This is a genomic window from Bacillus sp. RCC_6_1, assembly GCF_041360755.1.
Classification (GTDB): domain Bacteria; phylum Bacillota; class Bacilli; order Bacillales; family Bacillaceae_G; genus Bacillus_A; species Bacillus_A cereus.
Genome location: NZ_JBFUPV010000004.1, coordinates 1 through 230008, shown reverse-complemented (window position 1 = coordinate 230008; position 230008 = coordinate 1). Strand labels below are relative to the sequence as shown.

The window sequence follows — 230008 nt, the reverse complement described above, 5'->3', positions numbered from 1 at the left end:
AACCAATAAGGTCTCAAGAATCACCTGATACTTCAACAAAACCAATAAGGTCTCAAGAATCACCTGATACTTCAACAAAACCAATAAGGTCTCAAGAATCACCTGATACTTCAACAGAACCAATAAGGCCTCAAGAATCCGCTAGTGTTTCTGCAAAACTAATAAGGCCTCAAGAATCACCTGATACTTCTGTAAAACCAATAAGACCTCAAGAATCCACTGATGCTTCTGTAAAACAAATAAGACCTCAAGAATCCACTGATGCTTCTGTAAAACAAATAAGGCCTCAAGAATCCACTGGTGCTTCTGCAAAACCATTAAAAACCCCAAAATCCTCTCGTGTTTTATTAAGATTAAGTGATATTTTTAACAATCCACCAACCCCTAAAAAATTCATACTATCGCAAGATAATTCACAATTATTATATAGTCAAAAAGAATCTCATTACCAAATAGATACATCTAATAATATTGAAATAAAAACAACTGAAATTAAAAAATTACTATGTGATTATCAACTAACCAATTTATACATTATATTATTTTTAGAAGATATTCATATCAAAGGTTTTATACTACACATTAGCAAAGATCTAGTTACTATTATTGGACCAAATATAAAAGTAGAAAGCAATTCAACAGATAATCTTATAGGATCACCAAACAAAATTAACGTAAAAATTGAAATGATTCAAGGGATTGGTGATGTAGGAGCTTCTCTCTCTAGCTAAGATAAATTTGTATATCAATATGGATAGTATTTATGTATTCGTATTGATATACAGTTATTACGGTAATGTGAAACCAATATTTCTTTTTAAATTTGCATTGAATCTATTAGTTCTTGCTCAAGTTGTTCTTGTGTATCATCTGTAACTAGTGATTTCGGAACTTTATTTAATTAGTTAAGAATCTCGTTATTTCCAATGAACTGTTACGGAATTGAAACGAATGACCTCCACTTTACTATACTTCTCCAATGTAATTACATGAAATAAAGGTATATCCTTAGAACGTAAGTACTTCAATGGGAAAATAATCAGTATGTAAGAAGGTGTGTGTATTATCTAAATAAAAAAGTGCTAACAAGTTTGCAAACGAACTTGCTAACACCAATGTAAAATAGACATAAATTATCGCCGGTATGTCGTCTTTGAAAATGGCTTTAATCAGTTACATCATACTTATACGAAATGCTCATAAAAGCAGTCTTAATATCAAGAATAAAGAAAAAATTATGAGTAAAGATTTTGTTTGCTCTATATGAAAAGATAAATAGATATTCATCAGACAAGGATAATTTAGCATATCTTGAATAGGGTGTAGGAACGAATTAAAGAAAGGGATATTTGTTTAGGAAGGGACTGACTCAGGAGTGGGACTTTCGGACAGGGTTTGGGGAGCGGTGATTGCCTTTGGCATTGCGACTAATATCGTTGCTTGTATAATGGCAGTATACATTCAAAAATATGAGCTAATGATAAATCATCTTACAAATATTTTATTTTTAATAATTATCTCTTTAACGTTTATAAAGATGAAAATTAACAGATGGGTGGCTTTAGGATTTACATTAGTTGTAATAGAGAAAGGTATTAAAGCGGGCTATGACTTCTACACACATAATTATTATAGTGTCAGTTGGAGTTTAGCTATCATTGTCTATTGCATATACGAGATGGAAAAGTATTATATTGAAATAAACGAATAGGCGCAACAAAAAGGTGTTAGTAGGTGGAATTCTTTTTAAAATACTATAAAAAAGACACTACAAGAGTGTCTTTTTTTTGAAAATACTCTATAATTAACTTTGGGGAAGGTAATGTTAGAGTATTCGTTTAGCATTATCTTTATATTTGATAAACCATGAAATCGAAAGATTTTGTGGTTTATTTTATGAACAATAGATATTACAGTATTGGTAGTGAGTTATTAACCATTTTAAGCATTAGGGGAGAATGGATTAAAAGTCTAACATCGAATAACGGTTCCGGAATATAGTGTTGCGAAATGATCTCCCATATCCCAAACGGTACTTGCCTGTATATAGCCCTTAAAGCCTTCTGAAGAATAATAAATCTCTTTTGGTATACTTTCTTTAGTTTGGAAATGTGCTTTAGAGTACTTTACATAATGGTTTTTAACAACTTTTGCTTCTGGAACAATAGTGTTTTTTTGTTCCAATTTTGGCCTAGCACTAGAAGGTGGTATGAATTTTATATTGTCTTGGTAATTAGGATCTAAGGTGTCAGCTTGTACACTGTGTGACGAAACAAAGGTGCTTAGACTACTTCCCGCGATTAAAGTTGCAAATACTAACTTTGAGAATTTTGTTAATCTACTCATTCTATAATCTCCTTTTTATTATTTTGTAAGGTATCTCCTTACACCTCACAGTCTATATCCACTACAAAAGGGTGTACATACATATTGATAGACAAAATTCTACAAAATACCGCATGTTTTTGGGATTTATGTATAATAATCCAATGTCTAATAATCTATCAAAAGTAAAAAGGTAGGTCTTATATAAAAGAAAATGAATAATTTATGCAGGTAATGTATATGGAATTATTGTTTAAATATTCTAAAATGAGTTGATAAAGATGTTGGTAGGTTTTTTTGAAAACAAATAATTCCCTAGGTGAAATTTGGAAGGAAGATTCTCTGTTAGAGTTTTTATAAGGGAATTCATTTTCGTAGATTCAAAATGTAAAAATAACTAAAAGAGCAAGTGTTTCAATGGGTAAAAAGCTATGTTGAGTCTTTTTTCTCTGTCGGTGGTCGTCTAATCAATGAAATGACGGATGCTTATGATAGTTTGTGTCTAGCAACATTCGTGTATAAACGAATGAATTAAGAAAAGGGTGAAATATTGGATAACTCGAAATGGATGCCTTTAAGTAATGTTGATGATGATGAGGAAATTTGGGTAGGAGCAAGAGTTAGGGTGTACAATGTTGGTATGAATAGAGAAGATAAAGAAAATAATTTCTATGAATATATTATTTCTTATATCTACGACAACACTAACTACTTACAACTAACTAATTTAACAACAGGAAAAGCAGGTTATATTATTTGTGTCATTGAAAAAGAATTACCAAATAATTATGCTTTGGGCAGAACATTAAAGCAAAGAATAGGTTTAGAAAATACCTATTTTAGATTTGAATAATCAACAAATAAGGGAAGCACCAACTCTAAGGTGTCTTCCCTTATTTAATACTTTTTATCAATAATCAATATTAACAGAGCCTAAATAAAAAAGTGAGAAAAATGATAAACACTCTTCTCACTTTCATCAATTAGGGTGGCATATACATAAATATGCGTTTGGGTGGATTTTGGATGAAAAATCCACATGCATAGTATAACAAAAAAATTATGGCTTTTCGCATGTAATATTGCATATGAAAAATAGTAAAGTTTTAAATTTTAATATTAACAACTTATATATATGTGTTACAATGTAATTCTCTAATTTATTTTATTCTCCTATTTAGAATTTATAGTTTAGTGATTCAATAATACAAAAGTGGTTGTAATAAATAGATAAAACGATGAAATAATACAGTTAGAATGGTTAAAAGGCAGTTAAATATAAGTATTAAAAGAAATAAATTTACTTATTTATGTTTAGTGAATGTATTATGGTAAGAATTTCATCCGATTGGATTAGCGCTAAACTAGATTTTTATCCAAACAAATCCAATAATTATTTTTTAAATGAAGTATATGTTGCATCAAGTTTATTTGGAATAATTCGTAGTCTAATAATTGCTGAATCTAGAAAAATAACATATTCGAAAGGAGGACAGATAAAACTCTGTCTGTGAAAATTAAATCTCTAAATTATAAAGTACGGATAATAGGATGTAATTGTGGTTTCATTTCGAATGGTACCATAAATGAATGTGGAAAAGTAAAGGAGAAAAATTTAAATAAACTATATAAGTAGTAAAAATGAAAAGGAGAAGTGGCTAGTGTTTAATATAAAAGAAAGATTGGGGCAAATAAAGCTTAAAACGAAGTTGTCTATGGCATTTATAGCAATATTAATTATACCAAGCCTTATCGTAGGAGTATCATCTTATAATAAAGCAAAAACAGATCTTAATGAAACAATTCTACAATCAGCAAAAGATAATATAAGTATTTTAGATAAGATTGTTGATGATGAATTAGAAAATAAGCATACAGATATCGCTCATTTTGCAAAGGTACTCACACAAGGGGATTATAATCCTGAACAATCGCAAAATGTACAGAATAAATTTGATCAATATATACAGTTACATCCAGAGATAGAAACGATTTATACGGCATCCAGTAACAATCAATTTATTCATGCACCTGTTGGAAAAATACCAGAAGGGTTTAATCCGCTAGAAAGCAGTTGGTACAAGGATGCAGTAAAAGCAGATGGAGAGATTATTGTTTCATCTCCATATAAATCAAAGTCTACAGGAAATATGGTAATTGCAATTGCAAAGCAGAATGCAGATAAAAGTGGTGTCATTGGCGTAGATTTGAATATTAAAGATATCGTAAAAACATCTAAAATGATAAAAATTGGGAAGCAAGGATTTGTATCTATAGTTAGTCAAGATAAAACTATAGTTGTTCATCCATCACTAAAACCTGGAGAGAAATTAGATAAAACTTTAGTGGATGAATTGTACAAGACAGAAGATGGAGTAATTACTTATAGCCTCAATGGTGAAGATCGAAACATAAGCTTTAAGACAAATAAAAAAACAGGTTGGAAAATAGCTGGCGTAATGCCTACGAAAGAAATTGAAGAAGCTACCAATCCTATTTTTTATAAAACGCTCACTATAATAGGTGCTTCATTATTGTTAGGTGGAATTGTAATTCTATTCATACTCAAATCTATAATTACTCCACTAAGACAATTAGTCATTTCAGCTCAAAGAATTAGTCAAGGAGATTTAACCGAGAAAATAGATATTCGTTCAAAGGATGAACTTGGTCAATTAGGTGGTAGTTTCAATACAATGGCAGAGTCGTTACGTAATATTATTTCTCAAATTAACACATCTGCAGGACATGTAGCTGCGTCTTCTGAGGAACTAACTGCTAGTGTAGAGCAAGCAAGTGTTGCGACAGAACAAATTACAAAAGAGATGGAAGAAATCTCGAACAGTGCAGAGGTTCAAAATAATGAAGTTGAGTCTGGAGCTGAATTAATTGGTGAGGTAACACGAAATATTCAATACGTAGCTGAGAATGCTTCTGAAGTATCGGCTTCATCCATATACACTAAACAAAAAGCCAATGAAGGTGAACAATTAGTAGAACAAACTGTAACACAAATGCAGTCTATCCATCACTCTGTTTCTCAATCCGATAATGTCATAAAATTATTAGATAAGAAATCACAGCAAATTGGCAGTATATTAGAAGCGATTCAAAATATTGCGGAACAAACAAATTTATTAGCATTAAATGCAGCGATTGAAGCAGCTAGAGCTGGGGAACAGGGGAGAGGGTTTGCAATTGTTGCCGATGAAGTTAGAAAGTTGGCGGAGCAATCATCCGGATCTTCAATGGAAATTGGAAGTTTAATTCAGGAAATACAAGCAGACGTACATGAGACTGTAAAAGCTATGAATGAAGTAGGCGTAGAAGTACAGTCGGGAATTAAAGTTGCTAACGATACAAAACAAAGTTTTTATGAGATTTCAAAATCTGCAAATGATATTGTGTCAAAAGTGCATGATATGGTGGAACTATCTAATACAATGACTACTGATGCAATGAAAGTCGATACATCGATTGATCAAATAGCTATGGCTGTAAAAGAAAATTCTTCAAGTATGCAAACGATAGCTGGTTCATCTGAGGAACAACATGCTTCTATGGAAGAGATAAATTCTTCAGCAATACAATTAGCACAGATGGCGGAAGAACTTCAAGAGTTAATTGGTGGATTTAAGATTTAAGTTGAGATTCTAGGAGAGAATGCTAGAATCTTGTTACAGAGTGGAAATGAAAAATCTTATAACATAGTAAATAAGTATAATATGTACTCTCTATGCGTATTGAACAGGCAGATAAGCCATTTAAAAACCCTCCATTTGGAGGGTTTTTAAATACATTTACATTAAATTTGTGGTGGTGCACCACCATAATCGCCAACACTATATGAAGGAGCAGGATAATGCCCATGAGTAGCAAGCTGATCTGTTTTAGAAAACTGAAAAATTCCCACCGTTAATACCCCAATAAAAGCAATGCTTGATAATAATAAGCTAATTTTTTTCATTATTTTAACACTCCTTTTGCGATTGATTTTTGTCTTGCTTGATAACAAATATGGAAATAGTCACTTACTTTTTGGTGGTCCTCTAATTGTCTACATTTTGTGGCAAATAATTCGGCGTATTCGACAACATATTCCCATAATTCTTCTTCCTCAAAGTATAAGATTCCTTCTTGAATGATTTTTTCTAATTCTTCCAATGGAATATTTTCATTTAATTTTTTTAAAATAGAGAAGTGGTGTGTATATTCTTCGTTATGAATCTCTCTGCAAATCTGTAGTCCCTTATCAATGAGTTGGCTGGCCGTTGATTGTTCTCCTAACTTATAATGTTCCTTAGCTTGTAGGAAGATGGCCTTGAAGTGTGTAGGGATTTTCTCTGTTACTTCTGAAAGGTGACGAATAGCTAAAGTAGACATACTTTGATCAGAATACAGCCACCCCATAGTATTTTTTACGTATAACAAGGAATCTTCTTCCCTATTTTTTTGTAGTAAATCAATTGCACAATGTAGATATTCTTCTGCTTGTTCGTACTGTTTTAAATAGATGCAGCAACCACCTAGCAAACTATTACAAAAGGCTGTTTTTACTTCATAACCTTCGTACTTTGAAAAGATTGCTCTCGATTTATTTGCGTATTCGATAGAAGCGAGATTGTTATAGGTATGGTGATAGAAAGTAGCAATTCTATAGTAAAATTCGGCGTGTTCAATTTCATCTGGTATAGCTACCAATATTTTTTCTGCTAGTTTATAATGTTCCTCTGCCTCAGTATAATTTGATATAAAAGTGGAATGAATGGATTTGAAAAAATGATAATAGAATTGTAGAAATTGATCTGTAGGCATATCATAATCGCTAATAGTATCAAAACTATTTTGTTGAATACCAAGGCTATCTGTTAAGACCTTGTAACGAAATTCGAGTAGTGAATAGTATAGTAACAAATTTTGATCCTGATGCTCTTGATTCGGTTCAATGCTTAACTTATTAATTTTTTCATCAATTTTCTTTTTTAGATTAGTAGCTTTTATAACTTGCTGAGATAGCATAGATCGATACCAGTCGTTCAATAGAGAGGTTAATTGCTCATTTCCTTTTACTGAGACACTCATAATATACGCCCCCATTTTCTAAAAAAATCCTAATCCAATTTAATTATAAACATCATAACAAAATAGAAGAAAAAATGGAGTGATATTACAATATTTTTCAAGAAAATTCATAAAAAACAATCAATTTGTGTCGAATATACGTAGAATAAAACATCCAAAAATAATCAAAAGATGATATGAGTCTTTATACGTTCTATTAGGTGAACTAAGAAACTGTGATTGAAGATTTATGAAATTTCTTTTTCTTAAAACGATCAATTATGTGTTAATTTTTAGATTATTTTATCGGATAAATATAGTATGTATCACCACCAAATGTATAAATCTTGCGTATGTAAATAAGAAGAGAATAAAGGAAATAAAAAAGAACTTGTAAGAATTCCTACAAGTTCTTTTTTAGATAATGTAAAAGGTGAAACAGACTATGTCATTATTTGTAATAGTAAAATTATCTTACGTATGGTTTTGTTTTATTTTATCATTTTAGCCAAGAAGACTCCCTCCATAAGGAACTCACAGCAAGTATGGGTAAGTGGGAAGTAGTTCAAAGCATGCAATATTGTTTGATTTGGCTAATACATAGATTTCTCATCTCAGAACTGGTGTAAGAATTATAATGTTTATACCATTCTATTGTATTTTCTAAAGTCTGTTGTAGGGACCATTTTGGCTGCCAATTAAGATTGAATTTTGCTTTGCTAATGTCAAGGTTTAGTAAATTTGCTTCATGAAAATTTATTGGACCTATATTTTCTGCTGTCCAATCCCCGCAGCCCCAAATATCTAGTAAACTGGTCACTAATTTTTCTACTGAAACAATATTGCTTAGGGATGGCCCGAAGTTCCATGCTCCTGAAAAAAGGATACCATTATTTATAATTTTTTCTGTAAGGAGTAAATACCCGCTTAAAGGTTCTAGTACATGTTGCCAGGGTCTAATAGCAGTAGGATTTCTAATAATAATCTTTTTGTTTGATTCTAATGCTCGTATACAATCGGGAATAATTCTATCTATTGACCAATCACCACCACCAATTACATTACCAGCTCGAACACTTGCAATTATTTTCTTGTGTTGAGAAAATTTTTCTTCTGAAAAGTAAGAATTACGATAGGAAGAAATTAAAAGTTCGCAGCATCCTTTGCTTGAGCTATATATGTCATGGCCGCCCATAGGGTCAATTTCACGATAACCCCAAGGCCATTCTTTATTTTCATAGCACTTGTCACTTGTCACCATAATTCCTATTTTAGCTGATTCATGTAATCGAATTGCCTCTAGTACATTCATAGTTCCTACAACGTTTACCTCGTATGTTTCTCTAGGATATTCATATGAATACTTAACTAGAGGTTGGGCAGCTAAATGGAATACAATTTCAGGTTTATAATCTGTAAAAACCTTATTTAATTTATTAAAATCTCTAATGTCTCCACGAATATCAATTATATTATTTTGAAGGTTAGTAATGTTAAAGTTATCATTTTTATTTTTAGGATCTAATGAATATCCGATTACAGCAGCACCTAATTCATTCAACCATAGGGATAACCAAGAACCTTTAAAACCAGTATGTCCAGTAATTAAAATTCTTTTTCCGTAAAAAGCATTATTAAAGTTTTGGTTTAACAATTAGTCCACCTCCTTTAGTACCCTATTTTTAGGGAGTTAGGTATAAATGTTTATTATTTTTATACCAATTAACAGTTTTTATAATTCCTTCTTCAATATTAATTCTAGGTTCCCAGGAAAGAGAGTTTTTTATTTTTTGCACATCCGCTTCAGGAACCCATCTTTCATTTGTTCTAGAGGAAATTGCACCGTAATTTGGTCTGGAATTGGTTTTCAAATGTTTGAATAATAATTCTACATAATGTTTCAAGGGGTGAATAGTGCCGCTCCCAATATTAAAGATTTCATTTTGTACAGTAGTATTTTCTACTGCTAGGATACAGGCATCTATTACATTTTCTATATAACAATAATCTCTTAATTGATTACATAAAGTCAAATTTACATCTTTGTTTTGTAATACTCGCAAGATTATATAGCTAAAAATTTTATGCGGCTCTTCGCCTTCTCCGAATATGCCAAAAGGTCTTAATGTTATAAGATTAATATTGTTTTCGCTAGCAATTTGATGGGCGAGTATAGTAGCAGCAGCTTTGGTACTTCCATAGATGTCCACAGGAGTTAGTAACATATTTTCATGAATAGGTTCCATCTTGTTACCGTATTCAGAACTACTCCCAAAATTGATGATTTTTTTACAATTCACCAATTTTGCTGCTTGAATAATGTTACAAGTCCCTATAACATTTGTTTCTATAGCATGGATGTAATCTGTATGGGCAGAATTTACACCATAGGCTGCCAGGTGAAAGATATAATCGGGATTAATTTTCTTTATTGCATCTTGTACTTGTTTTTTATCTCGTATATCTATTTCATAGGTTTCAATATATTTTAGAATATCCTTTAGTCTCCAAGAGTTTGATGGTGTTCTTATGAAAAGAACAATTTTTGCTTGTAAATTTAAAAGTCTTCGTGCCAAGTGAGAACCAATAAAACCGTATCCACCAGTAATAAGGAAAGTTTTATTTTTAAATGAAGCAATCATAGTGATAATCTATCCTTTATTAAGATGTATTTTTAGTTGCTGAAATAAATAGATTTATTTTTAAATAAGGAAAGTATCAGTCTTAATTGTGATGAGGGGAGGGGTATTTAAAATAATTTTTTATTGTTGTTGTATCAATTTGGTCAGCAAATAAAGAGGAGGGAGATTTTTGAAAAGTATTATGAAGGGTATGACATGTCTTGTTCAATTGTTCAATATAAGGAATGTATATATAATCTAAAACTGCTGGAGGTAATTCTAAAGTTTCTTGTTTCCATAAATCGAACTCATTTGGATTAATAATTTGCATACTTCCAAAATGAAAAGCTATTAATTCATCTTGATCAATAAAAACTTTATTATCTGTTTTGGATATAGAACTGCTATTTAAAATGACATTCCAAGGTGCTGCATCAATACCTTTATGAGTCATGATTTTTATATTAGAAAAGATGTTAGGAATGTGATTTAAATATTTTTGGTCACCCCATCTATTCATTTCAACATCATATTGATTATTGCAATATTCTAGGCATTTATCTTTCCACCATGTTAAAATTTCTTTACTATTTTGATCGTTTTTGAAGCCTACTAAACCAGCTTGGTATATACCGTGTATGCTTTCAATTTCAGTAGAGCTTCTTTGAGGGCAAAGGAATACAGAGTATTTCCACCATTCATCAAGAATGATATTAGGTGCTGTAAAGAAATACATATCAGCATCACAATATATAATGTGATCAACTTCCGGATAAAGACTAAGGACATGTAGACATAGGGGTGCTTTTAATGTCCAACAATATTCTTGTAAACTTCTATCATTTTTTATACTGAGGAGTTCATGATTTTCAATATCCTTTACCGGAATTAGTATGGCGTGCTTTAATTTTAATTTTTCTAATATTTGATACGTTAAATCATCCATACAACAAATCCATACAGTAAATTTAGCGTTGAAATTTTCTAAGGAATAATAAGAGGTCAATCCTTGGATTAATCGCTCTTTACTTATAATCATGGAAAAGTTCATAAAATGATTGGATTGATTCATTTTTCTTCTTAATTGTGAATCTTTATATAAAGTTTGAGCTTTATTTATATCTTTTTTACTTAAAAATTGTTTAGTATCTTTATTGAATTTATCCTTTAATTGCTTTAAAACAAATTGAATTCTCTCTAAATACGGAGTGTAAATATGGTTTAATATATTATTGGGTATTGAAATTTCTCCCAAAGACCAAAGATCAAAATCATTTTCAGTAAAGATAGTAATACATGCAAAATGGTAAACAACTAGTTTGTCGTTTTCAATAAATATATCGTTTTTAGTCTTGTCAATTTTGTAATCGTTATTATATATACAGTTCCAAGGCGCAGCATTTATACCTAAGTTATTTGAAATTTTTACTTTTGGAAAATATATAGGGATATAATCTAAATACTTTTGGTCGCCAAATTTTCCCTCCTCAGCCTCGGCACTGCACCAATCTATACATTTATTTTTCCACCATCTTACACTTTTTAGTCCATAGAGATCATTCTTAAATCCAATTAGACCAGCCTGATATTTTCCATACATTTTTTCTACCCAATCACGATCTCTTTGGGGGGTTAGGAAAATAGAATGGTCACCCCATTCCTCAAAAATAATATTAGGGTCAGAGAAAAAGCATAAATCACCATCACAATATAGAATAGATGGTAAATCATAATTGACCAATAAATATTCTATCAAGACAGATTTTAAAGTCCAACAATATTCATTTACTTTTCTTTTTCTCTTAATTGCTTTTAATTCACGATCTTCCAATTCTTCAACTTGTAAAAGGTTTACATTAATTAAACTCATTTCTTTTAATAGTGAATATGCAAAAGGATCTATACAACAAATCCACAATGTGAATTTTTCTGAGTACTGCATTAATGATTGCTGTAAAGCAATAATTTTCAAGACATACTCACTACCTACAATGACGCAGAAATGATTATTTAGATCATGTTGTTGATTATAGAATTGGGGATCAATTCTTTTTTGAGTATTTTTTTTGGAGAGATTTGAAGCTTTAATTCCTGTTGAAAGTGGGTTAACTATTTTCTCATTAGAGGGGATATACAATCGAGGTAAACTTATTTTTTTATCATTAGAGTTCAATGCTTATTCAGTCCTCTCCACTAAAATTTATTTGGATTCCAACTTTCATTTACAGTTTTTAAATCTTTAGGTGTATCGACACTAGCCCAAAAGTCATTGTGTTCATAGACTGCGAGCTCATTGTCTTTTATTAAATTTCGAAGAGGATCTTCTTCTAGAACACAATCATCATTATTACTTAAATAATCGAATATTTCTTTGTTAAATACAAAAAAACCGCCATTAATTACTTCATCAAGTAATGGTTTTTCTTTAAAATCAATAGCAATTCCATCTTCGACCGCCAATAGGCCGTATTGACTATTTTTTTTAATTCCAGTTAATGTAGCAATTTTTCCTTTTTCTTTATGGAATGCTATTAGTTGATCAATATCTATATTGGCTAATCCGTCACCATAAGTTAATAAAAAGGTTTCACCCTGTACAAAGGATTCAAGTTTTTTTAGTCTTGCCCCGGTCATTGTATCAATTCCTGTATCTATAAAGTGTATATTCCAATTTTCTAATTTCTGAAGTAGCGTATATTGACTGGTTTTAAAATTCAAACTAAAGTCATTCTCTTTCCAGCTAAAGTCCATAAAATATTCCTTAATTTTCTCACCTTTATATCCTAAGGGCAAAATGAAATCAGAATGTCCATATTTTCTATACCAATTCATTATATGCAAGAGGAGAGGCTTTCCTTGAACTCGAACTAATGGTTTGGGAATGTCCTCTAAAATTCCTTGCATCCGAAGCCCTTTTCCGCCACACAAAATTATGACTTTCATAGATTTATTTCCTTCCTCTCTATATATTTTACTAATTTAAACTATGTAGTTTGTTTGGTAAATGTATACACGGTTGTACCATAATGACAATCAACTAAAAAAAATATGTTAGATTTATAATTCAGATGCTGATTAAACGTGGAGAATACACATTGTAGTTTATCATTAATTATATGTAAATTAGGTTCTTTTAAAATCTATGCTTTAGTTTATTTAATATTAATGAAAGAAATTGCTTGTTCTTAAGATAAAAGAAGGGGAAGGAAATCAAGGGAATTGAAGAAGCTTATAATGAAATATCCAAGAAGACAAAATATAAGATAAAGTATGGAAGTAAGTAGTCGTGAATGCACTACATAAGCAGAATATGCTGATCGCATAAATGATTATACAGAAATCAACAGAAGAATAACAAAGGGAATTAGCCATTTGAAGGAAAATGGAACAACTATTTTTACATTTTATAAATTCAAAAAAGAGCACCGCATAAAGGTGCTCTAGTGATAGAACTAATTTTGTAAAGAACTATTTATTCAATAAAGAAGGACTTACGAATTATTATATGAACGTTTTGTTAATTAAGTGTGTATCAATTAGACAGGAATTTTATTTCTCTACACCTATTTGATTTTACGGGCCAAATCATGTTAAAAGTAAGAAGAAAATTATTAAGTTAATGTTATTTTGTTTAAAATAACATCCCAATCGGAATCATCACCTTCCCATCTATCCTGATAACGTGGGAGTTCAATTGAACAAACCCTCGATATTCCCCAATTTTGTTCAACAATATTAGATATACCCTCCTTGAAATTAACAATAAGGATATTAAAATCCTTATTTGTAATTTTAGATAATACGTTTTGTAATTCAACCGCTTCATCTCGATTTCCCCAAATTCTAATGAATAAAATGGATTTACTACTATTTATTTTTTCAAGGAATCGATTAATTCTAGTGTCTAATTTAGCTTTAAAAGAAGGATAGGTTGATTTCAAATCCTTTTCTGAATTAATAGGAAAATCATGCATTGAAAAACAATTATAATAAGTGTCCTTTATACAGTAGGTAATTCGTTCTGCCCATTTAATTTGATTTTCAAATTCTGATTCAATAAGACCGTAACTTTCTGAACCTTCTATAACCATATTTTCCAACTTCATAAATTTTTTAAATCGATTTTGAAGTAATCTGTTTACATCTGAAAGTGATGGATAATAAAACCAATCTAAAGGTCCAGAAAATGTTCTTAAATTGTGTCTTTTGATTTGGTTGGTGACTTGACACAATCCTCCTAAACTTACAATTACGCCATAGGATTTTTGTATATCTTCTAGGTTCATCCTCATCATCCTTTATAAAAGTAATTTAAATTATCTGTTCAGTATATGATGCAATAACATATTGATGTGGACCTATATATCACAGTACATAGAGCTAAGACATTTGTATAAATTTAAAAAGTCAAATACCTAAGTTGAGGGATTTCATCTTTGATGTTATATCATGGAGTTACTATTGGAATGAAAGCTGGTAGGGATATTGCGCCAGAGTTATATTTTCTGCAGTAACTTAATTTAGAAAACTGTTCTTGATTACTGTAGTAAAATTGTTGTTTTTTAAACATTACTTATCCGGGTTCATGAAAAGTATTTTAATGTATTATTTTATATAACAATATTTAGTTTTAATATTAAAACTAAAATATGGAAGTAACATAGGGGATTTACGCATATAGTAATGTTGATGGTAAAATTAACAAAATTTTCATTTAAATCAGATAAAACTATGATGTTTTTAACTTATAATAATGTTACTACGATGAAAAAATGGCTACTAATTAGTTAATTTAAAAATCAATTTTAGATAGGAAGAGGATAATGAAGATCAGAGATAGTTATAAAATTATTGTAATTGGTGCTGGGACAGCAGGACTATCTTCTACTGCACATTTATTACGAAATGTACCCCTATTGAAAGAAAGTATAGCAATTATTGATCCATCAAAAAAACATTACTTTCAGCCACTATGGAGTTTAGTGGGGGGAGGAATTGTTTCAAAGGAAAGTACGATGCGTAATCAGGAATCGCTTATTCCAAAAGGGGCAACGTGGATTCCTAAAAGTGTTGTTAAGTTATTTCCATCTGAAAATAAGATACTTTTAGATGACGGACTGCTACTTGAGTATGAAATTCTTATTGTAGCAGCTGGTATACAAATAAATTGGGACAGTATTAAAGGCTTAAAAGAGTCTATTGGCACTAATGGGGTATGTAGCAATTATTCTTATACATCTGTTGATTCTACTTGGAGAGAAATCGAAAAATTTAAAGGAGGAAATGCGCTTTTTACCCACCCTAATACTCCTATTAAATGCGGTGGTGCTCCACAAAAAATTATGTACTTAGCAGAGGAGTATTTTTGTAATAGTGGTGTAAGAAACAGAAGTGAAGTAATGTTTTATTCTGCAAACAATAACATATTTCAGGTTCCACGATATGCAAATACTTTAGAACAAGTACTAGAAAGAAAGCAAATTATAACGAATTATAATAAAAATTTAGTGGAAATTATCGCCGAAAAGAGAGAGGCAATTTTTGAAGATACGCAAACACTAAAAAGAGAAACCGTACCATATAGTATGATACATGTTGTTCCACCAATGGGGCCACCTAATTTTATTAAAGAGAGTGAGATAAGTGATCATCAGGGATGGGTAGATATAAGCCCTTATACTTTGCAGCATGTGCAATATAAAAATATTTTTGGACTTGGAGATTGTACCAATTTACCTACCTCTAAAACTGGAGCAGCAATTCGAAAACAAATACCCGTCTTAAAACAAAATATTATGGATGTACTTAGCGGAAGAGATTTACAGGCTAAATATGATGGATATACATCATGTCCGATTGTTACAGGATATAAAAGTCTTATACTTGCTGAATTTAACTATGAACATGAGCCTCAAGAAACGTTTCCATTTAATCAAGCGAAAGAACGGTATAGTATGTTTTTACTTAAAAGATATATGTTGCCATATATGTATTGGAATTTAATGTTGAAAGGGATTCTATAGGAGAAGATAAAAAATGGTTACAAAAATTGAAAATCAATTTGAAATAACTAATTGGAGGGAATAGCTATGCTTTTAAAATATTTTTATGATGAAAAATTAGCACATGCTTCCTATTTAGTCGGTTGTCAGAAAGAAGGCGTAGCAATCGTTATTGATCCCAGTCGCTATATAGAACAATATATAGAGTTTGCTAAGAAAGAGGGGATGGAAGTAATTGCTGCGGCTGAGACTCATATTCATGCTGATTTTCTTTCTGGGTCTAGAGAACTTTCTAATCTTTACCATGCAAATTTATATGTATCTGATGAAGGAGATTGTGATTGGAAATATCAATATCTTAACGAAGGTCGATACAAATTGGTTAGAGAGGGCACGGAGTTTAAAGTAGGTCATATAAAATTTAATGTAATTCACACCCCAGGGCATACGCCTGAAAGTATTTCTTTTTTAGTAACTGATACAAGTCAAAATAATTATACGAATGATAAACCGATAGGAATATTCACAGGTGATTTTATATTTGTAGGAGATATAGGAAGACCGGATTTATTAGAAACTGCAGTTGGTATTAAGGATACTGCAAAAATAGGAGCGAAACAATTATTTAATTCTATACAAAAAATAAAAATACTTCCTGATTATTTGCAAATATGGCCATCACATGGTGCGGGAAGCGCATGTGGAAAAGCATTAGGAGCAATTCCAACTTCTACATTAGGTTATGAAAAGATGTTCAATTGGGCATTTCAGTGTAATGAAGAAAGTGATTTTATATCGACTTTATTGACGGGACAGCCAGAGCCTCCAAAGTATTTTTCATTAATGAAGAATTTAAATAAGTATGGTCCGCCAATTCGTAAGAAGAGAAAAAGTACTGCTATTAATACAGTAGAAGAGCTTCAAGAAATTTTGAAGAGCGTTCATCAAATAGTTGATATAAGGGATGTAGAGAGTTTTGCTGCAGGTCATATCGAGAAGTCAATTAACATACCTTATAACAATTCTTTCACAACTTGGTGTGGATGGTTATTAGATTATAAAAAAGAAACTTTAATAATTCTAGATGAGGAAAAGGTTAAAGTAGAGGCAGTTATTAGAGAATTTGAATCTATTGGGTTAGATAATATTATTGCTTTTGCACCCTTAAAAGTAATACAAAGACTTGATAGATTTGAAAGTTACAAAGAAAAAACATCGATTGAATTATATCCGCATATAAAAGGTGGAAGCGTTAAGGTTATCGATGTGCGTAGTAAAAAAGAGTGGGAGGAAGGACACCTTCATGATGCAATACATATCACTTTAGGTAATCTATTTGAACAACTAGATTATATACCGAAAGATTTTCCAATAGTTTTGCAATGTCGAACCGGATTACGTTCCGCTATAGCAGCTAGTATTTTACAAAGAGCTGGTATAAAGGAAGTAGTGAATTTAAAGGGAGGATTTCTTGCATGGAAAGAAGAAGGGCTTCCTTATACAACATGCAATCTCAATGTGTAGGAAAATATTATATGCTAGGTAAGAATAATTAAAAGAAGTTATAGATGACGTGTTAGAAAAGGGAATCATAATTGTCGCAGATTCAGGAAATACATTAGGATTATTAATTGATTATCCAGTTAAATATGAAAATGTAATATTTGTTTTAGCATTAAATAATTTAACATTGGATCCATCTTTTATGGAATGGCAGTGTTGGAAGTACTTAGGTATTATCAATAAGAACCCAATTTAAAATTCTCTTGGATGCAAGAGAATTTTTTTATTGGGAATAGTAAGGGGGAGGGGAGGTGCATTACATATGGGAAAAGGTAGAAGTAATAATGCTGGTAAAAAGCAACCGAATTTTGATGATTCATCTAATTTTGCTAAACAAAGCCAACCGACAGAAAAGAAGAAGAAATAAGAACAGGAGCTCTCTTGATAAAGGGAGCTCCTGTTAAAAGTGGACTGACGTTTCAGAATAACATATCGATGGATTAACCCAATAGCCATAAATACAAGGTTTTAATTTTTCGAAGGGCACCTAATTTAATATTATTGTCCCGCTTTTTTATACTTATTGACGCGTTAAATCCATTTAAAATGCTCCTTAATGGTGACCTTCATTAAAATTTTTTAAACCTAATGGGACTTACCATTAAGAGGGCGAGGATTAAAGTAATCCATGCATTACTATATGAAAACAATGCCATACCAGCCAATGATAATCCTGCAGCTGGAATAGGTAATCCCTTAAAATATCCAATAGTTGGTTTAATACTAAATTTAGCTAATCTTAAAGCACCCATTGTTGGGAATAGGATAAATGCCAAAGAAGTTAAAATAGAAGGTGTTGCTATCGTATGAAATAAAAGCGCAGGAGCGACGCCGAAACTAACAATATCAGCTAAGGAATCCAATTCTACGCCAAACTCACTGTTCACTTTTAATTTTCTTGCAATTCTTCCATCAAGAAAATCTAAAACAGCTGAAAAGAAAATGAGAATGGAGGCTGCTCCTAAATATTCACTCATATTCAAGGTGATTGAGAAAACACCGCACAATAAATTTCCAATCGTAAATAAATTCGGTATAACTTTTACAAGCTGATTAAACAAGTTTGTTCCTCCTAAATTAATTAAACTTCACATTTCTGTAGCAATTTCTATATATTCTTCCGTTATTCTTAAAAATATATGACCACTGTATTACTGTAAGCTAATTAAATTTCGATAAGAGAAAAATTGATTTCTTAAATGTTCCACGGGTTTATAAAAATGTTTAATCATTTTCAGTACGCGTTATTGAATATTAGCACCTGATAGTTGATATTTCGAGTAGTCAGGGATTTTCCGGTTCTGGTGCAAAAAATTAAAGGTAATTAAAAATAATCTCTAAAAAGGAGACATAATGATACTATTATTTTAAAAAGGTTCGTGGTTGGTATCGAATATAAAAAAATAGAATTTTTATACAAAAATCACCCGAAAGGGTGCCTTTTGTACCTCTTAAAATGACTGAAGATGTGTTTACTTGAGTTCATTAGGTAGTTAGAGGTTGATAGACTATCTTTAACGAAAATGTTGAGTAGTTCATCTTCATTATATATCAATTTAATAATGATTGGGGATTTAGAAAGTTCCATGGAAAGTACATATCAACCTGATTGGAAGATTGGAAATTTAATAACTGGTGATACATTTTACTTAACGCAACATTTTGGTGCGCAAATGAAAATTTTTAAAGTCCACACAAATGTTACCCTAGAACGATTCCAAACAATAGAACCAGAATTAAAATAAAATTTTTGTAGCATCAATTAAATTCATTTCTTTTTATGCAAACACACTTTCAGCGGAACTAACTTCTTCACTATTTTGCGCTGGAAAGACTGTATAAAAAATGGTTACGTTTTCTGATCTTGAAATAACCCTCTCAAATTGCAATCCTGCTTTTTCTAAAAGCTTTACTGCATCAACAATAGAAGTAATTGCTACAAAAGTTTTTCAAATAAAATTTATAAAAGCTTGATAGGTAATACCAAGGGAAAAGACCGTAGCTACTATATGTGCAGTCCATTTAGGCATATTTAAATTTAATACGGTATTGTACAACATTCCATATACGATACAAATGATTAATATGAATGCAATGAATTGAAGAACTAATAAAAATAGCGGTTGTTCCATTTATTCTCACTTCCTTTATTTGATATATTAATATAATTTATTTAAATGTGAAAGTTTTATTTCTATGAATTTCCAAAAAATGTGATATGAAAGGCATAGTAGTAATCACAAGAATTACTGCAAAACTATAAATGGAACTAAAAGTATTATGACGAGATCAGTAAAATAGTAAAGAAGGTCACCATTCACGGCGACCTTCTTTACTATGCGTTATACCCAAATAATTTTAAATCTTCTCCTGAATCTGAAATGATTTTCTCAAATCGTAATCCTACTTTTTCTAAAAGCTTTCCTGAGGCGATGTTATCTACAGAAGTAATTGCTACAATTCGTTTCATGCCGAGCTTTTGTACACCGTATTCGATTATCGCAGAAGCTGACTCGTAGCCATATCCTTTTGAACGGAATGTCTCTAAAAAGGCAAACCCGATATCAACGTCTTCTAATGAATCTCTTTTAATAAGGCCACACATACCAAGTGGAGTGAGATCTTTTTTTCGTTCTACTAAGTAAAGGCCGAATCCAAGTTTGTTATACATATCGATGGGACCGTTTACAATATAATTTTTTGCATCTTCTAAGTTACTAACTCCTTTGTCACCGATAAACTGAATCCATGCAGGATCGTTTACTAACTCAAGAATAAAAGGAGCGTCTTTTATATCAAACCAGCGAAGATTAAGACGTTCAGTTTCAAGAACTATCAATAATTACACCACCTTTAAAAAGTTATAACAATTAGTATGGATTGTGTAAAACAAAAGTGCAACATATTTTAATGGGGGTGTTTGTTCACATAAAGTTCGTTTGTTTTGTATAGAGAGATATCTTATAATTAGGATTAATTGTAAAGAGTGAGATGCTTATACAATGACTCCTAGGTGACTAGGAGTTTTTACTATATAACTATCATTATTACTAAATATGACACACTATACATTCTACTCAAGGAGGTACATAATGAAGAAATTATATAATGCATCGTTTACGTATTTGATTATCGGTTTATTATCAGGGATTTTCGCTAGGGAGTATGGTAAGTATAAAGGGATTTTAGGGTCTACTTTGTTAAATCTTTTGCATACGCATACACTTGTACTTGGCTTTTTCTTCTTTTTAATTGCTTTAGGATTAGCAAAAGTATTCGCGTTTCATGAAGTGCAAGGGTTTAATAAGTGGTTTGTTTTACATAATATTGCATTAACATTAATGTTAGGTTCGCTAGCAGCGAGAGGGCTTCTTCAGTTAAATGGAGCTGACTTTAAAGGGTTAACTTATATTGTAGGATTTTCTCATTCGTTGATGGCAGTTACTTTAATTTGGTTTATGTTGTTAATAAAGAAATCGTTTAAAATGTAGTGAAAAAGAACTTGTAGCGTGTGCTGCAGGTTCTTTTTTGTATGTTCAGGTTTAATAATCTTATTTTTCTAATTATTTTGTATAAAGATGGTATACTTGTTTTAAAATTAAAAAGGAGAGTTGATTATGGAAATAACAATTGAACATGTAGTAAATGAATTAAAAGGCATACTTCCTGAAGATCGAGTAGTAATAAATATGACAGTACGAGAGTTACATAGTAAAGATGAATCTTACCATAGTAGTAGTTTACCTGATGTAGTTGTTTTTCCAAAAACGACCGAAGAAGTTAGCGCGATAATGAAAATAGCGATTCAGCACGGAACAGCTGTCGTTCCATTTGGAGTAGGGTCCAGTCTAGAGGGACATGTAATTCCTTACGAAAAAGGAATTACAATGGACTTTTCTCTTATGAACAAAATACTTGAAATAAGAGAAAAGGATTTTCTTGTGAGAGTACAGCCAGGGGTGACGCGCTCTCAGCTTAATAAAGAATTGAAAAAGTATGGATTATTTTTTAGTGTAGACCCAGGAGCTGATGCAACGTTAGGAGGAATGGCTGCTACAAATGCGAGCGGAACGACAGCGGTAAAGTATGGGGTAATGCGTGATCAAGTTCGAGATTTAGAAGTCGTTCTTGCTGATGGAGGAGTAATACATACCGGGAATTTAGCAGCGAAGTCATCATCAGGTTATCATTTAAATGGTATTTTCGTAGGCTCAGAAGGAACACTTGGATGTTTCACGGAGTTAACTTTAAAAGTATACGGTATACCAGAACATGTTATGGCTGCGAGGGCATCGTTTCCAACTATAAATGATGCAGTAGAAGCTGTAATTAACATATTACAAGCAGGTATTCCAATCGCGAGAATTGAACTCGTTGATGAATTATCTATGAAACAAGTAAATTATTACAATGAAACAAGTTACAGAGAAGAACCGACACTGTTTTTAGAGTTTCACGGCAATGAAGCAGGGTTAAAGCAAGATATTGAATTTACGAAAGAAATCGTTCTTGATCATAAATGTATAGAAATTGCGTTTGAGACGGAAACAGCAGCGAGAAATAAGCTGTGGGATGCAAGACATAACTTAGCGTACTCTTACGTGCATAGTTATCCTGGTAAAAAGCTAATGAGTACAGACGTATGTGTACCAATTTCGGAATTAGCTGGAGCGATTCAACATGCGAAAGAGGTATTACATAAAGTAGGGCTTATTGGCGGTATTCTCGGTCATGTTGGGGATGGGAATTTCCATGTACTCTTAATGATTGACACAAATGATAAGGAGGAAGTGAAGAAGGCAGACGAAATAAATGAAAGTATCGTTCAGTATGCTCTTAAACGAGGAGGAACGTGTACAGGAGAACATGGCGTTGGAATCGGGAAACGAAAGTATCAAGAAGAAGAACATGGGGCGGCATTATTTGTAATGGAGAAAATAAAGAAAGTTCTTGATCCGCAAAATATTTTGAATCCGAAAAAGGTGTTTCAATTAAAAGATAGGGGCTGAGTGGATGAAAGTACTAGAAGCGATAAGTAATATAGCTGGAAAGTATTTTGCATTTTGGGTTATTTGTATTGCAGCTATTGCATATTTCATTCCCGCGCCATTTCTCGGGTTAACTAGTTACATAACGATTTTACTTGGGGTTGTCATGTTTGGGATGGGATTAACATTGAAGGCTGTTGATTTCAAAATCATAGCTACAAAACCATTACCAGTTATTATCGGTGTATGTGCTCAGTTTATTATTATGCCACTTGTCGCATACGTACTAGCCTACGTTATGAATCTGCCAGCGGAATTAGCAGCTGGGTTAGTGTTGCTCGGTTCAGTACCGGGTGGCACTGCATCAAATGTTATGGTTTATTTAGCAAAAGGGAACTTAGCGTTGTCTATTGCAATGACTTCAGTATCAACGTTACTAGCACCAATTGCTACACCGCTCATTCTACTATTACTTGCAGGGCAATGGATGCCAGTAAATGCTATGTCCATGTTTCTTTCTATCGTACAAGTCATTATTGTGCCTATTATTTTAGGACTAGTAGTGAAAAAGTTTTTCCCTCATATCGTTAATAAAGGAATGACTGTTATTCCTTTAATATCAGTTGTAGCAATTATCATAATTGTTTCTGCAGTTGTTTCAGCAAATGTAAGTAGCATTACTTCTTCAGGACTTCTTATCTTTATTGCGGTGATGCTCCATAATGCTTTCGGTTTTTTGCTCGGATATATAACTGCGTTCGTACTTGGACTAGACGAAGGGACAAGAAGGGCTATTTCAATAGAAGTAGGAATGCAAAATTCAGGTTTAGGTGTTGCGCTGGCGACAGCACATTTTGGACCGGTTGCTGCACTCCCAAGTGTATTAGCGGCAGTATGGCATAACATTGCAGGGCCAATATTAGCAACCATCTGGTCAAAAAATACAAAGAATACTTTCAGCGATGAAAATGTATCAATAAATATAGAAAAATAGGAATGATAAATAATGCAAAAACGTATTGTACATTTTGAAGGAATGGTTGTATTTTTAGCCACGATTTATATGTATTCGATATATGAGTTTAGTTGGATTATATTTTTTGTATTCCTTTTAGCGCCGGATCTATCAATGTTAGCATATGGGATTAATAATCACGTTGGTGCGAAAATATATAATGTATGTCACACATATATCATATCCATATTAATTGTTCTAATAGGTGTCTATTTTAAGATGGATATCGTTATAATGATTGGCTTAATATGGACAGCACATATTGGAATGGATCGAATGTTTGGATATGGATTGAAATATGAGACGGATTTTAAGGATACTCATATTCAGAGGTTATAAGAAAAAGTATTCATATTTACAGCGGGTCTATTAAAATATTGAACAAAATTCAGTGAATGAATTTCGTTCAATTGTTGAGAAATATATATATAGATAGATATAAATAATCGAATTATGTTATTTTTATGATAATTAAAAGAAGGAGAGTGGATTTGATGAATATACAGATCACTGGCAATGAATTAATTAATAAGATGCTGAATGATTGGTATCGAGATATTAGAGCTCAACGTATAAGTGAAGCAAAAAAATTAAAAGAAGAGATCGATAAAAAGCTTTATATTATCGAATCAGATATAAAGGTTTCATTTCACTATTATCTGTTAGAATTTCGATATAAAGTGCTAATAGATGGTTTAGGTAATTTGAAAAAAGCTTTTGATAAAATAGATGCATTGCCTAAACCAAATGATGAATATTCTAATTATTATTATTATTTATTCAAAGCCATTCATTATACAATTCTTACTAATTATAGTGAAGCTAGCAACTATTTTGAAAAAGCTGAAGGGTTATTAGAGCATATTTCAGATGAAATTGAATATGCAGAGTTTAATTATAGAGTTGCTATATTAAAATACCACTTGCATTACGCATATTCAGCTATTGAATACGCTTCAAAGGCAAGAGATATCTTTGTTAAACAAGCAGGGTATGAAGTGAACATAGCGCTGTGCGAAAATATATTAGGATTATCTTTTTCGGAATTAAAGCAGCATGATAAAGGTGAGGAATATATTGCGTCAGCAATAAACATTTTACAAAAAAATGATGCAGAAATGTTAGTATTAAGAATCAGACATAATTTAGGTTTATTGTATGCGAGTCAAAATCTTTCAGTTTTAGCAATTAGACACTTATCTGAGGTTTCTAAAAAAATGCCTACTCATTATAAGGCAATCTTTTTAGAGGCAAGAGAATATTATAAATTAGGTGAAATAGAAAAAGCGAAGGAATTAATTGAAAGTGGATTGAAGGTTTGTGAGGAATTAAAAAATGATGAATATAGATATCACTTTTTAATTCTAAAGGGATTTTGTCAGCATTTAGAGGTAGAAAAAATAGAAAAAATTATTCTTGAAGGTTTTTCTTACTTTGAAAGAAAAAATTTATCGGAGTATATTCACGAATATACTGAAAGTCTGGCATTAGAGTTTCATAAAGTAGGTAATATAGAAAAAGCAGAAAAGTATTTTTTTATGAGTTATGAAATAAAAAAGAGAATATTTGAAAAAGAAGCATTAAAATAAAGAAAAAACTTGGATTATCTATAATGGGAATAGCAGCTGGAGTTATGGGATTTTATGGTAGAAGGTCTTTGCAATAAATTAACTCACAGTGGATATGGTGGAACGTTTATAATTATAAAACCTAATGAAAATCCATATGCTGTCTCTGAAGATACAACGATGCCTGCAAAACAAACCTTCTATTGAACGTGGGTAATTAAACAAGTCACAAATTATAATTTGTGACTTGTTTAAGGTTGGATACTAAATGTGTTGCTTTCAATATTGAAAGCAACTTTTAAGTTTGTGATTAATAGTTAACTTAATAAATTTTGGGTTAAAATAAAAACAAATTTTTAATCAAGTCCCACAAAAAGTACGATAAGGGCGATTCGTCGGTGCAGGCGGAATGCAGTATTCTTCTTGATCTGTAGAATACGCATAAGGATTTGATAAAGCTTCAAGAAGTTTCTCCATTACGCTATAGTCGTCATTTGTAACAGCTGCTTCTAGTGCTTCTTCTACACGGTGGTTCCTCGGGATGATTGATGGGTTATTATTTTTCATCATCTCGTAGGCGTTTTCTTTCGATTCTTCTTGTTTTTCTAATCGAGATTGCCACAGTTTGTACCATTCTTTAAATTCAGGACTATCGAATAGAGGGATATTTTCTAACGTATCAAGAGTTAATGAACGGAATGTATTAGTGTAATCTGCTTTATATTTCTCCATCATTTTTAAAAGTTGCTCAATAAGTGATTGATCTTGTTCTTCGTTGCTAAATAGTCCTAATTTCTTTTTCATTCCAAGGAACCAATTGTTTTCATACTGTACGCTAAATTTCGAAATTTCGTCTTGAGCGATTTTTAGTGCTTCTTCATCATCTTCGTGCAGAATCGGTATTAAAGATTCTGCTAGTCGTGCGAGATCCCATGCGGCCATATATGGTTGATTTCCATATGCATAACGACCTTGTGTGTCAATAGAGCTAAATACGGTTCCTTGGTCGTAATTGTCCATAAATGCACAAGGACCGTAATCAATTGTTTCGCCACTGATCGTTATATTGTCAGTGTTCATTACACCGTGAATAAATCCAACAAGTTGCCATTTTGCGATAAGACTAGCTTGTCTTTTAATGACTGCTTGTAGTAATGCAGTATATCGGTTTTCATGGGATTCAATTTCTGGGTAATGCCTTTTTATCGTATAGTCAGCTAGTGATTTCAGGTCCTCTATTGAACCACGAGCTGCAGCATATTGAAATGTACCGACGCGTATATGGCTACTAGCTACTCTAGTTAAAATTGCTCCAGGTAACTTTGTTTCACGATATGTTGGTTCACCGGTTGTGACAACTGCTAAACTGCGGGTAGTTGGAATATCGAGTGCATACATTGCTTCGCTAATAATATATTCACGTAGCATCGGACCGAGTACAGCACGACCATCTCCTCGGCGTGAATAGGGAGTAGGGCCAGAACCTTTCAGTTGAATATCGAAACGCTTACCTGAAGGAGTAATTTGTTCGCCAATTAAAAGAGCACGACCGTCGCCTAACATATTAAAATGTCCGAATTGATGGCCAGCATATGCTTGAGCTAATGGATGAGCTCCTTCTGGGAGTGCATTACCAGCGAAAATAGCAATTTCAGCTTCCTTTTTCAGTTCTTCAGGGGTCAAGCCAAGAGATATCGCTAATGAATGGTTTAGTTTAACTAACTCCGGTGAACTTACGGGAGTAGGGGGGATTTCTGTATAAAATGATTGTGGTAAAGTCGTATAACTATTATCTAAATTCCAACCTGTTTCATTATTTTTAGTCATTGTATCTCCTCCTTTTTGTATTTTAAGTTATGTATTTGTACGTATGTATTCTTTGTAAAGTTAACTAAAAGTATAATATAATATTTCCCCTTGCAATCTATTGTAAGGACTTCATTGCACTATGTCTATTTAACAGCAAATTTAAAACCTCCATTTTAAGAAAATGGAGGTTTTTATTATTATTTAATTTTTACAATTATTTTTCCTTTTGCTCTTCCAGACTCTGAATATTCCATTGCTTTTTGAGCATCTTCAAAAGGGAAAACTCGATCGATTACCGGTTTGATTTTTCCGGCTTCAATATAGTTTGCAATAGTACGTAATTGATCCCCGCTTGGCTTCATAAATAAAAATGAATATTGAGCATTATGCTTTTTTTCAAGTGCAGTAAGTTTTTTGCTGGCTAATGAAAATAAGAGAGTTTTAAAGAAGCCTGAACCAAATTCTTTACCGAATCGAGCATTCGGCATACCTGAAACGGAAACAATGTTTCCTCCGCTTTTTATAATATTGAATGATTTTTCAAGTGTTGTTCCGCCGATTGTATCAAATACTGCATCATAATTTTTGAGTATTTCTTCAAATTTTTCTGTTTTGTAATTAATAATTTGATCTGCGCCAAGAGACTTTACTAAATCGGAACCAGCTTCACTAGCAGTTGTTGTAACGGTAGCGCCCATTATTTTTGCTAACTGAATTGCGAAAGTACCAACACCACCAGACCCAGCGTGAATTAATATTTTTTGTCCTTTTTGTAAATGCATAATATCATGTAGTGCTTGATAGGATGTTAAGCCAACGAGTGGAATCGACGCCGCTTCCTCAAAACTTAAATTTTTTGGTTTTAAAGCTATATCATCTTCATGAATGGCTATATATTCCGCGAAAGTACCGATCTTATTTTTTCTTGGACGTGCATATATTGCATCGCCGACTTTAAAACGAGTTACTTGCGATCCAACCTTCACGATGACACCGGAAAAGTCATTACCAAGGATTAGAGGCATTTCATATTTCAGTAACATCTTTACTTTTCCATCACGTATTTTAAAGTCAATTGGGTTAATACTAGCTGCATGAATTTCTGCGAGCACTTCATGTTGATTTATTTCAGGAGTAGGTACCTCTGCCATGCGCATTGGAACTTTTCCGTACTTATCAATTATCATTGCTTTCATTTCTTATACCTCCAAATTTTAATAAAAGTTGTGCAATAGTTTCTCAATATCTAACACAAGATTTTTTAATACACCTAATTTTGTACGTATATCAATATAATAAAAGTTTTTTGTACCTTCTTTTCGCATTAAAATAATACCGGCTTCTCGTAAAATCCTTAGGTGATGTGATACCGCTGGCCGAGAAAGGTGTGTTTGTTTCGTAATTTCTCCTACACGTAATCCGGTTTGACATTCCGTTTCCATGAGAACTAACAAAATAGCTTGACGTGTTTCATCGCCAATTGCCAATAATACTTTTTGAGAATCAATAAAATCTTTTTTTATAACATTTAATTGTTCTTGTTTATTCATTTCAATCACTTTACCTCCAAAAAATTAGTCGAAAGGTTTAAGATGATGAACCATTACTTCGATACGGTAATGCTACATGATTGTTGCATGAGGTGCAATATTGAGAAAGAAAATCGAGACGAATGAATTTTTTATTGTTGAAAATTATAGGGAGATAGAAAAGGGATTGGAAGGATTACATAACACAATAGATGAAGTTTTAAAAACAAAAAATGATGTAACAATAAAATAAGCGGTCGTAACCTTGTATAATCCATAAGGTTACGGCCGCTTATAATGTTTGTATTATTTTTGATTTTTACGATAGAACATGGTTCAACGTAAAGTACATTCTTTTGTTTTACACTTTCATACAGACACAATTCAGGTGGATTATAGATGTATGAAAAGGTAAAAGGAATTTTGGGGCCTGATCTATCTATATGATAATTCAAAATGAAATATAAGTCTATATTTTAATGTTTTTTTTGATTATATTTATGTCACTGAGCTCAGAACAATGAAGTGGAGGGTAAATATATGAAATCGAATTATGTACCAGTTTTAATTGTTGGAGGGGGATTATCTGGGTTAGCGTCTGCGTTATTTCTTGCAAAACATAATATTGAGTACTTACTTATTGAAAGGCATCCGTCTACTGCCATTCATCCGAAAGCAGGCGGTCTTACTTTACGTACAATGGAGTTATTTCGAGAATTAGGTTTGGAAAAAAGAATTAAATTGGCAGGTAAAGCATTAGAGAACTGCAGAGGAAGAATAGCGGTTCATACAATAGCTGAGGCGAATAAAGAAGAATTGGAACAAATGAGAGCGACGCAATACGGAAACGATGAAGAGTTACTTCAAAAAATAGAAAAGATTAGTCCATCAAAACAAACTGCGTGTTATCAAATTATTTTAGAAGAGATGATGTTACAAGAAGCGAAAACATTAGGCGAGCAACTATCTTTTTATCATGAATTAGTTTCATTTGAACAAAATGAGAACGGGGTAAAAGCAACGATTCGAAATCGTGAAACAGAAAAAGAAAGTGTCATACATTGTGACTATGTAATTGCAGCGGATGGAGCGAAAAGTAAAATACGTGAGCAGTTAGGGATTAAAACTGAGGGTCGTGGAACCATTGGTGGCTATTATATGAATATTTATTTTGAAGCTGATTTAAGTGAGTTTATACAAGGAGATGCATTCGGTTTTTCGATGGTACTTCATCCGGAGGTTCTTGGTGCACTTATCCCGGTTGATAACGTAAAAAAATGGATTTATCATGTAGCCTACGATCCATTAAAAGGAGAGGGGCTAGAGGACTTCACTATAGAACGTTGTAAACAAATTATTCAAATAGCAATTGGAAGTACAAATGTTGAATCAAAAATATTAAGTGTTTTACCGTGGGAAGCCGCTGAAAGTACAGCGGTGAAATTTCAAGGAAATCGAACCTTTTTAGTTGGCGATTCTGCACATATTATGCCGCCAACAGGAGGATTTGGTTCAAATACAGGAATACAAGATGCGCACAATCTAGCTTGGAAATTAGCGGCTGTTATAAAAGGGAAGGCAAAACCAAAATTGTTAGAAACATATCATGAGGAGAGACACTCTGTTGCAAAATTAACGACAGCTTATGCAAGTAGTTTACTGTTTCGTGCTGCGAATAGAGAGGAAGGCAGTTTGAATAATATGGATGGTTTAGCTGTTACAGTTGGATATCAGTATTGTTCAGAGGCGATTATAGATGATTCAGTCACTCCGCATAGAATGGATAGCATAGAGTTGAACGGAAGACCTGGAACGCGAGCGCCACATTTATGGGGAACGTATGAGGGGAAGAAAGTTTCTACATTAGACTTATTCGGTAACAGTTTTGTATTACTTACAGGAGTAGAAAATAGTTCTTGGGCTGAGGCAGCACATGCTGTTTCAGCTAAATTAGGAATACATCTAAAAGGGTATCGTGTTGGCTTAAGTGGAGACTTTATTGTTCCAAAAGATATTTTTAGCAAATTATATGGTATAGAGAATGGAGGTGCTGTATTAATTAGACCAGATGGCTTTATCGGATGGCGTTCGGAAAAAACGGTAGTAAATCCAGATATAGTATTGGAAGAGGTAATGAGAAATTTATTATGTGATTTTTAAGTAACTACAGAAATATTGTTTTATGTACTTCACTGTACTGAAAAAAATATTCACAAATTTCAATAGGTTTGATATGATTAAATTCGACAAGTTAATAGAGGCCGGAGATATTTGAGAAAAGCCATAAATTTATTTAGGGATACAGGAGTGTATTCTAAATAATTTATGGCTTTTTTTATTGAATGAACCGTACAAAATAGGGAGTTACATGTGAAAAGGAGGGCTATAGAAATTAAATAGGATAATACTAGTTTTCTATATTAATAATATAGAAAACATTTGTAAGATTGGAATTTTAATATAGGTTTATAAAAATAATGAAAGTGTGTCTTCTATTTCGTGTAAATCTCATTAGCTTGTTGAAATTTGCAACGTAGGAAGGATTAGAAGGATGAGAAAGATTATTAGCGTTTTAGTTATTTTCTTTATGACGGGAAGTATCTTTGTTGGGGGAGCTGTTCATGCGAAAGCAGAAGAAAAGCATGAATGGAATACGAATAAGTTTTTAAATATTGCACATCGCGGAGCAAGTGGACATGCACCTGAGCATACTTTTGCTTCTTATGATTTAGTTAAAAAAATGAAAGCGGATTATTTAGAGTTAGATATTCAATTAACAAAGGATGGCCAATTAATTGCAATGCATGATACAGCAGTTGATCGCACTACAAATGGAACAGGCGAAGTACGAGATAAAACGTTAAGCGAAATAAAGAGTTTAGATGCTGGATCATGGTTTAATAAAGCGTATCCAGAAAAGGCTAAGCAAGAGTATGTTGGGCAAAAGGTTCCAACTCTTGAAGAAATCTTCCAAAAGTATGGAAGAAGTATGAAGTATTATATTGAAACAAAATCACCAGATGTGTATCCAGGAATGGAAGAGAAATTGTTGGCGTTGTTACAAAAATATAATTTAGTAGGCCAAAACATGTCTTCTAGCCGTGTTATGATTCAATCATTTAGTAAAGATAGTTTGAAAAAGATTCATAGTATGAATGAAAATATTCCGTTAGTTCAATTGCTTTGGTATTATCCAAATGAAAACAATGAAATTGTTGAATGGTCTGGTATTACACATGAACCGAAAAGTGTAACAAATGATGATTTTCAAGAAATTAAAAAGTATGCAGCTGGTATTGGACCAAACTTACGTAATGATAACGGAGAACTAATTATTGATGAGTCATATATGAAAATGGCTAGGAAAAATGGACTGTTAATTCACCCTTATACAATTAATGAGAAACCCGATATGAGACTGTTAATCAAATGGGGTGCTACAGGAATGTTTACAAATTATCCGGATCGATTACATAGTGTATTAAAGGAAAAATAAGTGGAAAAGGGTATACCAGTGTTTTAGGTATACCCTTTTTAATTTAACTCCCCGATAAACGTAATCTCTTTTTCATAGCATTCATCTGCATCATAAATAATTTCTTGAAAGTGAAGCGTTTTGAAGGAATGACAAACTGAAATTTCCCATGTCTCCCAAAAATCAATTTCATTTGAAAGAAGAATCCATTTTTGAAATTCACTATCTCTATTAAAGAAATTATGAAAGTAGTCCTCATTTTTAAATATAATGATTTGCGAATCCCATAAATTATTTATAGAAATCAAAACAACAACTCGATATGTATGGGTATCGCTCGGTTTTATATTTATTAAATGATTTGCTTGATTTAATAAGGTTTGAATACATAATCGTTTTACTTTTCTAGGCGTTTTACAAGAATCGATAAAAGCTTGAGAAACTGGTAAAGGTATATTCCAGTATTCATCGTTATAGAAAGTAGAAGGGAACATTTTTGTATGTTCCTCAATTCGCTTTATCATAGTGTTTGTTTTTCGTTTCATACCACGTATTTTCTTTTCACGCATTGTGAGTCATCTCCATAAATTTTTGTAATGCAGCAGAGTGATATATATCTTTTCTAGTAATAAAAGTAGTAGGAACTTTTTGGAAGCTATTTGGTAAAGGGTTGAATGATATGTCATGTTTATGACCATTTAAAATAGACTTCATCATAATTGCTATGCCCATACCTGATTTTACACATGCGAGTATCGCTTCAATTGTTCCAAACTCAAATACTCGCTTAGGTGAAATTCCTTCTTCTTGAAGCCAATCTTCTAATAAATTTCTATAATAGCACCCGTGACTAAATGCAAGTAAATTCATGTCTCCTATGTCTTTAAAGGAAGATAAAGGCTTTTTGCTAATGAGAACTAATTCTTCTTCACGAAATATATTTGTATGAAGTTCAGCATGCTGAGTAGAGCCAGCTATAAACGCTCCGTCCAGTTTTCGTTCTAGTACAAGCCTAATTAATTGTTCCGTCGTATTTGATTCTAAAATTAATTCGACTTTTGGGTATTTCTCATAATAGGCCATTAATATAGATGGAAGTCTTACAGCGGTTGTAGATTCTGTACATCCAATTTTTAAAGTGCCTCTTGGTTCGATCCCATTACTTTGAACTGCTTTAACAGATTGATCCATTAAGTGGATAATTTGTTTGGCGTATGTTAATAAAATCTCACCGTTAGAAGTTAAAGTTACACCTTTTCCGTTTCGATAAAATAAAGGCACACCTAATTCGTTTTCTAGTTGTTTCATACGCATTGTTACGCCAGACTGTACATAGTTTAAATTTTTAGCTGCATGAGATATGTTTTTTTCTTTCGCAACTTCGTAAAATACAGTTAAATCTTTTATATCCAAGTATCATCCCTCCAGAAAAGGTATCATTTTTTTTGATGGATTACATGATAAATCTTTATTTTATATGATATCAGAACTTTCATACAATGGAAGGGGATGGAGGGATTATTGTGTTAATGGAAGAAAGGGTGAATAGTACTTATAAGTGGGTTATGTTAATTTTTGCGACGGTTGCTCAAACAACAGCGACACTTATAACGTATGGTGTTGGAGCGTTTGCTTTATTTTGGAAAGAAGAATATGCACTTACGAATACGGAGATTGGATTGTTAGTAAGTGTTGTAAATATAGGACCGCTATTTTGTATGCTTTTTGTCGGGCGGCTACTTGATCAATACAATGAAAAGTTGTTAATTTCGATAAGTTCATTTTTACTAGGAAGTTCGTTTTTACTGACTAATATGGTCAATGGATTTAATGGGTTACTCTTTGTACTTTTATTAGTAGGAACGTTTTATAGTGTTTCGCAGCCAGGAGGAAGTAAGGTGATAATGAAGTGGTTCTCAAAAGAAAATCGCGGGTTAGCGATGGGGATTAGACAAGCCGGTATACCGATTGGTGGTACATTAGCGGGAGTATTGATCCCGTTTCTTACAATAAAATATAATATGGCCTATGCGGTAAATAGCATTGCATGTATTTGTATAATTGGAGGGTTTTTATTTTTTATATTTTATAAGGAACCATATATTCAAGAGAAAGTTAAACAAGAACGTAGTAAACTTTCTTTTTGGATGCAGTTAAAAGAAGTGATGTGTAAAAAAGAATTGTATGCAATTTATATAACTGGCATTTGTATGATTTCATTGCAAATGGTGTTAGTTGCACACTTTATAAAATTTTTAGTATTGGAACAATCAATCACGCCAATTTTAGCTGGAAAAGTATTTTCCGTTATGTTCTTTTCTGGAATGGTTGGTAGGGTTATATTAGCAGCTACTAGTGATTTGTTTTATAAGGGAAATCGGCGTACCCTCTTATTTATAACTGTTTGTATTTCTATTTTCTTCATTCTAATATTAGTAATGAGCATACATACAATAACGAATGTATTGTATGGTGTAAGTGCATTGTTAGGGTTCTTTTCAATTGGATGGTTTAGTCTTTTTATAACTGAAGTTGCGGAATCAGCAAGTGAAGAATCGGTAGGGATGACAGTGAGTTTTGCACTTACATTAAATCAAATTGCTATTATTGCTGCGCCTGCTTTATTTGGTTATATTGTAGATAAGAAGGGATATACGTATGCGTGGTTATGCATAGTTGTATTACTAACTATTTCAGCGGTTAGCTTATATAGGAAGTATAGAAAATGAAGGAATGTTAGCAATGTAAATTTTTTATGAAGAAAGTCTAAAGAAATGTTGAATGAGCGACATTTCTTTTTTTATTTGTTGTATAATCAAAATGTAAATGAGATTCGTTTTCAATTTCGTTCATTACCTCTTTTGAAATTACCTGTAATTTTAGCCATAATTAGCTGTTTTTCTTTATTGTTATTTGCATGATTTATTTTATTTAAAAATTTTTCAGCATCATTTCCTTTTAATGCCATAATCTGTTTTCCGTAATATTCAATTAATAACATGTTATTTTTTGTTATCCGATAATGAAACATCTTATCATCTAAACGATTGCGTTTATCGGTGTTTTTCATATTACATCTCCATTCTTTTTAGTATGTAACAAATGTTACAAAAGAATTTGAAATTATATTGTAATGCATCCGATTGTATGTTGGAAATTTTGCAAGAAAGAAATACAATAGAGAGTAGTCAAAATTGAAAGTGAGAAAAAGGAATCTAGTTTTAACAGAGTGAATATTAAATAATATTATAATATACTTGATAATTAAAAGATATAAAATAGAATGGATGTACGTTAAGTGAAACTAGATAAAAGAGGGCTCCTAGTATGTTAAAGAAATGGTTAATCATTTTCTTTATTTTTGCTGTTTTTTGTGGAAGTGTTGTTACACTAATACATGCAAATAAAGGAAAAAAATATGATGCAAAGGCATTTTCTAATGTAAATAGTAAGCAAAAAGATGTTAAGCAGGAAATTGATGCGAATGAGAAAAAGCGTTATGAAATTGCAGCTGGAAAACTAGATCAGTACTTAAAAGATAAAGGATTTAATGGGAGTGTTCTTGTAGCAAGTAAAGGTCATGTCATTTTACGAAAAGGCTACGGTTATGCGAATGTGAAAGATCAAGTACTAACAACGCCAAGAACGAAATATCGCATTGGCTCTATTACGAAAACAGTTGTTGCAATATCTATTATGCAACTAAAAGAAAAAGGGAAGTTGAACATTGAAGACAATGTAAATAAATATATCCCATCGTTTCCAGCAGATAAAAACATTACGTTACGAAACTTGTTAACACATACGTCTGGATTACCAGAACAGGGACAAGGTAGTGTTGACGCAGCATCACGGTTAAAATTAGTAACGTGGATTGGGGCACAAACGTTACAATTTCCAGCAGGGACAGGATGGAAATATACAGATTATAATTATATGGTGCTTGCATATATTGTAGAAAAAATATCAAATAAACCACTTGCTGAATATGTGAAAGAAAATATTTTGAATCCTGTTGAAATGCATGAATCTGGAATGGGCGCAACACTCCCAGAAGATATTTTCTTAGCAGAAGGGTATACGAAAAAAGATAATAAGTTAATAGCCACACCTCGCTTAAAAATGAACTGGCTGTATGGTTGTGGTGAAATGTATACGACTGTTGAAGATATGAAAAAGTTAGATGAAGCTATTATGGATGGTAAACTACTTTCTAAACAAAGTGTATCAGATATGTTTTCTGCATCACCTGCAAGAAAATATGGATTTAGTTTCTATATTTACCCAGATTATTATCATAACCACGGTGTATTAGCTGGTTGGAACACATTTAATAATTTTAACTGGGATAAACGAACGTTTGTCATATTATTTTCTAACGTCCAAAATGGTATGAATGATGCATTTAATCAAGAATTTAGGAAAATGGCGAATGATTTAATAGAAGGAAAGGGAATATAAAAAAGAGCCTCTAGCGAGAGGCTCTTTTTTATAGAGCTGAAAACTCCTCAACAAGTTGAGTGAATTGTTTCAATGCACTTTCAATCGGTTCTGGCGTTGTTAAATCGACGCCAGCTTTTTTCAATAAGTTTAATGGGTAGTCTGAACTTCCGCCTTTAAGGAATTCAATATAATTTTTCTGAGCATTCGGCTCACCGCTTAATAGTTTATCAGCGATTTGAATGGCAGATGCGAATCCAGTTGCATATTTGTATACGTAAAACGGGCGATAGAAATGAGGGATTCTAGCCCATCCGTATTTTACTTCTTCATCAAATACAAGTGAATCACCGTTATATTCTTTAAATAGCTTTTCATAAATTTCACTGAAGACTTGTGCATGTAATGGTTTACCTTGTTCAGCCATTTCATGTGTGATTTTTTCAAATTCTGCAAACATAATTTGTGTAAAGAAAGTACCTTTAAATTTCTCAATAAAATGGTTAACTAAATGGTTACGCACGTTCGTATCTTTTGCTTCTTTTAATAAATAGTGAATTAATAACACTTCATTTACTGTAGAAGCGACTTCTGCGACAAAGATAGAATAATGTGCAGAAATTCTTGGTTGGTATCCATGTGAATAGTGCGTATGCATACCGTGACCGCATTCATGAGTAAGAGTGAACAGGCTGTTTAAATCATCGTGATGATTTAAAAGAATGAAAGGATGAACGCCGTATACACCAAAGTTATAAGCACCAGAACGTTTCCCTGGTGTTTCTCTTACGTCTATATATCTTTTATCTTTAAAACTTTTTAATGTCTCAATATATTCTTCTCCTAAAGGAGCTAGTGATGCAATCATAATGTCAAATGCTTCACTATATGGGATGTCTTGTTTTGCACCTTCTACTAAATCGACGCCTAAGTCGTATTGTCTTAGTTCATCTACGTTTAATTTTTCTTTTCGAATTTCATTGTATGTATGTAATGTTTGAATGTTTTTTTTTGTTGTATCAATTAGGTTTTCATATACTTCTTTTGGAACCATATCGCCAAATAATGATTTCTCTAGCGCTGATGGATAGTTTCTTAATTTCGAAACAGTAACATTATTTTTAATAGCAGCGGATAAAGTAGATGCTATGGAATTCTTTAACTGAACATATGGTTTGTAATATGCTTTATAAGCTTCTTTACGCTTTTCACGATTCGTATCTTCTATTAACTTTGCATACATTCCGCGTGTTAAGTTCACTTTTTCTCCATCGTCAGTCGTCACTTCACCAAATAATATATCTGCATTATTTAACATACCAAATGTGTGCTGTGGAGAAGAAAGAGCTTCACCCATTTGTGATAAAATTTCTTCTTGGTCCTTATTTAATACGTGTTTTTTATAACGGTATAATTCAAATAAGTCTTCTTTATAATATTGTAAGCCTTCTGTTTCTTCTATGTAAGAATGTAATGTGTTTTCGTCTATGCTAAGTAAGAAGGGGGAAAAGAAAGATTTCGCTGCACTTACTTTCACGTGTAATTGTGATACTTTATCGACAAGAGATTGCGCGTCAGTATCGCGTGTATCAAGGTCAGATTGTAATCGTGCATAAGCGAACATTAAAGATATTATGCTAGAAACTTCTTCACTCTTCGTTAAATAAGCTAATAAACTATTGCCATCGTGAATATTTCCATTAAACTCGTGTAATTCCTTCGTTAATACTTCAATTTTATGAAAATCACTTTCCCAATCTTCAATTGTATGGTAAATGTCTGTTAAATCCCATTTTTCTATATCAGCTACTTGTAATCGATCTTTAAGTTCTGTCATAATCATTTCCTTTCTAAACATGTAGTTATATTTCTATATAACTATGAAATACAACAAATTGCAAAAAATCCCTGCTGAAAATTGAAAAGCCCTGCTGAAATAACAAGGCTTACTTACTTATAGTGTAATTCCGAATTTTGAATGTAAAAGGTTTGTATATTGCATGTCTGTAACGGTTTCTTTCGTTTTTTTACCATTTTTTGCTACTGTAAGGCTATCTTTCGTTAAAGAGGCATGCCCATCTTCAGTTAGTTTTACAATAAGAGGTACTTTATTAAAGGGTGATCCTTCATGTTCAACGATAATTTTTTGTGCTGTATTTGCTTTTTCTTCATCCACTTCTTCTATATAAAATGCATAGCCTAACGTCCAATCATCAGCAGAAGATTGATCCAAGAACTCATTGTTTTTCCGCATCTCTAAAATGTAGTTTCCCTTTTCGGTCATTTCTTTACGAATACGATAATCTCCTGTAATAGAGTGAATGACTTCACCTGAGAAAGGGACAGGGGCAAGAGGTAAGTATGATCCGAATCCTACTTCAATTAAATAAAGTTCATTATGATGTGTTAAAACGGTTGCGATATGGCCAGAATCAACAGCCCATATGGAGTTTGCAGCGTTATAAACTGTTCCTGAAACGAGATGAACATCGAATCCAGAATCTTTCAGGAAGTAATACATAGTAGGGTTGAGTTCATAACAAAGACCGCCACGGTTATTTACTAAAATTTTCTCTTTCAAATTTTCTTTTGATATTTCTTTAAAATTCTTTTCGAGAATATTTAAGTTTTCAAAAGGAACAGTTTGTGCCATTGCGTACATAATGTTAGATAAATCTTCAAATGAAACTGTGTCTTTTTCTTCTATATGTAATCGTGCGAAAAATTGTTTTTGAAAGTCTGTCATCGAAATCCCTCCGTTATGCTTTTATAGGTAAATTGTAAACAATCTTGAATAGGATGTGAAATTAAAACTACGTTGAATATTTGAAATTAGATTAAAAATAATATGAGAGAGTGAGAGATTGCTACTTTACTAACGGTGGGGCGAATATTATAATAATTCTGATAAACTATGCAAACGCTTTCTTGGAAGGGGATGGTGTACAGATGTTTAAAAGAATAACAATAGTCGGATTGTCAGTTGTTATGTTTTTACCTAGTATATATGAGGGGAGTAAAGCATATGCAGATACAGTTAACAATGGAACGTTAATGCAGTATTTTGAGTGGTATGCTCCGAATGATGGAGATCATTGGAATCGTTTGCGTACTGATGCTGAAAATTTAGCGCAAAAAGGAATTACATCTGTTTGGATACCACCTGCATATAAAGGAACTACGCAAAATGACGTAGGATATGGAGCATATGATTTATATGATTTGGGGGAATTCAATCAAAAGGGAACAGTGCGGACGAAATATGGGACGAAAGCACAATTGAAGTCTGCAATTGACGCTTTACATAAGAAAAACATCAATGTATACGGTGATGTAGTTATGAATCATAAAGGTGGGGCTGATTATACAGAAACTGTCACAGCAGTTGAGGTAGACCCGAGCAATCGGAATATTGAAGTATCAGGTGATTATGAAATTAGTGCGTGGACGGGATTTAACTTTCCAGGGCGTGGAGATTCTTATTCTAATTTCAAATGGAAATGGTATCATTTTGATGGAACGGATTGGGATGAAGGAAGGAAATTAAACCGAATTTATAAATTTAGGGGCATAGGTAAAGCATGGGACTGGGAAGTGTCTAGCGAGAATGGGAATTATGATTATTTGATGTATGCGGATCTTGATTTTGATCATCCAGATGTTGCGAATGAAATGAAAAAATGGGGAACGTGGTATGCGAATGAATTAAATTTAGATGGTTTTCGTTTAGATGCTGTTAAACATATTGATCATGAATACTTGCGCGATTGGGTAAATCACGTTAGACAGCAAACAGGGAAAGAAATGTTTACAGTAGCTGAATATTGGCAAAATGATATCCAGACTTTAAATAATTATTTAGCGAAGGTTAATTATAATCAATCTGTGTTCGATGCACCACTTCATTATAATTTTCATTATGCTTCAACAGGAAATGGAAATTATGATATGAGAAATATTTTAAAAGGAACGGTAGTTGCGAATCATCCTACACTTGCGGTTACTCTAGTTGAAAATCATGATTCACAGCCTGGTCAGTCATTGGAATCTGTAGTGAGCCCTTGGTTCAAGCCGCTGGCATATGCATTTATTTTAACGCGTGCAGAGGGGTATCCTTCTGTTTTCTATGGTGATTACTATGGTACAAAAGGAAATAGTAACTATGAAATTCCAGCGTTAAAGGATAAAATTGATCCGATTTTGACGGCACGAAAAAACTTTGCATATGGTACGCAGCGTGATTATTTTGATCATCCAGATGTGATTGGCTGGACAAGAGAAGGTGATAGTGTACATGCTAATTCTGGTTTAGCAACATTAATCTCTGATGGACCAGGAGGGTCAAAGTGGATGGATGTTGGGAAGAATAACGCAGGTGAAGTATGGTACGATATTACGGGTAATCAAACAAATACTGTAACAATTAATAAGGATGGTTGGGGACAATTCCAAGTAAGTGGAGGATCAGTTTCCATATATGTTCAGCAGTAATTTGGTGATGAAAAAGAAGAGGTAGACTGAAATATAAGTTTTCCTCTTCCTTTTTACATTCTGTATAGTTATAAAAGTATGACACCTTTACTTCTCACGTAACATATAGTATGATAATTTCAATAAATTAGATTTCAATGACTATAATATAAATTAGTGAGAGGTGCTTTTTGTGAGTGCGGTAGGTATTAAATAGGAAAAATTTAATGAAATAAATCGGATAAGACCAGGGGATTTTTATGTACATCATACCCCTAATTTTGTCATGCATTTATTTCAAAACCTATGAAGATACCTACAATACTTTATAAAGCGTGTAATAAGGGACTGCCATCTATTTTTTATGGCTTATTTCCTCATATGTTATTACAAATGCCTTGTAAATGTAAAAGCTGCGGTATCCCCGCAGCTTTTTTGTATATATTTTTATTGTATAATTATGGAATTTTATATATGACTCATTGGAATCTAATGAGTAGGTATCTTCATTTATGATAAAAATCAATCATAGTGAGGAGAAACAAAATGAATACGATGACTTTTGAAAAGCTACAATATAACGAATTAAAGGATATAGTGAAATCTTATTGTGTAAGTGGATTAGGTAAGGAATTATTAAACAAATTAGAGCCGAGTACGAGTATAAAAGTAGTGAGAAATCGGTTGAATGAAACGACAGAAGCACGAGCTATATTAGATGCAGAAGGGCATGTTCCTTTCTTCGGCATTTCTAATATTGCTAGTACAATTCAAAAATTAGAAAAAGGGATGATTTTAGATCCAGAAGAATTAGTCAGTGTTTCAGACTTTTTACGCGGATGTAGAAAGATTAAAAAGTTTATGTTAGATAAAGAATTTTTTGCACCAGTATTAGCTTCTTATGCAAATTCAATGACTGAATATAAAAGTATTGAAGAGGAAATTAACTTTTCAATTAAAGGAAATAGTATTGATGCAGCTGCAAGTAAAGAGTTAAAACGAATTCGAAATAATATCGATTCTGTAGATGGGAAAATAAAAGAACGTTTAACGAAGTTTTTAAATAGTAGTGCAAATAAGAAATTCATTCAGGAATTCTTTATTAGTAAAAAGGATGACCGTTATACGATTCCAATTAAATCTTCCTATAAAAACCAAGTTGCTGGAAGTATTATTGAAGCCTCGGCAAAAGGTTCTACTGTATTTATAGAACCGCATACGGTGACGAAATTGAATGCGGAACTAGCGGGTTTGAAAGCAGAAGAAGCGGTTGAAGAATATCAAATTTTAGCGACTTTATCAGGAATGGTGTTAGAAAACATTTATAGTATAAAGATTAATATGGAGCTAATTAGTCAGTATGATATGGTATTTGCAAAAGCGAAGTTTAGTAAATCGATTGATGGAATAGAACCGAAGTTAAATGATCATGGCTACATTCATTTAGTGAATTGTAAGCATCCGCTTTTAACAGGGCAAGTTGTACCCTTAAATTTTAAAATTGGTCAAGAGTATCGTAGTTTAATTATTACAGGGCCGAATGCGGGCGGAAAGACAATTGTGTTAAAAACGATTGGATTGTTAACATTAGCTACAATGTCAGGTCTTCATATTGCAGGAGATAAAGGTACAGAAATCGCTATTTTTGAAAATGTATTTGTAGATATTGGTGATAATCAAAGTATCGAAAACGCATTAAGTACATTTTCATCTCATATGAAAAATCTTTCTGAGATTATGAGGATGTCAAATAATAATACGTTACTTTTATTTGATGAAATAGGAAGCGGTACAGAACCGAATGAAGGTGCAGCACTTGCAATATCTATTTTAGAAGAGTTGTACCTTACGGGATGTATTACCGTTGCGAGTACGCATTACGGAGAAATTAAACGATTCTCAGAAATGCACGATGACTTTATGAATGCAGCGATGCAGTTTAATAGTGAAACGCTAGAGCCGCTTTATAAATTAGTTATCGGAAAATCAGGAGAAAGTAATGCACTTTGGATTGCGAATAAAATGAGCGTAAAAGAACATGTGCTGAAAAGAGCGAAAGAGTACATGGGAAATAAAGAGTACGCTTTAGAAAAAGTGAATGAAAGTAAAATTAGAAAACCGAAATTTGTACAAGAAAAAAGAGAATTTCATTATGAGTACAAAATCGGCGATCGTGTGAATTTATTAGATTATGATGATTTTGGTATCATCTATAAGGAAAAAGATAATTTTTATAACGTCGTTGTATATTATAACGGTGAATTCGTTGAAGTAAATGTAAAACGTATTACTTTAGAGGTAGCAGCGAAGGAGTTATATCCAGAGGGATACGATTTAAATACACTATTTGTCGATTATAAAGAGAGAAAAATGCAACACGATATTGAGCGCGGATCGAAAAAAGCACTTCGTAAAATTCAAAAAGAAATAAGAAAGAATAGAGGATAAGTTAAAATGGTAACGATTAGACAAGAACAAAAAAATGATTATAAAAAAACAGAAGAAGTTGTAAAAGAAGCATTTTTACATGAAGAGTTTAGTGATAAAAAAGAACATGAACTTGTAAAACGTATTAGAAAAAGTGACGCGTTTGTTCCTGAGTTATCTATCGTTGCGATAGATGAAGAAATAGTCGGTCACATTATGTTATCGAACATTACAATAGAACAAGGTGGAACTTCTGTAGAATCGTTAGCACTTGCACCAGTTTCAGTTGCTAGGGGCCATCAGAAGAAAGGAATTGGTGGAAAACTGATCACGGCTGCTTTAGAAAAAGCGAAACAACTTGGATACGGATCAGTTGTAGTATTAGGACATCCAGAGTACTACCCGAAATTTGGTTTTAAGAAAGCAAGTGAGTGGAATGTAAAAGCACCGTTTGAAGTGCCTGAAGAGGTATTTATGATAATGGAATTAACAGAAAATTCTCTTCGAGGTGTAGAAGGAATTGTACAATATTCGAGTGCTTTTGCTGAATAGGAGTACCGGTTAAGAAATGTAATCATAAAAGATGCTATCTTTTTGTATGGATATACAGAAAGATAGCTTTTTTTATTAAGCGGATCTACTGACGTATATTTTGCTCAATGAATAATTGAGGTGGTAAAATTGATATAGAAACGTAAAGGGAGAGAATGAAATGAATAAGCGAGAAACACATAGCAATGAGAATGTAGTGACGTTATATGTTACAAGACACGGTAAAACAATATTAAATACGAATCATCGCGCGCAAGGTTGGGCAGATTCTCCTTTAGTAGAAAGAGGTGTTGAAGTTGCCACAAATTTAGGAACGGGATTAAAAGATATTCATTTTATGAATGCGTATAGTAGTGATAGCGGCCGCGCAATTGAAACTGCTAATTTAGTATTAAAATATAGTGAGCAATCAAAATTAAAACTTGAGCAAAGAAAAGATTTGCGAGAATTAAATTTCGGTATTTTTGAAGGTGAAAAACTTGAGAATATGTGGGATGTGGTTGGAAAAGCTGCAGGCGTTGCATCACCAGAAGAACTCTTGAAGCTTTCTATTCAAGAAGTGATTAATCTTATTAGAGTAGCAGATCCGACAAAACAGGCGGAAGATTGGGAATTGTTTTCTACTCGTATAAAAACAGAGATAGATAAAATTAGTGAAGAAGCTGCTGAAAATGGTGGCGGTAACGTCTTAGTTGTCGTTCATGGGCTTTTGATTACTACCTTAATAGAAATGTTAGACAGTAGCAAAACAAAACTTGGAGTGGAAAATGCTAGCGTGACGAAGATTGTATATCAAGATGGAACATACACAGTGGAGTCGGTTGGAGATATGAGTTATGTTGCAAAAGGGAAAGAAAGTGTGGAAATATAATACTATCTTAAATAGATATAAGAAAAGGAAGTTAGTAAAATCTAGCTTCCTTTTTATTTTTTAGTGCATCATTTATAAGGTTATATTGGGATATTATAATGAAACTTTCTATTGTGTAGAACGTTTCTTTGTTCAACAATCGGGTCATTTAATTGAATAAGGGCGTATTTTTTTGAATAGGACCACTTTGTTAAAAAGGATACATCCAATTTTTAGCGAATACAGGGTTATAAATAAGAAAAAGTGGTGAGATAAATAGGAAAAGAATGTAATTCCTTTTTGGACAATAAAACGGAAAAATGTATAATTAACAGACTTCAGAGCGCGGGTTGTGTTTTCGCAGAAGAAGAGACCCGGTTACTTATTTCAGCAGCCCGAACTCCAGAGGAGCTCAAGAGAATGGTGGAAATGCGAGCCAATGGTTTGCCACTTGAATATGTTGTTGGATACGCAGAATTTTGTGGGTTGCGGATAGAAGTGGACCGAGGTGTTTTCGTACCTCGTCAACGTACCGAGTTTCTTGTTCGCCAAGCAGAAGCTCTGTTATGCTTTGGTGATATCGTCGTTGATCTATGTTGCGGTTCAGGTGCTGTGGGTGTAGCTCTGGCGGCAGCTTTAGGACGAATTGAATTGTATTCTGTTGACATTGATCCTGTCGCAGTACGATGTGCTAGCCGCAACGTAACAAATTTCGGTGGCCATGTTTTTGAAGGTGACTTGTATAAAGCTTTGCCTCACGCACTTAAAGGCCATGTGAATACCCTAGTTGCAAACGTACCTTATGTTCCTACCGAGACAATAAAGCTGCTTCCACAGGAGGCCCGTCTACATGAACCGAAAATGGCGCTAGACGGAGGAGAGGATGGACTCGACATTCAGCGAAGAGTAGCAAAAGAAGCATTTCTCTGGCTCGCATCGGGAGGGCATCTTTTAATAGAGACGAGTGAAATGCAGGCAACTCAGACTTTTGAAATCTTTGCTGGTGCTGGGCTTACCACGAAAGTGACTAGAGATGAGGAATTAGATGCCACTGTTGTTATAGGATCAAAATCTAGTTTTTAGCTTAAATCGGTACGTAGCCTTATTCATAAATAAAAATGATAATTTTCTAGCAATATACAAATAAAAGAACATATGCAATTAAAGGGAGTTTTAATTGAGAAAAGAGCTCAAAAATTATTCGAGTGATACATGGGATCGTTATTTGAAGAAGTAAGGACATAACATATTAGTTATATAAAATATGTTATGTCCTTTCATTTATCAATTTTTTTCACTATAGGTCTTCACAAAATTTTAATCTAGCTTTCTTTTCATTTTATGAATTATGGGATCAATAAAATCTTCCCAGTACTTTTTCTGCTCTCTAATAATTCATGTGCACGGGCACCGTCTTGTAAAGAGAATGTAGTAGGACTTGCAATGTTCAATTTTCCAGTAGCGATCCAATCAAATAATTGAGTAGAGCGCTGCTTACGTTCTTCAAAAGTAGTAAGTACGTTCCAAAGGTCTCCGCCAGTTAAAGTTTTCGAAGTATCCATAAGCATACGTGGATCAATGGGCGCAGGATTACCACCGGCCATTCCGTAAAATACGACAGTACCACCGATTTTAGTAGCGTTAAAACTTTTCTCTAGTGTAGAGCCTACTGATTCATATACAACATTTACTCCAGTACCATTTGTTATTTCAAGTACTTTTGAATGCCATTTTTCAGTATATAAAAATACGTGATCAGCCCCAACTAACGTGGCTACTTTGGTTTTTTCGGTTGATGATGTAAGACCGATTACTGTTCCACCCTGTAGTTTAATCATTTGAATAAGAAGTTGACCAACGCCACCAGCCGCAGCATGGACTAAAGCTGTATCACCTTGTTTTATTTGATAGCTATCTTTCGTTAAATAATGTGCCGTTAGACCTTGCAATAAGATAGAAGCGGCTGTTTCAAAAGAAATTGAATCTGGAAGCGGGATTGCTTTTTCTGCTGGAACGGCAACTAATTCTGCATTTGCGAATGGAACGTCAGCAAATGCAATACGGTCTCCAGGATTGATAGTAGTAACGTTAGCACCTACTTCTTCAACGATACCAGCGCCTTCATAACCTAATATATAAGGAGGGTTACCAGCGAGGTGATAATCACCACGGCGTCTATAAATATCTGCGAAATTTAGACCGATTGCTTTCGTGCGGATAAGAATTTCATTTGGATTAATGATTGGATCAGGGATTTCTTTATATTGAAGTACATCAGCATCTCCGAATGTTTCGAAACAAAGTGCTTTCATATGGAATACCTCCATTTTATTGTTTGTCGATGCTCTTTATCATACAATATAAATATCAATAGACAAAGAGGATTATTTCGATGAAATCAATCGGAAATATCGATTGAAAAAGAGGGATGATAAATGGAGATAAAACAATTAATTACATTTAAAGTAGCAGCAGATACTTTGAACTTTACACAAACTGCGAAGAAATTAAACTTTGCTCAATCGAGCGTTACAGCACAAATTAAAACGTTAGAGGCTGAGCTCGATACACCACTATTTGAGAGATTAGGGAAACGTCTTTTCTTAACTGAAGCAGGAAGAAAGTTTCAACTATATGCAGACAAGATAATCGCACTTAGTAACGAAGCAAAGACGGCCGTGAAAGATGATGAGGAAATAGCAGGTACGTTAATAATTGGTGCACAAGAAAGTCAATGTACATACAGACTGCCTTCTATATTAAAGAGGTTTAAAATACAATTCCCCAAAATAAAGCTTATATTTAAACCAGCACATTCCAATAAAGATGCGAAGGAACAATTGATGGAGGGAAAAGTAGATCTTGCATTTATTTTGGACGAATGTAAAACAGAAGATGTTTTACATGTGGAACCACTTATGAAAGAAGAATTAAAAGTAGTAGCTGCTCCAGGGCATATTTTACTTGAACAGACTACTGTTTCTATAAAAGATTTAGAGAGTGAAACACTTTTATTAACAGAATTAGGCTGCTCATATAGAACTTTATTTGAAGAGCTATTTCGCGGGGAAGATCTATATCCAGCAAATAAAATTGAGTTTGTTAGTGTGGAAGCAATTAAACAATGTGTTATTGCAGATTTAGGTATAGCCGTTTTACCAGCGATAGTAGTAGAAAAAGATATACGGGAAGGGACGTTAAAGGAGTTAATGTTAAACGAAACAATACCTCCAATTTATACACAAATTGCTTGGCATAAAGATAAATGGATGACAGCACCACTGCAGCAATTTATTGATGTAACGAGGGAGTTTTTTACAACAAATTAAGTGGAGAAATATTTATTTTATATAAAAGAAAAAATGGCAATTTTGTATAAAGAACCGATGCTTGAATATAACAAGTATCGGTTCTTTTATGTTTTAAATAAAGGATGCTATAAAATGTGTATTTCTCAACTTTTTTTCTTACAAGGATAAGTAAAGTTCTTCGTATATTCCAATAATCATAAGGGAATTTACAACGTTAATTCGTTTTTGTAAGATGCCTCTAGGAAGCATGGAAGGAGGGCTGACACAGCAGTATAGGTTGTGTTTAGTATACATAATCATTTTGAGGGGGAATTAAAAATGTTTAAAAAGTTAATGAAAGTATGTGTGTTAAGTGTAGCGAGTGTAGGGGTATTATTTAGTTTTCAAGAAAGTACATTTGCAGCTACTGATCTGAGTAGCTATTATGACGGAAAAAATCCAGCAACAACGAAAGTATATGGGGGAAGTACAACATGTGATGCAGATGGATTTAATGCAAAGTCTACAGCAGTTTATGAAGGTAGTAAAAAAGTAGGAACAGTGTATTTACGTTACAGTAATACATGTCATGCGGCATGGTCTAAGCTTGTTTTAGATCAACCAGCACCTTCTGTTTCTGGAGGAGTATATGCTTACGCTGTTATTAATAAATATAAAAATGGTGTATTCCAAAAATCAGTAGATTCTAATAGTGGTAATGGAGCAATTAAAACGGGGCAAACGAGCACTTATACAGGAATGGTGTTTGATTTAACTGCTGATTTTGGTTATACAGCTGATGCCGAAGCAGTGACGATTAATAATGGTTACGGGAAAACTGGACGTTATTAATAAAGGAGTGGAATCCTGTGAAACTTATTAAAAAGGTAAGCGCATGTCTTTGTCTGGCATTGCTCGTCGTAACTAGTGTGTTTAGTACGACCAATAATGATAAAGCATTTGCAGAAGACCATTCGTATGATGGGAAAAGTCCGTATTACAATAGTTGTGATCAATCAGCAGTAACGAAAGAAAAGAAGTGGATTGATTCAAATTCTTATGTGGAATTAAAATTTAGCACGACGTGTAAAACAGCGTGGGCAAAAGTTACTGTAACTCGCCTGGCAGTTTATAATAATGAAGCTGATGCAAGGATTGTTAGAAAAACAGATGGAAAGGCATACACTTGCGGAAGTGCTGGAGGAAATGGTGTTGTAAATAAAGGGCAAACATCATGCTATACGCCAATGGTATATGATTTAGATCCAAGAAAAGCACAAGCGCAGGGGAAACATGCAATTCCGAATAGTGATGCATATAATTATGCGGAGACTATTTGGTATTGATACGATTATACATGTTTTAAGAGCTGTTATTTGATATAAAAATGAAAGAGCCTTACTGCATTTTATTGTGGTAAGGTTCTTTAAAATTGTTTAATAGATTAAGTACATTCATTTACAAAGGTCTCTCTATATAATCGCTTTTAAGTATGGCCATAATAATTTCATCTGAGTATGTATCGTTATAAAATAAAGATTGACGTAAGGTTCCTTCTTTTGCAAAACCAACTTTTTCATAAGCTTTAATTCCGCGTAAATTATGGCTAAATACTTCTAACTGTAAACGATTTAATGATAGTTGTTCAAAAACAAATCTTAAAACTATTTTAATAGCTTCAGTTCCATAACCTTGTCCTGTTAATGCTATTGAAAGCATTGATATTCTGAATCCTGCTCTTTTGTTCTCCTCATCGATATCTAAAATCGACAACTCTCCAATCATCTCTTCAGTACTTTGTAAACAAATAGCGAAATCATAGCGACTTGAATCATTATTTATATGATCTATATGTTTCGTAATTTGCTCCAATGAAAAAGTGGACTTAGTTCCAGTCATATATCTTATTTCATCATCCATTGTACTTTCTAATATAATAGGAGCATCTAGCTGGCAAAGAGGCCTTAAATAAATTCTTTCGCTCTCTAATCTCATTATAATTTTCTCCTTTAGTTAGTAATTGAATGTATAAATACTTAAACTTTCTTCAATGAGTTACATAAAAAATATGAACCTTAATTCGATGTTACATGAATTTTATAATGGTATGGTATACCTAAAACAAATAATAAAAGTTTTATACACAACAAAATGTATCAACGAGTTTTTTGATCATACTATTATTCTTGCTGCTCATTCCGCTTTGAAATGAACATGAATGTATTAACTAAGGTCTGTATCAGGAGGAGTATATCCAAGGTGCCTAGCCATTGATACAATTTGTCCTTTATGATGAAACTCATGCGTTTCCGTATGAGTTAAAAGCCATAGCGGAGTTGTACTCCAAGGCTCTTTTTGCCACTTTACTTCATTTGCAATATTTTCGAGCCAACGGTCATTGTATTCATCTAAAAACCGTTGTACAGTCTCGTCTACTAACTTAAATCTAGCGCGAACTTTTTTCACATCTGCATGCTCAATTTCGTAATCGCTAGCAAATGAAAAGTCTACTCGCTTTTGTTTAAATGCGAATGATCCAAGCCAGTATCGGTAGCAATCGGCTACATGAATATGAGTCTTTATAATGCTACCGCTCCCGAAATTAGGAACTGTGCTATGTAATTTTTCTACTGGGATTTCTTCCAAAAACGAAAATAGAGTTTCTCTTGTAGAGCTAATAAGATTATATTGCTGTTTTAAAACATGTAACATGAAATTAACACTCCTTTTTTATTTACTAAACTATTTGTGTAATAAGTAATTCTATATGTACGAGAGGTGAACCTTTTTATTATTTTTACTAAGCATATTAGATGTATTTCTTCATTGTTTCTGATAGATTAAACAAAGTGAAACTTTAATGAATTGAACATTCTTAGTTCATAATAAAATGTACATGAAGAAGGAGAACGATAAAATGAATAGAATAATTGGTCTAAAACAATTTGAAATAACGCGCGGGGCATTACTTAAATTTATGGAGACGCTAGATGATAAAACTGTGGATACGCAGCCAGAGGGTTTTAACAATACAATTCGTTGGCATATCGGTCATGTATTAACGGCAGCAGAAGTTTTCATGTTTGGAAAAGAATTCAAACAATTACCAACTGAATATCCAGGTATGTTTGGATATGGATCAAGACCATCTAAATGGACAACAGAAGGACCATCATTAGAAGTGTTAACGGTCCAATTAAAAGAACAAGCAAAACGTATTAAAGAAATTCCAGCAGAAGCATTTGAAAATAAACTGCCAGAGCCATTTCTAGGATTGGAAACAGTTGGTGAGCTTTACGGTATGATGCTTTATCATGAAGCTGATCATATTGGACAAATGAAGGCGATGGAACGTATTATTAAAGCTCTTTAGTCTTAAGTGCATATAACAAGCAATACAGGTGTAATGTTAAATGATATAAACAAAAAAGGTAGATAAATTATTATCTACCTTTTTTGTTTAACTTCTTGAAGGATTAGGGATTATCATCGTGATGCTGATGAAGAAGGATAAGAGGATTTTATAATTTTTATGGTGTGATTATTAATTGTAGTATTCCTAAATATGGAATATAAGTATAATGATAGAGAAGAACTAGAAATAGGGGTGAATACTATGATTACATTAGAGCAAAAGTTGGAGCAATATAAACATACATATGTACAGTTAAAGGGAGAACTAAAATGGAAAACGAGCGATTCTCGAACAGGAATGATGATTGCTGCTATGTATGCAGGTAGTGATAAACTGTTTGATCTCGGACGTTTTTTAGAAATTAGTAGTTATATTAAGAATCAGGTAGGGATGTTTTCATACTTAAAGTCTTATCATCGTTTTGTAGTGGCCGCAACATTAGATATTCACTTTACAGATTACCAGAAAGCTTTTCGGGAGTTTTTAGATTTATATGAACAATTGGTCACTGGTGGGTTTAGCCGGAGTATATTTACTTATCTCGCAGCAGCTGTACTTTTAACAGAAGAAAATGAACAGCATGGCGCGCACATTCAACGCTCGATGCAAGTATATAAACGCATGAAAAAGGATCACCTCTTTCTTACAAGTACAAATGATTATCCGCTCGCGGTTTTATTAGCAGGACAATCAGAGAATGTAGACACACTTATGGACCGAGTGGAACGCCTTTATCAGAAACTAGCGACAGCTGGTTTGCATAAAGGGAATGATCTTCAATTTTTGAGTCATATTCTTTCACTAAAGAAGGATGTCAGGGAAGAACTGTTAGTCGCAAAATGCACAAATATATGGAATTTGTTAAAGCAAGAAAAGGTAAAAGTAAAACAGATGCATTACCCAGCTATCGGGTTACTAGCGTTACTCGAGGATGGAGAAAAAGAGATTCATTCTATTAGAGCATTTATTGAAAAATTGCAGGGGGATAAATTGTTCCGTTGGCATACAGATACAAATATTCTTATTGCTATTCAACTGTTCGTAAGTCAGAAAGGTGAGGAAAGTAAAACTACCAACACAGGTTTACAAACAATGATAGAAGTCCTCATACAAGCACAACAGGCTGCTATGATGGCAACGATTGCCGCTTCATCTGCAGCAACATCTTCTGCTAGTAGTAGTTCATAATGTGCAACTGCTTATACTCTTGTAAATTATAACTCCTTTGATAAGGTTGGTTTAAAAAATATTACTAAAAAAAAGCCCATCACTCTCTAATGATTGATGGGCTAACTGTTTTTACATAATTAGCATTATCTTTTTGATTGCTTCAAATGTTTGAGCTGCGTGACAATCATAATGCTAATAACAACGAGTAAAAACCATGAACTAATTTTGCTTAAGTGAATGAGATTCCATGTTTCCCGTTGATTTGGATATTGCCATGCTCCGAAAAATGTTGCGATATTCTCTGCAATCCAAATGAAGAAACCGATAAGGAAAAAGGAGAGAACGAGTGGCATTTTATATGTAACGCCTTGTAATGAAAATTGTACAAATGTGTGTGTGAAAACAATGAATAGTAGAAAAGTAAAAAAATAGTTTGCTATTTAAAAAAAGTGGGGATATAATATCTAAATGAAAATGATAATTATTATCAATAGTAATTATAAATAAAAAATAATTACAAAAAACAACTGAATATAAAGGATGAAATGAAACATGTTACATAAGTCTACTGTACATGCTGGTAATAACCGCTGGATACATATTAAGTTCATATGTTTCATGAGCTTAACAATTTTATGTTTAATTGGATCTATATTTTTAGCCATTTCATTTGGTGCAAAAGATATTCATGTACAAACGGTGTGGGCAGCGGTTTTGGATTATAATCCGAAACTAACACAGCACCAAATTATTTATGAATTAAGGCTCCCGAGAGTAATTGGAGCAGCAGTTGTAGGGGCAGCTTTTGCGGTTGCTGGTGCTGTTATGCAAGGTGTAACACGAAATCCTTTAGCTGATGCAGGTGTACTCGGAATAAATGCAGGTGCGATGTTTGTAGTAGCACTTAGTTTTGCTTTTTTCCCACATATGCCGTATTCCTATTTAATGATTGTTTCCTTTATTGGAGCTGTCTTAAGTACAGTGCTTATTTTTGTTATTGGATCAGCAACATCAGGCGGGTTAACACCAATGAGGTTAACGATTGCTGGAGCGGTTATGGCAGCACTTTTACATTCATTAAGTTCAGGTGTTGCGATTTATTATGATTTAAGCCAAGATTTAGCGTTTTGGTATGCTGGTGGTGTTGCAGGGGTTAAGTGGGAACACTTGAAATTTTTAGTCCCTATTATTCTTATAACGATTATTTTCGCGACAATGCTAGGGAGATCTATTTCACTCATATCAATGGGAGATGATGTTGCTACAAATTTAGGAGTGAAAACGAACCGAACGAGAATACTAGGGATGATTATAGTAGTTATTCTGGCAGGTGTATCTGTTTCAGCTGTTGGCTCTATTGGATTTGTAGGACTAGTTATCCCGCATATTGCTAGAAAATTAGTTGGTGTGAATTATCGACTCATTATTCCTATGTCAGCATTATTAGGTGCTATGTTATTAGTTTTAGCTGACCTAGGGGCAAGAACAGTAAACCCTCCTAAAGAACTGGCGATAGGAATTATGGTGGCTCTTGTTGGAGTTCCGTTCTTCCTCTATATAGCACGTAAAGTTGGGAGGGAGTTGTAAGTGAAGAAGATTTTAAACACAGATAAAACGAGAGCCGTTACTGTAACTACAATATTTGGTTGTATTAGTATCGCTGTCATTTTGCTTAGCTTAAATACGGGGACACTTAGCATTGCACCGCTCAAAGTAATTCAAACGCTTTTCGGTCATGGTGATTTTGAGAGTGCAACCGTGCTGTACGATTATCGTATGCCAAGAATTATAATCACAATGTTAGCTGGTATTGGCCTTGGGATTTCCGGTGCGATTTTGCAAGGGTTATCAAGGAATGCGTTGGCCGATCCTGGTATTCTTGGACTGCATTCAGGTGCATCTTTCGGGCTAATTATATTCGTTACTTTCTTTCATTCTATTAATGAGAATGCATCGATATTAATACCGTTATTTACATTTGGCGGAGGAGTATTAGCTGCATTTCTTATTATTTTACTTGCGAGTGATCGATCAAAAGGTTTACTTCCCATTAGACTTATTCTCGTTGGTATTGCGGTTTCAGCTGGCTTTAGTGCAATTTCGTTATTTTTCTCTCTCAAGTTAAATGATGAGACATATACATTCGCTTCTAGATGGTTAGTTGGTAACGTGTGGGGAAGGGATTGGATTCATGTCCTTGCATTATTACCTTGGATTTTCATACTAACTCCGTATGCATGGCTAAAATCTAAAACGTTAAATGCATTGTCACTCGGTGATAGTGTGGCAGCGGGACTTGGTGTTTCTGTTCAAAAAGAACGGTTACTCCTTTTAGCTACAGCGGTTGGATTATCTTGCGCGAGTGTATCGATGGCAGGAGGGATTGGTTTTATTGGTTTAGTTGCTCCGCATATCGCAAGGAAGTTAGTAGGTACTACATATCAACACTTTCTTCCTTTAGCTGGCATTATCGGAATGATTATTTTAGTGCTAGCAGATACGATAGGTCGTTCTATATTTGAGCCAAACTCTATTCCAGCTGGTGTAGTAGTGGCCGCATTAGGAGCACCGTATTTTCTTTATTTACTTACAAAAACAAAATAAATACTTCAAAGAGGAGAACATATGAAAAAGAAACTTACTATTTTATTTAGCATCATGTGTATTTTAGTATTAGCAGCATGTGGTCAAACGACAGCCAATGAAGAGGCAACGAAAAAAACGGAAAAAAGTAATGACCCAAAAATTGCTTCAATGTCTATTCATTTAACGAATGATTTACTTGCATTAGGAATTACACCAGTAGGTTCTGTTATTGGTGGAGATTTAAAAGATTTCTTACCGCACGCTAAAGAGAAGTTGAAAGATACGAAGAAGCTTGGTGTTGTAACAGATCCGAATATGGAAGCGTTACTTCAATTAAAGCCAACTGACATTTATGTTGATGAAAAATATGCTGGTAAAGATGTAGCGAAATACGAAAAAATTGCAAAAACGCATACTTTCAATTTAGATGAAGGTACATGGAGAGACCATTTAAAACAAGTTGGTAAACTTGTAAACCGTGAGAAAGAAGCGGATCAATATATTCAAGATTACGAAGAGCAATCAAAACGAGTAAAAGGTTTAATAGATAAAGAGCTAGGTAATAACGAAAAAGTAATGGCAATTCGCGTTACTGCAAAAGAATTACGTGTATTTAGTACGAAAAGACCGATGGGACCAATTTTATTCCAAGACTTAGGATTACAACCTGCAAATGGTGTAGAGAAAATTGATGGAAACCGCCCTTTCGAAGTCATTTCACAAGAAGTATTACCTGACTTTGATGCAGATGCGATTTTCGTTGTTGTAAATAGAGATGATAAAGCAAAAGCTGCATTTAAACAACTTCAAGAAACACCAATTTGGAAAGACTTAAAAGCTGTTAAAGGCAAGCATGTATATATTATCAATGACCAACCATGGCTTGACTATTCTGCTTTAGGTAACAAAATGGCAATGGATGAAGCAGAGAAAATGTTTACGAAATAATATAGTTTTGCTATTAGGAAAGGCCCTCTAAATTTGGAGGGCTTTTTATTATTGTTAGAATAAACGAAAAATTATACAATGAAATTAATTTCGTGTAGAGGAGATGTGCCAATGTCAGCGCTTATTGTAAGTATCCCGTTTATAAAGCAGTTTATGGAACAAGGGGATAAATAGGCTAAAATAAGTATCCCCGTTATTAAAAAAGGGGGAGTTTGAAATGACGATGAATCTTTTTCAAAATAAAATTGTAAAATTATCCGCTATTAGAGAATCAGATGCTGTAGTAATGGTTATGTGGCAAGAGGATAGTGAGTATTTAAGAAATGTCGATACAGATGTAGCGTTTCCGCAATCGTTACAAGAAATAGCAAGTGATGAGTTATTAAAAGGACGGAGATCGAATAGTGTTTCTTTCATGGTAAGGACAGTTCAAGAAGATCGCTTAATTGGTTTTGTGGCGATTCATGGTATAGAGTGGAATAACAAAACAGGTTTATTAGCCATTGGTATAGGAGATGCGAATGATAGAGGAAGAGGATATGGGAAAGAAGCAATACATCTTATTCTAAAGTATGCTTTCTATGAATTGAATTTACACCGCATCGGTCTCGATGTTATTTCGTATAATAAACCTGCCATTGCATTGTATAAAAAGATGGGTTTTCAAATGGAAGGCTGTATGAGAGAAGCGGTTCAAAGAGATGGGAAGTGTTTTGACCGTATGATTATGGGGATATTGCGGGATGAATGGATAGAGCTGCAAGGTTAGAAAGTACATTCGAAATTATATATGTAGTATGCAGGAGATATAATGGTAATTGGCGAAAATTTACAGTGTGTTGATTGAATTTATAAGGAGTCATGTAAAATGAATTTAGAAAAGGCAAAACCAGTAAATGAAGAGGTCGCCGAATTAAAAGAACTTATTAAAGAGTTACACGGAAGTGTGCACCAACTTCAAAGTGAAGTGCAGCAACTAAGGCACGAAAGACCAGTTGTTGAAGTGAGAAAAGGTGTTCAATTATCACCAACAATTGTCGGACAAATTGGTGGTATGATTTTAGGTGGTTTAGCAATTATCGGTATATTTTGGTGATGAAAAAAGGTTTGCAGCACGGATGCTGCAAACCTTTTGTATTTGACGATATAAATTCATGCAATACAACTTTTACATTAAATAACGTAAATATATATAAGCATGTGATAACAAGAGTGCAACAATAGTTAATGGTAAACCAATTTTTAAGAAGTCCATATAAGAGAAGCCATGTCCTTCACGTTTTGCAATACCAGCAACGACTACGTTTGCAGATGCACCGATTAGTGTTCCATTTCCTCCTAAGCAAGCTCCAAGAGATAACGCCCACCATAGTACTTCGATTTGCGGAGAATCGACAGATAGTCCGAGTCCTGTAGCTAAGTCTTGAATAAGAGGAATCATCGTTGCGACAAATGGGATGTTGTCGATTGTCGCAGATGCGATGCCAGATACCCATAAAATAAGTATAGCTGCGAATCCGATGTCACCGTTTGTTACGTCGATTACTTCTCTTGCAAGTGAAGAGATAAGTCCGATATCAATTAACCCGCCAACGAGAACAAATAATCCGGCGAAGAAGAAAATGGTTACCCATTCAACATGGGCAAATACATCTTCAATATCATGTTCTTTCACGCCGATTAACATAAGAAGTGTAGCGCCTGTCATCGCGATAACAGCAGCGTCTACATGAATAATCGAATGAAGTACGAAGCCTAAAATAGTTAGTCCTAAAATCGAAATAGATTTTAAAAGGAGGCTTTGATCTTTAATGTAATCTTTTTCGTTTAATGCCATTAGTTTTTCGATTTGTTCAGGTGTTGTTTTTAGTTTGTTACGATACATGAAGTAAATAATGCCAAGTGTCACGATAGAAATAATAATTACGATTGGAGCTAAGTTAAGTAAAAAGGCGTTAAAGTCTAAATGCTTGTTTGCTGATCCAATCATAATATTAGGTGGATCACCGATTAATGTTGCTGTTCCGCCTATATTTGAAAACAGCACTTCTGAAATCAAATAAGGCACAGGATTTACTTTTAAAATACGTGTAATGGATAATGTAACAGGAACGATTAATAAAACAGTCGTTACATTGTCCAAAAATGCTGATCCGACAGCAGTTAATAGGGATAGTAATAATAAAATGCGAATCGGTTTTCCACCAGCTGCTTTTGCCGCTTTAATGGCCACAAATTCAAAGACGCCTGATTGACTCGTAATATGTACGAGAATCATCATCCCAATTAAAAGGGTAATCGTTTCCCATTGAATATGTGATGTGAAAGCAGTATGTAAATCTACAACTCCAAAAATAATCATAATAGCAGCACCGAATAGTGCGATTACAGCACGATTCAATTTCTCAGAAATAATAAATCCGTACGTGATTAAAAATACGGCAATTGCAAAATAATATTGCCAATTTGCTACTTCATGTGCTGACTGTTCCAATCATGTCACCTTCTTTAAATTATGTATTCAATTGTCGAAATGTATCTCGCTGCAATAATACGGGATAAAATATATTGTAGCAAATTCAAAAAAGAAAGAAAACTATTTAACAAAGTGAAGGAAAAAATGTATTTTTTACATATCATATAAAAAATATAAAAAACACAGTGCAAATTATTAGGAAAAGTGAGCGTTGTCCTCTAATATAGAGATAGCAATTTACATTATTTTTGCGTAAAATGGTTTAAAGAGGTGAATTCCGATGGAAATAGTAAAAGATAGTTCTCTTATTCAAAATGAAATTGAACGTTTTGTAAATAAAGATGTATATATTCATTTAGAAACGACAAACGGAGCGTATGCATCACACATAAATGAAAAGATGATGACAGTTGGTGCTTTCATTCGAAATGCGATTATCCGTTTTGAACGCGGGAAGATAACTGGAACAAATCCATACCGAGTTGGTTTGAAAATGGATCACGGTTGGGTATATGCTGAAGGTATTACGCACTGGGAAGTAGACGATCAAGAGCGTTTATTATTAGCTGGACATGATAATTTAGGTCGTCTAGCAGTTGCACTTGAGTTAAGCTTAACACCATTTAAGTAAGAAGGAGGGAAACTTATGGAGAGACATGTACTTGTTGTATTTCCGCATCCAGATGATGAAGCATATGCTGCGGGAGGAACAATTCGCTTATTAACAGATCAAGGAGTACCTGTAACGTATGCATGTGGTACTCTAGGACAAATGGGACGTAACATGGGTAAGAACGTATTCGCTAACCGTGAAACGATTCCACATATCCGTAAGAAAGAATTGAAAGATGCTTGTGAAGCGATGGGTATTAAAGATTTAAGAATGCTTGGCTTCCATGATAAAACGTTAGAATTTGAAGATGTTGATTTCGTTGCTGACAAAATTGAAGCAATTATTCAAGAAGTAAATCCATCTCGAATTATTACATTTTATCCAGAGCACGGTGTACATCCAGATCATAATGCATTTGGCCGCGCTGTCGTTCGCGCTGTATCACGTATGCCAAAAGAAGAGCGCCCAGTTATCCATGCTGTTGCGATTACGAAAAATCGTGAAGCAGTATTAGGAGAACCGGATGTTGTAAATAACATTAGTGAAGTATTTGATCATAAATTAACTGCATTAGGTGCGCACCGTTCACAAACAGAAGCAATGCTTGAAGACACGCATGCAAAAATAAAAAACAAAGATGCAGCAACATTAAAATGGCTGCAACTTGAACAGTTTTGGACTTATAAATGGGAGTAGGCTAGAAGGATACCTTCTAGTTGCTCTTACATAGAAAAAGCGCCGTCACTTGTGATGGCGCTTTTTCTTGTTGAAGACTATATATTTCTTAGGGTGCTTCAAAATTTTTAAATTAACGTGCAGTATAGCCTCCATCAACAAGAAGTGTTGTACCGTTAACAAAACTAGCATCATCACTTGCTAAAAATAAGACAGCTTTAGCGACTTCTTCTGGTGTTCCAAGTCTGCCTTGTGGATGAAGTGAAGCTAAATATTCTTTCTGTTCAGGATTAACACTACCAAGTAAAGGGGTGTCAATATAACCGGGGCACACCGCATTAATACGTATTCCATATTTAGCGTAGGCAGTACATAAATTTTGAGTTAATAGTTTCACACCACCTTTTGCAGAGGAGTATGCTGTTGGGGTAGGTAATGAAACAAAACTATGAATCGAACCAGCGTTAACGATGACACCACCTGTACCTTGTTTAAGGAATTGTTCAATCGAATATTTATCAGAAAGGAATACCCCAGACAAATTAATATCAATAGTTCTTTTCCACTTTTCATAGGATAATTCGTTTGCTGGTGCATCATCAGCAACGCCGGCATTGGCATACATAATATCTAATTTACCGTATGTACTTACTGTCTCATGAATTAGCTGTTTAATATCTGCCTCTTTTGTTACATCAGTTTTAATAAATAACGTATTATATCCATGTGCATTCAATTCATCTGATAGTTCTTTTCCACGTTCAGAAAAGTCAGCAATAACTACTTTTGCACCTTCTTCGATAAAAAGACGAACAGTAGATTCGCCAATTCCACTTGCACCACCAGTTATGATTGCTACTTTGTCTTTCAATTTCATATAAACCTCTCCATTCATCAATGAATTTAAGTCGAATTTTTAAATCTGGTTATATCACTATTAACCTTAAATAGTAAGTAGATCGAAGAAAAAGCTCGCGTTTACTTAATTGTGAGAGTGCTATTTTTTCTTTAGTGTACTTTTTGATACAGTTATGGACGAAAATATTAATTTGGTCAATTTTATCATTAGATTGAATATTTGGTAAAGAGCTCTCGAACAGAGCGAGTACGGATGCTGAAAAATTAAAATAAACATGCAGTATTATTTGTAGGGTAAGGAACAAGGGGGGAGAGAAGCATAACGAAAACTACTACTCTAGTTAAATAGGAAAAAGCCTTGCAGGGGGGCAAGGCTTTAAACAGGGTATTAAAAATTATTGATTTATTAAGAATAACTTCTTCTTGTGAATAAACTAATTTTAGCATGATAACTCATATGTATGTGTTACGAATTTGTGAATAAAAACTCAATGATAAAAGTATGAGTGAAAGGAAATAATGTATTTGAAATATGTATTATTACAGAAAGTTCAGTTGAAATAGTGAGGAAAATAAAAAAGTGCAATGAGCAAAATGATTAAGAGACGAATTATATGAAAGATTAGTTGAACGCCTAATATTTAATTTGTTTTACTATATTATTAATTCCGATGATACAAAATTCAAGAAATGACTTATCAATATAAAAACAAAAAGTCCTTAGAATCTACGGCTTTAATATGAAAAGATTTTAATCATTGGGCATAAGGGAATTCTATATTGATTGGTTGAAAGAGGGGATTTGTATATGTAATTTCTTTTTTCATTTAATTCTTTAGAACCTATTTTTAATAATGTATATAAGAAGCGTATATTTTGAATTATTTAATAGAATAATATATATTTATATTGATTTAGTGATTTTAGTTTGTTAAAAATGGGGAAATCGATATGAAGGTTAAATTTGCCGTAATAAAAGATGAGAGCTTTGATTGTAGTTTATTGGAAACAAAATTATTGAAAACTTTTAAAGAAGTAGATTGTGAAGCAGATATTGTAAAGGTTGAGGATGAAATTTTTGAAAACAATGATGTACAAACGCATTTATCAGAAATAACCATTCATGTTACTGGAAAAAATATTGGATATAGATCCGTTTCAGCCAGTATATTTATTGTTCTAGAGAGTTTATCAATACAGCTATTTCGTATTCATATTAGTATACTTTAAGCAGTTCAAAAATTGGCTTCTTCAGAAAATCATACTGATTATATGGAGTTGTAAATATGAAAACAATAGAAATTATCGTAGGTGCTCCCGAATGGTGGATTGCACCTTGTTTGTTGTTAAATAAACAAGGGATTCCTTTTCTAATTTTAATGTATCTCAACGCTAATTTATAAATAGAAGAATGGAAACATGTGAGTAATTCAATTAGATTGTACAAAAAATTTGGTACGCGGATATACGCAATGTATTCACAGGTAAGAGGGTTGTCTCATAATATATATAGATTTTTCTATTAAGATGAACAGAGGGTGTGAATATATGGAAGATGTTTACGCTAAAATTGACAATCTCAAGGCGGAGCAAAAAGAAATTATGAGAGACATTCGAAATTTAGAAACGCGTACCACTATTAATGAGAAAGACATAGCAACAATCAATAAGCAATTAGAAAAAATAAGTACAAACACTACTTGGATTTTGCGAATTATTATTAGCGCGATAATAATGTCAGTTTTAGGATTAATATTAAAAGGAATGATTTAGTCTTGTGAAATAGGACGATATAAAAGAAAGAGGGGAACTCCCTCTTTCTTTATGTAAATGAGAAACTATACCTTTTCCGTTTCCTTTTCGTCTGCATACTTATCCTCTAAGGAAATTAATAGAGGGATTGATATAGTTACTAGAATGATTAAAGTAGTTATAAAAGATTTAGAAAGAGAAAAAGAACCTTCAATTAAAGGTGATAAAAACTTGAATGAAAGTATACTTGTTATGAAGGAAATTACTAAAAAGCTAAAAAGAGAGGTATTTTTATTCTTTATAGATGCCTCTATAAAGTCTTTAACACAGGTTATTACAACAAATATAGTTAATATGATAAGAGAAACAAAATAATGTGTTAAATTCGTCATACTAATAGTAGAATCGTCTATTATGTAAGCAAGTAACTTAGATACTAATATTCCTCCAAACAATAAAATAATAAAAGCAAGTAATCCTTCCGATATATAAGTGCTGAAATTGTTTTTCTTGTTAAAAAGCTTATAGTTCAGAGTAGATTGGATTATTTGAATTAGGAATAGGGTAATAATCCATACATAATACACAAAGGGTAATTCTCCTGAGAATAGAGAAATTAGGAAGTTTACTACTGTCCTTAAAATTTCAATCATTACGAAAATCCTCCTACTTGTTCAACTTTATGACATTAGGAATATATGAGTCTATCATTTTATAATCAGGTTCATTAATTCAAACTATTTCTAATTATTCCATAATAAGGCGTTCATATCAAGTTGTTATCTTTTATGGCGTTTATTATTTGTTCACTAATATAAAAAGAGCATTCGAAATGATAATACTAGAAAAATAAAATTAATATGTAATATAATTGAAAAAGTATATTTAAAAATCGATGTTAATATTACCCTCCTATAAGTATTAACATACGTAATTGAGGTGTTTTCTTTGTTGTTTTATGACCGGATTTCTATAATGGCCCCTCCTGTTCCGTAGCTAAGGAAAGTCTTTTTATTTCTGAGATTTTCAAAGTTATAGGAGGGTATGAAAAATGAAAAAAGTCTCAGTACCATCACTTTTGTTAATGATTATTCTTGTCGCATTTCCGCAAATTAGTGAAACGATTTACACACCGTCTTTACCGGACATTTCAAAGGCGTTACATGTAAGTAATAATGAGGTGCAGTTAACGCTTAGTGTGTATTTTGCTGGATTTGCTTTAGGTGTATTTTTTATTGGATGGCTATCAGATATAATTGGCCGTCGCCCAGCAATGTTATTTGGAATTGTCGTATATGGCGCTGGGAGTTTCTTGTGCTTTATTGCAAATTCCATTGAAGTTTTATTGGTAAGTCGTTTTATTCAAGCGTTTGGAGCAAGTGCAGGATCAGTTGTGACGCAAACGATTCTTCGTGAAAGTGTAGAAGGGCATAAGAGGCATGTTATGTTTGCTCAAATTTCAGCAGTCATTGCTTTTACACCAGCGATAGGACCGTTAATTGGTGGCTTTCTTGATCAAATGTTTGGATTTAAAATAGTATTTTTAAGTTTAGTAGTTATGAGTATCGGTATTTTTCTGTATACGTTTGTTTCTCTTCCTGAAACAAAAACGGGCTCAGTAACGAATAAAATAAATGTATTTTCAGTCTTGAAGAGGTTAATTACAAATCCAAAAGTGGTAACGTATGGGCTATTAATTGGAGGAGCAAATGGTGTTTTATTTAGCTATTATGCAGAAGCGCCGTTTATCTTTATTGAATACTTTCAGTTATCGCCTAGTATGTATGGCTTTCTAGGAATTGTTGTAGCGTCTGCTTCTATTGTTGGAGCGAAAATTTCAAAACGTTTACTTGCTACTTATAAACCAGAGAAAATTATATATATCGGTTGTCTCGTAATGACAGGAGGAGCTATCTTTTTATCTGTTATTACGTTTGTGGGATCAAATCCGAATGTAATATATATGGTTGTATTTTTAATAGCGATGTTTATATTGTTATTAGGGATTGGAGTAGCGTTACCTAATTGTTTAAGTTTAGCGTTAGTAGATTTTCAAGATGTCATTGGTACAGCTGGTGCATTGTTTAGTTTAGGGTACTATGTAATTGTAACGATGACAATTTGGGGAATGAGTCAGCTGCATACAGGCTCGTTAATGGTGATGCCACTTTATTTTCTGGTTATAGTAGTTATAATGGCAGTGTTTACTAGGGTGTTTATCTTTTGTAAGCAAACTTCGAAATCGATTTAAATATGAAATCATAAAAGAGTCTCATTTTTTAATGAGACTCTTTTATATTTTATCCCGTTGTTTTGAGGCAGAAAGGTTTCTGCCTCAAAATTTGGCTGGGGTAAAGAAGTTAGTAGTTTATTAATATATTAAATTTCTCATTGGTATATAAATTGAATGTGTGGGAAATTACGTTATTAACTATAAAGGTTGAAGTATTTGAGATATGAAACCGAGGAAGATAGCATCTCCTCGGTTATTTATATTGTAATAATATACATACCGGAATCATATTGAACAGATGTATTTTATTGTTAATTTAGTTAAAAATTAATCTTACTTATGTATAATAATTTATTGAAAAAATAATTGAATTTTTCAGATTAATGAATTAATATAAGGTAAGTAATTTTAAGATTTATAGAATATTGGAAGATGAAAGGTTTTGAGAATTTTATTAGGAGCGCAAAACGATTTTAGGATAGCTTTAAAGCTAGTGTAAAATGACGTTTGCTTCATCATTTTCAGGGCCGAAAGGAGTTAGGGGAAAGCATCTTGTGTTAAAATGCGGCTATGAATCATCTAAGAGGGGGAAGTGAAGTGGCAAACAAAGAATTGAAAAGAGGTTTAGAAGCACGTCATATTCAAATGATTGCTTTAGGCGGAACGATTGGTGTTGGTTTGTTTATGGGATCAGCCAGCACAATTAAATGGACAGGTCCGTCAGTAATGCTTGCTTATGCAATTGCAGGTATTTTCATCTTCTTCATCATGCGTGCCATGGGAGAAATGTTGTATATGGAGCCAAGTACAGGCTCATTTGCGACATTCGGTCATAAGTATATTCATCCACTAGCTGGTTATATGACAGCGTGGAGTAACTGGTTCCAGTGGGTTATCGTTGGGATGTCAGAAATTATCGCGGTTGGAGCGTATATGCAATATTGGTTCCCGGATTTACCAGCTTGGATACCAGGTATAATTGCAATGGTTATTCTTGGTGCAGCTAACTTAATTTCTGTGAAGTCATTTGGTGAATTTGAATTTTGGTTTGCGATGATTAAAATCGTTACGATTCTATTAATGATTATTGCAGGATTTGGCCTTATTTTCTTCGGAATTGGTAACGGCGGAGAAGCGATTGGCATATCTAATCTTTGGTCAAATGGCGGTTTCTTTACAGGTGGTTTTTCAGGATTCTTCTTTGCATTATCACTTGTAGTTGGAGCGTATCAAGGTGTGGAATTAATCGGTATTACTGCTGGTGAAGCGAAGGATCCAAAGAAGACACTTACAAGAGCGATTCAAAGTACAATTTGGCGTATTTTAATTTTCTACATCGGTGCTATTTTCGTTATTGTAACTGTGTATCCGTGGGATCAATTAAGTACAATTGGTAGCCCGTTCGTAGCAACTTTTGCGAAGGTTGGTATTACGGCAGCAGCTGGCCTTATTAACTTCGTTGTTATTACAGCAGCAATGTCTGGTTGTAATAGTGGTATTTATAGTGCTGGACGTATGCTGTATACGTTAGGTGTAAATGGACAAGCACCGAAATATTTCACGAAACTTTCTGGAAATGGTGTACCTTTATTCGGTACAGTTGGTGTAATTATCGGTTTAGCGGTTGGTGTTGTTTTAAGTTATATCGCACCGAAAAACTTATTCGTATATGTATATAGTGCGAGTGTACTTCCTGGTATGGTACCATGGTTCGTCATTTTAATTAGTCAAATTCGTTTTAGGAAAGAAAAGGGAGCAGAGATGAAAGATCATCCGTTCAAAATGCCATTTGCTCCTGTAACAAACTATTTAACAATTGCCTTTTTAATTATGGTATTAATCGGAATGTGGTTTAACGATGATACACGCATTTCATTAGTTGTAGGTATTATTTTCTTAGCTATCGTTACAATTAGTTTCTATGCTTTCGGAATAGGAAAGCGAGCTCCGTTAGACGTTCAAAATAATAAAGAGATTTCAAGTAAATAAAGAAGAGGCTGTTCATCTGGAACAGCCTTTTCTTATTGTTGTTATTTGTCGATAAATCGATATAATTTATCGAATCGTTGATATAATTTGATTTGTGATAGATATATTCGAAAAATCGTTAATATAATTTCACATACTACCTATCACTATCATGATTAAAATTTCTCTAATACGATTTTCCCAATGGTGTGCCCGCTTTCAAGTAGTGCATGTGCTTTTTTTTAGTTTTCAGCGTTAATCGGTGTTAATGTTTCATTTAAAGTAAGAATTCTTTACTTCTATATTATAGATGGTGAAATACTACTATGTAAAAAAATACCCTTTTTTTTTATGCAAGCTGTACTGATAGTCTAGAAGGAGTTTATTTCTAAAAAGAAGAATTTTTTACTGTATTACTTTATCCAAAACTAAATGTAAAGGTGGATACATAATGACAGTAAAGAAACTTTATTTCATCCCAGCAGGTCGTTGCATGTTGGATCATTCGTCTGTTAACAGTGCGTTAACACCGGGGAAACTATTAAACTTGCCGGTGTGGTGTTATCTTCTGGAGACGGAAGAAGGTCCTATTTTAGTAGACACAGGTATGCCAGAAAGTGCAGTTAATAATGAAGGGCTTTTTAACGGTACATTTGTTGAAGGACAGATTTTACCGAAAATGACTGAAGAAGATAGAATCGTGAATATATTAAAGCGTGTAGGGTATGAGCCGGACGACCTTTTATATATTATTAGTTCTCACTTACATTTTGATCATGCAGGAGGAAACGGTGCTTTTACAAATACACCAATTATTGTGCAGCGAACGGAATATGAGGCAGCACTTCATAGAGAAGAATATATGAAAGAATGTATATTACCGCATTTGAACTACAAAATTATTGAAGGGGATTATGAAGTGGTACCAGGTGTTCAATTATTGTATACGCCAGGTCATTCTCCAGGCCATCAGTCGCTATTCATTGAGACGGAGCAATCCGGTTCAGTTTTATTAACGATTGATGCATCGTACACGAAAGAGAATTTTGAAGATGAAGTGCCGTTCGCAGGATTTGATCCAGAATTAGCTTTATCTTCAATTAAACGTTTAAAAGAAGTTGTGAAAAAAGAGAAACCAATTATTTTCTTTGGTCATGATATAGAGCAGGAAAAGAGTTGTAGAGTGTTCCCGGAATATATATAGTGCAAAAAGTCATGAGTTCGCGTGCTCATGACTTTTTCGTTTAAATAATTTTTTTAAATAAATTATAAACTTTTTTTGAACTATCTTCGTTTAACTGATAGTACGTAAGGTTTACATCATCAGGAGTATCTTGCTGCGCAATCATCACTTCGCTGCTGTGATGATCAACTACCCATATGAAATATTTTTTATAAGTTCCATCCTCGAAAGTAATCCACATATCACAATCTATTAAATCTGATCCTTCTTCATCCAATGTTAATTTGCCTTTTTTTGCGGTATTCATACTGTTAATAAACGTTTTTAATTCACCTGTTTTTGTGAGAAAGATATCCTTTTTTGTTTTAATTGATTCTACATGTATATCTTTTATTTCCTGTTTACCTAAAAAAACAGGAGGCTCATTTGGATCTCGCGAGCTTGAAATAATAGTAGCTTTCTTTTTCGGTTTGTTTGCAGTATAGAGATCTTGAATAGATTTTCCCGAGTTTATAAACCATACAATTCCACAAATAATCAATACGCTGCCTAGCAATAAAATAATTTTTTTAATAGGATTTTCTCCTCTCTATTACTTCGTGTGAAGAGCTTTTCTATTAATATATGATAGGTAAGCGTAAAGTATTATAGTTGAACTTGGTTATGCTTCACAGTTTTTATCGGGCGATCTATGAGTAAATTGTAAGTGAGCCCAATTAATACGAAAATGCCACCGATAACTTTCCCGATCGAGAGTTCATTTGTCAGGAAGAAATCAATAATAGTCCCCGCAAATAATTGTCCGATAAAGATGAGTAATGTTAAATAAAAGGCTGATATTTTAGGAGTAATATAGTTGGATAATGAAATAACGATAACGCCTACTAATCCGCCTAAGTACACGGCGATAGGAATAGATTGCAACGTATGAATAGGGATATACAATGAATCTGAACTGAAAATTAAAAATAACATAGAGAAAAATAATCCAGTAATATAATTGAAAAACGTGCCTTCCCAGTTTCCAATTTCCTTTGCTAAATTCGCGTTAATAATTCTAGCAACGACGATAGAAACACCAGCTAAAATAGCGATAGTAATATATAACATATTTTTGCCCCCATTAATAAATTGTCATGATAATAATCCCAGAAGAGATGAATGCTAATCCAACTAGTTTTTTCTTTTCAAACTTTGCAACTTTCATTCCTAATAAGCCGAAATGATCGATAATGATGGAAGCAATGGATTGGCCGAGTAAACTTAATGCGATCGTAATAGAGGCACCAAGGACGGAGAAACTTATATTATTAAAAAGAACAGTGAATACTCCAATCGCTCCAGCGCTATATAAAAAAAGCGGAATACCTTTATCGAAATGAATTTTATGTTTGTTTATGATTAAAACGAAAATAACTGCAATTAAACCGACAAGGTGAATGACAACGCTTGCTGTATACTTTCCAATTAACTCGGATAAAATTCCATTCAATGGAAGCATAACGGCGATGAGCACACCAATAAAGACAGAAAGAAAGTTATACAATGTAATATCCCCTTTATATTTCATATTTGTAATGACTGTATCATGCTGAAATTGTGTATTGTTATGACATATGTCATAGTGGAAGAAGAAAATTTTGATTACAATGGGGATGAGTTGTAAAGGTGGGGAACTATGAAGAAAGTATGTAATTCTATTAAATTAGCAGAGTATATAAAGCAAAATAATATTGATTCATTTTTTAGTCATGATATGAAGCCATATATGGAACTTATATTTTTTAAAAAGAATGAGTTTATTTGTAGAGAAAATGAAGAGATAGATTATTTATATTTCTTTGTTGAAGGAAAAGCGAAAGCATTTAACACATTAAGTAACGGAAAATCGGTATTATTATGTTTTTACGATAGTTTGCAGTTACTTGGAGATGTGGAGTTAATTCATTCTCAAAGAATCACTTCAAACGTACAAGTGATGGCAGATTCGTATTGTGTGGGTTTACCTTTAGGAAAGGTGAGAAATAAGCTATTTCATGATGCGAAATTTTTAAGATGTATTTGCGGATCATTAGCACATAAATTAAACCGACTTTCCAAAAACAGTACAATTAATTTATTGTATCCGCTTGAAAATAGACTTGCGAGTTACATGTTAGCAGCAGGAGAACGAGCAGTTCAGCATGAAAATAGAATTGTGTTTAGTGGGAATTTAACGGAAATAGCGGAGTTGTTAGGAACGAGCTATCGGCATTTATTACGTACTTTGAATCTCTTTTGTGATAAAAATATAATTAACAAAAACAATGGTTGTTTTGAAGTAGTGAATGTAGAAGTTTTGCGGGAATTGGCTGCGGATGTTTATAAATAATATATTAAAGTAGGGATTAAGATGAAAATAGCTATAATTTCAGATATCCACGGAAATAGTCACGCTTTAAAATCGGTATTAAAAGATATTACACGTCGCAAGGTCGAAATGATAATAAATTTAGGAGATAGTGTGTATGGGCCGTTAGATCCTTTAGAGACAATCGATATATTAATGAGTAGCGAGATGATACATATTAAAGGTAATTGTGATCGCATGCTTTGGGAGACAATACAAGAGCAGTCTGCTACACTAACTTTTGTCCAAAATCAATTAACAAAAGATCATATAGATTGGTTAAAACAACATCCTTCACAATTTATTGTAGACGATATGTTATGCTGTCACGGTACGCCAACTTCAGATGAAGTGTATTTGTTAGAAGAGATGAATGAGAATGGTGCAATATTAAAGAATGAAAAAAATATAATGGATCAACTCCAAAATATAGAACAAAAAATAATAGTATGTGGTCATACACATATTCCTAGAGTTGTTTATTTAGCGAACGGAAAGATCATTATAAATCCAGGAAGTGTAGGACTTCCAGCATACAAAGATGAGTTACCTGTTATGCATAAAATGGAATCAGGAACTCCGCATGCAAAATATGTAGTGATAGAAAAGGTTTTGGGAGAATGGACAATTGAACAAATTTCAGTTCCTTATAATTGGGAAGAAGCTGCTGGATTGGCTGTTCAACAAGAAAGATATGACTGGGCACAGGCGCTAAAGACTGGGAAGATAGAATGAAGGGGAGTTTACTTTATGGTAAACTGCTCTTTTTTATTTTGAGTAGATATTGAATTATATAAAAATAAAATGTTATGATTATGGAAACGTATGAATATATGAACAAGTATTCATATGTAAAGGAAGGAGGGATTAGAATGAAAGACCTAATTATTATTGGAGCGGGTCAAGCTGGATTAACAATGGGATATTACTTGAAGCAAGAAGGATATAATTTTTTATTACTTGAGGCAGGAAACCGAATTGGGGATTCATGGAGAAATCGATATGATTCTTTGCAGCTTTTTACCCCAAGGTCTTACAGTAGCTTGCCGGGTATGGCGTTAATAGATGAAAAAAATGAATTTCCATGTAAAGATGAAATTGCAACTTATTTAGAAGAATATGCAAGACATTTTCAATTACCGGTACAATTACAAACGGAAGTTCTAAAAATAAAGAAAGAAAAAGAAATATTTGAATTACATACTCCTACAGAAATTTTACAAACGAAAAAAGTTATTATCGCATCAGGTGGTTTTCAGCAACCATTTATTCCCTCAGTTTCAGCAAATCTATCATCACATATTTTTCAAATACATTCATCACAATATAAATCATCACCGCAAATTCCACAGGGGAAGGTACTTGTAGTAGGTGGCGGAAATTCAGGAATGCAAATAGCAGTAGAACTTGCAAAAACGCATGAAGTTATGTTGTCTATTAGTCATCCTTTAACGTTTTTACCGTTACAACTTTTTGGAAAAAGTATTTTTAATCTGCTAGAAAAAATGGGTTTATTGTACGCTGAAATAAATACAAAGAGGGGAAGATGGTTTCAGAAGAGAAAGGACCCTATTTTCGGTTTTGAAGGTAAGAAACTTATTCGTAATGGAGCAATCAAACTGCAAGAAAAAGTAGTAAGTGCATCAGGAAATAACATTATGTTTCAGAATGGTGATATTTATAGTGCAGAAAGCGTTATATGGTCAACTGGTTTTGTTCAAAATTATAATTGGATTGAAATTGAACAGGCAGTGAATGAGAAAGGATTTCCTAATCATATAAAGGGAATCAGTCCAGTAAAAGGATTGTATTATATCGGTTTACCATGGCAATCTCAAAGGGGTTCCGCACTTATTTGTGGTGTAGGAAAGGATGCAGCGTATGTACTTTCTGAAATCAAAAAAATAGATCAGTAGCGATAACTACTGATCATCCATATGTACATGAATTAGGAGAGGTCAAACATTTATTAACTTTATTATAATAGATTTTCACGGAATTAAAAACTGAAAATTCAAATTTAATGTTGAGAAAGTTTTTTGTATCGAAATATATGAAAGAATAGGGATTTTTATTGAAACAGAAAAAGATATTTCTATTTTAGTAAATTATGATATAGTCTAAATAAGCGTGTTTTTCCATAAATGTAATTATTTTCATTGTAGTTTTGTTTATATGAGGGAAGGAGAAGTAATTATGAAGTTTGATGATCAACGCTTATTAGGAGTCCGATTAGGTTCTGTACTTGTGACAGAGGAAAATCAATATTTAGTAATTAAGAAAAAAGATCATTATGCACTGTTAAATATACATAATTTAGAATGCACACATGTTGAAGTGCAGTTAGAACATTTGGAAGAAATGTTGCGGGAAGATTTCCAAGAAAGTATAACGGAGATTATCGCACCAGAACATATAAAAATTGTTGCGAAAAATGTTATATAGATAAAGAAGCTGGAAGGAACAGCTTCTTTATTTTCATTATTAGGATAACGTTGTTACAACCTCACCAATGATCCCTTCCATTTGATGAACACCTAAATCGGAATTGGTCATAATAACAGCACCATTCCCGCAGTATGGATAACAAACCATCATACATTGAAATCCAACGCCCCATCCGAGTGAATAAACCTGTAATTCTTCATTAGAATCATCTAGAAAAACACCTAATCCAGTCCATTTTGAGCAACCTTGAGGAGAAATCATGTCTAGTACAAATTTTTGAGAAAGTTTTAGTTTGCCCTTTCCTTGTAAGGAATGAATGATTTCAATGACTAAAGCTGATAAGTTAGTGAAATAAAACAAATGAAAGTTAGTAAGGGGGAACATTTATGGAATTCTGGATGGTTATACTGATATTAGCCTTTGGTTTCATTTATATCGCTGAAAAATTAGCTACAATTGAAAAGAAAAATGATGCGCGTTTAAAGAGAATTGAAGATAGATTACAATTAATTACGAAAGAAAAGGGAATTGTAGAAAGAGAACCTGAAATTAATAAAGAACTACGCCAGCTTGTAGAAGAAGGAAAAAAAGTTACAGCAGTTAAGAGAGTAAGAGAAGCTTTTGGTTTTTCCTTACTAGAAGCGAAGCAATATGTTGATAAATTATAAAAAAGATCATCCATTTGGGTGATCTTTTTCACTGCGCCATGCGTGTATTTACATAAGGGGCGATAATAAAGTGTCCAATTATATGGAACAAACATTTGAGATGAATTGTCTAATATAGGTAATAACTATTTAGCTTGAAAGAAAGGGTTGATAACATGAAAAAGAATACGTTGTTAAAAGTAGGATTATGTGTAGGTTTACTAGGAACAATTCAATTTGTTAGCACAATTTCTTCTGTACAAGCATCACAAAAGGTAGAGAAAACAGTAATAAAAAATGAGACGGGAACCATTTCAATATCTCAGTTAAACAAGAATGTATGGGTTCATACGGAGTTAGGTTCTTTTAATGGAGAAGCAGTTCCTTCGAACGGTCTAGTTCTTAATACTTCTAAAGGGTTAGTACTTGTGGATTCTTCTTGGGATGACAAATTAACGAAGGAACTAATAGAAATGGTAGAAAAGAAATTTCAGAAGCGCGTAACGGATGTCATTATTACACATGCGCACGCTGATCGAATTGGCGGAATAAAAACGTTGAAAGAAAGAGGCATTAAAGCGCATAGTACAGCATTAACTGCAGAACTAGCAAAGAAAAATGGATATGAAGAACCGCTTGGAGATTTACAAACCGTTACAAATTTGAAGTTTGGAAATATGAAAGTAGAAACATTTTATCCAGGGAAAGGGCATACAGAAGATAATATTGTCGTATGGTTACCGCAATACAATATTTTAGTTGGAGGCTGTTTAGTGAAATCTACGTCCGCGAAAGATTTAGGAAACGTTGCGGATGCTTATGTAAATGAATGGTCTACATCGATTGAGAATGTGCTGAAGCGATATAGAAATATAAATGTAGTAGTGCCTGGTCATGGAGAAGTAGGGAACAAAGGATTACTTTTACATACATTGGATTTATTAAAATAAGAAATTGTAGAAATACAAAAGAGAGGAGAAATAATTTTCTCCTCTCTTTCTTCTAACTATATTTAAATGCTGAATCTGTTGATTACGTCAGCATATATTACTGAGATTTTAATTCCAAGTATACAAATACTAGTACTGTCATAATTGCTATAACAACATAAGTAGCATCAAGCATTATAAGTGTTTTTAAAGTTTCAGTCATCGTAATTCACCCCTGTTATAAAAATATAACATGATCTTTTTATTGATTAGATAAGAGATCATAAAGATAAAATGTATATGAAATTTCTTAAGTAGCTTCTATATAAATATATCATATAAATAATGTAAGTAATGTTAAGATAATGTAAATGTATTGTAAATAAAAAGGTTTACAATAAAGACTTTAATAAAAAATGATAGTTCCTTAAAATGACAAATGCGCTCTTCTTTCTATTGAATGATAGAAAGAAGAGCGTATTTTTATATCTATTTCATATGTGATGAATTGCAACTATTTGTACATGGGATTCAAAAATTTTTTCGTTGTATATATTTCTCCAAATTAATTAGCTATTTAAAAGTATCGAAAGATGTGTGTACACTAATGCATATTTTTTAGTGTCAATAAAAATATTATGTCAACAATATGAACTGTCACAAATCTTTATATATTATTGTGATTGATATCACATCACTTTTTTTCAATGGGTATTATGCTTAAGGTGTAATGAATGATTGGGAGAGGGTGGGATGATATGTTTTGTTATCAATGTGAACAAACGCCAGCAGGCGGATGTAAAGTAATGGGTGTGTGCGGCAAGAATGAAACGATTGCGAGTTTACAAGATACGATTGTGTTTGGGCTAAAAGGAATTGCAGCTTATCGCACACATGCTGCTCAGCTAGGATATACGGATGCATTTGTAGATGCTACAACACAAGAAGCTTTATATATGACATTAACAAATTCTAACTTTAACGAACAAGAGCATATTGATATGGCTATGAAAGTGGGGAAATCAGCTTTACGGGTGATGGAATTATTAGATGAGGCACATACGAATCATTTTGGTGTGCCAGAGCCTGTACAAATTACACAAAATCGTGTAGAAGGTAAAGCAATTGTAGTTACGGGTCATAATTTATTTGCACTAGAAGAACTATTAAAGCAAACAGAAGGAAAAGACATTAATATTTATACGCATTCTGAAATGCTACCAGCACACGGATATCCGCAGCTGAAAAAATATAAACATTTAAAAGGAAACATCGGTAAGGCATGGTATGATCAAAGACGCCTTTTTGAAAAATTTACTGGTGCCATATTAGCTACAACGAACTGTGTTATGCCAATTAAAGGCTCGTACTCTGATCGATTCTTTTCATATGACATTGCAGGTTTAGAAGGTGTACAAAAAATTGAAAATGATGATTTTACACCATTAATTCAAAAAGCACTAGAACTTCCAGAAGTACATATGGAGTCGGATGAACAGTTAGTGACAGGGTTTCATCATAATACAGTATTATCATTAGCTCCAGAAATTATTGATGCAGTAAAAGAGGGGAAAATAAAGCGTTTCTTTGTTATCGCCGGTTGTGATGCACCGGGAAAAGGCGGAGAATATTATCGTGAATTAGCAACGTCACTTCCGCCAGAAACGGTTATTTTAACAACTTCTTGCGGGAAATTCCGCTTTAATGATGTGGATTACGGTGTTGTACCTGGTACGGAAATTCCGCGTTACATTGATTTAGGACAGTGCAATAATTCAATTTCTACAGTGAAAATAGCGGCTGCTTTAGCTGATGCTTTCCAATGTGAAGTGAATGAATTGCCAGTAAGTATTGTGCTATCATGGTTTGAACAAAAAGCGGTTGCCATTTTACTCGGGCTATTTAGTCTTGGGATTCAAGATATTCGCATCGGTCCAAAGGCTCCTGAATTTATTTCACCTGGCGTGCTTGATGTATTACAAGAAACATTTGGTTTAAAACTAATTACAAATGCAGCAGAAGACATGGCTATGATGTTATCGTAACGGAAAAGATGTTTTCACTTAATTGTAGCTTTATAAATCATTTGTATGTGTGTGAGTAAACGTACATACAAATGATTATTAATAAAGAAAATCGCTATATCTATAAATTTTATAAAGCTTTTAAAGTGTAACACCACATGCCCATCACCTTAAGATTTTAAGTATCCCCAAAACGAAATTTCTACATGAATATCTATAATTTTACCTCTTTTTCATTTGATTTGAAAATAAGCTTTCTATTTTTAAAAACCAACGATACCACCTCAAATTATATGAATAAAATCCATTCATTTATTAGGAAAATGGATTGAAAATAATAAGGTAGACTAAAAAGTAAAATATTATTTATGATAATCATTCTTTTATAAAATTTAAATTGGAAATAGCCCTACTCATTTTGATTGCGCATTTTCAAAATGGAGGGGCTTTTCTTACTGTAAAATCAATAACTGCAGCTTATTTTGTTGAAAAAATTCTCATTCTTATTTTGAAAGTGATATGGGTACATTTACATGCACATCAATCTTTTATGATGAAGTGGCCCTTGAATATATTATTTTTTATTGACAGACATAAAAATGATTTATTTGCTATATTGATAATTTATAGACGTTATAATAAAATGTTTACGTATATGTAAACTTAATTTATTCTTGTTTGGTTTTATTGTGAGGTTAGGCAGTGTTAATAACAATAAAATAATGAATATATCACCTGCAAAAAGAATGCAACCAATACGGAGAAGATGATTTCGTTAAAAATTCGAAAAATAAGCGTTATTAGCTCTTGAAGAAAAATGACTAGAAAAATTATAAGCATATGGAAAATAGGGTTACACAAAAAGTCCTAAAGGGGGACGGAATTATGGAGAAAAGAAAGTATTCAGTAACACCACAAGATCGAATGAATTATGTATTAGGTCTTTATTCTGCAGATCAACAAATTAATGCAGTTCTTTATTTTCCTGTAGGTATATCCAAGGAAATACTTGAAGAATCAGTAAGGATAACGTTGCAATTGCAACCAGTTTTGAACAGCCGGTTTGTAGAAAATGATATTCCTTACTGGGAGGAACATTCATCTGACACTAACTCATCTATTTGCTTTTTTGCAGAAGGAAATAATCAAGAACTTGAAATAATGGCAATAGATTTTATTAAGGAACCTGGTGATCGTATTCAGGGGCCTATGGTTCAAACGAAATTATTACGGGGCACTACAACAGATATGTTAGTTGTGAAATTGTCTCATCTATGTTCAGATGGTGCAGGAGTCAAGGAATATATTAAATTGCTTGGAATGATATATACTCACCTTTCATTGGGACGGTCTAAGAAGCAAATTATAAAGGAATTTGATGAGGGAAATGAGAGTTGTCGAGATCAATCACATGTATTCAAATACGCTGGAATATCGGACATAAAAAGTGCGTATCGTCCTAACCAAGAACAACAGGCATCGTTATGGTCTTTTCCATCTCAACCTAACAAAAATAAATTTCCCCAAATGTCCGTACGGCGATTGAGCCATGAGCAAACTCTACGTTTAACCCAATGGACAAAAGCTCAACAGGCTACCTTGAATGATGTAATCATGACTGCATACTTCCGAGCTTTATCACATTTCACTGTGTATGCAGAACCTCGCACTGCAGAAAAAATGATTGGCTTGACAATTGATTTACGTCGATATCTGCCTAATAATACAACTGGTGCTATTTGCAACTTATCCGGTATGGAAATGCCAGTGATTAAAATGGAAGACGATGAAACATTTAAGCAGACTCTTGTTCGAGTTAAACAATCAATGGATAAAATAAAGTCTCAAAATCCAGGTCTTTCTTCAGCAGCAGGAATGGAGTTACTGGCAGAAATGAAGCTATCTACAGTGAAGGAAATGTATAATCAGCAATATGAACAGGCTGTACAGATGGGGATGGCGTTGCCATTACTGACAAATTTGGGAGTAATCGCTGAGGAACCTATTCAGTTTGGTGAAATTCAAGCTGAGGACGGGTATATGACATCACCTATTATGTATGCACCATTCTTTTCAATGGGAGCAAGCTCTTATAATGGAAGGCTTACATTTACGATCGGTTATCATGCGCCGGATACATCAAAAGAAAAGGTAGAAAAATTTTTAGATAGTGTTGCTAATCCACTATCAGAAATAAAATAAAAGAGAATATAGAGAACAGATTTCTAATAGAATTGTATTTTGGAGGCTCGTATCATGTACGGATAATCTCTGGAAATTTTCTCTGACCGCACTTGCCTTTATGCTTTATATGCAATGGGAATGGTAGGGAGAAACAATTTGTATCGTGAAAAAACAAGATATAACGGTATGAAAACAATAAAGCAGAGCTGATTTAAATTACACTTTGAATCAGCTCTGTTTTACTAGTTTGATGGCCCTTACAACAAAAAAGGAGGCTGTATCCGGTTAGGGTAAAGCGGATTTTTAATTTTTTTGAAAATAAAGTTGACATCCACAACTACTTAGTCATACAATGTAGTTGTAATAAGTAATACTGAATAGTGTGGTTTTACTCAAAAGCTATTCAGTAAAAAATTCGCCTTAGTACTCTGTGATACTGAATATAAGTCAGACAGAATAGGGGGTAAAGGAGGATCAGGACATGGAAAATTTAACTGAAATGCTAAAAGGTTCACTGGAAGGGTGTGTACTGGAAATCATCAGTCGCCGTGAAACGTATGGCTATGAGATTACCCGCCATCTGAATGATCTTGGGTTTACCGAAGTTGTGGAAGGTACGGTGTATACCATCCTTGTACGATTAGAGAAGAAAAAGCTTGTGAATATTGAAAAGAAACCATCAGATATGGGACCGCCTCGTAAGTTTTATTCATTAAATGAAGAGGGCCGCCAAGAGCTTGAATTGTTTTGGAAAAAATGGGATTTTGTATCGTCAAAAATTAACGTCTTGAAGTCAAAATAGGTTCATAAGATAAAATGTTCCGGCCGATACTTTGGGAATTTCTTGTTCGGTTTTATAAAAAAGGAGGAAAATAAGATGTTAGAAATGTTTAAAAAGTTAATTGGTGATAAAAAAGAGTACAAAATGATGATGGCACGAGTTGAGGCTCTGCCAGAGGACTACCAATTTGTATTTAAGAAAATTCAAAACTACATGTGGAATTTCTCAGCGGGTAACGGGATGGATATGTTACACATACAGTATGAATTAATCGATTTGTTTGAAGCTGGTGCAGCAGAAGGAAGACAAGTGCTTGACATTACTGGGGATGACGTGGCTTCCTTTGCTGACGAACTAGTGGCAAATGCTAAAACTTACGTCTCCAAGTATCGTGAAGATTTGAATGAAAGTATTATGAAGAAATTGAGAAAAAAATAAATGAAATAAGTAATACCGACTGATTAGCTGGTTACACATATGAATTGCCACCATAGCTATTCAGTTATATTTTTAGCTTGGTACTAAGTGATACAGAATATCAGTGGTACTAAATAGATAGAGGTAAATAAATTATCTCCGCAAAACATTTTTATAGGGAGGAAAAAAGTATGAGTAATGCAGCGATTTCTATAAAAGGCTTGAAAAAATCCTTTAAAGACAAGGAAGTTTTAAAAGGGGTAGATTTTGAGGTGCAGCGTGGAGAAATTTTCGCGCTGCTAGGCTCAAATGGAGCGGGAAAGACGACAACGGTTAACATCCTTTCGACGCTAATGAAGCAAGATAGCGGTGAAGTAAGTATTTGCGGATTTGATGTACAGCGTCAACCAGACCATGTTCGTCAAAGTATCAGTTTGACAGGGCAGTTCGCAGCTTTAGACGGTATGCTGACAGGGAGGGAAAACTTGATAATGATCGCCAAATTACGTGGTGTTTCCAATCCCGCTCAAGTTGCTGACAATCTACTTGCAAGATTTAGCCTGACTGATGCGGCAAACCAAAGGGCAGATCAGTATTCAGGCGGGATGAAGCGCCGGCTTGATATCGCGATGAGTTTGATTGGGGCGCCAGCAGTTATTTTTCTTGACGAACCAACGACTGGACTTGATCCTGAAGCGCGAATCGAAGTGTGGGATACAGTCAAGGAACTTGCTGGTAGCGGTACAACTATTTTGCTTACGACTCAGTACTTGGAGGAAGCAGAACAACTGGCAGACCGTATCGCTATTTTGCATGGCGGAAAAATTATTACGACAGGTACTCTTGCTGAACTAAAAGAGATGTTCCCGCCAGCAAAAGTGGAGTATATCGAGAAGCAACCGACATTGGAAGAAATATTCCTTGCGATCATTGGCAAAAAGGAGGAGATGTAAATGAAAAGTAAAACAGGTGTATTACTAGGTCGTTTAATGCGTAACATTATGCGCAGTCCGGATACAATTATTACAGTAGCGATTACACCGATTATGATGATGCTATTATTTGTCTACGTGTTTGGCGGCGCAATAAAAACTGGAACGGAAAACTACGTTAATTATTTATTGCCGGGAATTTTGCTAATGGCTATCGCATCCGGTGTAGCTTACACTTCTGTGCGACTCTTTACGGATGTAAAGAGTGGGCTGATGGCACGTTTCATTACGATGCCTATTAAGCGTTCATCGTTATTGTGGGCTCATGTTTTAACCTCTCTTGTTGCTAATGTACTTACTATCGTTGTAGTTATTCTTGTTGCGCTCTTAATGGGTTTCCGTTCCAGTGCGAATATTCTAGATTGGCTTGCAGTAGCTGGGATACTAGGAATGTTTACGTTAGCGATAACATGGTTGGCTATCATTCCAGGGCTGACGGCAAAGTCTATGGAAGGGGCGACAGCCTACTCGTACCCACTAGTTTTTCTTCCATTTATTAGTTCAGCCTTCGTACCTACCGAAACGATGCCAAAAATTGTTCGTGTGTTTGCGGAGAATCAGCCTGTAACTTCAATCGTGAATGCGATTCGTGCTCTTTTATATGAAGGAACTGTTGGAAACGATATTTGGATTGCGCTCGCTTGGTGCGTCGGAATTATGGTTATTGCTTGCTTCTTTGCTAGTAAAGCATTTAAACGTCAGCTAGGGTAAGTGAATGAAATCATCCAGAATAATATATTTTTTTGAAAAAGCACGGGAAGATTTTTCGTGCTTTAATAATTCATTCATACTTCGCTTAATTGTAGTAGTTTTAAAGTAAATAGGAGAATAACAAATTGAATACACATGCCTGTATGGTATGTTAACACTTAACTAAAATGACTTGTTAATAAACAGAATATTCCGTGTAAATATAGAGGTTATCGTAGTGATGTGTTATATTTATACTTATAAGGTATATAATGTATAAATTAATCGTTTAGGGGATGAAAAAGGGAGAGGTTCAAATGAAATGGTATTTATATACTCTCAAAAACTATGCGAAATTTAGTGGGAGAGCTACGAGAAAAGAGTACTGGATTTTTACTTTATTTAATAAGGTTACGTTTTGGTCATTAATATATTTGGCCTCTTATTCTTCGTCGGCCTTTTACTTAAGAGCCAATATTACCTTGCTATATATAACAATTTTTATCGTTCCTACTCTGGCAGTGGAAGCTCGTCGATTACATGATAGTGGAAAAACAGGATGGTGGCAGCTATTAAATTTTGTGCCATTTGGAGGAGCGGTTCTACTTGTGTTTTGTATCATTGAAAGTGATGAAGGTGAGAATAAGTATGGACCAAATCCACATTCAAATCTTAAACAAGCAATTTAATGTGTTTATAGAAAACTCTAATATAAAAGGTAGGAACTAAAAGTTAGTTCCTACCTTTTTTGTTGTATTATTCATAGAAGCCTCGTTAAGTAGTGATCGCTTAAACTCAATATTTTGAGGTTTAACTGATCACTACTTATGGGGAATATAAACATAATCGCTCTTGTAAATCTTTTAATATTTCTTCAGGCATTTCCCTAATTGTAATATCCTTCCCTAGAAAAAGCAGCCAATTTATTATTTCCGTCACTTCATCGGGATTGTTAACATTGATAAAAGTTTTTAAAATGGCTGTGGATTGGTAAGGATTAGTATAAGATATTGAAATTTTTAAAGGATGGTATTTTTTGAACTGGGCAATTGCTGTCGGACCAAGTTCAAGTACAAGGTTAATTGCTTCAGCCTTCTTACTTAGTTTTTCTAAAATCTTTTTCTTATTGAGCCTTTTATTCGTCGTGTATGGTTCGATATTGATGAGATCATCGACAGGAAACATTAACTTCTTTTCTTCTTTTAAGTCAAATCCTTCAATAATCCAATGGCTTTTTTCTTGATAAAGGTGTAATAGATAAATTGGATAAGACTTAATTTCTTCATCTTTTTTAATGGTAATCAATAAATGGTTATCCAAAAGAAGGATTTGAATGAGTTTTTCTAACATAGGATGGGGGAGATCAGAAAGCTCAAGTAGATCGGGATTATGAGGATTAGTTCCTTGGAACAGCAAGAGTTGATTTAAAAGAACAAGGTCATCCTGCTGGGTTTCTGAGATGAGTCCTAGTAGTTTTTCGGCTAAAGATTGACGACTCTTTAGGTAGGGAAGTTGTTGATTCCTCGTAGCCATAAAGGCAATAAAAAGAGCTTTCACTTCATTATCAGTAAAGCGAACAACGGGCAGGATAGAATTATGCATAACAAAATATCCACCCGTTCTCCCAACTTCAGCGACAAGTGGCATTCCCATAGCTTCAATTTCTCTAATGTCTCTAATAGCTGTCGATCGTGATATGTTAAATTCTCGTATGATTTCAGAAATTGTAAAGTGAGAGCGGTTGTTAATATATCGCATAATTGTATTGATCCGTTCAACTTTTTTCATTTTGGTCTCCTAAACAGTATCATTTTTTGACATGGTTTAAAGATATTATAAACGTATCAGATGAAAAGATAAATCGTTTGATTAATAAAAAAAGAGGCAGGTTTTGTATATGAAAAATTATACTATAGAAGAAAAAGATAGCTTTATTGTGTTAGGTATTGGAACTGAAATTAAGAGTGAGTACACAGACTTTGCTGGAATAAATAAAGAAAAGGAAGACTTTTGGTCGGCTGTTAAAGAAGATGGAAGGCTGGACACTTTAAAAGCTTTAGCGACAAATGAATACATTTTTTCTGTGAGCGAAGCGGTGAATAACAAAATGATGTATTATGCGGGTGTCATGACAGAAGCACAAATAGAAGAAGAATCTAGAGTGATTCAGTTTCCGAGGGGAGAATACTTAGTAGTAAAAGGGGAAGACAAAACAGCTGAAGAGTTAAGTAATAAGTTGACTGGCATCGCCTTCGGTCAAGCTTTACCAGATGCAAATGAGTTTGCTTATGTTGGTGGACCAAATACGACGGTTGAGATGGGGAAAAGAAACGGCTTAGTGTTTGGTGAAATGTGGATTCCAGTTGTAAGGAAGTAAAGTGATAAAAGATACGAATATGGGAAGTAGAGGCTAACAATCTTGGATTGTTGGCCTTTTTAACATGAATATAATATTCATATGTCTATTGTATTTTTTGCGGCAAGATTAAATAGCTTTTTTGTTACTTTACAATAAAGTATACTTAATATCAGTAATTCATATAATTAGGAGTGGTTTCTATATTTAGAGAAAATACAAAAAGGATACTTCTGTCATTAGTAACAAATCCAATACTAATAATTGTATACGGGATCTTTTGCTATGAGTTGGCCTTATACTGTAAGTACGGAAGAATGAATTATAATATTTACATTTTGTTATTATGTATAGTACTTTTTATATCCATAACTACATTTACTACAATGCGGGTGATAAAAAATAGAGAATATGAATCTAAAAAATTAACAAATTCAATAGCATGGAGATCCATTTCTATTATCATTATTGTTGCAATTACATCATTTTATGGGATGCAGATTTATAAAAGTGCAATAAATTACAATGGCAAATTGGCATGGTTTATAGAAAAGTTAAAACATGAAAGGTCAGTTAAACTTAAACATAATAATATATATAAATCTGGAGTAGAAGGTATTTTTGAAGATATAAATAAAAAATATCCTTTGCCAAAGAAATTGTATATGGCAACTGATTTTGATCTTACATTTCATTCAGATGGAACAATCACAGCGTTTGATACATTTGTTTATGGGAAAAATGTTGATGGGAAAGAAGAAACTTATTTAATCTCTTATAATAAGAAGAAATCAGAAGATATTACTATAATACGAGATGGATATGCAAAGCCTGATTATAATGATGATAAATTAGTAGAACCTTTAATTAAAACGGTTAAGGCGATCCCAGTTAAGCAAACGGTCAAAAAATGGAATGAAAGTAAGTATGGGTTGATTTATTATGGAAAAAGAAATTGGGGATCCAATACAGAGGGAATTATTAATATTACTGAGGATGGTAAGAGGCAGAGTGTTAAAGAAGCAGCTTCTGATATCATTGGATATACTGTATCTATATTTGTCCCTGGAAAAGAGAAAGAGCTAGTCCCTGCTAGATATAATTTAATAAGTGACGCAAGTTGGAGTAAATCAAAGACGCCTCCAAAAGAAGATATGCTTAAAGAGAAGGAACAACAAGATTTAAAGAATGAAAAAGAACAGTTTTTCCTATCGAAAGAAGTTGGTTATAAACTAAATATGACAGATAAAGCATTAGGGAGCGCCTTTTATTCATTAAGCAAGACTAGTGATGAAGGGAAAACATGGGAGGTTATCAATCCAGACCCATTTAATGGGGGGATTGGTAGTGTATCAGGAATCATTTTTATAAATGATAAACTTGGGTTTTTAGGAGCAATTAGGCCTTCTGGTAATGAAGGAGAGTTATATCGCACAGATGATGGGGGAGTATCTTTCAAAAAGGTAGAATATCCGCCGCATGAAGTGAAATTAGATCATACACAGTCCACAATAAGTCCTTTTGATTCTCCTAGTATGCCATATGAGAAAGATGGGGTTTTTAATATGTTAGTTGGACAAGGGGCAGATGGAGACTACAATGGCGATAGTAGTGCACTTTATCAATCAAAAGATAACGGAGAAACATGGGAATTTGTAGAAGAAGTGAAAAAGAAATAATCAGAATGTCTTTTTGAAAAATAAGGTAACTACTGAGCTATACATTTCATTTAGAAGTTTGGTAAGGAGTACAGTTCCAGCCATGAAGATAAAAATGGATCTATACCTCGCTGCCTTTCTTTGTTTTATTTCTTATGCTTACTATCAACGCTATATTTATAGAAAGGTATTTTGGTGATATACAAAAGTGGATTCGAAATATTACATGTTGCTTTGCTTTATTTGTAGTAGTTTTAGTAGCTCTACGGATAGGTTACTTTTGACTCCAAAGATTGCTATTTTGTATGTATCACTTCTACCTCAATTTGAAGATCCAGAGAAGGGGTCATTACTTTTTCAAGGTGCAGTTTTGGGCCTTACGCAAATCATTGTTAGCTTTATAGTTAACCTTGTAATTGTATGTACAGCAAGTAAAATTGCGAAATGCACACGCCCAACGGCAGCGTTGGCTTATGGCAAGTGTTTTAACGGGGCTTGCTGTACGTCTTGCTTTTGAACGTCGACAGTAAGAGCCTCTTTACCTTCAGTTTCTATAATATAACCTAATAAATATTAATATAAGTTATGTATAACAGATATTTACCTTATAAAATAAGGGGGGCATATTATGACTGAGATAAACGAATCTTCAGGAGTCAATTTGAAAAAAGATGTGAAGTTTTCTATTATAATTCCTGCACACAATGAAGAAAAGTACATTAGAAAATGTTTAGATTCAATTGCAAAGGCATCAGAGGCATATAAAGAGCAAACGGAAGTTATAGTTGTTTTAAATCGTTGCACAGATAAAACAGAGGAAATAGCAAAATCTTATAATTGTGTTACATTGAAAAATAACGATAAAAACTTATCTAAAATTCGAAATGCAGGGGCTAAAATAGCTAATGGAGAAATAATCGTCACTATAGACGCTGATACCATAATGACAGAGTCTATGTTGTCTAATGTAGATAAATATTTAGCTTCAGGTAAATACATTGGTGGTGGGGTAAATGGAAAGTTTGAAAGAATATCTTTAGGAATATTTCTCTCCGCAATGTTAATAATCATCCCCCTACTTTTTAAGTACGGAGCTATATCTGTAGGGATTTTTTGGTGCTATAGAAAAGACTTTATGGCAATTAACGGATTTAATGAAAACATGCTTATGGCAGAAGATGCAGATTTCGCTAAACGGTTAAAAGAATGGGGAAAGAAAAATAATAAGAAATTCGGTACTATTAAAAATGGAATGATAACTTCATGCAGAAGATTTGATACATATGGAGACTGGACTTTACTTAAAAATCCAAAAGTAATTTTAGCTTATCTAAAAGGAAATGATAGAAAATACGCAGATAAGACATATTATGATAACCAAGAAAGATAAAAATGGAGAAAACCGGTAGAAAATAGTTAGTGCTTTTTTAGATATAATGAGAATCCAACTTAATTTAATAGATATTATAAGAAAACCATCAATTTGATTACCCTTTTTCAAATTGATGGTTTTTATTTTTGAAATAAATATGTATTTTTTTATGAAAATATTTTTTGACCCCCATAAAACTTTGTACTCCTCCGAATATGTATAGTGAAAAAAATAAATAGAAGAAAAATGACTATGAAAGAATATAGAAGTATTAATAAAATTACTAGATTAAGTGGCATCCAAAATGGAAGGATGAAATTACCAATTATATAGAGAAGAGTTATTCAAGGATTGCAGATAAAATAGAAAGAGAATAAGCAAAACGAACGGTAGAAAATAAGAAAGTAGATAAAAATACAAACTTAACTTTAGTGCCGAGAGAAAAGGAAAATTATTAAGAAAACGTTGGGAAAAGTTAGACTCGAAAAATATAACTAACAGCAAGAAAACAAGACCGAAGAAAAGTACCAAGAAAATCTGGTTAAATGGTCACTTGTGTAGTGGCCATTTTGCTATTTGAAGGAGGCTGGGAGATTACAAGTGTTGAGTTTAGTAATGAAGATCTTAAGAAAACCGAAAATAGAAGATATCGTATGTAACATACAAAACAACGAAGAAGACAAAGAAGCGTTTATCGTACAGTATCAGCCTTTTATTAGAAAATCAATCTCATCTGTCTGCCGTCGATATATTACAGAACAGGATGATGAATATAGCATTGGATTGTTTGCTTTTAACGAAGCAATTGAACAGTATTCCTATACAAAAGGAAAATCCTTTTTAGCGTTTGCTGATCTTCTTATAAAAAGAGATGTAATTGACTATATACGTAAGGAGTCTAAACATAACTTTGTCTTTTTAAAAGAAGATGAGCAAGAGGAAATGTTAGAAATGCAAGTGTCGCTTACGGAGTATATGAAAGAGATGGAAAATAGTAACCGTAAGGAGGAAATTCTTCATTTTCAAAGTGTGCTAGCTGAGTTTAAAATCACATTCTCAGAGCTTGCTAAAGAATCTCCTAAGCATCGTGATACACGTGAGCACTTAATAGAAATTGTGAAAATAATTATAAAAGAAGAGGAAATGATGGAAGAGCTGTTCCGAAAGAAAAAGTTACCGCTTAAACAGATTGAACCGCGTGTTAGGGTAAGTCGTAAAACGTTGGAACGACATAGAAAATACATTATTGCAATGTGTATTATTTTTGCAAACAACTATACATATATTCTGGATTACATAAGAGGGGAAAAGCATGATGAATAAAGGAATTGTGATGGATATAAAAAAGCATAGCGTAGTTGTTTTAACACCAAATGGAGAGTTTATTACGTGTAAAAGAAAAGGGGATTCTTGCATAATCGGGGAGGAAATCTCGTTTGATGAGCAAGAACAAAAAGCATCGCATTTTTCGATTCCTTCCTTTTTAAAGCCTGCATCAATACTTGTTGCTTGTTTTCTATTTGCAGTGCTGTTTTTCTACAACCAACCAGAAGAAAAAGTATTTGCTTACGTCTCAGTTGATATAAATCCAAGTTTAGAGGTGAGCGTAACAAAGGATTTTCGTGTTATAGATTTGCAGGCTTGTAATGATGATGGAAGGCGTATTTTAAAAGAATTGAAGCAATGGGAAAATAAACAATTACAAGAAGTAATACGTACTATTATAAAGCAAAGTCAAGAGGATAAGTATTTAACGAATGATAAGCAAGTTATGCTAACAGCTGTTGCAAAGGACAAGGCACTAGAACCACTTTTGGAAAAGGCAATGAAAGAATTAAAGAAAGAATATGAGCTAAAACATATTACAGTTGAATATCAAAGTAGCACAATGCAAATACGAGAGAATGCTAGAAAAGCTGGAATTGGCACAGGTGTTTATATAAAGCAAGAGAATGAGAAGAACAAATCACTTACGCCTCCTGTCACCCCGTCTAATCCGGTGGAAAACGAAGAAGAGGTGCAATCACACCCGGAGTCATCTCCTGATGCAACACTCGATTTGTCTCCTGTAAAAGAAAAAAAATATGAAAAGCAAGAGCAGAAAGAACAAAAGAAAACAGAGGAACAGCCATCGAAGCAAATAAAAGAAAACAATGGAAGAGGATCTCAGCAAGAAAATAGAGGGAATCAACAGGAGAATAACAGTAGAGAAGCTCAACAAGGAAATAATGGGAATCAGCAAGGGAACAACGGAAGAGGATCTCAACAAGGGAATAATGGAAATGGGAAAGGGAACAACGGAAGAGGATCTCAACAAGGAAATAATGGAAATGGGCAAGGGAACAACGGAAGAGGATCTCAACAGGGAAATAACGGAAACGAGCAAGGGAACAATGGAAGAGGATCTCAACAAGGAAATAATGGAAATGAGCAAGGGAACAACGGAAGAGGGTCTCAACAAGGGAATAATGGAAATGGGCAAGGGAACAACGGAAGAGATCCTCAACAAGGAAATAATGGGAATCAGCAAGGGAACAATGGAAGAGGATCTCAACAAGGGAATAATGGAAATGGGCAAGGGAACAATGGAAGAGGATCCCAGAAAGAAAATGACGGAAACGAGCAAGGGAACAATGGTAGGGGGTCTCAACAAGAAAATAGAGGCCACCAGCAAGGGAATGAAAAGAAGAATCAATAGAATATGGAAGTGAGAGATTCACTTCAAAGCTAAAAGGATTTATTCCGCTATTTGCTGGGCAGGCCGATTGGTGAGGGCTGATGATTAGTGGGGGATGAACAAAACCCCCACTGATTAAAGTTGCACTTTAATATTCTATAGTTCTATTAAGAAGGAGTATGTGAAAAATATAATGGAGAAAAACATTCAACAAGAGAAAGATAAAGAAAAACCTGTTTTTTATGATCCGAAAGGAAGGAGAAACATAGCCTTTATTTGGTTTCTATGTATCTCAATAGTTAGTGTAAGTGTTGTATTTTATTTTTTCTTTCAAAGTATTTTTTCAACACCAGAAATTCCAAATATGAATACCGCTGTACAACAAGATACTAAACTTGTACCAATTAATCAAAAACTTAGTGATCAGCAGTTAAAGAAGGAAGCATTTAACCCAAATACCGAAACAAAGGATAATAAAAATTTGGTGAATCCGCCGAAGGATAGTAAACATCCTAAAGAAGTGTATGGTTTTTATGTAAACTGGGATGAAAATAGTACCGCTTCTTTAAAAGAAAATATCGATTCATTAACTACGTTAGTACCAGAGTGGTATCATTTAAAAGCAGATTTAACGATTAGAAGTGAGATAAAACCTGAGATAGTAAAGTTGGCAGAAAAAAATCAAGTGAAGATTATGCCTTTGCTTACTAACTATACTGAGGAAGCTTCTGGTCCTGATAGTGGGCTAATTCATAAGTTACTGAGTTCCTCAAACGATGTAAAGACAAAGTTTATTAATGATTTAGTAATCCAAGTTAAAAAAAATCAGTTTTCAGGTATTAATATTGACTTTGAGGCCGTACCTGAAAGTGATAGAGAAAACTTAACAAATTTTATGAAAGAACTTACTAAGGAATTTCATGAACATGATTTGCTCGTTACACAAGATGTTCCAGCTAATGATAAGGCTTTTGATTATAGTGCGTTAGCAAAAATAATAGATCGAATGATTGTAATGATGTACGATGAGCACTATGGAGCGGGGGAACCAGGACCAATTGCTTCAAATAAATGGTTCCAACATACATTAAAAGAACTGAATATTCCGTCTAATAAACTTATAGTTGCTTTCGGTAACTATGGATATGATTGGGAAGTAAATAGTAAAGAAGCTGCAAAGTCTATGACTTTCTCAGAAGTTATGGCAATGGCTCATGATTCAAATATAAAAATTCAATGGGATAAGGTGAGTGGAAATCCGTATTTTAGATATAAAACAGGAGAGAAAGAACATACTGCTTGGTTCTTAGACGGTGTTACTCTTTATAATCAAGTGAAAATCGCAATGGACAATCATGCAAAGGGGTTTGCGCTATGGAGATTAGGAGCAGAAGATCCTACAATATGGAAAGTTTTAAAAAATCCTATTGAGGTACAAAAAAATCCTAATGTATTACATAAAATCAGTAGTTTAGATGAAGTGAATTATTCTGGACAAGGTGAAATTTTACAGATTGAGAATGAAAGAAAAAATGGATTGAGAGATTTTAAAGTAGGCAAAGATGATTATATTACAGATGAAGTATATCAATCCTTACCATCTGCATATGAAGTGCAACGATATGGAAAACCAAATGGGAAACAAGTAGTATTAACATTTGATGATGGACCAGACCCGAAATATACGCCAGAAATATTAGATATATTAAAAGAGAATCAAATAAAAGCTGCTTTTTTTGTACTTGGTGAAAACGCGCAACTAAATACTAGTATTGTAAAAAGAATATACGATGAAGGGCATGAAATTGGCAATCATACTTTCAAGCATCCTAACATAGCAGATACGTCTTTACTACGAACGAAAGTAGAACTTAATACGACGCAACGTTTAATTCAGGAAGTAACTGGACATTCTACGGTTTTATTTAGACCGCCATATGAAGCGGATGCTAACCCGGATTCATCAAATGAAATATTGCCTATTTTACGTGCACAAAATATGAACTATACAATGGTAGCGGAAAAAGTTGATCCCGAAGACTGGGCAATACCATCAACAAATGAATTAGTAAAGCGTGCTCTTAATCCCATTTATAAGGGAGAGGGAAATATTATTCTTCTCCATGATGCGGGAGGGAACCGTACACATACAGTAGAGGCGCTCCCAATTATTATTAAAGACCTAAAAAAGCATGGATATAGTTTTGTAACAATTTCAGATTTAATGAATAAAGAACGAGATGAAATCATGCCTCCTGTTTCTTCTGAGGGGAAGCAATATTTGCTTTACAATAAAGCTGTCTTTTCAGGGGCAGGATACTTTAAGCATATATTAACAACTATTTTTTATATTGCTATTGGATTAGGGATTTTTCGATTTTTATTCTTAATTTATTTTGCATGGAAGCAGAAAAGAAAAACGTTATCTCGCTATATTAATTCGTCCTATCAACCTTTTGTTAGTGTTGTCATAGCAGCATATAATGAAGAAAAGGTGATAGCCAAGACAATTCACTCAATTTTGGATAGTAATTATAGAGAATTTGAAGTTATTGTTGTGGATGACGGATCGACAGATGGTACGTCAAAAGTAATGAAAGAAACATTTTATAAACACCCTAAAGTTCGTTTCATTCAGAAAGAAAACGGCGGGAAATCATCGGCAATGAACCTAGGGTTTCAACAATCGCGAGGAGAAATCATTGTCACTTTAGATGCGGATACTATTATTGCGCAAGACGCCATTTCTCTAATGGTTAGACACTTTGAAAATCAGAATGTAGCTGCAGTTTCAGGTAATGTCAAAGTGGGGAATAGACGGAATTTGTTAACTACTTGGCAACATGTTGAGTACATTACAGGGTTTAATTTAGAACGTAGAGCTTTTGATGAGTTAAATTGTATTACAGTAGTTCCAGGAGCTATTGGGGCGTGGCGCAAAAAGAATGTAGTTGAATCTGGATATTTAAGCGAAGATACGTTAGCAGAAGATACGGATCTTACTATTACATTTTTACGTCAAGGGCATAGAATTGTATATGAAGAAAAAGCGCATGCTTTTACGGAATCACCTGAAGATGTGAAAAGTCTCATTAAACAGCGGTATCGTTGGTCATATGGTACACTTCAATGTCTTTGGAAACATCGAAAAGCGTTATGTAATCCAAAGCATAAAACATTAGGATTTATTGCACTGCCTAATATGTGGTTATTCCAATATGTGCTGCAATTCATTGCTCCTTTTGCAGATATATTAATGATTATAGGACTATTTAGTAGTAATCCGCTAAAAGTTTTAGGATTTTATCTTGTTTTCTTTTTAATGGATCTTCTCGCTTCTCTGTTCGCATTTAAATTAGAGGAAGAGAATCCAAAACCATTGGCATGGTTAATTTTACAACGTTTTATTTATCGCCAATTTATGACTTATGTTGTCATTAAATCTATATTCTCATCGCTTCGAGGAGTAGCGGTAGGGTGGAATAAACTAAAGAGACTGGGGAGTGTTAAACATTCCACGGAACATAAGGAGGCATCATAAAAGAGCAGACTATCTGCTCTTTTTTTCATTGGTTTTAGTTAGTTGAATGTAGAGTTGTAGTATAAAAACTGCTGCTTCTATAATGAGATTCCTATTCATCATTAATGGTGAGACATTATGTTAAGCTAATCCTTTAGTTTCGGATTAAAGTTTTTTTATATTTTTTTAAAATGACGGACACAAAAACGCATATACCTCCGAATTATATATATGGATAACATAAATATGTATATAAAAGGGGAGAAATAAGATGAAAGAAAAAAAAGAAATGTTTCAAGAAATCGCTGAGGTGTTAAAGGTATTGGCGCATCCAGTTCGTCTATCTTTAGTAAAAATAATGCTTGCAAAAGGTCCTACTAATGTAACAACAATGTATGGGGATTTACAAATGCCTCAAAGTACAATTAGTCAACATTTATCTAAACTAAAAGCTGCTAAAATGGTTACAGGTACTCGGAAAGGATTAGAAATTTATTATGAGGTAACTGACAATCGCACAAAATCAATATTAGCATGTTTAGTTTAAATGATGATTTCTATTTCAAAATAAAAAGCGCTATTCTTTTCTATGATTTTACAGAGAGAATAGCGTTTTTTATTTTTAAGGAGTATCTTTTTATTAGCTTGATGGTGAAAGGGTATTATCTCTAAAATACAAAAATATTGATTTCGCTTTTATTCTTTCTCAGGGGTTTGAGCTCAAAAGGTCGACTATCACTTTGTTTCCAATGAACTGGACAGTGGAAGAACTTATATTTTTGAATAGAGGGCATTCTATGTTTTTGATATATTAATAGTTGGGGAACAGAAATAAGGGGGATATAGAAATGGAATTATTTGATTACTATAAGCGAAAAGGAAAGATGAAACTGTTAATTGGGACGGGTATTTTTATTCTTGCTTTATGCGCTGTATATGAAGATTGGGGACATATTAATTGGGGGCAGTTTATATTTTTTGTTATCGCTGCTTCTATCTTTTTGGGAATTGGATTTTGGCAGTTAAGAAAAGGAAAGTTGATACAAAAGAATATGATAAAAAGTAATGCAACATTTTGGGATGTTGATACTTTAGTTGTATTAGAATTACCAAAACGAAACAAGCAATTTGGTTTATATCATCCTGATGGTAAGTATATAGCAGGAACAAAGATGGTTTCATCAAATATTCTTTTTTCAGTAATACCTTTTTTACATAATAAAGATGTTTACGGATTAGAAACGAGTAGCGGGGAAATTCTAGCTTATTTTCATACTGAAGTGGACGGATATGATTGGGTAATTTATGACTCGAATTATAACCAAATTGGTATGTTTAAAGAAAAAATGATACAAGGATTTACTATGATACGAGGTACTTTGATGACAGATAAAGCCACAAAATTGTCAGATGTAGAAGTTGAGTTTGATTTTATTCAAAGTACTCTCCGTACAATAGACGGACGTACATTAGCAATTGGTAAGCAGGGATATATGCCTATAGAATGGAGTGAAAGGTTTATGGGTTTAAATGTACCTACTATTACCTTAGGTTCTAATGTGTCTAATAATGAAAAAATTCTCGGTTTAGGGGTGCTTCTTTATAGCTTACGTACAATTGAGATTAGAAAAAGTAGAGCGAGCGTTTAATGAGGCGGAAGTAGTGTTTATATGCGAAACTTTATAGAAATCTCATTTTTCTAATTGTATCTTTTTAGATTGATGGATGTGGGGTCACGTCCATCAATCTAAGAAAACAAGTTAGCTAAAAAATGATGAAAATAAACTTTATAGAAATAAAAAAATATGAACGTAGAGGATTAAACAAAGTATATAGTGCTTTTTTAGTCATGTAATCTTTTAATCTGATGATCTTTTCCCCATTCAAACAGATTATCCATTATTTGCATTAAAGATTTTCCATATTCACTTAGTGTGTACTCAACCTTTGGTGGAACTTCTTGATATACGGTACGATAGATAATCCCATCAGCTTCAAGTTGCCGAAGTTGTTGTGTAAGAACCTTTTGTGTAATGTTTGGGATTTCTCGTTTAATTTCATTTGTTCGCATTTTTCCATCCGACAAAATACATAAAATATGAACTTTCCATTTTCCACCGATTACATCGAGTGTTGTTGCAATTGGGCAATTATCATTTTGATTCATATAACACCTCCACAGGTACTTTAAGGTTCCTATAGCACTTTAAAGTACGTACTTTTCAATTATATGTGACTCATTCATACTAATACGTAAAGGGTTGAATAATTTATAAAGGGGATGAAAAAAGATGAAAACACTTGTAATTGTAGCACATCCTGATATTGAAAAATCAAAAATTAATAAAAGATGGATTGAAGAACTTGAGAAATATTCGGATGAAATTACGGTGCATGAATTGTATAAAGTGGCACCGAATTGGGAGTTTAATATTGAAGAAGAGCAAAAGTTATTAGTAGAACATGACAGATATATATTTCAATTTCCGCTTTACTGGTACAGCTCACCACCATTATTAAAAAAATGGTTCGATGATGTATTAACATATGGATTTGCGTACGGATCTAAAGGAGATAAAGTGAAGGGGAAAGAATTTGGTGTAGCTATTTCTATAGGTGGATTAGAAAAAGACTATGAAAATAGTGGAATTACAATGGATGAGTTGACGAAACCATTCCAAGCTACATGCTTATACACAGGTATGGAATTTATACCTTCCTTTTATTTATATGGTGCAGAATATAAACTAAGTGATGAAGAGATTGATAAAAGTGCACCTGAGTATGTGCAATATGTGATGAACAAGAAGTATTCTAATATATAATGGGAAATATCCATTTACTTGTAAAGTAAATGGATATTTTATATTCTTTTTATATTCACTAAGTGTAATCTTTAGTAAATTAATAGTTAATCTGGTAAAATAAAAAACCTAACATATATAAAGGGGAGTTTTACTTGAGAACGATGCGACAATTATTACAAAAGAGAGCAATGCAATCACCAAATTTGGAAGCGCTTGTAGGGGGGAAGAAAAGATATTCGTTTCAGCAATATAATGAACGAGTAAATCAGTTTGCACATTATTTGTTATATAATGGTGTGCAAAGAGGAGATCGTATAGGAATACTATGCAAAAATAATCACCCATTTCCAAGCGTTATGATGGCAAGTTTAAAAATTGGAGCGGTATTTATTCCGCTAAATCATCAGCTGACTGTTTATGAATTAGAAACGATTGTAAAAGAAGCGAAATTAAAAGTGTTAGTTATTGATGAAGAATTTAATGAAGTGTTATTAAAGGTTGATGCTGTTAAAGAAATTCCTTATGTAATTCAAACAACAAAAGAAGGCTTTGGTTCATTTGAATTAGAGTTGCAAAAACAGCCAACGACAGAACCGAACGTAGAAGTTCATGAAGAAGACGATGCCATTTACTTGTTTACATCAGGAACGACTGGACAGGCAAAAGCATGTGTAATTGGACATAAAAACTTACATCATTATTTTGCTGAAATTGCGGGACAAAGAGAAATCCCAGCAGGTGAACGCTTTTTATCTGTGCATCCATTGTTTCATATGAGTGGCGTGCTTTCTATTTTAAATTGTATTTATCATGGCGTTACGATGATCTTCTTAGCTGATTCGAATCCTGCTCTTATTTGGGATAAGATTGAAGAAGAGAAAATTACTACGATGCTTGCTTTCCCAGCCGTTTATAGTTACATGCTTGATGAACTAAATAAAAAAGAACGTAACATTTCAACCTTTAAAGTAGCACAAAGCGGTGGTACAAAAGTGCCAGAAACACTCATTCAAAAATATATGGAAAAAGGCATATATATGGTGCAAGGCTATGGTAGTACAGAAGGTTGGGTTGTAACCTCATGGCATCCAATGATGGGAAAAGAAAAGATGTCTTCTGTAGGAAAGACCTTGAAAAATGTAGAGGTGAAAATTGTTCATCCGGAAACAGGACATGAACTAACAACAAATGAAGTTGGAGAGATTCATGTGAAAAGTCCATACATGTTTAAAGGATATTGGAATAATGAAAAGGCGACAAAGAAGGTAGTAAAAGATAACTGGTTTAACATGGGTGATGCTGGCATGATAGATGATGATGGATTCCTGCATATTATGGGAAGATATAAAGACGTTATTATACGCGGTGGTGACAACGTATATCCAGATCAAGTAGAAGATGTTATTCATGAAATACATGGTGTTTTAGAAGTTGCAGTAGTTGGAGTTCCAGATGACTTTTGGGGAGAGGTTCCAAGAGCTTACATTGTGAAGGATGGCGAAACAACATTAACAGAAGAAAGTATTCTTCAGTATTGTAAAGAGAAATTAGCAAGCTATAAAATACCAGAAGTAGTATTCATAGATGAGTTACCGAAAAACGCTTTAGGAAAAGTGTTGAAGAGGGAATTACGAGATGCAGTTCTTGTGAAATAGAAAATTATGAAACGATGGAGAACCCAGTTATGTATAAAGCATGACTGGGTTTTTATGTATCAAAAACATAATGATTTACTAGATTTTGTATTTTGTGTAAGATAATAAAGAAAATTCAATTAATATTTCGAGGGATGAAATTAAATGAAGCTATCGTTATTAGAAGTAGAGACGGATAGACTCATTATCCGTCCATTTCAAAAAGCTGATTATGAAAGTTGGTTAGATCGATTTTCTTATTGATTATAAAAATAAAGAAATGGACAAATGAGGGGAAAAGAAAATGAAGACTATAAATGTATTTCATTACGACGCATTTACGAATAAACCAAATAAGGGAAATCCAGCAGGTATTGTATTAGAAGCAGATGGATTAACGGAAGAGGAAATGCAAATTATTGTTGAAAAAGTTGGATATAACGAAACAACTTTTGTTCTTTCCTCAGAAGTAGGAGATATAAGAATGCGCTATTTTACACCTGGTTTTGAAATGGATTTATGTGGTCATGGGACAATAGGGACGATATTTGCCTTGCGCGAAAAAGGTTTATTAGAAGAGAAAAGTAACCTTACGATTGAAACGAAGGCTGGGATTTTACCGATACAAATAGGTGTAAATGAAAATGGAGAAACCTTTATTAAAATGAGACAGGCAGCACCTCAGTTTAAAGAATTTACAGGTTCAACAGAAGAATTAGCTCATAGTATCGGTTTAGAAGTAAATGATTTAGATGTAAGTTTACCGATTGTATATGGAAGTACTGGTAATTGGACTGTAATTGTACCGATTAAAAATCTTAATGCATGTGAGAGAATGAAACCTAATAATGCTGCATTTCCATCAGTATTAAAAGAAATACCTAATGCTTCTATTCACCCAATTTGTCTAGAAACTTATGATGAACTAGCACAAATGCACGGCCGTCATTTTTCATCAGCTTACGCTGGGACGATTGAAGATCCAGTGACAGGAACAGCTTCAGGTGTAATGGGAGCGTATTATGCGGAGTATTTAGAGAAAGGTTTTGAACATGAATTGAGTTTAATCGTTGAGCAAGGACAGGAAATAAATAAAGATGGTCGTGTAACTGTTTATGTAACGAAAGGGATAGAAAACGAGAAGTTACAAATAGATATTGCTGGAACAGCGGTGTATGTGAAAGAGTTTGAAGTTTCAATATAAAGTGAAACTTTAATCAGTGGGGGTCTTACTGCCCGGTGAATAGCGGGATAAAAAGAAAGCCCGGAATACATCCGGACTTTCATTATCTGTTCAATACTTCAATGTACGAAGCATTTCCAGTTGTTCTTAAAGCGGAGCGGAAATTATTATTTTCTAACGCCTTAGCAACTTGTTGTAACTGCTGTGCATCATCATGATGAATAAGTAAGCTGTCAGCACCGCTTTCCTCTATATGAATGTGTTCGACATTTCCGATTGCATCATGTACAGCTTTTAAAAATTCAGGTTTCATATTGTCCTCCTATATGTATGTAACGTTGTAATTTAGTATTTCCTTATTTATGAAATATAAAAGTAAATGAAAGGAGAAATAAAAATGAATATAAAGCAGTTTAATGAACATATAACATCACTATTTGGAGAGCATCTTCATAAATATGGCGATGATGAATATGGTTTTACTTATATAAGTAAAGATGAATTTCACAAAATCGGTTACACAACAAATTTAACGTTAGAAACTATTGAAGAAGCGTATCGAAATGGAGTCGATATGATAGTTACACATCATGCGCCGTGGAGTTTTTTATTTGGTATGGAAGAGGCTTGTATTGAGAAATTGAAGCAATATGAAATGAATCATTTTTGGATTCATTTGCCGTTAGATTTTGTAAAGTTTGGCACGTGTACATCGTTATTTAACGAAATTGGGATAGATACAATACTGGAATATTCAACCTATGAGGAAGAAGAACTACCGGGAATAGGAGAATATAAAGAAGCGATTCCTTTTTCAAACTTAGTTGGAAAACTTGAAGAAAAAATGGAAGAGAAAGTGAAGAGCTGGAGAAATCACGATAAACCAGTAAAACGGATTGCGATCTTAACCGGTGCAGGAAACAATACAAATTTGATTGAACGTGCATTAGAAAAAGGATGTGACACGTACATAACAGGTGAAAAAACATTATATACAGTGCAACATGCGAAATTTAAAGGAATTAATTTAATTGTAGGCAGTCATACGTTTACAGAAGTGTTTGGTGTAGAAAGTTTGGTTCTTAAGTTAAAAGAAAGAGATAATTCAATAGAAATTACTAGATTAAATGAAGATCATTTGGAGTGAAGAAATCACATCGCATTACCATAAATGGAATGAACTTTATGATGGAATATTGAAGGAAGCAGTTGAAATGAAATAAAATTATCTTTTGTTATATTAAGATTTTTAGGAGGAATTCCCTTATGTTTGTCAAATAATAGTAAAGTTGTCTTTTGAATTAAGGAAATATTCGGAGTTGAAGGGTGAGAGAATGGACATTTCAATAATCACTGCACAACTAGTTAAGGAAAAAGTTATTTCACATTATCCAAATAGCGTAAAAGCATTAAACGGGGGAACGACAAGTACTATATATTTGTTAGATGAACAATACGTTATAAAGTTGAATGAATCGGATGTCATACGTGAAGAAGCTTATTTTCTTCAGTTTTATAAAAAGGACGAATTATTTCCAAAGCTTTTATATAAGGAACCTTTAAATCGCTATATTGTTTACTCATTCCTTGAGGGCACAACTTCTTGCAAACTAGGCCATAAACGGAGTGTTCTTAGTAAACTTGTAAAGGAAGTTATCAATAAGTATGAAGTAGCTACAGAGGTTGATGGCTGGGGATGGAAAGAAAGCCCAGTTCAATCTTGGAATGAATTTTTAACGACAAATGTGATGGAAGCTCATGAAAATGTAAGACGTTACATAAGTGAGGAAGAGTATAGAACGGTTTTTAAGTTAGCAAATAGTCCAAGTAGGGGGACTGGAATAAATCAGCCATTTTTATTGCATGGTGATCTTGGATTTCATAATTTTATATTTCAAGGGAATAAACTGCACGGTGTAATTGATCCTTTACCAGTGTTAGGAGATCCTATATATGATTTGATTTATGCGTTCTGTTCAACCCCGGAAGATTTAACAAAAGAAACAATGTGTATTTTATAAAAAAGACCGTGATTTATATGAAGAAATAGTCATAGGATTATATTTGCGTATAGATACATGTTTACGGCACCACCCGAAAGATTTAGAAGATTATTTAGCAGCTTGGCGTTATTGGATGGACGAGGTTGAGGTGACTTTATAGTACAAATATTTTGGGGGAGATAGTGAGATGAATGTTGCAGAAGCCAAAAAGGATTTACTGTAATTCCATTGTCAGTTACAGTTGTTTATTTACTTACTTTTATAAGTTTATTAATTGAAAATAAAAAAGTAGATTATTATCAACAAAAATCAGTTTAATAAAAATATAGGGATAGGGGGAATTATGATGAAAAATTACGTTTGTACAACGTGCGGTGTGCAGTATGCAGCGAGTGTAGAGGAACCGGTGAGTTGTCATATTTGTGATGAAGAGAGGCAATATGTGAATCCGAAAGGGCAGTCTTGGACGACTTTAGAAAATTTGCAAACAGATGATACATATAAAAATGAAATAATCGAAGAGGAAAATGGACTTTATAGTATTACGACAAAACCAGGATTTGCGATCGGTCAAACGGCATTTATAGTGAAAACAGAGTCATATCGTTTACTATGGGACTGCATTACGTATTTAGATGAAACGACAATTGCGAAAATAAAAGAGCTTGGTGGATTAGATGCGATTGCATTGTCTCATCCTCATTATTATTCAACGCAAGTAGAATGGGCAGAGACATTTGATGTACCAATTTATATACATGAAGATGATAAAGAATGGGTGATGCGCCCAAGTAGTCGTATTATTTATTGGTCTGGTGAGTCTTTACAATTAGCGGATGGGATTACTGTACATCGTCTTGGAGGACATTTTAGTGGTGGTTCTGTATTGCATTGGGAAGAAGGTAATGATGGAAAAGGGATTTTGTTAACAGGTGATATTATTCAAGTTGTAGCGGATGAGCGGTGGGTAAGTTTTATGTATAGCTATCCAAACTTAATTCCATTACCAGCGAGAAAAGTGGAAGAAATGGTGAACCGAGTGAAGCCGTTACAGTTTAATCGTTTATACAATGCTTTTCATCGAGTAGTAAAAGAAAATGCAGATGAGGCAGTTGAACGTTCTGCTGAAAGATATATAAAAGCAATAGAAGGAAAGTTGTTTCATACGTAAAAGGAGAGTAGCTTAATGAAAACGTTAGTATGCTTTGGAGATAGTATTACAGCTGATGAAACATTTTTTGATGGAATGCCGAGATTAACACCACGTTTGCAAGAGATGTTTCCGAAGTGGAAAGTAGTGAATGCAGGTGTTCCAGGGGATAATACATTCGATGCGTTAAATAGGATTGAAGAAGATGTAATATCATATAAACCAGATTTCGTAACAGTTTTTCTTGGTACGAATGATGCGGTTTCTTTTTCTCAAGTGTCATTACAAGCATATAAAGAAAACTTAGAGAAGATTGTGAACCATATTTCATCAGATAAAGTACTACTGATTAGTCCTGCACCAGTTGATGAAGAAAGACAGCGTAATAGAACAAATAGAGTGCTTGGTCAGTATGCAGACGTGGTGGAGAAAGTGGCGAGGGAAACAGGAAGTTATTTTCTAAACGTATTCGCTGAAATGATTCAAGAACGGGATTATAAAAGATTTGTAGAAAATGGTGAAAAAGATGGATTACACTTTGGACCAGAAGGCTATGAGTATGTAGCGAGGTTAATTGGTGAAAAGTTAAAAGGAATTTTATAAGTAGCAAAGCACTTAGTGTTTTGCTTTTTCTTGTTTTTTTGCAGTCTATAAACTTATTCACCGCTGTAATTTGCACAGATAATTTGTTTTTTTATATGCGTAAAAGGTTAGCTCTGTTTTAAAGTAATATAAATTTATTTTTAAAAATTTATATTTCGTAGTTGAAAATCAATAAAGGTGTAACTATAATAGTTACAGTGAGTTTGTTATTTTGAAATATACACATTGAATTACAAGAATGAAAGGAGTTTTTATGTAAATCAAAAAGTTATAAAAATCTATTAATTTTTATAATAAGATAAAAAGCTTTTCGGTTCATACACATTATTAAATATGTTAATTCTAATAGAAAACTAGAGGTGGAAAGATGAAAAATTTTAAAGGTATGTTGATATCATCACTTGCAATTACAACTTTTGCTGGGGTAGGTACGACATTTGTAACAAATACAGTATATGCTGCTAATGACAATTCTAGTAAAATACTAGTTCGTTCTAATAAGAGTATAAATACAACAACTAGCTCGAGATTGCCTGTATTATCAGTCAATCCTTATGATGAACCTAGATTTTCGAGACAGGGATATCTTGAAGAGGCACCTTTAGGAATTAATGCTCCTTATGCTTGGGGAATTAAAGGAGGAGATGGTCAAGGAGCAACTTTTGTAGATTTGGAAGAAGGCTGGTTATTAAATCATGAAGATTTAGTCGGTCAAAATATTGAATTTATGTCTGGAAAAATGAGTAATGATCTTTCTCATGGTACTTCAGTTCTAGGTGTTGTTTCTGCAGCTGACAATCGGATTGGGAACATTGGGATTGCACCAAAAGCAAAGGCAAAAGTAATTTCAGTGATCCGAGATAATGGGAGAATCGATGTAAGAGATGCTATTTTAAGTGCCGTAGATTCTTTACAGGCTGGAGATGTTTTATTAATAGAGGAATCCTTTAAATATGATGGATATGGAGATGACCCTTTACCAGTAGAAGTATACCCGAGTATATTTAACGCAATTCGCAAAGGTACAGATAAAGGCATTATTATTGTAGAAGCAGCTGGTAATGGTGGGATTGATTTAGATGAATTTAAAGACCGTAATGGTAAACAGATTTTAAATCGAAATAGTCCAGACTTTAAAGATTCAGGAGCTATTATAGTTGGAGCATCTACTGCAAGAGTTCCTCATAAACGTTTAGGTTTCTCTAACTATGGTAGTAGAATTGATGTATATGGTTGGGGAGAGTATGTTGACACATTAGATACATATCAAAATCAAAATAGTAAAGGACAAAAAGTTACAGATCAGAGTATAATGAATCGTTATACTTCTAATTTCCGTGGTACTTCTAGCGCTTCGCCTATAATCGCTGGGGCTGCTGTATCAATTCAAGGGATTGCTAAAGAACATTTAGGTAAGGCATATACACCAAAAGAATTGAGAGCAATTTTAAGTAATCCTAATACAGGCACAAAGTCTAATAATCCATCATCTGATAAAATAGGGGTTTTACCAGATTTAAAAGCGATTTTGTCTAACCTTGGTTTTCATAGTGATTTGACTACCAATGATTCTATGGTATTTCCAGATAACGTAGAAAAAAATGAAGGAAAAGAAAATTCAACTTTCGTATTTCCAGGTGAAGAAACAAAAAAAACAGGGGATAAAAATTCAACTGTAACATTCCCAGAAGAAGATTTAAAACAGGAGGAAAAAGAAGAGGGATTAATTGTTTTTCCTGATTAATAAAAAAATACTACCTTCCATTTGGAGGTAGTATTTTTTATTTCTTGTCATTAACAAGCAGGCATGAAATTTGTATTTGTTTATCTTTCATAATGAACTTAACCACAAAGTCGAATGTTTGACTGTTAATTAACTTTTTCGTCTCAATCAATTACATGAATCAATCTAGAAATGCTTGCTGCAATGCTTTCAGTCCATCGCTGTATATACCATGAAACAGATTTATTGCCTCTTCATCACTAACCGCAACAGGAGTGAACGTACCAGACCACTCTACTAACGATGTGTTACTTTCAGTACCTTCTTTAACTTGGATTGTAGATAAATAATTAGTGACCGGGAACGGTGCATTCATGATTGAATACGTGTAGTAGCGTTCCTTATCATTGAATACTTCTAAGCGTTCTATAATTGTTTCACCATCTGGATTAGCTGGATGACGTACACGACCGCCTTCAGTTAATTTACTGCTAGGTATATAAGGTAACCAGTCTGGAAGGGAGTTGAAACCTCCGATTAATTGCCATACTTGTTCAGTTGATCCGAAAATTTCCATAGATATAGTAGTATATGCCATGTTCATTACGCTCCTTTTCATCCCGGTATTTACGGGTAAATAATCAGTAGAGAATAAATCGCCCCACTGATTAAAGTTTCACTTTATAGGTCCATAACTTATAGTGAGAACGAATTTTATCGTGGATTTTTTATTTAATATATAATTATAAAGTTAAAACTATATACTTTTAATAATTAAATTATATAATAAATATAGAAACGAAAATTTATGAGCAAGGAAGTTGAAAAATATGACATTAACAATGGGCTTTATTGGATTTGGAAAGTCAGCTAACCGCTATCACTTACCTTATGTAAACACGCGTAATAATATAAAAATAAAAACGATTTTTGTACGTCAAATAAATGAAAAATTAGCGGCTCCATATAAGGAAAAAGGTGTTTACTTCACTACTGATTTGGACGAATTGTTGAATGACAAGGAAATTCAAGTGGTGACGGTCTGTACGCCAGCACATACGCATTACGAATTAGCGAAAAAAGTTATACTTGCTGGAAAATCAGTTATCGTTGAAAAACCATTTTGCGATACAGTGGAACATGCGAAAGAATTATTAGCTTTAGGACGAGAAAAAGGTGTAGTAGTTATGCCTTATCAAAACCGCCGTTTTGATGGTGATTTTTTAGCTGTGAAGCAAGTAATTGAACAAGGATTCCTTGGTGATATTATTGAGATTGAATCACATATTGATTATTTCCGTCCTGGTTCAATCACTCATGAAGCTCCAAAAGAAGAAGGTTCATTTTACAGTTTAGGTATTCATACGATGGACCGTATGATTTCACTATTCGGCCGTCCAGATACGGTGACATACGATATTCGTAATAATGAAATGGAAGGTGCGGTTGATAGCTATTTCGATGTTGGTTTACATTACGGAAATCAGTTGAAGATTAAGCTGAAAACGAACCATGTCGTAGCAAAAGATTATCCACGCTTTATCGTCCATGGAACAAATGGATCATTTATTAAATATGGTGAAGATCAGCAGGAAAATGATTTGAAAGCGGGGATTATGCCTGAGAGTGCAGGGTTTGGTGAAGATTCACCGATGTACTATGGAGTTGCTAAGTATCGTAATGCAAATGGTGACTGGATTGAAAAACAAATTAAAACGCCACTTGGTGATTACGGTCGTTTCTATGATGCCGCGTATGAAACAATTATAAATGGTGCACCAAAACTTGTGAAAGACGAAGAAGCGGTAACGAATATTGAAATCTTAGAAAATGGATTTGCTGCCCCATCACCTTCAGTTTACAAACTTGAGGCTTTACATTTGAATGAATAGAAGAGAGTTTGCAGTATAAAGGAGGTATGAAAATGGCAAGCGGATCAACACAAGTAAAATACCTCGGCATTTATCAAAAGATTAAACAGCAAATTTTAGATGGTGAATATAAAATCAACGAAAAAATTCCGAGTAGCCCCGTCCTTGCTGAAGAATTTGGTGTTTCAGCCCTTACTATTAAGAAAGCGCTGGATCTATTAGTTAGAGATGGCTACATCATCCGCCGGCGCGGAAGTGGAACAGTGGTGCAAGATTGGCGTCAACAGGAAAAGGCACGAATGATTCAAACTTTAACGGGTACGAAAGCTGTATACGGCAGTGAGGTAGAAAGTAAAATTATCGAGTTTGCGATTGTTGGGGCTGATGAAGTAGTTGCTGAGAAATTGGGAGTTTCAATCGGTGATTTCGTCTATAAAATCATTCGCCTCCGCATCATTCACAGCATTCCGACGATTATGGAGCATACATGGATGCCAATTTCGGTTATCCCAGGTGTTGGGGCTTCTGTTTTAGAGGAGTCGATATACTCACATATTCAAAATAAACTTGGTCTTGAAGTAGGGACATCTGTTGTCAGGGTTAAAGGAATTCGCCCAGATGATAGGGAAAAGCAGTTTATGAACTTAACAAATCAGGATTTCCTAATGCGAGTTGAACAAGTAGCTTATTTAACGGATGGACGAACTTTTGAATATTCTTATGCAGATCATCTACCCGAAACCTTTGAGTTTGAAACAGTCATTACTGCAAAAAATTATAAAGAGATATAAAAATCGGTTGAGGCAAGTATTGTCTCAACTGCTCCTATTATACGTTAATAGAATGAATCCAAGACTTAACATTTGATTTATAGAACTGTAAAGTTTAAAATTACAGTATAGTTTTTAGAAGTGAGTTGTTATCGTCTGTAAAATGTAGATAAATTAAATATTCTCGAATAAATAATATTGCTTGTATTTGATTCTAAACTGTAATTTTTTTTAATACATTTCAATAACCGATGTTTAAAATGTACGTTTCATAACATTAAAGGAGTGAGTTAAATATGGTAATTCTATATACAACAGCAAGCTGTGCCTCATGCCGAAAAGCGAAAGCATGGCTTGAAGAGCATCAAATTGATTATATTGAAAAAAACATCGTATCAAATTCTATGACAGTTGATGAGCTTAAATCGATTCTTCGTTTAACTGAAGAGGGGGCTACTGAAATTATTTCAACTAGATCCAAAACTTTTCAGGACTTAAATATAAATATTGAGGAGCTCTCGCTCAATGAATTTTATACATTAATAATTGAGCATCCACTAATGTTACGTCGCCCAATTATGCTGGACGAGAAAAGATTGCAGATTGGTTTTAATGAGGAAGAAATTCGTAAATTTTTACCACGTAGCGTTCGAACGTTTTTGAACATTGAATTGCAAAAATTGGCCAATTAATAAGTAGTAATTTTTAGGAAAAGTTTTTTGAAAGGAGGAAGCAGAAGATGATTGAAGTATGTGTTACAGTTAATTATAATGATAGAAATTATCAAACAAATGTTATTGTGAGTAAAGATACGATTTGGACAAAAATTAAACAACTGGCAGAAGAACAAGTGAAGAAACAGTGGAGTGTTTAATTTTATTTTCAACTTAAAAAGCTAAATGAAGTTATCAGATATAGGTGGGACCGGATAGAATATAAGAGAATTAATTTTTTATGGCAAGAAGTATTCTATATGTTTTAACGTTCTAACCTATCTGTAATATTTATGGCTACAGTTAATATATGAGAAACAATATTTTTGATCGTAGGAGGAAAATCATGAACAGCGACTTTACCTTGGCCATACACAGTTTAACTTATTTAGCTTTACAGCCAGATCGGATGTCAACAAGTAATGCTATTTCAGAAAGTGCAGGTGTACATCCAGTACGTATTCGTAAAGTACTAAGTTTGTTAAAAAAGCACAAGTTTATACAATCAAAAGAGGGAACTGGTGGAGGTTTTATTTTCGCCCGCGATTTAGATGAAATTAATCTTTGGCATATTTATCAGATAACCTCTGAAGGTGCTTTGCAGCCGAAATGTCCGGAATCAAACAATCAGTGTGTTGTAGGTTCGAACATGCGAAAAGTTCTTTTCGCTATTTTCTTAGGTGCTGAAGAGCATCTAGGTGAATACTTAAAGAATTATACAATGAAAGAAGTTGTTGACCTTATCAATCAAGAGCGTTAAGCGGCTTAATTATTATATAGCCGTGAGTTCTTAACACTTAAATGTAATGAAAAATATTACAGTATAATTGTTTTTATATCTTTTTTATTGTCACAAAAAATATTTATAGGAAGGTGAAACGGTATGATGTCAAATAATAATCATGTTTTAAAAGTAGGAGATTGGGTTCGTGGAATATCAAATGAAGGTGAATTAATAGTTGGTTATATTGTATCACTTGATGATGTAGAGGATATAGTTACAGTTAGTATTGTGAAACGTGACGGCCAGTACACAATAAACGAAGCGATTTTACTCTTTAGTAAATACGTTAACAAACTCCCTGAATCAAAGGTAATAAATAAGGAACAAATCCTTTATCTTATAGATCTTGCATTATTAACAGGGGATGAAGAATGGTTTATCGAGCTTTCTTCAAAATTAAACTCGATAAAAGAGCTAGTTAATGAGGGATTTTAAAATTTAAACTTTTGAGGGTGCACACAATCCGCCTTATGGAGAGGACACAATTACTTTTCGCATAAAAGGAAATGATGTAAAAACGATTCATTACAAACATAGAGATATTCCTGATAACGATAATTATGTAAATGAGCTGTCCATATGGGGCAGCTTTTTTGTTTTTTACTCAGTGTATCTTTTTAAAATGTATATGAATTCAATATTAATAATATATATCCTAAAATTTGGTTTTTTTATTTTGGAATTTTTTCTTTTTACCTACATTAATTATTTATTAGAATATCTTTTATGTTTAAAATGAAATTTTTTGATAAAGGGGATATAAGTATCTTTATAATGAGTAACCTAGAAAAACAATGTATTATTGTATTTTTTTACTAACTAATTCAGCTTTAAGCGATAAAAACAATGGCTACATGCTAACTGTAAAATATTATCCATATAAAATTATTCCACTTTAATATTTCTGAAAATATAAAAATATTAATTTTATAAATATACACGTTATAATGAGGGCGTCGAGAGAAATTTTATTATCTCTGGAGAAAATATAAAAAATGCGATTACTAGTAAGAAAGGTGTGTGATTAGAGGCGAAATGTATGTAATGTGCTTCAGTGGCTTGTGTAAGCAATATCATCAGTGCTACCGAAGTTATGAAGGTAATGTATAGAATTGAGAAAGAAATGCCTCGCAAATGAAGAGAGGCCGGTTTAGCTAAAATTACTGTTAAAAGTAAAAAAGAGAAACCATTAAAGTAATACACTGTTATTAGAAATGTTGCAACGTATTTATGAAGTCTATTCTATATTGTTCTCTTAAGAGGTCTTTATATAAAGAGCGGATATTACGAGTAAACTTTTTTGTGAACGCTAACAATTATATTAGGACGCTAACTAGCGAATGTTTCAATTTGGATTCATTATGATGAAGGACATACAAAGTGGGGCAACTTGTAAGGAATTCATTTTCCGAAAAGGGAATATTTGTTAGGTGCAAAGAGAGATGTAGGAATAGATACAAGGGGGAGTTATTATATGAACGGGAATACTGCAAAGAAAATAGAAGTTCAAGCTGAAAATACCGCACGAAAAAATGAGCAATATGCAGATCCGAAAAAGTGGCATAAGCAGGATACTACATGGGCACTCAGTCTATTTGGAACTGCAATTGGAGCAGGGGTGCTCTTTTTACCGATTAATGCAGGTTCAGGTGGTTTATTATCTTTACTACTAATTACATTACTTGCATATCCAGTTATGTATTACTCACATAGGGCGCTTGCTAAAATGATATACGCTTCTAATTCTGCTGATGAGGGGATCACAGGTACAATTAGAGAGTATTTCGGAAATAAAGCGAGTATCATTTTTAACATCGTATATTTCGGTTCAATTTATACAATCGTACTAATGTATTCGGTTGCGCTTACAAATACTGCAAGTAGTTTTATCGTGCATCAATTGCACATGTCAGAACCTCCAAGAGCTATTTTATCACTTGTATTAGTTCTTGGTCTTATCGCTATACTAAATTTTGGTCAAGATATTACTGTAAAGGTAATGAGTATGTTAGTGTATCCTTTCATAGTTTCTCTACTTTTTATCGCAATATCTTTAATTCCACAGTGGAATACGTCAATGCTTAGTTTTTCAGCTGTTTCAACTGCTTCAACAGGAACAGGCTATTTTGGGACGATATTGATGATTCTACCAATCATCGTATTCTCATTTAATCATTCACCTATGATTTCATCATTTGTTGTGAAACAGAGAGCTACGTATGGAATCGAAGCCACTGATGCTAAATGTGCGCAAATACAAAAGGTTTGTTATATCATGACATTCGCTGTTGTTATGTTCTTCGTTTGGAGTAGCGCATTGAGCTTGACTCCAGATGATATAAAAATGGCAAAAGAACAAAACTTATCAATTCTTTCATATCTTGCTAATGAGCTTAATTCGCCTGTAATCACTATTGCAGCTCCAATTATTGCTTTTGTGGCTATTACAAAGTCTTTCCTTGGCCATTATATAGGAGCATTTGAAGTAATGCGTGACATGATTATTAAGTTCGGTAAATCACGTGGAAAAGATATTGAAGAAAAAACAATTAAGACAGTAATCCTTACTTTTGTTGTATTATCATGCTGGTTTGTTGCTTATACAAATCCAAGTATTCTTGGACTTATTGATTCTCTAAGCGGTCCATTAGTTGCTGCTATCTTATGTCTATTACCGATGTATGCGATTCAAAAAGTTCCAGTACTAGCTAAATACAAAGGGAAAATGAGTAACGTATTTGTTATTATTGTAGGTGTACTTACTGTCTTAGCAAGTATTAAATCATTATTCTAATTCACTATTATTGCTATTAGTGTAAAAATAGTTAACACGAAAAACTTTTTGGACAAACTTCTCACATTGGAGAGTTTGTCCTTTTTTAGTCATTCTATCAACTTGAAACAGCCACCTTCCAGGCAGAAGGTGGCTGTTTCGGTATTAATTTATTTTAACTATTCACGTCTAAATGGACCTTTTGGAGCAATTAGCTCTAAATTAGTACCATCTGAATCGGGGAAGTAGGCAACTCCTGTACCAAATCCAGTTTTCTAGCCGTCTTCTTGAAAGATAATTGGTTCGTCATCTGGGTGCTATCCTATGCCCATCAAGCTAACAAAATGGATTGCCTCTGAAACAAAAAATGATTTTTATTACTATAAAAAACGTAAAGTATCTGTTTTTAGAAAAAATTAATTTTTATAAATTGATGGAGATATAACTCAATTCTTTTATATATTTAGTTAAATATGATTGTCAGAATGAACTTAAAGTAATTATGATTTCTAGAAATGCGAACTGATGTTTTGAATTGGTTTAAAGTTGCTGGAACAAAATAAAACCAATTGAGCAAAAAAACTTGCAAAAATAAAAAGAGAGATGTATATTAATTGATGTATCAATAATTGATACATCAATTAATATTTTAACAAGAAAGAAAAGGAACATTTTATGAAGGAAATGTTCGTAAATATCAGTGGAGAAGAACGAAAAATACTTATTCATGTTCTATTACAGATGCAAAAAAATGTAGAGAATATTAAAGAATAGAGAGTGTAGGGGGCAGAATAGTGTGGAAATAATCGCAGCTATTTTAGTCGGGATCGTAGCATTAGAACATTTGTTTATCATGATCCTTGAAATGTTTTTTATTGATTCAAAAGTAGCGAAACGTGCTTTCAAATTACCGAAGCCTTTAGAAGGAGATCGAAACGTAGCCATTATGTTTGCAAACCAAGGTTTATATAATGGATTTTTAGCGGCTGGTCTCATTTGGGGACTTGTACTTGGGCTCAATCCAATTGGTTATATGGTCCAATTATTTTTCGTGATTTGTGTGGTGATAGCAGCTATTTTCGGAGGTTTCACATCTAATAAATCGATTATTGTGAAACAAGGATTTCCAGCTGTTTTAGCACTGGTTGCCCTTTTATGTATGATATAGAATCAAAGTTTCTCAATAAAAGAACTCATTTTTGAAAAGAATACGCTATTCTTTCTTTAGAATTATAGGAAAGGATGGCGTTTTTGTATGTCTATTTCTATACGTAGTGAATTATAACTATTCCCTCAAGGGACTCAACTGCTTTTCAGCTTTTGGATATACTTTCATCCATCTTTGTTTCCTCCTATTGTTGGATAGTGTAATAATTGATAAAAATTTTGATGAAATTGGATTATAACGATTGATCAAAAAAGTTAGTGATTAAAAATATTATTCTTTAGTACATACATTTTTAAGATGTTAAATATATTTCATAATAGTCTCTGTAAGATAGGGATAAGTAGAATAGTACTTTTTATAACTTTGAATGTCATTCATAATAGCACCAGTAAGAAGAAAACAAGCTTTACGGTACTACTAGTTATCAAAGATGTTACAGTAGTTTATTTAGAATCAGTGTGATTGAAAGGTTGTACTATATGGCCTAATAATTTCGAAAAAATGTCGGTGTGGCATAAAACAATTATGGAGGTTAAAGATATGAGTACTTCAAATTTGAATGAAATAAGTAAACAAATTTTAAAAGAGGAGGAAACACTTCAATTTTCCTCTTTTACAAATGAAGATGCCTTGCAACTAGGTTTATTTATCGTTGAAACAGCAAAGCAAGAGGGGAAATTGATTGCTGTTGATATAACGAAAAATGGTGTGCAATTATTTCATTTCAAGATGACAGGGACAAATGAGGAAAATACGAAATGGATTGAGCGTAAAAAACGAGTCGTTTCCCTGCATGATCGTAGCTCGTATTATATGCAGATACAAAGTGAAATAACTGGGGTCTCCTATAATGAAAAATATCTTTTAGATACTTCAGAATACGCTGCGTTTGGTGGATGTTTTCCTATCAGAATAAAAAACGTAGGGGTTATTGGAATGATAACAGTTTCAGGATTACCACCAGAAGAAGATCACGAATTGGTAATAAGGGCAGTTAAAAATCATTTGAAGCAATAGTAAAAATAAATGTGATGGTTAAGTAAAAGCCAAGAATGAACATATTATTGTTCGTTTTTGGCTTTTTATTATTTTTTCTTATAGTCGGCTAAGGGGGTTCTTTTACAGGTAGTACTTAATTGTGCAATGTTCTTTAAATTGCATCGTTTTGTTCGAGTGAGCGAAATTGCTGTAATTGAAGATGCTCTAAATTAATGTGAAATTTGGTGATTAAAGTAGCTACATTTCATATTTGTGTAAATATGAAACAAGCAGGATACATGAATAGAGAATGGGTAAAATAGTACCGAATGATGATTAGATTTTATGAATGATGTTATAAGGCTTTTTTTAGGAAAACTGAAGGAAGCAGTGTGTTTAGATTTAGAATGACTGGCAATGGGTGCTAGGAAGTTCAATGATTCAAAAATGAACTCATTTAAACGCATACTATCTTCGAGATGTATCATTTTGAAGAATATTAAAACTTAGGAGGAACGGAATTATGACAAAAGATTTCTATACTGCACTGAAAGAAAGACGTACTTACTATGGGATTAATAAAGAGGTACAAGTATCGGATGAAAAAATTAAAGAAATCGTGGAGTTTGCTGTGAAATATACTCCATCCGCTTTCAATTCTCAAACTGCACGATTAGTTGTATTATTTGGTGAAGCTCATGATAAATTATGGGATATTACCACTGAAACATTAAGAAAAGTAGTTGGAGATGGAGACTTTTCAGGAACGCAACAAAAAATGGATTCTTTTAAAGCTGGTTATGGAACAGTATTATTCTTTGAAGATGAGGCTATCGTTAAATCGCTTCAAGAAAAGTTTGCTGCATATGCTGAAAACTTCCCAATTTGGTCACACCAAGCATCAGGTATGCACCAATTAGTCGTGTGGACAGGTTTAGAAGCAGAGGGATTAGGGGCATCATTACAACATTATAATCCATTAATTGACGATGAGGTAAAACAAGAATGGAATGTCCCTGCTAATTGGAAACTAATTGCACAAATGCCATTTGGTAATCCAACAGCTGCACCAGGTGAAAAAGAATTCCAACCACTTGAAGAGCGTGTGAAATTTCATAAGTAATATTCGAATGTAATAAAATGGAAATTTAATCAGTGGTGGTCTTACTGTCCGCAAATAGCAGGGGAAGCTAACTGTATTGTAAAAATAAAACTGTTTATTAATAAAAAAGCTTATTCGTTTTTTTTATTAATCGAGTATGTATGAATAAAAGATTTTAAAACACTATTTTAATCTGTAAGGGAACAAGGTGATCGTTTTGATCACCTTGCTTTATTTCTTACATTTTATTTATTAAAAAACGCTAGCTTTTCATAAATGCTTGAAAAATTAGCGTTTTAATAATAAGTATCTGTAATTTGATTACTTAAAACTATATACGAAAAAGCTTTTATGTTATTCCTCAAGTTCTATCCATTCCTGTGACCATTCTTCTATTCCGCGAATAATAGCTTCTAAAGCAAATCCTTTTTGAGTTAAAGAATATTCTATACGAACTGGTGTCTCAGGAAAGACTTTACGTTCGACAATTCCTTCTAGTTCTAATTCTTTCAATCTTTCTGAAAGTAATCTTCCGCTAACAGGAAGAGAAGATTCAAGTGTACAAAAGCGCTGAGATCCAGAAAAAAGTTGGTAAATAATTAGTGCTGTCCATCGTTGACTAAAAAATTTCATTCCTTTTTCAAAGCGAGGGCATAATGTAGAATCATTCATTTTCCTTCACCTCCTAAAATAAATTATATAACATCTTACTATTAGTAACAAATGTTTTTATAATTAATTACTTGACGTAAATTGATTACGAATGTATACTCACTTACATAAAGTAACTAAGTTGTTTTATGTAACTAAAACTCTTTTCTTTAAATGGCCAAAGTTGTAATGATACATATTGCATATAAGCTGAGAGAAAAAAGAATAGCATCTGTAAAAACACTTACGTTGTGTAAGTTAAACAATAAAAAATATAACAATGGAAGAGAATTTTAGAGATTCTCTATACTAGGAGGTACCTAATGGTTACAACAGATACAATTCATATGTTAGAAGATAAAATTCAATTTATACATCAAGATGGAAAGGATATTTATTTAGTAGGCCCTATCAAATTGCCAATTAATTTATATGGGGAGACTAAAGTTTTTCAATGGTATTCTTGGTTACAATGTAGTGAGGTTACAAATAGTGTAGAAGGAATTATCGAAAAACTCTCATCTATTAATTTAGCTGATATGCAGCAATCTAGTGTACTTGTATATGGTGATTTTGAGAATTCTGAAGATGCCCTAATTCGTATGCATAGTATTTGCCACACCGGTGATATCTTTGGTAGTAAACGTTGTGACTGTGGATTCCAATTAAAGCAGTCTTTACAAATGATTACAGAACATGGTTCAGGTGCTTTATTTTACTTAGCGAATCATGAAGGAAGAGGAATTGGCTTGTTTAGTAAAGCTATGACGTACCTCTTGCAAGAAAATGGGTTAGATACAGTAGAAGCTAATCTGAACCTAGGTTTTGAAGATGATGTTCGAAACTATGATGATACAATTGAAGTATTAAAAGCGCTACGCTCAAAACCTGTAAAACTTATTACAAATAATCCGAAAAAATTAGAAGCGTTACAAAAAGCTGGATTAAATGTTACGAGTCGTGAACCGTTATGGGGTGATGTCTCAGAGTTTAATGAGAAATATTTGCAAACGAAGATTCAGCGTTCTGGACATTTTGAAGGGGGACACTTACATGCTTGAGCATGAATTGTATATGAAGCTAGCACTAGAAAATGCCAAGGCTATGAAGGGACAAACGACTCCAAATCCATTGGTTGGATCTGTAATTGTAAATGATAATCGAATTGTAGGGGGCGGAGCACATATGAAGGCCGGAGAACCACATGCCGAAATACATGCGATACGTATGGCTGGAGAACAGGCACGTGGTGGTACAATTTATGTAACTCTTGAACCTTGTTCTCATCATGGTAGAACAGGGCCTTGTGCTGAAGCAATTGTACAAGCAGGAATTAAGAAGGTAGTAGTTGCTACACTTGATCCAAACCCGCTTGTTTCTGGACGTGGAATTAAAATTCTACAAGATGCAGGTATTGAAGTACTTGTAGGAGTGTGTGAAGAAGAATCTAAAAAAATGAATGAAGTCTTTAATAAATATATTTTGACAAAGCGCCCATTTGTAACGATTAAATCAGGAGTTACATTAGATGGGAAAATCGCTACGTCTTTATCGGATAGTAAGTGGATTACATCTACAGAAGCAAGACAAGAAGTACACCAAATACGAAACGAAAATGCGGCTATTTTAGTAGGAGCGAATACTGTTCAAAAGGATAATCCATCATTGACAACGCGTATTCCAAATGGCCGAAATCCAATTCGAGTAATATTGGACTCGACATTACGCATACCGATGGAAGCTAACGTTGTTACAGATAGAGAAGCTCCTACCTGGATATTTACAACAAGTAATCATGCAGAGGAAAAAAAGAAAGCATTAGAAAATGCAGGAGTTAAAGTATTTGTTACTAGCGGAGAAAAGCATATAAACTTACATGAAATGCTTGATGTTTTAGGACAAAAAGGAGTTTCCTCCCTGCTTATTGAAGGTGGTGGAGAAGTAAATGCTTCGTTTATTGAAAATAAACTAATGGATAAAATTATTTTATATTTCGCACCTAAAATTATTGGAGGTAGATTGGCGCCTAGTTTTGTAGAGGGGACTGGTATTACTAAAATGAAAGATGCAATTGAATTTAAGGATATATCATTTACCCAGATTGGAAAAGATTATAGATTTATTGGCTATCCAGCATATCGGAAAGATGAGCAATAAGGGGAATAAAAACTACTTATATGTTCCGATAAATGGATTGCAGAAAGGAGCGATGAAGAGTGAAGTTTGGATTTGATATCGATGATACACTAATTGATTTAAGGCAGCATGCTTTTCATTTATATAATAAGAAATTAAACAAAAAAGTAGGGTTGGATGTATTCCATTCTTTAAAAACAATTGAAATTCATGAAGCATTTGGCATGACTTCCGAGGAAGGCGGTCATATGTGGAATAGTTTGCTGGATGAGATTTATTATACTTCTTGTTCACCGTTTCCGTATGCTGTAGAGACATTGCAAGAATTAGAAAGACAGGGACATGAAATTTACTATATAACGGCGCGACCTAAAGAGCATGGAGAGCAAACAAAAAAATGGTTAATAGAAAAAGGATTTCCGGTACATGAAGATCGCTTTTTCTATGGAATGAAGGATGAAGAAAAAATACACTTTATACAAGAAATAAAATTAAACTATTTCTTTGATGATAAGCCGGCTGTTTTAGAAACGTTAATAGGAAAACCGATAAATGTATATGCAAAAACTACTTCTTACAATCAATATCTCAATATCCCGCGTATTACAAATTGGATGGAGTTAGGAGATATTATAAAGAAAGATATGTGAGGATTTAAATGGAAAATCAAATAGAGCCAAGAGCATATTGAGTATTACAATTTTAGAGGAAAGACATACGTATTATGTCTTTCCTTATTTTTTAATATTATCGTTTTTATTAGTGTGATGTGCTAGGAGTACTTCTAATAGAGGGGGAATAGAAAAATGAGCAATAAGAAAAATATTTTTAAGCTAGTCTTGTATGGAAGCGTAATTTATATATCATACCAGTGATGGTTTTCCCTGGTGCCACAGTATATGCGGATATTTTGGGTAAGAAGTTCAAGAATTAATGAGATGTGTTCATGATCATGAATTTTTGGAAAACGAAAATTACAATGTTAGGTTATTTTGAATCAGTAGTGGACGATATGCAAAATTACATATTACAAAATAAACATCGTAATTTTTGGATTCTTGGTATAAAATACATTACTTAAACTATATATTAGAATGGAGAAAGTGAATTGGAATTATTAAGAAACAGTAAGATTGGTACAAAACTAAACATATTAATAACTATATCAAGTATTGCATGTATAGTATTATCCCTAATAGGGTTTTGGGGGTTAGAAAGAGGGAAAAGTACTTCCTCTAATATGTATGAGGATAATTTACTGCCAATTGAGTGGATTGGAATTGTAGAATCTAATTTTTATCACGTTAATATGAACTTTATGGAAATAATGTTATCAAAAGATGAAAAAAGAATGAACGAATTAATAAGAGAAATGGATGGGATTCGTAAGGAAAATGATCATCTTTTAAAGCAGTTTGAGGCTAAACTTATTTCTACTAAAGAAAAAGAATTATATAACACGTTTCATGAAACATTTAATGAATTAAGGACTCAAATGAAGAAAGCACAAGAATTAGGGAAGTCTAATAATGAGGAAGCATATGCATATTATCTAAAAGAGATTGAACCTAATATGCAAAAATCAATAAAATCAATTCGTGAATTGATTTTATATAATAGTAATAATGCAGAGCTTTTACAGAAGGAAAATAATAATAGTGCTCAAAATACAATGATAATGTTTGTTAGTATTTCGATTTTAGCAATTTTAATAATTATATTAATTGGATATGTTATTAAATTAACTATCCGAAAACCACTTGCATTACTACAAAATGATATGGAAAAAGTAGCAGCTGGAGATTTAACAACACGTACTCCTTATAAAGCAAATAATGAATTAGGGCATATTGTTCAGTCTTTTAATAGTATGTTAGATAACCTTCAACAATTAATTGCGAATGTTAAGATGACAACACAAGAGGTTATTTTTACTACGGAGGGTGTATTACAAGATACAAATCGAGCGTCTAGTATTTCAAATGAGGTTGTACAGACTGTTTTAGAAGTAAAAACAAAAATAGAAGGACAGGTAACTAGTATTCAGGAGAGCTCATCCTCAATGGAAGAAATTACAACCGGGGTGCAAACTGTAGCTGAATCTTCAGCAGTAGTCGCTGAGGTAGCAGTAACGACTACAGAACGAATAAATATCGGTAGTGAAGTGATAAATCACTCTATTCTTCAAATGAATAGTGTGCATGATGTTGTCGAGGAAACATCAAAAGTAATAAATAAACTTGTTACACGTACACAACAGATTGATACAGCTCTCGCTGCAATTACTAATATTGCCGAACAAACGAATCTTCTTGCCTTAAATGCCGCTATTGAAGCGGCACGTGCTGGAGAGAATGGGAAAGGATTTGCAGTGGTTGCCGCAGAAGTTCGAGACTTGGCTGAGCAATCTAAAGAATCTGCAAAAGAAGTTAATCATTTAATAAAATCCATTCAAAAAGATACCCAAGATACAGTTAATGTCATGCAAAAAGGACAACAAAAGGCAGTAGAAGGAAAAGAAGCTGCTTACAAAGCGAATCAAACCTTCTTGTCTATTATGAGAGATATTGATAAGATTACAGGTCAAATTCAAGAAGTATCCGCAGCGACAGAAGAGATGTCTGCTGGTACAGAAGAAGTAAATGCTTCTCTTTCGCTAGTTTCTGAAACTGCAACGGATGTGAAAAAGGAGACTCTTCAAACTGTAAATTCAATTCAATCACAGGCCGTATCAATTGAACAAATATCAATCCAATCCAACAAAATGAAAGAAAAGGTGGAAGAATTAACGGAATTGGTTTCAAAATTTAATATTACAGAACAAAAAGAATAAGTAAATTGTAAAAGATTAGGTACGGCTATCAGCCTAAAAATAATTGATTTTTTACGATTAAAAAGATTTTAGTAATTAATTCAATCACAAGTGTAATAACATGTATAAAAAACATGAAGACTTAAGAGTCTTCGTGTTTTTTTTATTGAATAATGTCTGAAAAAATATTGATAATTATACGATATTTTGGAATTTATCACAAAATATTCATATATGCAAAATTACATACATTTAATGATTGATAATCACGAGTTAATGTAACTATAATAATTACACTGATAAGTAACTTATTGACGACAATTATAAGTGAAGAAGGAGGGCTTTATTGTATTTTGTATATAAAAAAATAGAGAAGGAGATATGCAAATGAAAAGGTTACTTGTTATAGGCCTAATGTATACAATGTTTTTCCTCATAGGAAATATACACTTACATGCTGATGAACGAATAAATGCAAAAAAAATTACTAGTTTAGAAGAGCCTACTTGGATATTTCAGGCGGGCATAAGTAAGGGAAAATATCATGACCGACAAGATTTAGGATTTATTTTGAAGAGAAATACACCATTAAAGGTAAGACAAACAAATCCTAATTTTAAAGACAAATTAACATTACGTTTATTGTCTAATGACTCAAAAAATGAAAAATCCATACAAGTAGGAAATGAATGGGTTACTATCCAAGGTGATACGTCTTTAGTTCCTTTCATAGATACTCCGTACGGTGAAGAGCACGCTGTACTTGAGTACCAAGTAGGGAATGAAAGTGCTACTAAACCCCTTCCCATTTATAAACAACAAGGAAGTGTATCTCAATTTTTTAGTGCATGGGATCAATTTGATGGAGAGTATGCGTTACTTCAAGGGGAGAGTTTTCAATTATTTGTACCTAAAAAAGATAAAGAGTTAGTAAGATCTTTAAAAGATTTTCAATCGTTGGATGAGTTAATTGCGTATTATGAAGATATTTTTGTGATGTATGATTCAATTATTGGTTTAGATGGCTCAACGTTTGAAAATAAAAAAAGTCAAAATCGTTATTTCTTAAAAGCAGATATATCTGGTGCTGGCGGTGCCTATTATGACACAAATTGGACAGCGAATAGTACAGATAGTACAAAGATGTGGTTAGATAAACTAAGTTGGGGAACTTTACATGAAATCGCTCATGGATACCAAGCTGGTTTTGATAATCAAGGAATATTTACAGGAGAAGTTTCTAATAATCTATTTGGTGTTCAATATCAATATAGTAAATACGGCAAAAAAGCAGATCAAGTTGGTTGGTTGTTTAATTTCGGGAAAAAGGAACAGGTAGAACGGAATTTATATAATGCTCTAATGAAAGAAAATAAAAATTATGATGATTTAGATTTACGACAAAAACTTATTCTTTTAACGATGGCGAAACAAAAAGCTGGCGATGAAGCATTTGCAAAAATGTATCAAGGTTATCGAAAACTAGCTAGCAATACTGCTTTCAAAAAAGGTGACCATTCTTTACCAGATTTAATGAATCAGTATTATAGTGAGAATGGACAAGTTGATTTTACACCTGTTTTTGAAAGGTGGGGTTTTAAGCTTAATCATAAACAAATAGAGATGAATAGGGCGAAAGGTTTTCCGGCTGTTACTTCTTTAGCTTATATAGTGCCTGAATCACAATTAGCGAAAGGAAGAGCTATAGTTGATCCTGATATTCCGATAAACTCCAACTTCGAAATAGTTACGAATCAGCAAATTGCTCCACTTGGGCTAAAAGGGAATTTGCATATCCATTTAAATACAAATGAAATAGATACATTAAAAGGAGGAAAAATTAAATTAAAAGAAGGGAATACAGTTATTCAAGAGAAAACAATTGAAACAACAGATATCAATTTACAAGACGTACCAAATGGAGTGTATACGGTTGAAATTTCAGGTGGGAAAACGAATAGTATGTACCATTTCAGTTCGTATTATGCCTATGTAAAAGAAAAAGATAATAGTCTAAAGATTGATATTAACGAAATGAAAGTGAGTAAGTTGGTAAATGAAACGATTCAATTCCTAGGATTAGGAGATGACCAGTTTGCCGTATTAAATACAGACTTAGAGCAAAATCGAGCTATTTTTACGATTACTACTAAAACGCCTCATAGCTATTATGCAGGTGAAAAATATGCATCGATAGAGGTCTTTAATGAAAAAGGTGAAAAAATTTATACGAAGGAAATGGAAGGAACAAATGTAACAATTGTAAAAGATATCATTCCACTAAAAGAGGGATATAGAATTAAAATCTATCATGATGAAATAAAAAAACGATTAACTAGTAAAGCTACTATTATTAATCCTATGAATAAAACGAATGAATTTATAATAACAAAATGGGGATTGAAAAATACTTCTTTGCAAAATAATCCAGAAGAAAATCTTATACAAAGAATTGATGAAGAAATGGAAGCGATTATAGGTAATCAGTTTTTAAAAGAGATACCAATGCAAAAATTAGAAATGAAAAAGAATGTGTGGATGGCAATAAATATGTTATCAGAACCACAAAAAATAACGTATATGAATAAATATAAAGATAGCTTATATAATGAATAATTTTTGAGAAATGAATTGAATCTAAAAAAGTAGCAAACCAATCTATTAACCTATGTATGTAGAGGTATGTAAAAACGATTGGCTATAGTTAAAATTTTTTATCTATGCTTAAAATTCTAAAATACATTTATTTAATTTAATAATACGATTATAAAGGAGTAAAAATATGAATAATTTCGTAAAGGTAGGTTTAACTACAGGAGTGGTGTTATCGGCGATTATGCCTTATGGAGGAGTACATGCGGAAACAGAAGATTTAAAAGTGGAAACAAAGGAAGATACGTTCCGAACAGGTAATTTAACAGCACCTTCTCAAAATTCGGCAGAAAATGTAGCAAAGGATGCACTAAAAGGAAAAACAGAACAAGCATTATCATCAAAGCAAGTTAATACGGAATCCAAAGTTAATTATAATGTTACGCAAAGTCGTAAATCTTATGATGGTACTACATTGGTACGTCTTCAACAAACGTATGAAGGACGTGATGTATACGGATATCAACTAACAGCACATATTAATGATGATGGTGTACTTACGAGCGTTTCGGGAGATAGTGCCCAAAATTTACAACAACAGGAAGATTTGAAACAACCTATTACTCTATCAGAAGAGGATGCAAAGAAACAGCTTTTCAACATCTATGGAAATGATCTCACATTTATCGAAGAACCAGAAATTAAACAAGTGGTATATGTAGATGAAAATACAAATAAAGCTACAAACGCATATCAAATTACTTTTAGTGCATCTACACCTGAATATGTATCCGGTACAGTATTAATTGATGCTTTTGGTGGTAATCTATTAAAAGAACTCGTTCAAAAATTGGGTATACAAGTAGAGAGTAGTATTGTCCAATCTGCGACATCAAATAAATCAACAGATCCTTCAAAATTAACAGGTACAGGAAAAGATGACTTAGGTATTAATCGTACGTTTGGAATTACACAAAGAAGTGATGGAATGTACATGCTGGCAGATTATTCTCGTGGTAAGGGAATTGAAACATATACTGCTAATTATAAAGATTATAATAATTATAGAAGAAATGTATGGGGTTATCTCGATGATTTAGTAACAAGTAATTCTACAAATTTTACAGATACTAAAGCAGTTAGTGCCCATTATTTAGCAACGAAAGTATATGATTTTTATCAAGAAAAATATGGCCGTAACAGCTTTGATAATAACGGACAAAAAGTAATTTCTGTCGTTCATGGTTGGAACACAAATGGTACGAATAAAGGAAATCCTAAGCAGTGGTTTAATGCATTTAGTAATGGCGCTATGCTAGTATACGGAGATCCAATTGTTAGAGCATTTGATGTGGCAGGACATGAATTTACACACGCGGTTACAAGAAATGAGTCTGGACTTGAGTACGCAGGAGAAGCTGGTGCAATTAATGAAGCGTTATCTGATATTTTAGGAGTAGCCGTTGAAAAGTATGCCAATAACGGAAAGTTCAATTGGACAATGGGAGAACAATCAGGTCGTATTTTTAGAGATATGAAAAACCCATCATCTATCTCTTCTAGATATCCAGAGGATTATAGGCATTATAATAACTTACCTATTGATGCTGACCACGATCATGGTGGTGTACACACGAACTCTAGCATTATTAATAAAGTAGCTTACTTGATTGCTAGTGGTGGAAGCCATAATGGAGTAAACGTACATGGCATTGGAGAAGATAAAATGTTTGATATTTTCTATTATGCAAATACGGATGAATTAAATATGACTTCTGATTTTAAAGAATTAAAAGAAGCTTGTATTCGTGTAGCAACGAACTTATATGGTAAAGACTCATTAGAAGTACAAGCTGTCCAACAAGCCTTTAAAGCAGCGTATATTTAATATTATTGTGATGAATTACAAACTCTTTCATTTTAATATAGTGATTAATTTGTATTTATAGAAAAAAACCTTGTAGAATTTTTCTGCAAGGTTTTTTTGAATGTTATCCCGCTATTTGCTGGGCAGTAAGACCCCCACCTCAAAATTTAGCTGTTATTTTTTTACTTGTTGTAAAGGATGGAAAGCTTTTAAGGTTGTGGCACGCCTCTTAAGAAAAAGATAAGGCGAAGCGATCTCGCTGTTATTTCCCAACAACAAACATTTTATTTAGTGAAAGTTACCAAACGTTTTTCAAAACTATTTTACCTATTGCTTTATTTGACTCCAAATATTCATGTGCTTTTGCAACTTCATCAAACGTAAAAGATTTAGAATCTAGCAATGGACGAAGTTTTCCTTCTTCTACAATTTGCGTTATTTTCGTTAAGATTTCTCCGCAATCATTACGCTTATCTGTATGTAATATTTTTAATGCCATAAAAGTAACGTGCAGAGAGAGTCCTTTTGCGTGTAAAGGAGAGAGGTCATGGGTTGAACGAGCTGCAATAGTTACGACAGTTCCATTGACCGCAGCAGCTTCAAAAGAATGATCAAGATTCTTGCCGCCTACTGTATCAAATATAACTTCAAATCCGTTTCCGTTCGTATGTTTTTGTACATATTCTTGAACAGATTCTTCTTTATAATTAATAGCTATATTGGCTCCTAAACGATGGGCTATTTCCATTTTGTTTTGCTGAGAAGCTGTTGTAAAAACTTTAGCGCCTGCCCATTTAGCTAGTTGAATGGCTACGTGTCCTACGCCACCAGTAGCTCCATGAATGAGAACATTTTGACCAGGTTTAATATTTGCACGATCAAATAAAGATTCCCAAGCTGTAATTGCAACTAATGGTAGAGCAGCAGCTTCTTCCATTGTTAAATTATTAGGTTTGTGAGCAATTAATCGTGCATCAGCAAGCATAAATTCTGCAAGTGCACCTCCAGTTTCTTTAAAACCTCCGGCACATCCGTATACTTTATCCCCTGATTTGAATTTCGAAACACCTTCTCCTACTTCAATAACAATACCAGCTACATCGCCGTGTAATATAGCTGGAAACTCAGGAGCGACGGCTGAAACGGCACCACTACGCATTTTTGTATCGATTGGATTTACACTTGTTGCTTTTACATCGATTAGAACATGACCTGGTAAAAGTTTCGGTTTTGAAACTTCTTCTAATTGAAATACAGATGAATCCCCAAAAGAATGGATAATTTGTGCTTTCATAGTTTATACCTCCTGTTTGTGGTTATAGCATAGCAAAGTACGAAAAATAAGTATAATATTTTGAATTTGGTTAGTGAGAATTTTATATAAAGAAGAGGAAAGTGCATGAAATGAAATAATGTAACGTACTTCTAAAAACTACTGTAAAGCTTTTTGAAGAAAGGGTAGATGTTATTTTTGCAGCATGATTTATTCATTATGTTTATTATTACTCACTTAGTATAGGTATTTTAAAGTGCCTACATCACTTTAAAGTACGTACTGCTATTCATGTTATGGCCGATTTATAATAACACTCGTAGCACAAAGAAAGTTATAACGGTTACAATAGGCAACAATGTGGTGTTACAGTATTGCCTATCAATTTTGAGTAGAAATATGAAAAGTATAGATTTATATGAATGAATGAAAGAAAGAAAGAAAGTGGATTGTGAGCTACAAAAGGATTAAATCGTCTTATTATAGAGAAGCCTTTTGGTTATAATGTAACGTCTGCTCGTGAGTTTAGCGATAAATTAATTGAATATTTTGATAAAATGATATTTATTATAACGATCATTATCTTTGAAAATGAATGGTAACTAGGAATACACTTAGAAAAGTATTACGAAATAAATCGTATGTAATTCAAGACATTTTTATTGACGATAATAATTTATGTGGTTAATATATTAGACATAAGATTATTTAATTACTAAAAGTAATCAGATATAAAATGTTTCGTTAAATTCTATAAATAAGTAAGTTGTGGTAGAAATGCTTTGAATTGCCACTATTAATATTGGGGACAATTAAAAAGCGAAAGGTATAAAAAGAATTGGGATTTGATAACTCTTTGTTTTTATAAAACATGAGCTTCTGTACAATTCATTTTTAAAATATTGACAAGGATTATACAACAAGAGGGGGACTGAAATTGGAATCAATGACCTTTGTTTTATTTGGAGCGACAGGGGACTTAGCGAAACGCAAAATTTACCCAGCACTATATAATTTATATAGAGATCAAAAGCTTCCAAAGCAAATATCCGTTATCGGGCTTGGGAGACGTCAAGTATCTCATGTAGATTTTCAAGAAAGAATAAAAGAATCAATAGAGACGTTTTCCCGTCATAGAGAAGAAGGTACTCCGGAACTGGAAGGTTTTTTAGATAATTTTCGCTATTGTCCATTAGATGTGAGTAAGCCGGAAGACTATGAGAGGTTATTACAAGTCGTTCGTGAAAGGGAAGAAGAATTACATATAAAAGGAAATAGAATGTTTTATCTTTCCGTTGCTCCTGAATTTTTCGAGACCATTGCTTTAAATATTAAGGAAAGCGGACTTGATAAAACGGATGGATGGAAACGTCTGATGATTGAGAAACCATTCGGGCACGACCTTACATCTGCTCGTGAGCTTAACGATAAGCTTAGTCGCACGTTTGAAGAAGACGAGATATACCGTATCGATCATTATTTAGGTAAACCGATGATTCAAAATCTTGAAGCATTAGAATTTGCAAATCCTGTTCTCCAATCAATTTGGAATAAAGAACATATAGCGAATGTACAAATCACAGCGAGTGAAACAGTTGGGGTTGAAGAAAGGGCAGGATATTATGACCAGGCAGGGGCCATTCGAGATATGGTTCAAAATCATATGTTACAAATATTAATGATGACTGCTATGAATCTGCCGGAAAAGGTTAATGCATGTGAAATTCGAGAGGAAAAGCGAAAGGTAATGGAAACGCTTCGTAAAGTGAAAAAAGAAGACGTTCAAAGCCATATCATTCGCGGACAATACGCTGCAGGTGAGATAAAAGGCGGGCAAGTTGTAGCATACAAAGAGGAGCCAGGAGTAAATCCTTCTTCTAACATAGACACATTTGTTGCTGCTCGCCTGTGGATCGATAATCCATTTTGGACTGGCGTTCCCTTCTATATACGAACAGGCAAACGAATGAAAGAAAAGTCTACTCGTATTGTAATCGAATTTAAAAATACGTTAAAACAGCAATATCAAGATAATAATCCAAATGCAGCACCTAACTTATTAATAATTGAAATTAGCCCAGGTGAGAACGTTTCATTACAGTTAAACAGTAAAAATCCATTGAAAAATGGAGAAATTGAACCGATGCGTATTAACTTTACTTGTGAGCAAGCGGATGTGGGAGTACCTGAAGCGTATGAAAGACTCATTCATGATGCTGTGAGTGGAGACGCTACATTCTTTGCACATTGGAGAGAAGTTGAATTGTCATGGGAATGGGTACAACCAATTCTTGAAGCGTTCGAGGAAAACTTATTACCGCTTCATGAATATGAGTCTGGTTCATATGGTCCAGAAGCGTCTAATGAACTGTTACAAGAAAGTGGATTTAAATGGTGGTTAGATCAAGAGACGGAAAAATAAGTACTTTCTTTAATGAAAGCATTTAGGGGGACGATTACTATGACACAAAACATAAATCAATTAGCAGTGAATACACTTCGTACGTTATCGATTGATGCTATTAATGCGGCAAACTCAGGTCATCCAGGTCTTCCGATGGGAGCAGCACCAATGGCTTATGCATTATGGGCGAATCATTTAAATTACAATCCTAATCACCCAGAATGGTTTAACCGTGATCGTTTCGTTTTATCGGCGGGACATGGATCTAGTCTGTTATATAGCCTACTTCATTTAGCTGGATATGACGTTTCAATTGATGACTTGAAAAATTTCAGAAAGTTAAATAGTAAAACACCTGGACATCCTGAGTTTGGGCATACTCCTGGAGTTGAAGCGACTACAGGCCCGTTAGGACAAGGGATTGCTAATGCTGTAGGAATGGCAATGGCAGAAGCTCATTTAGCAGCGAAGTTCAATAAGGATGGTCACTCTATTATAGATCACAATACGTATGCTTTAGTCGGAGATGGTGACTTAATGGAGGGTGTCGCTTATGAAGCGATGTCAATGGCAGGACATATGAAACTTGGCAAGTTAATTGTACTGTATGATTCAAATGAAATTTCACTTGATGGTGAATTAGGCATTGCTTTCTCTGAAGATATTCAGAAAAGGGCAGAATCTGTACATTGGCAATATGTAAGAGTTGAAGATGGAAACGATGTTGATGCGATTACAAAAGCTATTCAATCAGCGAAAGAAAATACGGATCAACCTACTCTTATAGAAATTAGAACCATTATAGGTTATGGAAGTCCAAAAGTTGCTGGAACGAACAAAGCACATGGTAATCCGCTTGGAGTAGAAGAAGCGACAGCGACAAAACAAGTGTATGGTTGGGATTATGAGGAAGATTTCTTTGTACCTGAAGAAGTAAAAGCTCATTTTAATGAACTAAAACAAAAAGGTATTGAAAAAGACAATGACTGGAATGAGCAGTTCAACTTATACAGAGAAGCGAATCCTACACTGGCAGATGAATTAGAAAAAGCGATTACAGGTGAGGTTTTAATTGAAGCGAAAGACATTCTATCCTTTGATACTGAAAAAACAATTTCTACTCGTGTTGCAAGTGGGGAAGCTATTAATCATTATGTGAAATCGATTCCTTCTATTTTCGGTGGAAGTGCGGATCTTTCTCATTCTACGATGACAGATATAAAAGGTGAAGCAGTATATGCAGTAGAATCATATGCTGGACGAAATATATATTTCGGTGTACGTGAACATGCAATGGGCGCTGCAGCGAATGGATTGGCGCTTCATGGAGGAGTAAAACCTTTCGTAAGTACATTCTTTGTATTTAATGATTATCTTCGTCCGTCCATTCGACTGGCTGCACTGCAAAAGTTACCTGTTACTTACGTATTTACACATGATTCGATTGCTGTAGGAGAAGATGGTCCAACGCATGAACCAATTGAACAATTGGCAGCTCTTCGAGCAATTCCTGGTTTAACAGTTATCCGCCCGTCAGATGCAAATGAAACAGCAAGTGCTTGGGCGTATGCTTTACAGCAAACGGATGGTCCAGTCGTTTTAGTACTGAGTCGTCAAAATTTACCGGTGTTTAATGAAACGAAAGCGAACATAGAGAATTTCTCTAAAGGAGCTTACGTATTAACACAAACAAATGAAAATCCGGATGTAATTTTAATTGCGACAGGTTCTGAAGTATCCTTAGCTGCTAGTGCGAAAGCAAAATTAGAAGAAGATCAAGTTTCTGTTCGCATCGTTGCAATGCCGAGCTGGGAGTTATTCGATCGCCAATCGAACGAATATAAAGAATCCGTTCTTCCGTCTTCTATAACGAAACGAGTATCTCTTGAGATGGGTGTATCTCTCGGTTGGGAACGTTATGTAGGACAAGAAGGAAAAGTACTATCAATTGAAACATTTGGAGCTTCAGGAACTGGAGCTGAAGTCATGAATCTATTTGGATTTACGACAGAAAATGTTGTTCAAATTACAAAAAATGTGTTGAATTCTTAAGCTATGACTGTGAATACCTTTCTGTACATATTAAAATTTCAGTGCTGAAAGGTATTCCAGATTGTAGTGATATGGATTTTTAATAAAAGATGATTTGAGGAGGAATTATATTATGCAAGTAGGATTAATTGGGTTAGGTAAAATGGGATTAAATTTAGGGAAAAATTTAATGGATCATAAACATGAAGTAGTAGCATTTGATTTAAATACGAGCGCAGTAGAAGAAATGAAAGAGTACGGGGCAACAGGTACATCTAGTTTAAGTGAACTTGTTCAGTCATTACAATCACCAAGAATTCTTTGGGTAATGGTACCACACGCTGTTGTTGATTCTGTTATTGATGAGGTTACACCACTTTTATCAAAAGGAGATATTTTAATTGAAGCTGGTAATTCACATTATAAAGAGTCTATCCGCCGATATGAGCAATTAAAGAAAGATGGCATTCACTTTATGGATGCAGGAACTTCTGGCGGAATGGAAGGCGCTCGTAATGGTGCTTGTTACATGATCGGAGGAGATCAAGAAGCTTGGGACATCGTTGAACCTATCTTCCGCGATACTGCTGTAGAAAATGGATTCTTATATGCTGGAAAAGCTGGTAGTGGTCACTTCTTAAAAATGGTTCATAACGGAATTGAATACGGTATGATGGCTGCTATTGGTGAAGGATTTGAGATTCTAGAGAAAAGTGAATTTGACTACGATTATGAAAAAGTATCAAGAGTATGGAACAACGGTTCAGTGATTCGTTCTTGGTTAATGGAATTAACAGAAAATGCATTTTCTAAAGATGCAAAACTGGATGAGATTAAGGGTGTTATGCATTCTTCTGGTGAAGGAAAATGGACAGTAGAAACAGCATTAGACCTTCAAACAGCAACTCCTGTTATCGCAATGTCTCTATTAATGCGCTACCGCTCATTAGACAATGATACATTTACAGGAAAAGTTGTAGCAGCTCTGCGCAATGAATTTGGCGGACATGCAGTAGAAAAGAAATAAAGTGAAACTTTAATAAGTAGGGGCTTCATTCCACACAAATCGGGCTTTTACGGGATAAGCATATTAAACATGTAACTCATCAACGTTTAAAAACTGGAGGGAATTAATCATGAAATTTTTTATTGATACTGCAAATCTTGAGGATATAAAAAAAGCATATAAACTTGGAGTTTTAGCTGGTGTTACAACGAATCCTTCTTTAGTAGCGAAAGAGGGCATTAAATTTGAAGACCGTATTGCAGAAATTTGTCAGGCGGTTCCTAAAGTTGAATCTGTTTCGGCAGAAGTAACGCCAGATGCTGTTACAGCTGAAGAGATGATCGCCCAAGCAGAAGAACTGATTAAAATTAACGGTGGCGATGAAAAAGTTACAATTAAACTTCCGATGACGTTAGCAGGATTAGAAGCTTGTCGCTACCTTACTGAAAAAGGTGTGAAAACGAATGTTACACTTATTTTCACGGTGAACCAAGCACTTTTAGCTGCTCGAGCAGGTGCAACGTACGTTTCTCCATTTTTAGGACGTTTAGATGATATTTCTGAAGATGGTGTACTATTAGTTGCTAAAATTGCTGAATTATTCGATGTTCATCAACTAGATACACAAATTATTGCGGCTTCTGTTAGACATCCAGATCATGTAACTCGTGTAGCGATGGCAGGTGCTCACATTGCAACAATCCCTTATAAAGTAATTGAACAACTTGCTATGCACCCATTAACAGACCAAGGTATTGAGAAATTTGCTGCTGATTGGGCGAAAGCGCCTAAATTATAATGTTATGAAAGTGAAGGTGCTTTCCGAAAGTTGTTTTTCATGAGAAGACAAATCCTAAGTAACTTCATCGTTTAAAGTGGATACTGAGTTTGTAGTCTTACTACGTGAAAACAGCAAGAGAAGAAAGTGTCATTCACTTTTAAAAAAGGGAAAATTGATCGCGCGAAGCGTTTATCACAATAACATTATAATTATTAAAGAGAAATCCCCTTATTAGAGAGATGAGTTATAGTGTATCTCTAATAAGGGAGATTCTTTTTATATAAATCATTATGATGTGAAGATGCTTTTAAGTGTATAGCAATATGTAAAGGTATCTTTTACTCAAGTAAGAACTATATAGGTTCTTTTAATTATATAGTAATTACGAAAGGGTTTACATAAAGGGGGATTGAGTATGAATATGTACCTTTTAATGATTACATTATTATCAATTGTAATTGTTATTTTAGGGGTATCTTGGTGGAGATGGCATGCGTTTATTAGTTTAACGATTGCAAGTTTGTTTTTAGCAATTATGTCTGGAATGCCAATGGATAAAATAGTGAGTGCTTATGAAACGGGAGTCGGAAGTGTTCTAGGACATTTAGTAGGCATTTTAGTATTAGGTACAATTTTAGGGAAAATGATGGCAGAGTCAGGTGCTGGAATGCAAGTGGCAGAGTTCTTTATTAAATCCTTTGGGATAAAAAACTTACCATGGGCTATGTTAATTGCAGGTTTTATTATTGGAATTCCGGTGTTTTTTGAAGTAGGTATTTTAATATTACTGCCGTTAGTAATTTCAATTCATAAAACTACGAAACAAAATATTTTATTGATAGCGTTACCAGCAATTGCTGGGCTATCTGTCGTACACGGCCTTGTTCCTCCGCATCCAGGGGCAATCGTTGCAATTGGTATTTATAAAGCGAATCTTGGGAAGGTACTATTGTATTCACTCATTATTACATTTTTTGCAGCGATTATTGCAGGTCCTATATTTGCGAAATGGATTCACAAACGTGTAATTCCTGAAAATGAGCCAGAATTGATTCGTGTAAATACAAAATCAACGAAATTACCAGGAATAGGAGTTTCATTTTTAGTTATTTTGTTACCTGTTATGTTAATGGTTTTAGCTGCAGCAGCTCCTTATGTGCCCCTTTCTATTACTTTGATGAAGACTGTCACATTAATCGGTAGTCCTATCATTGCACTATTGATTGCATGTTTTGCAGCGTTTTATTTTCTTGGATTTCGCCAAGGTATCGATAAAAAGGCTATTAAGAAGGTAACAGAAGATAGCTTATTACCAATCGGTTCAATTGTTGCGATTATTGGTGCTGGAGGGGGATTTAAGCAAATTCTTATCGATAGTGGCGTAGGGAATGCTATTGCTCAAATGTCTGAGCATTTAGCACTATCTCCAATTGTATTAGCATTTATAGTAGCAGGATTAATTCGAATTGCGACAGGGTCAGCGACAGTCGCTTTAACAACAGCAGCGGGTATCGTTTCGCCAATCGTTGAAAATACAACAGGTGTGAACTTAGAGTTACTCGTTATTGCAACAGGTGCAGGAGCATTAATGTTTTCACACGTAAACGATGCTGGTTTTTGGATGGTAAAAGAATACCTAGGTTTAACAGTGAAAGAAACATTTAAAACATGGACAGTATTAGAAACGTTACTTTCATTTATCGCTTTTGGAGGCGTTTTACTACTCGATATGTTTGTTTAAGATAAAGATGTTTCTATTTAGATAATTGTGGCATACAACGTTATCAATAGATAAAAGGAATGTATTTTTATGGTGGGATACTGTAACAATTTTTTGTTAGGAGGAAGAAATGGTGAGCTCAAAATATATGATTGGTGTAGACATTGGGACAACTAGTACAAAATCAGTTCTATTTTCTACTGATGGATCTGTTATTGCTAGTCATGGAATTGAATATCCTTTATATTCTCCTACGCCTGAAACAGCGGAACAAGACCCAGAAGAAATTTTTCGTGCAGTAATAAATACGATTAAAGAAACTATACGATCAAGTAGTGTACAGCCAAGTGATATTCTTTGTGTCTCTTTTAGTTCGGCAATGCATAGTCTCATTGCTGTAGATGAAAAGGGGAATCCATTAACGGGATGTATTACTTGGGCAGATAATAGAAGTGCAAGCTGGGCGGAGAAAATAAAGAATGATATGAATGGTCATGAAATTTACCTTCGTACTGGCACACCAATTCATCCTATGTCACCGCTTTCGAAATTAGTTTGGCTACAGAATGAGAAGGCAGAGTTATTCGCAAAAAGTTATAAATTCATTTCTATTAAAGAATATGTTTTTTACAAGTTATATAAAGAGTATGTAATTGATTATTCTATAGCGTCAGCGACAGGGATGTTTAATTTGAAATCTTTAAAATGGGATGAAGAGGCTTTACATGTTGCGGGAATTACAGATGAAAAGCTTTCTAAACTTGTTCCAACAACGCACAGTTTAACAGGATTAGATGAAGAGCTTGCCAAAGAGATGAATGTACTTGTTTCTACGCCTTTTGTAGTAGGAGCGAGTGATGGAGTACTATCTAATTTAGGTGTAAATGCAATAGATCCTGGCGTTGTGGCTGTTACCATTGGTACAAGCGGTGCGATACGTGCTGTAACAGATCGTCCTGTAACAGATCCGAAAGGTAGAATTTTTTGTTATGCGTTAACTGAAGACCATTGGGTAATCGGTGGACCAGTAAATAACGGCGGTATGATTTTCAGATGGGCTCGTGACCAATTAGGCACTTCAGAGATTGAACTTGCGAAGCGTTTAGGGAAAGATCCATATGAAGTACTTACTGAAATAGCGGCAAAAGTGAATCCTGGATCTGACGGTTTATTATTTCACCCGTATTTAGCAGGGGAAAGAGCTCCTTTATGGAATGCAAATGCACGAGGATCTTTCTTTGGACTCGGATTGCATCATAAGAAAGAACATCTGATCCGTGCTGTTTTAGAAGGAGTAATTTATAACTTGTATACCGTTCTTCTCGCTTTAAAAGAGTTAATTGGCGAACCGAAAAAAATTCAAGCGACAGGCGGCTTTGCAAGGTCGGAACTTTGGAGACAGATGATGGCGGATATCTTCCATCAAGACGTATATGTTCCGGAAAGTTTTGAAAGCTCTTGCTTAGGAGCTGCAATCCTCGGTTTATATAGTTTAGGTGAAATAGATACATTATCCGTAGTTTCTGAAATGGTAGGTGCAGATTTTCATCATGAGCCAAACATGGAAAGTGTGGAAAAATATAAAGATTTAACGCCAATCTATATTCGTCTGTCCCGTCAATTGGAAGAAGAATATGAAAGTATAGCAGCGTATCAAAAAAAGTGGGTTTAAAAGCTATTTACCAAGAAAATATGGTAACGTATAAAGAAGTACTCCGATTTTTTTGGATACTCTTTCAACATAAAATATTTTAAGAAGCATGATGAACGTAAAATATAGGGAGAGAGGGTTATGAAAATGAAGGATAACAAAGAGTTTATTGGATATGTTGGAACTTACACGAAAGAAAATAGCGAAGGAATATATAAGTTTACTTTAGACACAGAAGCAAAAAAAATTAGTAATGTAACACTTGCCGCTAAGCTGGATAACCCTACATATGTAACGATTAACCAAAATAATGAATATCTCTATTCTGTTGTTAAGGAAGGCGAATCTGGCGGTGTAGCTGCGTATTCCATTGATAGTCATACTGGAGAACTAAAAGCGAAAAATAGACAAGTAGTAGAAGGTGCTTCTCCTTGTCATATTAGTGTTGATAGTGGAAATCATACAGTAGTTACAGCGAATTACCATAAAGGAACGATTGAGTCTTTTGAAATAAATGAAGAAGATGGAACTGTAAATCATGCTTCATCTATTATGGCGCATGAAGGTTCAGGTCCGAATAAAGAAAGACAAGAAAAACCACATGCACATTACGCGGGGTACACTCCTGATGAAAAATATGTAGTGGGCGTTGATTTAGGGATAGATAAAATAATTACGTATGAAGTAAAAGATAGTACATTAACAGAAGTGAATCGTTTATCTGTAAATCCAGGAAGTGGTCCAAGACATATTACTTTTCATCCGAATGGAAAGTATGCGTATGTGATGACGGAGCTTAGTTCAGAGGTTATTGTGTTAACATATAATCCTGCAGAAGGATCCTTTACAGAATTACAGTATATTTCTACTGTTCCAGAACAATTTGATGAAAATAATCAAGGAAGTGCGATTCATATTTCTTCTGACGGCCGTTTTGTATATGCAGGTAATCGTGGTCATAATAGTATCGCTGTTTATAGCGTAGATCAAAATTCAGGTCAGCTTACATTTGTTGAACACACATCTACAGAAGGAAATTGGCCAAGAGACTTTGTATTAGATCCTACTGAAAAGTTCCTTGTTGCTACAAATGAAAAGTCACATAATCTTGTGTTATTTTCAAGAGATGAATCTACAGGTAAGTTAACACTTTTACAATCTGATGTTGTTGTGCCAGAGCCTGTTTGTGTGAAGTTTTTAAATATATAATTTCAGATGCCTAAACAAAAGCAAAGCGATATCGCTTTGCTTTTTATTATTTCTTTTTCGGTCTACGTACTAATTCGCCGCCGCAGTTTGGACAAACGTTATGTCTTTCTTCTGTACATGGTGCGCAAAATGTACATTCATATACACAAATGTATGCTTCAGAATCTTGTTCGAGCGATTGATCGCAAATTTGACAGTTTGTTTTCATTTCTAGTGCCATAATAAGTCTCCTTTTTAGTTAGAAAATTTATAATTTAATTATAATTCATTAAATAGAAATAGTCCTTTTCAATTGAAAGGAAATCGAATGATAAAGTTATGAATTGAAACGAAAGATGCTGGTTTATTTTAAAATTGATTATTTATTACAGTTGGAATATTATGAAATAGTCAAAAGACAACAGGGGGTATAGATTTTGACTAATCATAACGATCATTTAAAAGCAAACTGCGAAAAATGCTTCGGTCTATGTTGCGTTGCATTACCGTTCGCAGCATCGGTAGATTTTGCAGTGAATAAAGATGGTGGTAAACCATGTTCCAACTTACAATCAGATTTTAAATGTAGTATACATAAAAATCTTAGAGGAAAAGGTTATAAAGGTTGTACAGTATTTGAGTGTTTCGGTGCTGGACAGAAGATTTCTCAGGGTACGTTTAAAGGGATTGATTGGCGGAAAGATGCAAAGCATGCAAGAAAAATGTACGATGCTTTTCCAGTTATGCATCAACTTCATGAAATGCTTTGGTATTTGAATGAGGCGATTCTTTTAAAGGCAACACAGCCAATTCATAAAGAGCTGGAGACCGCAATTGAGGAGACAGAGCGACTTTCGAATTTAAATCCAGATGAGTTAATGAAAATAAATGTTCCAATGCATAGGGCAGAGGTGAACATTCTTCTTTTAGAAACGAGCGAATTAGTATGGAAGGAAATGAATACTGCACGTAAGAAACGAATCATTCACCGCGGAGCAGATCTTATGGGAGCAAATTTGAAAAAGAAAAATTTACAAGGTGCAAATTTAAGGGGTGCTTACTTAATTGCGGCTAACTTAAATGGAGCAAATTTAAGAGGAGCAGATCTTATCGGAGCAGATTTAAGAGATGCAGATATTCGCGGGGCTGATTTTACAAATAGTATTTTTCTGACGCAAGTTCAAATTAACGCAGCGAAAGGGAATAAGCATACGAAATTACCGAAAATGTTATCCCGTCCATCGCATTGGAGTGCGTAAAGAGTGAGGAGTGTTTAGTGTGGATATATTTCAGTATTTAGAAGAGATGCAAGAGGATGTCTTTTCGTTAGCAGTAGAGCAAATAGAAGCGAAGTATTTTGAAATTTGTAGCATGTTAGCGTCTGCAGAATATGCAGAACGAATTAAAGCAATTGATTTAGAGTCATATAAGGAAAGTATTCGAGTAGGTTTGGATTCAGCTGTAGAAATGGCTACTAATGAAGAATCAAAAGCGATTTATTTTGAGTATGACCTTGATAACGAATGGGATAGTCAGTTTTATATTTGTGAGGAATATATTCCACTTGAAGAAGAGGACGATGATTGGGCATCTGAATGGACATATAATATTGAGGGGCCGGGGTCTGTAGAATTAGCAGATATGTATAATGGAAATGGCTTTGACACAAGTGAAAAAGCAGTCGGTGTAACTTTATATTTAATTGCTAAAACGCTGTGTAGTTTTATAAGTGTACGTAGTGAAGTGCAAAGTAATATACCGATTTGTATTGGTTTTCACGATCAAGATCCAATAATGCGAACAGGCAGAGACTAAAAATCTCTGCCTGCTTTTTATTTCTTTTCAAAAGTAGTAATGAAAACGCTACATATAATAAGAATACCGCCAATAAAAAAGTTACTATTTAATGTCTCATTTAATAAGAGCCAGCCAAGTAATGATCCAACAATAGGTTGGAAGAAGAAAAATAAGGAACCGATGCTTGCATCTATTAATTCTAATCCTTTATTCCAAAGGAAAAAGGCACCTGCTGTTGAAACAATACCTAAGTATAATACGCCTAATATTACGTACGTATTTACTGTTCCGATAGAGGATGTTTGTAGTTCCCATATCATAAAGGGTGTAATAAAAAAGAGTGAAAAGAATATGGCATACGTTGTAATAACTAAGGATGAGAATTGGATTGAAGCGATCTTTACATAAATAGATAGTAAAGCCCACGTAATAGCGGCTCCAACTAAAATGATTGTTCCGATAAAATAGGAGCCAATTTCAATATCCCACCCGATTACGATAATGACGCCGATTGTCGCTATTATAGTAGATAAAAGTCTACGAGCGGTTAGTTTTTCTTTCAAAATGAGCGCTGCAAATATAACCATAAATGCAGGTGTAGCTGATGTAACTAACGAGCCTGTATGAGCGTCGGATAATTTTGTTCCGATAAATTGGCATGTGATCGAAATGAAATAGCCGATAAATCCAATCCAAGCGAATAGGAGCCAATCTTTTTTGCGAATGGTTACTTTTTTCTTTTGCTTTTTCTCAGCTAGTTTCAAAATGCCATACAAAACAACAAAAGCAATGATAAAGCGTAGCCAAACGAGTGTTAGTGGTGGGATAAAATCGAGTACGTATTTGCTAACAACATACATACCACCCCATATACTTGCTGCTAGTGATAAACATATAGCTCCTAAAATTGTTTGTTTCATGTAAAGTACCTCCGTCTATTTTTAGGGTATTATGAGTTCCCTAAGACGAGGCGTAGTGTATGTGTTATATGATTGCCCGTCTTAGTTTATAGACGGGCTACAGGTTGATCGTTTTCGAATGAAGTGTTGTAGTACATGCGTGCATTCCTCCTCTTTAAGTTATAATGATATTATAACTTAATTTTCTGATTATTGGAGGTTGTTATGAAATATATCGTTATAAAATCACATGTTAGCAATTATCCTAATCCAATTCGCTTAGAAGAGGGGGATGTAGTGAAAATGATAGAGAGTTACGCTGGTCCGGAAAACTGGGAAAACTGGATGTTTTGTCACGAAGAGAAATATGACCGGAAAGGATGGGTTCCGGAGCAAATTATAAAAAAAGATATGAATGGAACAGGAATTATTATAAAACAATATACTGCGAAAGAATTAAATGTGAGTATTGGAGAAAGAGTGATTGGATTAGAAGAATTGAATGGATGGGTTTGGGGCGAAGGAAGAGATGGTGAGAAGGGCTGGGTACCAAAGGAAAACTTACAAAAATATTAATAATATTTGATCAATAATTAGGAAACATATTTTTGCTTATGAGTATATTGGTTGTAGGATAAAAAGTAGATTAATAGAGAAAGAGGAGGAGATTATTATAACTACAACCGTTATTTCGCATTTTTACAATGAAGAATATTTATTGCCATGGTGGCTTATGCATCATACGAAACTTTTTGATCATGGTATTTTAATTAATAAAGGTTCAACAGATCGTTCCGTTGAGATTTGTAAAAAATTCGCACCGCATTGGGAAGTGCGAGATTCTGTAAATCCAGAGTTTGATGCATATGCGACAGATCATGAAGTGATGAGGATAGAACAAGAAGTACAAGGATGGAAAATGATTTTAAATACGACTGAGTTTCTTTGCATGCAAGATAAAAATCAGTTTTGGAAATCACTAGATGAATTGAGAGGTAGGATGTATTGGCTAGAAGGGCTTATTATGGTCGATGATCCTAACTATAATTATCCGGAACTTAACTTTGGAATACCTTTAATGAAACAGCGATTTCATGGTTATTTACCAGAGGAGTGGAGACTATGGAGAAGGGGAAGATTTATTCATAATCATGAGCATGGAAGTTATACGGTTGGAAGACATTTATCTGCGCATGAATCGATGATTTATCCACCTCTTGCCTGTATATTATGGTTTGGGTTTAGTCCGTGGAATGATGCGATGAGAAAGAGAAAGTTACAAATTGGTCCGACTCTTTCTGAAGCTAGTAAGCATGGAGGAATGGGTACGCATCATATTGTTACGCCGGAAAGATTAGAAGAATGGTATAAGGAATTAGCGAGAGGAACGAAGGATTTACGTTTTAATGATGCATATCGTTATGTTTTTGTATAAATGATTTCCACCATAAAATTGTTTCTTCTATTCCTGTATTTAGATCGTATGTTGGTTTCCAGTTTACTTCAGTTTTTAAACGTTCTACATTAACCCCGACAAATAAAGGTTCATCTTTAGAGAAAGGGATTGCACCTAGTTTAATTAAATGTTCTTTTCCTATCTTTTTAGCAATGATAGAAGCTAACTCTTTAATTTGTACAGATTGACCAGAAGCGATATTGATGGTGCCTGTAACGCCGTGTTCTAATATTGTTACGAGAGCGTCAGCGACGTCACTCACATGGAGGAAATCTCTCGATTGTTTTCCATGTGTACATAGTGCTTCCTCGTTTTTTAATAAGGAAGTGATAATGTTAGAAACGAGCCGATTACCTTGTTCGTGAGGTCCATACATATGAAAAATGCGGCCCCAACACATGCTGAGGCCTGTTTGTTGTGCATACGTTTCTAGCCAGGAGTGCAGTGCATTTTTACATAAAGAATACGGGGTTTTATAGGAAAGGAGCGGTGAATCTTCAAATAATACGCCGTTAAACCATTCGTATTCTGCGCCAGTACCTGCAACGACAACACGCTTTCCGCCGCATGTTGTAAAGTGCTGAATCAATGAAATACTAGACTTTAGCCAATAGTAATTATTAATAGATACATAGCATGCTGGTGGCACTGCTTCCCAAGCAAGGTGAATGAGATGGCTAGGCTGAACGTCGTAAATGAATTGTTTTACTTCGTCATTGCGGAGCAAGTTTACTTTATGCCAGTGGCAAGGGAGGTGAGAGGGTTTATTTTTATTATACGTGGCGTGCACTTCGTATCCCTTTTGTATAAGTGAATGTACAACATATTTACCTATCCAGCCACTACCACCTGTTACAACAACTTTCTTCATGGCTCAATCACCTCAACTTCTGGAACTGTCACTAAAAATTTACCGCCCCATTCACGAATGAAAGAGCATTCTTTTATAATTTCGTCTTTCAAATTCCAAGGAAGTATGAGAATGTAATCCGGTTTTGTACGTTTAATTTCTGCTGGAGATTTTATTGGAATACGAGTTCCTGGTAAAAGGAGATTTTGTTTGTGAGGATTTTTATCTACTGTATACGCTAAAAATTCTTTACCTATTCCGCAATAATTCAACAGGGTGTTTCCTTTAGCCGGAGCGCCGTAGCCGATGATTTGTTTGTTTAAAGCTTTTGCTTTGATAAAAAACTTTAAAATATTTATTTTCAATTGTTCCACTCGTTTAGAAAAAAGGAGATAGCAATCTAATGTATCGAGTCCGTGATTGACTTCTTTTTGGAGTAAGTTTGTAACGTTGGAATGGATAGTGGATTGGGAACTTAGATGGTTTACAAAAATACGTAATGAACCACCATGTGTTGAAAGCTCTTCTACATCAACAATTTGTAAATGATGATGAGCTAAAATTTTTTGAAGGCTTATAAGTGAGAAGTAGGAGAAGTGTTCATGGTAGATGGTATCAAATTGGTTAAAGGATATAAGGTTTAATAAGTGCGGGAATTCGATTGTTATCGTGCCATCACGTTTTAATAGTGTTTTTAAACCAGCAACAAAATCATGCAAGTTTGGAACATGTGCTAATACGTTATTTGCGACGATTAAATCAGCTTGTGGCAATTTTTTTGCTAAGTCATTACTGAAAAAATTCACATGAGTAGGAATTCCTTTTTTGATAGCAATTTCTGCTACGTTTTTCGCGGGTTCAATTCCCAATGTCTCGATATTTTCTTTTTTAAAGTATTGTAATAAGTACCCATCGTTACTTGCGATTTCAATCACTTTTGAATGTTTCGTTAAGTTGAAACGCTTAATCGCCATTTCTACATATTGTTTAGCGTGTAGTAGCCAACTTGAGGAGTAAGAGCTGAAGTATAAATAGTTATGAAAAATATTTTGCGGGGATTCAAATTCATCTAGCTGTACGAGTAAACAAGAGTGACAAACAAATGTGTGCAGCGGATAAAAAGGTTCCATTTTATATGAGCTTTCAGGAGCTACAAATGAATTAGCGAGAGGGGAAACGCCCAAATCTAAAAAAGTGTTGGTTAGTAATGAGTGGCAAAAACGGCATTTTTTCTGTTCCATTTTATAGCCCCTTTATAAATTTTTGAATGCATCGATTTGTTGTCGTGTGAAAGATTCTATATTTTCACCAGATGCATATTTTTTGTACCAATCAACAGTCCAAGCGATAGAATCATCTGTTGATAACTTAGGAGTCCAGCCGAGTTTGTTTACTGCTTTTGTACTATTGAGTGTTAAAACAGGTGATTCATAAGGAGTATTTGTAGAGGAGGAAATGATTGTTAGTGGGTTATTCCATAATTTTATTACAGATTCAATGACATCATGAACGGTTCTGTTAGGTTCATTCATTGGGCCGAAATTCCACGCTTCTGCATATTTAGCATCATTCCAAAGTTTCTCAGCTAAAAGGATATAGCCATGTAGAGGATCTAAAACATGTTGCCACGGACGGACGGCATATTTGTTTCGAATACACAAAGTATGATTGTGCAAATATGCCCGAATGATATCAGGGAATAATCGATCTTCTGCCCAATCACCACCGCCGATGACGTTACCAGCTCTGACTGAGGCGAGTTTCTGGGTATTAGTGCGGAAGAATGATTTTTGATAGGATGTTGCCACTATTTCAGCGCAAGCTTTACTAGCGCTATAAGGGTCGAAACCTCCTAGTCGGTCATTTTCCACGAACGCTCGGTCGCCACTACCGTCATTCTCATAACATTTATCGCTTGTCACATTAATAATGGCACGTACGCTTTCGACGGACTTTGCTGCTTCTAGCACGTGAACAGTACCTAAAACATTCGTTTTGAATGTATCGATAGGGTTTTTGTATGAAGCAGTTACGATTGGCTGAGCTGCTAAATGAAATATTATGTCAGGTTTATGCTGCTTCATGGCATGAAATAAAGAATGGTAATCTGTAATATCGCCTTTCATTGTCGTGCACTCTTTTGCTACGTTACCTTGTTCGAAAATGTTAGGAATGGATGGGGGATGAGAAGAAAAGCCTACTACTTCTGCACCTAAAGAACTTAAGAAAAGGGTGAGCCAGGAGCCTTTAAATCCAGTATGTCCCGTAATAAATACTTTTTTCTTATTCCAAAAAGATGATGAAGCCATATTACCAAACCTTCCACGGAGCGTTATTACTTTCCCATAGCTCGACTAATTTATTTTTATCGCGCAATGTATCCATCGGATGCCAAAAACCAGAATGTTGATATGCGGCCAATTCATTTTTATTTACTAACTGAACTAAAGAGTCTGTTTCAAAAACAGACTTATCTCCACTAATGTAATTGAAAACTTCAGGATTTAAAATGAAAAATCCACCGTTAACCCATCCGCCATCACCTAATGGTTTTTCTTGAAAAGATGTTACAGACTGTTTATCTAATATGAGAGAACCGAATCTACCAGGAGGTTGTACGGCAGTAACAGTAGCCATTTTTCCATGTTTTTTATGGAATGTAATAAGTTCTTTTATATTTACATTACTTAATCCATCACCATAAGTGAGGCAGAAAGGTTCGTCTCCGACATAATTTTGAATCTTTTTCACTCGGCCACCCGTTTCGGTATATACACCAGTATCGATTAGTGTAACTTTCCATGGTTCTACACGATGAGAATGGCTAGTAATTGTATTATCGTTTAACTGTATTGTGAAATCAGACATGTGTAAGTTGTAATTTAGAAAGAACTCTTTAATTGCATATCCTTTATAGCCTAAGCAAATAATAAACTCAGTAATCCCGTAATGACTATACAAACTCATAATGTGCCATAGAATGGGTTTTGTTCCAATTTCAATCATAGGTTTCGGTTTTAAATGTGTTTCTTCCCCAATTCTTGTACCGTACCCACCAGCAAGAATAACAGCTTTCATTTTTTCCTCCTAAAATAAAAATTTATTATTTATACAGTATTCATGTTTTATGCAAATGAGATTGTTTTTGATTAAGTGAATGAAAATGTTTGAGGTGATGACGATGCAGAAAATATTACGGTTTGAATTTTGGAAATAATTTTTGATATTCAGGGTTATGACGGAGGTCTTGTGTTAGGTTACTAAGCTCTAAAAAACGTATGTCCAGTACTTCAGGAGATTGACCGTAATGTGTTTGAAGTCCCATTTGAACACCCCTTTTTGAAAGGGTAGGTGTAATTTGTAATTTTCTTGCTTTTGATTGTTCATTCCAAGGGCTAAAATAAAATTTTAAAATAAATGAAGGATAGTCATAAATTATATATCCGTGCCGCGAATGATGTCTACCAGGTAAATATGCACCGTCTAGATGATTGTGAATAAATCTCCAAGCACATCCGAGATTTGGGTTATAAGGGAAGACACCGTGGTATCGCTGTTCTACTAAGGGGATAGAATATCTAGGCTTTGAATAATTATAATTATGATTATCTATCATTAAAATCATTCTAATCGCATACATGTTTTGGCCTAGTGTATGAAGAGATGAAAAAAATTCTTCAGTATTATTACAACAAAAGAATTCAGTAGTATTTAAAACGATTTTCCAACCTGAAACTTCTCTTTCAATTTCCATCACTTCAATATCAGTATTAGTTGGATCAAACTCAAGAAATCTTGAATTTCGTACTTCCCAGTGGGGTGCTAATAGTTTACAAATCTCTACGGAACGATCTGTAGACCCTCTATTAATTAAAATGCCGTGATCGAATATTTTCGTGTGATGCATAAGCCACCATGGAAGTAGGTATTCTTCATTATAAAAATGAGAAATGATTGTCTTTTTCATATTAATTCCCTCCTATACAAGCAATCATTATTAGTAGGATATGCTTTTAAATAAGAAAGGTTAAAAGTGGCAGACAATGTAGTGATTAGGTAGTAGTTTAGTAATTTTATTGTATAAGTGTAGATTACTCGTATTGAATCATCATAGGAGGAGATTGGAATTTTGTATAAATTGTGAATAATAAACCGTCACGTTTGACTGTACAGTTTATGTGTTGTATGATGTAAGTAATATAAACAAGGGGGGAAGATCGTTGGGAAGGTGTATCGAATCGGACAGTTGGCTCTCATGGCTCACGTGTCGAAACGAACGATTGATTATTATACGAATCTAGGTATCTTAAAAGCGGAGCGATCTCAATCTAATTATCGCTATTACGACGAAACAGCATTTGAGACATTACAATTTATTGAGAAGTGCAAAGAAATGCATATGCCGCTTTGTGAGATTAAAGAGAAAATCGAGGAGAAGAAGAAGCTGCTCGGTATCAATGAACACGTTTCGAAACAAGTGAATGAAGTGACAGACCATATTCATCAATTAGAAGTGGAGCTTACTGAGTTAAAGCCGCTTTTAGATGAATTGACTGATTCACAACGTGAAAAAATATCGAAATCTTTATCAGGTCAAACGACAGCTTTAATACAGACACTTGCTCTATTATTATAGAATAAGTGAAATCCGACCTCTTTAATTTTTGTATCGGGCTATGTTTTCTAACAAACAAATAAGAAAACATTATAGTATACAGGAGGTGGACACCTTAGTTTTTTAACTAAGGGGATTCATTGGAAATATTTAATTTAGTCATGGTTGCGATTTTAATCGCATTTACTGGATTTTTCGTAGCAGCAGAGTTTGCGATTGTAAAGATACGTTCAAGTCGTATCGATCAGCTTGTTGCGGAAGGAAAACGCGGTGCTTTAGCAGCGAAAAAGGTAACAACAAATTTAGATGAATATTTATCTGCTTGTCAATTAGGTATTACAGTTACAGCTATGGGATTAGGTTGGTTAGGTGAACCGACAATTGAAAAGTTATTACACCCGTTATTTGAGAAATGGAACTTAAATCCTTCTATTTCATCAGTATTAACATTTGGTCTTGCTTTTATGATTATGACGTATTTACACGTTGTAGTAGGGGAATTAGCTCCGAAAACGATGGCAATTCAAAAGGCTGAAAGGGTAACGTTATTATTGGCAGGTCCATTAATGATGTTCTATAAAGTAATGTATCCATTTATTTGGGTATTGAACGGTTCAGCTCGTGTGATAACTGGTTTATTCGGTTTAAAGCCAGCTTCAGAACATGAAGTAGCTCATACAGAAGAAGAATTACGTCTTATCCTTTCAGATAGCTATGAAAGTGGCGAAATTAATCAAGCTGAATACAAGTATGTAAATAACATTTTTGAATTTGATAATCGTATTGCAAAAGAGATTATGGTACCGCGAACAGAAATCGTTGGTTTCTACCTGGAAGATTCAGTAGAAGAACACATGAAAGTAATCCAAAATGAGCGATACACACGTTATCCGATTTTTGGAGAAGATAAAGATGATATTATCGGTATGGTCAACGTAAAAGATTTCTTTATTCGATATATGACCGAGGATCAAAAAGATTTATCATCTATTCGCTCGTATATGCGTCCGATTATTGAAGTGATGGAAACGACTCCAATTCACGATTTATTACTTCAAATGCAGAAGAAGCGAATTCCGATGGCTGTTTTATATGATGAGTACGGAGGAACAGCCGGAATTGTAACGCTTGAAGATATCTTGGAGGAAATCGTCGGCGAAATTCGTGACGAATATGATGAAGATGAGGCACCGCCAATTCAACATGTGAACGAGCAACATATCATTGTTGATGGAAAAGTGCTTATTTCAGAAGTGAAAGATTTATTTGGATTACACATCGAAGAAGATGATGTGGATACAATCGGTGGATGGATTATGATGCAAAATCATGAAATCGAAGAAGGACAACACGTTGACGCGGAAGGTTATGAATTTAAAGTGTTAGAAAAAGACGCTTACCAAATTAAACGTGTTGAAATTCGTAAGATGGAACAAGAACAAGAAGAAGAGAAAGCAGCAACTGTGTAAGTTGCTGCTTTTCTTCTAAAAGTACAAAAAATGAGAACTTAGGAGCGGATATTTTGATTCAAGAAGCCTTACGTGTATATCGATTACAATTGTATGTGATCTTTAGTGGTTTACTACTTATGTGGACGATTACTCCGTTTGGAAAACAAGTGACAGGGTTCGGTATTGGATTAGCAGTAAGCGCCTATTGCCTTTGGTTATTAGCTCGCAGAGTGGAGAAACTCGGAAAAAGTATCGTAATGAAGGAAAAGGCTCCTGGATTAGGAGTTTTAAACCGATTTGCAGCTGCCATTTTAGGAGCTATCATCATGTATGAAATTGAGCATGAGATGGAAATGTGGGCATTCGGTACAGGTATTTTAGGTGGCCACTTTTTAATGATTGCAAATTTAGCGTATGCAAATATGCAGTTAGTGAAAGAAGAAGAGAAGCAAAGGGAACATGCTTCGAAAAACATAGAGCTATGATGAAAGGGACCTAATCGGGTTCCTTTTTTATTTTAGTGATTTGATACAAGTAAACAAATTAACGACAAATATAATACGCTTCTTTTTTACGTTTTTCAATAGTATGAAAAATAATAAAAAATTTTTAAAAAACCCATCGATTTCTAAAGGTTATGTATGTTATTATGACAAAAGACTTTTTGAAAGAGGTGGATACCAATGTTACAAGCGTTACTTATTTTTGTGCTTCAAATTATTTACGTTCCCATTTTAACAATCCGTACGATTTTGCTTGTAAAGAATCAAACAAGATCCGCTGCTGGTGTTGGATTGTTAGAAGGGGCTATTTACATTGTCAGTTTAGGTATTGTGTTTCAAGATTTATCAAATTGGATGAACATCGTTGCCTATGTCATTGGCTTTAGTACAGGACTATTATTAGGCGGTTATATAGAGAATAAATTAGCAATTGGTTATATTACGTATCAAGTTAGTTTACTAGACCGTTGTAATGAATTAGTAGACGAATTACGTCACTCTGGCTTTGGCGTTACAGTATTTGAAGGTGAAGGTATTAATTCAATCCGTTATCGCTTAGATATCGTTGCAAAGCGTTCTAGAGAGAAAGAGCTTTTGGAAATCATTAATGAAATTGCACCGAAAGCGTTTATGTCTTCGTATGAAATTCGCTCGTTTAAGGGTGGATATTTAACGAAGGCGATGAAGAAAAGAGCGTTAATGAAGAAGAGAGATGAACATGCATCGTAAAAAAGAGGAGTAGTGCTGCATTAAAAGCGCAGTATAAGTCCAAATGTAAAAGGGAGGAATCTATTTTGATGTAGATTCCTCTCTTTTTTTATGAAAAATATTCATCTATTAATTCAAAAAGCTAAATCGTATAATTATTTTTTTTACTCATTCTCAAATTAATGATTAGCCATATAATTTGAAAAAATACCGGTATGATAAACGTGATTAATAAAACGATAAGTGATATTGATTTAATTTCGGGTGTTTGAGTAACACCGGCCCCATCAACATCTCGTAGCCAAATAATAGCTGCCCATATTCCAAAAACGATAATCCAAAATATGTTACCAATCCACCAAGAAATCCATCGTTTTTTCATGTTAGCACCCCCTACATTTATCTACTGTTAAAAGTATATTTTCGTTCGTTACATTTATAATGAAACAATTTTAAAATCAGTTTTTAACTGTATATCTAACTTGTTTGAAGGTTACCATTTCTCCATCATCATTATCATCTTTCGTTTGGAAAAGTTGAACTTTTGGTTTGTAGTCCGTCCTATGAGCGTGTTCGATATCTTTAATGTTAAGCTTGTAGGATTCACCATTTTTTAGTTTTTGTTCCAACACTTTTTTATTAGCAACATAAATAAAAGTTATTTTATTTTCATCAATGCCTTTAGTTTTAATTTCTAATTCATTATCTTTTGCTGTGATCGTTGGTGTTAATAATTCCATACTGCCTTTCCCGCTTTCTAAAGAATTCTCTGCTATAGTTGAACATCCTGATAATATGATTCCAATGAATAGAAGAATTAATTTCTTTTTCATAACATCCCTCAATTCCATGTGAATTTTGATTTTGATATTGCTAGATTACTAGTGTGGAGCGTAAATGTTTAGTTAGTACTCTTTTTATTGTACCATAATATGTAAATTAAAAAAGGCTGTATATCCAATGTAAGAGAGACTGAAAAATTTACTTATTGTTGTAAATTCGTGTGTTTAGCTTCTAGTTCAATCGAAATGTAGACAGGATAAAGAAATTTTTTATAGAAATTTCAATTTTTACATCTTAAAATAATGATAAAGCGTAGATGAATTTATTCACTTCGGAGGTAGTTATTTGAACATTAACGAGAAGGCAATTGAAATGTTTGAACAAAATAAATATGAGGAAGCAATGGAACTGTTTCAACAAGCAGTACATGAATCTAGAGACGTACAATCTCTCAATAATCTTGCTTGGATGTACTTCTATGAGGAAGAGAATGATGATAAAGCTCTTGAATTAATAAGAGAAATTGTTAAGTTGAATCCTTCTTCATACTTTCCTTATAACATCTTAGGGGACATTTACATGAAACAAGAAAAATGGACAGAAGCGAAAGAAGTATTACAAAAATCTATTTCGATTCAACCATCGGATGAAGCATATCATAATGTAGCTGTAGCTCATTATAACCTTGGAGAGCTGGAAAAAGCTTCGGAATTTTTTTTACGAGTTGCAGGGGATTCGGACTATATCATGTATAGCTATGTAAAATGTTTAATTGATTTAGAACGAACGACAGAAGCAAAAGAGAAGTTAGATACTTTTAACAGGGAATCTGATAATTTTTTAGGGGAAATTAATGTAGCAGATTTATATGTTGAATTGAATTGCTATAAAGAAGCAATTGAATGGTTCGAAAAGGGATATAAAGAATGCTGGAAAAGTCCTAATTGGATTGGTAGATTTGTGTATGCTCTATATAAAACGAATAATTTCTCCCGTATAAATGAAGTTATACGGGAATCTATCGAAGCGAAAACAGCAGAAATAGAAGATGTTCAGAGTGAAGAAGTAGAAGAAAACTGGACAGAAAATGATAAGAAAGAGTTAATTGAGGAATATACAGAAGAGAATAATTGTTATAACACAATGGTAGAACGTATCAAATCTGGATACGTTCCAGGATTAGAGTTTGAAACTGATTATATAGGCGCTTGCTATTTATTTGGTTGTAAAAGACATAATCACCTTGAATATGAAAAATAAAAAGATTCGACTGTCACATATGATGGTCGAATCTTTTTCGTTATAGGTCGCTTGTATTACATAGGTGTATATCCTCTTTAGAGGCCACTTTTTTTATATTCAAAATATGTAGTGAAATAAAACCAATAAGTCCTATTCCGCCAAAAATAAGCCATGGTGTATACATTCCGTTTAAGTTGGATGTAAAAGATGTACCGGTATAATTACCAATGATAAAACCAAATGCGAGTGATAGTTGATAAAATCCGAAGAAAGTGGCTGTATATGATTCATTACTGTAATTTGCAATAGCGATATCAGCGTTAGGTAATACGAGTGTTTCACCGATTGTAAATAAAATTACACAAATAAAGAGCCAATATGGGTGTTGAAATAAAGGAATGAGTAAAAAGGAAATACTCATTAATAAAACACCGTATTTAATAATCGAAAGTGTGTTGTATTTGTGGAATAATTTTCGGAATAATACCATAAATATGACGCCTGTTATCGCATTTATCGTAATAACGAGTGTAGCAAGTTGATTGCTATTACTAATGTTTTTCATATGAAGTGGAAGTGCGACAGTAAGCTGAGTAAACATAATATAGAAGAAAATCATGATAAAGGAAAACAGAAGGAAAGATTTGTTTTGTAAGATGACCTGTATTCCTAATGTAATAGACGTGTTTTCAGTAGTGACTTGGAAGTGATTTTTAAGTAAGTAAAAAATAAAAGCAAATAACAGCATAAGAGATCCTGTTAGAGAGAAAGCGTAGAGTGGATCGAGTAAGAGTAAGAATCCTCCTGCAATTGGTCCGATTATTGCACCGCAATTAAAGCTAAGGTTTAAATATGTAAATAAATTTTTTCTCAAATGAGCTGGCTGTGAGCCAAATATAGCGCGAGCGGCAGGTTCGTAAAATGCAGTTCCGAAGCCAATAAGTGCAGAAGAAATAGAAATTGTATAGAAATCAGAGCATATTCCTAAAGCGATAAATCCGACTCCTCTTAAAAATAATCCGGCTATCATCATAATGATATAGCCTATTTTGTCAGCAATTAACCCTGAGAATAATGGGATAACTCGTGATGTAATTGTCATAATCGTCAACACTGTTCCTACTTGGACAGCAGAAAAATGAAGAAAGGTTAATAGATAAATAGCTAAAAATGCGTATACTGCAAAATACCCAAAAGACATAAAAAATGAAGAAATAAGCATGAAACGTATCGGTGTTGAGAAACCTTTCATAGAAATCCTCCTAATTATGTAACCAGTAAAATTATTTGATGGTTAACTATTTTATACTATAATTATACATAAAGTCAGAAAAAAGTAAATTTTAAGAAGAAGGTGGATCGAATTGAATCAAAACGCTCCAAATGAACTAGAATATATTCGGGAATTTTTAAATACATGGAGAATACCAAACGATACGAGAGAGCCAATTGATTTGCTGCAAACAAAAGAAGATATAAAGCTCTTTATGAAAGAATATTTTGATGAAGAGTTTCCATTTCATACGATAGAGGAATTAAGAGGTTTTCGAGAAGATATTCGGATGACAATTGAAGGCGGAGAATCATTGCAAAAGTGGTTAGAGAAATACCCATTTCATGTACATATAAAGGATGATATGAAAGGTATTACATATGAACCAGTATATGAAGAGAATGTGTATACAAAAGTGTTAAGCATTGTGTTAATGTCAATTCAAGAAAATGTGTGGGGAAGGTTAAAAGCATGTCCAGATTGCCGCTGGGTATTTTATGATCATTCGCGAAATGGAAGTAAAAGATGGTGCGGTATGTATGCTGGAGAAGAAGGAGGAAGAGCATGCGGTACGATTGCGAAAGTGAAAAACTACCGGGCGAAGAGAAAAGGGCGATCTGGTTATGATATGTAAGTAATATTAGAGAAAGAAAAATGGATGGGGGAATGAATAATATGAAAGGCACACAAATGCTAGCTACAAATAAAAAGTGTTGGGATACAGTTGCACCTTATTTCTTTCAAGTGGATTGTTTACCGAAATATGGTCCTTATACGGCGTCTGAAGATGAGATTCAATCAGAAATAAAAAAGTTCTTGATATTGGGGATGCGGAAGTGGACATTCATTGCAATATATGGGGGCTTGATCTTTCAAGTGCACAAATTGAAGTGGCGAATGAAACGTTAAAGAGTTGGAATCCAAAGTTAGTATGCGGAGAAATGGAAGAGGAATTGAATATTCCGAAAGGGTATTTTGATATTGTATATTCTATTTATGCATTAAATTGGACTTCGGATTTAAGAAAAACGTTGGAATTGATTTATTCGTATGTAAAGCCAGGAGGAAGTTTTATTTTTAGCTGGGAGCATCCCATATATTCAAACTTACAGTATGGTACAGAAGAAGTTGCTATAAAGTCTTCTTATCATGAGGAAACGCCCATTACGTTTGAAACATTTAAAGGAGAAAATGTACAAGCGACATTATATAAGAGAAAAATAAGTACATACATAAATGAGTTAAATAGTGCGGGATTTAAAATTGAGAGAATAGAAGAGCCTGAACCATCAAGCTCGTTTGATGGAGAACTAGCTGAGCCGTCTACGAAGTATTATTCTTTATATAAAGCTAGAATGGTGCCGACTACTTTTATTATTAAAGCTAGAAAGTAAAGTGTTTTTATAAAAGAAGCCTATGATTTCAAATAGATGAAATGATAGGCTTCTTTATTTTAAAAAAATGAGGTCAAAGGTGTACTTTTCTTATAAAAATGCATTTCATATAAAAGGTGTAATTATTTTGGGGAAGGGGGATTGTTGTGCGTCATCATAGAAAGTGCAAAAAATTTGGAGTGGCACTGCCTCTTCCGCTTATAGGAGCAACGGGTCCGACAGGTAATAGTGGTCCAATCGGTCCAACTGGAGGGCATGAAGGTCCTGTTGGTCCTACAGGGGTGACTGGCCCGACGGGAGCAACTGGGCCCCAAGGTCCTCAAGGTATCAGGGGAATACAAGGTCCCCAAGGGACAACAGGAGCACAAGGAATACAAGGGGCTATTGGTGATACAGGAGAGCAAGGTATAACTGGCCCGACTGGTCTCCAAGGTGCTCAAGGATTAATCGGTAACCAAGGTCTAATTGGTGATATTGGAGTACAAGGATTAGAAGGAATACAAGGAGCTACGGGTCCTGCTGGTAGTCAAGGTATACAAGGCATACAAGGAATACAAGGGGAAATAGGTGAGCGAGGACAAACAGGGGCACAAGGAATGCAGGGAGAGAGGGGCATAACTGGAGTCTCGGGTATAACTGGTCCACAAGGCCCTCAAGGTGTTCAAGGAATACAAGGAGAGCAAGGGGCTATTGGTATACAAGGGGAAGACGGCTTCCAAGGTATACAAGGAATTACTGGAGAAGAAGGCCCACAAGGAGCTCAAGGAATACAAGGTGAAGTGGGTCCAACTGGTTCTACTGGAATGCAAGGTGCCCAAGGTATAAGTGGAATAAAGGGGATAACAGGTGTAATAGGTTTACAAGGACCACAAGGTGTGCAAGGAATACAAGGTATAACGGGAGCAACAGGTTTTCAAGGGATAAAGGGAATAAGAGGTATAACAGGAGCGACGGGTAGTATTGGCACTCAGGGCTCAGAAGGACCACCGGGCGGTCCGACGGGAGTGACCGGTCCAATTGGCCCTTCTAGTGGGGTGACTGGACCAGCTGGCCCACCCGGTCCACCAGGAGGTCCAACAGGTCCAACGGGTGCGACCGGTTCAACAGGTGTAAGCGGAGGGATAGGACCAATTGGAGCGCAAGGAGTGCAAGGTATAACAGGTCCAACAGGTTCTCAAGGTGTAAGGGGAGCGCAAGGTTCCCAAGGTGTAGTTGGAGCAGTTGGAGTACAAGGAGCACAAGGTCCTCAAGGTAACCAAGGTATAGCAGGTCCAACTGGTGCAGAAGGTTCTCAAGGAATACAAGGTCCGCTGGGAGTAACTGGTCCAACTGGTGCAGAAGGTCCTAAAGGTATTCAAGGTATACAAGGTGTGATAGGTCCAACAGGTGCACAAGGAATGGTGGGAATACAAGGGATAGCTGGTCCAGTTGGTGTTACAGGAGCGGAAGGAGCTCAAGGAACACAAGGAATCCGAGGAGCAACTGGTCCTGCTGGAGCACAAGGTATACAAGGAGTTCAAGGAATTCAAGGGGAAACAGGAGCAGCTGGAACACAAGGTCCTCAAGGTGTTCAAGGGATACAAGGGACTACCGGATTGACAGGTACACAAGGTGCCCAAGGTCCTCAAGGAGTGCAAGGAATAATAGGACCGACTGGAGCTATTGGTTTGCAAGGTCCTCAAGGATTACAAGGAATAACGGGTCCAACAGGAGCGCAAGGAGTGCAAGGAATACAAGGAGTGCAAGGAATTATCGGCCCAACAGGTGCACAAGGAATTAGAGGTCCCCAAGGAAATACAGGGGAAGTCGGTATAACAGGCTCACAAGGAGTCCAAGGAGCGCAAGGTAGTCAAGGCCCACAAGGCCCACAAGGAAATGTTGGAATTACAGGAGCAACGGGCGAAACTGGAGCCACAGGAGCAACTGGGGCAACTGGACTACAAGGTGTGCAAGGTGTTCAAGGGATTACGGGAATACAAGGAATAACGGGAACGACAGGCAATACAGGTGCAACGGGTCCGCAAGGAATACAAGGTATACAAGGGATTCAAGGGTTGCAAGGCCCAATTGGAGCAAGTGGGGTGACAGGTGCTAGTGGTAGTATAGGCCCAGTTGGAGCACAAGGTAGTCAGGGCCCAAGTGGCGTGGTGGGACCGACAGGAGCAACTGGTAGTGCAGGTTCAATAGGTTTCTTGGGAATAGCGGGAGCGACAGGAGCGACTGGCTTACCTAGCGGGGGAGGTTATTTCTTTTCTACTTCAACGAGTACAATTGCAGCGAATGCGTTAATACCAATTAATTCTGGATCTACAGTTTTTGGTTCTGATGTCAGTTTAACAAATGCAACAACTGTAACGTTAAGTACGCCGGGAATTTATTTAGTAAGCTATTATTTTCAAGGCGATCCAACTGCCGGAAATGAAACAATTTCAGTGAGGCTTACTTTAAATGGAATACAAGTCGCAGGAAGTTTTATTTTTTATGTTACAGGAGGTACTTTTATATTAGAACCAGCAGTTTCGAATACGATGGTCATTGAAGTTACTTCTTCAAATGCAACTTTGTCTTTACAAAATGGTCCGTTAGCTATCGGGCATGTAACGACATTATCTGGTGTGATAACAGCTAGTTTAAATGTATTAAAAATAGTTTGATACGTTAGTTATAACGGGGGAGATGCTTGTGAAGAATCAAGATAAGTGTAGTAAGTTTCAAGCACCTATTCCTTTTCCACCGCCAGGTATTACGGGGCCCACTGGTCCAACCGGTCCAACTGGTGCTTTAGGTGGACCAACTGGACCGCAAGGAATACAAGGCGTACAAGGTCCAATCGGTCCAACCGGCCCAACTGGTTTAACTGGACCACAAGGTTCTCAAGGTAATCAAGGACCTATGGGAGAACGAGGCCCACAGGGAATACAAGGTGTTCAAGGAATACAAGGAGAAAGAGGTCCGACTGGTCCAACTGGTATTCAAGGGATACAAGGAATTCCTGGCCCAATCGGTCCGACCGGTCCAACAGGAATACAAGGCATACAAGGAATGCAAGGAGAAATCGGTCCAACCGGCCCAACAGGAGTACAAGGAATACAAGGAGTGCAAGGGGAAATTGGTCCGACTGGACCAACTGGAAATACTGGTATACAAGGTGTGCAAGGTAATTTAGGAGGTAGTGGTTTACAAGGTGTAACCGGAATACAAGGAATACAGGGTCCGATTGGTCCAACAGGGCCAACTGGTTCTCAAGGAATTCAAGGGGAGCAAGGACCAATGGGTCCACAAGGGGAAACTGGTGTTCAAGGTTTACAAGGTCCCCAGGGAGAGATGGGGCAGGTAGGTCCAACAGGAATACAAGGAATACAAGGAGTGCAAGGTGTAATCGGTCCGACTGGTCCAACCGGTTTACAAGGTGATCCAGGTCCAACTGGCCCAACAGGAGCCACTGGGATAACTGGTCCGACAGGTTCTGCAACTGGCCCGACTGGAGCAACCGGTCCAACTGGTCCACCAGGAGGTCCAACTGGTCCAACCGGTCCAGCAGGATCACCAGGGGGTCCAACTGGTCCGACTGGAGCAACAGGGGCAACAGGAGCGACCGGAGCAACAGGAGCGACTGGAATTCAAGGGGTACAAGGAATCCAGGGACCGACCGGAGCAACTGGTGTAACAGGTTTGCAAGGAGTACAGGGACCAATGGGGGCAACGGGTCCAACGGGTGATCAAGGCATTCAAGGTCCACAAGGGATACAAGGAGTAACCGGTCCGACTGGTCCGCAAGGTCTACAAGGAATCCAGGGACCGGTAGGAGCAACCGGTCCGACTGGTCCACAAGGAGTGCAAGGGGCACAGGGGCCAATCGGTCCAACCGGCCCTCAAGGGATACAAGGCATACAAGGTGAGCAAGGAGTAAGGGGAGCGACCGGTCCAACTGGTTTACAGGGGCTACAAGGAATCCAAGGTCCGAGTGGTCCAACCGGTCCTCAAGGAGTGCAAGGCGTACAAGGTCCGAGTGGCATAACAGGTCCAACTGGTCCTCAAGGAATACAAGGTATTCAAGGTCCACAAGGAGATATAGGTCCAACGGGAGCGACTGGAATACAAGGAGTGCAAGGCCCAGAGGGTCCAACCGGTCCAACTGGTGCAACAGGCCCGCAAGGGATTCAGGGAATACAAGGGATACAAGGTCCAACCGGTCCACAGGGAATTCAAGGTCTGCAAGGAATTCAAGGTCCGATTGGTCCAACAGGCCCGACTGGACCTCAAGGCATACAAGGTATAACTGGCTCGACGGGTCCAACCGGTGCAACTGGAGCAACAGGTCCGACGGGAGTAACGGGTCCTCAAGGTCCTCAAGGAATTCAAGGTCCACAAGGAGTAACAGGCCCAACAGGAGCGACCGGCTCTACGGGAGTAACAGGTCCACAAGGAATCCAAGGAATCCAAGGTTCGCAAGGGATAACGGGTCCGACGGGAGCAACAGGAGTGACTGGAATAACAGGCCCACAAGGAATCCAAGGAATTCAAGGCCCACAAGGTGTGACGGGAGCAACCGGCGCAACAGGAGCGACAGGATTGACTGGTGCAACTGGACCGACCGGAATACAAGGCATACAAGGAATAACAGGAGCGACAGGGGGAACAGGAGTAACAGGCCCAACAGGTGCCACGGGTCCAACAGGCTTAACTGGAGCAACAGGATCATCTGCTATATCGACAGGTGGCGGATATTTCTTTTCTACATCAACAAGCACAATTGCAGCAAGTGCCAACATCCCAATTAATTCTGGATCCACTGTATATGGAACTGGTGTATCTTTAACTAGTGCTACGACAGTCACAGTAACGACGCCAGGAATATATTTAGTAAGCTACTATTTTCAAGGGGATGCAAATGGTGGGAATGAGACAGTATCTGTTAGATTGCTATTAAATGGAACGCAACTAACAGGGAGTTTTATACAAAACGTAACGACATCAACTGTAGTAATCGAACCAGCCATTTCAAATACACTTCTTGTGAATGTGACGAGTGCCAATTCAACATTAATATTACAAAATGGCCCGTTAGGTGTAGGGCATGTGACTACTATAGCAGGTGCGATTACAGCAAGCTTAAATGTAGTGAGAATTTTATAAAGAATATAAAAAACACAAGGAATGTCTTTGTAAGACACAGACACACCTTGTGTTTTTTAATATTAAATAAACATTTTCTTTATCTTTTCGGTTGAAAAATATGCTGAAAGAAGTATTTGTGATGTAAGTTATCTACAACCTTATTTGCTTGATATGTGCGTTGTTTTTCAATTCGAAGTCTTTGCTCCATCATTTTAATTGCGTGATCAGATAAACGTAACATAATACATTCTCCTTTTCTATAAATATAGGTGACTATTTGATATCGATCCCATATTTATAATTAAGGAGGCAAAATGTGTAACATAGGCAAAAAGCACCTTCCTCTCCCATTACGCTTACGAGGTTAGCTGTCGGACTCGGGAAGTGAGAGTTTCCCTACTTAAAAAAGATTCGCCCCAAGTAGCATAGCTACAAAAATGGTTCCCCCGCTCCAAAATTTGGACTCAGCAAAAGGTTTTATAAAGTAAAAAATAACATAAAGGAGCGAACAAGTCAAATTATTTTGTGTATTCTGTCTTTTTTAATTGCGTAAGAATCATACCGTCAGGAAGTATTGTATCTGATACTGTAATGAATCCGTGTTTTTTATATAAAGTAATAGCAGGGGTATTCGCTTTACCTGTTTGTACAATGTATGTCATTGAAGAGGGAAACATGTTAAATATATAAATTAGGAGTTTCGTTGCGATTCCTTTTTGAAAAAAATCGGGGGATACAACTAACCTGTGGATATCGATTAGTTTTTCTTCTTGTACAAAAGAAATAAAACCGACAAGTTTATTTTCAGAAAAATATCCATAGAATGTTTCAACACAACTTTGAATATCGTTTACAGTATCATATAAACGAGGTATGGCAGTGCTATTTAAGTAGTCTGCTTCAACTTTATAAGCTGGAATTTGAACCTGTAAAATGGATGTTGCTACTTCAAAAGAACTGGAATTTAACTTAAGAATCATAGATAATGAAGCCTCCTTTAAATATGGTATATGAATATAATTGCTTTATGGGTGAGTTTGACAATATTTTTCTTTTTTGCATATAATATATGTATCTCCATATGTAAAATAGTAGTAAATATATTTCTATAGTGAAATATGATTAGCAATGATAAATACATATGTTTGTATTAAATCATACAAACTATAATAGAAATGGAGGGCTAAAAATGGGATGGATTATCACATTAATAGTTGGTGCTATTATAGGTGCAATTGCTAGTTCTATAACGGGTAAAAATTTCCCGGGTGGTATGTTCGGAAATATTATCGCAGGTTTATTAGGTGCTTCGTTAGGTGGTAGATTATTTGGATCCTTTGGGCCATCATTTGGTGGGATTCATGTCGTGCCAGCATTATTAGGTGCAATCGTGTTAATTTTTATTGTATCATTTGTAGTGAAAGCTGCAAAGAAATAGATATATAGATTATGATGAAGAGCCCTGAATAAGGGCTTTTCATCATTCGAAGAGGTGGTTTCATTGGAGAAAATAAATATAAGAAAAAGAGATAAGTTAAGAAAGTTTTTTAGAGAACAAAATTATTTGGCGGTATTACTTGGATTTGCGTTATTGTTCATTAATATTTTATTGCTAACAAAAATATCATTTGTTTTTACACCGTTTATCGTATTTTTAAAAACAATTTTCTTCCCAGTACTATTAGCAGGCGTACTATTCTATATTTTACATCCATTCGTTTCGCTTTTAGAAAAGAAAGGTGTTTCAAGAATCGTATCGATAGCTTCTATATATTTAATCGTACTAGGATTATTTGTATTTTTAGTTGTAACGGTTATCCCTATTATTAAAGATCAAATTGATGCATTAATTGATAACTTACCGTATTTTGGCCATGAGATTGAACAAGCAGCACGTAGATTCGGGGAAAGTAATTTACTCGGTAAAATTCAGGAGAATTTAAATATTAATGTTGCGAATATGGTAAAAGACTATACAGTTGATTTTACAAAGTCATTATCATCAGTAACTGGGAATGTAACTGGATTTTTGAGTACTATTACAGAGGTTGTTTTAACATTTGTAATGGTTCCATTTATATTGTTCTATCTTTTAAAAGATGGCGAACAATTGCCGAATCACTTCTTAAAGTTTATTTCAGAGCAAAGACAACCAGCAGCAATGAGAATACTAGATGATATGCATTATGCAATTAGCTCATATATTAGAGGGCAAATTATCGTTAGCTTGTTTATCGGTATTATGCTATTAATTGGTTACCTTATTATCGGTATTAAATATGCGGTACTACTTGCAATTTTAGCGATGATTGTAAATATCGTTCCGTACGTAGGACCAATTATCGCCATTACACCAGCGTTAATTATCGCATTTATCGACTCGCCAGCAATGGTGTTAAAAGTAATTATCGTTATGATGGTTGTACAATTAGCAGAAGGTAAATTTATTTCTCCGCAAGTTATGGGGAAAAAGTTAGACATTCATCCGATTACTATCATCTTTATCATTTTAACTGCCGGAAACTTATTCGGGATTATGGGCATTATTTTAGCCATTCCAGGATATGCGATATTGAAAGTATTAGTTACGCACGGTTATAGATTTGTTAAGTTGAATACGTGAAAAAAGCGCTAAAACAGTATTATCTGTTTTAGCGCTTTTTTATTAACAATTCATTTGCATATTGGCGTGCCCATTGATCCGCCTCTAATATAGCATCTAGTGAAGGATCTTTTACGTTATGATGAGCTTCAACTGTTTTGTAAATTGTTTTTTCAATATCGAAAAAGGCAATTTCATTTTTTAAGAATAGTGCATTCGCAATTTCATTTGCTGCATTTAATACAGCGGGAGTAGTACCACCGATTTTGCCACATTCATATGCGTATTGTAGACAAGGGAACTTCTCTAAATTTGGTTTTTCAAAATGTAAACTACCGATTTCTAATAAATTTAGTTTTTCATAGGAAGAAGGTAGCCGAGTAGGATAGTGAAACGCATATTGAATCGGCATTCTCATATCAGGAGCACCGAGCTGTGCCATAACTGATCCATCAATAAATTCTACTAAAGAATGAATGATACTTTCTTTATGAATCATTACATCAATTTTTTCATATGGAATATCAAATAGCCATCTCGCTTCCATTACTTCGAACCCTTTATTCATTAATGTGGCAGAATCAATCGTTAGTTTTGCGCCCATTAACCAGTTTGGGTGCTTTAAAGCATCTTTTGCTTGTAATGTTTGCATTTCATCACGTGTTTTATCACGGAATGCACCGCCAGAAGCTGTAACGATTAATTTCTCAATTTCTTTATTATTTTCTCCGTTTAAACATTGGAAAATAGCTGAATGTTCGCTATCTACTGGAATTAAGCGACATCCGTTTTGTTTCGCTAGTTCAGTTACGATATGTCCAGCTGCAACTAACGTTTCTTTATTAGCGATGGCAATATCTTTCTTCGCCTTTAATGCTTCAATCGTTGGAAGTAGTCCGGAAACTCCGACAACAGAACTTAATACAAGATTTGAATCAGGGTGAGTAGCTACCGCAATTAAGCCATCAGTTCCGTATGTGATTTTTGTATTCGCTGAAATACGCGTACGAAGCGTGTCTGCTAAGTCTTTTGTTGCAACGCTTACAATACGAGGTTGAAACGTTTTGATTTGTTGCTCAAGAAGATCGATATTATAATTTGCGCTTAAACCGACGATTTTGAAATGTTCAGGATGAGCTGAAACGACATCTAATGCAGATGTGCCGATGGATCCTGTGGAGCCTAAAATGGATATATATTTTACCATGAAAAAACCTCCAAAGTTGTTTCGAATATTTCTGCAAACCTATATAACATTAGACAATTGAAGTGAAAATTCCTGCTATATAAAATAGAAAATTCGGGTTTGTTTGGAAGTGAAATGTGATAAACTGTAAAAAATAACGAAAAAGCAATGAAAGAGAAGAGTACATATTCGAAACTTTTCAGAGAGCTGATATGTGGTGAGAATCAGTAAGGGATGAATATGGAATGGACTCTGGAGCTTCTAACTGAAATGAGTAGGTTAAAGACGGTTACTTCACGTTATTGAAGTATGAAGTGAGCTAATGATAGCTAATTAAGGTGGTACCGCGGGAGTCTCTCGTCCTTTTTTAAGGATGAGGGGCTCTTTTTATTTTGAGAAAGGAGGAGTTAGTGTGAGTGAAAAAATAATGTTAACAGGAATTAAGCCGACAGGTTATCCGCATTTAGGAAATTATATTGGCGCGATTAAACCTGCATTACAAATGTCAAAGAATAATGAAGGAAAAGCATTGTACTTTATAGCTGATTATCATGCATTAAATGCTGTGCATGATTCAGAAAAGTTCAGCAGTTATACGAAAGAGGTAGCAGCTACTTGGTTATCACTTGGACTTGGAGAAGATGTTATTTTTTATCGACAAACAGAAGTGCCGGAGATTCTAGAATTAGCTTGGATTTTAGCTTGCCTAACGCCGAAAGGTCTTATGAACCGTGCTCATGCGTATAAAGCGAAGGTGGAGCAAAATAAAGAAGCAGGGTTAGAGGTCGATGCGGGAGTGAACATGGGGTTATATACGTACCCGATCTTAATGGCAGCTGACATATTATTATTTCAAGCTACCCATGTACCAGTTGGAAAAGACCAAATTCAGCATATTGAAATCGCACGTGATATTGCGACGTATTTTAATCATACATTTGGCACGACATTTACACTTCCGGAGTATGTCATACAAGAAGAAGGAGCTATTTTACCTGGTCTTGATGGAAGGAAAATGAGTAAAAGTTACGGAAATGTAATCCCATTATTTGCAGAGCAAGAAAAACTACGAAAATTAATATTTAAAATCAAAACAGATTCTTCACTTCCAAATGAACCGAAAGAACTAGAAACCTTATTTACAATTTATAAAGAATTTGCGACAGAAGACGAAGTACAGTCATTACGTGAAAAATATGAGACTGGAATCGGATGGGGCGATGTGAAAAAAGAGTTGTTTCGCGTTGTAGATCGTGAGTTAGCTGGACCTCGTGAAAAGTACGCAATGTATATGAATGAGCCGAATTTATTATATGAGGCGTTAGAAAACGGTGCTGAGAAGGCACGCGCTATTGCAAAGGTAAATTTAGCGGAAATTAAAAAACGGATTGGATTTGAGAGGGAACGTTAAGCGTTCCCTTATTTTTTTTTGATAATCTGTAATAATCCTCTCAATAACAGAGGGAAGATTATTAGGTAATTCATCAAGTGAAAAGAAGCGTAGTTCTTTTGATTCACTTTGATCGCATACAAGTTCACCATGAAATTCTCGGCAAATATAAACAACGAGTACACCGTGTACTTGATCGCCGTTTGGATAGATTTGAAAGAAATCTGGCCCTGAGTATGTACGGAATAGTTCTGGATTTTTAATAATAAGTCCAGTTTCTTCAAACACTTCTCGTTTTAAAGCATCTTCTAACGTTTCGTTATATTCTAGGGCACCACCAATAATGCTCCAACGGTTAAAATCTGTACGGAGCTGCAGCAATATTTCATCTTTTTCATTTAATATAATGGCATGTGATCCTATTAGAATAAGTGGATGATTTCCTACTAGATTTCTCATATCTTCAATATAACCCATGTCATTGCTCCTTGTATTTAATAATAGCTAGGAATTTCTTTTAACATTCTTTCTGTTTTACGTGCTGTAAAGGCTAAGTTATGGTCGTCTTTCGTTCTGAAAAATAATGTGCGTAAAAAGGTTTTAATATTGGCACATAAAATACAATACTCATTAAGCGAAAGGCGTTTTCTAATTTGAGGAAGCCTTTTTATTTTTTTATGAATAATAGAAATTAACTCGTTTTGAGGAAAATCATGATACAGCATTGCTAGTAATGGAGTAACAATGCGTTCATCTTCGTTATTATGAAAAAGGTCAGATGGAATAAAGATTTTATTTAATAAACAATGAATTAATTCTTCGTACCATTCAAAAGTTGTATACGTATTATGAACAATTTCAGTAAAGGCATCAGATACGTGAGCAAGACAATGAGCCCATCCTTTATTTTCGATATAGCCCCGAAAATCCGTTTCTAAGTTTGTGTATGTAATGAGTTTATTTTTTATTTCTTCGATATCCTCCTCTGTACAAAAGTAGTGCGAATTAGCGAATTGGAGTATTAACGCAATTAACGAAACAGTGTAAGAACGTGTGAAAACCCCATCTGTATGTGGGGAGTAAATGTCACAATATAAATACTCATCACTTAAACAAGTTTGCAGAAGTAATTTCAGCTGATCGTCCATAAGGAATTCATGATGAATGAAATGCGCAAAACATTTATATATAAGTTGGTAACGAACGTAGCTATCAGTCGTTCCGATATACTGAAGCATGTTCAAAGTTAACTCATTTACGTCTATATGCTGTAGTTGCGTATAGTCATTTTGTTGTATAAGCTCTAACTGTTGTTGCAATGCTGTAATATCCACTGGAGAACCTCCTCCGCACTTTAAAGATGCGATCTTTTCTAGTATTCTATATATTCAAGGACAATCCTGCTCATGCAAGGAGAACGATTAGAAATTCGAGTATGATATAGATGAGGGAAGAATATGACGACGATAGAACAGTTAGAAAAACATTTTAAAATAAGAAGAAGTGCTTCTTCTATTATGATAAAAGAAAATAATGCAGAGATTTTTACAGAAGAGCAATTAGAGGAAATGATGCAATATTGCGTTGCTGAAGCTAAAAAAGGTGAATTAGAAAAACTACATTTTGAAATCTCTTCAAAAAGTCCAAATTATGATGTGTATAAAAAATGTTTTGAAACGTATTCATTTGAATATGTTACGGAAAACATGATTGTATTTAAAGATATATATGAAGTAGAAGATGTAGAAAGTGAAATGGATTTTAAGCTTATTGAAGAAGTTGGAGAAGAGGCTTTTTATTCACTGTGGAATGAAGCGACGGGAGAACCAGTCGCTCATGATCAATTTGTGCATATGATGCTACAAGAAATTGGTGAGCAATGGAAAGAACATTGCTTAACAGCGAGTATCGATGAAGAGCTGATAGGAATTGTAATCCCGCATATTGAAAGAGGTACGTTAGAAGAAGGGAAACTTATGTACTTCGCAGTTATTCCAAATATGCGTAATAAGGGATATGAAGCGGCATTATTTGCAGGTGCGATGTTTGTCTTAAAGGAAATAGGTGCATCTTATTATATTGGTGAGACAAATATACAAAATGAATGGATGAAGGATGTTTTTGAAAAGAATGGATGTCAGCTGCTTAGTTCAACTGAGAGATATGTGAGAAAGTTTTAGGAGGATGAATGATGTATACTCTCGAACTCGTATAGCGGGAGGGGACTATATATGTTAAAGCAATCCATGCATTCATTCGTGTTATTGTATCCAAATGTATTGTTAGAAGGCTGGAATGTTGAAAAAGTTTCAGAACGTTATGAAGGTGAAAAGTGGGGAACTTTTTGGTTTCAGGTTGTTACTCCAACTGGGATGTTTCGAGTAAAGGAATTTTTTCTCGATATAATGGAACCAGTATTTCCGGATAGCTGTATTTCTCAAGCAAAAGGAGATTCTTTTCAATATAAAGGGCTTGTGTATTGGAAAGGTATAAATTATAAAGGAAAAGAAAGTTACGTTACATCTATATGGAAAACACAAGTTGAAATTTCTGTTGATCATGGATATGTAAACCAAGACGAAATGGAACGATTTCTATTTGAATTACAACCAGTAAATATGGAGCTTGGGAAAACGATATTACATACATCATTTCACTTATTAAGCTTTCAAGCGAAGAGAAGTGAAATGGGTGAGATAGGAAGATGTAGAGAGTGGAATGCTCCAGATGACGTATCCTATGTAAATTTGTTAATTCATGAAAAACTAAATTGGAAACTTGAATCGGTCGGTTTTGGAAATGACGAAACGCAGTATGTATACTGGGACGAAGTTAATAAACTATATGCACTTTGGGTTTGTAGACATAAAAACAAAGCGTATTATCCTATTTCTTCATGGACAATGAACTATGGCCCAAAACAAATTATAAACGGGTTAGAGTTTTATCCGCACCCTAATCGCGGAACAGTTGTATACGAAGATTTAGGTAATGAACAAATCGCATACGTATTTCGCGGTAATCCATGTACAAATTTTGAACAAGTAAAAGAACTTTTCGCCTGTTTGTAAGATAAAAAGAAAAATGAGAACGACAAAGTAGATATTTGTATAATACAATAGAGTGAGATTCGATTATATGAGAAAGCGTTGGTGAAAGAATGGGACAGCAAAGAAATTGGTTACAAGCAACTGTAGAAAGAAATAAAGATAATACGTTACAAATAAAGTGGGAAAATAATATAGAAGAAGTTCGTATTTATTGGAGTACTTCACCAGATCATATTGAAGAAAATGGAGAATTACTTGCAACAGTAAATGGGGAATTATCATATACAATTGAAAACCCCAGTGAAAATGAACGTCCATATTTTAGATTAGTAGGAAGTAATGGACAAGCAGTAACAGTAGCCGAGCGTAGATTGCCATTACAAGGTGCGTTTAACTTCCGTGATATGGGAGGATATGAAACGACTGAAGGCTGTAAAGTAAAATGGGGCAAATTATACCGCTCTGAAGAATTAGCAGGGCTAACTGAATGGGATATTGCCTATTTACAAAAGTCTGGTTTAAAGTTAATTTGCGATTACCGTACAGACTTTGAAGTGAAGCATAAGCCGAATCCAGAAATTACGGGTGCTCGTCAAGTGTGCTTACCAGTTATGCAAGACTTAGCGAAAGACTTAAATATAAATGAGTTTTTCCAAGTTGGTGACCTTTCTATGTTAGGAAAACCAGGTGAGTATCTTGTGAAAATGAATCAAGATTTCGTAAGTGGTAACGAGGCATTCGTGAGCTTCTTAAACTTAGCGCAAAACCCGGAAAACTTACCGTTAGTAAACCACTGTACAGCTGGAAAAGATCGTACTGGATTTGGTTCAGCATTATTACTACTTTTACTAGGTGTACCAGAAAAAACAGTAATGGAAGACTACTTACTAAGTAACGGATTCCGTGAAAAGCTAAATGAAAAAATGATGGCCTTTTTAGGTGCGAAATTACAAAACGATGAGAGCAGAGCGATATTAGGTGCAATGTTTGAAGCACGTGCTGAATACTTGCAAGCTGCGATTGGTGAAATTCAAAAGCAATACGGATCAGTTGAAGCATACGCTGAAAAAGCTCTTGGCTTTACGAAAGAGTCGTTAGAGGAAATGAAAGAGTTATTGCTAGAAGATTAATAATGAGAAGGAGGCTGAGCGGATTAGCCTCCTTTTACTATTGTTGCTATAATTTTGTTAATGAGGATGTTGTGCACAGAGGAGAAAATGGATGAAAAGAACTTAAGAATCGGGGGATAAAATGATTCATACACGTGTAAAAGCAGAGGGGTTAAGAGAGAAGCTGGCAACAATACTAAGTCAAGAGTATAAGGAACTAGCTATTCAAGATTTAAAGGTGATTGGAACGGGAGTGCAAAATATTGTTTTTCAAGGAGATTCAGAAAAGGGGTCTTTGGCATTTCGAGTACCGTGGGAAAGAGAAGTGGAAAATATAAATGAAGACTTATTTAACAGTCGGATTTCGTTGCAAAAGGAAGCGGAGCTGTCTAAGTATTGTCATTCAAAAGGTATTCCAGTACCAAGGATACACGGATTGCATCTTTCAACCGAACTTGATTTTTTAATTTCGGATTGTGTGTATGCTGATCATATGCCAATTTCCGCATGCAAAATAGGGGAGTTAGTGAGCAATCTTCATAGTATGCCAATTGATGGTTTGTATTACAAACAAAATATTAGAGAGCCTATTAGTAAGTATATAGCAGAACGAATTGTGAAACGGATAGAAGGGTTTAATACAATCACGAACTGCAAAATTAATCTTCCGGATACAAAAACAATTGAATATATTCTTAGTACAGCAGATCATGTAAAATGTTTATTACATATGGACATTCGACCAGCCAATTTAATCGGGTATAATGGAGAAGTTAAAGCAATAGTTGATTGGGATAATGCTTTAATTGGTCATCCATTGCTGGAGCTTATGAGAATAGCTGAAACAAATGAGGTTAGTTGGGATGAATTTAAAGATGGATATAAGAATGATAGTATCTTTAATGTTACTCCTCATATTGTTAGTTTATTTTATAGACTAGATACAGCAGTCATGCTAGCAAATTTATTTATAGCACATTTGAAAATAAAAGATAAAGGTGTATTCTATAAAGAGCGGGTTAAAGCGCTTCATCACGACATATATATAAACTTATAAGCAATGAGAACGAAGCTTTTAAAATAGGAATTGAGGAGAACATCATGAAATACAAATTTATATTATTCGACGTAGACGATACATTATTAGATTTCCCTGAAACGGAAAGACACGCATTACATAATGCGTTTGTACAGTTTGGCATGCCTACAGGGTATAATGATCATCTTGCAAGTTATAAAGAGATTAGTAATGGATTATGGAGAGATTTAGAAAATAAAATGATTACGCTAAGTGAATTAGCCGTAGAGCGATTTAGACAATTATTTGCACTTCATAATATAGCCGTAGATGCGCAGCAATTTAGTGATGTATACCTTGAAAATTTAGGGAAGGAAGTACATCTTATAGAAGGCGCAGTGCAATTATGTGAAAATCTTCAAGATTGCAAGTTAGGTATTATTACGAATGGATATACGAAGGTGCAACAATCAAGAATCGGGAATTCGCCTTTATGTAATTTCTTTGATCACATTATTATTTCTGAAGAAGTTGGTCATCAAAAACCAGCGCGTGAGATTTTTGATTATGCATTTGAGAAATTTGGAATTACGGATAAATCAAGTGTACTAATGGTCGGAGATTCGCTAACTTCTGATATGAAAGGCGGAGAAGACTTCGGCATTGATACGTGTTGGTATAATCCGAGTTTGAAAGAGAATAAGACGAGTGTTAATCCGACTTATGAAGTGGAGAGTCTGCTACAAATTTTAGAAATTGTAGAAGTGGCTGAAGAAAAGGTAGCTTCATTTTAATTGTGCTGATATTTGTCGAAAAATCGATATATTTGAAAAATCGTTGATATATTGTAAGTTGTGATAGATATATTTGAAAAATCGCTCATATAAATTCATATACTAAGATATAGAACAAAAAATAGCGCTACTATACAAGATCATTCACGTGTTATAATGCGTGAATTAAATATGCGTATATAAATAGTCTCTCAGAGTGATGCGATGTCATGTATGATTAGTGTAACAACTAGAGGTGAATAAAGGATGTTAACGTTTTTATTTGAGTTAGATAAGAGTATCCCGCAGAAGGATGAGCCACGGTATGATGCTTATTCAAAGGGCTTTATCGAAGGAGATGTAACGATTTGCGCGAGTGACAGCGTATTTTTTCAAAAATCATGTATGAAGGTTGCAGAGCTGGGCATTTATTTAGGTCAGTGGATGGAACAAGTTCAACATGGGCAGAACGTGCCTATGAAATATGAAACGGCTGACCGTGAAGAGGTAATTCTTGGTTTCTTCTATGAAGAGGATCATAATCAATGGAATGTTTTTTCCAGCTGGCAAGAATTTGAACTTCAAGAGCGTATAGCTACTACAACATTAATAGAGAGTGTTCAACGCTATTTGTATGAGCTAAATAAAGAACTGCGCATGATAGAATATCCTGTGACGTTTGATCAGTACTTAAGAGGAGAGCGAATGATGCAGCTCTCTTACAAACGACCGTGTGATAGCAAAGCAGATACGACACCGATAGAGGTTTATAATGGAAGTGAGCAAGTAGGCGTAGTAATGGGCTATTATAAAAATACGCTGATGAGAGTGCTGGATTTAATTCCAAAAATTGGTAGTAATATTATTTATGAAATAAAGGATAGTAAGGACAATATTCGCGTCATTGCAAAGGATGTAAGTAGGCAGCGCCAAAGAAGGATTTTAGTAACGTACAAAGATAATCATGATGCAGAGCATGAAATACTTGTATGTGACGGAAAGTTATTGGATGCAAATTTCTTATTTACCTTTACATATAAGGCAGAAGAATATGTTGTTCATAAAACTTCATTTGGAATGGGAAAGTTATTACGAAAGGGCTATGTAATTGCAGATTGGAATATTCGTCTTGAGGAAGATATGTATTACATTGAGATGAATGTATATGATGAAGATTACATGCAGGATCAATACTTGCTATTAGGCGTATTTCATGCGGTTTTATATGGATAATCAATGAGAAATACCGTCATTCTTCTTGGAAAGAATGACGGTATTTTTTTATGTGATTCTTGTGACTGGATGCCTTTAATCAATCCTCAAAAATAAAAATCTCATCAATCGTACTATGTAATGCCTTCGCTATATCGTGAGCAAGTTGTAAGGAAGGATTGTATTTACCTTTTTCGAGATGACTAATTGTTTCACGTCGCACACCAACGCTCTTCGCTAAATCTTCTTGTGTCATGTTCAATTTGGCACGATATTCTTTTATTCTCGTTACGAACGCCATGGTGCATCTTCCATTTCATCAATTGGTTTATCGAAAAAGAACATAGAAAAGCCGAATGTAAGAATGAGTGTGCCGAAAATAAGAGCGATATCAATCTCTTGTAGCGTAGGGTTTGGAAATAACATTTCAATAAACATAATGATTGTGGTAGTTAGTAACGTAACGATAAATGCATTGCGACACGATTTATTGACAATTTGTTCAAACAGTTCATCGTGTTGAACTGTTCTATACGATGTGAAAAAGGAGAAGAAACAGAACATAGTAAACAATCCTTTTTCATAAAAAAATCCGAGGAAACCGAAGAAACCGAGAAATCCTAAATATTTTATCCAAGTTGTTTTCATGATAGGTCCTCCTTATGTTGTTAGAAATAAGTCACGTTATGTTATAAATATATCGCAATTGGATAGGAATGGTAATAATAGTTTTCCAGTTTGCTTCATAATAATAGTAAAAAGAGGAAATATGCTGCGAAATAAAGAGGATAATATTGTAAAATGGTTGTAAGGAGGGGGAGGAAGAAATGCTAACTTGGATCATGATCGTTGTATTACTTGTAGTGATTACTGTCATTGCGACGGTGTTAATTGGGCGGAATGGTGATGCAAATTATAGCAAAGCGACAAAGGGGAATATTAAACGCTTAACAATGATTTATATTATACTAGCTGTCGTTTTAGTTGTTGGATTAGGGGTGTATATTTATTTTAAAGGTTAAATAAACTGAAAAATGTAAAAATCTTAAAATAGAAGTATGCTATAATATCAATATAGTTATTTGGTAATTAAGGAAAGGATTGGATGGAATGATTGAAATTACGAATGTGTCAAAAAGTTATAATGGGTCTACCTATGCAGTAAAAGACTTAAGTTTATCTGTACCTAGCGGCGAAATCTTTGGATTTTTAGGACCGAATGGTGCGGGTAAATCAACGACAATTAAGATGATTACTGGCATTCACGGGGTGGACAAAGGGACTATTACGATTAACGGAAAAAATATTATGGAAGAGCCGATGGAAGCGAAGAAGACGTTTGGTTATGTACCAGATAGTCCAGATATGTTTTTACGATTAAAAGGAATTGAATATTTAAACTTTATGGCCGATATGTATGAAGTGCCGAAAGAAGTACGACAAGAACGAATAGAGTCTTTAGCGAAGAAGTTTGATCTTTATAATGCTTTATCTGATCAAATTCAAAGTTATTCGCACGGTATGAGACAAAAAATCGTTATTATTGGTGTGCTCGTACATGAGCCAGATGTATGGATTTTAGATGAACCATTAACTGGGCTTGATCCGAAATCTGCATATATTTTAAAAGAAATGATGAGAGAACATGCGGATAAAGGAAAGATTGTATTCTTCTCTACACACGTATTAGAAGTGGCAGAAAAATTATGTGACCGCGTCGCGATTATTAATAAGGGAAACCTTCAGTTTAAAGGGAATTTAGATGAAATGAGAGATCATTTTAAATCCAATGAATCACTTGAAAAAATGTTCTTGGAGATGACGGGCAATGAGTAAAATTTGGACGTTAACGAAAGTATTATTGAAATTAAATTATGCAGATTTTATAACAGATAAGAAGAAGCGATGGGCGTATGTATTTTCATTTGCAGCTATTTTATTTGTCGGCTTTTTACTGTTTGGTTCTATCACGCATGCAATGTATGAGGGAATGATACATTTAGGGCAAGATCCAGGAATGATTATCGCAATGGGACTTGCGATTGCGAGTATATGGGTATTTTTAATGAGTATTACGAACATTTTAACTGTATTTTACTACAGCAATGACATTGAAATGTTATTACCATTACCATTAAAACCAGCGCAAATTATTTCAGCCAAATTTTTAACAGTATTAATTACACAATACGTAATGAGTTCATTTATTTTATTACCGATCTTTATTACGTACGGTTTAAAAAGTGGCGCATTTATTACATATTACATATATATGATTTTCATTTACTTACTCTTCCCAATTGTGCCGTTAGTACTAGCTTCGTTACTGATGACAGTTATTATGAGGTATACAAATATAGCGAAAAATAAAGACCGAGGAAATATATTTATTGGAATCATAAGTATACTATTTATTGTAGGAATTAACATATTTTTGCAGTGGAAAAATAAAAGTTCGTTTTCTGAAGATGCAATTGCGGATTACCTTGCAAACAACCAGTCTTCACTTTTAGTACAAATGACAAACTATTTTCCAACTACATATTTTGGAGCAGTAGCATTAGTAGAAAATGCAAATTGGAAGGGACCTTTATATGTAATAATCTTTGCAGTTATTTCATTTGTCTTCTTTGTGTTGTTTTATTACATAGCAGAGCGTACATATTTAAAAGGGGTTATTGGACTTTCAACGAGTACAGCAAAGAAACAAGTTATTTCGGCGGAAGGTTTACAGAAATCAACAGTACAAAGTTCGCATTTAAAAGCGTATGTGAAAAAAGAATTTAAAACGTTATTCCGTACACCACAATTTTTCTTAAATTGCATTGTACAAACTTTCGTTATGCCAATTATGTTGTTCTTTATTTTATTTGTGCAAGATGGAAATTTAAAGTTTATTACAGAGTATATTAACAATCCAGAGACAACGGGATTTGCAATTGGTGTTGGCCTTTGTGCATCGTTATTTTTAATGGGTAGTAACGTCATTGCAACAACGTCATTTTCGCGAGATGGAAGCTCTTGGTTTGTGAATCGTTATTTACCAGTAAAGGCTTCGGATATCTTTTTTGCGAAAGCAATCACTGCTTGGTTAATTAATGTGATCATTTTAGCAGTATTCGGTATTACGATGGCAGTTGTAGCTGGGATTTCTCCAGTCTTTATGATACTGTGGTTTTTGCTAAGTGCGAACGGGTTGTTATTAATTAATTTAATCGGAACACGCTGGGACGCGCAAACTGCAGATATTCATTGGGATACAGAGCAGAAATTATTTAAAAGTCGATATACAACTTTGTGGAATTTTTTAGCTAATATTTTAATAGCTTTAATTATTGTGGGGGGAGTAAGTGTATTATACTTCTTCCTTCATGTCGGACTGTGGGTTATGTTTATCGTTTTATTTGTAATGTTTACGATTGTAAATTATATCTTTATTAAAATGTTAAAATTAGGTGCTGAACGTATACTGTCAAATATTCAATAAGAAGATAGATCCTCTGTATTCATGCAGGGGATCTGTGTATAGATGGAGGAGAAAAAGGTGAAGAAAATAGCAATTGTAACAGGGGCAACTCGTCTGAATGGAATTGGTGCAGCTGTATGCAAGGTGCTTGCTCAAAAAGGGATAGACATTTTTTTCACGTACTGGCCAAAGTATGATAAAGCGATGCCATGGGGAATGAGTGATCAAGAACCCTTTTTGCTGAAAAAGGAAATTGAAAGTTACGATGTTCGATGTGAAATGGCAGAAATCAATTTATCGCAGTCTTATTCGCCAAATCGTTTGTTTTATATGGTATCAGAACGGTTAGGTGATCCATCTATTCTAGTTAATAATGCAGTATATTCTACTCATACGAGGATTGAGGAATTAGATGTAGAGCAGTTGGATAAACATTATACAGTTAATGTTCGGGCTACTATGCTATTAAGTTCATTGTTTATAAAACATTATTCACTTAAAACGGGCGGGAGTATTATTAATCTTACTTCAGGACAGTCAGTAGGTCCAATGCCAGATGAACTAGCATATGCAGCAACGAAAGGGGCAATTGAAGCATTTACAAAGTCAGTGGCACCAGTAGCGATGGAGAAGGGGATTACTGTTAATGCTGTTGATCCAGGACCAACAAATACAGGGTGGATTACAGAGGAATTAAAACATTATTTAGTATGGAAATTCCCGCAAGGTAGAGTTGGAGAAACGATGGATGCTGCGCGCTTAATTTCTTTTTTAGTAAGTGAAGAAGCGAAATGGGTTACTGGGCAAGTCATTCACTCGAATGGTGGTTATTCATAAAAATATTATGTTAACAAATGCTGAGAAACAAAAAACGAAAGAAAATTTTATTTTTTTGTATAAATAAAATGTCAAGAAAGATAAAAATTTGATAGAAGAGTATATCGTCATATGAAGATAGTGATTCTTAATGTGACAATATACTCTTTTTCTTTTACTTGCGAGCAGAAAAATGAAGTAGAAGAAACTCGAATATTAAAATGAGTTTATCAGTTTTTGTCCGTATTATTATGAAGATTACTGTCGGAAAGATGGTGATTCATGTGAAAAGGGATTTTTTAAGGGGAAATCGAATCGTAAAGGGGAGGATAAATTATGTAAAACATAGGGGGATTTATATGAAAATGAAAAAGGTCGCTATCGCATCGATTACAATTGGTACAATGCTTACTATGGCAGCTTGTAGTCCTTCAGCAGATAAAGAAACGGAAAAGAAAGAGCAAGTAACTGCGCAAAAGGATGGAGAAGCAAAAACGACAAGTGCAGATGAAGCTTCAAAAACAACGAAAGATACTGAAAAAGAAACAAATACTTCTTCAAATGAAAAAACAGATAAGGATGCAAAAAATACGAAAGAATCATCAGGAACAGAAAGTAACGGCAAAACGTCAACTCAAAACGAAAATGTAAAAACAAAAGAAAAAGAAACGACAGGAAAAACGAATGATCAAACGACTAGCGGGAAAACAGCAGATCAAAGCACAAGTACAAGCACAAACAATAACGGAAAGGCAACGAAAGATCCGAAGAAAAGTGTTGCTGTGAAAACGAATGTTAAAGAAGTTGTAGCATTAATTGATAGCTTGGACAAGCAGTTAGCTGCTAATCCAAAATTGGAAACAGTGAATAAGCTTGGCAAACAAATTAACGAAAAGTGGGATGTGATTGAAAAAGAGCTAGAAGCATCACATCCGACGGATTCTAAAACAATCGGTCAAAGTATGTATCCGTTAATTGTAGGAGCGGAGAAAGAAAAAATCGATATTAATAAAATGAAATCATTAACGACGAAAACGAAAAAAGATTTAAATCAGTTATTGACGAAACTTTCATAGTTTCAAAAGCCTACTCGTGTGAGTAGGCCTTTTTTAGGTTGTTGTAATGTGCACAGTATAACTTATTTATTTTCATTTTCAATTACGATGCGAAAGGAACTGAATGCTTGTTGACTGATATAATCTTCTTCGCTAACTTTAAAAGGAAATGGAAAAGCGACGAGTTGAAAATTACTTTCTTGATCCACTGAAGGCAATGTGAAATTAAAGATTTGTCTTGTTTCAGGTGCAACCTTAGTATAAACAACTTTTCTATTGTTAAATATTTCAACTTGTTTCCAATCTTTAAAAGCCACGATTGCGTAGGTCATTTCATCATTTGTTTCATTACCGTTTGATAAAATTAATTGCTTGCCTTCCTTTTCAAAGAAGACAGTTTGTAAGTTCTCTTCACGGTTCGTAACAAATACTGGTTCGTAAAGACCATCTTTTAAAATAGCATCTGGATCTATAAGGGGGAGTTTTATTTTTTCGTTTTCTTTCTGAAGAGGATGCATTGAATATCGCATACTTAGAATATCTTCTAAAATAGCTGCTTTATTTAAGTTATTATCTTTTAATTTGTATTCAGGTTTTTTTATTATTAAAAAGGTTAATTCACTTGCATTAGGAGAAGTGTGTAAAGAGATTTTCGTAGTCATTGAACTGTTTGGTTTCATATCAAAAAAATAGTGTGATATTTCATTAGTAGTATCTTCTATTTTAAAAGGTTTTTGTTCGTAATCTTCTAGAACAATTAATCCATATTTTCGGTTTTCATTAATAGTATGTACGAATGATAATGTTACATTAATTTTATTATCCTCACTAGTAATTGTACTGCCATTGTTAATATGTTGGCCTTGATTATCCTTCAATCCGTAAGAAATAGTATTGGTTTGTTGCTCGCGTTTATTTTCTATGGAAGGTGGATGAGGTTGTATGATTGAAGTATTGAACAAAATATAAATTGTAAGTAATGAAATAAGTAAAACACCGCTAATAATATATATTTGTTTCATAAATAGCACCTCAATATATGTAAAATATTAGAGAAAAAAGATATGCAAGATGCATATCTTTTTTCTCTTTCTTACCAGAAAGCTTTTGTTTCGTGATTCACATCATTATAACCACTTAATTTATAGGTATGATTACCGATAGCGTAATCATCTCCATAATAAATGCTTGTGTTGGTCGCTGTAGCACTTACAAAGGATGATTTTTTTGCACTATTACTTTTCGTATTTACTAATGAGCCATCGCCATTGAAAGTTCTTGCTTTTGCATAAACATAGTCTTCGGTCGTAGTTGATTTCGATTTAGCAACTGCATATGGGTTACCAAAAAAGGGAGTATATACGCTAATGTTAGAGTCATTCTTAGGTGCAGCTGCAATAGTCAAACTAGGAACACTAGATGTTTTTGTTGATTGAATTGTATCAAAGTCAACTAAAACGGGCTGCTTGTCTACAGTATCGATCTCTGAAGCACTTGCGTTATTAGTAAAACCAAAACCTAAAACCGCTAACCCTAAAGTTGTCACCGATAAAGATTTTTTCATATTCACTAATTTTCCCACCTTTTTAAATTTTTGAGTTCGAACTCAATTCATACAATATATGAAAATTTCGAAACTCTCAATGGTTTATCCCATACTTAACTTTTCTTTTACTTTCGATTCAACATGTCTTCATTTGCAAAAAAGCGAATATATCTTCTAATGCTTAGCCAGCAAGGGATACAGGTTTAATTTTATGAAATTCATGTAAATTTAAATCTATTCATGTCAGAATCTCTGTTATTTTTAAGTTCATATGGGAAACTTATTAAAAAAAGGATGGTGACAAAAATGACAATCGATCGAATTTGTACAATTGGACCCGCAAGTAATAATAAAGAAACATTAGCACAGTTAATAAAGAATGGTATGAAAATTGTTCGACTGAATTTATCGCATGGCACGCATGAAAGTCATAAAGACATCATTCGTTTAGTGAAATCATTAGATGACTCTATTAAATTTTTGGGTGATGTACAAGGACCTAAAATAAGATTAGGTGAAGTGAAGGGAGAGCAAATTACACTTCAGGCAGGAGATTCTTTTATTTTACATACACAACCAGTTACAGGGAGTAATACAGAAGCAAGCGTTGATTATGAAGGAATACCGAATGATGTGAAAGTAGACAGTAGAATTTTAATTAATGATGGAGAAGTTGAATTAATTGTTGAAAAGATAAGTACGGACAAAATAGAAACGAAGGTAAAAACAGGTGGCAATATCTCATCCCATAAAGGAGTTAATTTACCAGGTGCGGCTGTTCGTTTACCAGCTATTACAGAGAAAGATAAAAAAGATATTCAGTTTCTTTTAGAAGAGAATGTTGATTTTATCGCGTGTTCTTTCGTAAGAAAACCTAGTCATATAAAAGAAATACGAGATTTTATACAACAGTATAAAGAAACGTCACCTAATGTAATTGCAAAAATAGAAACGATGGAAGCAATCGAGAATTTTCAGGATATATGTAAAGAAGCAGATGGAATTATGATTGCAAGGGGCGATTTAGGAGTAGAGTTACCGTATCAATGCATTCCGCTTTTACAGAAAATGATGATTCAGGAATGTAATCGAACGAATACATATGTCATTACAGCAACACAAATGCTTCAATCTATGGTAGATCATTCTATTCCAACAAGGGCTGAGGTGACTGATGTGTTTCAAGCTGTACTGGACGGGACGAATGCAGTTATGCTTTCAGCTGAAAGTGCATCAGGAGAACATCCAATCGAAAGTGTGAGAACATTACGTCTCGTTTCAGAATTTGCGGAGCATGTTAAAAAAGATGGACCTTTTGCGATGAAAGATGTACTGCAATTACTGCGTGAGTCTCTGGATGAGTAATAAAAAGAGGGCGGATATGCATCCGCCCTCGTGTTTTTCATTCATACTATTCTTGCTCTTGCTCATCCAAAATCTTTTCAAACGCAGCAGATACTTTATCAAACTCTTCATCATTTTCAATGTATGAAAACTCATTATCTTCTTCTACTTTTAAAAAGAAAATATCAATGTCTTCCTCAGTTTCTGTTTGGATATCTTCAACAAAGGCAACTGCAATATATTCTGCGCCTTCGACATCCATCGCTCCAAGTACTTCTACTTCTTGCTCTTCGTTATTCTCATCACTAAGAGTAAACACTTCGCCAACTTCAATATCAGACATATTCATTCTCCTCCTGTTCGACTCTAAAAAATAGAGTGCTCAAACTGCATACATACTAATATATCTTTCCATGAAAAACCAAATTCATACATAAGAAAAACGACTAATAGTTCTTTAGTATAAGTATCCAGCTATTAGGAGCATTATTTGTGTGTGCTACATTACTTAATCCATTCAACAATTGTATCTATAGTCTGTCTTGTTTTATCACGTTTTGGATCTTCTTTACGGTAACCAAAGGCAACCATAACAGATACTTCAAAGTTATCGCCCTGTATAATGCCTTCTTGACGAAGTAAAGAGTCTACTTTCTCTTTATCGAATCCTTCTATCGGACAAGAATCAATACCGATTTGAGCTGCGCTCGTCATCATATTACCTAAAGCAATATAAGTTTGTTTAGATGCCCAATCAAATACAGTACGATCGGATTGTAATAAGTTAAAATCTGTTTCCTGGAACTTTTTGAAGAATTCATATCTAATTTTTTGAGTGTCTTCAGGCAATCCAATAATATCGTTCATCATATATTTAATATACTCTGCATCATAATGCATATCTTTAATGTTTCTTGAAAGAACAATGACGAAATGGCTTGCTGTTGCAAGTTGCCCACCAGCGCCCCATGAATACGGTTGTAGTTTTTCTCTTAATTCTTTATTTTGTACGACAATAAATTTCCAAGGTTCATATCCAAAAGAAGAAGGAGATAATCTGCCTGTTTCTAAAATGAATTTAAAATCCTCTTCTGAAATTTTGTGCATAGGATCGAACTCTTTACATGCATGTCTGAAATGAAAAGCCTCCATAATTTTCTCTTTTGTAATTTCGTTTGTATTTGTCATAAAAGTTCCTCTTTTCGTTAATTTATTTTGTAAGTAAATTATATTTTTAAAGTAACATAGATACAAGTACGCACATTTATGTGTTATAGTATCAAAAAAGATACTATTGTTAAGGGAAGGGATTTATTATGGATTGTTCAAATGAAAAAAATATAAATTACCCATTTTTAAATAAATATTCTTGTCCAGTTGAAGCTATGGTTGAGGTGATTGGTGGAAAATGGAAAGGTGTTATTTTGTATCATTTATTAGATGGGAAAAAGAGGTTTAATGAATTAAAAAGATTAAAACCTAATATCACACAAAGAATGTTAACACTGCAGCTTAGAGAACTTGAAGCAGATGGCATCATACATCGTGAAGTATACCGTGAAGTGCCACCTAAAGTAGAATATTCGTTAACCGAGCTTGGTGAATCACTTCGTCCAATGATTCTATTAATGATGGAATGGGCAACTCATAATATGGAGAAAGTTTTGGAGAGTAGGGATGCACAAAATAAAAGTTAATAGATAAAAGTGGTATAGTAGAGAAGGATATGAATTTTTCTTAAATTGGTAGTGAAATTAGAAAACCATATATTATTAAAATAGGTAATTGGATGTTAAAGTTTTGTAAGATTAAATTGAGTATAATTATTTTATGTAAACTAATTGCCCGGTTATCTATCAAATGAAAAATCTATGTATCGTTGATATAGTGTAAATTATGATAGATATATTCGGAAAATCGTTAATATAATTTCACTTATGAAGGTGTTGTTCATTAAGGGAAAAGGGCTGTCATGCGCGGACAGCCCTTTTTTGTTTACCTGATTTACATTTTGAGAATACTTCACAGTCATAACGTAGTAGGCGTAGTAAAATATTTATTCAATGTATTATTTTTCAAAGAAGTAAGCGGAACCTTCATCTCACTACCTTCCTTCATATTCCGCAGCACAACAGTGTTTGTACTAAGTTCTTCTTCACCAATAATAAGCACATAAGGGATATTCTCTTTATTGGCATAATTAAGGGCACGTTTTAATTTGCGTCCTGCTAGTTCGAGTTCGATTTTTAAGGAAGTGGTAGAACGTAATTGCTGGGCAATTTGTAAGCATTGTAATTCTGTCCCGAGCGGGATGATAAATAGATCCGTTGTAGATGAGATTGTTTCTTTCTGCGATAGTGCTGCATAAATAACGTCTAAACCGAATGAAATACCGACTGTTGGATAGTTCATACTATCACCACGGAATGCTCCGATAATGTTATCGTAACGGCCGCCGCTACCTATGCTAGATGTAATTGAGCCATCTTTTAGGAAGATTTCATATACAGTACCTGTGTACATTGTCAGTCCTCTTGCTAAAAACGGATTGAATATCGTATTTTCATTTATTCCGAGAGCGATTAAATATTGCTGTAATTGTTGCAATTCGTTTACGCCATCGGCAACGAGTTGGTTATTGAAAGCTTCTTTAAAGTCAACAATTGTAAGCTTTAGACAAGATAATACAGTATTACATATTGTATCAGCCATTTCTTCAGAAATTCCGCGCTCTAATACATCTTTTCGTACACCATCAATCCCAATCTTTTCGATTTTGTCTAATGATAAAATGACGTCATTTGTTAATTCAGTAGGGATGTTAATGGCCTGAAGAATACCATTTAACAATTTTCGGTTATTATATTGGATCGATATCTCTAAGTTTAATGTTCGGAACAGCTCAAACGCCATGCTCATGAGTTCCGCTTCAGCCATGACTGATTCTACACCGACAATATCAACGTCGCATTGTATAAATTCACGAAATCTTCCTTGTTTAATTGGCCCATCTCGAAATACTTTCCCAATTTCATAACGTTTAAAAGGGAGGCGGAGGTTCGGGTTCATTGCCACAACTTTTGCGAATGGAATAGTTAAATCGTATCGTAAGGCAATATCACGTTTTCCTTGATCTTGAAGTGTATATATTTCTTTTAATATTTCATCACCACCGCCGTACTTGTAAGACATAAGCTCATACATATTTAACGTCGGCGTTTCTAAAGGTTTGCATCCGTATCGTCCAAACGTATCTTCACAAGCTCTTTTAATTTTATTTCGCAGCACTTGCTCCTCTGGTAAATAGTCTTTCGTTCCTTTTACATTTCTCATTTCCATCATAATCACTCCTTTTTTAAATTAAAAAAAGCTATGCAGGTATAAAAATACCCACATAGCTTTATGAACGCTTCGTGGGTCAACAGGAAAAGCCCTGTACCCACGAAGAAAAATTTTTCTTCGGATACACGGCGTTACGTATGATGATGAAGTTGGAAAGAAGTATTAACATTTCGCATGACAAATCTCTCCTTAACATAAGTTTTTCCAAATTATATCAGATGATTTTTGAATTATCAATATTTTTAGTTTTGAAATATACGTGAAGTTATGTAGGAGAAATGGAAAAGGGTGTATAATAAAACTTAATAATATGAAATAACCTTTTAAGGAGAACGTTATGAAAAAAGATAAAACAAATGCAATGCGAATATTAGATAAAGAAAAAATTGAATATTCGATGATGTCATATGATCCAGACGATGGAAAAATTGATGGCGTATCAGTAGCTGAGAAAATTGGACGAGAAGTGAGAGAAGTATATAAAACGTTAATTGCTCAAGGGAATAGTAAAAATTATCATGTGTTTATCATTCCGGTAGATGAGGAACTAAATTTAAAAGCTGCCGCAAAAGCAGTAAGTGAAAAGAAAATTGAAATGATTCCCGTTAAAGATATTACGAAAGTGTCAGGATACATTCGCGGCGGTTGTTCACCAGTTGGAATGAAAAAGCTATTTTCTACATGTATTGATGAAAGTGCCCAATCACTTGAAACGATGATAGTGAGTGGCGGGAAAATTGGTATACAAATTGAGCTTAAAGTAGATGACTTGGCGAAAGTGACGAGAGCGCAGTTTGGTGAAGTAACGAAATAATGATACATAGGAAAAGAAGTTCTAGTTTTATCCCGCTATTTGCCGGGAAGTAAGACCCTCACCTCAAAATTCAGCGGAAGCAAAGAAATTAGATGGGGATCAACTGCCCGTAAAAGCCCGATTGGTGAGGGCTGATTAAAGTTTCACTTTATTGAATTTAGACAATAATTTATAGGATAGTTAGTCCATTATGGGGCTGATTATCCTTTTTTATTTACAGACTAGATAAAGATTGGATATTCAGTTTAATGTAGGCGTGTAATATGAATCATTTGTTTGGCTTTAGGAGGAGGTAAAGCCTCGATGTAAGAACTTGAAATAAACAAGCAGAGTTTATTCTTAAAGATAGACAAAGAACCGGAGAGTGTTTTAATGAGGAGTCAAGAAATATCCATAAGAAAGCACAAATTGGGGGATGCCAGTATTTTTGAAAAAACACGCTAATAGTATGCAAGATTTTATACAGTTTTTTGGCTAATCCAGTAACAAACAAGAGCACTAAAACCGCGTTAGGATAGGAATGTATAAAATATGTATAGATTCATAGAACTAAAAAAGGGTTCACTTGTGAGAGCAGGGTTGTCCTTTTTCCTTGCTAACGCTAATGATGGGTTATGTTAACCTCATATGTATAGAATATACAGTTAACTAAAAATGAAAAGTTTACAATTAAAAATGAACAATAAAAAACAGTAATGTAAAATCACTACTGTTTTTTATTGTTTCTTATAAGTGAATCATTTGTACTCCTGTCTATATAATTTAAACGAATAAATAGCTCCAATAAAGAATACAAAAGCTTCAAATAATATAAAGATTTGACGGAAATTCTCAATATCTTTACCAACTAAAGAAATAAATATAGCATTCATTAGAATTTGAGTAGTAAACATACGAGAAGTAATTTTTAAATAAATAGTATTTGTTCTTTCAACCGGTTTACCAATTTTTTTGTAAATAATAATAAGTGCAATTACTGAACCCAAAAATAGAAGTGCTGTAAGTCCTACAACGATATTAAAATTGGCTGTACTTTCTAACATCCATTTATTTAATAGATCAATCATTATTATCTTCCTTTCCTACATAAGAGAATATTTTGTTCTTCTTTTTCACTATAATAAAAAAAGGAAAAAGAAAACATCGAACTTTCTTACAAACATTCGTGTATTCTTACAGTTTTGTCATTTTGTAAATGTATTCATCGCCCTGTTTTTCACTATTTTCTTTGGAAAACATAGTGAATTACGAGAAAGGGCGCTACAAAATCAACTTCCGAGAACAAAAATTATGTAAATAAGCTGTTCACTGGATTCTCGTAGAAAACTGTGGTGAGATAAAATTTTTGATTTTGTAGCACTTTAAAATCTTAGCTAGAGGGCTATTTATCGGTATCCCACAATAAAAAGGCAGGAACATATCAAATATGCTCCTGCCTTTGATTTTATTAAGTTTAATATCTATGACCTAAATATAATAGAATTTGGAGCTTCTTTTTATTTTAAGTAAATTGGGTAATTAGACTATAACATTAATGTTTATCGTTGAATATCATAATAATATAATGGAGGTGATGTTATATGGCTCTTACTACAGGACCAATTGAAAACGTAGGAAATCAACCTGCTAATGCAAATAGAGTTAGGGTGAAAATCCTTAACCGTACTGCGGGCCCACTTACTGGAGTAGCTAGAGTTTTTAGACTTGACGGTTCATTAGTATTAATTGAACAGGTAAACTTCAATGTGAATTCTAATGCTTCTACTTTTGTAACTCTAAGTTTAGTTCATCCTGCTTTTGGACAAGCATTTGAATATGAAGTTCAAATTGTTCCTAATCAACCTGGTGGACTATATAGTGTTTATGGACTAACAGCTGACAGTGTTATCATTACTGCACAACGTATTGTGAACTCAGAATTGACACAGTTTCTTTAATTAAAATAGATTGGTGCCTACATGGTATCCAATCTATTTTTGTACGTATTATTCAGAGAAAGAAAGGTTTTACACAAAAATAAAGACAGTTATGGAAAAGGGAAAAGTCGAGCTATCATCTTGATTTTTATTATTTCTGTCTTAGACTGTATCTGTTTTGTTGCACGGTTTTCTTTGAATGCATTTTATTCAAACTATTTTTTTAAGTATTTATTAAATATGCATTATTGCATAAATAAATTAAAATTTATAAGTTAATATTAAACTACTTTTTAGTTGTAAAGAATATGTTAATAATCTTTATAAGAGAAGGATATTCCTTGTAAAAAGTGAAATTGTTTGGAATGTGAATAAATAAAAAGTTTAGAAGTGATACAGACTGGATAGAGTCTTGTATTAAATAAACAGAAAAGGGGTAGGGGTTTCTAAAAGGTTTTGGGGGTTAGAAAGCACTTTTTAGTTAATAGCTTTAAATTATATTTTAAAGGGGAATGGGTATATGAAGTTTCGAAATACAAAGATTGCTATGGTTACACTATCTTCATTTTTTATTTTAGGTTCTGCATCGCTATCATTCACAGATACTATACACGGTGAAGTAGCTCCTGCATCAGCACAAGAGAGTATTGTGAAAAATTATGACGATACATATTATAATAACGCAATAGGAAAAACGGGTTTAGAATTAAAGAAGAAACTGCATAATATTATTGATAATCATACAAAGCTATCATACAGTGCGGTTTGGGAAGCGCTAAGAGATACTGATGAGGACCCAAATAATAAAAATAATGTGATACTCTTATACACTGGTCGTTCGCAAGGGAAACTTACGAATGGATCAGGAGTAAATAACTGGAACCGAGAGCATGTTTGGGCAAAATCTCACGGTGACTTTGGAACGACTGCAGGACCTGGAACAGATCTACATCATTTAAGAGCGACGGATGTATCTGTAAATAGTTCACGTGGAAATCTGGATTTTGATAATGGTGGTGTGAATCATTCTGAAGCGACAGAATGTAAATATGATAGTGATTCTTGGGAACCTCGTGATAGTGTAAAGGGAGATATTGCTAGAATGCTGTTTTATATGGCTGTTCGTTACGAGGGAGACAACGGCGAAATAGATTTAGAACTAAATGAAAAAGTGAATAACAATAAAGATCCATACATGGGGAAACTATCTGTTTTATTAAAATGGAATGAACAAGACCCGGTCGATGATTTAGAGCGAAAGCGTAATGAAGTGATTTTTACAAAATATCAACATAACCGCAATCCTTTTATTGATCATCCTGAATGGGTAAATAAAATTTGGAACTAAGATTTTTAAAGGTATTATATTTTGATAAAAGGGATTGATCATTATGATCAATCCCTTGTTAGATTTTTACTAGAATAAATGATTTTTATAGGACTAGTGAGGGAAATAGAATAGATATTTATATGGAACGATAGTACTTATTTATCTAGTTAAGTATTTAGTAAGGTCCCCACTCAATATTCACCCCAACAATAAGAAAAACAAGTCCGATGATAAACCAAATGAGTGCAAGTGGAGCCATGAAACGAATCCATTTTCCATAAGAAATGCCGCTTGCTGCGAGAACGCCCATTAAAACACCGGAAGTTGGATTAAGGCAGTTTACTACACCCTCGCCGAGCATAACAGCCTGTACTGTAACTTGGCGTGTAATGTGCATGAAATCAGCTAATGGAGCTAATATCGGAATAAAAATAACCGATTCTCCTGTCCCGGATGAAATAAGGAAATGTAATGCGGCACTACTTACGTACATACCGATAACACCAAATACAGGGCTTTGTCCTTCAAGAGACTGTGCGAGCTGGTTAACGATTGTATCAAGTAATTTTCCTTGTTCTAAAATGACTGAAATACAGCGAGCCATTCCGACGATTAAAGCACCATATATGAGATTTTGGCAGCCCGCTAGAAAAGTAGAAGCGATATCGTTTGCTTTCATGCCACCTATTATTCCGGCTGTAATTGCTATGAAAATAAAAGTAGCGGTCATTTCTGCGTCCGTCCAATGTAGACGAAAAGCGCCTATTAAAAATGCAATTAATGATAAAGCTGAAACGAGTAAAATTAATTTATGACGTATCGTCCAAGGAACTTCTTTTTTCTCTGCTTCCTTTTCGCTTGAAAGAGCGTTACTTGGAAACCAGTTGTCGCCAAGAATGCTTCCTTTATTCAATTTTTTCAAGCGCTTTACATACCAATTAATATAAAGGATAGTGGCAAGTAAAAAAGATATATAGATAGCTGTGCGTAAACCAATTCCCGAAAACATCGGAAGTTCTGCGATCTTTTGTGAAATGCCTAAAGGTGAGGGGGATAAAATAGTAGCGTTAAAACCAGCATAAGTGCCTAAATAAATAATTGCTACACCTACGATAGCGTCCCATTTTAATGTGCGTGCAACGATGATACCGATGGGGATAAAACCGATAACTGAATTAACGATAATGCCAGTCGTTCCGAGAATAGAAAAAAGTGCGGCAACGATACAAATGAAAAGTAATTGCTGATTACGAAATTTGTTTATAACATGATAGATTAAACCGTCAAGAGCACCTGTTTTTTCAAGAATGGCAATGGCACCGCCTGTAAATAAAATTAAAAAGATGATCGGAGCAGCAAGTGTCATTCCTTTTTCAATAGCGGTAAAAAAAGAAACAAATCCTACAGGTGATTGCGGAACAGAATGATAGCTACCTGGTATTGTCGTTGTAACGGTCCCGTTTGTAACTCTTTTAAATTCTCCAGCAGGAACGAAATACGTAGCAATGGCGCAAAGTAAGGCAATAAAAAATAGTAGTACGTACGCATCAGGCATTTTAAACTTTTGTTTACTAGGTTGTTTTTTTGCCTCAGTTTGTATTTGCATAAAATTCCTCCTTCTTCACTTTATTAATTTTAATATTCTGAATTAAATCCGTGAAATAGATTATAATAAAGGTAGCTTCTTAAGGCAATAGTTTTTGTATCCTTTTCCCGTACATACAAATTATTGCAATATTAGACAGGGAAACGATAATAAGCCAAGAATATGTTATGTAGAAAGAAAAAGGAAAAGAGGGAACAAGATGTGGAAAACTACAGATCTATGTGATGAATTTGAAAAGGAATTACAAATATGTCGCCAGTCTTTTCGGTCTTTTGGGAAGAAAGAACAATTCCACGGGAAAATTGCAACTGTAAAAGTGAAAGATGATAATGTACTAGTGAAGGAAGGATTGCAAACATTACCAGAAGGAACAGTATTAGTTGTTGATGGCGGAGCGTCTACTAATTGTGCGTTACTTGGTGATAATTTGGCAGCTATTGCGGAAGAAAGAAAGCTAGCAGGAATTATTGTGAATGGGTATGTTCGTGATTCTAGTGAACTAAAGAATATTAATATTGGTATTTTAGCGTTAGGAACGATGCCAAATAGAAGTGTGAAAGAAGGAAAAGGAGAACGAAATATTTCATTGCACTTTGGACAAGTGGATTGGAATCCAAATGAATATGTCTATGCGGATGAAGATGGCGTCATTATTAGTGAAAAGAGTTTACATAGTTAAGAGTTAATAAGTTATTATTCTTAGAAAATAAATCCGATAAAGCATGGACAAAATTCTTTGTCAATAGTAAAATAATACAGAAATTTAAAATTTACAGAATGTATAGGTTTATCGTTTTACGATAACTTAAATGGAAGTAAGTTGTGCCAAGAAAAGTGAATGTTATCACAATGATACGTTCATAAACAAAATTATTTTTCCTATACAAATATAGCCGCGAATAATGCGGGTAGGAGGTGTTGTACATTTTTGTTCGACACTTACAAAAAGAGAGTGTCAATCGCACGCCCTTGAAGGGCCTTTTTTTGTGTAAATGGTAGTAAGGGAGGAAATTTTGGGATGGCAATGTTGAAAAAGTGGCTGCTTACGTCGTTAATGGCAGTGACACTTGTATTTGTTTCTTTTGCGAATACAGTACATATTACGTTTGCTGAAGAAAATACAGCAAAACTTGCAATTATTGGGGAATCACAAAAAGGCATTATGTTATGTCCGAAAGAAGAGCAAATTAAAGATGGGGAAACAGCTTTAAGTTTGCTGCAAAAGGTCATGGGGGACAAGGTAGAATCTGAAACGATGTCGTTTGGAACATATGTAAAAGGCATCGATGGTTTAATGGCCGGGGCTACAAGTGCTTGGCTGTATGATGTAAATGATAAGTCTGCAGAAGTCGGAGCAGATAGTTATAAATTAAAATCTGGAGATGTTGTTGTCTTTCGCTTTGTTTCAGACTGGAGCAATATAAGCCAGGAAACATTGAAAGAAACGTTAGATAAGTTCGGGACGTGTAAAACAGAAGAACCTAACGGTGGCAAAACAGAAGAACCAGAACCAGAACCAGAAGGTGAAAATGGTAAACCGACAGTCGATCCAAAACCGGAAGATGAAAATGGTAAACCGACAGTCGATCCAAAACCGGAAGGTGAAAATGGTAAACCGACAGTCGATCCAAAACCGGAAGGTGAAAATGGTAAACCGACAGTTGATCCAAAACCAGAAGGTCAAGATGATAAAAAAACAGAACAACCACAGCAAGAGAACATTCAAGTTCCAAGTGCACAATTAAACGAAGCCATTTCTAAAACATCAGATAAGATGTTACAAGATGGAATTGAAAGTGACTGGGTAGCTGTAGCGCTTTCTCGTTCTGGAAAGAATGTGCCAATTGAGGCAAAATTAAATTATGTTAAGTCAGTAACTGAAAAAGTAGAAAAGCGTATTAACCGTTTTTCAGCGACAGATTTAGCTAGAACAATTATTATGATGAATGCAATGAGTGCAGACCCTAAAAATGTAGGTGGACATAATTTAGTTCAAAAATTGTATGAGTCAGATAAAGTGAATTCTGTTACAGGTTATGCATTTGCTTTACTTGCATTTGATACGAAGAAGTATGAGATTCCAGTTGAATCAAAATGGAACAGAGTTGCTCTAGTGGAAGCACTGTTAAATAATCAGCATACAGACGGTGGATGGACTTATAATAGTTCAGGTAGTAAAGATAGTGCTAGTAGCGTTGATGTAACAGGTATGGTTTTATCAGCATTAGCTCCTTATCAAGAGCGATCAGATGTGAAACCAGCTATACAAAAAGCTGTTGCGTATTTATATAACGAACAGCTGCAAAATGGCGGTTTTTCAGCTGATGGACAAGAAAATTCAAATAGTACTGCGCAAGCAATTATTGGATTATCGCTTGTTAAAGATGTAGATCAAAATCGTCTTCATAAGGCAATGCAAAACCTATTATCATATCAACTTTCAAATGGTGAATTTAAATGGTTACCAAGTGATCAAAATGGTAACGGAATGGCTACAGAACAGGCTCTTTTAGCATTACTTCAATTTAAGGAAATGGGAAAATCTATTTATGATTGGTCTAATGTAGACGCTGGTGATGTAATTAAGCCAAAACCGATTGAAGAGCCAGAAAAGGTCGTTGAACCAGAAAATAATGTAGTAGAAAAAGAAGTTACTGAAGAACCGAAAGAACAAAAACAAGTACAACAAGAAACAAAAGATGAAAATCTAAAAGTAGTTGTAGATAACGAACCGGTTAAGAATAAAAAAATCGGAAACGGTAACAGTCTACCAAAAACAGGAGCATCTTCTCATAGTCCAGCAACAGAAGTAGGTATGGGTGTATTATGTATTGCTTCTGCATATGTATTATGGAGACGTAAAGCAGCTTAACAAAAAATTAGGAGCAATTATTTGCTCCTAATTTTCGTATGAAAGGTGAGAGATAGGATGAGTAAGGTGAAATGGTTCATTTCTTTACTGCTTTCGCTCGGGCTACTTGCCGGATGTGAAGAGGCAGCTGTAAAGCCTGAAAAGAAGGTAGAACCGAAGCAAGAAGAGGTAGCGAAACAAGAAGAACAAAAAGATGAAGCGAAGCCAGAAGAAAAAGCAGAAGAAAAGCAAGCTGAATCAGAGCAAAAGCAGCAAGAAGAACAGAAAGAGAAACAAGAACAAAAAGTAGAAGAGAAGCCGAAAGAGGAAAAGCCGCAGGCACAACCAGAGGTAAAGAAAGAAGAGAAACAACAGGAACAACCGAAAGAGCAACCTGCTGTAAATAAGCAACCAGAGCAGCAACAAGTACAAGAAGAGAAACAACAACCGAAAGCACCAGAAGTAAAAGAAGAAGCAAAGGTTGTGAATCAGCCGAAAGAAACACCGAAGCAGGAGCAAAAGAAAAAGCCAGAAGAGAACAATAGTGTACCAGCTCCACCAACACCGGTACCACCACCAAACCCAGTGCCACCACCAGTACCACCAGTACCTAAAGCAAAACAAGTAACAATCTCGGTAAAAGGAAATAACGGATATATAATGGGTGCGAAAAAGATGGATGTACAAGATGGCGATACTGTGTATAAAGTATTACAACGTACAGGATTAGATGTTGATGCAAGCGGATCTAGAGATAGTATTTATGTAAAAGGTATTAATGATTTATATGAAAAAGATATTGCGGATACTAGTGGATGGAAATATCGTGTGAACGGTGCTTTTCCAAACCATAGTGCTGGTGTAGCTACGGTAAAACCAGGAGATACAATTGAGTGGGTATACGTATTACAATAAGAAAGGCATTCGGTAAAGGGCTATGAAAATAAGTTTTTCTTCTTTACATCCTTTTGTGAATTTTTTCTATTATATCGGGGTGATGATACTATGTATGATGTGTCTTCATCCTCTTTTTTTAATTGGAGCAATAGTATTAATTATTATGTTAAATGTGATGCAAGGAAATAGCGAAAAGATAAGAAAGATGCTACCGAGCACAATTGTTTTCTTTTTTATGGTAATTTTATTTAATTCGTTATTAACGCATAGAGGTCGAACTACGTTATTTTGGTTAGGTGATAGCCGTATTAAGCTTGAGGCGATTATGTTTGGAATAGTAATGGGGTTATTACTAGTTGCAGTTATGTTTACGTTTGCGTCATACAATGATATTATTTCCAGTCATAAATTTTTATATTTGTTTTCAAGAATTTCACCGAAAGTTGCATTGTTAACGATGATTACAGTGAGATTTGTTCCTTTGTTTATGAGGCGATTAAAGAAAATCACACTCGTTCAAAAGACGAAAGGTGTGCAGGTAGATTCAGGTTCCATAATTGAACGCGTCAAAAATGGTATGCAATTGCTGCAAGTATTATTAATTTGTTCATTAGAAGATGCACTGCAAACGGCAGATTCTATGCAAGCTCGTGGATTTGGTGTAACGAAGCGTACGACGTATATTCGCTATAGAATGGAAAGGCGCGATTGGTATACGCTCAGTTATTTAATCATTTTATTTATAGCTGCTATTATATGTAGTAATTATGGCGGGGGGAAATTGATTATTTATCCGAAAGTCGAATCGATTCTATTTCAGCAATACGATGGGATGATGTTTGTCGTATTAACGATGTTTATTAGTTTACCAATCATAATGGAAGGGAGAGAATGGATATGGTGGCGCATGCAGAAATAAACAATTTATCATTTGTATATGCTGATGAAAATGAAAAAGCGTTACAGCATATTTCTCTTTCTGTTCAAAAAGGTGAGTTTATTGCACTTGCTGGAGGATCGGGATCTGGGAAGACGACTTTATTAAAACATTTTAAAAAGGAGTTACTTCCAATTGGTACGCGTTCTGGAGAGATATTTTATGAGGGTGTTTTAATAGAGGAAGTAGCTGATTTGTTATCTGCCCAAGAAATTGGGATGGTATTTCAAAACCCAGAAAATCAGATCGTTATGGATACAGTGATTCAAGAATTAGCATTTTCTTTAGAAAATATCGGATTACCATCACATATTATTCAAAAAAGAATAGCAGAGCTTATTAGCTTTTTAGGATTTCAAGATTTATTGCATCAATCTGTTCACACGTTATCTGGTGGGCAAAAGCAACTTGTTAATTTAGCTGCGGTATTAGTTATGCAGCCGAAATTGCTATTATTAGATGAACCGACAGCGCAGTTAGATCCAATCGCTGCAAAAGAGTTTTTAGGATTATTAAAACGGATTAATGAAGAACTTGGAATTACGATTATTTTAAGTGAACATCGTTTAGATGAAGTTATCCCGCTTGCAACACGCGTTGTTTGTATGGATAATGGCCGTATTATGTATGATGGTAGTCCTAAAATTGTTATTACGGATATGTGGGGAGTAGAATCATTCCGTCCATTTATTCCGCAAATTCCAAGGCTATTTTTAGAGTGGAATGTGAGAGATATTCCGTTTACAGTGCGAGAGGCGCAAATGAAAATGAATGATTTTGCAGCGATATCATATGTAAATGAGCCAATAGCACAAAGTGAAAAGCAAGAGGTAATTTTAAGCGCAGAGCATATTTCGTTCCAATATGAAAAAAATAGTCCGCTTATTTTACATGATTTATCAGTTTCGATTGAAAAAGGAAAATGGGTAGCGCTCGTTGGGAAGAACGGTACAGGTAAGTCTACACTGTTAACGATTTTAGCAGGATTACAAAAAGCGAGAAGAGGGAAAGTAAAGTGGAACGGAAAAGTGATACATAAAATTGATTCGAAAGAACGATTTAAAAGTATTGGGTATGTATCGCAGCATCCGTATTATCATTTTACATTTGATACAGTATGGGACGAGGTTTATGAACGTGCACGTGAATTATACGGAGAACAAGGAAAAGAAATAGCAGAAGATACGCTAAAACAGTTTTGGTTGTACTCGCTTAAAGAACGCCATCCGCACGACTGTAGCGGAGGAGAGCAACAATTACTTGCGCTATGTACAACGTTATTATCAAAGCCAACGCTATTATTACTGGATGAACCGACAAAGGGGTTAGATCCATGGAAGAAAGAAAGAGTAGGAGAACTATTTAGGGAGCTGCAAAAAGAAGGAACAACAATTGTAATGGCGACGCATGACATTGAATTTGCAGCGAAATACGTTGATCAATGTATGATGTTATTTGACGGAACAGTCATTATGAATGATGCACCGAAAGAATTTTTTAGCGGGAACTTCTTTTATACAACATCTATTAATCGATTCATTCGAAAAGAATTGCCATATGCATTAACGTGGGAGGATGTGTACGAAGCGTGTCCAAACGATATGTTGCATTCATAATATGTATCTTTGCAGTAATAATCGGCACATTACTTCTTACGACACTTGTCATGGACGGTTATTACATGTTAAGTAGTTTGTTTATATTAGCGGTTATTATGTTACCTTTCTATATCCGTTTTGAAAGAAAGGCGTTTGTTTCACGTGAAATTGTTCTCGTTGCTGTATTAGCGGCAATTGCAGCAGTAAGCCGGGTGCCATTTTCTATTTTACCAAGTGTACAACCAACTTCTTTTGTCATTATCGTTTCTGCAATTGTATTTGGTAGTGAAACTGGTTTTATGATTGGTGCTACAGCAGCAATCGTATCTAATATTTTTTTAGGACAAGGTCCATGGACACCGTGGCAAATGTTTTCGTGGGGTATGATTGGTTTTATAGCAGGTTTACTTCGTAATACATTTTTTATGAAAAAGCTATGGGGAAGACTTCTTTACGGAGTAATTGTTGGCTTTTTATTTGGCTGGATTATGAATTTCTGGGGCCTTCTCGGTTTTATACGAGAAGCAACGTGGGAAACTGTCATTTCGTATTATATCGCAAGTTTTTACTTTGATTTGAGCCATGCGATTTCGAATGTTATTTTCTTATTACTATTTAGTACTTCATGGATTACGATTCTTACAAGATTTAAAAAGAAATACGGTATATTAGATGAGCATAACGTGACATAGAAAAGCATACTCATATAAGGTAGGGTCGCGACTTACATATTCGTTTGCCTCTTTCATGCTTCTTACATATTGTAAGGAGCATTTTTTTGTCAAAAAATCGATTTAATATACATCCGTTATTATATAAAATTATTTGTATAATGGTAGGTGAGAACTTTTTTCAAAAGGGAGGTGTATAGTTAATGAAGTTAGTTATTCCGAAGCAACATGGTGCATGGGCTATGCTTGTTATTCCTTTTTTATTAAGTGTCATACTTGGAAAACCTACTATTTATCATATTCCATTGTTTTTAGCGTGGTTCTTTATCTATTTAGCCACGTATCCATTTCTTACGTACATAAAGCAAAGACGAAAAAAAGAGTTTTTACAAGTTGCCATTGTTTATTTCAGTATTGCGTTCCTATTTGGGATGATTTCTTTATTATATGAGTGGCGAATTCTTTTATTCGTAATAGTAATGATTCCATTATTTATAGTGAATATGTATTACGCTCGTCAAAAAAATGAAAGAGCACTATTAAATGATATTTGTGCGATTATTGTGTTTTGTATCGGTGGGTTAATTAGTTATTACTTTTCAATGAAGCAAATCGATCATACAGCTATATTCATTGCACTTATTTCATTTTTATACTTTTTAGGTAGTACGTTCTATGTGAAAACGATGATTCGTGAAAAAAATAACCCGAAGTATCGTCTTATATCTTGGGGATATCATATCGTATTAACGATAATCATATTTGTGATTAATCCGTGGTGTTCTCTTATTTTTATACCAAGTGTCATTCGAGCAATTGTGTTGTATGGCAAAAATATTTCTATTATAAAAGTAGGAATTTTAGAAATTGCTAATTCTGTATATTTTTTAATCATAACGGCAATAATTATGAAGTATGCCATTTGAAAAAACTTCCCATCAATTGATGGGAAGTTTTTAATCTTTTTCTAAAATGTGAACGGTGTACTCGCAACGTTGAATAGCTTGTTCAACAGCATAAAGTGATTGTTCAATACGAGCGCGATTAAAATCTTTTTCAACTGTTTCGAGCGCTTCTTCTAAACAATTTTTAGCTTCTTGTAATGATTGAAAAGAATCTTGTACATATCCGCGAGCATTTTGATGCATTTCATAATCCTCCTTGCGTGTTCGTATATGGGTAGTATGAACAGTAAGGAAGAAAATATAATTTGTTATATTTATTTGACAATTAAAGTGGAATTACGTATAGTAAGAATTAAGTGAATATTTTCTTATCCAGAGAGGTGGAGGGACTGGCCCGATGAAACCCAGCAACCGCGATGCAGGTGCTAATTCCAGCAGAACATATTTGTTCTGGGAGATAAGACGAAGATATATACGTAACTTCTTCTTATCGGAGAGGTTTTTTTATTGCAAAAAAACCGATTACGAAAATTTATATTAAGAAGAAAGGGGTTGCGCATTACTGTGACACTCGAAAAATACGTAAAACTGCGTAGTACAGTTTATGAATATATGATAGAGCAAGATAAGCCGATATCATTGTTAGATATTCAAGAACATATCGTTTCGCATCATGAAGGAAAATTCACGAAAAAGATGTTGCATCAATTTTATTTATCAAGATTATTAGACGAACTAAAACTGGATGGGAAAATTACATTAGCTGATGAATATCTCTATGCTGAAAAAGGGGTATTGTATAAGGCGAGAAAAGGGAGCTAAGCTCTCTTTTTTTCTTAAAATAACGGAGTATGTAGAGTAAAAGACTGCTAAAGCAGCCTGATACAGGGAATGGTGTTGAGTGTGTAGTGTCAAAAATTGAATGTGCCTGAAAGAGGCAATTCATATCGGCTGCAAATGAAAAGAGACACCTTCGCCGAATAGGTGTCAGTCGTTTTGTCATATAGACTTGCTATTTGACAGTTATTAGAATAACATACAGGATTTTTGAAGTCAAAAGGGAATTAAAGGAAGGGGTACAATTATGTACGCTTACTTATTAAAAGATATAACGAAATGGATCCCAAAGTACATTGTAGATAAGGGATATGAATATTATGAAGATGGACATGTAGAAGATGTTGAAATACATGATAAAAAAGTGTTTGCTTTCGTTACTGGAAATGCCGGAAATTATGAAGTAGTTATCGATCTCGAAGATTTTTCAGAAAGTAGCTGCGAATGTCCATATGAGAATCTTTGTAAGCATATGGCGGCAGTTGTTTATGATATGCAAGGTGCTGGTGAGAGTGCAGTTAAAGAGAAACTGAAAGATTTAGAAAAAGAAGAGTTACTTATATTATTAAATCGATTATTGCAAAGTTCGAAAAACGTACAAATTGTAGAGAAGTTATTAAAGAAGGGGAAACTTTAACGTATAGAGGGAGTTGTTATGTAGTGAACGTACTAATTGTATACGCTCATCCTAATCCTTCAAGTTTTAACGCGGCGATTTTAAATCATGTGCAAAAAGGACTACCGGAAACAAATCATTCAGTTACGCTGCTTGATTTATACAAAGAACAATTTGATCCAGTCCTCGTATTTAATGAAGAGAAGAAAAGACGTGATTTAGTAAATGAAGAAGAAACAGCTCGGTACAGAACGTTAGTAGAAGAAGTAGATACACTTTTATTCATCTATCCAATATGGTGGTGGGGGATGCCAGCAATTTTAAAAGGATTTATCGATCGTATTTTCGTAGCTGGATTTGCTTATAAATATGAAGGGGCTCTGCCGAAAGGATTATTGCAAGGGAAAAAAGCATGGGTTATTAATAAGTTAGACTCGCCCCTATGGTACGTCGCATTGTTATATCGATCAGCAGATTGGATTATGATGAAGAGAGGTGTTTTACGTTTTTGTGGCATTCGCAATATAAAACGGTCAGTGTTTCAATCTGTGAAAAAGAGTAAAGTATCAAAGCGTGAAAAATGGTTATTACAAATAGAAGAAAAGGCTCGTACATTATGAATGAAGTCGACCGTATTATAAACTGTGTTCAGTATGATGGCGAACTTTTTCGGAAGTATGTTACGCGTTTACTTCAATTGAAAAAATGTAGCGAAACATTTCAGCAAATTCAAATAGAGTTAAGAAATGATTATTTAATAAGAGGAATTTGTGAAAGAGAAGTAGATGAGGTAGTACGGGGAAGTAAAGAATATGAAACATATTTTCTTCCTAAAGCGTTACAGTGGAATTTTTTGAGTGAACATCCACACTTGATCGGAAAAATTTGCGAAGATTTTTTTGCATTTGAGTCATTACATCTTACGGAGATAGAGTGGGAGAAGATTATAAATTGCATGGGAAATAAGTGATTTATTATGTAAAAAAGCTAGTATAAAACTAGCTTTTCGTTTAAATAAATAAGAAGCATAGACTAATGATAAAACCCGCATATAGTAAGTTCACAACACAAAATCCCATAATGTCACGAGCACCTAAACCAGCTATCGCTAATGCTGGTAATGCCCAGAAAGGTTGAATTAAATTCGTCCAAGCATCGCCCCATGCAATTGCCATTGCTGTTTTTGCAGCAGGTACACCAAGTTCAGCGCCAGCTGGAATCATAATTGGTGCTTGCACAGCCCATTGACCGCCGCCAGATGGAACGAAAATGTTAACAATGCCAGCACTTAAAAATGTAAAGAGCGGAAAAGTCGTTTCATTTGAAATGCTAATAAAGAAATTAGAAATAGCTCCTCCAAGTGAAAGTCCTTCACTATTTGCTCCAATCATCATGCCCATAATTCCTGCGTAAAACGGAAATTGAAGTAAAATGCCAGAAGCACTTTTCGTAGAGTCTGAAAAAGCGCGAATATACTGAATCGGAGTACGGTGGAAAATAAGACCTGCAATTAATAACATAAAAATCACGATATCGAGAGTAAGGTTAAAACCTTTCGTATAAAAGTAATTGAAAATATAAATTAGACCTAACAATCCAACGCAAAGTGTAATAATAATGCTATTTTCCATCTTTTCAGCGAATGTATTTTTTTCTACTTCTTGAGCAGCGGCTTCTTCATGGAACACGCTAGGATCTACAGTTATCGTATGTTTTTCATCTGGATGCATCGCCTTATTAATGAGAGGCATCGTAATGAGAAAAATAATAACTGGAACGAGAGCGTATGGTGAGAATAACGTTTCTGTTATTGGAATCGCCTCTTTAATACTTCCAGCAGTCGTTTTAATTAACGTTTCACCGCCTGTTGCTAACGTAAGAGGGATAGAGGCAGAAAGACCCGCATGCCAAATGAGAAATCCAGAGTAAGAAGAGGCGATTGCTAGTCTATAATCTAATCCGTCCAGCTGCCTTGCCACTTCTTTTGCGTATAAAACAGATACAACAATTCCAAAGCCCCAGTTTATGTATGCACCAAGTAAACTTACAATTGAAATGGCAATAATGCCTTGTCCATTCGTTTTTGGTAGTCTGGCAGCTTTCGTTAATCCCTTTTTAATAAGAGGAGCATTTGCTAAAGCAGATCCAGTCACGAGTACAAGTGCCATTTGCATAGAAAAGGCGAGGAGTCCCCAAATTCCATTACCCCAGTGATTAATCATTTCTACAGGGGTTTGGTGAGTCGCAAACATACCAAAGAAGATAACGAAAACAGTTAGTAAACATGATAAAATAAACGGTTCTGGCAAGAAGCGTTGCACCAAGGCGACGCAACCATTTGTAAAGGAACGAAACAAAATAGATCATCCTCCTTATGTATATGTATTACAATTATTCGAGGTTGTTTAGGAGATAACCTCTAATATAAAGAAAATTCAGATATTTATAGGGTGATAATTTATTGATAGGTTGATATAGAGCCTTGTATCAGATTCTGCTTTTAATATACTAGAAGAAAACGGTTGGAAATGGGGTAGCACTTATAGGGATAGTATAGAGAAAGGTTACTAGCTGGCTTCAAAGCAACTGTTGCAAAGGGAGAGGAGATTCAATACAATAGTGTTGTATTACATGAGAAATATGTTTTAGCACAAATCTAGCTAAAAATGTTTATACAAATACATTTAAAATTGATGGGGGAATTATGATCAAAAGTTTTTATCTTTTAAAGCCTAAAATGTTTACGGCAGATATGTATTATAAAGTTTTTATTACAGGTGACTGTATATATTTTATAAAGATTGGCGGACAGTTTCATAGTCGATATGCTTATAAAAAACAATTACCTGGTATTTCAGAGCTATTGTTTTTGTTCTGGTTCAAAAAAATTGAGAAAAAACAATTAAACTTAGAAACTGAAATAGATACAAAAATACATACTGGCGATGTACATGAACTCTTGCAATTAAAGAATAACTTTTCAATTGAAATAAATACAATTGAAGAGGTAGTATTAAATAAACGAGGAACGTTTCATACAGGTTTTAATGATAATGGAACAATTTCCTTTATGTTAAAAAATGGTCAAAAAATAAAGTTCATCATCCCGGAAGAAACTTTATTTTCATCTATAGAAGAAATTTTCGACCAATATGAACAGACAATCTTTGTAAGGGAAGTGTTTTAACGAATTCTCCAAAAGGTGTGGATGTATTAGTTAAACACTTAATTAAACATGTAAACTGCTTATATAAATTTTGATAGGCGTGTTTTAAGCAGTTATTCTTTCAGTATCTTCTAATATGTAGGAGTATAAATAAAATGTCCCAACAAGAAAAAGCTTCCACTATTGTGGAAGCTTTTCTAAATAATGTGCAATATCAACATACATATTTGAGTAAACCGAATGTATTTCATTACTTGGCGTTGCGTTAGAAGAGAAGTGGGCGATTACCATATTTGCTTTAGGATCGATGTAAAGTGTTTGTCCGTAACTACCTAACACTTCGAAAGCACCTTGTTCATTGTGGGGAATCCACCATTGATTATGATAAGAAATGGAAGCTCCAGGGCCAATTGCAAGTTCACCTTCTTGGACATCTTTTATATCTTTAGTAATAGAAGAAGGGAGAATTTGTTTTCCGTTATATTCCCCGTTGTTTAATAGTAATTGCCCGAATCTCGCCATATCTCTAGCAGTTGCATTTAATCCAGCACTAGCTTGTTCTACTTTTGTTTCATCTGTAACGTAATACGCGTTTTCTTCCATACCAATTTGAGACCAAATTCGTTCACTTACATTTTCAGCTAGTGATTTACCAGTAATAGTTCTAATAATCCAAGCGAGCGTTTCTGTTGATCCGTTATTGTAAGAAAAGGAAGAACCAGGCGGTGCAGTTTCTTCGGCTTCTCGTAACATATCATAAATTTTCATCGGACCGTCGTAGTTTTTGCCGCGGGGTAAAATATTGCTAGCTAAATATAATTGTGCATCTTGATTTTCTAGCCCAGGCTGCTCATACCCGTGGGTCGGGTATTCTGCTGACACTTGCATGTCCATTAATTGCTGAAGTGTGGCATTACCGAACGGTGTGTTTTTTAATTCTTTTATGTAAGTGTCAGCTGTTTTTTCTAAGTCAATACGTGTTTCTTCAGCGAGAGATTGTATAATCGCCCCGGTAAAGACTTTTGCTAATGATGCCATACCATGAGGTTCATTCTGTTTATACCCATTGAAATATCGTTCATAAACAAGTTGTCCATTATGTACAACGACAAAAGCATCTGTTTTGTTATCGTCTAAAAGTTTTTTTAGAGGAGTTGTATTTCCGAATCTACGCTCCACAGCAAAATCGTCTAAGTTTTGCAATGCGGAAGGGAAGTGAGCAATTTGGTCAGGATTGTTTTTTACGTTATTAACTAAAGTGAATTCTTTCATATGGGTATATGACCAACGTAAGTAAGGGTCATTTAACCAGTTTTCTTTTGTCACATTATGTTTTGATGGGGTCGTTTTATTTTGTTTGAAGTAAGTAAACCCAAGCCCTGTAATTACAAATATGAATGTTAGTATAAGTAAGAGTAGGGGAGATTTTTTTAGTTTCATATATGGCCCTCCTTTTTATTTCTACTATAAGTATACGCTCGTCTTGAAAGAAATACAAAATAAGGAAAGTAAACGGGGAAGTTTACTTTCCTTATTAACGTTAAGCGGAAATTTTTCCGTCTGTAGGTTGTTTCTTGAATTTTTGTTTTCGTCCGTGTAATCCATAATATAAAAGTAAAGTGAACGCAACGATAATAGCTGCGATAAAATACATATTATGATAACTGGATTTCGCTGCGACAATACCTAAAATGAAAGAACCAAAGCCAATACCACTATCAAAGAATGAGAAATACGTAGCTGTCGCAGAACCACGTCTATGGTTTGGAGCGGCAGAAATCGCAATCGTTTGGAAACTCGGAATTAATGTTCCGTAACCTAAACCGATTAGCATACCTGCGCCAAGGAACCAAAATGAAGTTTGTGCTTGGCTTAATATGAACATTCCGATTGTGAAAATAATGATAGCAGGGTAAACGAGTACATTTTCACCGAAGCGATCAAAAATCTTTCCTGTAAATGGACGAGAAATGACAACAACAAGTGCGTATAAAATAAAGAAGTAACTTGCAATTTCACTTAAACCGAGTTCTTTCGCATAAATAGGAATAAAGGATAAAATACCACTATAAGAAAAGGCTAAAACAAATCCTGTAAGTGCAATCGGAATAGAAGATGGTTCGATTAAGTCTTTCCATTTCATTTTTTCACGTTTTTGTTTGCTAACAGGTGCTTCGTGCGGAATATCTACAAGTAGTCCTAATAAAAATGCAAGTAATGAAAATACGGAACAAACGATAAATAACACAGTAAACGAAAAATGAGAAATAATTGTTAAACCTAAAAAAGGACCAATTACCATCGGCAGACTCATAAATACGCCGAAATATGCAAGTGCCTCGCCTCGTCGATGAGCTGGCGCAACATCAGTTACAATCGTACCAGTAGCTGTCGTTGCCATCCCGAACCCAATACCGTGTAAGAAGCGAAGGGCAAGTAATAAGAATAAACTTTGCGCACCGAAATACATAACAGTAGCGGCTAAAAATAATGAAAGTGAAATAAATAATATTTTCTTTCTTCCTAAATCATCGAGCCATTTTCCTGTGAATGGTCTACATAAAACAGAAGAAATAAGAAACACAGTTGCAACTAAACCAATTTCCTCAGGTTTTCCTTTTAGGCCGTCTATTACATAGACAGGCAGAGTAGTCATAAGCATGTAAAATGTTAAGAAGAGAAATAGACTACTAAAACAAGTTCCGAGGAAATCCTTCGTCCAAAGTTTCTCACTTTGCATCGTCATCCCTCCAATTTAATCTAAATTTTTAATAATTTGTTGTAACACTTGAAATGCTTGATGTAAATCATCCTCGTTAATACCTTCTAGCGTTTTTTCTTCGAAAGTATCAACTTCTTCTTGCCATATTGGAATCATCTTTATCGCTGTTTCGGATAAAGAAATGAGCTTCTCACGGCGATCTTTACCTTCTGTACGAATAATCCATCCCATCGTTTCCATACGTGTTAACGTACGAGTCATCGTTGGTGATTCAACATTTAAATACTGGCACAATTCTGTTTGCGTACAAGAACCAGTTTGATTAATGCGGAAAATAACAGCCCATTGCGCACTAAATAACCCTGTTGGAGATACACGTTCATTAAATTTCTTCGTAAACTTTCGAGAAGTCTGGCTGACGATGTGAAAAAAATGTTGTTTTTCGTCCATGTATTTTGATCCTTTCAAATTAGTTACCTAGCTAACTATATACTTTTTTATAATAATTGTCTAGTAATAGACATGTTGATTTATGTAAAAAATTCTTATAGGTTTTATGTTGCGAACGTACATTCTACGTGCTATTCTTTAATTAAGTAAAGAATTTTCTTTCTATTAAATAGAATGGGGGAACTTGTGATGATTAAGCCTGCAACAATGGAGTTTGTTTCACTATCGAACGGAGAAACGATTGCATATCAGGAAGTTGGAAGGCGAAATACAGATATTCTTGTACTCATTCACGGGAACATGACATCGTCACAACATTGGGATTTAGTCATTGAAAAATTGCAAAATCAATATCATATTTACGCTCTTGATTTAAGAGGATTTGGACAATCAACGTATAATCAATCGATAGATTCATTACAAGACTTTGCAGAAGATGTAAAATTATTTATCGACGAGTTAAAGCTAGAGAAATTCTCATTAATGGGCTGGTCAATGGGTGGTGGCGTTGCGATGCAATTTACAGCGAATCACCCAACTTTTGTAGAAAAGTTAATTTTAGTAGAATCAGTAGGAATGAAAGGTTACCCAATCTTTAAAAAAGATACGAATGGGCAGCCGATTGTATCAAGTTTAGTAAAGACGAAAGAAGAAATTGCACAAGATCCAGTACAAATCGCTCCAGTATTAGACGCGATAAAAAATATGAACAAACTATATTACCGTACAGTATGGAATCTATTAATATATACGCATAACCAACCTGAACCGGACCGTTATGAAAAGTATTTAGATGATATGTTAACGCAACGTAATTTCGTAGATGTGAATTATGCGCTCATTACATTTAATATTTCAGATGAACATAATGGGGTTGTAGAGGGAAGTAAGCAAATTCATCGTATTAAAGCGCCAACACTCGTCATACAAGGTGATAGAGATTATGTCGTACCCCAAGTAGTCGGTGAGGAATTAGCGAAACATTTGCCAAATGCAGAGTTGAAGGTATTAGAAGATTGCGGACACTCGCCGTTTATTGATTGTTTAGATGTATTTATAAAACATGTAGAGAATTGGTTAGAACAGAAATAATCCCCGAAATGAAAGGTATTGCATATACTATAACATTGTAGGTAAAAGGGGAGATTATCAATGCATCAACCATTTTTCATCGCTTATTCGCCATATAATCATTACGCATATACAAAAATGATGATAAACCCGCTGTATATGCAAGTTTCGCCAGCTGTAGTTCCTTTACAAATGCAATATCCGCAGCCACCAATCGCTAACACACAGCAATACTTATATGAAACTGCTTTTTATAAACATCCATACTTTAAGCAATTTCATAACAATGTGAAAGCACAAGTTTGGGAAGGATAAGGTAACAAGCTAAAAGATTCATTCTTTTAGCTTGTTTTTTATTGCGAATATTCGTACACGCATTTGCAGAAACAGTTTATAATGAAAAGTGGAAGCGTGAGAAGGAGAGGGAAAGGGATGTCAATGCGTTTTACTTTTTGGATTATGGTTGGGATTGTAGCAATCTCGGGTTTATCACAAGGAATGCTCTTACCGGCCATTGCAATGATTTTTGAACAAGAAGGGGTTAGTTCAAGTATTAATGGTATTCATGCGACGGCATTGTACATTGGGATATTAGTCATTTCGCCGTTTCTTGAAAAACCGATGCAAAGGTTTGGAATGAAGCCGATTATTGTTATAGGTGGGTTTCTCGTTATTATTTCATTATTCTTTTTTACACAAACATTTTCGTTTTGGGTATGGTTTATCCTTAGATTTCTAGTTGGAGTCGGAGATCATATGCTTCATGTCGGAACACAAACGTGGATCACGACAACATCAGACCCAAGTAAAATAGGGAGACAAGTATCGATATACGGTGTATTCTTCGGAATTGGTTTTGCCGTTGGCCCGTATTTAGCAAGCACTGTGCAGTACGGTCTTGCAACGCCATTTATTATATCTACTATACTTTGTCTAATAGGTTGGCTTTTACTACTTCCAACAAAAAATGCATTCCCAGCGCAAGATGAAAGAGAAGTGAAGAGTGAATCATCATTTTCTCGTTATAAACAAGTTGTTGGATTAGGATGGATTGCACTGCTAGGACCACTTGCATATGGCGTACTTGAAGCAATGCTAAACAGTAACTTACCAGTATACGCACTTCGTAAAGGGTGGTCTGTTTCAGATGTATCCTTCTTATTACCAGCATTTGCAGTTGGGGGTATTATTACACAAATTCCGCTCGGTATATTGAGTGATAAATACGGAAGGGACCGTATATTAACGTGGACGTTTAGCATAAGTACGGGCATTTTTCTACTTGCCGCCGTATTTGATCAATATTACTGGATCGTCTTTGCCTGCATGCTTTTAGCGGGTATGGTTATTGGATCGTGCTTCTCTTTAGGGCTTGGATTTATGACTGATTTATTACCGAGACATTTACTACCGGCAGGTAATATATTATCCGGAATCGCTTTTAGTTTAGGAAGTATTATGGGACCTGTATTAGGCGGCATATTTATAGAAAAAATACAGTATACAAGCTTTTTTATTGCGGTTATGATTATAATGGGAATTCTCGCAATGTTATATATGGTCTACATGAAAAATCAATTTGCATCAAGAAAAATAGAAAGTAGGTTAGGGCATGACAAAACAACCTAATAAAAAGAAATTTGAAGTACTTGAAAATGAAACAATTACAGACTGCTTAGCACGTATGGAACAAGAAGGCTACGCTCCGTCTCGTCGTATGGAAGAGCCAATCTTTCATGAAGTAAAGAAAGACGGCAAAACAGTAGTTGAGCCGTGCGGTAGGAAGATTGTTTTTGAAGGGAAATTGAAGTAATCCAATAACAAATTCTCTTTATAGTATAGAGCCATCCAATAGTTGGATGGCTTGTTTTTTTATTAATCAATGAAGGAATTGAATAGAATGAATCTCTCGTTCATTTCTCCTAATGGGCTTCTTTATATGGGACAAAAGATTGCTACTTTTTTCGTATATTGGTAAAATAAGTTCTTGGGTCTTACTTATTGTTATCGGTATAATGTTTGTCGCTTGAATGAAAGAAATTAGTTACAAAAATTTCGCACTATGTAAAGGGGTACAGCAACGATCCCTTTTTTGGAGGCACCTTAAACATAAAGCGAGAGAAGAGGCTATATGAACGATTCTCCTATCTTGTTTAAATATTAAACGAGTTATTGCAATTGGAATAGGTATATCAAACTAGTCGACATCCTGATGGATCATCTTTTTCTAGTAACCTATCACTTCTGATGGAATCGATAGATTGCTAGAAAGCGGAAAACAATTATTAGTATATTCCGAAGCAGGTGTAACAGAGTGTCCTTCCATAATTAAGGGTAAAACCAAAATACGTTGTTTTAAAGAATGATTTGTTAGAACTGGTTATAAGGAATAAAACAGAAAAGAGGATCACATGTTAGATACTTTACAGAGAAGTAAAAAGTTTTTTTTAGTATGTCTTATTTTTTTAGTGCTTTTAACCGCTTGTGGTAATACAGATGTTAAGACGTCTAAAGCTTCATTACCACCGGCTGAATCCAATATAGATACATCGTTAAAAGCACCGAATTGGGTAGATAAAAGTCCTATCCAACAGTCTCCTAATTTTACGGAAGACAAAAAAGTACAATCGGTTGTGAATTTAATAGCTACGGGTGATAATTTATATCATGACGCAGTAATTAAAGATGGCAAACAAAAAGACGGTTCATATGATTATAATTATATTTATGAAAATATCAAAAAAGCTGTTAAATCAAGTGATCTTGCTATAGTGAACCAGGAGACTCCGATTGCCGGAAATAATTTAAAAGTACAGGGATATCCGACTTTCAATACACCTGAAGAAGTAGGCCAATCTTTAGTGGACACTGGATTCAATATAGTGACGCAAGCGACAAATCACGCTATGGATATGGGTATTAAAGGTGTTGCGAATACAAGAGAATACTGGAAGAAATATCCGGATGTTATCCCGGTAGGTATTAATGAGAGTAAAAACGAGCGTAATGAAATAAAAACGATTACAAAAAATGGTATTCGTTTTGCGTTACTAAATTATACATATGGTACGAATGGAATTAAAATTCCAGCTGATAAGTCTTGGGCTTTAAATTTAATTGATAAAAAAGCGATACAAAATGATGTGGAAAAGGCAAAGAGTAGCTCTGATATGGTGATTGTTATGGTGCATTGGGGAGTAGAATATACCTCAACACCTTCAAAGCAACAAAAAGAAGTTGCTCAATATTTAACAGATTTAGGTGTAGATGTAGTAATTGGAAATCATCCACATGTAATTCAACCAATTGAGTGGAAACAAAATAAAGATGGACATGAAACGCTAATCTATTATTCTCTTGGAAATCTTATTTCTGCGCAAGAAAAATTAGAAACATTAGTTGGAGGATTATCTTATGTACAATTTGTTAAGTATGAAGATAAGACTTTTGGTATACGACAAGCGGCAATCGTACCGACAGTAACCGACTATGCCGATGGTAAGAAACAATTTAAAATTCAATTTTTAAAAGATTATTCGGATGAAAATTCTAAAAAACATGGAATTAAAAAATTTGTCGGTCCCGTTTCTTTGAAGGATTTCAAGGAGATTCCTAGAGACGTGTTGGGAAATTGGTATAAAGACTAATAAACAAAAAGGGAATGAGATACAATTAAAAAATTTATAATTTTAGCATTGGTATTAGCAATGGGATGGAGTCTTGCTGCTTGTAGTGGAAAGCAAACATCTCAGGCAACTACTAATAATAACGATAAAAATAAAAATGAAATACATGCGAAGAAAAAAGATGTTTTACCTATCTCTGATGTTAATGATTGGAGAATTATCCTTGTAAATAGAGAGCATATGTTATCAAAGGAACTAGGAATTGAATTAACAAGTATCACCCAAAATGCGAAGCCAAATATGAAAATAGATAGTAGAATTGCAACTTCCTATCAGGATATGGTAGCAGCTGCAAAAAAAGAGGGAATCAATCTTTATTTAAGATCAGGTTATCGAGCTATAAAATTACAACAAACTTATTATGATGCTTCAGTTAAAAGCTATAAATCTCAAGGCTTGTCGGATAAAGAGGCTAGTGCTAAGGCATTGGAATATCTTCAGTATCCTGGTGCAAGTGAACATCATACTGGATTAGCGTTAGACATTATTTCAGTTGAATGGCAAAATACTGTAGAAGATTTAAATGCAAAATTTGAAACTACCGATGCATTCAAATGGTTAGATAAGAATGCTGCAGAATATGGGTTTACTCTCCGCTATCCAAAAGATAAAGAGAATATTACTGGCATTAAGTATGAGCCATGGCACTATCGTTATGTAGGAAAAGAAGTTGCCGTTTATCTAAAAGAAAAAGGGTTAACTTTAGAAGAATATAACGAAAAAATTAAGTCTGGTAAGTAAAAATATGCTTTAATTTTATTAAACATTATGCACTGCTACAAGAAAAGGTGAATCTGAGGATGTGTTAACATTCCACCTAGTATTGTAAAAACTGAGTATGATAATTTGAGCACGTACGAACCAGTTATCGTGTAAAAAGATGTATGTATTAAGAAATTAAAGTTAAGGATCTGATATTCATATCAGATCCTTTTTCTATCGTTCTTTTAAGAGCGACTGAGCCAAAATATTGGAATGAATATAGAAACAAAACAGCCCAAGGAATAGTAAAACGAGTCCGGGAGCCTACTCGTACGCTTCATTGGGATTATCCAGAAATAGTTGTTTATGAAATAAGAAAGAACTGGTCTTACTCTCAAGCAAGGATTTAATACGAATGAATTGGATAAAAGGTAATAAATACATAGTCATATTGATTAAAGTTTCACTTTATTGAAGAAAAATGCGAAAGCCATTCATAAAATATGGAAATGTTAAAATCCCTTTGATAAAATAGCAATATGTAAAAATAATTATTTGTTAATTCTTAATGTAATGAATATTCATGTTTAAATATACGAATTTAACTACATAGTTATTGTGCTAAAGGGGGAGAAAGATGTTAGATGAATTGTACAATGCTTTTTTAAATGCGTCTGGTTTTACAGAAAGTGCGAGGAAACGAGATCGGTATGATGATTTACATGATTATTTAAAAGATAAAGAAAGAGAGTTAAAGCAATTCATTCAAGATGCTGAATCAGCGAAGAGAGATTATGAGAGTAAAAGTAATGGTTTAGAAGCTAATAAAATTCCGGCAGTTGAATTTGAACAAAAACGTCATGAAAAGGATGAAGAATTACATACATTAGTATCCTATTTTAAAAGTGCATTAAGCGATGTTGGATCTGCAAAAAGTACAGCTTATGCAAAGTATTTGGAATATAAAGCGAAAGCAGAATCGGAGAAAGCGTCAGCATACGCTGCAGCGACCAAGGCTTTTGAAGAAAAGAAAAAGGAATTTGAAAAACTTATCCATTAAGCATACAAAGAATGGAGGGAACCAACATGAGTGGTAAAGAGGTTGAAATTATAGGAAGTAACACTGCAAGTGCCATTTCTTACGCACAAAACATTGAAAATGGTATGAAGGATTCTTTAAACCAAGCGAAAGACTTAAAAGCATATGTCACAGGTGCGAAATGGAATGGAAAAACGAGAGATGCATTTTTAAGTTATCTTGATTTGATCATTCAATATAATTCAGAAATGGTAGAGGCATTTGAAGGACATACGAAAGCTTTGAAAGAGTTAGATAAAAGCATTCAAACGTACGGAGATAAATCGGAAGTAAGGGAGATAAAACAACTGTGATGGAGAAACGAGGGATAAAAGAATGGGGAAAGAAATGAGTTTTGCACCTGCTGAATTATATGTTCTCGCAGGTGCAGCTGGGGTTACCGATATATTTGGATTGCCAAACCGTGACGCAATTATTTTACTTGATGCAGAATGTGTCACGAAAGCAACTACGAGTTTAAAAGAAAAAGGCCTACTTACAAGTGAAAATGGAATTACCCCTGCAGCTTTTCAAATAATTGAACTATTAAAGGAATATGAAAATTGTCATGAATACACGAGAATGAATAATGTATTAATTGGCTTTTTAAAAGAGGATAAAGACCGAGTGGCTGTATTAACAGAAATAGAACCAAATAAAAAATACGAGATCGACTACATACCAAAACCGGACGTATATTTTTCATTATTAACACGCATTCCTTTCTTATTGAGAGAACCGAGGGAAATAGAAGATACATTTTTCTCAAAGAGAATGACAGAGGCAGAACAACAAACATTTGAGGAAAAAGATTTATCAAATAAAGACGTTATAGCGATAGAAACGTATACGAGGCCTCGAAGTAATAGAGGAGGAAAATGGGAATGTTTCTTATATTTTACTGAAGGAGAAGATTTCGTTCAAATAGATGTAGATCGTAATCGATATGACTGGGTGAGCCTCTATGCGGTTAATAAGAAATTGTATGACGTGTTAAAAATGCCATATAAAAAGTTAATTGACCCGAGACAATTCTCGTTAGGAGGTATTCAATAATGCAAGTATCAATGGGAGATAGTGGTTCTGGTGGTGGAGAAGAAGTATTAGTTAATTTTCAAGAACTACTTGATATAGTAATGAAGTTAGAAAATATATATAAAATCCATGTAGACGTCATTGGAACGAATATTGAGAGTTTATTAAGCTGTGATTTTTATCAAAAAGGTGAAGCGATGAGAGTAATTGAAAAATATCCTGATATATTACACAAAACACTAGAATTGGCTGAACACTATTCTAGGTCAGCGACAGTTGTAGGAAATGTATGTGTAGAAATGCTTGAAAAGGACGAACAATTACGTGAAATATTAAGTAAGTTGTAGAAATCACCATACGGCTGGGGGGATGAAAACGAGATGGATGTGAAATATAGACCTGAACCATGGCAAAACATGGGGGATGGTATGAATCGAATTACAAAAGATGCACTCATAAAATTACGGGAAGCAAATGAATCATTAAAAAGAATTGATGGAAGAATACGAGATTTAGACTCGGATGGTAGTATACATTTTAATCCTAAAGATCAATCGCAAAAAATCGGGGAATTACTTGATAGCTATTCGACATTACAAAAATATTGCGGAGAAGCAGGGCGATTAGTCTCTGAACATATAGATAAACCTTTTTTAGTAGAAATGGATAAATTTGCTCAAAAAATGAGAGATACATCTATTCTCAGTTTTGAAACAAATAACCGAATTGGCTCTACAACAACGACAGTATTACCAGGTGCGCATGCAGGCTACGGAAGTGTACCACAAACAATACAGAAGAAGAAAGATAAAATAACAGTAGAAGATATTTTTAGAGATTCACCTGCATTTGATAACGTACTGAGAGGGGAATACAAAGAACTAAAAAAACAAAATCCAGATGCAAAACTAAATTATGAAGAATATAAGAAAGTAGTCCCATCCACACGAGGATTTGAATACAAATCGATAGAAGATGAACAGAAAAAACTAGAAATGGTGCGAGACATAGGAATAGGCGTAGGAATCATCATCACAACAATCCTTTGTCCACCACTCGGGGCCGCTGCCGCAGTAGTATACGGAGGTGTACAAATAAAAAGCGGTATCGACGGAGAAGACTGGGGAACACATAGGAAATTGAGCCAAGAAGAGCGGGTAGGAAACATCATTTTTGGCGGATTAGATGCAATCCCAGTTGTTGGAGCAGTAGGAAAAGGAGTAAAAGCATTCAAAGGGACGAGTGAATTAGCTGATTTAGCCAAATTATTAAAATTCAAAGAAGGAATGCCTGGTTTTAATCCAAATTTGGGTAAAAATGTGGTACAATCGCTTAAGGAAAATAATCTATTAAAAAATTTAAAAATACAAGGTTGGAAAACCGTAGATAAGATTAATGATGCGGACTACTTCATTAAAGGTCTAGTGGCAAAAGGTGTGGACTCCGTAACCCCATTCGCTAAAGGTGTAGAAATAATGCCAGATGGAAGTGTCGCTAGAACTGGAACGAACTATAGCGGGAAATTCCAAGAAGCACATGATGTCTCAAAGGCGAGTATTCAGAGTAGGATCTCGAATTTGGAGAGTGGTGGGGTTAAGGGTACGGGTAATAGTCGAATAGATTATTTACGTAATAAATATGGAAAATTTACTTCGAAAGAATTGAATTATAGGATTAACTTACGCGGCGAAACACTTAAGGAATTGCAAAAGTTAAAGGATACGGGGATAAGTAAGAAAAAAATTGGTCCAGCCTTTGCTGGAGTGTATGATAAAACAACTGGTAAAATCTATTATGCGATAAATGACTACGATGGAATATTGCCCGATTTCCATCCTTTAATAAAGTCAAGATATGATTCTATGCCACAAGAAGTTATTGATTCATATACATTTACAAAAGGTGCAGGTTCACACGCTGAAGTAATTGCCTTGAATAAAGCATTAAAGGCTAATCCAAGTGCTGGTTTGGATAATTTTGTTATCAATGTAATTCGTACGGGTCAAAATAGAACAAAACCAGCTGGAATGATGTTTCTAAGGTGTCCTCATTGTGCTTATCTTACAGATGAATTTGAAATAATCACGGAGGTTTCAAAAAATGTTAAATGATATATTAACGAAGGAATATATAATACAGAACGGCCTAGAGTTTGAGGAGTACTTAGAATACGGAGGGCCTTATGATTTAGGAATAGTAGAGTATACTGATGATGGAAAAGAAAAATTATTTACTGGATTAGCTTACGATATTTATGAAAATGGGAATATAGAAAGTTATTTCTACGTAGAAAATGGTGTTAAACAAGGAAAATATGTGGAATTTTATCCGAGTGGTAATATAAAAAGGATAGGAAATATGAATAAAAACTCGGCAGAAGGCTACCAGGTTGAATTCTTTGAAAACAGGGCTAAAAAGTATGAGTCTGAATGTATTGCCGGACGTGAGATGACTTTTAAAAAGTATGATGAACAAGGGAATATTATAGAACAAAAAACAGAACCAAGTGAATCAGATTTATTATATGCTAAAAAATTCAGTAGGGAGCCAAAAGTATAATAAAGTAAATACTATACAAAATCAGTTGAAATGTTGAGTTGTAATTCATCAAATGAAGTATGGTTAGAAGACATACAGGAGGTATGCACTAAATTTGGTATGAAAGTGGAGAGGGAAATATGAAGAGAAATTTAAATGCGGCGATATGTTTATGTTGCGCTGAGTGGGATCAACAAGAATATATAAAAAAACAAAATCTTGAATCAACCAAAGAGAATTTACTATTTATTGAAAAAAATTTACGCTGTGATTGCAATGGATAATTCTAAATTAAAACCTTTAATAGAGGAATTTAAAAATGAGCAGCGTGCATTCTTACCAAAAGTACAACTTAGAAATACCTTTGAATTAGAAGAAATACGATTTGTTGCAGGAGTAGATTTAGCGTATTGGGAATTAAATGGTAAAACGTATGGTACATGCTGTATTGTAGTCATTGATTTTAGTACACATGAAGTTGTTGAAAAAGTGTACAGTTATGGAGAAATAACAATTCCGTATATTTCAGGTTTTCTTGCTTTTCGTGAGTTGCCTTTAATTAAAGCTGCAGCAAAAAAACTAACTAAGCAACCAGATATCTATATGTTTGATGGGAATGGTTATTTGCATTATCGACACATGGGTATTGCAACACATGCTTCTTTCTATTTAAATAAACCAACAATTGGTGTAGCGAAAAGTTATTTAAAGATTAAAGGTGTAGATTTTACTATGCCTGAAAATCAAGAGGGATCGTATACGGATATTATCATTAATAATGAAATATATGGTCGAGCTTTAAGAACAACCAAAAGTGTAAAACCCATTTTTATTTCATGTGGTAACTGGATTGATTTAGAGACAAGTACTGAAATTGTCATGAGGCTTATTAATAAAGAAAGTCGGTTACCCATACCTGTTAGATTAGCAGATTTAGAGACACATATAATGAGAAAAAAACTATGGGAAAATTATAAGTTATAGAGCTAAAACCTTGATAAGTTGAATACTTATCAAGGTTTTTATGTAACTGCTTTAAATAGAGTATTACGTGCAAGGATAGAATAGAAAAAGAAGTACGAGCTTAGGCGAGATGACATTTTACTGTGGGATGAATATAAACGCATGGAATGTATATTAAATTAACGAACTCGTACAAACTCGTAAGTTTTTAGAGAGTATTTGTTATGAAGTATAAAAAGTTTCATATTGTTACTACAAAATTTATAAATTTATGCTGCTTAAAAACAAATGAACTTAAAGCGCTTGATTGTCTACGAAAGACAACAAGCGCTTTTTTATTTCTATTAAAAACTTTTTATTTGAATTCAAGGATCAGATGATAAAAAGGTATTTACAATTGATTACAGTTCGAGAATGTAGTTTTATTGAAAATAGAAATTTTCTTTTAGTAGTTCAACGAAAGAAAGTAGTTAAACTAACGAACTCGTACAAACTCGTAAGTTTTAACTTAGTACTTGTTACCACATATAAACGGTGTCATACTGTTACTACAAAACTTACAAATTTATGCTGCTTAAAAACAGATGAAACTTAAAGCACTTGATTGTCTATTTGAGGCAACAAGTGCTTTTTTGTGTTTTAGCGTAGAAATAATGTGGTACAATCGCCTAGGGAAAATAAGACTTTAAAGAATGCACTAGATGCTATGAAAAATACTCCTATTCCAGTAACGGTTAGGATGGTGGATACTGGAATAGGAGTGAAGCTTCCTTCAACTGTTGGAGAAGTAACTGGAAAGTTTTCAAAGGCAAGTACGGTAACTAAGGATGACGCTTATCAACTTGCTCATGGGCATAGTAAATTAGAAGGAAGTAATAAAACTAGCGGAGTGGGTAATAATAGCTCGCGTACTGACGAAATTGGAATCGAATTTAAACGTAATCGGAAACATAATGAAGATGAGTTTATACGACAATTAAAAAACCAAGAAGATGGACTGGGAAAATTGACAGTTTATGAGTTTATTTAGAATCGGAACCAATTTTTAAAATATGGGAGATCAAAACAAGCAAATTCAGCTCAAAGATTAACACGAAAACAAGCTGTGCAAGATAAAATTGATGAATTTATGGAAGAAGGTTTTTCATTTAGGGAAGCAGAAGAGCAAGCTTTAAAGTGGATAAAGGATAAAGCTGCATTACATGACCCAGATCAAATTGCGGGTGGAAATCCATTAAAAATAACTGGCATGGGTGATTCTAGAATTAATTCATCAATAGGTTCGCAGTGGAAAAGCAGGATTGGTAATGTGGATAAGGAAATTAGACGAGTTGCTGACACCTTATCAGAGGAAGAAAAAAATTGACATATCTTAATGTTAGATTGAAATCGGAGTAGGGGGATACTATGGAAAATATAAATGATTTTATATCTTTCGAAAAACCATCAACAGAGGTTATTGAAAAGTATACAGGGAAAGTTCCAGATCAAATAATAGATTTATGGAAATGCTATGGGTTTGGGAGTATGTTAAATGGATACTTAAGAGCAATAAACCCAGAAAAATATTTAGATATATTAAAGGAAAGTTATATCCGTTATGAAGAAGCTATCCCAATTTTTACAACAGGTATGGGAGATATTCTTGTGTGGGAAAATAACTATTTATTATTACTTAAGTATCGAAAAGGTACGGTAGATGTAGTAGCTGGAAAATTCAAGTTTTTCTTTAAAAATACGAAAGATGATTATTTTTTAGAGAAAGTATTGGATTGGAAGCATTATCAGCAGGCATTAAATAAATACGGAAAGCTTGAAATAGATGAATGTTTTGGTTACACACCTTTACTTGCACTAGGTGGACCAGAAAAAGTAGAAAACTTACAAAAAGTCAAACTTATCGAGCATGTTTATTTAATTACTCAATTTATGGGGCCGATAGAATAATGAAAGAAGAAACTGGAAGGTGGATTAATCCTCTTTCAGTTTTTTTATTTAAAAGGCTATTAATGTAAATGAAGCTTTAAAAGATACGATTGAGTTAATGTTATAATATAGAAATGTGGTAACGAGAAACTTGGATTAAATTTATAAAAAGTAATTTTTTATGAATTAAGGCTAACATAAATTCCTAGTATTATATAATTGAAATTAAACTAGCAAAAGGTGCGGACTCCGTAACCCCATTCGTTAAAGGTGTAGAAATACTGCCAGATGGAAGTGTCGTTAGAACTGGAACGAACTATAGCGGGAAATTCCAAGAAGCTCATGATGCCTCAAAGGCGAGTATTCAGAGTAGGATCTCGAATATGGAGAGTGGTGGGGGGAGACCCCAGATTAGAATATTTGAGAGGGAAATATGATGAATTAACTTCTGAACAGCCCCATGCTGATATTAATGAAAGGGCTGGTATTACATTTCCGCAAAGGTCCACTAGGAGTCAACTTAAAAATGGAGGTTATATTGTTGAAGATGTTGACTTGTATAAAAAAATGAGTCCAAATAAGAATCGTGCTCTAGGTTTTCGGAATACAAAAAATGATGGATTGGTACAAGCGCATTACGCAATACAAGATGAATGGGCTAAGATATGGGCTAAACAAGCGGTAATAATTATAGCAGTCGACAAGCACCATCAATATTACTCAAATCTACCTCTGGTGAACCACATGCTATAATATTCGTTCTTCAAAGAGCTAGAAGAAGGAATGAAGGTTTTAGTACGGGTATAATATACGAATTTAATATTAGCTATAAAGAAATGATTGAAGTGGATGTAGATTTTAAAGTAGCAAAAAAAGTAATGTGAGAAGCATATAGATATTTTGATGGATTAGGAGGATTTAAATGATAAATGTTGAAAAATTGTCAACTTACGAATTATATTCTTCAGTTGATGAAAATGAAATTAAAAAAATTGAAGAGGAAATGGGATTAATACTCCCTAATGTTTATAAACAATTACTAAAGCATACAAATGGCTTTGTATCCGATAATGGAGTCGTTATATTTGGAGTGGATATAATAGATGAAAGGAATAAAATATATGAAGTCCATGAATATGCAAAGGGTTATGTTGCTGTAGGAAGTAATGGTGGAGGCAAAATACTGTTAATGACTGCAAATGAAAACGCAACAGAGTTAGTACAAGTTGATTCGGGGATTATGTATCCGAATTATGCAACCACAGTAAGTGAGAATTTTATACAGTGGATAAATGACGGAGCGATAGGTATTGACTGTGTGGACGAAGAACAGGAAGTGTTTAAGGAAAAACTGTGTAATCTTATATTGGTAAGTCCACCAGTAGGAGGGGCTATGGATTTAAAGAAAATACAAGAGGTATTTATCATCAAAAAGGGATTGTTTGACTTATTAAAAGGATCAAAACAATTACCATTCGTGTTAATGAAAGACATACCTGTTGAGTTGGCTTTAAAAAACATAGAACTGTTAGGCGAATTAGGGGATATATTGAAAATATCTAGTACTGATTAACTGATTTTAGGGCTTAAAATAGAGGGTATTTGAATTAAGAACCGTTTAATACAATTATTAATTCAAAATAATATTGTTGAAAAATTGCTATTGGTTCCGTGTATGTCTTATATAATCAATAAATTAAACTCTTAGAAAATATTATTTGAATTTAGAGTGCTTGATTGCCGACTAAAGGCAATGAGTGCTTTTTTATTAGATAGACATGGATCATCAAGTACCTGATAAAATGCAGTTAGTAGTGTCTAAAACGCATAAAGTTAACCATTTAGGTGGAAATGCATTATGGGGGATGGAATCGGATGAGTAAGGTACAATGGAGATCACCAGATGAACCTATTATACGAGAAGATGTAAAGAATGTTGAACAGGAATTGAACATTAATTTTCCTTTAGATTATATAGAATGTGTGATGAATAATAATGGAGCGCATGTTAGTCCAGAGGTGTTTGAAGTTGAAGGGAAAAGAAAGGTTTTTGGAACGTTATTAAGTTACGATATGGAAGATGATGAAAATATTATAGAAGTATTTGATGATTACAAGGATACACTACCAGCAGAATTAGTTCCTTTTGCTTTTGACCCAGCGGGAAATTTAATATGTTTTGACTATAAAAATGACAAAAATAACCCTGTTGTGGTATTTTGGGAATATGAAAATGCTGGTGAAAAAGAAATGTTGATGCGAGAAGAAGGATTAACAGAAGAACAAGTGGAAGAACGTGCAAGAGAGAATGTATTTTACATTGCAGATGCATTTACTGATTTTTTAAATAAATTACATGATTAAAAAAATAAAGTTTATGTGAAGTGGATAGAAAAAATAATAGGGTGTTTGAAAATTGATACTCCATGATGATTGTACCATCATGGAGTACTGTGGTGTGCAATGATAGAATAGAAAACGAAATACGAGCTTAGGCGAGATGACATTTTACTGGTTCACGAATATAAACACATGGAATGTATATTAAACTAACGAACTCATACAAACTCGTAAGTGTTAACATAGTCGTTGTCACGACATATAAATGGTGTCATACTGTTACTACAAAATTTATAAATTTATGCTACTTAAAAATAGATGAACTTAAAGCACTCGATTGTCGATTAAAGGCAACGAGTGTTTTTTTGCGTATTAGCGTAGAAATTTAACAGAGCACTATAATTTTATTATGTAAACTTTTTACATGATTTTTTATACAACTAAAGAGAAGCAAAATGTTCACTATTGCTTTCATTTTTGTTATAAAAATTCTACAATAGAAGACAGAACGTATATTTGGTATAATCAAAATATACTATATGAAATGATGTACATGAGTTTGAAATTCATGTAATGAGGTAAGCAATACATAACAATAGCTAATATTTAAAGTTCTTGTACCTATAGAATTCAATTCATGTTATATAAATCAATTGTTAGAAAGGAACAGGTGTAATGAATCAAATTTCATTTGAAGATTTATTTGAAGAAGAAAAAGAAAAGGTGGAGGTAGCTGAGGTATGTAAGGTACCAGCCCCTTTATCACCATTACAAAAAGATATTTTAGAATTAATTGATTCTGAAGAAATAAGTGCGCTTGAGCTATGTGAACGATTAATACGATCTGGTAAAATACCCGATGAAAGATTCACTACGAATAAGCCTAAAGCATATGGACAAGTATGTTTACTATTAGAAGGTTTTGTTACAGAAGGAAAACTTATTTTTATCAAAGATGATGAGAAAAGAGATAGGGTATATAAATTGAAAGAAGAAGTTTGAGATGTATAGTGGGAGATGAATGATTGGTTCCCTTTAACTTGCAGCTCCGTTAGTCTAGTAATGTCCACAAAAAAGGTGTCAATCTCTCCTACATTGACACCTTCATACTTTTAACACCTTACATACTTACGCTTAAAACCAAGTCTTCCTCTATCAAGTTCTTTCTGAATACTTTCAGAAGCATTTAACAAACTGCTTTTTTTATTATCACGTTTGACTTCAACTATACCAACTTCTTTTGCAATCTCGACTGCTTTTTCGTGTAGTGGTACATATGAAATTGCCACGGTGTTTAGGAAATTATTCATAGCGGATTTTGTTCGTTCTGGAGAATGATGAATTGTATCTTTCACCATTTCAAGCATATCGGAAATTTGACTTTCGGAAAACTCATTGTCTTTGCGATTTCCTAAAAGCCAACAGTAGCAACTCCATCCGGCAGACATTTTAAGCTCGTCCCCACTTGCAATCCATTTATCAGCAACATCTTGTGCAATATTTGACTCCGATAAAGTTACTGCCACTACATAATCAGATAGCATATAAAAATATGCCCCGTCTATCCAGCAATCAAAATCAGACTCACTCATAGCTTTTGGATCGGCAATAATACCTGCAAAGTACATAGCATCGTAGTTACCTGTGGCATAAAGCTCTTCAGCTAACTCTTGATTTAATTTTATTTTTTTAGCGATTGGTTTCATAGCACCTGTAGCTACTCCGAATACTGGCTCATGCGCACCGTTAGATATGTATATTTTTTTCGTTCGTTCCTTACCTAGAGCCTCAAGTTCTTGCATAACTGTTTTAAAATCCATAGTTGTGCAACTTCCTTTCTTCATGTGAAAGCCTTTTTAAGCTTTTCGTATTTCTTATGTTAATACTAATTGTATTCAAGAGGTATGTCTACTTTCTAAAAGTATCGAAACTTGGTTTGAATTTTAGATGAAATAAAGAGCTAATTAAAAGGGTGGTATAATATAGAAAAAGTGAATGATGAAAATTAAATAGGAGGTATTCAATTGGAAATAAAATTGAATCGATTATATAGAGAGATAGCGGAAACGGTTCATGCCATGATTCCAGAAGAATGGGAGAAATTTTATTTTTATGCACAAATATCAGAAGTTGGAGGGGGAACTTACTTTTTCTATAACAACTTCAGAAATAAAGAAAATTATAAGTATAGTGTAGAAATTCCTTTTAAATACGAAGTTAATGAAGAGGAGTTTGAAAGGAAAGAAGATTCTTTATATAAATTGAGTAAGGAATTAAGAGATGTTTTTAAAGATAATCAGCAAGAGCTTTGGTACTCTTTTACAATGTCTCTGGAACATAGTGGGGAATTTAACATGCATTTCGATTATACCAATTGGCTCGAAACAGAATATAGTTTTAGTGATCAAATGATTATTTGGAAACATAAATACTTAGGTGAAGTACCAATTAATGAAAATGATAAAGCGTTAATTAATAAGTATGATAATGAATTTCCGAATAACCCCATTTAACTAAATGGAAAGAAGAAATGTTTTTTATAAAAATTATGTGTTTTAAAGTAGTCGGTAAGTTATAAAATTGGTTCTGCAAGATAAAAAATAAAGGAGAACTACAATGGAAGTACATGGAATGGTTTCAATATGGTTAGGTAATATGAAAACGCAAGATCAGTTAGATGCATATATCGATGTTACATATGATGAAGAAGGAGATGCTATACCAGCGAGTTTTTTTGTTGATTTTAATATTGATATGATTGATGTAGATGAGGATTTTATTGAAAAGGAAGTGTTAGAAGAAGCGAGTGATGACATTTCTATGTTATTAACGGGATGTTCATATGATGATAAAATATTATCTCGAATTAACGAAGTAGTTAAATTAAAGAAATCCTACAATTCTATCATATTAATTTATAATTTTCAGTATGACAATTCGGTTAGTAATTTTGAAGCTTTTGATTTTGTGACTGCTACAAGCTATCTATAGTTAGAAGCAAAGTATAGTAGAATAAAAAATACATTTGTATAGTTTTTCCAGTGAATATTTGGTATGATGGTGAATGGGAAAAATATACAAGCTGTTAGTGGTTCATAAAAGGGGGATTGAATTGAAAAGAACACCTGAATTCGTATTAGGTTTAATTGGTGGCATTTTGTGAATTATTATTTCCATAATATTAATAGTTGTAGCGTTTAATATTATGGAAGGGGTTGATTACGAACTTTTAGCTTATTACTCTATTATTTTAACGGTTCAAATAGGGTTGTTCATTTTATCGTGTTTAGTAAACAAGGTTAATAATAAAGTTTATGGAGTTTGTATGATTGTGATTCCTATAGTTATGTTGTTTATGTCATTATTCTTTTTACTTATTCCGACAATTTTACAAATTATATCTGGTTCATTTGCATTTAGGACATTAAAGTTAGAATCGAATGTAAGCTAAATATAATTATTAACGTCTGAATATTCGGTTTTTTAAACATTTTCGTTTGCAGTTCAAATTAACATAAAGTACAAAGTTGTACGCTTTAGGAGGAGAAATAGATGATTATTTGGTCTGGTTGGGGTTTTTTAGTCGCAATTATTGTAATTATTAATACTCTTTTGGGTAAGGCTATCTTTGGATCTATAACGGGGGACGCTACATATTTTCAAGACCATAGTTGGCCAATGGCGGTAATGTTTATTATATCAGGGGTTATGTCTTGGTATTTAGGTAAATATATTAATAAGCCAGATGGGAAAGTTTATATAGATGCCGAAACTGGTGAAAAAGTTATGTTTAACAAAAAGCACTCATTATTTTTTATAAAAATGGAATATTGGGGACCGATTCTAGGAGTTATTGCGATTGTAACTTTAATTACAAGATAAAAAAAGAGGATGGGTATAGCAAGAGTAATTTATTCAAGTAGAAGGAGAAATCAGTCATGAATGCAAAGAAACTACTAGGGGTAGCAGTTCCGGTCATGTTGTTATTTGGTTGTGGAGTTTCTGAGAAAACGAACACTTCTAAACAGGAGAAAACGGAAGAGTCTAAAGTAAAAGAATCGAAGTCTAATAGTAAGAAAGAAAAAGTTTCAAAGGAAGACTATCCTAATAAAGTGTATAAATTAGGAGTAGAGTTTGATAAGTTGTTTGCGGAGCATAACAATATTACAAGAGAGGTTTTTGACGGTAAGAAAAAGAAATCAGATATAGTAGATAGTGTGAAAGAATTAAATAAAGTGTTAGATAAATTTGAGTCAATAGATCCCCCTACAGAGTATGTAAACCAACAAAAAGATTTTGAAAAAGCAATTAGTTATTTTAGAGAGTCTTTTTCTTTAATAAATGAAGTATTCACCAGAAAAGAAAAAAGAGAAAAAGGTGATAAGACTGATAAAGAGTTAATAGAGAAATCTGAAAAGCTAGTGAAAGAAGGAGATATTTACTGGCTTAAGGCATTCAAAAATCTTGAAGGGGATATTAAAATCGGTGACGGTACAGTATCAATGAAAGATTTGAAAGAGTTAGATAAGAAAGCTGGAATTAATACAGATAACGTTATGAAGAATGTGAAGGATGGTACGGAATTAATCGGTAATTGGGGATTCCAAGGAACAGACGGTTTCAATATGTCACTCATTTTAAAAGGTGATAAGACATTTGAAACGTATGGTAAAGGTGAGTATCCAAATAAAAAGAATTATATTGAAGGAACTTGGGAATATGATAAGGAAGCTTTTACAATCTATTTACATCTCAATAAACGTTTAGTAGACGGTGTAGAAGATACAATTCAAAAAAAGAAAATAGCATATAAAGTTCAAGATTATGATGGGGAAAACTTGCAATTATTTAATGAGACGTCATTTAATACAATTAAGTATGTGAAGCAAAGTTAAAGTTATGTAGGACTAGGTTTAAATGGCCTGGTCCTTCATTAAAGTGCGAGTATGTAAATAATATGTTATCTTTCGTTCTGTTTACTTAGTATCATGTTATTCTTTAATAGAGTAATAAATGGAGTTTTGCATTAAATATATGAGGTTGGTTACAAATGATAAAAAAATTTACTAGATTAGTATTAATAGTGGTTATCCCAATCAGTCTTATTACAGGTTGTGGGGCTGCTGAAAAAACTGAAGCACAAAAGCCGAAAGCGGTACAAACGGAGAAAAAGGACTATATGGATTACTCATATGGTAGCAAAGGTATATTAGTAAGTGGCAAAGCGAAAGAACGGCAACAATACGAGATTGGATATATGGATGATAATAAGTTAATTGGGATTGACGAAAATATTGAAGACTGCATTATTTTAGATAATAAAGATGAAGCAGGTCTCATTTGGAAACAAATAGAGCGTGGATCTATTATTGAAGTGCAATACGGTAAGGATCGCAATGATATCGTAGGCGTGCAATTCGTAGGAGATCGTGAGTCATATGAAATTAGTGATAAGTTTGATCGGAATACGATAAATGAGATTGTTGAAAACGTTAAAGGGAATTTGTAATAGATGTATTTCGATAGTATAGGATCTCTTATTATGAAATTGTATGCCAGTTATTTGTCTAAGTTTAAATTGATTATTTTGACGGTATTTGTAATTAGTTGTAAAATAATGTTTGTTGACGAATTTTATAAAAAGTATGTTAGATGAAATTCATCTGTAGGGATGACATATAAATATTTTCTTAATGGGTATAAAATAAAATAATTAAAATATATAAATAAAAAGAAAATATAATAGAAGTACATAGTAGATTCATATTTTTAAAAATTAATGTGACAATAAAGGGAGGTTGAGATACATACACGGTGGGAGTGTGTATGTATTTATTATAATAATGAATAAGACAATCAAACAACAAGTAATCGCACTATCAACAAGTCTAGTGATTTTAGGGAGCGTACCTTTGTCAGCATCAGCAGAAGAGATAAACAACTCTCAAACTGATCAACTTAATATTGCCCAAGGAGAACACGGAACGAGCGGATTAAATTATTCTAATTTCAAGTTGGAAGTTCCTAATCATGTACAAATTAACGAAGCAGAAGTATCTGAAAATGAAAAAATGCTTTTAGAAGAATATAAGCATAAACATGATGAAACAGAAGAATTAAACAAAATGCAAAATGCTAAGAAGGGACAAGTAGCAGAAAAGGAAGCTATTTCAAACATTGAAAAGGCATTTGAATCTGTAGATGGTCGAAATGATGGATCTGATCGTCAAATGAAACCTGTTGCAAAGCCAAGAGGTATTCAATATAGTGCACAGAGTACGAAGAAATATGGAACACTTGCAGGAGTTCCATTTGTGGAGTGGATTGTTCCAGCAGGAAATCCTGATATTCGTCCTGCAAATCCGATGAAAGCACGTTACATTACAATTCATGAGACCGCAAATACAGCCGCTGGTGCTAATGCTGAAAATCATGCGAAATATTTATACAAGCAAGCAACTGAAGGCACTTTCCGAACAGCTTCATGGCATTTTACTGTAGACGATAAACAAATTTATCAACACTTACCAACAAACGAAAATGGTTGGCATGCAGGAGATGGAGATGGATCAGGAAACAGGGAGTCTATCGGTATCGAGATCGCGGTTAACCAAGATGGTGATTACAATAAAGCTTTAGAAAATGCAAAACGACTTGCAGGTTATTTAATGAACAAAGAAGGAATTGGTGCAGATCATATTTACAAGCATCAACAATGGAGCGGGAAAAAATGTCCTGACATTTTAATTTCACGTGGTAATTGGGCTGGTTTCGTACAAGGAATTCAGTGGTATGCAAATATAAATGCGCAGATTGATACGCCTTTACAAGATAAAAATGACTCATTTAATCCAAATGAAAATAATCCAGCTGAACCTAGCATGGAACTAGTGGTAAATGGTAGTGGCATCAATGTACGTAGTGATGCGGGTATTGAACATCGTGTTGTACGTAAAGCTTCAACCGGAGATCGTTACAAAGTATTAGCGGTTAAAAATGGTTGGTATAAAGTAGGTAATGGGGAATGGATTTTCTATGACCCAAGCTGGATTAAAATTAACTACAATGTACCAAAGGAAGAAGTACAAAAGCCTAAGGAAGAAGTACAAAAACCAAAAGATGATATTACAGGTGGCTGGTTTGAAGAGCATATTCGTAAATTAAACAGTCTAGGTATTATGCAAGGCGAAGGTAATGGTGTATTTGCGCCATATCGAAATGTAACGAGAGCGGAGTTTGCGAAATTAATCTCGAATGCTCTTAAACTACCAGAGGGAAATAAGTCATTTGTAGATATTAATGAGGCACATCCATCACTTCATGACGGTATTAAACGTTGTGCAAGTGTAGGAATTATTAATGGTCGTGGTGGAGGGATTTTTGATCCTAACTCACCAATTACTCGTGAAGAAGTATCTATTATGATTGACAAAGCATTACGATATAAAGGAATTACAGGTGAGTTAGTAGCATTACCATTTACAGATAAGCATTTAATAACATACAAAGAATCGGTTCAACGATTATACAGTCTAAAGGTAGTTAATGGTATTGGAAATAATGAGTTTGATCCCCGAGGTACAGCAACTCGTGGTCAGGCAGCTGCCTTTATTGTGAAGATGTTAGATTCAATGCAAAAATAAAAGGAAACTTTAATCAGTGAGGGCCACTCGCACTGCAATCGAGCAGTTTATTCACCGAATTTTGAAATGAGAGTTTTACTGTCCGCAAATAGCAGAATAAATGGTATGTAGAAGCTGACATTGGTAGAAGTAAAAAATAAGAAGAATTTGAAAGGAGCTATCCAAAATAATAATTTGGAATAGCTCCTATTTAGTAGGAAGAACAAATTGTATTTCATAGATTGTAATGTAGAATGCCCTTCCAAGCCCCTTCCAAGCCCCTTATAAGCCCCTACCAAGTAATAAATCACTAAGAAAAAACAAAAACAAAAACAAAAACAAGAACAAAACAAGCGCGAAAAAATGAAACCGGCGTTGTAGTAGTAAAAAAATTGTAATTCGAATGCCAAAACCATTCCCGTATGCCTATCTTTATAATGAAGGATTAAAATTTTCCTATTTACTAGCAAAGAGTGGAGGGAAACATATGGCGGTATACCGTAATGTGCAGGTGAACTTTTGGCAAGATGAATTCATATTAGATTTAACGCCAGAGGAACGTTATTTTTACATATATTTGTTAACTGGTACGAAAACAAAGCAATGTGGTATTTACATATTACCGAAGCGTGTGGCAGAGCTTGAAACAGGTTATAGTATGGAGACTGTTGAGAAGTTGCTAAACAGGTTTGTTGAGTATGGAAAGATTTTATATGATACGGAAACGAAAGAGGTATTCATAATAAATTGGTTACACTATAACCCTATTTCAAATACGAATGTGGAGAAGTGCGTATTACGTGAGTTAAAGACTATAAAAAGTAATGAGTTCATACATATATTTTTACGTAAATGCCTTGAAGAAGAATACAAGATTCCATTATTATTGCAGCATTTTGGTATGCCAAAAGAAGAGGATAATAGTAGTTCACAAGTAGTTATTGAAGAGAAAGAAGAAGCGGAAGAGATAGAGGTGGAAACCATAGAAAAGGACGTTCCAAATAGTGAAGTTTATAAGTTTTATGAACAAAATATTAGTAGTTTATCCCCATATATTGTGAAGGAATTGAAGAATTGGATACAAAGACTTTCTGGAGAGAAAGTGTTAGAGGCACTTAAAATTGCGTTTGAAAATAATAAGAAAACGTTAGCTTATGTGAAGGGGATTTTGAGGAATTGGTGTAGTGAAAAATTAAAGGATTTTAGTGGGGAGAAGTGCGTAATGGGAAGTTTAGAGAGAAGGAAATGTATTTTGAGTAGTGTATTTTAATTTACATTAACCTGACATAGAATGTATGTTCGTTTTTGTGGGATTTATGCTATACTACCATTAAATAAGGGTATTTTATAATAGATAAAAAGATGCGGGGGGTACAAAGTTTGACTACTAGTACATCTGAGTTGTTTCAATATATTAATATGACAGAAGAACAGAAACAATTATCACAACGATATTTACAGACAAAAGAAGAAGAGATTTTAAAAGATATTCAACTAACGACAATTCGTGATCAAAAAAGAAGCGATTTTGCGGAGCGATTTATAAACGATTTTAGGAAAGTGCATAAACAAGATCCGGATTTTTTTCGATTATTTTACCATATACTCGAGGAGCAATTATTAAATGTTCTTGTAGTCCGTTTTGCGCATGTCAGTTTTTCTAAAATGAAGATTTATTTAGAAAAAAGTGCACTTCCTTTGGACAAACTTGTAGCAATCGCATGTAAATATTTATCCAGTATTTCAAGTTATGTGAATGAAGCAGATGTTTTTCTTAGAGAGTTAACAAGAGAGAATCCGAACTATATAGAGGGACAATTACATACTTTACCAACTAACCAGCAAGTAACATTACTTCTTGTAATGTTTGATGTAGATTATGAAAAGTTTCGTACATATAGTTCTTTATTGAATGAGAGGTTAGAAGAACATACAGAATTTATATTGAAACTGCTAGGGGAAAAGGAAAAGGTTGAAGCAGTTAAACGGTATTTAAAAGGTAAAGATGATAGTGAAGTATTTATAGGTGGGAATTTACTGGAACATATTTGGCGGCTATTATTTTGTGTTCATAAATATTCGAATGTTGCGAGGCGATATATTGAAATATTGGCGAAGAAAAATGTTTGGGGTTTTATAAACTATGCAACACGTTATATGTGTCACACTCTCGGTCAGTCTCAAAACTACAAAAAAAATGGTAGTGTAAATAGAGAAACATATGAAGAAATTCAAAGTTTTTGTACACAGTTTTGGATTTCTAAGGAACGATTTTTTGCGCATCGTCTAAGGCAACATGATTTGAATAGTGAGGATTTTTGTAAGACGTATGAATATGAATTGCTATGCTTTATGTTGGAGGAAAATCCTGAATTTATTCAATGTACTTTGCAATATGTAAGTAGAATGAATTATCTCATCGTCGCACGAACGCTAGCTGAAAAAGGATATGAGCTAAATAGAGGGAAAATGCGAGAAGAATTTTTTGTTGCTGCTTTGCAAATTAAATTGTCTACAGTGCGGAATACATATCGTGATTATTTACTAGGGAAATTGTCACTTGAGGATATGGAGCAAATACTTAAAAATCCGAAATATAGAAGTATGTATTGGGGTATGCCGGTGTTAGAGGTTGCGCTTCTTTGGGATATAGATGATGTAGCGAAGAGGGAAGCTGTACTTACACTACAGTTTGGAGATGAAGATAGTGTTAATTTATACGAACTTCTTTACGAATGTTCTGTCAGAGGAGTAAAACCGAAACAAGTATTAGAAGATCTGCTTTCGTATGGGTTAAGTAAGGAAAAGCTTATCGCTTATGCAGTTGAAGAAGCTGCATGCTACAGTGAAGAGCGAAATAAGGCGAAGGAAGCGCTTGTTTGTGTAATTGTAAAAGAACAAGCGTACATCATTGAACGATTTGATGAGTATTCTGCTGTGGCCAAAGCATATATTTTAGAAGAGTTAGCAAAGGATAACATGATTAAAATACGTCCAATTTTAATTAAAAGCTTAGGAGATTCATCTAAAAAAATGCGTGAGTCTGTAGTTAAACTGCTTTCAAAAGATGTAGAAGCTGCAGCAGATGTAGCAGTTGAACTTCATAATAAAAAGAAAATTGTTCGTGAAAATGTGATGAAAATACTTATAGAGTATAAGCTTGAAAAATATACGAAACTTGTACAGGAAGCTTTGCAAGAAAGTAAAAATGAATCTTTCGCAGGAAAATTCTCGTTTTTATTTCAAACGGAGGAAGAAAAGATAGAAGAGCTATGTGCACGTATTTTAACTGAACAAACAAGAAATTCACTTCTGCAATTGATTGGGGGTGAGCCACATCGCTATCAAGCTAAGAAAATACAACGTCAATTATAGTAGAGGTTGTTTTTTTTTTTGTGTAGGGAATTTAAAGA

225 protein-coding genes, 15 pseudogenes, 2 riboswitches and 1 other annotated feature are annotated in these 230008 nt (G+C 34.2%); of the genes and pseudogenes, 172 read left to right on the top strand and 68 right to left on the bottom strand.

Going from position 1 to position 230008, the window contains the following annotated elements; all coding sequences use genetic code 11:
• Together AB6801_RS15510 and AB6801_RS15505 are read left to right on the top strand one after the other, a co-directional pair.
• On the top strand, positions 1–731 hold a 731-nt coding region (locus tag AB6801_RS15510; RefSeq protein ID WP_370941100.1), incomplete at its 5' end, for a hypothetical protein.
• A 644-nt stretch (positions 732–1375) separates the two neighbouring features.
• Complete coding sequence (locus tag AB6801_RS15505; RefSeq protein ID WP_000524433.1) at positions 1376–1711, top strand: hypothetical protein; 336 nt, start codon at positions 1376–1378, stop codon at positions 1709–1711.
• A 260-nt stretch (positions 1712–1971) separates the two neighbouring features.
• Here the strand turns inward: AB6801_RS15505 and AB6801_RS15500 are convergent, their stop codons facing one another.
• Positions 1972–2346, bottom strand: a complete 375-nt coding sequence (locus AB6801_RS15500; RefSeq protein ID WP_000088957.1) for a hypothetical protein — start codon at positions 2344–2346, stop codon at positions 1972–1974.
• A 547-nt stretch (positions 2347–2893) separates the two neighbouring features.
• On the opposite strand from AB6801_RS15500, the gene AB6801_RS15495 reads away from it, so the two are divergent.
• The gene (locus AB6801_RS15495; protein ID WP_002062883.1) at positions 2894–3178 is read left to right on the top strand and encodes a hypothetical protein; all 285 of its coding nucleotides are present in this window, start codon (positions 2894–2896) and stop codon (positions 3176–3178) included.
• 808 nt (positions 3179–3986) lie between these two features.
• Positions 3987–5969: a methyl-accepting chemotaxis protein gene (locus AB6801_RS15490; RefSeq protein WP_140337571.1), complete on the top strand. Its 1983-nt coding sequence runs from the start codon at positions 3987–3989 to the stop codon at positions 5967–5969.
• A 161-nt stretch (positions 5970–6130) separates the two neighbouring features.
• Here AB6801_RS15490 and AB6801_RS15485 read toward each other — a convergent pair whose 3' ends face one another.
• The 7 genes from AB6801_RS15485 to AB6801_RS15455 form a co-directional block, all read right to left on the bottom strand.
• Complete coding sequence (locus tag AB6801_RS15485; protein ID WP_000724116.1) at positions 6131–6292, bottom strand: hypothetical protein; 162 nt, start codon at positions 6290–6292, stop codon at positions 6131–6133.
• Entirely contained in the window at positions 6292–7407 is a 1116-nt protein-coding gene (locus AB6801_RS15480) for a Rap family tetratricopeptide repeat protein (RefSeq protein ID WP_000116961.1), read from the bottom strand. Before AB6801_RS15480 ends, AB6801_RS15485 begins: the two co-directional genes overlap by 1 nt.
• 544 nt (positions 7408–7951) lie before the next feature.
• Positions 7952–9040 carry a CDP-glucose 4,6-dehydratase gene (rfbG, locus tag AB6801_RS15475; RefSeq protein WP_000934338.1) on the bottom strand — a complete coding sequence of 363 codons (1089 nt, stop codon included), beginning with the start codon at positions 9038–9040 and terminating at the stop codon, positions 7952–7954.
• A gap of 28 nt (positions 9041–9068) precedes the next feature.
• The gene (locus AB6801_RS15470; protein WP_000561952.1) at positions 9069–10028 is read right to left on the bottom strand and encodes an NAD-dependent epimerase/dehydratase family protein; all 960 of its coding nucleotides are present in this window, start codon (positions 10026–10028) and stop codon (positions 9069–9071) included.
• Between the two features lie 82 nt (positions 10029–10110).
• Positions 10111–12180: a hypothetical protein gene (locus tag AB6801_RS15465; protein ID WP_001087521.1), complete on the bottom strand. Its 2070-nt coding sequence runs from the start codon at positions 12178–12180 to the stop codon at positions 10111–10113.
• 20 nt (positions 12181–12200) lie between these two features.
• Positions 12201–12950 carry a sugar phosphate nucleotidyltransferase gene (locus AB6801_RS15460; protein WP_000864432.1) on the bottom strand — a complete coding sequence of 250 codons (750 nt, stop codon included), beginning with the start codon at positions 12948–12950 and terminating at the stop codon, positions 12201–12203.
• 668 nt (positions 12951–13618) lie between these two features.
• The gene (locus tag AB6801_RS15455; RefSeq protein ID WP_001047154.1) at positions 13619–14293 is read right to left on the bottom strand and encodes a papain-like cysteine peptidase; all 675 of its coding nucleotides are present in this window, start codon (positions 14291–14293) and stop codon (positions 13619–13621) included.
• Positions 14294–14830: 537 nt separating this feature from the next.
• On the opposite strand from AB6801_RS15455, the gene AB6801_RS15450 reads away from it, so the two are divergent.
• Both AB6801_RS15450 and AB6801_RS15445 read left to right on the top strand, forming a co-directional pair.
• A complete protein-coding gene (locus AB6801_RS15450; protein ID WP_097999619.1) occupies positions 14831–16030 on the top strand; it encodes an FAD/NAD(P)-binding oxidoreductase in 1200 nt (399 codons plus the stop codon).
• A gap of 66 nt (positions 16031–16096) precedes the next feature.
• On the top strand, positions 16097–17533 hold the full coding sequence (locus AB6801_RS15445) for an MBL fold metallo-hydrolase (protein ID WP_065703524.1): 1437 nt from the start codon (positions 16097–16099) through the stop codon (positions 17531–17533).
• A 608-nt stretch (positions 17534–18141) separates the two neighbouring features.
• Here AB6801_RS15445 and pssA read toward each other — a convergent pair.
• The gene (gene pssA / locus AB6801_RS15440) at positions 18142–18633 is read right to left on the bottom strand and encodes a CDP-diacylglycerol--serine O-phosphatidyltransferase (RefSeq protein WP_000483080.1); all 492 of its coding nucleotides are present in this window, start codon (positions 18631–18633) and stop codon (positions 18142–18144) included.
• A 501-nt stretch (positions 18634–19134) separates the two neighbouring features.
• Here pssA and AB6801_RS15435 point away from each other — a divergent pair.
• A complete protein-coding gene (locus tag AB6801_RS15435) occupies positions 19135–19317 on the top strand; it encodes a DUF5065 family protein (RefSeq protein ID WP_033690255.1) in 183 nt (60 codons plus the stop codon).
• Between the two features lie 204 nt (positions 19318–19521).
• On the opposite strand, the gene AB6801_RS15430 is transcribed toward AB6801_RS15435, so the two are convergent.
• Together AB6801_RS15430 and AB6801_RS15425 are read right to left on the bottom strand one after the other, a co-directional pair.
• On the bottom strand, positions 19522–19704 hold the full coding sequence (locus tag AB6801_RS15430; RefSeq protein ID WP_000437513.1) for a hypothetical protein: 183 nt from the start codon (positions 19702–19704) through the stop codon (positions 19522–19524).
• Between the two features lie 203 nt (positions 19705–19907).
• The gene (locus tag AB6801_RS15425) at positions 19908–20411 is read right to left on the bottom strand and encodes a GNAT family N-acetyltransferase (RefSeq protein WP_000636208.1); all 504 of its coding nucleotides are present in this window, start codon (positions 20409–20411) and stop codon (positions 19908–19910) included.
• A 253-nt stretch (positions 20412–20664) separates the two neighbouring features.
• On the opposite strand from AB6801_RS15425, the gene AB6801_RS15420 reads away from it, so the two are divergent.
• From AB6801_RS15420 to AB6801_RS15395, 6 genes are all read left to right on the top strand, one after another.
• Positions 20665–21063, top strand: coding sequence for a DUF2871 family protein (locus tag AB6801_RS15420; RefSeq protein ID WP_000737896.1), 399 nt, complete (start codon positions 20665–20667; stop codon positions 21061–21063).
• A gap of 126 nt (positions 21064–21189) precedes the next feature.
• On the top strand, positions 21190–22581 hold the full coding sequence (locus AB6801_RS15415) for an FAD-binding oxidoreductase (RefSeq protein WP_000406571.1): 1392 nt from the start codon (positions 21190–21192) through the stop codon (positions 22579–22581).
• A gap of 4 nt (positions 22582–22585) precedes the next feature.
• A complete protein-coding gene (locus tag AB6801_RS15410; RefSeq protein WP_000865826.1) occupies positions 22586–23554 on the top strand; it encodes a bile acid:sodium symporter family protein in 969 nt (322 codons plus the stop codon).
• Between the two features lie 12 nt (positions 23555–23566).
• Positions 23567–23914, top strand: a complete 348-nt coding sequence (locus AB6801_RS15405) for a DUF4260 domain-containing protein (RefSeq protein ID WP_001172065.1) — start codon at positions 23567–23569, stop codon at positions 23912–23914.
• A gap of 155 nt (positions 23915–24069) precedes the next feature.
• Positions 24070–25164: a response regulator aspartate phosphatase gene (locus AB6801_RS15400; RefSeq protein ID WP_001025499.1), complete on the top strand. Its 1095-nt coding sequence runs from the start codon at positions 24070–24072 to the stop codon at positions 25162–25164.
• Positions 25165–25218: 54 nt separating this feature from the next.
• Complete coding sequence (locus AB6801_RS15395; protein ID WP_097999618.1) at positions 25219–25350, top strand: hypothetical protein; 132 nt, start codon at positions 25219–25221, stop codon at positions 25348–25350.
• 153 nt (positions 25351–25503) lie between these two features.
• On the opposite strand, the gene AB6801_RS15390 is transcribed toward AB6801_RS15395, so the two are convergent.
• The 3 genes from AB6801_RS15390 to AB6801_RS15380 all read right to left on the bottom strand — a co-directional run bounded on the left by AB6801_RS15390 (position 25504) and on the right by AB6801_RS15380 (position 28511).
• Positions 25504–26970, bottom strand: a complete 1467-nt coding sequence (locus tag AB6801_RS15390) for a protein adenylyltransferase SelO (RefSeq protein WP_097999617.1) — start codon at positions 26968–26970, stop codon at positions 25504–25506.
• 179 nt (positions 26971–27149) lie between these two features.
• Positions 27150–28148: an NADP-dependent oxidoreductase gene (locus tag AB6801_RS15385; protein ID WP_000646426.1), complete on the bottom strand. Its 999-nt coding sequence runs from the start codon at positions 28146–28148 to the stop codon at positions 27150–27152.
• 18 nt (positions 28149–28166) lie between these two features.
• Entirely contained in the window at positions 28167–28511 is a 345-nt protein-coding gene (locus tag AB6801_RS15380) for an ArsR/SmtB family transcription factor (RefSeq protein WP_000571880.1), read from the bottom strand.
• A 91-nt stretch (positions 28512–28602) separates the two neighbouring features.
• On the opposite strand from AB6801_RS15380, the gene AB6801_RS15375 reads away from it, so the two are divergent.
• The 3 genes from AB6801_RS15375 to AB6801_RS15365 all read left to right on the top strand — a co-directional run bounded on the left by AB6801_RS15375 (position 28603) and on the right by AB6801_RS15365 (position 31977).
• Positions 28603–28734 (top strand): hypothetical protein, encoded by a 132-nt coding sequence (locus AB6801_RS15375; RefSeq protein WP_001227549.1) that lies wholly within the window; start codon positions 28603–28605, stop codon positions 28732–28734.
• A gap of 287 nt (positions 28735–29021) precedes the next feature.
• Positions 29022–30641: an FAD-dependent oxidoreductase gene (locus AB6801_RS15370; RefSeq protein ID WP_097999616.1), complete on the top strand. Its 1620-nt coding sequence runs from the start codon at positions 29022–29024 to the stop codon at positions 30639–30641.
• 391 nt (positions 30642–31032) lie between these two features.
• Positions 31033–31977 carry a glycerophosphodiester phosphodiesterase gene (locus AB6801_RS15365; RefSeq protein WP_097999615.1) on the top strand — a complete coding sequence of 315 codons (945 nt, stop codon included), beginning with the start codon at positions 31033–31035 and terminating at the stop codon, positions 31975–31977.
• A 38-nt stretch (positions 31978–32015) separates the two neighbouring features.
• Here AB6801_RS15365 and AB6801_RS15360 read toward each other — a convergent pair whose 3' ends face one another.
• Both AB6801_RS15360 and AB6801_RS15355 read right to left on the bottom strand, forming a co-directional pair.
• On the bottom strand, positions 32016–32525 hold the full coding sequence (locus tag AB6801_RS15360; protein WP_097999614.1) for a DUF3916 domain-containing protein: 510 nt from the start codon (positions 32523–32525) through the stop codon (positions 32016–32018).
• The gene (locus AB6801_RS15355) at positions 32518–33369 is read right to left on the bottom strand and encodes a LysR family transcriptional regulator (RefSeq protein WP_000351684.1); all 852 of its coding nucleotides are present in this window, start codon (positions 33367–33369) and stop codon (positions 32518–32520) included. Before AB6801_RS15355 ends, AB6801_RS15360 begins: the two co-directional genes overlap by 8 nt.
• Before the next feature lie 86 nt (positions 33370–33455).
• On the opposite strand from AB6801_RS15355, the gene AB6801_RS15350 reads away from it, so the two are divergent.
• On the top strand, positions 33456–34685 hold the full coding sequence (locus tag AB6801_RS15350) for an MFS transporter (RefSeq protein WP_002000388.1): 1230 nt from the start codon (positions 33456–33458) through the stop codon (positions 34683–34685).
• A gap of 110 nt (positions 34686–34795) precedes the next feature.
• Here the strand turns inward: AB6801_RS15350 and AB6801_RS15345 are convergent, their stop codons facing one another.
• The gene (locus AB6801_RS15345; protein WP_084064070.1) at positions 34796–35026 is read right to left on the bottom strand and encodes a hypothetical protein; all 231 of its coding nucleotides are present in this window, start codon (positions 35024–35026) and stop codon (positions 34796–34798) included.
• A gap of 257 nt (positions 35027–35283) precedes the next feature.
• Between AB6801_RS15345 and AB6801_RS15340 the strand changes: the two genes are divergently transcribed.
• A complete protein-coding gene (locus AB6801_RS15340) occupies positions 35284–36417 on the top strand; it encodes a serine hydrolase domain-containing protein (RefSeq protein WP_000915166.1) in 1134 nt (377 codons plus the stop codon).
• Positions 36418–36445: 28 nt separating this feature from the next.
• On the opposite strand, the gene pepF is transcribed toward AB6801_RS15340, so the two are convergent.
• Positions 36446–38233, bottom strand: coding sequence for an oligoendopeptidase F (pepF, locus tag AB6801_RS15335; protein WP_000137544.1), 1788 nt, complete (start codon positions 38231–38233; stop codon positions 36446–36448).
• Positions 38234–38350: 117 nt separating this feature from the next.
• On the bottom strand, positions 38351–39142 hold the full coding sequence (locus tag AB6801_RS15330) for an arylamine N-acetyltransferase family protein (RefSeq protein ID WP_000129195.1): 792 nt from the start codon (positions 39140–39142) through the stop codon (positions 38351–38353).
• A 203-nt stretch (positions 39143–39345) separates the two neighbouring features.
• Between AB6801_RS15330 and amyS the strand changes: the two genes are divergently transcribed.
• From amyS to AB6801_RS15305, 5 genes are all read left to right on the top strand, one after another.
• On the top strand, positions 39346–40887 hold the full coding sequence (amyS, locus tag AB6801_RS15325; protein WP_000476404.1) for an alpha-amylase: 1542 nt from the start codon (positions 39346–39348) through the stop codon (positions 40885–40887).
• A gap of 525 nt (positions 40888–41412) precedes the next feature.
• The gene (locus AB6801_RS15320; protein WP_001095188.1) at positions 41413–43314 is read left to right on the top strand and encodes an endonuclease MutS2; all 1902 of its coding nucleotides are present in this window, start codon (positions 41413–41415) and stop codon (positions 43312–43314) included.
• Between the two features lie 6 nt (positions 43315–43320).
• Complete coding sequence (locus AB6801_RS15315) at positions 43321–43845, top strand: GNAT family N-acetyltransferase (protein WP_097999612.1); 525 nt, start codon at positions 43321–43323, stop codon at positions 43843–43845.
• A 160-nt stretch (positions 43846–44005) separates the two neighbouring features.
• The gene (locus AB6801_RS15310; protein WP_001042056.1) at positions 44006–44716 is read left to right on the top strand and encodes a histidine phosphatase family protein; all 711 of its coding nucleotides are present in this window, start codon (positions 44006–44008) and stop codon (positions 44714–44716) included.
• 279 nt (positions 44717–44995) lie between these two features.
• A complete protein-coding gene (locus tag AB6801_RS15305) occupies positions 44996–45778 on the top strand; it encodes a putative protein N(5)-glutamine methyltransferase (RefSeq protein ID WP_002196763.1) in 783 nt (260 codons plus the stop codon).
• 263 nt (positions 45779–46041) lie between these two features.
• Here the strand turns inward: AB6801_RS15305 and AB6801_RS15300 are convergent, their stop codons facing one another.
• Positions 46042–47007: a quinone oxidoreductase family protein gene (locus AB6801_RS15300; RefSeq protein ID WP_000645263.1), complete on the bottom strand. Its 966-nt coding sequence runs from the start codon at positions 47005–47007 to the stop codon at positions 46042–46044.
• Between the two features lie 123 nt (positions 47008–47130).
• Here AB6801_RS15300 and AB6801_RS15295 point away from each other — a divergent pair, with 123 nt between their 5' ends.
• The 3 genes from AB6801_RS15295 (at position 47131) to AB6801_RS15285 (ending at position 49331) form a co-directional block, all read left to right on the top strand.
• A complete protein-coding gene (locus AB6801_RS15295) occupies positions 47131–48024 on the top strand; it encodes a LysR family transcriptional regulator (protein ID WP_048568285.1) in 894 nt (297 codons plus the stop codon).
• 300 nt (positions 48025–48324) lie between these two features.
• Positions 48325–48837: a DUF2690 domain-containing protein gene (locus AB6801_RS15290; protein ID WP_000473748.1), complete on the top strand. Its 513-nt coding sequence runs from the start codon at positions 48325–48327 to the stop codon at positions 48835–48837.
• Between the two features lie 17 nt (positions 48838–48854).
• Positions 48855–49331: a DUF2690 domain-containing protein gene (locus tag AB6801_RS15285; RefSeq protein ID WP_000767004.1), complete on the top strand. Its 477-nt coding sequence runs from the start codon at positions 48855–48857 to the stop codon at positions 49329–49331.
• A gap of 112 nt (positions 49332–49443) precedes the next feature.
• On the opposite strand, the gene AB6801_RS15280 is transcribed toward AB6801_RS15285, so the two are convergent.
• Both AB6801_RS15280 and AB6801_RS15275 read right to left on the bottom strand, forming a co-directional pair.
• A complete protein-coding gene (locus tag AB6801_RS15280; RefSeq protein ID WP_001235431.1) occupies positions 49444–49980 on the bottom strand; it encodes a GNAT family N-acetyltransferase in 537 nt (178 codons plus the stop codon).
• A 228-nt stretch (positions 49981–50208) separates the two neighbouring features.
• Positions 50209–50697 carry a DinB family protein gene (locus AB6801_RS15275; RefSeq protein ID WP_000903460.1) on the bottom strand — a complete coding sequence of 163 codons (489 nt, stop codon included), beginning with the start codon at positions 50695–50697 and terminating at the stop codon, positions 50209–50211.
• A gap of 184 nt (positions 50698–50881) precedes the next feature.
• Between AB6801_RS15275 and AB6801_RS15270 the strand changes: the two genes are divergently transcribed.
• Positions 50882–51358, top strand: a complete 477-nt coding sequence (locus tag AB6801_RS15270) for a DinB family protein (RefSeq protein ID WP_113623480.1) — start codon at positions 50882–50884, stop codon at positions 51356–51358.
• Positions 51359–51550: 192 nt separating this feature from the next.
• Positions 51551–52588, top strand: coding sequence for a DUF4003 domain-containing protein (locus AB6801_RS15265; protein WP_002103418.1), 1038 nt, complete (start codon positions 51551–51553; stop codon positions 52586–52588).
• Positions 52589–52713: 125 nt separating this feature from the next.
• Here AB6801_RS15265 and AB6801_RS15260 read toward each other — a convergent pair.
• A pseudogene (locus AB6801_RS15260) lies at positions 52714–53001 on the bottom strand (DUF817 family protein); the annotation flags it as partial.
• Positions 53002–53122: 121 nt separating this feature from the next.
• Between AB6801_RS15260 and AB6801_RS15255 the strand changes: the two are divergent.
• From AB6801_RS15255 to AB6801_RS15235, 5 genes are all read left to right on the top strand, one after another.
• Positions 53123–54157 (top strand): FecCD family ABC transporter permease, encoded by a 1035-nt coding sequence (locus AB6801_RS15255; RefSeq protein WP_097999610.1) that lies wholly within the window; start codon positions 53123–53125, stop codon positions 54155–54157.
• Positions 54158–55174: a FecCD family ABC transporter permease gene (locus AB6801_RS15250; RefSeq protein WP_048568281.1), complete on the top strand. Its 1017-nt coding sequence runs from the start codon at positions 54158–54160 to the stop codon at positions 55172–55174.
• 21 nt (positions 55175–55195) lie between these two features.
• Positions 55196–56104: an iron-hydroxamate ABC transporter substrate-binding protein gene (locus tag AB6801_RS15245; protein WP_097999609.1), complete on the top strand. Its 909-nt coding sequence runs from the start codon at positions 55196–55198 to the stop codon at positions 56102–56104.
• Between the two features lie 217 nt (positions 56105–56321).
• Entirely contained in the window at positions 56322–56873 is a 552-nt protein-coding gene (locus AB6801_RS15240; protein WP_000178468.1) for a GNAT family N-acetyltransferase, read from the top strand.
• Between the two features lie 99 nt (positions 56874–56972).
• Complete coding sequence (locus AB6801_RS15235) at positions 56973–57200, top strand: coiled-coil domain-containing protein (protein WP_001047304.1); 228 nt, start codon at positions 56973–56975, stop codon at positions 57198–57200.
• Positions 57201–57272: 72 nt separating this feature from the next.
• On the opposite strand, the gene AB6801_RS15230 is transcribed toward AB6801_RS15235, so the two are convergent.
• A complete protein-coding gene (locus AB6801_RS15230; protein ID WP_000437992.1) occupies positions 57273–58598 on the bottom strand; it encodes an ArsB/NhaD family transporter in 1326 nt (441 codons plus the stop codon).
• 262 nt (positions 58599–58860) lie between these two features.
• Between AB6801_RS15230 and AB6801_RS15225 the strand changes: the two genes are divergently transcribed.
• Both AB6801_RS15225 and bshB2 read left to right on the top strand, forming a co-directional pair.
• Entirely contained in the window at positions 58861–59211 is a 351-nt protein-coding gene (locus AB6801_RS15225) for a YojF family protein (RefSeq protein ID WP_000407045.1), read from the top strand.
• A 15-nt stretch (positions 59212–59226) separates the two neighbouring features.
• Positions 59227–59889 (top strand): bacillithiol biosynthesis deacetylase BshB2, encoded by a 663-nt coding sequence (gene bshB2, locus AB6801_RS15220; RefSeq protein WP_000439483.1) that lies wholly within the window; start codon positions 59227–59229, stop codon positions 59887–59889.
• A 112-nt stretch (positions 59890–60001) separates the two neighbouring features.
• Here the strand turns inward: bshB2 and AB6801_RS15215 are convergent, their stop codons facing one another.
• On the bottom strand, positions 60002–60745 hold the full coding sequence (locus tag AB6801_RS15215; RefSeq protein ID WP_000768017.1) for an SDR family NAD(P)-dependent oxidoreductase: 744 nt from the start codon (positions 60743–60745) through the stop codon (positions 60002–60004).
• A 932-nt stretch (positions 60746–61677) separates the two neighbouring features.
• Between AB6801_RS15215 and AB6801_RS15210 the strand changes: the two genes are divergently transcribed.
• Positions 61678–61956, top strand: coding sequence for a hypothetical protein (locus AB6801_RS15210; protein ID WP_000865018.1), 279 nt, complete (start codon positions 61678–61680; stop codon positions 61954–61956).
• Positions 61957–62274: 318 nt separating this feature from the next.
• Positions 62275–62499 (top strand): hemolysin XhlA family protein, encoded by a 225-nt coding sequence (locus tag AB6801_RS15205; RefSeq protein ID WP_000390458.1) that lies wholly within the window; start codon positions 62275–62277, stop codon positions 62497–62499.
• 65 nt (positions 62500–62564) lie between these two features.
• On the opposite strand, the gene AB6801_RS15200 is transcribed toward AB6801_RS15205, so the two are convergent.
• Positions 62565–63131 carry a DUF5823 family protein gene (locus AB6801_RS15200; RefSeq protein ID WP_097999608.1) on the bottom strand — a complete coding sequence of 189 codons (567 nt, stop codon included), beginning with the start codon at positions 63129–63131 and terminating at the stop codon, positions 62565–62567.
• Positions 63132–63529: 398 nt separating this feature from the next.
• On the opposite strand from AB6801_RS15200, the gene AB6801_RS15195 reads away from it, so the two are divergent.
• Both AB6801_RS15195 and AB6801_RS15190 read left to right on the top strand, forming a co-directional pair.
• Positions 63530–64729, top strand: a complete 1200-nt coding sequence (locus tag AB6801_RS15195) for a multidrug effflux MFS transporter (protein WP_097999607.1) — start codon at positions 63530–63532, stop codon at positions 64727–64729.
• 579 nt (positions 64730–65308) lie between these two features.
• A complete protein-coding gene (locus tag AB6801_RS15190; protein WP_001284405.1) occupies positions 65309–66700 on the top strand; it encodes an amino acid permease in 1392 nt (463 codons plus the stop codon).
• 155 nt (positions 66701–66855) lie between these two features.
• On the opposite strand, the pseudogene AB6801_RS15185 reads toward AB6801_RS15190, so the two are convergent.
• Positions 66856–66963, bottom strand: a pseudogene (locus AB6801_RS15185) (zinc-binding alcohol dehydrogenase family protein); the annotation flags it as partial.
• Positions 66964–67130: 167 nt separating this feature from the next.
• Here AB6801_RS15185 and aiiA point away from each other — a divergent pair.
• Positions 67131–67883, top strand: coding sequence for a quorum-quenching N-acyl homoserine lactonase AiiA (aiiA, locus tag AB6801_RS15180; RefSeq protein WP_000216581.1), 753 nt, complete (start codon positions 67131–67133; stop codon positions 67881–67883).
• A gap of 40 nt (positions 67884–67923) precedes the next feature.
• Here the strand turns inward: aiiA and AB6801_RS15175 are convergent, their stop codons facing one another.
• From AB6801_RS15175 to AB6801_RS15165, 3 genes are all read right to left on the bottom strand, one after another.
• On the bottom strand, positions 67924–68418 hold the full coding sequence (locus AB6801_RS15175) for a hypothetical protein (protein ID WP_141530610.1): 495 nt from the start codon (positions 68416–68418) through the stop codon (positions 67924–67926).
• A gap of 89 nt (positions 68419–68507) precedes the next feature.
• Positions 68508–68972, bottom strand: coding sequence for a DMT family transporter (locus tag AB6801_RS15170; RefSeq protein WP_000965812.1), 465 nt, complete (start codon positions 68970–68972; stop codon positions 68508–68510).
• 13 nt (positions 68973–68985) lie between these two features.
• Entirely contained in the window at positions 68986–69432 is a 447-nt protein-coding gene (locus AB6801_RS15165) for a DMT family transporter (protein ID WP_141530609.1), read from the bottom strand.
• Positions 69433–69540: 108 nt separating this feature from the next.
• Here AB6801_RS15165 and yeiL point away from each other — a divergent pair, with 108 nt between their 5' ends.
• From yeiL to AB6801_RS15145, 4 genes are all read left to right on the top strand, one after another.
• Positions 69541–70233, top strand: a complete 693-nt coding sequence (gene yeiL / locus AB6801_RS15160) for a transcriptional regulator YeiL (RefSeq protein ID WP_000754825.1) — start codon at positions 69541–69543, stop codon at positions 70231–70233.
• A 21-nt stretch (positions 70234–70254) separates the two neighbouring features.
• Positions 70255–70986 (top strand): metallophosphoesterase family protein, encoded by a 732-nt coding sequence (locus AB6801_RS15155; RefSeq protein WP_097999605.1) that lies wholly within the window; start codon positions 70255–70257, stop codon positions 70984–70986.
• Between the two features lie 137 nt (positions 70987–71123).
• Complete coding sequence (locus AB6801_RS15150; RefSeq protein WP_097999604.1) at positions 71124–72167, top strand: flavin-containing monooxygenase; 1044 nt, start codon at positions 71124–71126, stop codon at positions 72165–72167.
• Between the two features lie 280 nt (positions 72168–72447).
• Positions 72448–72696, top strand: a complete 249-nt coding sequence (locus tag AB6801_RS15145; RefSeq protein WP_000666948.1) for a hypothetical protein — start codon at positions 72448–72450, stop codon at positions 72694–72696.
• 39 nt (positions 72697–72735) lie between these two features.
• On the opposite strand, the pseudogene AB6801_RS15140 reads toward AB6801_RS15145, so the two are convergent.
• Positions 72736–73047 (bottom strand): annotated as a pseudogene (locus AB6801_RS15140) (penicillin-binding protein); the annotation flags it as partial.
• Positions 73048–73085: 38 nt separating this feature from the next.
• Between AB6801_RS15140 and AB6801_RS15135 the strand changes: the two are divergent.
• From AB6801_RS15135 to AB6801_RS15095, 9 genes are all read left to right on the top strand, one after another.
• Entirely contained in the window at positions 73086–73367 is a 282-nt protein-coding gene (locus AB6801_RS15135) for a hypothetical protein (protein ID WP_000397715.1), read from the top strand.
• A 155-nt stretch (positions 73368–73522) separates the two neighbouring features.
• Positions 73523–74296 carry a BcII family subclass B1 metallo-beta-lactamase gene (bla2, locus tag AB6801_RS15130; RefSeq protein WP_044584721.1) on the top strand — a complete coding sequence of 258 codons (774 nt, stop codon included), beginning with the start codon at positions 73523–73525 and terminating at the stop codon, positions 74294–74296.
• A 737-nt stretch (positions 74297–75033) separates the two neighbouring features.
• On the top strand, positions 75034–76320 hold the full coding sequence (hcp, locus tag AB6801_RS15125) for a hydroxylamine reductase (RefSeq protein WP_016512509.1): 1287 nt from the start codon (positions 75034–75036) through the stop codon (positions 76318–76320).
• A gap of 864 nt (positions 76321–77184) precedes the next feature.
• Positions 77185–78501 carry a condensation domain-containing protein gene (locus tag AB6801_RS15120; RefSeq protein WP_370941102.1) on the top strand — a complete coding sequence of 439 codons (1317 nt, stop codon included), beginning with the start codon at positions 77185–77187 and terminating at the stop codon, positions 78499–78501.
• A gap of 463 nt (positions 78502–78964) precedes the next feature.
• Positions 78965–79285 carry a PadR family transcriptional regulator gene (locus AB6801_RS15115; RefSeq protein WP_000429488.1) on the top strand — a complete coding sequence of 107 codons (321 nt, stop codon included), beginning with the start codon at positions 78965–78967 and terminating at the stop codon, positions 79283–79285.
• Positions 79286–79360: 75 nt separating this feature from the next.
• Positions 79361–79702 (top strand): DUF1048 domain-containing protein, encoded by a 342-nt coding sequence (locus AB6801_RS15110; protein ID WP_000891986.1) that lies wholly within the window; start codon positions 79361–79363, stop codon positions 79700–79702.
• A 170-nt stretch (positions 79703–79872) separates the two neighbouring features.
• Positions 79873–80634, top strand: coding sequence for an ABC transporter ATP-binding protein (locus AB6801_RS15105; protein WP_058839644.1), 762 nt, complete (start codon positions 79873–79875; stop codon positions 80632–80634).
• Positions 80635–81384: an ABC transporter permease gene (locus tag AB6801_RS15100; protein ID WP_097999602.1), complete on the top strand. Its 750-nt coding sequence runs from the start codon at positions 80635–80637 to the stop codon at positions 81382–81384.
• Positions 81385–81680: 296 nt separating this feature from the next.
• Positions 81681–82052 carry a DUF805 domain-containing protein gene (locus AB6801_RS15095; RefSeq protein ID WP_070756828.1) on the top strand — a complete coding sequence of 124 codons (372 nt, stop codon included), beginning with the start codon at positions 81681–81683 and terminating at the stop codon, positions 82050–82052.
• A gap of 136 nt (positions 82053–82188) precedes the next feature.
• On the opposite strand, the gene AB6801_RS15090 is transcribed toward AB6801_RS15095, so the two are convergent.
• Positions 82189–83151 carry a helix-turn-helix transcriptional regulator gene (locus tag AB6801_RS15090; protein WP_016111509.1) on the bottom strand — a complete coding sequence of 321 codons (963 nt, stop codon included), beginning with the start codon at positions 83149–83151 and terminating at the stop codon, positions 82189–82191.
• A gap of 109 nt (positions 83152–83260) precedes the next feature.
• On the opposite strand from AB6801_RS15090, the gene AB6801_RS15085 reads away from it, so the two are divergent.
• The 10 genes and pseudogenes from AB6801_RS15085 (at position 83261) to AB6801_RS15040 (ending at position 94595) form a co-directional block, all read left to right on the top strand.
• A complete protein-coding gene (locus AB6801_RS15085; protein WP_000801038.1) occupies positions 83261–83740 on the top strand; it encodes a GyrI-like domain-containing protein in 480 nt (159 codons plus the stop codon).
• Positions 83741–83913: 173 nt separating this feature from the next.
• Complete coding sequence (locus AB6801_RS15080; protein ID WP_023901655.1) at positions 83914–85398, top strand: WD40/YVTN/BNR-like repeat-containing protein; 1485 nt, start codon at positions 83914–83916, stop codon at positions 85396–85398.
• A gap of 107 nt (positions 85399–85505) precedes the next feature.
• Positions 85506–85661 (top strand): annotated as a pseudogene (locus AB6801_RS15075) (DUF3963 domain-containing protein); the annotation flags it as partial.
• Positions 85655–85907 (top strand): annotated as a pseudogene (locus tag AB6801_RS15070) (LysE family translocator); the annotation flags it as partial. The pseudogenes AB6801_RS15075 and AB6801_RS15070, both read left to right, overlap by 7 nt.
• Positions 85908–86005: 98 nt before the next feature.
• A complete protein-coding gene (locus AB6801_RS15065; RefSeq protein ID WP_098330455.1) occupies positions 86006–86767 on the top strand; it encodes a glycosyltransferase family 2 protein in 762 nt (253 codons plus the stop codon).
• A gap of 582 nt (positions 86768–87349) precedes the next feature.
• Positions 87350–88072 carry an RNA polymerase sigma factor SigI gene (gene sigI, locus AB6801_RS15060; protein ID WP_002101143.1) on the top strand — a complete coding sequence of 241 codons (723 nt, stop codon included), beginning with the start codon at positions 87350–87352 and terminating at the stop codon, positions 88070–88072.
• Entirely contained in the window at positions 88062–89447 is a 1386-nt protein-coding gene (locus AB6801_RS15055) for an anti-sigma factor domain-containing protein (protein WP_097999231.1), read from the top strand. The genes sigI and AB6801_RS15055 overlap by 11 nt, the downstream gene beginning before the upstream one ends.
• A gap of 172 nt (positions 89448–89619) precedes the next feature.
• The gene (locus AB6801_RS15050) at positions 89620–92967 is read left to right on the top strand and encodes a trifunctional glycoside hydrolase family 18/polysaccharide deacetylase/glycosyltransferase family 2 protein (protein ID WP_097998356.1); all 3348 of its coding nucleotides are present in this window, start codon (positions 89620–89622) and stop codon (positions 92965–92967) included.
• Positions 92968–93217: 250 nt separating this feature from the next.
• A complete protein-coding gene (locus AB6801_RS15045; protein ID WP_000660066.1) occupies positions 93218–93493 on the top strand; it encodes an ArsR/SmtB family transcription factor in 276 nt (91 codons plus the stop codon).
• Between the two features lie 301 nt (positions 93494–93794).
• Positions 93795–94595, top strand: coding sequence for a hypothetical protein (locus AB6801_RS15040; RefSeq protein ID WP_000418473.1), 801 nt, complete (start codon positions 93795–93797; stop codon positions 94593–94595).
• 194 nt (positions 94596–94789) lie between these two features.
• On the opposite strand, the gene AB6801_RS15035 is transcribed toward AB6801_RS15040, so the two are convergent.
• Positions 94790–95113, bottom strand: coding sequence for a winged helix-turn-helix transcriptional regulator (locus AB6801_RS15035; protein ID WP_001072981.1), 324 nt, complete (start codon positions 95111–95113; stop codon positions 94790–94792).
• Positions 95114–95237: 124 nt separating this feature from the next.
• Between AB6801_RS15035 and AB6801_RS15030 the strand changes: the two genes are divergently transcribed.
• The 4 genes and pseudogenes from AB6801_RS15030 (at position 95238) to AB6801_RS15015 (ending at position 98591) form a co-directional block, all read left to right on the top strand.
• Positions 95238–95771 (top strand): NAD(P)H-dependent oxidoreductase, encoded by a 534-nt coding sequence (locus AB6801_RS15030; RefSeq protein WP_000855231.1) that lies wholly within the window; start codon positions 95238–95240, stop codon positions 95769–95771.
• Between the two features lie 143 nt (positions 95772–95914).
• Entirely contained in the window at positions 95915–97408 is a 1494-nt protein-coding gene (locus tag AB6801_RS15025; RefSeq protein ID WP_097999276.1) for a class I adenylate-forming enzyme family protein, read from the top strand.
• Positions 97409–97552: 144 nt separating this feature from the next.
• Positions 97553–97645, top strand: a pseudogene (locus tag AB6801_RS15020) (GNAT family N-acetyltransferase); the annotation flags it as partial.
• A gap of 46 nt (positions 97646–97691) precedes the next feature.
• Positions 97692–98591 (top strand): PhzF family phenazine biosynthesis isomerase, encoded by a 900-nt coding sequence (locus AB6801_RS15015; protein ID WP_097999232.1) that lies wholly within the window; start codon positions 97692–97694, stop codon positions 98589–98591.
• A gap of 82 nt (positions 98592–98673) precedes the next feature.
• On the opposite strand, the gene AB6801_RS15010 is transcribed toward AB6801_RS15015, so the two are convergent.
• Entirely contained in the window at positions 98674–98883 is a 210-nt protein-coding gene (locus AB6801_RS15010; protein WP_000801651.1) for a hypothetical protein, read from the bottom strand.
• An 84-nt stretch (positions 98884–98967) separates the two neighbouring features.
• Here AB6801_RS15010 and AB6801_RS15005 point away from each other — a divergent pair, with 84 nt between their 5' ends.
• From AB6801_RS15005 to AB6801_RS14985, 6 genes and pseudogenes are all read left to right on the top strand, one after another.
• The gene (locus AB6801_RS15005) at positions 98968–99717 is read left to right on the top strand and encodes a Nif3-like dinuclear metal center hexameric protein (protein ID WP_016118346.1); all 750 of its coding nucleotides are present in this window, start codon (positions 98968–98970) and stop codon (positions 99715–99717) included.
• Positions 99718–99904: 187 nt separating this feature from the next.
• A pseudogene (locus AB6801_RS15000) lies at positions 99905–100733 on the top strand (phosphotransferase).
• A 41-nt stretch (positions 100734–100774) separates the two neighbouring features.
• A pseudogene (locus AB6801_RS31260) lies at positions 100775–100891 on the top strand (DUF7010 family protein); the annotation flags it as partial.
• Positions 100892–100916: 25 nt separating this feature from the next.
• Positions 100917–101744, top strand: a complete 828-nt coding sequence (locus AB6801_RS14995) for an MBL fold metallo-hydrolase (protein WP_001986571.1) — start codon at positions 100917–100919, stop codon at positions 101742–101744.
• A gap of 15 nt (positions 101745–101759) precedes the next feature.
• Entirely contained in the window at positions 101760–102326 is a 567-nt protein-coding gene (locus tag AB6801_RS14990; protein ID WP_000855202.1) for an SGNH/GDSL hydrolase family protein, read from the top strand.
• Between the two features lie 367 nt (positions 102327–102693).
• Positions 102694–104070, top strand: a complete 1377-nt coding sequence (locus AB6801_RS14985) for a S8 family peptidase (protein WP_000787692.1) — start codon at positions 102694–102696, stop codon at positions 104068–104070.
• Positions 104071–104230: 160 nt separating this feature from the next.
• Here AB6801_RS14985 and AB6801_RS14980 read toward each other — a convergent pair whose 3' ends face one another.
• Positions 104231–104647 (bottom strand): SRPBCC family protein, encoded by a 417-nt coding sequence (locus AB6801_RS14980; RefSeq protein WP_097999233.1) that lies wholly within the window; start codon positions 104645–104647, stop codon positions 104231–104233.
• 232 nt (positions 104648–104879) lie between these two features.
• Between AB6801_RS14980 and AB6801_RS14975 the strand changes: the two genes are divergently transcribed.
• The 8 genes and pseudogenes from AB6801_RS14975 (at position 104880) to AB6801_RS14940 (ending at position 110981) form a co-directional block, all read left to right on the top strand.
• The gene (locus tag AB6801_RS14975) at positions 104880–105941 is read left to right on the top strand and encodes an oxidoreductase (protein ID WP_097999234.1); all 1062 of its coding nucleotides are present in this window, start codon (positions 104880–104882) and stop codon (positions 105939–105941) included.
• Positions 105942–105973: 32 nt separating this feature from the next.
• Entirely contained in the window at positions 105974–106711 is a 738-nt protein-coding gene (locus AB6801_RS14970) for a GntR family transcriptional regulator (RefSeq protein WP_086403312.1), read from the top strand.
• 275 nt (positions 106712–106986) lie between these two features.
• Positions 106987–107382, top strand: a complete 396-nt coding sequence (gene spxA, locus AB6801_RS14965) for a transcriptional regulator SpxA (protein WP_000236190.1) — start codon at positions 106987–106989, stop codon at positions 107380–107382.
• A gap of 47 nt (positions 107383–107429) precedes the next feature.
• Entirely contained in the window at positions 107430–107564 is a 135-nt protein-coding gene (locus AB6801_RS14960; RefSeq protein ID WP_000573532.1) for a BA3454 family stress response protein, read from the top strand.
• Between the two features lie 185 nt (positions 107565–107749).
• The gene (gene saiR / locus AB6801_RS14955; protein WP_001083465.1) at positions 107750–108163 is read left to right on the top strand and encodes an Rrf2-family transcriptional regulator SaiR; all 414 of its coding nucleotides are present in this window, start codon (positions 107750–107752) and stop codon (positions 108161–108163) included.
• Between the two features lie 123 nt (positions 108164–108286).
• Positions 108287–108622, top strand: coding sequence for an IDEAL domain-containing protein (locus tag AB6801_RS14950; protein ID WP_097999235.1), 336 nt, complete (start codon positions 108287–108289; stop codon positions 108620–108622).
• Positions 108623–108629: 7 nt separating this feature from the next.
• Positions 108630–108743: pseudogene (locus tag AB6801_RS14945) on the top strand (DUF3888 domain-containing protein); the annotation flags it as partial.
• Between the two features lie 918 nt (positions 108744–109661).
• Entirely contained in the window at positions 109662–110981 is a 1320-nt protein-coding gene (locus AB6801_RS14940; protein WP_097999236.1) for an aromatic amino acid transport family protein, read from the top strand.
• Positions 110982–111139: 158 nt separating this feature from the next.
• Here AB6801_RS14940 and AB6801_RS14935 read toward each other — a convergent pair.
• A pseudogene (locus AB6801_RS14935) lies at positions 111140–111274 on the bottom strand (VOC family protein); the annotation flags it as partial.
• 482 nt (positions 111275–111756) lie between these two features.
• On the opposite strand from AB6801_RS14935, the gene AB6801_RS14930 reads away from it, so the two are divergent.
• The 3 genes from AB6801_RS14930 to AB6801_RS14920 all read left to right on the top strand — a co-directional run bounded on the left by AB6801_RS14930 (position 111757) and on the right by AB6801_RS14920 (position 114229).
• Positions 111757–112128, top strand: a complete 372-nt coding sequence (locus AB6801_RS14930) for a DUF1304 domain-containing protein (protein ID WP_097999237.1) — start codon at positions 111757–111759, stop codon at positions 112126–112128.
• Positions 112129–112629: 501 nt separating this feature from the next.
• Positions 112630–113145, top strand: a complete 516-nt coding sequence (locus tag AB6801_RS14925; protein WP_002061924.1) for a heme-degrading domain-containing protein — start codon at positions 112630–112632, stop codon at positions 113143–113145.
• 484 nt (positions 113146–113629) lie between these two features.
• On the top strand, positions 113630–114229 hold the full coding sequence (locus AB6801_RS14920; RefSeq protein ID WP_000158938.1) for a nitroreductase family protein: 600 nt from the start codon (positions 113630–113632) through the stop codon (positions 114227–114229).
• A 333-nt stretch (positions 114230–114562) separates the two neighbouring features.
• Here AB6801_RS14920 and AB6801_RS14915 read toward each other — a convergent pair whose 3' ends face one another.
• A complete protein-coding gene (locus AB6801_RS14915; RefSeq protein WP_001000104.1) occupies positions 114563–114880 on the bottom strand; it encodes a winged helix-turn-helix transcriptional regulator in 318 nt (105 codons plus the stop codon).
• 302 nt (positions 114881–115182) lie between these two features.
• Here AB6801_RS14915 and AB6801_RS14910 point away from each other — a divergent pair, with 302 nt between their 5' ends.
• From AB6801_RS14910 to AB6801_RS14880, 7 genes are all read left to right on the top strand, one after another.
• Entirely contained in the window at positions 115183–115920 is a 738-nt protein-coding gene (locus AB6801_RS14910; protein ID WP_000258865.1) for a GTP cyclohydrolase II, read from the top strand.
• Positions 115913–117016 (top strand): bifunctional diaminohydroxyphosphoribosylaminopyrimidine deaminase/5-amino-6-(5-phosphoribosylamino)uracil reductase RibD, encoded by a 1104-nt coding sequence (gene ribD, locus AB6801_RS14905; protein ID WP_370941099.1) that lies wholly within the window; start codon positions 115913–115915, stop codon positions 117014–117016. The genes AB6801_RS14910 and ribD overlap by 8 nt, the downstream gene beginning before the upstream one ends.
• A gap of 59 nt (positions 117017–117075) precedes the next feature.
• Entirely contained in the window at positions 117076–117645 is a 570-nt protein-coding gene (locus tag AB6801_RS14900) for a 5' nucleotidase, NT5C type (RefSeq protein ID WP_000668223.1), read from the top strand.
• A gap of 296 nt (positions 117646–117941) precedes the next feature.
• Entirely contained in the window at positions 117942–118076 is a 135-nt protein-coding gene (locus AB6801_RS14895; RefSeq protein WP_000605687.1) for a hypothetical protein, read from the top strand.
• A gap of 27 nt (positions 118077–118103) precedes the next feature.
• Positions 118104–119828 carry a methyl-accepting chemotaxis protein gene (locus AB6801_RS14890; RefSeq protein ID WP_000421999.1) on the top strand — a complete coding sequence of 575 codons (1725 nt, stop codon included), beginning with the start codon at positions 118104–118106 and terminating at the stop codon, positions 119826–119828.
• 366 nt (positions 119829–120194) lie between these two features.
• Positions 120195–122423: a putative mucin/carbohydrate-binding domain-containing protein gene (locus AB6801_RS14885; RefSeq protein ID WP_370941098.1), complete on the top strand. Its 2229-nt coding sequence runs from the start codon at positions 120195–120197 to the stop codon at positions 122421–122423.
• A gap of 166 nt (positions 122424–122589) precedes the next feature.
• Positions 122590–124287, top strand: a complete 1698-nt coding sequence (locus tag AB6801_RS14880; RefSeq protein WP_370941097.1) for a M4 family metallopeptidase — start codon at positions 122590–122592, stop codon at positions 124285–124287.
• A gap of 277 nt (positions 124288–124564) precedes the next feature.
• Here AB6801_RS14880 and AB6801_RS14875 read toward each other — a convergent pair whose 3' ends face one another.
• Positions 124565–125560: a zinc-dependent alcohol dehydrogenase family protein gene (locus AB6801_RS14875; RefSeq protein ID WP_097999239.1), complete on the bottom strand. Its 996-nt coding sequence runs from the start codon at positions 125558–125560 to the stop codon at positions 124565–124567.
• 416 nt (positions 125561–125976) lie between these two features.
• Here AB6801_RS14875 and AB6801_RS14870 point away from each other — a divergent pair.
• The 8 genes and pseudogenes from AB6801_RS14870 to AB6801_RS14835 form a co-directional block, all read left to right on the top strand.
• A pseudogene (locus AB6801_RS14870) lies at positions 125977–126128 on the top strand (glucose-6-phosphate dehydrogenase); the annotation flags it as partial.
• Positions 126129–126476: 348 nt separating this feature from the next.
• Positions 126477–127961, top strand: a complete 1485-nt coding sequence (gene zwf, locus AB6801_RS14865; protein ID WP_000445362.1) for a glucose-6-phosphate dehydrogenase — start codon at positions 126477–126479, stop codon at positions 127959–127961.
• Positions 127962–128000: 39 nt separating this feature from the next.
• Complete coding sequence (gene tkt / locus AB6801_RS14860; RefSeq protein WP_000193046.1) at positions 128001–129995, top strand: transketolase; 1995 nt, start codon at positions 128001–128003, stop codon at positions 129993–129995.
• 112 nt (positions 129996–130107) lie between these two features.
• On the top strand, positions 130108–131001 hold the full coding sequence (gene gnd / locus AB6801_RS14855) for a phosphogluconate dehydrogenase (NAD(+)-dependent, decarboxylating) (RefSeq protein ID WP_001195925.1): 894 nt from the start codon (positions 130108–130110) through the stop codon (positions 130999–131001).
• A gap of 109 nt (positions 131002–131110) precedes the next feature.
• Positions 131111–131779, top strand: coding sequence for a fructose-6-phosphate aldolase (gene fsa / locus AB6801_RS14850; protein WP_000667676.1), 669 nt, complete (start codon positions 131111–131113; stop codon positions 131777–131779).
• 397 nt (positions 131780–132176) lie between these two features.
• Positions 132177–133502 carry a gluconate permease GntP gene (gntP, locus tag AB6801_RS14845; RefSeq protein ID WP_001057613.1) on the top strand — a complete coding sequence of 442 codons (1326 nt, stop codon included), beginning with the start codon at positions 132177–132179 and terminating at the stop codon, positions 133500–133502.
• 109 nt (positions 133503–133611) lie between these two features.
• Positions 133612–135153, top strand: coding sequence for a gluconokinase (gene gntK / locus AB6801_RS14840; RefSeq protein WP_000254948.1), 1542 nt, complete (start codon positions 133612–133614; stop codon positions 135151–135153).
• Between the two features lie 120 nt (positions 135154–135273).
• Complete coding sequence (locus AB6801_RS14835; protein ID WP_000782224.1) at positions 135274–136341, top strand: lactonase family protein; 1068 nt, start codon at positions 135274–135276, stop codon at positions 136339–136341.
• Positions 136342–136387: 46 nt separating this feature from the next.
• On the opposite strand, the gene AB6801_RS14830 is transcribed toward AB6801_RS14835, so the two are convergent.
• Positions 136388–136561, bottom strand: a complete 174-nt coding sequence (locus AB6801_RS14830; RefSeq protein ID WP_001162788.1) for a DUF1272 domain-containing protein — start codon at positions 136559–136561, stop codon at positions 136388–136390.
• A 196-nt stretch (positions 136562–136757) separates the two neighbouring features.
• On the opposite strand from AB6801_RS14830, the gene AB6801_RS14825 reads away from it, so the two are divergent.
• On the top strand, positions 136758–137579 hold the full coding sequence (locus tag AB6801_RS14825) for a pentapeptide repeat-containing protein (RefSeq protein ID WP_000181432.1): 822 nt from the start codon (positions 136758–136760) through the stop codon (positions 137577–137579).
• A 19-nt stretch (positions 137580–137598) separates the two neighbouring features.
• Entirely contained in the window at positions 137599–138135 is a 537-nt protein-coding gene (locus AB6801_RS14820; RefSeq protein WP_000350930.1) for a hypothetical protein, read from the top strand.
• A 17-nt stretch (positions 138136–138152) separates the two neighbouring features.
• Here the strand turns inward: AB6801_RS14820 and AB6801_RS14815 are convergent, their stop codons facing one another.
• On the bottom strand, positions 138153–139037 hold the full coding sequence (locus tag AB6801_RS14815) for a DMT family transporter (protein ID WP_000814735.1): 885 nt from the start codon (positions 139035–139037) through the stop codon (positions 138153–138155).
• 204 nt (positions 139038–139241) lie between these two features.
• Here AB6801_RS14815 and AB6801_RS14810 point away from each other — a divergent pair, with 204 nt between their 5' ends.
• Both AB6801_RS14810 and AB6801_RS14805 read left to right on the top strand, forming a co-directional pair.
• Positions 139242–139592, top strand: coding sequence for an SH3 domain-containing protein (locus tag AB6801_RS14810; protein WP_000875283.1), 351 nt, complete (start codon positions 139242–139244; stop codon positions 139590–139592).
• Between the two features lie 58 nt (positions 139593–139650).
• Positions 139651–140451 carry a glycosyltransferase family 2 protein gene (locus tag AB6801_RS14805; protein ID WP_097999240.1) on the top strand — a complete coding sequence of 267 codons (801 nt, stop codon included), beginning with the start codon at positions 139651–139653 and terminating at the stop codon, positions 140449–140451.
• Here AB6801_RS14805 and AB6801_RS14800 read toward each other — a convergent pair.
• The 5 genes from AB6801_RS14800 to AB6801_RS14780 form a co-directional block, all read right to left on the bottom strand.
• Entirely contained in the window at positions 140420–141343 is a 924-nt protein-coding gene (locus tag AB6801_RS14800) for an NAD-dependent epimerase/dehydratase family protein (protein ID WP_000758371.1), read from the bottom strand. The two genes, AB6801_RS14805 and AB6801_RS14800, sit on opposite strands and share 32 nt — an antisense overlap.
• Entirely contained in the window at positions 141340–142563 is a 1224-nt protein-coding gene (locus tag AB6801_RS14795) for a class I SAM-dependent methyltransferase (protein ID WP_000435771.1), read from the bottom strand. Before AB6801_RS14795 ends, AB6801_RS14800 begins: the two co-directional genes overlap by 4 nt.
• 12 nt (positions 142564–142575) lie before the next feature.
• A complete protein-coding gene (gene rfbG / locus AB6801_RS14790; RefSeq protein WP_000168658.1) occupies positions 142576–143631 on the bottom strand; it encodes a CDP-glucose 4,6-dehydratase in 1056 nt (351 codons plus the stop codon).
• 1 nt (position 143632) lies between these two features.
• Complete coding sequence (gene rfbF / locus AB6801_RS14785) at positions 143633–144400, bottom strand: glucose-1-phosphate cytidylyltransferase (protein ID WP_097999242.1); 768 nt, start codon at positions 144398–144400, stop codon at positions 143633–143635.
• 115 nt (positions 144401–144515) lie between these two features.
• Entirely contained in the window at positions 144516–145289 is a 774-nt protein-coding gene (locus tag AB6801_RS14780) for a glycosyltransferase family 2 protein (protein ID WP_000750974.1), read from the bottom strand.
• Positions 145290–145550: 261 nt separating this feature from the next.
• Here AB6801_RS14780 and AB6801_RS14775 point away from each other — a divergent pair, with 261 nt between their 5' ends.
• The 4 genes from AB6801_RS14775 (at position 145551) to AB6801_RS14760 (ending at position 148620) form a co-directional block, all read left to right on the top strand.
• Positions 145551–145958 carry a MerR family transcriptional regulator gene (locus AB6801_RS14775; RefSeq protein ID WP_000285634.1) on the top strand — a complete coding sequence of 136 codons (408 nt, stop codon included), beginning with the start codon at positions 145551–145553 and terminating at the stop codon, positions 145956–145958.
• 119 nt (positions 145959–146077) lie between these two features.
• Positions 146078–147406, top strand: a complete 1329-nt coding sequence (locus AB6801_RS14770; protein ID WP_000402256.1) for a hemolysin family protein — start codon at positions 146078–146080, stop codon at positions 147404–147406.
• A 53-nt stretch (positions 147407–147459) separates the two neighbouring features.
• Entirely contained in the window at positions 147460–147873 is a 414-nt protein-coding gene (locus AB6801_RS14765) for an ATP synthase subunit I (RefSeq protein WP_000613876.1), read from the top strand.
• A gap of 198 nt (positions 147874–148071) precedes the next feature.
• A complete protein-coding gene (locus AB6801_RS14760) occupies positions 148072–148620 on the top strand; it encodes a DUF2179 domain-containing protein (RefSeq protein ID WP_097999243.1) in 549 nt (182 codons plus the stop codon).
• 121 nt (positions 148621–148741) lie between these two features.
• On the opposite strand, the gene AB6801_RS14755 is transcribed toward AB6801_RS14760, so the two are convergent.
• Positions 148742–148981 (bottom strand): DUF3923 family protein, encoded by a 240-nt coding sequence (locus AB6801_RS14755; protein WP_000747683.1) that lies wholly within the window; start codon positions 148979–148981, stop codon positions 148742–148744.
• Between the two features lie 76 nt (positions 148982–149057).
• Positions 149058–149450 carry a hypothetical protein gene (locus AB6801_RS14750; RefSeq protein WP_097999244.1) on the bottom strand — a complete coding sequence of 131 codons (393 nt, stop codon included), beginning with the start codon at positions 149448–149450 and terminating at the stop codon, positions 149058–149060.
• Positions 149451–149727: 277 nt separating this feature from the next.
• On the opposite strand from AB6801_RS14750, the gene AB6801_RS14745 reads away from it, so the two are divergent.
• The gene (locus tag AB6801_RS14745; RefSeq protein ID WP_087948627.1) at positions 149728–150642 is read left to right on the top strand and encodes a tetratricopeptide repeat protein; all 915 of its coding nucleotides are present in this window, start codon (positions 149728–149730) and stop codon (positions 150640–150642) included.
• A gap of 40 nt (positions 150643–150682) precedes the next feature.
• On the opposite strand, the gene AB6801_RS14740 is transcribed toward AB6801_RS14745, so the two are convergent.
• Complete coding sequence (locus tag AB6801_RS14740) at positions 150683–151876, bottom strand: MDR family MFS transporter (RefSeq protein WP_097999245.1); 1194 nt, start codon at positions 151874–151876, stop codon at positions 150683–150685.
• A 112-nt stretch (positions 151877–151988) separates the two neighbouring features.
• Between AB6801_RS14740 and AB6801_RS14735 the strand changes: the two genes are divergently transcribed.
• From AB6801_RS14735 to AB6801_RS14720, 4 genes and pseudogenes are all read left to right on the top strand, one after another.
• Entirely contained in the window at positions 151989–152531 is a 543-nt protein-coding gene (locus tag AB6801_RS14735) for a CGNR zinc finger domain-containing protein (RefSeq protein WP_118414776.1), read from the top strand.
• A 41-nt stretch (positions 152532–152572) separates the two neighbouring features.
• Positions 152573–153291: pseudogene (locus AB6801_RS14730) on the top strand (class I SAM-dependent methyltransferase).
• Between the two features lie 146 nt (positions 153292–153437).
• Positions 153438–155945: a collagen-like protein gene (locus AB6801_RS14725; RefSeq protein WP_001215795.1), complete on the top strand. Its 2508-nt coding sequence runs from the start codon at positions 153438–153440 to the stop codon at positions 155943–155945.
• Between the two features lie 22 nt (positions 155946–155967).
• Complete coding sequence (locus tag AB6801_RS14720; RefSeq protein ID WP_098375816.1) at positions 155968–158427, top strand: BC_3345 family exosporium-associated protein; 2460 nt, start codon at positions 155968–155970, stop codon at positions 158425–158427.
• Between the two features lie 79 nt (positions 158428–158506).
• On the opposite strand, the gene AB6801_RS14715 is transcribed toward AB6801_RS14720, so the two are convergent.
• Both AB6801_RS14715 and AB6801_RS14710 read right to left on the bottom strand, forming a co-directional pair.
• Positions 158507–158650, bottom strand: coding sequence for a hypothetical protein (locus tag AB6801_RS14715; protein WP_000945243.1), 144 nt, complete (start codon positions 158648–158650; stop codon positions 158507–158509).
• A 96-nt stretch (positions 158651–158746) separates the two neighbouring features.
• Positions 158747–158889: riboswitch (cyclic di-AMP (ydaO/yuaA leader) on the bottom strand.
• Positions 158890–158927: 38 nt separating this feature from the next.
• A complete protein-coding gene (locus AB6801_RS14710) occupies positions 158928–159389 on the bottom strand; it encodes a GNAT family N-acetyltransferase (RefSeq protein ID WP_000601225.1) in 462 nt (153 codons plus the stop codon).
• 209 nt (positions 159390–159598) lie between these two features.
• On the opposite strand from AB6801_RS14710, the gene AB6801_RS14705 reads away from it, so the two are divergent.
• Together AB6801_RS14705 and AB6801_RS14700 are read left to right on the top strand one after the other, a co-directional pair.
• Positions 159599–159847, top strand: coding sequence for a GlsB/YeaQ/YmgE family stress response membrane protein (locus tag AB6801_RS14705; protein ID WP_000539730.1), 249 nt, complete (start codon positions 159599–159601; stop codon positions 159845–159847).
• A 63-nt stretch (positions 159848–159910) separates the two neighbouring features.
• On the top strand, positions 159911–161032 hold the full coding sequence (locus AB6801_RS14700; protein ID WP_000411480.1) for an AI-2E family transporter: 1122 nt from the start codon (positions 159911–159913) through the stop codon (positions 161030–161032).
• Between the two features lie 28 nt (positions 161033–161060).
• Here AB6801_RS14700 and AB6801_RS14695 read toward each other — a convergent pair whose 3' ends face one another.
• Entirely contained in the window at positions 161061–162218 is a 1158-nt protein-coding gene (locus AB6801_RS14695) for a 1-deoxy-D-xylulose-5-phosphate reductoisomerase (protein ID WP_000241774.1), read from the bottom strand.
• A gap of 138 nt (positions 162219–162356) precedes the next feature.
• Positions 162357–162565 (top strand) — a binding site (T-box leader).
• Between the two features lie 44 nt (positions 162566–162609).
• Here AB6801_RS14695 and AB6801_RS14690 point away from each other — a divergent pair.
• Positions 162610–163608, top strand: a complete 999-nt coding sequence (locus tag AB6801_RS14690) for a tryptophan--tRNA ligase (protein WP_001290889.1) — start codon at positions 162610–162612, stop codon at positions 163606–163608.
• Here the strand turns inward: AB6801_RS14690 and AB6801_RS14685 are convergent.
• Together AB6801_RS14685 and AB6801_RS14680 are read right to left on the bottom strand one after the other, a co-directional pair.
• Positions 163564–164064 carry an NUDIX hydrolase gene (locus tag AB6801_RS14685; protein ID WP_097999247.1) on the bottom strand — a complete coding sequence of 167 codons (501 nt, stop codon included), beginning with the start codon at positions 164062–164064 and terminating at the stop codon, positions 163564–163566. The genes AB6801_RS14690 and AB6801_RS14685 overlap by 45 nt on opposite strands.
• 17 nt (positions 164065–164081) lie before the next feature.
• Positions 164082–164921 carry a DUF2785 domain-containing protein gene (locus AB6801_RS14680; RefSeq protein ID WP_000355453.1) on the bottom strand — a complete coding sequence of 280 codons (840 nt, stop codon included), beginning with the start codon at positions 164919–164921 and terminating at the stop codon, positions 164082–164084.
• A gap of 123 nt (positions 164922–165044) precedes the next feature.
• Here AB6801_RS14680 and AB6801_RS14675 point away from each other — a divergent pair, with 123 nt between their 5' ends.
• From AB6801_RS14675 to AB6801_RS14650, 6 genes are all read left to right on the top strand, one after another.
• The gene (locus AB6801_RS14675) at positions 165045–165767 is read left to right on the top strand and encodes a GNAT family N-acetyltransferase (RefSeq protein WP_097999248.1); all 723 of its coding nucleotides are present in this window, start codon (positions 165045–165047) and stop codon (positions 165765–165767) included.
• Between the two features lie 51 nt (positions 165768–165818).
• The gene (locus AB6801_RS14670; protein ID WP_002103392.1) at positions 165819–166658 is read left to right on the top strand and encodes a hypothetical protein; all 840 of its coding nucleotides are present in this window, start codon (positions 165819–165821) and stop codon (positions 166656–166658) included.
• Between the two features lie 89 nt (positions 166659–166747).
• Positions 166748–167767 carry a tyrosine-protein phosphatase gene (locus AB6801_RS14665; protein ID WP_000531494.1) on the top strand — a complete coding sequence of 340 codons (1020 nt, stop codon included), beginning with the start codon at positions 166748–166750 and terminating at the stop codon, positions 167765–167767.
• Between the two features lie 121 nt (positions 167768–167888).
• On the top strand, positions 167889–168803 hold the full coding sequence (locus AB6801_RS14660) for a phosphotransferase family protein (RefSeq protein ID WP_088361259.1): 915 nt from the start codon (positions 167889–167891) through the stop codon (positions 168801–168803).
• Positions 168804–168847: 44 nt separating this feature from the next.
• Positions 168848–169558 (top strand): YjjG family noncanonical pyrimidine nucleotidase, encoded by a 711-nt coding sequence (locus tag AB6801_RS14655; RefSeq protein WP_000875414.1) that lies wholly within the window; start codon positions 168848–168850, stop codon positions 169556–169558.
• A 246-nt stretch (positions 169559–169804) separates the two neighbouring features.
• Positions 169805–170770, top strand: coding sequence for a tubby C-terminal domain-like protein (locus AB6801_RS14650; RefSeq protein ID WP_087948630.1), 966 nt, complete (start codon positions 169805–169807; stop codon positions 170768–170770).
• Positions 170771–170849: 79 nt separating this feature from the next.
• Here AB6801_RS14650 and AB6801_RS14645 read toward each other — a convergent pair whose 3' ends face one another.
• Both AB6801_RS14645 and AB6801_RS14640 read right to left on the bottom strand, forming a co-directional pair.
• Positions 170850–171050 (bottom strand): helix-turn-helix transcriptional regulator, encoded by a 201-nt coding sequence (locus AB6801_RS14645; protein WP_000896323.1) that lies wholly within the window; start codon positions 171048–171050, stop codon positions 170850–170852.
• Entirely contained in the window at positions 171038–171397 is a 360-nt protein-coding gene (locus AB6801_RS14640) for a DUF3796 domain-containing protein (protein ID WP_000859225.1), read from the bottom strand. The genes AB6801_RS14645 and AB6801_RS14640 overlap by 13 nt, the downstream gene beginning before the upstream one ends.
• A 179-nt stretch (positions 171398–171576) precedes the next feature.
• On the opposite strand from AB6801_RS14640, the gene AB6801_RS14635 reads away from it, so the two are divergent.
• From AB6801_RS14635 to AB6801_RS14615, 5 genes are all read left to right on the top strand, one after another.
• Complete coding sequence (locus AB6801_RS14635) at positions 171577–171771, top strand: hypothetical protein (protein WP_000958863.1); 195 nt, start codon at positions 171577–171579, stop codon at positions 171769–171771.
• A gap of 88 nt (positions 171772–171859) precedes the next feature.
• Positions 171860–172585: an ABC transporter ATP-binding protein gene (locus AB6801_RS14630; protein ID WP_000570206.1), complete on the top strand. Its 726-nt coding sequence runs from the start codon at positions 171860–171862 to the stop codon at positions 172583–172585.
• Entirely contained in the window at positions 172578–174236 is a 1659-nt protein-coding gene (locus tag AB6801_RS14625) for a putative ABC transporter permease subunit (RefSeq protein WP_097999249.1), read from the top strand. The genes AB6801_RS14630 and AB6801_RS14625 overlap by 8 nt, the downstream gene beginning before the upstream one ends.
• A gap of 57 nt (positions 174237–174293) precedes the next feature.
• On the top strand, positions 174294–175052 hold the full coding sequence (locus tag AB6801_RS14620) for an SDR family oxidoreductase (RefSeq protein WP_002103389.1): 759 nt from the start codon (positions 174294–174296) through the stop codon (positions 175050–175052).
• Between the two features lie 338 nt (positions 175053–175390).
• Positions 175391–176107: a hypothetical protein gene (locus tag AB6801_RS14615; RefSeq protein ID WP_097999250.1), complete on the top strand. Its 717-nt coding sequence runs from the start codon at positions 175391–175393 to the stop codon at positions 176105–176107.
• A gap of 62 nt (positions 176108–176169) precedes the next feature.
• Here AB6801_RS14615 and AB6801_RS14610 read toward each other — a convergent pair whose 3' ends face one another.
• Entirely contained in the window at positions 176170–177108 is a 939-nt protein-coding gene (locus tag AB6801_RS14610; protein ID WP_097999251.1) for a hypothetical protein, read from the bottom strand.
• 71 nt (positions 177109–177179) lie between these two features.
• Positions 177180–177656 (bottom strand): hypothetical protein, encoded by a 477-nt coding sequence (locus tag AB6801_RS14605; protein WP_001056346.1) that lies wholly within the window; start codon positions 177654–177656, stop codon positions 177180–177182.
• A 282-nt stretch (positions 177657–177938) separates the two neighbouring features.
• On the opposite strand from AB6801_RS14605, the gene AB6801_RS14600 reads away from it, so the two are divergent.
• Positions 177939–178997, top strand: coding sequence for a pyruvate kinase (locus AB6801_RS14600; protein WP_000151081.1), 1059 nt, complete (start codon positions 177939–177941; stop codon positions 178995–178997).
• Between the two features lie 46 nt (positions 178998–179043).
• Here the strand turns inward: AB6801_RS14600 and AB6801_RS14595 are convergent, their stop codons facing one another.
• Entirely contained in the window at positions 179044–179325 is a 282-nt protein-coding gene (locus tag AB6801_RS14595; protein WP_002005464.1) for a DUF1292 domain-containing protein, read from the bottom strand.
• Positions 179326–179480: 155 nt separating this feature from the next.
• A complete protein-coding gene (locus AB6801_RS14590; RefSeq protein WP_000185717.1) occupies positions 179481–180164 on the bottom strand; it encodes an NAD(P)H-dependent oxidoreductase in 684 nt (227 codons plus the stop codon).
• Positions 180165–180292: 128 nt separating this feature from the next.
• Here AB6801_RS14590 and AB6801_RS14585 point away from each other — a divergent pair, with 128 nt between their 5' ends.
• Positions 180293–180673, top strand: coding sequence for a winged helix-turn-helix transcriptional regulator (locus AB6801_RS14585; protein WP_097999252.1), 381 nt, complete (start codon positions 180293–180295; stop codon positions 180671–180673).
• A 331-nt stretch (positions 180674–181004) separates the two neighbouring features.
• Here AB6801_RS14585 and AB6801_RS14580 read toward each other — a convergent pair whose 3' ends face one another.
• Positions 181005–182318, bottom strand: a complete 1314-nt coding sequence (locus AB6801_RS14580; RefSeq protein WP_340637693.1) for a histidine--tRNA ligase — start codon at positions 182316–182318, stop codon at positions 181005–181007.
• A gap of 337 nt (positions 182319–182655) precedes the next feature.
• Here AB6801_RS14580 and ybaK point away from each other — a divergent pair, with 337 nt between their 5' ends.
• Positions 182656–183132 (top strand): Cys-tRNA(Pro) deacylase, encoded by a 477-nt coding sequence (gene ybaK, locus AB6801_RS14575; protein WP_000710860.1) that lies wholly within the window; start codon positions 182656–182658, stop codon positions 183130–183132.
• A gap of 737 nt (positions 183133–183869) precedes the next feature.
• Here ybaK and AB6801_RS14570 read toward each other — a convergent pair.
• A complete protein-coding gene (locus tag AB6801_RS14570) occupies positions 183870–184199 on the bottom strand; it encodes a hypothetical protein (protein WP_000566272.1) in 330 nt (109 codons plus the stop codon).
• A 513-nt stretch (positions 184200–184712) separates the two neighbouring features.
• Between AB6801_RS14570 and AB6801_RS14565 the strand changes: the two genes are divergently transcribed.
• Entirely contained in the window at positions 184713–185069 is a 357-nt protein-coding gene (locus AB6801_RS14565) for a hypothetical protein (protein WP_001229426.1), read from the top strand.
• Between the two features lie 499 nt (positions 185070–185568).
• Complete coding sequence (locus AB6801_RS14560) at positions 185569–186396, top strand: endonuclease I family protein (RefSeq protein WP_097999254.1); 828 nt, start codon at positions 185569–185571, stop codon at positions 186394–186396.
• Between the two features lie 157 nt (positions 186397–186553).
• On the opposite strand, the gene AB6801_RS14555 is transcribed toward AB6801_RS14560, so the two are convergent.
• Positions 186554–187984, bottom strand: a complete 1431-nt coding sequence (locus AB6801_RS14555; RefSeq protein ID WP_053512612.1) for a YfcC family protein — start codon at positions 187982–187984, stop codon at positions 186554–186556.
• Between the two features lie 199 nt (positions 187985–188183).
• Between AB6801_RS14555 and rraA the strand changes: the two genes are divergently transcribed.
• From rraA to AB6801_RS14520, 7 genes are all read left to right on the top strand, one after another.
• Entirely contained in the window at positions 188184–188663 is a 480-nt protein-coding gene (gene rraA, locus AB6801_RS14550) for a ribonuclease E activity regulator RraA (protein ID WP_000266038.1), read from the top strand.
• 339 nt (positions 188664–189002) lie between these two features.
• A complete protein-coding gene (locus AB6801_RS14545; protein ID WP_370941096.1) occupies positions 189003–190856 on the top strand; it encodes a DUF4430 domain-containing protein in 1854 nt (617 codons plus the stop codon).
• A gap of 57 nt (positions 190857–190913) precedes the next feature.
• Positions 190914–191750 (top strand): DUF4430 domain-containing protein, encoded by an 837-nt coding sequence (locus tag AB6801_RS14540; protein ID WP_087875589.1) that lies wholly within the window; start codon positions 190914–190916, stop codon positions 191748–191750.
• A gap of 22 nt (positions 191751–191772) precedes the next feature.
• Positions 191773–192651 (top strand): energy-coupling factor transporter transmembrane component T, encoded by an 879-nt coding sequence (locus AB6801_RS14535; protein WP_097999256.1) that lies wholly within the window; start codon positions 191773–191775, stop codon positions 192649–192651.
• Complete coding sequence (locus AB6801_RS14530) at positions 192624–194285, top strand: ABC transporter ATP-binding protein (RefSeq protein WP_044584694.1); 1662 nt, start codon at positions 192624–192626, stop codon at positions 194283–194285. The genes AB6801_RS14535 and AB6801_RS14530 overlap by 28 nt, the downstream gene beginning before the upstream one ends.
• Positions 194258–194959 (top strand): ECF transporter S component, encoded by a 702-nt coding sequence (locus tag AB6801_RS14525; RefSeq protein ID WP_000044907.1) that lies wholly within the window; start codon positions 194258–194260, stop codon positions 194957–194959. The genes AB6801_RS14530 and AB6801_RS14525 overlap by 28 nt, the downstream gene beginning before the upstream one ends.
• Before the next feature lie 182 nt (positions 194960–195141).
• The gene (locus AB6801_RS14520; protein ID WP_097863114.1) at positions 195142–195864 is read left to right on the top strand and encodes a YwiC-like family protein; all 723 of its coding nucleotides are present in this window, start codon (positions 195142–195144) and stop codon (positions 195862–195864) included.
• 30 nt (positions 195865–195894) lie between these two features.
• Here the strand turns inward: AB6801_RS14520 and AB6801_RS14515 are convergent, their stop codons facing one another.
• Positions 195895–196086 (bottom strand): hypothetical protein, encoded by a 192-nt coding sequence (locus AB6801_RS14515; protein ID WP_000554032.1) that lies wholly within the window; start codon positions 196084–196086, stop codon positions 195895–195897.
• A gap of 122 nt (positions 196087–196208) precedes the next feature.
• A riboswitch (SAM riboswitch) is annotated at positions 196209–196307 on the top strand.
• A gap of 100 nt (positions 196308–196407) precedes the next feature.
• Here AB6801_RS14515 and AB6801_RS14510 point away from each other — a divergent pair.
• The 4 genes from AB6801_RS14510 to AB6801_RS14495 all read left to right on the top strand — a co-directional run bounded on the left by AB6801_RS14510 (position 196408) and on the right by AB6801_RS14495 (position 198266).
• A complete protein-coding gene (locus tag AB6801_RS14510; protein ID WP_000171476.1) occupies positions 196408–196665 on the top strand; it encodes a hypothetical protein in 258 nt (85 codons plus the stop codon).
• Positions 196666–196927: 262 nt separating this feature from the next.
• On the top strand, positions 196928–197317 hold the full coding sequence (locus AB6801_RS14505) for an SWIM zinc finger family protein (RefSeq protein ID WP_000271524.1): 390 nt from the start codon (positions 196928–196930) through the stop codon (positions 197315–197317).
• Positions 197318–197340: 23 nt separating this feature from the next.
• Entirely contained in the window at positions 197341–197916 is a 576-nt protein-coding gene (locus tag AB6801_RS14500) for an NAD(P)H-dependent oxidoreductase (RefSeq protein ID WP_097999257.1), read from the top strand.
• Entirely contained in the window at positions 197913–198266 is a 354-nt protein-coding gene (locus AB6801_RS14495; RefSeq protein WP_141530606.1) for a group-specific protein, read from the top strand. Before AB6801_RS14500 ends, AB6801_RS14495 begins: the two co-directional genes overlap by 4 nt.
• A gap of 40 nt (positions 198267–198306) precedes the next feature.
• Here AB6801_RS14495 and AB6801_RS14490 read toward each other — a convergent pair whose 3' ends face one another.
• Positions 198307–199653: a short-chain fatty acid transporter gene (locus AB6801_RS14490; protein ID WP_000490009.1), complete on the bottom strand. Its 1347-nt coding sequence runs from the start codon at positions 199651–199653 to the stop codon at positions 198307–198309.
• A gap of 347 nt (positions 199654–200000) precedes the next feature.
• On the opposite strand from AB6801_RS14490, the gene AB6801_RS14485 reads away from it, so the two are divergent.
• Positions 200001–200483, top strand: coding sequence for a hypothetical protein (locus AB6801_RS14485; RefSeq protein ID WP_000597313.1), 483 nt, complete (start codon positions 200001–200003; stop codon positions 200481–200483).
• Between the two features lie 159 nt (positions 200484–200642).
• Here the strand turns inward: AB6801_RS14485 and AB6801_RS14480 are convergent, their stop codons facing one another.
• The 3 genes from AB6801_RS14480 to AB6801_RS14470 form a co-directional block, all read right to left on the bottom strand.
• Complete coding sequence (locus AB6801_RS14480) at positions 200643–201902, bottom strand: serine hydrolase domain-containing protein (protein ID WP_097999259.1); 1260 nt, start codon at positions 201900–201902, stop codon at positions 200643–200645.
• Positions 201903–202002: 100 nt separating this feature from the next.
• Positions 202003–203202 carry an MFS transporter gene (locus AB6801_RS14475; RefSeq protein ID WP_001190318.1) on the bottom strand — a complete coding sequence of 400 codons (1200 nt, stop codon included), beginning with the start codon at positions 203200–203202 and terminating at the stop codon, positions 202003–202005.
• Between the two features lie 15 nt (positions 203203–203217).
• Positions 203218–203634 (bottom strand): MarR family winged helix-turn-helix transcriptional regulator, encoded by a 417-nt coding sequence (locus tag AB6801_RS14470; RefSeq protein ID WP_000343675.1) that lies wholly within the window; start codon positions 203632–203634, stop codon positions 203218–203220.
• A 189-nt stretch (positions 203635–203823) separates the two neighbouring features.
• Here AB6801_RS14470 and phaZ point away from each other — a divergent pair, with 189 nt between their 5' ends.
• From phaZ to AB6801_RS14370, 20 genes and pseudogenes are all read left to right on the top strand, one after another.
• Positions 203824–204726, top strand: a complete 903-nt coding sequence (gene phaZ, locus AB6801_RS14465; RefSeq protein WP_000594888.1) for an intracellular short-chain-length polyhydroxyalkanoate depolymerase — start codon at positions 203824–203826, stop codon at positions 204724–204726.
• 60 nt (positions 204727–204786) lie between these two features.
• Positions 204787–205020: a hypothetical protein gene (locus AB6801_RS14460; RefSeq protein ID WP_000554162.1), complete on the top strand. Its 234-nt coding sequence runs from the start codon at positions 204787–204789 to the stop codon at positions 205018–205020.
• A 117-nt stretch (positions 205021–205137) separates the two neighbouring features.
• Complete coding sequence (locus tag AB6801_RS14455) at positions 205138–206334, top strand: MFS transporter (RefSeq protein WP_098220010.1); 1197 nt, start codon at positions 205138–205140, stop codon at positions 206332–206334.
• Positions 206318–206518, top strand: a complete 201-nt coding sequence (locus AB6801_RS14450) for an NETI motif-containing protein (RefSeq protein WP_000166303.1) — start codon at positions 206318–206320, stop codon at positions 206516–206518. Before AB6801_RS14455 ends, AB6801_RS14450 begins: the two co-directional genes overlap by 17 nt.
• Before the next feature lie 598 nt (positions 206519–207116).
• Complete coding sequence (locus AB6801_RS14445) at positions 207117–208352, top strand: CapA family protein (protein WP_000887599.1); 1236 nt, start codon at positions 207117–207119, stop codon at positions 208350–208352.
• 48 nt (positions 208353–208400) lie between these two features.
• Positions 208401–209132, top strand: coding sequence for a M15 family metallopeptidase (locus tag AB6801_RS14440; RefSeq protein ID WP_000241986.1), 732 nt, complete (start codon positions 208401–208403; stop codon positions 209130–209132).
• Between the two features lie 598 nt (positions 209133–209730).
• Positions 209731–210153 (top strand): hypothetical protein, encoded by a 423-nt coding sequence (locus AB6801_RS14435; RefSeq protein ID WP_000883455.1) that lies wholly within the window; start codon positions 209731–209733, stop codon positions 210151–210153.
• Positions 210154–210179: 26 nt separating this feature from the next.
• Complete coding sequence (locus AB6801_RS14430; RefSeq protein WP_000014537.1) at positions 210180–210485, top strand: WXG100 family type VII secretion target; 306 nt, start codon at positions 210180–210182, stop codon at positions 210483–210485.
• Positions 210486–210507: 22 nt separating this feature from the next.
• A complete protein-coding gene (locus tag AB6801_RS14425; RefSeq protein WP_000514121.1) occupies positions 210508–211227 on the top strand; it encodes a DUF5081 family protein in 720 nt (239 codons plus the stop codon).
• Complete coding sequence (locus tag AB6801_RS14420; protein WP_001198201.1) at positions 211227–211553, top strand: hypothetical protein; 327 nt, start codon at positions 211227–211229, stop codon at positions 211551–211553. Before AB6801_RS14425 ends, AB6801_RS14420 begins: the two co-directional genes overlap by 1 nt.
• Positions 211554–211586: 33 nt before the next feature.
• Positions 211587–213317, top strand: coding sequence for a YwqJ-related putative deaminase (locus tag AB6801_RS14415; protein ID WP_097999261.1), 1731 nt, complete (start codon positions 211587–211589; stop codon positions 213315–213317).
• Positions 213307–213765 (top strand): toxin-antitoxin system YwqK family antitoxin, encoded by a 459-nt coding sequence (locus tag AB6801_RS14410; RefSeq protein ID WP_000930862.1) that lies wholly within the window; start codon positions 213307–213309, stop codon positions 213763–213765. Before AB6801_RS14415 ends, AB6801_RS14410 begins: the two co-directional genes overlap by 11 nt.
• A gap of 119 nt (positions 213766–213884) precedes the next feature.
• On the top strand, positions 213885–214028 hold the full coding sequence (locus tag AB6801_RS14405; RefSeq protein ID WP_000828062.1) for a hypothetical protein: 144 nt from the start codon (positions 213885–213887) through the stop codon (positions 214026–214028).
• On the top strand, positions 214021–214728 hold the full coding sequence (locus AB6801_RS14400) for an endonuclease V (protein WP_015382421.1): 708 nt from the start codon (positions 214021–214023) through the stop codon (positions 214726–214728). Before AB6801_RS14405 ends, AB6801_RS14400 begins: the two co-directional genes overlap by 8 nt.
• 631 nt (positions 214729–215359) lie before the next feature.
• Positions 215360–216105: pseudogene (locus tag AB6801_RS14395) on the top strand (polymorphic toxin type 15 domain-containing protein); the annotation flags it as partial.
• A gap of 9 nt (positions 216106–216114) precedes the next feature.
• Entirely contained in the window at positions 216115–216654 is a 540-nt protein-coding gene (locus AB6801_RS14390; RefSeq protein ID WP_000427866.1) for a T6SS immunity protein Tdi1 domain-containing protein, read from the top strand.
• A gap of 267 nt (positions 216655–216921) precedes the next feature.
• Positions 216922–217517 (top strand): annotated as a pseudogene (locus AB6801_RS14385) (hypothetical protein).
• Between the two features lie 38 nt (positions 217518–217555).
• Positions 217556–218206 carry an SMI1/KNR4 family protein gene (locus AB6801_RS14380; protein WP_097999263.1) on the top strand — a complete coding sequence of 217 codons (651 nt, stop codon included), beginning with the start codon at positions 217556–217558 and terminating at the stop codon, positions 218204–218206.
• 302 nt (positions 218207–218508) lie between these two features.
• Entirely contained in the window at positions 218509–218997 is a 489-nt protein-coding gene (locus AB6801_RS14375) for an SMI1/KNR4 family protein (protein ID WP_097999264.1), read from the top strand.
• 651 nt (positions 218998–219648) lie between these two features.
• A complete protein-coding gene (locus AB6801_RS14370) occupies positions 219649–219975 on the top strand; it encodes a DUF3895 domain-containing protein (RefSeq protein WP_001071909.1) in 327 nt (108 codons plus the stop codon).
• 110 nt (positions 219976–220085) lie between these two features.
• Here the strand turns inward: AB6801_RS14370 and AB6801_RS14365 are convergent, their stop codons facing one another.
• Positions 220086–220793, bottom strand: a complete 708-nt coding sequence (locus tag AB6801_RS14365) for a DNA alkylation repair protein (RefSeq protein ID WP_097999265.1) — start codon at positions 220791–220793, stop codon at positions 220086–220088.
• Between the two features lie 204 nt (positions 220794–220997).
• Here AB6801_RS14365 and AB6801_RS14360 point away from each other — a divergent pair, with 204 nt between their 5' ends.
• The 9 genes and pseudogenes from AB6801_RS14360 to AB6801_RS14320 form a co-directional block, all read left to right on the top strand.
• Positions 220998–221486 (top strand): antitoxin YezG family protein, encoded by a 489-nt coding sequence (locus AB6801_RS14360; RefSeq protein ID WP_065703662.1) that lies wholly within the window; start codon positions 220998–221000, stop codon positions 221484–221486.
• Between the two features lie 103 nt (positions 221487–221589).
• Positions 221590–221964 (top strand): immunity 22 family protein, encoded by a 375-nt coding sequence (locus tag AB6801_RS14355; RefSeq protein ID WP_000451798.1) that lies wholly within the window; start codon positions 221590–221592, stop codon positions 221962–221964.
• Positions 221965–222136: 172 nt separating this feature from the next.
• A complete protein-coding gene (locus AB6801_RS14350; protein ID WP_255261999.1) occupies positions 222137–222424 on the top strand; it encodes a hypothetical protein in 288 nt (95 codons plus the stop codon).
• 101 nt (positions 222425–222525) lie between these two features.
• Positions 222526–222855, top strand: coding sequence for a hypothetical protein (locus AB6801_RS14345; protein WP_000587853.1), 330 nt, complete (start codon positions 222526–222528; stop codon positions 222853–222855).
• 56 nt (positions 222856–222911) lie between these two features.
• The gene (locus AB6801_RS14340) at positions 222912–223868 is read left to right on the top strand and encodes a DUF3994 domain-containing protein (RefSeq protein ID WP_097999266.1); all 957 of its coding nucleotides are present in this window, start codon (positions 222912–222914) and stop codon (positions 223866–223868) included.
• A gap of 155 nt (positions 223869–224023) precedes the next feature.
• The gene (locus AB6801_RS14335) at positions 224024–224482 is read left to right on the top strand and encodes a hypothetical protein (protein WP_000591634.1); all 459 of its coding nucleotides are present in this window, start codon (positions 224024–224026) and stop codon (positions 224480–224482) included.
• A gap of 334 nt (positions 224483–224816) precedes the next feature.
• Positions 224817–226616 carry an S-layer homology domain-containing protein gene (locus AB6801_RS14330; protein ID WP_097855648.1) on the top strand — a complete coding sequence of 600 codons (1800 nt, stop codon included), beginning with the start codon at positions 224817–224819 and terminating at the stop codon, positions 226614–226616.
• A gap of 466 nt (positions 226617–227082) precedes the next feature.
• Positions 227083–227865: a DnaD domain-containing protein gene (locus AB6801_RS14325; protein WP_097999267.1), complete on the top strand. Its 783-nt coding sequence runs from the start codon at positions 227083–227085 to the stop codon at positions 227863–227865.
• Between the two features lie 110 nt (positions 227866–227975).
• Positions 227976–229931, top strand: a pseudogene (locus AB6801_RS14320) (DUF4132 domain-containing protein); the annotation flags it as partial.
• Positions 229932–230008 lie beyond the last annotated feature (77 nt).

Bases quoted from the DNA above. Each gene is read 5' to 3' on its own strand.
- AB6801_RS15170 (WP_000965812.1), bottom strand. From the start codon at position 68,972: ATGTTATATATTACTATCGCTATTTTAGCTGGTGTTTCTATCGTCGTT.
- AB6801_RS15485 (WP_000724116.1), bottom strand. From the start codon at position 6,292: ATGAAAAAAATTAGCTTATTATTATCAAGCATTGCTTTTATTGGGGTA.
- gntP (WP_001057613.1), top strand. From the start codon at position 132,177: ATGAATATGTACCTTTTAATGATTACATTATTATCAATTGTAATTGTT.
- AB6801_RS14455 (WP_098220010.1), top strand. From the start codon at position 205,138: ATGTCAATGCGTTTTACTTTTTGGATTATGGTTGGGATTGTAGCAATC.
- AB6801_RS15385 (WP_000646426.1), bottom strand. From the start codon at position 28,148: ATGAAAGCAATGATAATTGATAAGTACGGAAAAGTTCCAATGCGCATG.
- AB6801_RS14375 (WP_097999264.1), top strand. From the start codon at position 218,509: ATGAGTAAGGTACAATGGAGATCACCAGATGAACCTATTATACGAGAA.
- AB6801_RS15095 (WP_070756828.1), top strand. From the start codon at position 81,681: ATGAAATGGTATTTATATACTCTCAAAAACTATGCGAAATTTAGTGGG.
- AB6801_RS15210 (WP_000865018.1), top strand. From the start codon at position 61,678: ATGAAGGTTAAATTTGCCGTAATAAAAGATGAGAGCTTTGATTGTAGT.
- AB6801_RS14980 (WP_097999233.1), bottom strand. From the start codon at position 104,647: ATGGCATATACTACTATATCTATGGAAATTTTCGGATCAACTGAACAA.
- AB6801_RS14985 (WP_000787692.1), top strand. From the start codon at position 102,694: ATGAAAAATTTTAAAGGTATGTTGATATCATCACTTGCAATTACAACT.
- AB6801_RS15295 (WP_048568285.1), top strand. From the start codon at position 47,131: ATGGAGATAAAACAATTAATTACATTTAAAGTAGCAGCAGATACTTTG.
- AB6801_RS14425 (WP_000514121.1), top strand. From the start codon at position 210,508: ATGGGGAAAGAAATGAGTTTTGCACCTGCTGAATTATATGTTCTCGCA.
- rfbF (WP_097999242.1), bottom strand. From the start codon at position 144,400: ATGAAAGCTGTTATTCTTGCTGGTGGGTACGGTACAAGAATTGGGGAA.
- AB6801_RS14540 (WP_087875589.1), top strand. From the start codon at position 190,914: ATGAGTAAGGTGAAATGGTTCATTTCTTTACTGCTTTCGCTCGGGCTA.
- AB6801_RS15445 (WP_065703524.1), top strand. From the start codon at position 16,097: ATGCTTTTAAAATATTTTTATGATGAAAAATTAGCACATGCTTCCTAT.
- AB6801_RS15450 (WP_097999619.1), top strand. From the start codon at position 14,831: ATGAAGATCAGAGATAGTTATAAAATTATTGTAATTGGTGCTGGGACA.
- AB6801_RS15320 (WP_001095188.1), top strand. From the start codon at position 41,413: ATGAATACGATGACTTTTGAAAAGCTACAATATAACGAATTAAAGGAT.
- saiR (WP_001083465.1), top strand. From the start codon at position 107,750: ATGAACAGCGACTTTACCTTGGCCATACACAGTTTAACTTATTTAGCT.
- AB6801_RS14430 (WP_000014537.1), top strand. From the start codon at position 210,180: ATGAGTGGTAAAGAGGTTGAAATTATAGGAAGTAACACTGCAAGTGCC.
- AB6801_RS14435 (WP_000883455.1), top strand. From the start codon at position 209,731: ATGTTAGATGAATTGTACAATGCTTTTTTAAATGCGTCTGGTTTTACA.
- AB6801_RS15050 (WP_097998356.1), top strand. From the start codon at position 89,620: ATGGAGAAAAACATTCAACAAGAGAAAGATAAAGAAAAACCTGTTTTT.
- AB6801_RS14695 (WP_000241774.1), bottom strand. From the start codon at position 162,218: ATGGTAAAATATATATCCATTTTAGGCTCCACAGGATCCATCGGCACA.
- gntK (WP_000254948.1), top strand. From the start codon at position 133,612: ATGGTGAGCTCAAAATATATGATTGGTGTAGACATTGGGACAACTAGT.
- AB6801_RS14485 (WP_000597313.1), top strand. From the start codon at position 200,001: ATGATCAAAAGTTTTTATCTTTTAAAGCCTAAAATGTTTACGGCAGAT.
- pepF (WP_000137544.1), bottom strand. From the start codon at position 38,233: ATGACAGAACTTAAAGATCGATTACAAGTAGCTGATATAGAAAAATGG.
- AB6801_RS14380 (WP_097999263.1), top strand. From the start codon at position 217,556: ATGATAAATGTTGAAAAATTGTCAACTTACGAATTATATTCTTCAGTT.
- AB6801_RS14590 (WP_000185717.1), bottom strand. From the start codon at position 180,164: ATGACAAATACAAACGAAATTACAAAAGAGAAAATTATGGAGGCTTTT.
- AB6801_RS15100 (WP_097999602.1), top strand. From the start codon at position 80,635: ATGAAAAGTAAAACAGGTGTATTACTAGGTCGTTTAATGCGTAACATT.
- AB6801_RS14495 (WP_141530606.1), top strand. From the start codon at position 197,913: ATGAATGAAGTCGACCGTATTATAAACTGTGTTCAGTATGATGGCGAA.
- AB6801_RS15275 (WP_000903460.1), bottom strand. From the start codon at position 50,697: ATGTTACATGTTTTAAAACAGCAATATAATCTTATTAGCTCTACAAGA.
- AB6801_RS14920 (WP_000158938.1), top strand. From the start codon at position 113,630: ATGACAAAAGATTTCTATACTGCACTGAAAGAAAGACGTACTTACTAT.
- AB6801_RS14450 (WP_000166303.1), top strand. From the start codon at position 206,318: ATGACAAAACAACCTAATAAAAAGAAATTTGAAGTACTTGAAAATGAA.
- ybaK (WP_000710860.1), top strand. From the start codon at position 182,656: ATGAAAAAAGATAAAACAAATGCAATGCGAATATTAGATAAAGAAAAA.
- AB6801_RS14475 (WP_001190318.1), bottom strand. From the start codon at position 203,202: ATGCAAAGTGAGAAACTTTGGACGAAGGATTTCCTCGGAACTTGTTTT.
- AB6801_RS14580 (WP_340637693.1), bottom strand. From the start codon at position 182,318: ATGATGGAAATGAGAAATGTAAAAGGAACGAAAGACTATTTACCAGAG.
- AB6801_RS15405 (WP_001172065.1), top strand. From the start codon at position 23,567: ATGCAAAAACGTATTGTACATTTTGAAGGAATGGTTGTATTTTTAGCC.
- AB6801_RS15350 (WP_002000388.1), top strand. From the start codon at position 33,456: ATGGAAGGGGATGGAGGGATTATTGTGTTAATGGAAGAAAGGGTGAAT.
- AB6801_RS14505 (WP_000271524.1), top strand. From the start codon at position 196,928: ATGTACGCTTACTTATTAAAAGATATAACGAAATGGATCCCAAAGTAC.
- AB6801_RS14990 (WP_000855202.1), top strand. From the start codon at position 101,760: ATGAAAACGTTAGTATGCTTTGGAGATAGTATTACAGCTGATGAAACA.
- AB6801_RS14995 (WP_001986571.1), top strand. From the start codon at position 100,917: ATGATGAAAAATTACGTTTGTACAACGTGCGGTGTGCAGTATGCAGCG.
- AB6801_RS14940 (WP_097999236.1), top strand. From the start codon at position 109,662: ATGAACGGGAATACTGCAAAGAAAATAGAAGTTCAAGCTGAAAATACC.
- AB6801_RS14365 (WP_097999265.1), bottom strand. From the start codon at position 220,793: ATGGATTTTAAAACAGTTATGCAAGAACTTGAGGCTCTAGGTAAGGAA.
- AB6801_RS14355 (WP_000451798.1), top strand. From the start codon at position 221,590: ATGGAAGTACATGGAATGGTTTCAATATGGTTAGGTAATATGAAAACG.
- AB6801_RS14515 (WP_000554032.1), bottom strand. From the start codon at position 196,086: ATGCATCAAAATGCTCGCGGATATGTACAAGATTCTTTTCAATCATTA.
- AB6801_RS14595 (WP_002005464.1), bottom strand. From the start codon at position 179,325: ATGAATATGTCTGATATTGAAGTTGGCGAAGTGTTTACTCTTAGTGAT.
- AB6801_RS14795 (WP_000435771.1), bottom strand. From the start codon at position 142,563: ATGGAACAGAAAAAATGCCGTTTTTGCCACTCATTACTAACCAACACT.
- AB6801_RS15120 (WP_370941102.1), top strand. From the start codon at position 77,185: ATGGAGAAAAGAAAGTATTCAGTAACACCACAAGATCGAATGAATTAT.
- AB6801_RS14885 (WP_370941098.1), top strand. From the start codon at position 120,195: ATGAAAAGGTTACTTGTTATAGGCCTAATGTATACAATGTTTTTCCTC.
- AB6801_RS15410 (WP_000865826.1), top strand. From the start codon at position 22,586: ATGAAAGTACTAGAAGCGATAAGTAATATAGCTGGAAAGTATTTTGCA.
- AB6801_RS15240 (WP_000178468.1), top strand. From the start codon at position 56,322: ATGACGATGAATCTTTTTCAAAATAAAATTGTAAAATTATCCGCTATT.
- AB6801_RS14895 (WP_000605687.1), top strand. From the start codon at position 117,942: ATGATCATGAATTTTTGGAAAACGAAAATTACAATGTTAGGTTATTTT.
- hcp (WP_016512509.1), top strand. From the start codon at position 75,034: ATGTTTTGTTATCAATGTGAACAAACGCCAGCAGGCGGATGTAAAGTA.
- AB6801_RS14415 (WP_097999261.1), top strand. From the start codon at position 211,587: ATGGATGTGAAATATAGACCTGAACCATGGCAAAACATGGGGGATGGT.
- AB6801_RS15225 (WP_000407045.1), top strand. From the start codon at position 58,861: ATGGAAATAGTAAAAGATAGTTCTCTTATTCAAAATGAAATTGAACGT.
- AB6801_RS14480 (WP_097999259.1), bottom strand. From the start codon at position 201,902: ATGAAACTAAAAAAATCTCCCCTACTCTTACTTATACTAACATTCATA.
- AB6801_RS15400 (WP_001025499.1), top strand. From the start codon at position 24,070: ATGAATATACAGATCACTGGCAATGAATTAATTAATAAGATGCTGAAT.
- AB6801_RS15155 (WP_097999605.1), top strand. From the start codon at position 70,255: ATGAAAATAGCTATAATTTCAGATATCCACGGAAATAGTCACGCTTTA.
- phaZ (WP_000594888.1), top strand. From the start codon at position 203,824: ATGATTAAGCCTGCAACAATGGAGTTTGTTTCACTATCGAACGGAGAA.
- AB6801_RS15435 (WP_033690255.1), top strand. From the start codon at position 19,135: ATGATTGGGGATTTAGAAAGTTCCATGGAAAGTACATATCAACCTGAT.
- AB6801_RS15495 (WP_002062883.1), top strand. From the start codon at position 2,894: ATGCCTTTAAGTAATGTTGATGATGATGAGGAAATTTGGGTAGGAGCA.
- AB6801_RS14830 (WP_001162788.1), bottom strand. From the start codon at position 136,561: ATGGCACTAGAAATGAAAACAAACTGTCAAATTTGCGATCAATCGCTC.
- AB6801_RS14555 (WP_053512612.1), bottom strand. From the start codon at position 187,984: ATGCAAATACAAACTGAGGCAAAAAAACAACCTAGTAAACAAAAGTTT.
- AB6801_RS14970 (WP_086403312.1), top strand. From the start codon at position 105,974: ATGGCAAGCGGATCAACACAAGTAAAATACCTCGGCATTTATCAAAAG.
- AB6801_RS14670 (WP_002103392.1), top strand. From the start codon at position 165,819: ATGTTAAAGCAATCCATGCATTCATTCGTGTTATTGTATCCAAATGTA.
- AB6801_RS15470 (WP_000561952.1), bottom strand. From the start codon at position 10,028: ATGATTGCTTCATTTAAAAATAAAACTTTCCTTATTACTGGTGGATAC.
- AB6801_RS14600 (WP_000151081.1), top strand. From the start codon at position 177,939: ATGACAATCGATCGAATTTGTACAATTGGACCCGCAAGTAATAATAAA.
- AB6801_RS15270 (WP_113623480.1), top strand. From the start codon at position 50,882: ATGAAGAAGGAGAACGATAAAATGAATAGAATAATTGGTCTAAAACAA.
- AB6801_RS14975 (WP_097999234.1), top strand. From the start codon at position 104,880: ATGACATTAACAATGGGCTTTATTGGATTTGGAAAGTCAGCTAACCGC.
- AB6801_RS15045 (WP_000660066.1), top strand. From the start codon at position 93,218: ATGAAAGAAAAAAAAGAAATGTTTCAAGAAATCGCTGAGGTGTTAAAG.
- AB6801_RS14390 (WP_000427866.1), top strand. From the start codon at position 216,115: ATGGAAAATATAAATGATTTTATATCTTTCGAAAAACCATCAACAGAG.
- AB6801_RS14530 (WP_044584694.1), top strand. From the start codon at position 192,624: ATGGATATGGTGGCGCATGCAGAAATAAACAATTTATCATTTGTATAT.
- AB6801_RS14780 (WP_000750974.1), bottom strand. From the start codon at position 145,289: ATGAAAAAGACAATCATTTCTCATTTTTATAATGAAGAATACCTACTT.
- AB6801_RS14655 (WP_000875414.1), top strand. From the start codon at position 168,848: ATGAAATACAAATTTATATTATTCGACGTAGACGATACATTATTAGAT.
- AB6801_RS14330 (WP_097855648.1), top strand. From the start codon at position 224,817: ATGAATAAGACAATCAAACAACAAGTAATCGCACTATCAACAAGTCTA.
- AB6801_RS15165 (WP_141530609.1), bottom strand. From the start codon at position 69,432: ATGAAATATAAAGGGGATATTACATTGTATAACTTTCTTTCTGTCTTT.
- AB6801_RS14535 (WP_097999256.1), top strand. From the start codon at position 191,773: ATGAAAATAAGTTTTTCTTCTTTACATCCTTTTGTGAATTTTTTCTAT.
- AB6801_RS14915 (WP_001000104.1), bottom strand. From the start codon at position 114,880: ATGAATGATTCTACATTATGCCCTCGCTTTGAAAAAGGAATGAAATTT.
- AB6801_RS15150 (WP_097999604.1), top strand. From the start codon at position 71,124: ATGAAAGACCTAATTATTATTGGAGCGGGTCAAGCTGGATTAACAATG.
- AB6801_RS15145 (WP_000666948.1), top strand. From the start codon at position 72,448: ATGAAGTTTGATGATCAACGCTTATTAGGAGTCCGATTAGGTTCTGTA.
- AB6801_RS14410 (WP_000930862.1), top strand. From the start codon at position 213,307: ATGTTAAATGATATATTAACGAAGGAATATATAATACAGAACGGCCTA.
- AB6801_RS14625 (WP_097999249.1), top strand. From the start codon at position 172,578: ATGAGTAAAATTTGGACGTTAACGAAAGTATTATTGAAATTAAATTAT.
- AB6801_RS14925 (WP_002061924.1), top strand. From the start codon at position 112,630: ATGTCGGTGTGGCATAAAACAATTATGGAGGTTAAAGATATGAGTACT.
- AB6801_RS14370 (WP_001071909.1), top strand. From the start codon at position 219,649: ATGAATCAAATTTCATTTGAAGATTTATTTGAAGAAGAAAAAGAAAAG.
- AB6801_RS15030 (WP_000855231.1), top strand. From the start codon at position 95,238: ATGAAAACACTTGTAATTGTAGCACATCCTGATATTGAAAAATCAAAA.
- amyS (WP_000476404.1), top strand. From the start codon at position 39,346: ATGTTTAAAAGAATAACAATAGTCGGATTGTCAGTTGTTATGTTTTTA.
- AB6801_RS14645 (WP_000896323.1), bottom strand. From the start codon at position 171,050: ATGGCGTTCGTAACGAGAATAAAAGAATATCGTGCCAAATTGAACATG.
- bla2 (WP_044584721.1), top strand. From the start codon at position 73,523: ATGAAAAAGAATACGTTGTTAAAAGTAGGATTATGTGTAGGTTTACTA.
- AB6801_RS15455 (WP_001047154.1), bottom strand. From the start codon at position 14,293: ATGAACCTAGAAGATATACAAAAATCCTATGGCGTAATTGTAAGTTTA.
- AB6801_RS14760 (WP_097999243.1), top strand. From the start codon at position 148,072: ATGTTACAAGCGTTACTTATTTTTGTGCTTCAAATTATTTACGTTCCC.
- AB6801_RS15480 (WP_000116961.1), bottom strand. From the start codon at position 7,407: ATGAGTGTCTCAGTAAAAGGAAATGAGCAATTAACCTCTCTATTGAAC.
- AB6801_RS14570 (WP_000566272.1), bottom strand. From the start codon at position 184,199: ATGATTGATCTATTAAATAAATGGATGTTAGAAAGTACAGCCAATTTT.
- AB6801_RS15110 (WP_000891986.1), top strand. From the start codon at position 79,361: ATGTTAGAAATGTTTAAAAAGTTAATTGGTGATAAAAAAGAGTACAAA.
- AB6801_RS14340 (WP_097999266.1), top strand. From the start codon at position 222,912: ATGAATGCAAAGAAACTACTAGGGGTAGCAGTTCCGGTCATGTTGTTA.
- AB6801_RS14715 (WP_000945243.1), bottom strand. From the start codon at position 158,650: ATGTTACGTTTATCTGATCACGCAATTAAAATGATGGAGCAAAGACTT.
- fsa (WP_000667676.1), top strand. From the start codon at position 131,111: ATGAAATTTTTTATTGATACTGCAAATCTTGAGGATATAAAAAAAGCA.
- gnd (WP_001195925.1), top strand. From the start codon at position 130,108: ATGCAAGTAGGATTAATTGGGTTAGGTAAAATGGGATTAAATTTAGGG.
- AB6801_RS14445 (WP_000887599.1), top strand. From the start codon at position 207,117: ATGTTAGATACTTTACAGAGAAGTAAAAAGTTTTTTTTAGTATGTCTT.
- AB6801_RS15315 (WP_097999612.1), top strand. From the start codon at position 43,321: ATGGTAACGATTAGACAAGAACAAAAAAATGATTATAAAAAAACAGAA.
- AB6801_RS14910 (WP_000258865.1), top strand. From the start codon at position 115,183: ATGGTTACAACAGATACAATTCATATGTTAGAAGATAAAATTCAATTT.
- AB6801_RS15420 (WP_000737896.1), top strand. From the start codon at position 20,665: ATGAAGAAATTATATAATGCATCGTTTACGTATTTGATTATCGGTTTA.
- AB6801_RS15205 (WP_000390458.1), top strand. From the start codon at position 62,275: ATGGAAGATGTTTACGCTAAAATTGACAATCTCAAGGCGGAGCAAAAA.
- AB6801_RS14710 (WP_000601225.1), bottom strand. From the start codon at position 159,389: ATGATTCTTAAGTTAAATTCCAGTTCTTTTGAAGTAGCAACATCCATT.
- AB6801_RS14565 (WP_001229426.1), top strand. From the start codon at position 184,713: ATGGCTCTTACTACAGGACCAATTGAAAACGTAGGAAATCAACCTGCT.
- AB6801_RS14335 (WP_000591634.1), top strand. From the start codon at position 224,024: ATGATAAAAAAATTTACTAGATTAGTATTAATAGTGGTTATCCCAATC.
- AB6801_RS15015 (WP_097999232.1), top strand. From the start codon at position 97,692: ATGAAGACTATAAATGTATTTCATTACGACGCATTTACGAATAAACCA.
- AB6801_RS15195 (WP_097999607.1), top strand. From the start codon at position 63,530: ATGAAAAAAGTCTCAGTACCATCACTTTTGTTAATGATTATTCTTGTC.
- AB6801_RS14875 (WP_097999239.1), bottom strand. From the start codon at position 125,560: ATGAAAGCACAAATTATCCATTCTTTTGGGGATTCATCTGTATTTCAA.
- AB6801_RS15300 (WP_000645263.1), bottom strand. From the start codon at position 47,007: ATGAAAGCACTTTGTTTCGAAACATTCGGAGATGCTGATGTACTTCAA.
- AB6801_RS14610 (WP_097999251.1), bottom strand. From the start codon at position 177,108: ATGAAACAAATATATATTATTAGCGGTGTTTTACTTATTTCATTACTT.
- spxA (WP_000236190.1), top strand. From the start codon at position 106,987: ATGGTAATTCTATATACAACAGCAAGCTGTGCCTCATGCCGAAAAGCG.
- AB6801_RS15215 (WP_000768017.1), bottom strand. From the start codon at position 60,745: ATGAAATTGAAAGACAAAGTAGCAATCATAACTGGTGGTGCAAGTGGA.
- aiiA (WP_000216581.1), top strand. From the start codon at position 67,131: ATGACAGTAAAGAAACTTTATTTCATCCCAGCAGGTCGTTGCATGTTG.
- AB6801_RS15460 (WP_000864432.1), bottom strand. From the start codon at position 12,950: ATGAAAGTCATAATTTTGTGTGGCGGAAAAGGGCTTCGGATGCAAGGA.
- AB6801_RS15105 (WP_058839644.1), top strand. From the start codon at position 79,873: ATGAGTAATGCAGCGATTTCTATAAAAGGCTTGAAAAAATCCTTTAAA.
- AB6801_RS14960 (WP_000573532.1), top strand. From the start codon at position 107,430: ATGATTGAAGTATGTGTTACAGTTAATTATAATGATAGAAATTATCAA.
- AB6801_RS15025 (WP_097999276.1), top strand. From the start codon at position 95,915: ATGCGACAATTATTACAAAAGAGAGCAATGCAATCACCAAATTTGGAA.
- AB6801_RS15290 (WP_000473748.1), top strand. From the start codon at position 48,325: ATGTTTAAAAAGTTAATGAAAGTATGTGTGTTAAGTGTAGCGAGTGTA.
- AB6801_RS15330 (WP_000129195.1), bottom strand. From the start codon at position 39,142: ATGACAGACTTTCAAAAACAATTTTTCGCACGATTACATATAGAAGAA.
- AB6801_RS15370 (WP_097999616.1), top strand. From the start codon at position 29,022: ATGAAATCGAATTATGTACCAGTTTTAATTGTTGGAGGGGGATTATCT.
- AB6801_RS14630 (WP_000570206.1), top strand. From the start codon at position 171,860: ATGATTGAAATTACGAATGTGTCAAAAAGTTATAATGGGTCTACCTAT.
- AB6801_RS14470 (WP_000343675.1), bottom strand. From the start codon at position 203,634: ATGGACGAAAAACAACATTTTTTTCACATCGTCAGCCAGACTTCTCGA.
- AB6801_RS14810 (WP_000875283.1), top strand. From the start codon at position 139,242: ATGAAATATATCGTTATAAAATCACATGTTAGCAATTATCCTAATCCA.
- AB6801_RS14720 (WP_098375816.1), top strand. From the start codon at position 155,968: ATGCTTGTGAAGAATCAAGATAAGTGTAGTAAGTTTCAAGCACCTATT.
- AB6801_RS15390 (WP_097999617.1), bottom strand. From the start codon at position 26,970: ATGACTAAAAATAATGAAACAGGTTGGAATTTAGATAATAGTTATACG.
- AB6801_RS15245 (WP_097999609.1), top strand. From the start codon at position 55,196: ATGAAAAAGAAACTTACTATTTTATTTAGCATCATGTGTATTTTAGTA.
- AB6801_RS15090 (WP_016111509.1), bottom strand. From the start codon at position 83,151: ATGAAAAAAGTTGAACGGATCAATACAATTATGCGATATATTAACAAC.
- AB6801_RS14460 (WP_000554162.1), top strand. From the start codon at position 204,787: ATGCATCAACCATTTTTCATCGCTTATTCGCCATATAATCATTACGCA.
- AB6801_RS15280 (WP_001235431.1), bottom strand. From the start codon at position 49,980: ATGAGATTAGAGAGCGAAAGAATTTATTTAAGGCCTCTTTGCCAGCTA.
- AB6801_RS15200 (WP_097999608.1), bottom strand. From the start codon at position 63,131: ATGATTGAAATTTTAAGGACAGTAGTAAACTTCCTAATTTCTCTATTC.
- AB6801_RS14800 (WP_000758371.1), bottom strand. From the start codon at position 141,343: ATGAAGAAAGTTGTTGTAACAGGTGGTAGTGGCTGGATAGGTAAATAT.
- AB6801_RS14405 (WP_000828062.1), top strand. From the start codon at position 213,885: ATGAAGAGAAATTTAAATGCGGCGATATGTTTATGTTGCGCTGAGTGG.
- AB6801_RS14325 (WP_097999267.1), top strand. From the start codon at position 227,083: ATGGCGGTATACCGTAATGTGCAGGTGAACTTTTGGCAAGATGAATTC.
- AB6801_RS15345 (WP_084064070.1), bottom strand. From the start codon at position 35,026: ATGAAAAACACCGATAAACGCAATCGTTTAGATGATAAGATGTTTCAT.
- AB6801_RS14835 (WP_000782224.1), top strand. From the start codon at position 135,274: ATGAAAATGAAGGATAACAAAGAGTTTATTGGATATGTTGGAACTTAC.
- AB6801_RS15055 (WP_097999231.1), top strand. From the start codon at position 88,062: ATGATGAATAAAGGAATTGTGATGGATATAAAAAAGCATAGCGTAGTT.
- AB6801_RS15360 (WP_097999614.1), bottom strand. From the start codon at position 32,525: ATGCGTGAAAAGAAAATACGTGGTATGAAACGAAAAACAAACACTATG.
- AB6801_RS15340 (WP_000915166.1), top strand. From the start codon at position 35,284: ATGTTAAAGAAATGGTTAATCATTTTCTTTATTTTTGCTGTTTTTTGT.
- AB6801_RS14560 (WP_097999254.1), top strand. From the start codon at position 185,569: ATGAAGTTTCGAAATACAAAGATTGCTATGGTTACACTATCTTCATTT.
- AB6801_RS15255 (WP_097999610.1), top strand. From the start codon at position 53,123: ATGTTACATAAGTCTACTGTACATGCTGGTAATAACCGCTGGATACAT.
- rraA (WP_000266038.1), top strand. From the start codon at position 188,184: ATGTGGAAAACTACAGATCTATGTGATGAATTTGAAAAGGAATTACAA.
- tkt (WP_000193046.1), top strand. From the start codon at position 128,001: ATGACACAAAACATAAATCAATTAGCAGTGAATACACTTCGTACGTTA.
- AB6801_RS15115 (WP_000429488.1), top strand. From the start codon at position 78,965: ATGGAAAATTTAACTGAAATGCTAAAAGGTTCACTGGAAGGGTGTGTA.
- AB6801_RS14750 (WP_097999244.1), bottom strand. From the start codon at position 149,450: ATGGAATTGAGGGATGTTATGAAAAAGAAATTAATTCTTCTATTCATT.
- AB6801_RS14615 (WP_097999250.1), top strand. From the start codon at position 175,391: ATGAAAATGAAAAAGGTCGCTATCGCATCGATTACAATTGGTACAATG.
- AB6801_RS15035 (WP_001072981.1), bottom strand. From the start codon at position 95,113: ATGAATCAAAATGATAATTGCCCAATTGCAACAACACTCGATGTAATC.
- AB6801_RS14400 (WP_015382421.1), top strand. From the start codon at position 214,021: ATGGATAATTCTAAATTAAAACCTTTAATAGAGGAATTTAAAAATGAG.
- AB6801_RS14520 (WP_097863114.1), top strand. From the start codon at position 195,142: ATGAAGTTAGTTATTCCGAAGCAACATGGTGCATGGGCTATGCTTGTT.
- AB6801_RS14585 (WP_097999252.1), top strand. From the start codon at position 180,293: ATGGATTGTTCAAATGAAAAAAATATAAATTACCCATTTTTAAATAAA.
- AB6801_RS14675 (WP_097999248.1), top strand. From the start codon at position 165,045: ATGACGACGATAGAACAGTTAGAAAAACATTTTAAAATAAGAAGAAGT.
- AB6801_RS14740 (WP_097999245.1), bottom strand. From the start codon at position 151,876: ATGAAAGGTTTCTCAACACCGATACGTTTCATGCTTATTTCTTCATTT.
- AB6801_RS14950 (WP_097999235.1), top strand. From the start codon at position 108,287: ATGATGTCAAATAATAATCATGTTTTAAAAGTAGGAGATTGGGTTCGT.
- AB6801_RS14545 (WP_370941096.1), top strand. From the start codon at position 189,003: ATGGCAATGTTGAAAAAGTGGCTGCTTACGTCGTTAATGGCAGTGACA.
- AB6801_RS15065 (WP_098330455.1), top strand. From the start codon at position 86,006: ATGACTGAGATAAACGAATCTTCAGGAGTCAATTTGAAAAAAGATGTG.
- AB6801_RS15395 (WP_097999618.1), top strand. From the start codon at position 25,219: ATGGTAGAAGGTCTTTGCAATAAATTAACTCACAGTGGATATGGTGGA.
- AB6801_RS14635 (WP_000958863.1), top strand. From the start codon at position 171,577: ATGCTAACTTGGATCATGATCGTTGTATTACTTGTAGTGATTACTGTC.
- yeiL (WP_000754825.1), top strand. From the start codon at position 69,541: ATGAAGAAAGTATGTAATTCTATTAAATTAGCAGAGTATATAAAGCAA.
- AB6801_RS14660 (WP_088361259.1), top strand. From the start codon at position 167,889: ATGATTCATACACGTGTAAAAGCAGAGGGGTTAAGAGAGAAGCTGGCA.
- AB6801_RS15005 (WP_016118346.1), top strand. From the start codon at position 98,968: ATGAATATAAAGCAGTTTAATGAACATATAACATCACTATTTGGAGAG.
- AB6801_RS15010 (WP_000801651.1), bottom strand. From the start codon at position 98,883: ATGAAACCTGAATTTTTAAAAGCTGTACATGATGCAATCGGAAATGTC.
- AB6801_RS15365 (WP_097999615.1), top strand. From the start codon at position 31,033: ATGAGAAAGATTATTAGCGTTTTAGTTATTTTCTTTATGACGGGAAGT.
- rfbG (WP_000168658.1), bottom strand. From the start codon at position 143,631: ATGGCTTCATCATCTTTTTGGAATAAGAAAAAAGTATTTATTACGGGA.
- AB6801_RS14880 (WP_370941097.1), top strand. From the start codon at position 122,590: ATGAATAATTTCGTAAAGGTAGGTTTAACTACAGGAGTGGTGTTATCG.
- ribD (WP_370941099.1), top strand. From the start codon at position 115,913: ATGCTTGAGCATGAATTGTATATGAAGCTAGCACTAGAAAATGCCAAG.
- AB6801_RS15500 (WP_000088957.1), bottom strand. From the start codon at position 2,346: ATGAGTAGATTAACAAAATTCTCAAAGTTAGTATTTGCAACTTTAATC.
- AB6801_RS14815 (WP_000814735.1), bottom strand. From the start codon at position 139,037: ATGAAACAAACAATTTTAGGAGCTATATGTTTATCACTAGCAGCAAGT.
- AB6801_RS15265 (WP_002103418.1), top strand. From the start codon at position 51,551: ATGGAATATAAGTATAATGATAGAGAAGAACTAGAAATAGGGGTGAAT.
- bshB2 (WP_000439483.1), top strand. From the start codon at position 59,227: ATGGAGAGACATGTACTTGTTGTATTTCCGCATCCAGATGATGAAGCA.
- AB6801_RS15310 (WP_001042056.1), top strand. From the start codon at position 44,006: ATGAATAAGCGAGAAACACATAGCAATGAGAATGTAGTGACGTTATAT.
- AB6801_RS15085 (WP_000801038.1), top strand. From the start codon at position 83,261: ATGAAAAATTATACTATAGAAGAAAAAGATAGCTTTATTGTGTTAGGT.
- AB6801_RS14640 (WP_000859225.1), bottom strand. From the start codon at position 171,397: ATGAAAACAACTTGGATAAAATATTTAGGATTTCTCGGTTTCTTCGGT.
- AB6801_RS15040 (WP_000418473.1), top strand. From the start codon at position 93,795: ATGGAATTATTTGATTACTATAAGCGAAAAGGAAAGATGAAACTGTTA.
- AB6801_RS14650 (WP_087948630.1), top strand. From the start codon at position 169,805: ATGTTAACGTTTTTATTTGAGTTAGATAAGAGTATCCCGCAGAAGGAT.
- AB6801_RS15235 (WP_001047304.1), top strand. From the start codon at position 56,973: ATGAATTTAGAAAAGGCAAAACCAGTAAATGAAGAGGTCGCCGAATTA.
- AB6801_RS14705 (WP_000539730.1), top strand. From the start codon at position 159,599: ATGGGATGGATTATCACATTAATAGTTGGTGCTATTATAGGTGCAATT.
- AB6801_RS15430 (WP_000437513.1), bottom strand. From the start codon at position 19,704: ATGGAACAACCGCTATTTTTATTAGTTCTTCAATTCATTGCATTCATA.
- AB6801_RS14755 (WP_000747683.1), bottom strand. From the start codon at position 148,981: ATGAAAAAACGATGGATTTCTTGGTGGATTGGTAACATATTTTGGATT.
- AB6801_RS14345 (WP_000587853.1), top strand. From the start codon at position 222,526: ATGATTATTTGGTCTGGTTGGGGTTTTTTAGTCGCAATTATTGTAATT.
- AB6801_RS14685 (WP_097999247.1), bottom strand. From the start codon at position 164,064: ATGGGTTATATTGAAGATATGAGAAATCTAGTAGGAAATCATCCACTT.
- AB6801_RS14420 (WP_001198201.1), top strand. From the start codon at position 211,227: ATGCAAGTATCAATGGGAGATAGTGGTTCTGGTGGTGGAGAAGAAGTA.
- AB6801_RS15135 (WP_000397715.1), top strand. From the start codon at position 73,086: ATGGAATTCTGGATGGTTATACTGATATTAGCCTTTGGTTTCATTTAT.
- AB6801_RS15415 (WP_000406571.1), top strand. From the start codon at position 21,190: ATGGAAATAACAATTGAACATGTAGTAAATGAATTAAAAGGCATACTT.
- AB6801_RS14665 (WP_000531494.1), top strand. From the start codon at position 166,748: ATGGGACAGCAAAGAAATTGGTTACAAGCAACTGTAGAAAGAAATAAA.